This window comes from Paenibacillus sp. Mc5Re-14 (assembly GCF_001049835.1).
Classification (GTDB): domain Bacteria; phylum Bacillota; class Bacilli; order Paenibacillales; family Paenibacillaceae; genus Paenibacillus; species Paenibacillus polymyxa_C.
The window spans coordinates 5,244,352-5,475,037 of sequence record NZ_CVPD01000001.1; the positions used below are offsets into that span (position 1 = coordinate 5,244,352).

177 protein-coding genes, 7 pseudogenes and 1 riboswitch (2 of these 185 running past the window's edge) are annotated in these 230,686 nt (G+C 45.9%); of the genes and pseudogenes, 120 read left to right on the forward strand and 64 right to left on the reverse strand.

What is annotated here, in order from left to right:
- A protein-coding gene (gene glgA / locus BN1546_RS23760) for a glycogen synthase GlgA (RefSeq protein WP_090738958.1) crosses the window boundary here: on the forward strand, positions 1-798 show its 3' portion. It extends 645 nt beyond the left edge of the window; 798 of the gene's 1,443 nt are visible here — the last part of the coding sequence; the start codon falls outside the window, past its left edge; the stop codon is at positions 796-798.
- Positions 799-886: 88 nt separating this feature from the next.
- Here glgA and BN1546_RS23765 read toward each other — a convergent pair whose 3' ends face one another.
- Together BN1546_RS23765 and BN1546_RS23770 are read right to left on the reverse strand one after the other, a co-directional pair.
- Positions 887-1,957, reverse strand: a complete 1,071-nt coding sequence (locus BN1546_RS23765) for a glycine-rich domain-containing protein (RefSeq protein ID WP_090738959.1) — start codon at positions 1,955-1,957, stop codon at positions 887-889.
- A gap of 39 nt (positions 1,958-1,996) precedes the next feature.
- A complete protein-coding gene (locus tag BN1546_RS23770) occupies positions 1,997-3,175 on the reverse strand; it encodes a M20 family metallopeptidase (RefSeq protein WP_058830875.1) in 1,179 nt (392 codons plus the stop codon).
- Between the two features lie 148 nt (positions 3,176-3,323).
- Between BN1546_RS23770 and BN1546_RS23775 the strand changes: the two genes are divergently transcribed.
- From BN1546_RS23775 to BN1546_RS23785, 3 genes are all read left to right on the forward strand, one after another.
- Positions 3,324-4,787, forward strand: coding sequence for an ABC transporter substrate-binding protein/permease (locus BN1546_RS23775; protein WP_013371436.1), 1,464 nt, complete (start codon positions 3,324-3,326; stop codon positions 4,785-4,787).
- Positions 4,774-5,496 (forward strand): amino acid ABC transporter ATP-binding protein, encoded by a 723-nt coding sequence (locus BN1546_RS23780; RefSeq protein WP_013371435.1) that lies wholly within the window; start codon positions 4,774-4,776, stop codon positions 5,494-5,496. The genes BN1546_RS23775 and BN1546_RS23780 overlap by 14 nt, the downstream gene beginning before the upstream one ends.
- 243 nt (positions 5,497-5,739) lie before the next feature.
- A riboswitch (cyclic di-AMP (ydaO/yuaA leader) is annotated at positions 5,740-5,908 on the forward strand.
- Positions 5,909-5,914: 6 nt separating this feature from the next.
- Positions 5,915-6,583, forward strand: a complete 669-nt coding sequence (locus BN1546_RS23785; RefSeq protein WP_090738960.1) for a 3D domain-containing protein — start codon at positions 5,915-5,917, stop codon at positions 6,581-6,583.
- Positions 6,584-6,780: 197 nt separating this feature from the next.
- On the opposite strand, the gene BN1546_RS23790 is transcribed toward BN1546_RS23785, so the two are convergent.
- A complete protein-coding gene (locus BN1546_RS23790) occupies positions 6,781-7,587 on the reverse strand; it encodes a polysaccharide deacetylase family protein (RefSeq protein ID WP_025674573.1) in 807 nt (268 codons plus the stop codon).
- Between the two features lie 302 nt (positions 7,588-7,889).
- Between BN1546_RS23790 and BN1546_RS23795 the strand changes: the two are divergent.
- From BN1546_RS23795 to BN1546_RS23815, 5 genes and pseudogenes are all read left to right on the forward strand, one after another.
- A pseudogene (locus BN1546_RS23795) lies at positions 7,890-8,911 on the forward strand (NADH:flavin oxidoreductase/NADH oxidase).
- An 86-nt stretch (positions 8,912-8,997) separates the two neighbouring features.
- Positions 8,998-9,666, forward strand: a complete 669-nt coding sequence (locus BN1546_RS23800; RefSeq protein WP_013371430.1) for a PspA/IM30 family protein — start codon at positions 8,998-9,000, stop codon at positions 9,664-9,666.
- A gap of 128 nt (positions 9,667-9,794) precedes the next feature.
- A complete protein-coding gene (locus BN1546_RS23805; protein WP_013371429.1) occupies positions 9,795-10,202 on the forward strand; it encodes a DUF350 domain-containing protein in 408 nt (135 codons plus the stop codon).
- Positions 10,203-10,226: 24 nt separating this feature from the next.
- Positions 10,227-10,733 carry a DUF4178 domain-containing protein gene (locus BN1546_RS23810; protein ID WP_017427734.1) on the forward strand — a complete coding sequence of 169 codons (507 nt, stop codon included), beginning with the start codon at positions 10,227-10,229 and terminating at the stop codon, positions 10,731-10,733.
- Between the two features lie 13 nt (positions 10,734-10,746).
- Positions 10,747-11,502, forward strand: coding sequence for a DUF4247 domain-containing protein (locus tag BN1546_RS23815; RefSeq protein WP_025674568.1), 756 nt, complete (start codon positions 10,747-10,749; stop codon positions 11,500-11,502).
- Positions 11,503-11,640: 138 nt separating this feature from the next.
- On the opposite strand, the gene BN1546_RS23820 is transcribed toward BN1546_RS23815, so the two are convergent.
- Complete coding sequence (locus BN1546_RS23820) at positions 11,641-11,868, reverse strand: helix-turn-helix transcriptional regulator (RefSeq protein ID WP_090738961.1); 228 nt, start codon at positions 11,866-11,868, stop codon at positions 11,641-11,643.
- Positions 11,869-12,133: 265 nt separating this feature from the next.
- On the opposite strand from BN1546_RS23820, the gene BN1546_RS23825 reads away from it, so the two are divergent.
- Genes BN1546_RS23825 through BN1546_RS23835 form a run of 4 tightly spaced genes read left to right on the forward strand, consistent with a single transcriptional unit; the run spans position 12,134 to position 14,190 of the window.
- Complete coding sequence (locus BN1546_RS23825) at positions 12,134-12,847, forward strand: hypothetical protein (protein ID WP_040103619.1); 714 nt, start codon at positions 12,134-12,136, stop codon at positions 12,845-12,847.
- Positions 12,798-13,346: an accessory gene regulator ArgB-like protein gene (locus BN1546_RS23830; protein WP_043885981.1), complete on the forward strand. Its 549-nt coding sequence runs from the start codon at positions 12,798-12,800 to the stop codon at positions 13,344-13,346. Before BN1546_RS23825 ends, BN1546_RS23830 begins: the two co-directional genes overlap by 50 nt.
- On the forward strand, positions 13,319-13,450 hold the full coding sequence (locus tag BN1546_RS28040) for a hypothetical protein (protein WP_013371424.1): 132 nt from the start codon (positions 13,319-13,321) through the stop codon (positions 13,448-13,450). The genes BN1546_RS23830 and BN1546_RS28040 overlap by 28 nt, the downstream gene beginning before the upstream one ends.
- 5 nt (positions 13,451-13,455) lie before the next feature.
- Positions 13,456-14,190, forward strand: coding sequence for a hypothetical protein (locus BN1546_RS23835; protein ID WP_058830871.1), 735 nt, complete (start codon positions 13,456-13,458; stop codon positions 14,188-14,190).
- A 269-nt stretch (positions 14,191-14,459) separates the two neighbouring features.
- Here the strand turns inward: BN1546_RS23835 and BN1546_RS23840 are convergent, their stop codons facing one another.
- On the reverse strand, positions 14,460-14,675 hold the full coding sequence (locus BN1546_RS23840) for a helix-turn-helix transcriptional regulator (RefSeq protein ID WP_016820733.1): 216 nt from the start codon (positions 14,673-14,675) through the stop codon (positions 14,460-14,462).
- An 88-nt stretch (positions 14,676-14,763) separates the two neighbouring features.
- Between BN1546_RS23840 and BN1546_RS23845 the strand changes: the two genes are divergently transcribed.
- The 3 genes from BN1546_RS23845 (at position 14,764) to mobB (ending at position 17,032) form a co-directional block, all read left to right on the forward strand.
- Complete coding sequence (locus BN1546_RS23845; protein ID WP_058711193.1) at positions 14,764-15,003, forward strand: helix-turn-helix domain-containing protein; 240 nt, start codon at positions 14,764-14,766, stop codon at positions 15,001-15,003.
- A 203-nt stretch (positions 15,004-15,206) separates the two neighbouring features.
- Positions 15,207-16,484: a molybdopterin molybdotransferase MoeA gene (glp, locus tag BN1546_RS23850; protein ID WP_090738962.1), complete on the forward strand. Its 1,278-nt coding sequence runs from the start codon at positions 15,207-15,209 to the stop codon at positions 16,482-16,484.
- Complete coding sequence (gene mobB / locus BN1546_RS23855; RefSeq protein WP_025674559.1) at positions 16,481-17,032, forward strand: molybdopterin-guanine dinucleotide biosynthesis protein B; 552 nt, start codon at positions 16,481-16,483, stop codon at positions 17,030-17,032. Before glp ends, mobB begins: the two co-directional genes overlap by 4 nt.
- An 8-nt stretch (positions 17,033-17,040) precedes the next feature.
- Here mobB and xerS (BN1546_RS23860) read toward each other — a convergent pair whose 3' ends face one another.
- Positions 17,041-18,141, reverse strand: a complete 1,101-nt coding sequence (xerS, locus tag BN1546_RS23860; RefSeq protein WP_090738963.1) for a tyrosine recombinase XerS — start codon at positions 18,139-18,141, stop codon at positions 17,041-17,043.
- 109 nt (positions 18,142-18,250) lie between these two features.
- Here xerS (BN1546_RS23860) and BN1546_RS23865 point away from each other — a divergent pair, with 109 nt between their 5' ends.
- From BN1546_RS23865 to BN1546_RS23875, 3 genes are all read left to right on the forward strand, one after another.
- Positions 18,251-18,760 carry a GNAT family N-acetyltransferase gene (locus BN1546_RS23865; RefSeq protein ID WP_017427739.1) on the forward strand — a complete coding sequence of 170 codons (510 nt, stop codon included), beginning with the start codon at positions 18,251-18,253 and terminating at the stop codon, positions 18,758-18,760.
- Between the two features lie 228 nt (positions 18,761-18,988).
- Positions 18,989-20,161: a M20 metallopeptidase family protein gene (locus BN1546_RS23870; protein WP_090738964.1), complete on the forward strand. Its 1,173-nt coding sequence runs from the start codon at positions 18,989-18,991 to the stop codon at positions 20,159-20,161.
- Between the two features lie 467 nt (positions 20,162-20,628).
- Positions 20,629-23,700: a X2-like carbohydrate binding domain-containing protein gene (locus tag BN1546_RS23875; protein WP_090738965.1), complete on the forward strand. Its 3,072-nt coding sequence runs from the start codon at positions 20,629-20,631 to the stop codon at positions 23,698-23,700.
- Positions 23,701-24,039: 339 nt separating this feature from the next.
- Here the strand turns inward: BN1546_RS23875 and BN1546_RS23880 are convergent, their stop codons facing one another.
- Positions 24,040-24,957, reverse strand: a complete 918-nt coding sequence (locus tag BN1546_RS23880) for an AEC family transporter (RefSeq protein ID WP_090738966.1) — start codon at positions 24,955-24,957, stop codon at positions 24,040-24,042.
- A 240-nt stretch (positions 24,958-25,197) separates the two neighbouring features.
- Between BN1546_RS23880 and BN1546_RS23885 the strand changes: the two genes are divergently transcribed.
- Positions 25,198-26,109, forward strand: a complete 912-nt coding sequence (locus tag BN1546_RS23885) for a copper amine oxidase N-terminal domain-containing protein (RefSeq protein WP_040103624.1) — start codon at positions 25,198-25,200, stop codon at positions 26,107-26,109.
- 155 nt (positions 26,110-26,264) lie between these two features.
- A complete protein-coding gene (locus BN1546_RS23890) occupies positions 26,265-27,053 on the forward strand; it encodes an SDR family oxidoreductase (RefSeq protein ID WP_090738967.1) in 789 nt (262 codons plus the stop codon).
- A 90-nt stretch (positions 27,054-27,143) separates the two neighbouring features.
- On the opposite strand, the gene BN1546_RS23895 is transcribed toward BN1546_RS23890, so the two are convergent.
- The gene (locus BN1546_RS23895; RefSeq protein ID WP_090738968.1) at positions 27,144-27,872 is read right to left on the reverse strand and encodes a DsbA family oxidoreductase; all 729 of its coding nucleotides are present in this window, start codon (positions 27,870-27,872) and stop codon (positions 27,144-27,146) included.
- Between the two features lie 213 nt (positions 27,873-28,085).
- On the opposite strand from BN1546_RS23895, the gene BN1546_RS23900 reads away from it, so the two are divergent.
- The 11 genes from BN1546_RS23900 (at position 28,086) to BN1546_RS23950 (ending at position 40,193) form a co-directional block, all read left to right on the forward strand.
- Complete coding sequence (locus BN1546_RS23900) at positions 28,086-29,114, forward strand: LacI family DNA-binding transcriptional regulator (protein WP_090738969.1); 1,029 nt, start codon at positions 28,086-28,088, stop codon at positions 29,112-29,114.
- Positions 29,107-29,985, forward strand: coding sequence for a ribokinase (rbsK, locus tag BN1546_RS23905; protein WP_025674545.1), 879 nt, complete (start codon positions 29,107-29,109; stop codon positions 29,983-29,985). The genes BN1546_RS23900 and rbsK overlap by 8 nt, the downstream gene beginning before the upstream one ends.
- A complete protein-coding gene (gene rbsD, locus BN1546_RS23910) occupies positions 29,985-30,419 on the forward strand; it encodes a D-ribose pyranase (RefSeq protein WP_090738970.1) in 435 nt (144 codons plus the stop codon). The genes rbsK and rbsD overlap by 1 nt, the downstream gene beginning before the upstream one ends.
- A gap of 30 nt (positions 30,420-30,449) precedes the next feature.
- Positions 30,450-31,931 carry a sugar ABC transporter ATP-binding protein gene (locus BN1546_RS23915; protein ID WP_058830866.1) on the forward strand — a complete coding sequence of 494 codons (1,482 nt, stop codon included), beginning with the start codon at positions 30,450-30,452 and terminating at the stop codon, positions 31,929-31,931.
- Between the two features lies 1 nt (position 31,932).
- Positions 31,933-32,901: a ribose ABC transporter permease RbsC gene (gene rbsC, locus BN1546_RS23920; protein WP_090738971.1), complete on the forward strand. Its 969-nt coding sequence runs from the start codon at positions 31,933-31,935 to the stop codon at positions 32,899-32,901.
- Between the two features lie 34 nt (positions 32,902-32,935).
- Entirely contained in the window at positions 32,936-33,856 is a 921-nt protein-coding gene (gene rbsB / locus BN1546_RS23925; protein WP_013371406.1) for a ribose ABC transporter substrate-binding protein RbsB, read from the forward strand.
- Between the two features lie 219 nt (positions 33,857-34,075).
- Positions 34,076-35,083, forward strand: coding sequence for an ABC transporter substrate-binding protein (locus BN1546_RS23930; RefSeq protein WP_040103630.1), 1,008 nt, complete (start codon positions 34,076-34,078; stop codon positions 35,081-35,083).
- A gap of 32 nt (positions 35,084-35,115) precedes the next feature.
- Entirely contained in the window at positions 35,116-36,831 is a 1,716-nt protein-coding gene (locus BN1546_RS23935) for an ABC transporter ATP-binding protein (RefSeq protein WP_013371404.1), read from the forward strand.
- A gap of 37 nt (positions 36,832-36,868) precedes the next feature.
- A complete protein-coding gene (locus BN1546_RS23940; protein ID WP_058711201.1) occupies positions 36,869-37,852 on the forward strand; it encodes an ABC transporter substrate-binding protein in 984 nt (327 codons plus the stop codon).
- A gap of 228 nt (positions 37,853-38,080) precedes the next feature.
- Positions 38,081-39,145: a FecCD family ABC transporter permease gene (locus BN1546_RS23945; RefSeq protein ID WP_090738972.1), complete on the forward strand. Its 1,065-nt coding sequence runs from the start codon at positions 38,081-38,083 to the stop codon at positions 39,143-39,145.
- 1 nt (position 39,146) lies between these two features.
- Positions 39,147-40,193 (forward strand): FecCD family ABC transporter permease, encoded by a 1,047-nt coding sequence (locus BN1546_RS23950; protein ID WP_090738973.1) that lies wholly within the window; start codon positions 39,147-39,149, stop codon positions 40,191-40,193.
- Positions 40,194-40,270: 77 nt separating this feature from the next.
- Here BN1546_RS23950 and BN1546_RS27460 read toward each other — a convergent pair whose 3' ends face one another.
- Both BN1546_RS27460 and aiiA read right to left on the reverse strand, forming a co-directional pair.
- Positions 40,271-40,438 carry a hypothetical protein gene (locus tag BN1546_RS27460; RefSeq protein WP_007432475.1) on the reverse strand — a complete coding sequence of 56 codons (168 nt, stop codon included), beginning with the start codon at positions 40,436-40,438 and terminating at the stop codon, positions 40,271-40,273.
- Between the two features lie 435 nt (positions 40,439-40,873).
- Positions 40,874-41,629 (reverse strand): quorum-quenching N-acyl homoserine lactonase AiiA, encoded by a 756-nt coding sequence (gene aiiA, locus BN1546_RS23955; RefSeq protein ID WP_090738974.1) that lies wholly within the window; start codon positions 41,627-41,629, stop codon positions 40,874-40,876.
- A gap of 467 nt (positions 41,630-42,096) precedes the next feature.
- Between aiiA and BN1546_RS23960 the strand changes: the two genes are divergently transcribed.
- The 3 genes from BN1546_RS23960 to BN1546_RS23970 all read left to right on the forward strand — a co-directional run bounded on the left by BN1546_RS23960 (position 42,097) and on the right by BN1546_RS23970 (position 45,614).
- Positions 42,097-43,053 (forward strand): tyrosine-type recombinase/integrase, encoded by a 957-nt coding sequence (locus BN1546_RS23960; RefSeq protein ID WP_090738975.1) that lies wholly within the window; start codon positions 42,097-42,099, stop codon positions 43,051-43,053.
- Positions 43,054-43,358: 305 nt separating this feature from the next.
- The gene (locus BN1546_RS23965) at positions 43,359-44,360 is read left to right on the forward strand and encodes an ROK family protein (RefSeq protein WP_064964157.1); all 1,002 of its coding nucleotides are present in this window, start codon (positions 43,359-43,361) and stop codon (positions 44,358-44,360) included.
- A gap of 33 nt (positions 44,361-44,393) precedes the next feature.
- Complete coding sequence (locus BN1546_RS23970; RefSeq protein ID WP_013371397.1) at positions 44,394-45,614, forward strand: MFS transporter; 1,221 nt, start codon at positions 44,394-44,396, stop codon at positions 45,612-45,614.
- A 581-nt stretch (positions 45,615-46,195) separates the two neighbouring features.
- On the opposite strand, the gene BN1546_RS23975 is transcribed toward BN1546_RS23970, so the two are convergent.
- Positions 46,196-47,340, reverse strand: a protein-coding gene (locus BN1546_RS23975) for an IS3 family transposase (protein WP_090737517.1) whose coding sequence is annotated in 2 segments (ribosomal slippage) — positions 46,196-47,067 and positions 47,067-47,340 — 1,146 coding nt in all. Because the reading frame shifts where the segments join, the coding sequence is not laid out codon by codon here.
- Positions 47,341-47,467: 127 nt separating this feature from the next.
- On the opposite strand from BN1546_RS23975, the gene BN1546_RS23980 reads away from it, so the two are divergent.
- Together BN1546_RS23980 and BN1546_RS23985 are read left to right on the forward strand one after the other, a co-directional pair.
- Entirely contained in the window at positions 47,468-48,274 is an 807-nt protein-coding gene (locus tag BN1546_RS23980) for an HAD-IIB family hydrolase (RefSeq protein ID WP_013371395.1), read from the forward strand.
- Between the two features lie 68 nt (positions 48,275-48,342).
- Positions 48,343-49,248: an ROK family protein gene (locus BN1546_RS23985; RefSeq protein WP_090738976.1), complete on the forward strand. Its 906-nt coding sequence runs from the start codon at positions 48,343-48,345 to the stop codon at positions 49,246-49,248.
- A 146-nt stretch (positions 49,249-49,394) separates the two neighbouring features.
- On the opposite strand, the gene BN1546_RS23990 is transcribed toward BN1546_RS23985, so the two are convergent.
- Together BN1546_RS23990 and BN1546_RS23995 are read right to left on the reverse strand one after the other, a co-directional pair.
- Positions 49,395-51,356 (reverse strand): endonuclease MutS2, encoded by a 1,962-nt coding sequence (locus BN1546_RS23990; RefSeq protein ID WP_058830860.1) that lies wholly within the window; start codon positions 51,354-51,356, stop codon positions 49,395-49,397.
- Positions 51,357-52,075: 719 nt separating this feature from the next.
- Positions 52,076-53,290, reverse strand: coding sequence for an MFS transporter (locus tag BN1546_RS23995; RefSeq protein WP_090738977.1), 1,215 nt, complete (start codon positions 53,288-53,290; stop codon positions 52,076-52,078).
- 396 nt (positions 53,291-53,686) lie between these two features.
- On the opposite strand from BN1546_RS23995, the gene BN1546_RS24000 reads away from it, so the two are divergent.
- Positions 53,687-54,790 carry a DUF3900 domain-containing protein gene (locus tag BN1546_RS24000; protein ID WP_016820767.1) on the forward strand — a complete coding sequence of 368 codons (1,104 nt, stop codon included), beginning with the start codon at positions 53,687-53,689 and terminating at the stop codon, positions 54,788-54,790.
- Positions 54,791-54,909: 119 nt separating this feature from the next.
- Here BN1546_RS24000 and BN1546_RS24005 read toward each other — a convergent pair whose 3' ends face one another.
- Entirely contained in the window at positions 54,910-55,839 is a 930-nt protein-coding gene (locus BN1546_RS24005) for an L-lactate dehydrogenase (protein WP_058830858.1), read from the reverse strand.
- Positions 55,840-56,071: 232 nt separating this feature from the next.
- On the opposite strand from BN1546_RS24005, the gene BN1546_RS24010 reads away from it, so the two are divergent.
- From BN1546_RS24010 to BN1546_RS24060, 11 genes are all read left to right on the forward strand, one after another.
- Positions 56,072-57,463: an amino acid permease gene (locus BN1546_RS24010; RefSeq protein WP_025678942.1), complete on the forward strand. Its 1,392-nt coding sequence runs from the start codon at positions 56,072-56,074 to the stop codon at positions 57,461-57,463.
- 165 nt (positions 57,464-57,628) lie between these two features.
- On the forward strand, positions 57,629-58,879 hold the full coding sequence (locus BN1546_RS24015) for a WD40/YVTN/BNR-like repeat-containing protein (RefSeq protein WP_058830857.1): 1,251 nt from the start codon (positions 57,629-57,631) through the stop codon (positions 58,877-58,879).
- A 152-nt stretch (positions 58,880-59,031) separates the two neighbouring features.
- On the forward strand, positions 59,032-59,214 hold the full coding sequence (locus BN1546_RS24020; RefSeq protein ID WP_013371387.1) for a hypothetical protein: 183 nt from the start codon (positions 59,032-59,034) through the stop codon (positions 59,212-59,214).
- A 188-nt stretch (positions 59,215-59,402) separates the two neighbouring features.
- Positions 59,403-59,798 (forward strand): DUF2500 domain-containing protein, encoded by a 396-nt coding sequence (locus tag BN1546_RS24025; RefSeq protein WP_013371386.1) that lies wholly within the window; start codon positions 59,403-59,405, stop codon positions 59,796-59,798.
- Between the two features lie 134 nt (positions 59,799-59,932).
- Positions 59,933-60,682 (forward strand): SDR family NAD(P)-dependent oxidoreductase, encoded by a 750-nt coding sequence (locus BN1546_RS24030; protein WP_090738978.1) that lies wholly within the window; start codon positions 59,933-59,935, stop codon positions 60,680-60,682.
- Positions 60,683-60,801: 119 nt separating this feature from the next.
- Positions 60,802-61,224, forward strand: coding sequence for a cell wall hydrolase (locus BN1546_RS24035; protein ID WP_040103644.1), 423 nt, complete (start codon positions 60,802-60,804; stop codon positions 61,222-61,224).
- 62 nt (positions 61,225-61,286) lie between these two features.
- On the forward strand, positions 61,287-61,760 hold the full coding sequence (gene gerQ, locus BN1546_RS24040) for a spore coat protein GerQ (protein WP_090738979.1): 474 nt from the start codon (positions 61,287-61,289) through the stop codon (positions 61,758-61,760).
- Positions 61,761-62,148: 388 nt separating this feature from the next.
- A complete protein-coding gene (locus BN1546_RS24045) occupies positions 62,149-63,450 on the forward strand; it encodes a hemolysin family protein (protein WP_013371381.1) in 1,302 nt (433 codons plus the stop codon).
- Between the two features lie 200 nt (positions 63,451-63,650).
- Positions 63,651-64,673 carry a biotin synthase BioB gene (gene bioB / locus BN1546_RS24050; RefSeq protein WP_040103646.1) on the forward strand — a complete coding sequence of 341 codons (1,023 nt, stop codon included), beginning with the start codon at positions 63,651-63,653 and terminating at the stop codon, positions 64,671-64,673.
- Positions 64,674-64,709: 36 nt separating this feature from the next.
- A complete protein-coding gene (locus BN1546_RS24055) occupies positions 64,710-65,822 on the forward strand; it encodes a glycerol dehydrogenase (RefSeq protein WP_090738980.1) in 1,113 nt (370 codons plus the stop codon).
- Between the two features lie 158 nt (positions 65,823-65,980).
- Positions 65,981-66,472 carry a hypothetical protein gene (locus BN1546_RS24060; RefSeq protein ID WP_025678931.1) on the forward strand — a complete coding sequence of 164 codons (492 nt, stop codon included), beginning with the start codon at positions 65,981-65,983 and terminating at the stop codon, positions 66,470-66,472.
- Positions 66,473-66,547: 75 nt separating this feature from the next.
- Here the strand turns inward: BN1546_RS24060 and BN1546_RS24065 are convergent, their stop codons facing one another.
- Positions 66,548-67,780: an aminopeptidase gene (locus tag BN1546_RS24065; RefSeq protein WP_040103648.1), complete on the reverse strand. Its 1,233-nt coding sequence runs from the start codon at positions 67,778-67,780 to the stop codon at positions 66,548-66,550.
- 163 nt (positions 67,781-67,943) lie between these two features.
- Between BN1546_RS24065 and BN1546_RS24070 the strand changes: the two genes are divergently transcribed.
- The 10 genes from BN1546_RS24070 to BN1546_RS28050 all read left to right on the forward strand — a co-directional run bounded on the left by BN1546_RS24070 (position 67,944) and on the right by BN1546_RS28050 (position 78,445).
- Positions 67,944-68,240 (forward strand): hypothetical protein, encoded by a 297-nt coding sequence (locus BN1546_RS24070; protein ID WP_013371376.1) that lies wholly within the window; start codon positions 67,944-67,946, stop codon positions 68,238-68,240.
- A gap of 126 nt (positions 68,241-68,366) precedes the next feature.
- Positions 68,367-69,170: an MBL fold metallo-hydrolase gene (locus tag BN1546_RS24075; RefSeq protein ID WP_090738981.1), complete on the forward strand. Its 804-nt coding sequence runs from the start codon at positions 68,367-68,369 to the stop codon at positions 69,168-69,170.
- A gap of 135 nt (positions 69,171-69,305) precedes the next feature.
- Positions 69,306-70,325: an aldose 1-epimerase gene (locus tag BN1546_RS24080; protein ID WP_025678930.1), complete on the forward strand. Its 1,020-nt coding sequence runs from the start codon at positions 69,306-69,308 to the stop codon at positions 70,323-70,325.
- A 153-nt stretch (positions 70,326-70,478) separates the two neighbouring features.
- Positions 70,479-71,189 (forward strand): FadR/GntR family transcriptional regulator, encoded by a 711-nt coding sequence (locus BN1546_RS24085; RefSeq protein WP_013371373.1) that lies wholly within the window; start codon positions 70,479-70,481, stop codon positions 71,187-71,189.
- 99 nt (positions 71,190-71,288) lie between these two features.
- Positions 71,289-72,833: a 2-isopropylmalate synthase gene (locus BN1546_RS24090; RefSeq protein ID WP_013371372.1), complete on the forward strand. Its 1,545-nt coding sequence runs from the start codon at positions 71,289-71,291 to the stop codon at positions 72,831-72,833.
- Between the two features lie 167 nt (positions 72,834-73,000).
- Positions 73,001-74,389 (forward strand): class II fumarate hydratase, encoded by a 1,389-nt coding sequence (gene fumC, locus BN1546_RS24095; protein ID WP_013371371.1) that lies wholly within the window; start codon positions 73,001-73,003, stop codon positions 74,387-74,389.
- Positions 74,390-74,590: 201 nt separating this feature from the next.
- A complete protein-coding gene (locus BN1546_RS24100) occupies positions 74,591-76,057 on the forward strand; it encodes a potassium/proton antiporter (RefSeq protein ID WP_013371370.1) in 1,467 nt (488 codons plus the stop codon).
- Between the two features lie 221 nt (positions 76,058-76,278).
- A complete protein-coding gene (locus BN1546_RS24105; RefSeq protein WP_013371369.1) occupies positions 76,279-77,400 on the forward strand; it encodes a phosphodiester glycosidase family protein in 1,122 nt (373 codons plus the stop codon).
- A gap of 41 nt (positions 77,401-77,441) precedes the next feature.
- Complete coding sequence (locus BN1546_RS28045) at positions 77,442-77,936, forward strand: copper amine oxidase N-terminal domain-containing protein (RefSeq protein ID WP_013371368.1); 495 nt, start codon at positions 77,442-77,444, stop codon at positions 77,934-77,936.
- Between the two features lie 95 nt (positions 77,937-78,031).
- Complete coding sequence (locus BN1546_RS28050; RefSeq protein ID WP_013371367.1) at positions 78,032-78,445, forward strand: hypothetical protein; 414 nt, start codon at positions 78,032-78,034, stop codon at positions 78,443-78,445.
- 111 nt (positions 78,446-78,556) lie between these two features.
- On the opposite strand, the gene BN1546_RS24115 is transcribed toward BN1546_RS28050, so the two are convergent.
- Positions 78,557-79,096, reverse strand: a complete 540-nt coding sequence (locus BN1546_RS24115) for a helix-turn-helix domain-containing protein (protein WP_013371366.1) — start codon at positions 79,094-79,096, stop codon at positions 78,557-78,559.
- Positions 79,097-79,364: 268 nt separating this feature from the next.
- On the opposite strand from BN1546_RS24115, the gene BN1546_RS24120 reads away from it, so the two are divergent.
- Positions 79,365-79,778 (forward strand): DoxX family protein, encoded by a 414-nt coding sequence (locus BN1546_RS24120; RefSeq protein ID WP_013371365.1) that lies wholly within the window; start codon positions 79,365-79,367, stop codon positions 79,776-79,778.
- Between the two features lie 49 nt (positions 79,779-79,827).
- The gene (locus tag BN1546_RS24125) at positions 79,828-80,694 is read left to right on the forward strand and encodes a VOC family protein (RefSeq protein ID WP_090738982.1); all 867 of its coding nucleotides are present in this window, start codon (positions 79,828-79,830) and stop codon (positions 80,692-80,694) included.
- 68 nt (positions 80,695-80,762) lie between these two features.
- Here BN1546_RS24125 and glsA read toward each other — a convergent pair whose 3' ends face one another.
- Positions 80,763-81,701 carry a glutaminase A gene (gene glsA, locus BN1546_RS24130; RefSeq protein WP_090738983.1) on the reverse strand — a complete coding sequence of 313 codons (939 nt, stop codon included), beginning with the start codon at positions 81,699-81,701 and terminating at the stop codon, positions 80,763-80,765.
- A gap of 189 nt (positions 81,702-81,890) precedes the next feature.
- On the opposite strand from glsA, the gene BN1546_RS24135 reads away from it, so the two are divergent.
- Genes BN1546_RS24135 through BN1546_RS24145 form a run of 3 tightly spaced genes read left to right on the forward strand, consistent with a single transcriptional unit; the run spans position 81,891 to position 94,782 of the window.
- On the forward strand, positions 81,891-85,322 hold the full coding sequence (locus BN1546_RS24135; protein WP_090738984.1) for a non-ribosomal peptide synthetase: 3,432 nt from the start codon (positions 81,891-81,893) through the stop codon (positions 85,320-85,322).
- Positions 85,323-93,914 carry a non-ribosomal peptide synthetase gene (locus BN1546_RS24140; RefSeq protein WP_090738985.1) on the forward strand — a complete coding sequence of 2,864 codons (8,592 nt, stop codon included), beginning with the start codon at positions 85,323-85,325 and terminating at the stop codon, positions 93,912-93,914. It begins immediately after the preceding gene.
- The gene (locus BN1546_RS24145; protein WP_090738986.1) at positions 93,901-94,782 is read left to right on the forward strand and encodes a glycosyltransferase family 17 protein; all 882 of its coding nucleotides are present in this window, start codon (positions 93,901-93,903) and stop codon (positions 94,780-94,782) included. The genes BN1546_RS24140 and BN1546_RS24145 overlap by 14 nt, the downstream gene beginning before the upstream one ends.
- 110 nt (positions 94,783-94,892) lie before the next feature.
- Here the strand turns inward: BN1546_RS24145 and BN1546_RS24150 are convergent, their stop codons facing one another.
- Positions 94,893-95,195, reverse strand: a complete 303-nt coding sequence (locus BN1546_RS24150; protein WP_043885972.1) for a hypothetical protein — start codon at positions 95,193-95,195, stop codon at positions 94,893-94,895.
- A gap of 295 nt (positions 95,196-95,490) precedes the next feature.
- On the opposite strand from BN1546_RS24150, the gene BN1546_RS24155 reads away from it, so the two are divergent.
- From BN1546_RS24155 to katA, 5 genes are all read left to right on the forward strand, one after another.
- The gene (locus BN1546_RS24155; RefSeq protein WP_090738987.1) at positions 95,491-96,396 is read left to right on the forward strand and encodes an NUDIX hydrolase; all 906 of its coding nucleotides are present in this window, start codon (positions 95,491-95,493) and stop codon (positions 96,394-96,396) included.
- A gap of 30 nt (positions 96,397-96,426) precedes the next feature.
- Complete coding sequence (locus tag BN1546_RS24160; protein WP_090738988.1) at positions 96,427-96,909, forward strand: NADAR family protein; 483 nt, start codon at positions 96,427-96,429, stop codon at positions 96,907-96,909.
- A 5-nt stretch (positions 96,910-96,914) separates the two neighbouring features.
- A complete protein-coding gene (locus BN1546_RS24165; protein ID WP_090738989.1) occupies positions 96,915-97,814 on the forward strand; it encodes a TIGR02452 family protein in 900 nt (299 codons plus the stop codon).
- 49 nt (positions 97,815-97,863) lie between these two features.
- Entirely contained in the window at positions 97,864-98,466 is a 603-nt protein-coding gene (cysC, locus tag BN1546_RS24170) for an adenylyl-sulfate kinase (protein WP_013371355.1), read from the forward strand.
- A gap of 288 nt (positions 98,467-98,754) precedes the next feature.
- The gene (katA, locus tag BN1546_RS24175) at positions 98,755-100,212 is read left to right on the forward strand and encodes a catalase KatA (protein WP_090738990.1); all 1,458 of its coding nucleotides are present in this window, start codon (positions 98,755-98,757) and stop codon (positions 100,210-100,212) included.
- A gap of 120 nt (positions 100,213-100,332) precedes the next feature.
- Here katA and BN1546_RS24180 read toward each other — a convergent pair whose 3' ends face one another.
- The 7 genes from BN1546_RS24180 to BN1546_RS24210 form a co-directional block, all read right to left on the reverse strand.
- Positions 100,333-101,643 carry an MATE family efflux transporter gene (locus BN1546_RS24180; RefSeq protein ID WP_090738991.1) on the reverse strand — a complete coding sequence of 437 codons (1,311 nt, stop codon included), beginning with the start codon at positions 101,641-101,643 and terminating at the stop codon, positions 100,333-100,335.
- Positions 101,610-102,452 (reverse strand): ABC transporter ATP-binding protein, encoded by an 843-nt coding sequence (locus BN1546_RS24185; RefSeq protein WP_058830839.1) that lies wholly within the window; start codon positions 102,450-102,452, stop codon positions 101,610-101,612. The genes BN1546_RS24180 and BN1546_RS24185 overlap by 34 nt, the downstream gene beginning before the upstream one ends.
- Positions 102,445-103,281 carry an ATP-binding cassette domain-containing protein gene (locus tag BN1546_RS24190; protein WP_090738992.1) on the reverse strand — a complete coding sequence of 279 codons (837 nt, stop codon included), beginning with the start codon at positions 103,279-103,281 and terminating at the stop codon, positions 102,445-102,447. The genes BN1546_RS24185 and BN1546_RS24190 overlap by 8 nt, the downstream gene beginning before the upstream one ends.
- A gap of 5 nt (positions 103,282-103,286) precedes the next feature.
- Entirely contained in the window at positions 103,287-104,141 is an 855-nt protein-coding gene (gene nikC / locus BN1546_RS24195) for a nickel transporter permease (RefSeq protein ID WP_090738993.1), read from the reverse strand.
- The gene (gene nikB / locus BN1546_RS24200) at positions 104,138-105,082 is read right to left on the reverse strand and encodes a nickel ABC transporter permease (RefSeq protein ID WP_090738994.1); all 945 of its coding nucleotides are present in this window, start codon (positions 105,080-105,082) and stop codon (positions 104,138-104,140) included. The genes nikC and nikB overlap by 4 nt, the downstream gene beginning before the upstream one ends.
- 1 nt (position 105,083) lies before the next feature.
- Entirely contained in the window at positions 105,084-106,619 is a 1,536-nt protein-coding gene (gene nikA / locus BN1546_RS24205) for a nickel ABC transporter substrate-binding protein (protein ID WP_090739188.1), read from the reverse strand.
- A gap of 203 nt (positions 106,620-106,822) precedes the next feature.
- Positions 106,823-108,286 carry a DHA2 family efflux MFS transporter permease subunit gene (locus BN1546_RS24210; RefSeq protein ID WP_176702374.1) on the reverse strand — a complete coding sequence of 488 codons (1,464 nt, stop codon included), beginning with the start codon at positions 108,284-108,286 and terminating at the stop codon, positions 106,823-106,825.
- Between the two features lie 137 nt (positions 108,287-108,423).
- Between BN1546_RS24210 and BN1546_RS24215 the strand changes: the two genes are divergently transcribed.
- From BN1546_RS24215 to BN1546_RS24225, 3 genes are all read left to right on the forward strand, one after another.
- Complete coding sequence (locus BN1546_RS24215) at positions 108,424-108,993, forward strand: TetR/AcrR family transcriptional regulator (RefSeq protein WP_090738995.1); 570 nt, start codon at positions 108,424-108,426, stop codon at positions 108,991-108,993.
- A gap of 196 nt (positions 108,994-109,189) precedes the next feature.
- Positions 109,190-109,441 (forward strand): YolD-like family protein, encoded by a 252-nt coding sequence (locus BN1546_RS24220; RefSeq protein ID WP_025364962.1) that lies wholly within the window; start codon positions 109,190-109,192, stop codon positions 109,439-109,441.
- Between the two features lie 37 nt (positions 109,442-109,478).
- Positions 109,479-109,685, forward strand: a complete 207-nt coding sequence (locus BN1546_RS24225; protein ID WP_090738996.1) for a hypothetical protein — start codon at positions 109,479-109,481, stop codon at positions 109,683-109,685.
- Positions 109,686-109,811: 126 nt separating this feature from the next.
- On the opposite strand, the gene BN1546_RS24230 is transcribed toward BN1546_RS24225, so the two are convergent.
- Positions 109,812-110,141 carry a DUF3817 domain-containing protein gene (locus tag BN1546_RS24230; protein ID WP_090738997.1) on the reverse strand — a complete coding sequence of 110 codons (330 nt, stop codon included), beginning with the start codon at positions 110,139-110,141 and terminating at the stop codon, positions 109,812-109,814.
- A gap of 414 nt (positions 110,142-110,555) precedes the next feature.
- Here BN1546_RS24230 and BN1546_RS24235 point away from each other — a divergent pair, with 414 nt between their 5' ends.
- On the forward strand, positions 110,556-112,595 hold the full coding sequence (locus tag BN1546_RS24235) for a fibronectin type III domain-containing protein (protein WP_090738998.1): 2,040 nt from the start codon (positions 110,556-110,558) through the stop codon (positions 112,593-112,595).
- 61 nt (positions 112,596-112,656) lie between these two features.
- Here BN1546_RS24235 and BN1546_RS24240 read toward each other — a convergent pair whose 3' ends face one another.
- From BN1546_RS24240 to BN1546_RS24260, 5 genes are read right to left on the reverse strand one after another with little or no spacing between them, the layout of a single operon-like run.
- Positions 112,657-114,057 carry a HAMP domain-containing sensor histidine kinase gene (locus tag BN1546_RS24240; RefSeq protein ID WP_090738999.1) on the reverse strand — a complete coding sequence of 467 codons (1,401 nt, stop codon included), beginning with the start codon at positions 114,055-114,057 and terminating at the stop codon, positions 112,657-112,659.
- Positions 114,048-114,707, reverse strand: a complete 660-nt coding sequence (locus BN1546_RS24245) for a response regulator transcription factor (protein ID WP_090739000.1) — start codon at positions 114,705-114,707, stop codon at positions 114,048-114,050. Before BN1546_RS24245 ends, BN1546_RS24240 begins: the two co-directional genes overlap by 10 nt.
- Before the next feature lie 36 nt (positions 114,708-114,743).
- Complete coding sequence (locus tag BN1546_RS24250; protein ID WP_090739001.1) at positions 114,744-115,502, reverse strand: lantibiotic immunity ABC transporter MutG family permease subunit; 759 nt, start codon at positions 115,500-115,502, stop codon at positions 114,744-114,746.
- Position 115,503: 1 nt separating this feature from the next.
- Positions 115,504-116,235, reverse strand: coding sequence for a lantibiotic immunity ABC transporter MutE/EpiE family permease subunit (locus BN1546_RS24255; protein WP_040103670.1), 732 nt, complete (start codon positions 116,233-116,235; stop codon positions 115,504-115,506).
- Between the two features lies 1 nt (position 116,236).
- Positions 116,237-116,944, reverse strand: coding sequence for a lantibiotic protection ABC transporter ATP-binding protein (locus BN1546_RS24260; RefSeq protein ID WP_090739002.1), 708 nt, complete (start codon positions 116,942-116,944; stop codon positions 116,237-116,239).
- Between the two features lie 150 nt (positions 116,945-117,094).
- Here BN1546_RS24260 and BN1546_RS24265 point away from each other — a divergent pair, with 150 nt between their 5' ends.
- A complete protein-coding gene (locus tag BN1546_RS24265; protein ID WP_090739003.1) occupies positions 117,095-118,222 on the forward strand; it encodes an NAD(P)/FAD-dependent oxidoreductase in 1,128 nt (375 codons plus the stop codon).
- Between the two features lie 124 nt (positions 118,223-118,346).
- Here BN1546_RS24265 and BN1546_RS24270 read toward each other — a convergent pair whose 3' ends face one another.
- Positions 118,347-119,510, reverse strand: a complete 1,164-nt coding sequence (locus tag BN1546_RS24270) for an MFS transporter (RefSeq protein WP_090739004.1) — start codon at positions 119,508-119,510, stop codon at positions 118,347-118,349.
- 111 nt (positions 119,511-119,621) lie between these two features.
- On the opposite strand from BN1546_RS24270, the gene BN1546_RS24275 reads away from it, so the two are divergent.
- On the forward strand, positions 119,622-119,927 hold the full coding sequence (locus BN1546_RS24275; protein ID WP_014599797.1) for an ArsR/SmtB family transcription factor: 306 nt from the start codon (positions 119,622-119,624) through the stop codon (positions 119,925-119,927).
- 110 nt (positions 119,928-120,037) lie between these two features.
- Here BN1546_RS24275 and BN1546_RS24280 read toward each other — a convergent pair whose 3' ends face one another.
- Complete coding sequence (locus BN1546_RS24280; RefSeq protein WP_013371333.1) at positions 120,038-120,904, reverse strand: MurR/RpiR family transcriptional regulator; 867 nt, start codon at positions 120,902-120,904, stop codon at positions 120,038-120,040.
- Positions 120,905-121,084: 180 nt separating this feature from the next.
- On the opposite strand from BN1546_RS24280, the gene BN1546_RS24285 reads away from it, so the two are divergent.
- The 3 genes from BN1546_RS24285 to BN1546_RS24295 all read left to right on the forward strand — a co-directional run bounded on the left by BN1546_RS24285 (position 121,085) and on the right by BN1546_RS24295 (position 124,128).
- Complete coding sequence (locus tag BN1546_RS24285; RefSeq protein ID WP_090739005.1) at positions 121,085-122,104, forward strand: Gfo/Idh/MocA family oxidoreductase; 1,020 nt, start codon at positions 121,085-121,087, stop codon at positions 122,102-122,104.
- 1 nt (position 122,105) lies between these two features.
- Positions 122,106-123,101: a Gfo/Idh/MocA family protein gene (locus BN1546_RS24290; protein ID WP_090739006.1), complete on the forward strand. Its 996-nt coding sequence runs from the start codon at positions 122,106-122,108 to the stop codon at positions 123,099-123,101.
- Between the two features lie 100 nt (positions 123,102-123,201).
- Positions 123,202-124,128: an aldo/keto reductase gene (locus BN1546_RS24295; protein ID WP_255305525.1), complete on the forward strand. Its 927-nt coding sequence runs from the start codon at positions 123,202-123,204 to the stop codon at positions 124,126-124,128.
- A 176-nt stretch (positions 124,129-124,304) separates the two neighbouring features.
- On the opposite strand, the gene BN1546_RS24300 is transcribed toward BN1546_RS24295, so the two are convergent.
- Positions 124,305-126,539: an alpha-galactosidase gene (locus tag BN1546_RS24300; protein ID WP_025678518.1), complete on the reverse strand. Its 2,235-nt coding sequence runs from the start codon at positions 126,537-126,539 to the stop codon at positions 124,305-124,307.
- A gap of 500 nt (positions 126,540-127,039) precedes the next feature.
- On the opposite strand from BN1546_RS24300, the gene BN1546_RS28055 reads away from it, so the two are divergent.
- The 32 genes and pseudogenes from BN1546_RS28055 to bla all read left to right on the forward strand — a co-directional run bounded on the left by BN1546_RS28055 (position 127,040) and on the right by bla (position 163,492).
- Positions 127,040-127,495: a GRP family sugar transporter gene (locus BN1546_RS28055; RefSeq protein ID WP_255305526.1), complete on the forward strand. Its 456-nt coding sequence runs from the start codon at positions 127,040-127,042 to the stop codon at positions 127,493-127,495.
- The gene (locus tag BN1546_RS28060) at positions 127,474-127,896 is read left to right on the forward strand and encodes a GRP family sugar transporter (RefSeq protein ID WP_255305527.1); all 423 of its coding nucleotides are present in this window, start codon (positions 127,474-127,476) and stop codon (positions 127,894-127,896) included. Before BN1546_RS28055 ends, BN1546_RS28060 begins: the two co-directional genes overlap by 22 nt.
- Before the next feature lie 103 nt (positions 127,897-127,999).
- Positions 128,000-129,055: a LacI family DNA-binding transcriptional regulator gene (locus tag BN1546_RS24310; protein ID WP_090739008.1), complete on the forward strand. Its 1,056-nt coding sequence runs from the start codon at positions 128,000-128,002 to the stop codon at positions 129,053-129,055.
- A 52-nt stretch (positions 129,056-129,107) separates the two neighbouring features.
- The gene (locus BN1546_RS24315) at positions 129,108-130,280 is read left to right on the forward strand and encodes a Gfo/Idh/MocA family protein (protein ID WP_090739009.1); all 1,173 of its coding nucleotides are present in this window, start codon (positions 129,108-129,110) and stop codon (positions 130,278-130,280) included.
- A 36-nt stretch (positions 130,281-130,316) separates the two neighbouring features.
- Positions 130,317-131,045, forward strand: coding sequence for a ThuA domain-containing protein (locus tag BN1546_RS24320; protein ID WP_090739010.1), 729 nt, complete (start codon positions 130,317-130,319; stop codon positions 131,043-131,045).
- Positions 131,046-131,120: 75 nt separating this feature from the next.
- Positions 131,121-132,227: a Gfo/Idh/MocA family protein gene (locus tag BN1546_RS24325; protein WP_090739011.1), complete on the forward strand. Its 1,107-nt coding sequence runs from the start codon at positions 131,121-131,123 to the stop codon at positions 132,225-132,227.
- Positions 132,228-132,670: 443 nt separating this feature from the next.
- Entirely contained in the window at positions 132,671-133,042 is a 372-nt protein-coding gene (locus tag BN1546_RS24330) for a hypothetical protein (RefSeq protein ID WP_014599790.1), read from the forward strand.
- 58 nt (positions 133,043-133,100) lie between these two features.
- A complete protein-coding gene (locus BN1546_RS24335; protein WP_090739012.1) occupies positions 133,101-134,282 on the forward strand; it encodes a DUF4272 domain-containing protein in 1,182 nt (393 codons plus the stop codon).
- A gap of 315 nt (positions 134,283-134,597) precedes the next feature.
- Positions 134,598-134,837, forward strand: coding sequence for a hypothetical protein (locus BN1546_RS24345; protein ID WP_249930840.1), 240 nt, complete (start codon positions 134,598-134,600; stop codon positions 134,835-134,837).
- A 481-nt stretch (positions 134,838-135,318) separates the two neighbouring features.
- Positions 135,319-137,727, forward strand: coding sequence for a cellulase family glycosylhydrolase (locus BN1546_RS24350; RefSeq protein ID WP_090739013.1), 2,409 nt, complete (start codon positions 135,319-135,321; stop codon positions 137,725-137,727).
- Between the two features lie 95 nt (positions 137,728-137,822).
- Positions 137,823-138,021 (forward strand): annotated as a pseudogene (locus BN1546_RS28065) (hypothetical protein); the annotation flags it as partial.
- Positions 138,022-138,143: 122 nt separating this feature from the next.
- The gene (locus BN1546_RS24360; protein ID WP_090739014.1) at positions 138,144-138,593 is read left to right on the forward strand and encodes an RrF2 family transcriptional regulator; all 450 of its coding nucleotides are present in this window, start codon (positions 138,144-138,146) and stop codon (positions 138,591-138,593) included.
- Positions 138,594-138,865: 272 nt separating this feature from the next.
- The gene (locus BN1546_RS24365) at positions 138,866-139,525 is read left to right on the forward strand and encodes a nitroreductase family protein (RefSeq protein ID WP_090739015.1); all 660 of its coding nucleotides are present in this window, start codon (positions 138,866-138,868) and stop codon (positions 139,523-139,525) included.
- Between the two features lie 102 nt (positions 139,526-139,627).
- Positions 139,628-139,738 carry a DUF6254 family protein gene (locus tag BN1546_RS28070; RefSeq protein ID WP_255305530.1) on the forward strand — a complete coding sequence of 37 codons (111 nt, stop codon included), beginning with the start codon at positions 139,628-139,630 and terminating at the stop codon, positions 139,736-139,738.
- Between the two features lie 372 nt (positions 139,739-140,110).
- Entirely contained in the window at positions 140,111-141,640 is a 1,530-nt protein-coding gene (locus BN1546_RS24370) for a right-handed parallel beta-helix repeat-containing protein (protein WP_090739016.1), read from the forward strand.
- 552 nt (positions 141,641-142,192) lie between these two features.
- Entirely contained in the window at positions 142,193-143,695 is a 1,503-nt protein-coding gene (locus BN1546_RS24375) for an alpha/beta hydrolase family protein (protein ID WP_090739017.1), read from the forward strand.
- A 389-nt stretch (positions 143,696-144,084) separates the two neighbouring features.
- Entirely contained in the window at positions 144,085-145,797 is a 1,713-nt protein-coding gene (locus BN1546_RS24380; protein ID WP_090739018.1) for a sensor histidine kinase, read from the forward strand.
- Positions 145,794-147,215, forward strand: coding sequence for a response regulator transcription factor (locus BN1546_RS24385; protein WP_090739019.1), 1,422 nt, complete (start codon positions 145,794-145,796; stop codon positions 147,213-147,215). Before BN1546_RS24380 ends, BN1546_RS24385 begins: the two co-directional genes overlap by 4 nt.
- Positions 147,216-147,484: 269 nt before the next feature.
- Positions 147,485-149,221, forward strand: coding sequence for a type 2 periplasmic-binding domain-containing protein (locus tag BN1546_RS28075; protein WP_090739020.1), 1,737 nt, complete (start codon positions 147,485-147,487; stop codon positions 149,219-149,221).
- 63 nt (positions 149,222-149,284) lie between these two features.
- Positions 149,285-150,199 (forward strand): ABC transporter permease, encoded by a 915-nt coding sequence (locus tag BN1546_RS24395; protein WP_090739021.1) that lies wholly within the window; start codon positions 149,285-149,287, stop codon positions 150,197-150,199.
- Between the two features lie 13 nt (positions 150,200-150,212).
- Positions 150,213-151,106 (forward strand): carbohydrate ABC transporter permease, encoded by an 894-nt coding sequence (locus BN1546_RS24400; protein ID WP_025677286.1) that lies wholly within the window; start codon positions 150,213-150,215, stop codon positions 151,104-151,106.
- Between the two features lie 343 nt (positions 151,107-151,449).
- A complete protein-coding gene (gene ppsA / locus BN1546_RS24405) occupies positions 151,450-154,068 on the forward strand; it encodes a phosphoenolpyruvate synthase (protein ID WP_090739022.1) in 2,619 nt (872 codons plus the stop codon).
- Between the two features lie 164 nt (positions 154,069-154,232).
- A complete protein-coding gene (locus tag BN1546_RS24410) occupies positions 154,233-154,490 on the forward strand; it encodes a hypothetical protein (RefSeq protein ID WP_058830810.1) in 258 nt (85 codons plus the stop codon).
- Between the two features lie 833 nt (positions 154,491-155,323).
- Complete coding sequence (locus tag BN1546_RS24415) at positions 155,324-155,953, forward strand: YkoP family protein (RefSeq protein WP_013371304.1); 630 nt, start codon at positions 155,324-155,326, stop codon at positions 155,951-155,953.
- Positions 155,954-156,105: 152 nt separating this feature from the next.
- A complete protein-coding gene (locus BN1546_RS24420; RefSeq protein ID WP_255305588.1) occupies positions 156,106-156,732 on the forward strand; it encodes a YqaA family protein in 627 nt (208 codons plus the stop codon).
- Positions 156,710-157,231, forward strand: a complete 522-nt coding sequence (locus tag BN1546_RS24425; protein WP_090739024.1) for a phosphatase PAP2 family protein — start codon at positions 156,710-156,712, stop codon at positions 157,229-157,231. Before BN1546_RS24420 ends, BN1546_RS24425 begins: the two co-directional genes overlap by 23 nt.
- Positions 157,232-157,255: 24 nt before the next feature.
- Complete coding sequence (locus tag BN1546_RS24430; protein ID WP_090739025.1) at positions 157,256-158,422, forward strand: MGDG synthase family glycosyltransferase; 1,167 nt, start codon at positions 157,256-157,258, stop codon at positions 158,420-158,422.
- 30 nt (positions 158,423-158,452) lie between these two features.
- Complete coding sequence (locus tag BN1546_RS24435; protein WP_013371300.1) at positions 158,453-159,154, forward strand: polysaccharide deacetylase family protein; 702 nt, start codon at positions 158,453-158,455, stop codon at positions 159,152-159,154.
- Positions 159,155-159,176: 22 nt separating this feature from the next.
- A complete protein-coding gene (locus tag BN1546_RS24440; RefSeq protein ID WP_090739026.1) occupies positions 159,177-160,310 on the forward strand; it encodes an MGDG synthase family glycosyltransferase in 1,134 nt (377 codons plus the stop codon).
- 35 nt (positions 160,311-160,345) lie between these two features.
- Positions 160,346-161,533, forward strand: coding sequence for an MFS transporter (locus tag BN1546_RS24445; RefSeq protein WP_255305589.1), 1,188 nt, complete (start codon positions 160,346-160,348; stop codon positions 161,531-161,533).
- A gap of 535 nt (positions 161,534-162,068) precedes the next feature.
- Positions 162,069-162,239 (forward strand): annotated as a pseudogene (locus BN1546_RS28080) (peptide hydrolase); the annotation flags it as partial.
- A gap of 341 nt (positions 162,240-162,580) precedes the next feature.
- Positions 162,581-163,492 (forward strand): class A beta-lactamase, encoded by a 912-nt coding sequence (gene bla, locus BN1546_RS24455; RefSeq protein ID WP_176702352.1) that lies wholly within the window; start codon positions 162,581-162,583, stop codon positions 163,490-163,492.
- 276 nt (positions 163,493-163,768) lie between these two features.
- On the opposite strand, the gene BN1546_RS24460 is transcribed toward bla, so the two are convergent.
- Together BN1546_RS24460 and BN1546_RS28085 are read right to left on the reverse strand one after the other, a co-directional pair.
- On the reverse strand, positions 163,769-164,953 hold the full coding sequence (locus tag BN1546_RS24460; RefSeq protein WP_255305531.1) for a glycoside hydrolase family 2 protein: 1,185 nt from the start codon (positions 164,951-164,953) through the stop codon (positions 163,769-163,771).
- Positions 164,932-165,396: a sugar-binding domain-containing protein gene (locus tag BN1546_RS28085; RefSeq protein ID WP_255305532.1), complete on the reverse strand. Its 465-nt coding sequence runs from the start codon at positions 165,394-165,396 to the stop codon at positions 164,932-164,934. Before BN1546_RS28085 ends, BN1546_RS24460 begins: the two co-directional genes overlap by 22 nt.
- Before the next feature lie 170 nt (positions 165,397-165,566).
- Between BN1546_RS28085 and BN1546_RS28090 the strand changes: the two are divergent.
- The 5 genes and pseudogenes from BN1546_RS28090 to BN1546_RS24485 all read left to right on the forward strand — a co-directional run.
- Positions 165,567-165,776: pseudogene (locus BN1546_RS28090) on the forward strand (AraC family ligand binding domain-containing protein); the annotation flags it as partial.
- A 368-nt stretch (positions 165,777-166,144) separates the two neighbouring features.
- Complete coding sequence (locus BN1546_RS28095) at positions 166,145-166,249, forward strand: AraC family transcriptional regulator (protein ID WP_255305590.1); 105 nt, start codon at positions 166,145-166,147, stop codon at positions 166,247-166,249.
- 229 nt (positions 166,250-166,478) lie between these two features.
- Positions 166,479-166,655 (forward strand): phospholipase D-like domain-containing protein, encoded by a 177-nt coding sequence (locus tag BN1546_RS28100; protein ID WP_255305591.1) that lies wholly within the window; start codon positions 166,479-166,481, stop codon positions 166,653-166,655.
- Between the two features lie 63 nt (positions 166,656-166,718).
- Positions 166,719-167,111, forward strand: coding sequence for a LysR substrate-binding domain-containing protein (locus tag BN1546_RS24480; protein WP_255305533.1), 393 nt, complete (start codon positions 166,719-166,721; stop codon positions 167,109-167,111).
- Positions 167,112-167,262: 151 nt separating this feature from the next.
- Entirely contained in the window at positions 167,263-167,736 is a 474-nt protein-coding gene (locus tag BN1546_RS24485) for an SMI1/KNR4 family protein (RefSeq protein ID WP_090739029.1), read from the forward strand.
- Positions 167,737-167,741: 5 nt separating this feature from the next.
- On the opposite strand, the pseudogene BN1546_RS24490 reads toward BN1546_RS24485, so the two are convergent.
- A pseudogene (locus BN1546_RS24490) lies at positions 167,742-168,209 on the reverse strand (helix-turn-helix domain-containing protein); the annotation flags it as partial.
- 56 nt (positions 168,210-168,265) lie between these two features.
- Between BN1546_RS24490 and BN1546_RS28565 the strand changes: the two are divergent.
- Positions 168,266-168,355: pseudogene (locus BN1546_RS28565) on the forward strand (glycerol dehydrogenase); the annotation flags it as partial.
- Positions 168,356-168,936: 581 nt separating this feature from the next.
- On the opposite strand, the gene xerS (BN1546_RS24500) reads toward BN1546_RS28565, so the two are convergent.
- The 6 genes from xerS (BN1546_RS24500) to BN1546_RS24525 all read right to left on the reverse strand — a co-directional run bounded on the left by xerS (BN1546_RS24500) (position 168,937) and on the right by BN1546_RS24525 (position 176,182).
- Positions 168,937-170,007 (reverse strand): tyrosine recombinase XerS, encoded by a 1,071-nt coding sequence (xerS, locus tag BN1546_RS24500; RefSeq protein WP_090739031.1) that lies wholly within the window; start codon positions 170,005-170,007, stop codon positions 168,937-168,939.
- Positions 170,008-170,351: 344 nt separating this feature from the next.
- Entirely contained in the window at positions 170,352-170,852 is a 501-nt protein-coding gene (locus tag BN1546_RS24505; RefSeq protein WP_090739032.1) for an MPN domain-containing protein, read from the reverse strand.
- Entirely contained in the window at positions 170,852-172,669 is a 1,818-nt protein-coding gene (locus tag BN1546_RS24510) for a ThiF family adenylyltransferase (RefSeq protein ID WP_090739033.1), read from the reverse strand. The genes BN1546_RS24505 and BN1546_RS24510 overlap by 1 nt, the downstream gene beginning before the upstream one ends.
- Positions 172,666-173,790 carry an SMODS domain-containing nucleotidyltransferase gene (locus BN1546_RS24515; RefSeq protein ID WP_090739034.1) on the reverse strand — a complete coding sequence of 375 codons (1,125 nt, stop codon included), beginning with the start codon at positions 173,788-173,790 and terminating at the stop codon, positions 172,666-172,668. Before BN1546_RS24515 ends, BN1546_RS24510 begins: the two co-directional genes overlap by 4 nt.
- 18 nt (positions 173,791-173,808) lie before the next feature.
- Positions 173,809-175,323: an SAVED domain-containing protein gene (locus BN1546_RS24520; protein ID WP_090739035.1), complete on the reverse strand. Its 1,515-nt coding sequence runs from the start codon at positions 175,321-175,323 to the stop codon at positions 173,809-173,811.
- Positions 175,324-175,723: 400 nt separating this feature from the next.
- The gene (locus tag BN1546_RS24525) at positions 175,724-176,182 is read right to left on the reverse strand and encodes a GIY-YIG nuclease family protein (protein ID WP_090739036.1); all 459 of its coding nucleotides are present in this window, start codon (positions 176,180-176,182) and stop codon (positions 175,724-175,726) included.
- Between the two features lie 325 nt (positions 176,183-176,507).
- Between BN1546_RS24525 and BN1546_RS24530 the strand changes: the two genes are divergently transcribed.
- On the forward strand, positions 176,508-177,128 hold the full coding sequence (locus BN1546_RS24530; protein WP_090739037.1) for a hypothetical protein: 621 nt from the start codon (positions 176,508-176,510) through the stop codon (positions 177,126-177,128).
- A 97-nt stretch (positions 177,129-177,225) separates the two neighbouring features.
- Here BN1546_RS24530 and BN1546_RS24535 read toward each other — a convergent pair.
- From BN1546_RS24535 to BN1546_RS28105, 6 genes and pseudogenes are all read right to left on the reverse strand, one after another.
- A pseudogene (locus BN1546_RS24535) lies at positions 177,226-179,420 on the reverse strand (DEAD/DEAH box helicase).
- Complete coding sequence (locus BN1546_RS24540) at positions 179,417-180,736, reverse strand: ATP-binding protein (RefSeq protein WP_090739191.1); 1,320 nt, start codon at positions 180,734-180,736, stop codon at positions 179,417-179,419. The pseudogene BN1546_RS24535 and the gene BN1546_RS24540 overlap by 4 nt, the downstream one beginning before the upstream one ends.
- A 20-nt stretch (positions 180,737-180,756) precedes the next feature.
- Positions 180,757-183,732, reverse strand: a complete 2,976-nt coding sequence (locus BN1546_RS24545) for a TerB N-terminal domain-containing protein (protein ID WP_090739038.1) — start codon at positions 183,730-183,732, stop codon at positions 180,757-180,759.
- Positions 183,733-184,278: 546 nt separating this feature from the next.
- Positions 184,279-184,869, reverse strand: a complete 591-nt coding sequence (locus BN1546_RS24555) for a hypothetical protein (protein WP_090739040.1) — start codon at positions 184,867-184,869, stop codon at positions 184,279-184,281.
- 574 nt (positions 184,870-185,443) lie between these two features.
- Positions 185,444-186,049 carry an IS4 family transposase gene (locus BN1546_RS24560; RefSeq protein WP_255305592.1) on the reverse strand — a complete coding sequence of 202 codons (606 nt, stop codon included), beginning with the start codon at positions 186,047-186,049 and terminating at the stop codon, positions 185,444-185,446.
- Positions 185,959-186,825 carry a hypothetical protein gene (locus tag BN1546_RS28105; RefSeq protein ID WP_255305605.1) on the reverse strand — a complete coding sequence of 289 codons (867 nt, stop codon included), beginning with the start codon at positions 186,823-186,825 and terminating at the stop codon, positions 185,959-185,961. The genes BN1546_RS24560 and BN1546_RS28105 overlap by 91 nt, the downstream gene beginning before the upstream one ends.
- A gap of 135 nt (positions 186,826-186,960) precedes the next feature.
- Between BN1546_RS28105 and BN1546_RS24575 the strand changes: the two genes are divergently transcribed.
- Positions 186,961-187,170, forward strand: coding sequence for a transposase (locus BN1546_RS24575; RefSeq protein ID WP_090739044.1), 210 nt, complete (start codon positions 186,961-186,963; stop codon positions 187,168-187,170).
- Between the two features lie 392 nt (positions 187,171-187,562).
- On the forward strand, positions 187,563-188,366 hold the full coding sequence (locus BN1546_RS24580; protein ID WP_090739045.1) for a Shedu anti-phage system protein SduA domain-containing protein: 804 nt from the start codon (positions 187,563-187,565) through the stop codon (positions 188,364-188,366).
- A gap of 393 nt (positions 188,367-188,759) precedes the next feature.
- On the opposite strand, the gene BN1546_RS24585 is transcribed toward BN1546_RS24580, so the two are convergent.
- Both BN1546_RS24585 and BN1546_RS24590 read right to left on the reverse strand, forming a co-directional pair.
- On the reverse strand, positions 188,760-189,044 hold the full coding sequence (locus BN1546_RS24585) for a hypothetical protein (RefSeq protein WP_090739046.1): 285 nt from the start codon (positions 189,042-189,044) through the stop codon (positions 188,760-188,762).
- A 300-nt stretch (positions 189,045-189,344) separates the two neighbouring features.
- Complete coding sequence (locus BN1546_RS24590; protein WP_090739047.1) at positions 189,345-189,998, reverse strand: hypothetical protein; 654 nt, start codon at positions 189,996-189,998, stop codon at positions 189,345-189,347.
- A gap of 472 nt (positions 189,999-190,470) precedes the next feature.
- Between BN1546_RS24590 and BN1546_RS24595 the strand changes: the two genes are divergently transcribed.
- The gene (locus BN1546_RS24595) at positions 190,471-191,007 is read left to right on the forward strand and encodes a metalloprotease family protein (RefSeq protein ID WP_090739048.1); all 537 of its coding nucleotides are present in this window, start codon (positions 190,471-190,473) and stop codon (positions 191,005-191,007) included.
- A gap of 397 nt (positions 191,008-191,404) precedes the next feature.
- On the opposite strand, the gene cysK is transcribed toward BN1546_RS24595, so the two are convergent.
- From cysK to BN1546_RS24655, 13 genes are all read right to left on the reverse strand, one after another.
- Positions 191,405-192,337, reverse strand: coding sequence for a cysteine synthase A (gene cysK, locus BN1546_RS24600; RefSeq protein WP_090739049.1), 933 nt, complete (start codon positions 192,335-192,337; stop codon positions 191,405-191,407).
- 542 nt (positions 192,338-192,879) lie between these two features.
- Positions 192,880-193,032 carry a hypothetical protein gene (locus BN1546_RS27470; protein ID WP_176702353.1) on the reverse strand — a complete coding sequence of 51 codons (153 nt, stop codon included), beginning with the start codon at positions 193,030-193,032 and terminating at the stop codon, positions 192,880-192,882.
- Entirely contained in the window at positions 192,989-193,669 is a 681-nt protein-coding gene (locus BN1546_RS24605; protein WP_090739050.1) for an HAD family hydrolase, read from the reverse strand. Before BN1546_RS24605 ends, BN1546_RS27470 begins: the two co-directional genes overlap by 44 nt.
- A gap of 20 nt (positions 193,670-193,689) precedes the next feature.
- Positions 193,690-197,574, reverse strand: coding sequence for a beta-ketoacyl synthase N-terminal-like domain-containing protein (locus tag BN1546_RS24610; protein ID WP_090739051.1), 3,885 nt, complete (start codon positions 197,572-197,574; stop codon positions 193,690-193,692).
- 13 nt (positions 197,575-197,587) lie between these two features.
- A complete protein-coding gene (locus tag BN1546_RS24615; RefSeq protein ID WP_369690604.1) occupies positions 197,588-199,999 on the reverse strand; it encodes a type I polyketide synthase in 2,412 nt (803 codons plus the stop codon).
- On the reverse strand, positions 199,945-206,835 hold the full coding sequence (locus tag BN1546_RS28110; protein WP_255305536.1) for a beta-ketoacyl synthase N-terminal-like domain-containing protein: 6,891 nt from the start codon (positions 206,833-206,835) through the stop codon (positions 199,945-199,947). Before BN1546_RS28110 ends, BN1546_RS24615 begins: the two co-directional genes overlap by 55 nt.
- The gene (locus tag BN1546_RS24625; protein ID WP_255305594.1) at positions 206,777-217,141 is read right to left on the reverse strand and encodes a PfaD family polyunsaturated fatty acid/polyketide biosynthesis protein; all 10,365 of its coding nucleotides are present in this window, start codon (positions 217,139-217,141) and stop codon (positions 206,777-206,779) included. The genes BN1546_RS28110 and BN1546_RS24625 overlap by 59 nt, the downstream gene beginning before the upstream one ends.
- Positions 217,142-217,172: 31 nt before the next feature.
- On the reverse strand, positions 217,173-217,922 hold the full coding sequence (locus BN1546_RS24630; protein WP_090739055.1) for a polyketide synthase: 750 nt from the start codon (positions 217,920-217,922) through the stop codon (positions 217,173-217,175).
- Between the two features lie 26 nt (positions 217,923-217,948).
- On the reverse strand, positions 217,949-218,713 hold the full coding sequence (locus BN1546_RS24635; protein WP_090739056.1) for an enoyl-CoA hydratase/isomerase: 765 nt from the start codon (positions 218,711-218,713) through the stop codon (positions 217,949-217,951).
- Positions 218,710-219,972 (reverse strand): hydroxymethylglutaryl-CoA synthase family protein, encoded by a 1,263-nt coding sequence (locus tag BN1546_RS24640; RefSeq protein ID WP_090739057.1) that lies wholly within the window; start codon positions 219,970-219,972, stop codon positions 218,710-218,712. Before BN1546_RS24640 ends, BN1546_RS24635 begins: the two co-directional genes overlap by 4 nt.
- Positions 219,973-219,998: 26 nt before the next feature.
- Positions 219,999-221,234, reverse strand: coding sequence for a beta-ketoacyl synthase N-terminal-like domain-containing protein (locus tag BN1546_RS24645; protein WP_255305537.1), 1,236 nt, complete (start codon positions 221,232-221,234; stop codon positions 219,999-220,001).
- Positions 221,203-221,451, reverse strand: a complete 249-nt coding sequence (locus tag BN1546_RS24650) for an acyl carrier protein (RefSeq protein WP_090739058.1) — start codon at positions 221,449-221,451, stop codon at positions 221,203-221,205. The genes BN1546_RS24645 and BN1546_RS24650 overlap by 32 nt, the downstream gene beginning before the upstream one ends.
- Positions 221,448-230,686: the 3' portion of an amino acid adenylation domain-containing protein gene (locus tag BN1546_RS24655; protein ID WP_090739059.1), read on the reverse strand. It continues 3,790 nt past the right edge of the window; the window shows 9,239 of its 13,029 coding nt (coding positions 3,791-13,029); the start codon falls outside the window, past its right edge — the gene reads right to left on this strand; it ends in the stop codon at positions 221,448-221,450. The genes BN1546_RS24650 and BN1546_RS24655 overlap by 4 nt, the downstream gene beginning before the upstream one ends.

Sequence of the window (230,686 nt, forward strand, 5' to 3'; positions counted from 1 at the left end):
CCAACCTATGCAGAGGAAATTCAAACTGAATTTTACGGATACGGACTGGAGGGTCTACTTCGTAAATTAGGACAGCAGGGACGCTTAACGGGGATTGTGAATGGAATTGACACCCAAAGCTACAATCCTGCCACAGACAATCGTATTTATACGAAATACCGCACAAGTCTGGCAAAGAAAAAGGAAAATAAAATTGCTCTACAAAAGGAGCTGGGTTTGCCGGTGCGTCCGGACGTACCTATGATTGCCATGGTAACCCGGCTTGTGGATATGAAGGGGCTAGATCTGGTAACGAGAGTGCTTGACGAAATTTTGTATTATGATGATATTCAGTTTGTCGTGCTGGGAACAGGGGACCCGGCTTTTGAGCACTGGTTCCGGGAAGCAGCGGGACGATATCCTCTGAAAATGTCAGCGCAGCTTACTTTTAGCGAACCACTGTCACGAAAAATATATGCGGCAAGTGACATGTATCTTATGCCATCGAGGTTTGAGCCTTGTGGGATTAGTCAGCTGCTGGCGCTTCGTTATGGAAGTATCCCCATCGTGCGAGAAACTGGAGGGCTGAACGATACTGTGCAGGCTTACAATGAATCTACAGGTGAAGGTAACGGTTTTAGTTTCACGAACTATAATGCACATGACATGCTGCATACCATTCGTCGTGCTGTTCATTACTATCGTCAACCTGAGCATTGGAACAAGCTTACACAGACGGCCTTTGCAGGAGAGTACAGTTGGGATGTATCGGCCGAGGCGTATATGGATATTTACCGTTCGCTAGCAAAGACCGATTAAACAGCACATAAATACCATATTTATGCTAATGAAAAAGGGAACTCCTTTAGCCATGGTTTGGCTGAGGAATTCCCTTTTTTGTTGCTGGTCAGTCGCCCCCGCCACCACAGCTGCTTCCACACGAAGACCCGCTGCTACACGAGGAATGGCTCCCGGAATCGCCTGAATCGTGGTGAGAAGAGCCTCCACCATGAGAACTGTCATGGGAGGAATGATGGTGCGAGTGGTGTGTATCCCAGTTCGTGCAGCCGCTTGCGGAGCTACAGCCGGATGAGCTGGCTAGTGCGGCACTGTTTGTAGAATCTGGGTGCATGTGTATGGCAAATTGTTCAGGTTGATACCATGAATACCACACAGCAGCCAATAGCAGATAGTCAACCTGCAAATAGTTGACCTTGGGTAGCTGCTTGCCCTCCGGATCATTTACAGCTTTATTTACCCGCTCACGGAGGTGTTGGATTATCTTATGAACCGCTTGTTGTGCTTGCTGTGAAATGTCTACATTTTCATGGGAATTCCATCGGTCACCTATTGGCTGCGTCGAAGCTGTCAGTTTGTAATAGTGTGAAAGCTCATCGTTCGGTAGCGGATGATTAAAAAAAGTTCCCCACAAACTGGCACTATAACGATTCCAACCAAAGCATTCCACATACAACCAGTCAAACCACGCCCGCTCCTCTGGCATCGGCTGAGAGCCGCCCGAATGGGGTGCATGGTGAAGCATACGACCAAAAAAAGCTTCGGAGAATTGCTGGTATTCACGCGTAAACATTAACATTTCGTGCCATAGTTCATCCACATCACTACTGAACATAGGCACCCGATTCATAATGGCGCATAGCATGAAGTATCGTTTTAGCTCATGCCAGCGCCAATTATATTCTTGCTCCGTCAGGCTAGGATTGGCGTCCATGACACGTTGCTTTACGTTATGAGCATAGGAGGCTGGAATGGATCGATCCAGCAGCTCCTTCAGCTCCGTAATCTCTCGATGACGCTCCTGCGTGAGTGACGAAGGAGACGGAGAGCTAAGGAAAAATGCATTCCGGCGCCGCGTACTTCTGTTTCCACGATTCCTGCGTATAGCACGAAATATAAACCAAAGAATGATGAGACCAACCACAATAAACAACGTCCAAAAGCTAGTCATACTATTCATAATGGCACTCCTTTCTAAAAGAAGACGGCATTTCCGATTTTAGCTTTTGCTATTCAGTAGAGCGAATTCTTTTTTAATCTGTGCCAGCAGCTCAGAATTTGTGATTACATCGCAAGCCGTCCATGCCAAGGTTCTCGCGGCCAAGAGCATTCCTTCCATTGCGCGGTCCTGCATTGCTAAATCGCGGAATTCTGGTGTATGCAAGGCATGCTTCTCGTCAATAACTTGAATGTACGGGTGGATCGCAGGGCAATGAAGTGATACATTTCCGATATCCATAGAGCCATGATCTTCACCCTCCGTAATATCTTCTTGCGCAATGCCAGCCTGCACCAAATTTGCGGTAAAGGTGTCGGAGAGTACACGATTGGTCACCATTTCATCGTAAGAAGTCTCATAATTGGAAGTTTCCAAACGACACCCGGCTTGTAAAGCAGCTCCTTCTGCAATTTGAACAACACGGCGGGTAAGCGGGTTCAGCTCTTGGCGTGTAGCGGCCCTCACGTAAAATTGGGCTGAGGCGTAATCAGGAATAATATTGGCAGCCTGCCCACCCTGATTAATGATGCCATGGATACGTACCGTACTTTTCACCTGTTGCCGAAATGCGTTAATCCCGTTAAACGTTTGAATCACAGCGTCCAAAGCATTAATCCCTTCGTGCGGACTGGCCGCAGCGTGAGCGGATTGACCAAAAAATTCGAACTGCACAGCATCAATCGCTAGTGATTTGCCTGATTTTTCGTAGCGGTCAAAGGGATGTGTCATCATAGCTATGTCGCAATCATCAAACAACCCGGCCGCCGCCATCGGAACCTTTGCACCGCGTGTTTCTTCGGCAGGTGTGCCGTATACACGTACTTCTCCACCAGTCTCGTCGATAATCGATTTGAGACCTACGGCAGCGCCTGTACTCATCATACATATCAAATGGTGCCCACAGGCGTGTCCTAGCCCTTTCAGAGCGTCGTATTCTGCCAGAAAAGCAATGATTGGTCCAGGCTTGGTTGCTTTGTAAGTAGCAATAAAGGCTGTTTCTATACCCAATACGGGTGCCTGAACGTCAAATCCGTGAAAAGCAAGTTCTTCTTTTAAACGGGCAGAGGCCAAGAATTCCTCGTTTCCAAGTTCAGGGTTTGCGCCAATATATAACGAAATGTCCTTAAACCGCTGGGCATGCTGTTCAATGGTGTGTTGAATGGTCTGTTTGAAATTCATGCTAAAAACTCCTTTATATATGCTGTAATGTAGGTGCTGCGATAGATATACTAAAATTGTACTATAACATTCATTGCATAATCATGCATATTCATTTATAATGACACAATCTTATTTATTATAAAGAATTTAAGGAGAGAAAAAAAGATTGAAAAAGGCATATCGTTTTACCGCCCTGGTTTTGTCGGCGGTTATCTTACTGCTGGCTGGTCTTCCCATGCTCACTGCATACGGATCGGAAGAAAAGCCACAGAAAAAACTCGTAGTGGGCATGAGTGCTGACTTTCCGCCGTATGAGTTTCATAAAGTTATTAACGGTCAGGATACCATTGTTGGGTTTGATGTTGAAATTGCCAAGGAAATCGCCAAGGATCTGAATGCGGAGATGGTCCCAGAGGACATGAGTTTTGACTCTTTGCTGCCTGCTCTGCAAAGTGGTCGCGTAGACTTGGTACTGTCCGGTATGACACCGACGGATGAACGCAGAAAGAGCATTGATTTTTCGGATGTATACTATCGTTCCAAGCAAGTCATTATGGTACGTCCAGAGGATAAAGACAAATATTCAACGATGGCTGCTCTAAAAGGAGAGAAGCTCGGTGCGCAGAAGGGGAGTATCCAGGAAGAAATTGCGCAAAAAGTGCCTAATGCTTCTGTGACCTCATTGGATAAAATATCCGATCTGGTACTCCAGCTTCGGACCAACCGTATCAACGCGGTTGTAATCGAGGATACCGTTGCTAAAGGATACACACTAGACGGTACCGTAACACTTGCCAAGGCAGTACCTGAGGATGAAGGAGCAGAAACTGCTGTAGGCATTCGTAAAGGAAATGCGGAATTGCTTGCTTCAGTAAATAAAACGTTGGCTCGCCTGAAAGCAGACGGTTCGATTGAGAAGTTTTCTACAGAAGCAAGTGCACTGTCTGCAGACCGACAAGTTTCTTCGAATAGCATTGTAGATATATTTTTGAAATATCGCAGTTTCTACGCTACGGGTATTGGCTACACCCTATTGCTGTCTGCGCTTGGAGTACTGTTCGGATTCATTATTGGTCTGATCATATCCTTGCTGCGGATGAGTGGTATTCGTATTATCGAGTGGCTAGGTACCGCATATGTAGAGATACTGCGCGGCACACCTATGCTGGTGCAGCTCATGATCATTCATTACGGAGTTGCTTTGACGTTGGGGGTTAATTTTACGCCACTTCAGTCTGGTATAATTACGTTGTCTCTGAATAGTTCGGCATATTTGGCTGAAATTTTCCGTGCTGGTATTCAGGCAGTAGACCGTGGACAGATGGAAGCTGCCCGCTCGCTCGGGATGGGACGAGGCAAAGCAATGCGTCATGTCATTTTACCGCAAGCATTTAAATCTATATTGCCTGCTATTGGTAATGAGTTCATTACGATCATTAAAGAATCATCTATTATTTCGACCATTGGGATGGTGGATATTATGTATCAAGCCCAGGTCATTAAGAATATTACCTACGAAGGCTTGAGTCCGTTCGTAATCGCAGCCGCTATTTATTTTGTAATGACATTCAGCTTATCTAAGTTGTTGGGTTTATGGGAAAGGAAGTTGAGAGCCAGTGATCACCGTTAAACAACTGCGTAAATCATTCGGTAAGAATGAAATTTTAAAAGGCATTGATATAGATATCGCCAAAGGTGAAGTAGTCGTCATTATCGGCCCGAGTGGTTCAGGAAAAAGTACGTTTTTGCGTTGTATGAATCTGTTGGAACAGCCAACAGAAGGGGAAATTTTGTTTGAGGGTGAGCCGATTACGGCCCGTGGTCATAATATTAATGCGACTCGGGAGAAGATGGGGATGGTTTTCCAGCATTTTAATCTGTTTCCGCATAAAACAATACTGCAGAATCTGACGCTTGCACCAACGCAGGTGAAAAAGCAGTCGGGGAAAGAAGCGGAGAAAATTGCGCTGGAGCTCCTGCGGACCGTGGGTCTTGAGGATAAGAAGAATACCTACCCGAACCAGTTATCTGGTGGTCAAAAACAACGTATTGCGATAGCACGTGCTTTGGCCATGCAGCCACACGTAATGCTGTTCGATGAGCCTACTTCTGCCCTTGACCCTGAAATGGTTGGAGAGGTTCTGGACGTGATGAAGAAGCTCGCTGAGGGCGGCATGACGATGGTGATCGTGACGCATGAAATGGGCTTTGCCCGTGAGGTAGGGGATCGAATCATCTTTATGGACAACGGTCAAATTATAGAACAAGGTACGCCTGAGCAAGTATTCGGTACTCCAAGCCATGACCGTACCCGTGATTTTCTTGCTAAAGTGCTGTAAGAAAATGCTTTTATGAAATATTAACAAAGCCCTCTCGTGATGATGTTTCACGGAGGGCTTTTCTCTTTTTGTCACTATATCTCCATATTTTTGTAACAGAAAACGGATTCTTAATGACAAAATTGTAACGAGTATAGTACGATATTCAAGGTTACCAACATTTTCATGCAGATAAGGTTACAAAATTGTGATATTATGCAGTAAGCCAAAACTTACCGGGGCAGCAGTAATGATAATAAATACTCAGGTGCTGGGCTCAAACCATGGGAAGTGCGGGGGACGTAACAACGGCAATGATTCCAATGCATCATAAGATGTTGTGGAATATGCCTAGGGGTGAATTGCACAAGCATAGGGCTTCTCCTGAGTCCGAATCCGACAGCTAACTTCGCAGGCATAACAGAGGAGGTACATATCTTTGAAACATTTAAAACATATTGGAAAAACTATGAAATTTGCGGTGCTTGCTGCAGCTATTGCAGGGCTGGCACAGACAGCTGGAGTAGCAGATGCTGCTTCGCTTCACACTGCCAAAGAAGGCGATACCTTCTTTTTGCTTGCTCAACGTTATGGGGTATCAGTAGATGAGTTGACGAAGGCTAACCCGGATATTGCGTCCAACAACATATATGCAGGTCTGCAAATTAAAGTGCCAGACGAAAAAAGTGTAAAGGCGGCTTCGGATTCGAAGCCACAGCTTCTTACAGAGAAAGCACCAGCGAATGAGAAGCCAACAATTGAAGCATGGGGCAAAACATTTAATTACAGTAAAGTAGTTGATGTTAAAGCTACAGCATATTCTGCCGCAGCTGATGAAAATGGCAAATGGGGTGCGGTCGATTATTACGGCAATCCGCTTAAGCTAGGTACAATTGCGGTAGACCCGAAAGTCATTCCTATGGGAACAAAGGTGCTAGTTACAGGTTATTCCCATCCCGGATTGCCAAACCATTCTTTTGTGGCCGTTGCCCGTGATCAGGGCAGTGCTATTACCGGAAAGCGGATTGATATCTTTATCCCTGGCAATAAATCATTCGTGAACGACTTCGGCTTCCAGAATGTGAAACTGTACGTCATTGATAAATAGCATTGTGCTTATGTATGATTTAATTAAACATAATATAAGTTATGTAAACTTGATCTATCATACAACATATAACTGGGACGACTTTTTATTAGGCCCGGTCGTTTATCGCTAAAAAAGGCTGTCTTACAAGCAGAAGCATTCTGCTCGTTAAGGCAGCCTTTTTACGTTGTTGGTATATTTGAAGCTTAGACGTACTGTTATTTTCGTTCCGATGTGTGAAGTAGCCGGGGGACAGTGACAAATTTGTAGCCCTTAGCTTTTAGAGAGTGGATTAGACCCGGCAAAGCTTGGACAGTGCCTTGCAAGTTGGAACTTTGACCTCCACCTGCATGCATTAAAATAATGGAGCCAGGTCCGGTAGCCGGGATCACGTTGCGCTGAATTTGTGTTTTGCTTAATCCCTTCCAGTCTAGAGAGTCCACATTCCAATTGACGATCATGTACCCATGACGACGTGCCCACTGGATTTGAGGCTCCGTGATTTCACCATAGGGTGGTCGTATCAATCTGGGTCGAAAACCTATGCTGGCTTCTAAAATGCGTTCTGTTTTTGTAATCTGGTGACGAAAACGTTCTGGTGTGGCCTTCCTGAAATCCGGATGAGTATAGGAATGGTTTCCTATAGCATGACCCTCACGGATGATGCGGCGTATGATCCCCGGATGCTTTTCCGCACGGTGGCCGACGATAAAAAAGGTAGCTTTGATACCATTTGCGTGTAATACGTCCAAAACCTGCGGCGTATACCTTGAATCGGGCACATCATCAAAGGTTAAGGCAATTTGGCGGGTGTGCGGGCCGCACATTTTAAAAATGTCCGCATGCTTTTTTCGTAGCATCGCTAATGTTGGAGTAGCTCGATCTTTACTTTGATATACCGAAGTAGCGACAGCAGCTTCCTTGGGATGGGGCGTTCCAATGTTGGAAGGCGTGTCCGCGTGAACGGGAAAACTTGAAAATGCTAGTAACAGTGCTAAACATGGCAACACTCCCCTGTACCGCATTTGTATTCCCCCTTTCCGTGCAGTGGTACCTAGTGGTGCTCTCAGCTATTATGTACCTGTCCTATTAAAATTATGCTGGTGATTGAGTGAAGCCTACACGGCTGAAGAGAAGTACATCATGAAGCGGGTATCCGTGAAGATGACGAAGTAAACGTACATATTCTCTTAAACATGACCGAAAACTGAAGCATTTTCGCAAGTTTTAGCCTTTCAAAGGATTCGGTATACCATGACAGCTGGTGTATAATGGGGATGCTATTCATAATGATACATACTTGGAATTGAGGGAAGGATGGATAAAAGTGACCGACTTGTTTACTCCTTATCAATTAAAGGGGCTTTCATTAAAAAATCGGATTGTCATGCCCCAATGTGCCAATACAGCGTGGAGGCCAAGGACGGCAAACCGACGGATTGGCATTATGTCCATTATGTGAGTCGCGCGGTAGGAGGGACTGGGCTCATAATTGTGGAAATGACAGCGGTTCATCCGGATGGACGCATTACGGATCGTGATTTGGGCATTTGGAGTGACGAACATATTCCCGCATATCGCAAAATCGTAGAGGAAGTCCACAAGTATGGTGCCAAAATTGCCATTCAATTAGGCCATGCCGGACGCAAAGCCGAGGATGCTGAGACACCTGTAGGCCCGTCCTCGATCCCCTTTAGTGAACGCTTTAAAGATCCGCACACTTTGGCGAGAGCAGAAGTCAAGGAACTGGTTCAGGCCTACAAAGAGGGGGCTCGCCGGGCGGTAGAAGCGGGTTTTGACACGGTAGAGATTCATGGTGCTCACGGCTATCTGATCCATCAATTTCATTCCCCTTTAACCAATACCAGAGAAGATGAGTATGGGCAGGATTTGTCACTGTTTGGTGTTGAGGTGATCCGTGCTGTTAAAGAGGTACTTCCTGCTGATATGCCTGTGCTAATGCGGATATCTGCCAAAGAATATGTCCAAGACGGATATGATGTTGAATACATAGCAGCCATAGGGGAACGATATCGTGATGCAGGTGTAGACATTTTCCATATTTCTTCTGGTGGTGAGGGTCCGATAGGCTCCAGCGGAGGCCCGTCTGCGCGTGCTGGTTATCAGGTCGATTTGGCTCATACCGTCCGTGAAAAATTGAATGTGCCTGTCATTGCTGTCGGCTTATTGGATGATTATGAGGATGCCCGCCGAGTCGTTCAGCAAAATGAAGCTGATCTGGTAGCCATAGGGCGTGCCATGCTGCGTGATCCCTATTGGGCGCTGCATGCTTCACGGGCGCTAAAAGTACAGGCAGATATCCCAGAGCCTTATCTACGCGGTTTTTAGATATTTTTGAAACCTCTTTGCAAAGCTTGCGTAAACATGTGTACAGAGCTTAAAATTTAAGCATTCAATTCTAGGAGGAACTTCACATGTCTATTTTCAAACGATTAAGAGATCTTACGATGTCTAACATTAACGCCATTATCGACAAGGCAGAAGATCCAGTTAAAATGACGGATCAATACATTCGTGATATGCAAGAGGATCTGGAAGACGCAGAGAAAGCGGTAGCCGCTCAAATTGCTATTGAAAAGAGATTCAAACAGCAATACGAAGAACAGGCAGCTTTGGTGAAAAAACGCGAAGAACAGGCTCATACGGCTGCAAAAGCACAAAATGTGGATCTTGCTCGTCGTGCGCTGGAAGAAAAGAAATCTGCCGAACAAAAAATGAACGAGTTCCAAGCTGGTTATGAGCAAAACAAAGCTGCAGCTGACAACCTGCGTGGTAAGCTGGATGAAATGCGTAGACAGCTGACTGAAATGAAAAACAAGCGCGAGACACTGGTTGCCCGTTATAACGCGGCTAAAGCGCAAACTGAAATTAACAAAGCTATGAACGGTTTTAGCTCGGATACGGCAACTGCTGGATTGAAGCGTATGGAGGAAAAAATGCTGCAAGCAGAAGCACGTGCTGAAGCGAGCAACGAAATGGCTTCCAAGGAAAAATCGCTGGATGAAGAGTTCAAAGAGCTGGATAAGAAAAGTGCTGTGGACGATGAACTTGCCGCTTTGCTGAAACAATACGAAAACAAATAAGAACTTTTAAGCATTGCCGCTAGTGTGATGGCTCAGTAAGCGAAGGAGAAACGTTTTCTCCTTCGCTTTTCCCTGCCTGGGGGCGTAAACAATATATGTAGTCAAGAAGATGTGGAGGATGGTAGCAAATGCATTTTTTAGAAACGATGAAAGCGATGCTGGTATGGACGGGCGCGGGTGCTATTTTGCTGTTCGTATTAATGTATGTCGATTCTTTATTTACAAAGTATAAGGATTTTGCCGAAGTAAAAGCCGGAAATATGGCCGTAACGGTACGGATGATTATGAAGCTGATTGCACAAGGATATATTTTATCAGGTTCAATTGCTACCGCTAATAATTTGCTTGAAGCGCTTGTGTATTCTGTGATTGCCTTTATTATCCTGCTTGTTTTGGAAGTGATTGTGCGTCTGCTGTTGAGATATTGGGCACAGTTTGATCTGGATAAAGGTACCCAGGAAGGTAAAATTGGTTTCGGTCTGTTTTCGGGAGCGCTGCATTTGGTTGGTGCCTTGATCATTACAGCATGCTTCTAGGCAAAGTAAGGAGGAAATATGACCATGAGTGTATGGAAACGAATTTCAAATCTATTTGCCAAGCCTGAACCGCCGAAAGCGGAAAAAAGCATGCTTCACTTAAATCCAGGGGATATTTGTGAGGTGTCGCTTGTCACCTATGAAGTGGTAGGTCGTGTACATAATCGTGCTCGGAATGCCGTTGTTTTGACGCTTCAGGATGGTAATCAAGTGAGTTATCTTCATATTGAGGAACGGGAAACACTGCAATTCGGACTTTATCAGGCCATCGATGGCAGACTAGACAACCCGGAGGAAGTACCGACCATTTTAGAGCTGGATGATACAACGTATCATTTGGAAGAACAGTATTTTGGGCATGTTACCGTTATGGGCCGTGCTCCTTTCCGGCAGGGTGGAGAGCAACATGTTTGGCAGTACCAGTCTGATGATTACCATCTATTGCGGGTAGAATGGCAGGACGGTCGCTTTATGCTTTATGAAGGAGAAGAAGTGATTACCGGAGACGTCAAGGTTATTCGGGCAAGCTAGGAGAGGGTTACACATGAGCAAACGCACCTGGCAATATGCATTAAAGGTCATTGTGGCGCTGAGCTTGTTCGTATCCGTGTTAAGCGGCTGCGGCGCGCCAAATGTGAAAGATACGTATCCGCTGGAATCCGTTAGTGGTAGCGGAAACTCGACTTCGTACGTGTATCGGGCGGCAGGCAAAACGGTTCCCGAAGTAGCGGAGGAATTGAAAGAACAGCGTACACCGGAACAAATGTCACCTCAGAGCAATGAGCGGATGTTTCTGGTATATAGCGATGAGTGGTACCATTTGCAGCAGGATCCAGCTAAGAAGGAAGACACACTCATTGAAATTGATAGTAAAAAGTATGTCGAGCAAAATTACAGTTCCAGCTTTCTAAAAGGATACTTAACTGCAACTGTGCTGGATGCTCTGTTCGATTCGTTGCGGGGGTCTGGCTCCTATCGAGGTTATTCGAGCAGAGATGTATACCGACCTTCACAAGGGCAATATCGTGCTCCAACAGCACAGGAGAAAAAAGCGATCCCGCCGATAACGGTGGAGCGAAAAGGCTCAGTTACCCGTAGAGGGAAAAATTCGGATTCCAGCGTTGGATCAAGCGGGAGTCTATTCGATAGAGGCTCCAGCAGTTCACCGAGCAGAGGCTCGATTTCACGTGACCGAGGCAGCAGCGGCGGTTCCAGCATATTTGATTCGCCGCGCAAATCGTATAGTAAGCCTAAAACACGCAGCGGCTCAGGTAAAATCAGCCGACGAAGTCGACGATAATGGTAATGTTTTATATTCTTCTAAAGTTGTTTGCGGAACTGTGGAGCTGTTGCACAGTTCCTTTTTTTGTTGTTTGATATAACCTACAGTGAATTGAACGGATGCTCTCACTTCGATTTTATTACCGTCTACTTTGATCTACACTGGATCAGAGCTTATGTGCTCAATGCCATCGTCTTCAATGATGTTGCTTTTTTTGATATGGAGATGACGAGCTATCTTTTCTATAGCACCCATTCGTGGTTCAGAAAGTCCGCTCTCCCAAGCTGAAATTGCTTTATTGGTAACCCCAGCGATCTCAGCAAGCTCTTGTTGAGTCAAATGATATTTTATACGTAATTTTTTAAAATTGTCACTTAAAGCCACTATAATCCCTCCACCCCAAATTAAGTAGATTATAACCTTGATATCGAAAAAAAACCAACATAATACATTAGCAAAAGCAACGTCGCTCACTTGGGGGGATTTTTTTGTTAGCACGAATGGGTGTCGAGTTTGAAGAAGAAAGCCATAGAAAGAAAATTTTACCTCATATTTATACAAAAAATGACAGTTTACTAGATTATTTCATTGCCACATCTATTAGTAAAATATACAATTACATCAGGCGAAATAGGAGGATGATGTAACTGTGTTATCTGCTTTTTTATATATTTTACTTGGTTTTTTCGATGCTTTAGCGGCAGTTACTTTGGTCTTGAAGCTTTATATGCTTCCGGTGTGGGAAAATCGAAGAAAAATACTTTTCTATGCAATTGGCATAGCTTTCTTTTCCTTTCTCATGAGAGAAGTTATAGGCATGCCTAAATTTGATTTTCCGCTTCAGTATTTGTTAATGGTTCTCTTTTTAAGATTTGGTTTAGGGATCAAAACATATCTTGCAGCATTTTCTGCTGGTTCTGGTCTAACAGCTTACATTAACCTACAGCTATTTGTATATATATTTGCAAATTTTTTCGGAGTAGCACAACCTGATATTATTAATAATACTTCTGGTTCTTCCATTTACGTTATACAGCTGGCTTCTATTTTTACTGCGTACTTTATTTCTTTTGTCATGGGGAAATACAACTTTGGTTTCTCATTTATCATTCAGCCCCCACATGATTTTTTGAAAGGTGAAAATTACCTATCACCCCTTAATAAAATGTTCATCATAGGCTCCCTAATATCATTTGTCACTATTCTTGTTACTTTGTATATGCTCTATAACTCCAATACGATAGGACTACTTTCCATCTCATTGCTAACTTTTGGAATTTCGTACTTCTTTTCAGAGAAAGGAGATTACGAGGATGCTAGAAACGCTATCGAGGCACATCGCATCAGAAATAAAGAAAGCTGATCCTGATGGACCTACAAGTGTAGAAGTGATGGAGTATGCGATTGGTATAAAAATTACCGAAATTTCGGCAGTACTAATGGTTGCAGTTATAGCCTGGATAACAGGACATTTTTGGGGGGCATTACTAGCTCTGGCTACGATCATGTTTGTAAGGAGATTTTCAGGTGGGGTACACTTCAGCAACCTTACCCTTTGTGTCTGTTTTACAACGGCCATATGTGTAACTATACCTTTTGTTTCTTTAGGTTTATCAACAATTTTGATAATTAACGCTTGTTCATTATTAGTTTTTGTAGTATATGCTCCCAATCATTTTATCTATATTAATAAGACCAAATATCACAAGTATTATAAAACGATATGTATTTTGGTTTGCATATTAAATTTTTTTGTACAATCTCACATAATATGTTTATCTATAGTTATACAAGCATTCAGTATTCTTCCTTTATGGAAAGGAGGTGAGCGAAAATGGATAAGAAATTGGCGAGAGTTTTAAGTATAAGTCTTGGGAAATACGCTAACGAGTCTACCAAAAAAGAAAAAACAATATTTGGCGCTAAACCTGTACCAGCTGAGCTGAAGAAAACAGAAAAGAACTGAATTTAATGGAAGAGGGAAAGCGAATCCTAGCCACTCCATTGCTTGATGACAATTCACTTGGAGATTGCTCTTTCTTTTGTGAAAATCACCTAGTTGCGATTGAATTGTGGAAGCCTAAAAGCAATTATCACATCCCGCTTTTTCATACTTCTCATGGAAGATTTACAGTTCCCACCACCCTCCATGAATGTTCCGTAGGCTTACCCACTTTTTGCAATTTGGACGGATCTAATTTGGTTAACATCACACAAGTGGACAAGATCATTACGGGAGATTATGGAGGGGGGCAGGTTGTTTTTAAAAATCAAGACATTAAAGAAAGTATAAATTCAGCCAATTTATCTCGGTGGAAACAAATATATGCGGATGCAATGAATGCCGATAGAGAAATTCGTTATATTTTCGGATCGGAAATCAAGGTAGTGGGTAAGGCAACAGTGAGCGGTTTTTTTAAGGTAGGGAATATGCTTAGTGTGGATATGTGGGAACCTAAAAAAAATTACTATGTCCCGCGTTTCCACTCTGGAGATCGCTCTTATACAATCGGGCTAACCGCACAGGCTTGCAGGGAAGCTTTTCCGTATCTATATCCAGCTTATAAAGATACCCTGATAAATCTCGACTTGGTTTGTGAAATTGAGTCTAACGCATTTGGAGGGCTGGTACGATTCGAAGGATCTGACTTCACTTGCTCGATGTCTCATAATAAACTTAAAGCGCTTAAAAAACTGTGGAAATGACCCATGAAAATTCAGGGGTCATTTTTATTACCAGATTTAAATGAATAAGTCAATAATCAGTTAGACTAGGATAAGCCGGACGGGTTCGATTTAATTCGACATATTTCCCGTTTTTAATCATTTTCCATGTGATAAAATTGATTATGAAAAAAATAACAATCTTTTAAATTAAGGTGAAAACAATCTACATATAAGAAAAGGAGGGTGAAAGCGGGATATATATTGTAAATGCCGGCATGTACAAATGCCCCGAAGGAAATGCCTGTTTGTCAGGCAAGTTCCCACTCATATAAGTCCTCAGCTTTACACTCCAATATCCTAGAAATGAGGACTGCCGCCTCGAATGACATTTTGTCACGTCCCGCGATCCAGTTAGATATTTGTTGCCGCGAATATCCAGTTCGTCGGGCGAGCCATGATTGAGTGCGTCCATGAGATTTGAGCTCCTCTTTCAAAAGGCATTTCCCCCGAGTAAGTTTTTGCACCTTACTTGCTCCTAACAGGGGAAAAGTGTTTCGTTCAGAGTATACAGGTAAATTACTTTTTTATCAATTATAATGTGGAGTTGATTGGATGGTTGCAGATAAAAATGAAAATGTAACTTGCACTAGCTTTTATACAATAAAGATGGCACGACTCGCTTCAGGATATAGTGAGTTAATAGCTTGCAATATACTTGGTATGTCAATGAATGAATTAAAACATATAGAGGAAGATTCATCTGATTTAACAATAGCTCGAGCGCAGCAAATGTCCTCGTTGTATGAGGTTACAATAGATTCAATCTATTTCGGTAAAAATAATATAACCTAATATACGTAGAAAACAGACGTGATGACATGCAAAACCAAAAACCAAAGACTAAAATCTACCAAAAACAGCCGCGATACGATATTCAGGCTGTTTTTTGGCGGATAGAGACTTGCAGCAATCCAATAAATACCGTTCGGATTTGCCAGATAACGGTTTTAGCGTTATAACAGAAAGAGGGTATTTTAGAAGAACGGAGTGAGAACATGAATCAGACGCCATTAAATACAGAAAAATTCCAACGTAAAGCAGTTAAGGTGGAAGAGGCACAAAGCAGGATAGCTAGCTATGTTCAACAGGGCGAAAGGGAGGACGTAGGGCTCGAGCAAGCACATGGTCGCTATCTGGCAATGGATTTGACTGCGCCACATCCGTATCCCCACTTTCGTCGTTCTGGTATGGACGGCTATGCAATCCTTGCCTCGGACACTGAAGTCTGTTCGACTGGTCAGGAAATCTGGCTACATGTGATTGATGAAATTCCTTGTGGCACCGTATCGGACAAGCGGGTGGAGACGGGAATGGCAGCCCGCATCATGACAGGAGCACAATTACCTGAAGGAGCGGACACGGTGGTTATGCTGGAGGCGACACAGCTGCGTGAGGAAAATGGACAGACATATGTTGGCTTGAAGAAGCGTATGGAAGTTGGCAAAAATGTGACACAAATTGGTCATGAGATTAAGGAAGGTCAGCTTTTGCTCAGTAAGGGAACTTGTGTGGGAGCGGGGCACATCTCGGTACTGGCTACTTTTGGTGTACATCGGGTGCCTGTTTACAGGAAGCCAAGGGTGGCCGTCTTTTCCACAGGGTCAGAATTGCTCGCAGTGGATGAGCCGTTACAACCGGGGAAAATTCGAAACAGTAATACATATATGCTGGCTTCTCAAATTAGAGAGGCAGGAGGAGAGCCGTTCATTCTGCAAGCCATTCATGATGATTTGAACCTTGCTCGGGCTTCTGTCAGAGAAGCAATAGCTACCTATGATATCGTGGTTACGAGTGGTGGAGTGTCGGTGGGTGATTTTGATATTATGGGTGACCTCGTGCGACAGGAAGATGTGAATATGCTGTTCAACAAGGTTACGATGCGTCCAGGTAGTGTAACCACAGCCGCAGTGATAGACGGCAAGCTGTTATTTGCGCTCTCAGGCAATCCCGGTGCGTGCTTTGTAGGCTGTGAGCTGTTTGTACGTCCAACTATTCAAATGATGTTATCTTCGGTACATCCGTATTTGCAAACCTGGACAGCGAAGCTAGGAGCAGATTATACGAAGGTAAACAACTATACCCGCTTTGTACGCAGTTCTCTGGAGATACGTGGTGGACAAGTATATGCGATTCCTGCGCGAGTAGATGAATCCAGTGCCATGGTCACGATTAAGGACAGCGATTGTCTGATCGTAGTCCCTCCCACAACAGAAGGCTTGCGCGAAGGTGAAGAGGTGCATGTACTGGTGCTTCAAGGCGGACAGGTGACGTGAAAACAAAACATCCATTTGTATGTCAAATCGTCGGATTCAAAAATACAGGAAAAACCACCTTCCTCGGAGGTTTAATTCGTTATGTGCAGCAGTCAGGACTACGTGTAGCAGTGATCAAGCATGATGGCCATGAATTTGAGATGGATCATGAGGGAACAGATACGTACAAGCACCGACAGGCAGGCGCCGAAGGCGTAGCGATTGTTTCGGCAGGAAGAACAGCGATTTTAGAGGAACAAAGTCGGCCTGTGACCGGACTCATCCGGCATTTTCAGGCGTATGACTGTGTGTTGCTGGAAGGCTTCAAGCAGGAAAAATATCCGAAGCTGGTCATGGTGCGAGAACAATCGGATGCCCGACTTGTTCAGGAGCTGACAAATGTACAGGGAGTAGTAGTTTGGGAGTGCCATATGGATTGGGCTCAGGATTACTACTCAGATGAACAAACGGTGCAGATATATCCTGCCGATGCCAGCGACCCGGCAGGCCGCTGGTTACTCGAACAAATTCAGAGGCACAGAGCAGGATTCCAGACAGAGCAGGGCTGAGAGGGCCATTAATCGGCTGGGTCAGTCTGAGTCTCTAGCCGCCGTTCGATCGCCTGAGACATCGTTTTGTCAGTCAGGTGGGCATAGACTTCCGTTGTTTCAGTCGAAGCGTGACCCAGCTGTTCCTTGGTTTTGTAGATATCATTTTGTAAATAATAGTCAGTAGCAAAGGAATGACGAAGCTTATGAACGGTCAAATAGGGCTTGCCGAACCGCTTGGCGTATTTGATGATCATAGCTTGAATCGCTCTTTTAGTCATCCGTTTGCCCTCCGTACTGCCGTTGGGACGTGCGACAAAAAGAGCTTTTTCTTTTTTTGGAGCGCGATAACGGGTATGTCTTAAGGACAAATAAAGTGCGAGATCATCTTTGGACTGCTCGCGGAAATATACTGGCGTTTTAAAAGTTTCATCGTTATTTCCTTTGCGGTACACATACAGTAATTTATTGTTTATATCGAGATCATCCATATTCAAGTTGACGATTTCGGATACACGTAGCCCCGAGTTCAGAATAAGACTTGCGATACAGGCATCCCGCTCCTTGTTTAATTCATAGGAGTATAGGGCTTGCTTGTTATCAGCCAAATCTTGTCCGTAGCCTTCATAAATATAGCCGATAAATTCAAGCAGCTCTTCCTCTTCCAGTATTTTTCCTTTGAGCTTGGCGGCCGTATCCTTGGGTTTATGTACGCGCTTAATTTCGACTTTGGCCATAATATTGCGCTTGAGCAACGGATAAAAGTTTTCATCCTCAGCGATTTGACTCAAGTAATGAAAGAGTGAACGCAGGGACGACAACTTACGTGAAATGGTGATGCGGGAATTGGAGCCTTCGCGTTTGGTAGACAGGAACAAGCGAAAGCCTGTAATGCTATCCATATGAAGTGTCTCTAATTCTTCCAGCGTAACTTGGGCATTCGCTTCTCCGGCAGACAAGCCTTCCGAGCGAAGCCATGAAAAAAAAGCTTCGTAATCCCGTACATATTCCAGCAAAGTAGAGGGGGATAGGTCGGGAAGCTTGTAATCCATAAATTGCTGTACGTACCATGGCAGATCCGGCATCTTTTCATCCAGTTTGCGCCGGTCGATGATCTTTTGTATGTTCATAGGGTCCACCTCGTCCGGTCATAATACATGTATTTTAGCATATTTTGAACAGCACTGGATGGGAGTAATCAAAGTAAAGAACAAGCTGACCGCCAAGAGAGGTGAAAGTATGGGATATAATATCAAATCAGAATTGAAGCTGTCCATAAAGAGTGTACCAGAGTCGCAGAAGGACATTATTGTCCAACTCATGCAATTTTACTTATACGATTTTACAGCCTATCTGCGAATTGATGTCACTGAGAAGGGAACATTCCCGGCTTATCCAGACTTGTATCAATACTGGACGAGCGGCGAACAGAAGCTACCTTTTCTGATTTGGAGACAGGATATTCCTGTGGGCTTTGCACTCGTTGACCGAATGTCTAGCAATCGAGAAGCTGACTATTACATGGCTGAGTTCTTTGTACTTCGCCCTTATCGGCACAATGGTGTGGGTACATGGGCGGCTCATGAGCTGTTTGGACGTTTTAACGGGCGGTGGAAGGTGACGCAGATGAGCACGAATAGACCAGCCCAATCCTTTTGGCGCAAGGTAATTGGAAGCTATACGAATGGTGAGTATAGGGAGCAAACACATCCAGTACGAGGGAATATAAGTCAGTTTTTCAATACATGAAAAATTCATAATAGAAAACCACCAGAAAAGAGCCGAGGAGAATATTCTGTCGGCTTTTTTTGTTGTTAATTACAGTCTTCTATCCATAGATCGTTCCAATTAGAACCTGCATTGACACTATAAAAACGCAGGTATAAAGCTATTTGCTAATTCATATATAACTTATTGGAATCATCTATGGTAAGATAAGGATGTAAGTATATAAATTCAATAGGAAAAGAGGGTAAAATGCTAGAGAAGTGGATTCAGGAACTAAAAGATGGTGAACAAGAACTGATTGCATGGAGAAGACATCTGCATCAGCATCCAGAGCTTTCTTTTGAAGAAACGAATACATCTGCATTTATCGCCGATCAATTACGCTCTTTTGGTATTGAAGTAAGAACGAATGTCGGTGGAAATGGTGTGCTCGGTTTTTTAGAAGGTGGCCAGCCAGGTAGAACGATTGCATTTCGTGCCGATTTTGATGCACTTCCTATTCAGGATGAAAAGGATGCGCCTTATAAATCGACCGTTCCCGGTGTTATGCATGCTTGTGGACATGATGGTCATACGGCTGCGTTGTTAGGAGTCGCACGAGTGTTAAGCCGTCACCGTCAGACACTGAAGGGAAAGCTTGTGTTTATTTTTCAACATGCCGAAGAAAAACCGCCTGGCGGAGCCAAATTCATGATCGAGGATGGTTGTCTGGATGGGGTGGAAGCAGTATATGGTATCCACCTTTCCTCGGAGATCCCGCTGGGCAAAATCGGTTTAAAGAGTGGTCCGGCAATGGCTGCAGTCGATGCTTTCACAATTCAGATCAACGGCAAAGGTGGACATGGCGCCAGGCCACATCAGACAGTGGATTCCATTGTCATCGGCAGTCAGATTGTGAACGGATTGCAGCAGGTGGTGAGTCGCAGAGTGGACCCTATTGAATCAGCGGTGTTAACGATTGGGGTATTTCAAGCGGGTACTGCCTTTAATGTGATTGCAGATAAAGCCAAAATCGAAGGGACCGTACGTACGTTTAATAAGGATGTACGCAAGGAAGTCGAGAACGAAATTCGTAGTATCGTAAAAGGTCTGACGGAGGCTTATCATGCGGGATACGAAATTGATTATTTGAATGGCTATCCTGCACTGGTGAATGCCGAAGCCGAAACAGAACGGGTACGTGAGCTAGTCAGCAGGCTGTATGGGGCAGATGCTTTTATGGACTTGAAACCGGTCATGGGAGCAGAGGATTTTGCCTATTATCTAGAGCAACGACCTGGAGCTTTTATTCATGTGGGTGCACGTAATGAGGATGAACGAACGCATTTTGCTCATCACCATCCTCACTTTGATTTTGATGAGCGCGCATTGCTCATCTCAGGACATATTTTTCTAGCGTTGGCGCTTGAATATTTGCAATAATTATATTTTTTAATGGTTAGCCATAGCATTAACGGAAGCTCGAACCGCGCATAGCGCGGTTTTTTTGCTGTAAATCAAAGTATTTTGGCATCTAGATAGAATGAAAAATTAAGAAAATAATTCACTATATGAAAAATTCCTAATAGTAAATTATAAGAGGTATCAACGGTAAGGGAAAGCTTACTCTTATATTACAGGTAGTCAACCAGGAGATCCTATTACATTATCTTAATTTTTCACACAAGGAAAAGAGAAAAAGATGACGAATCTATTGAGCAAACATCCATGTAAGCGCTATCAATTGGATGTTGCATATCTATTGAATTACTGGAGGTGAGCTTGAAAGAACGCTCGTTTGATTGATGAATGGAATAATAACGATAGGAATGAATCCGCAATTGTCTGATTACTTTTAGCTCCAAATGGCTTACCAATTCAAATGATTACAGAGAAGGAGGTTGAATTCATTGACTAAGACAAAAAGCAGGTTGAGAATTGCATGTTTGGCGCTTGTAGTAGCGGGTGCTTCCTGGACAGGCATGATAGCACCCACTCATGCTGCTCCAAGTGACGAATATACTTGGAAAAGTGTCGTTACAGGTGGTGGAGGTGGTTTTGTACCTGGTATTATTTTTAATGAAACGGAAAAAGATCTGATCTATGCCCGCACAGATATTGGAGGAGCTTACCGCTGGAATCCTGCCAATGAAAGCTGGATTCCGCTGACCGATTCTGTGGGCTGGGAAGATTGGAACAAAAATGGTGTCGACGCACTAGCCACCGATCCTGTGGATCCGAATCGTGTATATATAGCTACAGGTACGTATACTAATTCCTGGGATAAACATAACGGGCAAATTATGCGCTCCACTGACAAAGGTAATACATGGCAGACTACGAAGCTTCCCTTTAAGGTAGGAGGCAATATGCCGGGACGCTCGATGGGTGAACGTCTGACAATTGATCCGAATAAGAACAATATATTATTCTTCGGAGCTCGAAGTGGTAATGGACTGTGGAAAAGCTCCGACTTCGGGGCAACCTGGAGTAAGGTGAGCGGTTTCCCGAATCCGGGGACGTATGTACAGGACCCTTCAAATGAATACACCAGTGATATTGTCGGTTTAGCCTGGATCACCTTTGACAAAAAAACGGGCTCTTCCAGCAAAGCAACACAGACCATCTATGTGGGTGTCGCAGACAAAAAGCAAAGTGTCTACCGCAGTACAGATGGCGGGACAACCTGGTCTGCTGTAGCAGGACAGCCTACAGGTTATTTGCCACATCACGGTGTTTTATCACCAGATGGAAACCTGTATATTTCTTACAGCGATGGAGCTGGGCCATATGACGGAACAAAGGGTGAACTATGGAAATTGAATACAGCCAGCGGACAGTGGACTAACATTAGCCCCGTTGCCAGCAGCAGCGCAGACAATCATTTTGGGTATGGTGGACTGACGGTGGATGCCCAGAAGCCTGGTACCCTTATGGTTGCAACATTGAATGCCTGGTGGCCGGATGAAACGATTTACCGCAGTACTGATAGTGGAGCAACCTGGAGCCCTATTTGGGAATTCGACGGTTACCCGTCTCGTAAGCTCAAATACAATCTGGATATATCCGGTGCGCCTTGGCTGACTTTCAATGCCAACCCTGCTCCGCCAGAAGTATCGCCCAAGCTAGGGTGGATGATTGGAGATCTTGAGATAGATCCATTTAACTCAGATCATATGCTGTATGGCACAGGAGCTACGATATATGGCTCTAAAAATCTGACCAATTGGGACAAGGGAGATAAGCTGGACATCTCGGTAGCCGCTAAAGGGATAGAGGAAACGGCGATTTTGGATCTGGTGAGCCCTCCTACTGGAGCTCCTCTAGTGAGTGCAGTGGGTGATGTTTCCGGATTCAGACATGATGATCTGTTCAAGGCTCCCGCTAAAATGCTGGATAATCCAACCTTTACAAGCAGCGAAAGCATTGATTATGCCGAGCTGAACCCTTCTTTTATGGCTCGGGTGGGTAAAGCAGACTATAAAAAAGATCCAAATGCCAAATCCATCGGATTTTCCAATGATGGCGGAGCAAACTGGTACAAAGCAAATAGCGAGCCTTCTGGTACAGCAGGAGGAGGCAGCATCGCTGTTGCGGCAAATGGTAATGGATTGCTGTGGAGTACATCGGACAAAGGTGTATTTTATTCCAAAACCGGAGGAAACTCATGGACAGCAAGCACGGGAATACCAGCCAATGCAAAGATCGCCTCTGACCGAGTAAATCCTAACAAATACTACGCGTTTGCTGCTGGAAAAATATATGTAAGTGTTGATGGAGGCGCATCCTTTACAGCATCTACAGTTACTGGTTTGCCAAGTGTAGGGAATGCAGATATTGGTGCTGTACGAGGAGCGGAAGGGGATGTGTGGTTTGCTGGAGGCTCCGAGGACGGAGGGCCATACGGCTTATGGCATTCCAAGGATTCAGGTGTTACATTCACCAAGCTTGATCATGTACAGGAGGCGGATTTTGTAGGCTTTGGCAAAGCAGCACCCAATCGCACCAATGCAGCAGTGTTTATCGTTGGTAAAATTGACGGTACACGTGGATTCTATCGCTCGGACGATACTGGCGCAAACTGGGTACGCATTAATGATGACAAGCATCAGTATGCTCGTGTGACCACCATTATTGGGGATCCTCGGGTTTACGGACGTGCTTATCTGGGAACGAATGGGCGCGGCATTCTGGTGGCAGATCGTGTAGGGGGGGATCAGCCTTCGACCGGGCAAGCAAGTATTACACCGACAGCTGCAACCTATGGAGTGGCTAACGGCAATAGCGATATTACTGTAAAGCTTACACTTAACGGTAATACACTAGATGCGATCAAGCAAGGGAGCGTGACACTGAGCAAAGGTGAAGATTATACGGTTAGTGGAGAAACAGTCATTCTTACCAACAAGTATTTATCTAAACTTCCCAAAGGAGAGACAACGCTTAACTTCCATTTTAGTACTGGCAATGATGCGTTGTTCACGATTACGGTAAAAGGGGATACGCCAAGTGAGCCGGGAACAGGCGAGGGCGCTCTGAAGGTGCAATCTTTCAATGGGAATATATCTGCAACAAGTAATACGATCAGCTCCAAGTTTAAAATAACCAATACAGGAAGCTCACCCGTTTCCCTAGCAGACGTGACATTGCGTTATTATTACACCATTAACGGTGAGAAATCGCAGAACTTCTTTACAGATTGGTCAAGCATCGGTACAGAGAATGTGATTGCTAACTTCAAAGCGTTAACCAATGCAAAGCCAAGTGCAGATTCTTATGCGGAAATTGGTTTTAGGTCGGCAGCGGGTTCTTTAGAGCCTGGTCAGAGTGTTGAGCTACAAACCCGGATATCCAAAGCGGATTGGAGCAATTATACACAGACTGATGATTATTCCTTTAACCCCACAGCAAACAGCTTACAAGATTCTACTAAAATAACCGCTTACCTGTCTGGGATCAAGCAATGGGGAATTGAGCCCTAAATCTTCATAAAAATACTCTAAAGTCAGCCACTCTAATGAGCGAGCTGGCTTTATTTTTTGAGGAATTAGTTCTCCTCATTCTTATCTAAAAATAAAAGAAGCTCAAGTTAAAAACAGCAATCAGCAGGGGTTTGAATTCAAACACATAACTATTTTACTATATGAAAAATTCATAATAGAAAAAGATTCCTTCTTGCATACCATCTCCGTCAAACAAACACACCACATTAAACAGAAAAAGGGTAAAACACGAACTCTTGTTCCCTTTTTAATTGAAAAGAAACGCTCCTGTCCACAGACAAAAAGCGTCATAAATCAAGTTTATATTTATCATACACCTCAAGTAAGATGACGGGATATTGAAATTAACAGGGTCATCGTAATGACATTCACAATCGTAGAAAGTAATACTGTCTGTGCTGCAAAATCAGGTTCATTTTTATATTCTTCCGCCAAAATACTTGTATTAACGCCGGTAGGCATACCTGACGCAATGAGCAATGCTTGAGCGGGAATCCCCTTAAGACCTAGGAAGAACACGAGCATAAAACCAACTATTGGACCTGCAATCAGGCGTAATACCATACTGATATACACGGCTGTCCGGCGCAAATGAAAAGGGTACTGCACAATTTGTGCTCCCAAAGTAAGTAGAGCCACTGCGACCATCGAATGGCTAATATAGTTTAGAGGCTCAGCCAGCAAATTAGGCAATGGACTGTGCAGTAGATTCAGGAGCAAGCCCAGCACAAGCGCGTAGGGCACAGGCATTTTCAAAAAATTAATTAAAATTTTTCGTGTATTGGCCTTACCATTTTGTACAACAAAAGTACCGTATGTAAATGTAACAAAGCTTTGAAAAGTCATAATCAGAGCTTGGACGGAAATAGCCAACGGATCACCTTTAAACACCAACTGATTAATTGGTAGACCATAATTTCCTGAATTATCAAGCATTACACTATTTGTAAAAGCTCCACGCATGCCGGGGCTGTATTTCAGAGATCTGGCAACGGTAGTGCTGATTACGTACAAAATAGCTATGTACAAGGCATAAAAAAGTGAGACTTCACCCATGACGATTAAAGAAATTTCAGAGTTATAAAGACCGGTAAACACAACTGCAGGGGTGATATAGTAAAAATTAATTTTAGCTAAGGTATACAAATCCAGTCGGAAATAATATTGCATGATACAGCCAAAACCGATAAGGACAAAAATAGGTAAAACAACGTCTAAAAGAATGGTGCCGAACATGTCTGTCTCCTCTTCTTTCTATTATGCGAATGGAAAGGTTAATCTTTAAAATGCATTTGCATTTTCCATTATACTGTGGAAACAGATTCGCGCATAATAAAATTTATTATATTGGATTAGCCATCAGCCCCTAAAAATGCAACACTAGAAAAAAAGAGCTTCATATTTAGCTTATAGTAGCCGTTAATATATGTAGGTTACATTTAAACCTGGTCTTTTACTATAAGGAGGAATCGCATCATGAGAAACACATGGACAGCATTATTAGCGTGTATACTGGTCTTGGGACTGGCAGCGGGAACCGCCGAAGCCAAGCAGGGGCGCGGAAATGGTCAGGAGAACAAACAGGAAGCAAAGGCGTCTGATAAAGACCGGAATGAAAAGAGCAGCAAAAAAGATAAACACGACGAAATCAAAAAGAATACCCCTGTTGCAGTAACGGATGATACATACGGGGAGTCCAAAGACCAAAAAGGTCGCAAGGGACACAACGGGTACAATGGTCTGCTTCAAGCGGTAGAAAATACAAAAGATAAGCCGGCAGGAGCGGTTATTGCGAATCTGTTGCTTACAAAATACCCGGAACGTTTGACCCCGGAGCAGGTAACTGAACTTGAATTGATCCGAAATTCTGACACAGCACTAACTAAGGCTGCAGAGCTACTAGCTGAAAACGGAAATGTAACAGATGCCGTTTACATGCAGGAAGAGGCAGTATTGGCTGATGTGTCCAATCTGGAAAGCTACAAAAAGCTGGATTTATTCTCGAGGAAGGCTGGACGGTCATCAGGTATGAAGCTGTTCGTGAATGGTGAAAAATACGATGCCGAACCGATTAACCGCAATGGCACCACACTTGTTCCGTTTAGAACAGCTTCCGAAGCTCTGAATGCCAAGGTTTCCTGGGATCCGAAAGAAAAGGCTGTTACTGTCACGCGTAACGGTGTGTCCGTCAAATTATTCGTGAATAGCGCCAAAGCCTACATTAACGGCCAGCCATATTCTATCGAGCAGCCAGCATCCATAGTGGATGGAACAACAATGGTACCTGTAAGGGTAATCGGAGAGGCTTTGGGAGCAAATGTTAAATGGGAGCCTGAGAGCCAGTCTGTTGTTGTATATGAGCAGGCAACAACATCTGAAGCATTATAACGTGCTGTCAACAAAAATGGTGTATACAGAAAGGGCGCCTGGCTGAATGTCAGGTCCCTTTTTGTTTTGCTATTTTGTACCGAGCTATTCGCATTATGTTCTGGTCATGTGTACAATTAAATAGAGAAGTCTCAGAAAAGGGAGTGTCATCATAAATGGATTTAGGATTAACGGGAAAAGCAGCCTTTGTTGCAGGTTCCAGTAAAGGACTTGGCAAAGCAAGTGCACGCGAATTGGCACGTGAAGGTGCAAATGTAGTTATTTCGGGACGAAATGAAGCAGAGCTTCAGCGGACGCAAGCCGAATTACGGGAAACAGCGAGTGGTCGCGTTGAATATCTAGTTTGTGATGTAACCAAACCTGAACATATCTCCCAGGCCATCCGCCGTACAGTTGATTGGTTTGGCACCGTCGATATTTTGGTTAACAATGCGGGTGGCCCTCCTGCGGGCACCTTTGATGATTTTACAGATGAAGTATGGATGCAGGCCTTTGAGCAAAATTTACTTAGTCATATCCGGTTGATCCGTGAGGTGTTACCCTATATGAAAAAACAACAAAGCGGTAGAATTTTAAATATCGCCTCCTCATCAGTTAAACAACCGATTCCGGGCCTGATTATTTCCAACACACTACGTACTGGGGTCGCTGGATTAGCGAAAACATTGTCAATGGAATTAGCCCCTTACAATATTCTGGTACATACTGTAGCACCAGGGAGAATTGCAACCGATCGCGTACGCAGCTTGGACGAGCATCGAGCCGAAAAATCCCACCAAACGACGGATCAAGTTCGCAAACAAGCAGAAGAGGGCATTCCGTTGGGACGGTACGGAGAGCCAGAAGAGTTCGGTAAAGTCGTTGCTTTTCTGGCATCATCGGCTTCATCCTATTTGACTGGCAGCACCATTCTTGTGGACGGCGGAATGATTAAATCATTATAAAAAAATAAAGAAGCGTGCCGCATCAGGTGTAATTGGTGCTGGCACGCTTTTTCATAAGTTATTTAGAGAGAGGTTTAATTTATTGACTGATCAGCTCTCACGGCTTGGAAGCTCGCAACCGTCATCGGTACATACACCAGCTGCATCCTGTTTGGACGAGCTGCCGCTAATCATAGTAAAAGGTGAACGTTCATCCCATGCTTTTTGAAGCGCATCGTGAAATACCTCTTCCGGCTGAGCACCAGAAACAGCAAATTTTCGATCAAATACAAAGAATGGCACACCCTGAACGCCTAACTTAGCGCCTTCAGCTTCATCAGCTCTAACTTCGTTGGTAAAGCGGCCACTGGCTAAAATAGCAGCGGCTTCGTTATGATCCAAACCCACCTCGGCTGCCAACGCTGCCAGCACTTCATGTTCCCCGGTATGCTTGCCTTCCATGAAGACAGCCTGAAATAAACGCTCGCTCAATTCCAACATTTTGCCTTGTGTGTGAGCCCAATGCGTTAGGCGGTGAGCATCGAGAGAGTTTGTCGGCACCATGGCATGAATATTGTAGTCCAGACCCGCAGAACGAGCATTTTCGGTCATGCGATCATTCATGGCATGAGCCTCTTGCAGACTGACACCATATTTTGCTGATAGTTCTTCATTAATCGTTTTACCACTATCTTTCACAGCATTAGGGTTCAATTCAAAACTCTTAAATGTCAATTGAACCTCATCGTGGTGTGGGAACTGCTGTAAAACTTGCTCCAAACGGCGTTTGCCGATATAACAGAACGGACACATATAATCAGACCAAACTTCGATATTCATCAGGAAATGCCTCCATGTATACATATTTTATTGAGCAACTGGGAGTGAATCTGCCTACTTTAGTGTAAGTAAAAAAGGTGAAACTTCATCAGTTACAAAATGAATTATACGGCTAATGCTTTCGACGTGCAAATAATTAATGCTTGTCAAAAAATAAATGCTATGATATTTTATATGTGTAACCGGTTACACAATTGGAGTTGAACCTACATTATGACAACAATTAAGCAGGTAGCAAGTTTTGCAGGTGTTTCCGTAGCGACCGTATCCAGAGTTATTAATGAAACCGGATATGTCCACGAGGATACACGGCGGAAGGTTGAAGCTGCAGTGAAGCAGCTAAATTACAAGCCTAATGAAGTTGCACGTTCTCTGTATAAAAAGAAATCCAGATTAATCGGCCTGCTGCTGCCGGATATTACGAACCCTTACTTTCCCTTGTTGGCTCGTGGGGTGGAGGATCGAATGCAGGAAAATGATTTTCGGATTATTTTTGGTAATAGTGATGAAGATCGCCAAAAAGAATTAGATTACATGGATACTTTTGTTCAGAATAATGTTGTTGGGGTTATTTCATCTACCAATGACCCTGCTGCCGACTGTTACGCCAAACTGAAAATACCAGTCGTTTTTCTCGACCGGACTTCCAGTGACAGTCTCTCCGTTTATGCGGATGGAGCTCATGGCGGCCGCTTGGCTGCTCAGGCCATGGTTGCCCGTGGCAGCAGACAAATTACAGTTATGCAGGGGCCTGCTCATATTCGTCCAGCACAAGATCGTTTTCGCGGGGCGGTGGAAGAGCTTCAGCATTCCGGTATTGTTTACCATGTCGTCGAGACAACGTCTTTTTCGTTCAAGGAGGCTGAATCGTGGGCCAAAGAGCTGTTCAGCAAGTATCCGGATACGGACGGAGTGATTGCTAGTAACGATATTGTAGCTACAGCGGTGATGCATGAGGCACATAGATTAGGAAAGAAAATCCCGGAAGATGTTCAAATAATCGGGTTTGATGATATACCATTAAGCAGCTTGTTATTTCCGCCATTATCAACGATCCGACAGCCTGCTTATGAAATGGGCTGGGAGGCGGCAGGTTTGCTCATTCAGTTAATTGAGCAGGTGCAAGCAACGAAAACAAGTGTACCTAATCTTCATTCGAAAGTACTTACCTATTCAAGCATACAATTGCCCGTCAAATTTATCGAACGGGAAACGACGAGAAAGGTGGATCATCATGGCTAAAATTTCGGTTATCGGAAGCAGTTCGATGGACCTCGTAGTGACTTCATCCAAGCGTCCCGGTGCTGGTGAAACCGTATTAGGAGAAAGCTTTACAACCGTGCCTGGAGGTAAAGGAGCCAATCAGGCAGTAGCCGCAGCACGACTCGGCGCGGACGTTAAGATGATTGGACGTGTAGGGGATGACCATTTTGGACAACAGATTTTACGCAATTTTGAAGAAAATCATGTTCATATTGATTATGTGAAACCGGTTACACATATGGAAAGTGGTACAGCGCACATTGTACTGGCCGAGGGTGATAACAGTATCGTCGTGGTAAAAGCAGCAAATAATGAAGTTACACCCGCTTACGTGGAAGAAGCGCTTGATGTCATTCGAAATTCGGATATTGTGTTAATTCAACAGGAAATACCGCCAGAGACGATTGTCTATGTAAGCGAAATTTGTGCGAAGTATCAGGTACCATTATTGCTGAATCCAGCTCCAGCTCGTGAGGTGGAAGAAAGCGTAATTGCCAATGCAACCTACATTACGCCAAACGAGCATGAAGCTGCCATCATGTTTAAGGACATGAGTCTTCAAGAAGCGTTGCGCAAATATCCAAACAAGTTGTTTGTAACTGAAGGCAGCAACGGTGTACGGTTTTTCGACGGAGAACAGGAAGTTGTGGTTCCTACTTACAAGGTAGAAGCCGTTGATACAACAGGTGCAGGTGATACTTTCAACGCTGCATTTGCGGTGGCACTGGCTGAAGGAAAATCGCTGGCAGACAGTGTGAAATTTGCTAATCGGGCTGCGTCATTGTCCGTTACCAAATTTGGAGCGCAAGGCGGAATGCCAACCCGTCGTGAAGTGGAGGAGCAATTATAATGAAGAAACATGGAATTCTAAACAGTCACATATCCAAAATACTAGCGGATCTTGGCCACACGGACTTTATTGTCGTGGCTGATGCCGGCTTACCAGTTCCTGAAGGCGTTACCAAAATTGATTTGGCGTTGAAACTGGGGGTTCCCTCCTTTCAGGATGTTGTTGATGTCATTGCGGCAGACATGGTGATTGAAAAAGTAACATTAGCCGAAGAAATCAAACAAGAAAATGAACAAGCATTGCAGTATATTATGCGCACCTTTGCAGGGGAGCAACCAGAGCATTCACAGATTATTGAGCCGACTGCCGTCATTGAGTTTTGCTCACATGAACAATTTAAGGCATTAACCCGACAAGCCAAAGCTGTCATTCGTACAGGAGAGGCTACGCCGTTTGCCAATTGTATTTTACAGGCAGGAGTTCATTTTGGATAAATCAGTGTGGAATGAAAAGGGGGGGACAGCATGCAGATTCAAATGAAAGGAATTCACAAAGCCTTTGGAACCAATCAGGTCCTAAGTGGTGTTGACTTTGATCTCCGTGAAGGAGAAGTACATGCCCTCATGGGTGAAAATGGTGCAGGCAAATCAACGCTGATGAATATTTTAATCGGACTGCATCGACGCGATGAGGGAACGATCATCATTGACGGTCAGGAAACCTATTTTGCCAACCCCAAGGAAGCGGAGCAAAAAGGAATTGCTTTTATTCACCAGGAACTGAATGTGTGGCCGGAGATGACGGTACTGGAAAATCTGTTTATCGGCAAGGAGATGACTTCCAAGTGGGGATTACTAGATAGCTCTAAAATGAAAGCGCTAGCAAATGAGCAATTTAGCAAACTTTCAGTAAATCTTCCTTTGAACGGTGAAGCAGGCGAGTGTTCAGTGGGTCAACAACAAATGATTGAAATAGCCAAAGCACTCATGACGGATGCTAAAGTGATCGTAATGGATGAGCCGACAGCAGCCTTAACCGAACGGGAAATACAAAAGCTGTTTGAGGTTATTACTTCCTTGAAAAAAGATGGTGTTTCAATCGTGTATATTTCCCATCGGATGGAGGAGATATTCGCAATCTGTGATCGGATTACCATTATGCGTGATGGGAAAACCGTAGATACTCAAGCAATCCCTGATACGAATTTTGACGAGGTTGTACGTAAAATGGTTGGCAGAGAGCTGACTGAACGCTACCCGGTAAGAACGCCTGCTTTGGGAGAAGTGGTGCTAGAGGTCAAAAACGCATCGCATAAAGGTTTATTTGAAAATGTGAATTTTACTGTGCGCTCTGGGGAAATCGTAGGTTTTTCGGGCTTGATGGGTTCGGGACGGACCGAGATCATGCGGTCGTTATTTGGACTGGATGCTTTGGATAGTGGTGAGATACACGTACGTGGGAAAAAGGTGTCTATTCGCAAGCCAGATGATGCAGTGAAACTAGGGATTGGCTTCATTACAGAAGACCGAAAAGATGAGGGCTTAGTGCTGGATTTTTCCATTCGTGAAAACATGGTGCTGACGAATTTGTTCAGTTTTACATCAAAAGGATTTATTTCAGGCAAAAAAGAGATGGATTTTGTTAATACATTAATTAAGCGCTTACAAATTAAAACCCAATCAGCCGAAGCAACGGTGGGCAGTTTGTCAGGCGGCAATCAGCAAAAGGTGGTCATTGCCAAATGGGTGGGTATTGGTCCCAATGTGCTCATTCTTGACGAACCGACGAGAGGCGTGGATGTGGGAGCCAAACGGGAAATCTACCAGTTGATGAACGAACTGACCGAACGTGGAGTCGCGATTATCATGGTATCTTCAGAACTTCCCGAGGTACTTGGCATGAGTGATCGTATTGTCGTGGTACACGAGGGAAAGATCAGCGGAGAGCTGAGCAGGGAAGAAGCCACACAAGAAAATATTATGACGCTAGCTACAGGAGGACAGTAATATGACAACTAAGAATGAAGCAAAAGGTAGCAAAGGCATTCAAATATCACAAATCACACAGAAGCTTGGCCCATTGTTGGGACTCATTATTTTGGTGATCATTGTATCAGCCTTAAATCCCAGCTTTTTGGAACCGCTTAATATTTTGAATTTGTTGCGCCAGGTATCTATTAATGCATTGATCGCGTTCGGTATGACCTTCGTTATTCTTACAGGTGGAATAGATTTGTCCGTCGGCTCCATATTAGCGCTATCCAGTGCGTTTGTTGCAAATATGATGCTGGCCGGCTTCGATCCGGTTTTGGCGATTATTATTGGTTGTGCATTAGGTGGTGTGATGGGAATGGTCAACGGCTTGATGATTACGAAAGGTAAAATGGCTCCGTTTATCGCGACACTCGCAACCATGACTATTTTTAGAGGATTAACCTTAGTTTATACCAACGGTAACCCTATTACGGGGCTCGGAGATAGTCTGGTATTTCAATTATTCGGTCGTGGCTATCAGTTTGGTATTCCGGTTCCAGCGATTACGATGCTCATTACCTTTGCTGTCCTGTGGATCATTTTGCATAAAACACCATTCGGACGCAAAACGTATGCCATCGGCGGTAACGAGAAGGCTTCGATTGTATCTGGTATTAAAGTACCACGTGTAAAAATTTGGATCTACTCATTGGCCGGAATGCTTTCCGCATTGGCGGGAGCTATCTTGACTTCACGTTTGAACTCGGCGCAGCCGACAGCGGGTACTTCCTATGAATTGGATGCCATTGCGGCTGTCGTATTAGGTGGAACAAGCCTTTCGGGAGGACGCGGACGAATCGTAGGTACATTAATTGGTGTGCTTATCATCGGTACTCTAAACAACGGCTTGAATTTGCTGGGGGTTAACTCTTTTTACCAAATGGTTGTAAAAGGGATCGTTATTGCTATTGCTGTATTGATTGACCGTAAAAAATCCGCATAATACACCTAATCTGCATAGAAGGAGACACACAAATATGAAAAAGCTTACATTAATCATGACTGCCTTACTGCTCCTGCTCATGACAGGGTGTTCCCTGGAGCCGCCCGAATGGGCGAAGCCTAAAGCGACTGCAGACCTGAAGGATATTAAAATCGGCTTGTCGATCTCAACATTGAATAATCCATTCTTTGTTTCTCTTAAAGACGGAGTTGTTGCAGAGGCCAAAAAACAAGGATTGCAGGTTATTGTGGTCGATGCACAAAATGATTCTGCAAAACAAAGTAATGACGTGGATGATCTGATCCAGCAGGGAGTGAACGCATTACTCATTAACCCGACAGATTCGTCAGCTATCTCAACTGTCGTGCAGTCAGCGAATGCTTTGAACATCCCGGTTATTACACTGGACCGATCTGCTGACAAAGGAGATGTAAAAGCACTTGTCGCTTCGGACAATGTCGAGGGAGGACGGATGGCTGCCAGATACGTGATTGATCAAGTCGGAAAAGGTGCCAAGGTCATTGAGCTGGAAGGCGTCCCAGGCGCATCGGCTACCCGCGAACGTGGGAAAGGCTTCCATGAAGTAGCAGATAAGGATCTGAAAGTCATAGCCAAACAATCGGCCGATTTTGATCGGACCAAAGGTTTGAATGTGATGGAAAATCTGCTGCAAGGCAACCCGGATGTTCAGGCTGTATTTGCCCACAATGATGAAATGGCGTTGGGAGCCATTGAAGCCATTCAAAGCTCTGGTAAGAATATTCCAGTCATTGGCTTTGATGGTAACGAGGATGCGCTCAAATCAATTAAGGAAGGGAAGCTGACCGCCACCGTGGCTCAGCAACCCGAGCTGATTGGTCAATTGGCGGTACAGGCAGCCAAGGATGTACTTCAAGGTAAAACCGTGAAAACATCCATTCCCGCTAAGCTGGAGTTAGTGGATCAATCGAAATAAAACGGGCGTTTGAACCCAACATATTAAGCTTTTCGGGCTGATGCTGTAATGCGCATCAGTCCTTTTTTTGGCTATTCTACCCAGACGATTTATACACATAAATGGAAGTTTTTAATTTTTGTATTGTAAGAAAGGATGGTAAAAGATAGAATAACAATTGTATGATAATGAGAATCACTATCATTTTATAAAGACATATATCTAGGGAGGACGTATATTGTGCAACAAAAGTACAGCTTAAAATGGGGAATCATGCTTGGTCTTGGCGTTTTTTTGATGGTTGTATTGGCTGCATGCGGAAACGCAGCTAGTAACAACCAGACCAATGAAAAGAGCGGAACGGATGCTCTTAACGGGCAATCCCAATCGGTTGCTATGCGTGAATATGTTGATGCCACTGGCAAAAAGGTCAGTATCCCTGCAAATCCACAGCGAGTCGTCACGACACAATATTTGGATGCAATGCTGGCTTTAGGTGTTAAGCCAGTAGGGGCTGCTTCTCATGTGTTAGAAGGCGACTATTTAAAAGGAAAGATTGACGGGATTGCTGATATTGGGAACCCGACGAATGTGGAAAAGGTACTGGAGCTACAACCTGACCTGATCATAGCAACAGAAGATACCCCGCCAGAAGTAAAAGAGCAGCTGGAGAAAATTGCTCCAACCGTAGCCGTCTCGTTTGGAGATGGGGATGTATTTAAGCAACTGCGGGATGTCGCAGCCGTGTTGGGTAAGGACAAGGAAGCCGAGCATTGGATCGCTAGTTTCGACAAAAAGGCTGAAGAAGGTCGAAAGAAGCTGGCTGGAAAATTCAAAAAGGATGAAACGATTACCATTTATATGACCTACGGTAAGGACGTGCTAAGAGTGTACGGGGCGCGAAATGTAGGACATGTCATCTACCGTTCACTGGAATTGAATCCTCCAGAGTACATACGTCAGAAGCTCGCAAAGGACCCGAAGTATAACTTTGTATACGATAGCATTTCGATGGAAAAGCTGCCTGAACTGTCAGGGGATCGTATCATTATGTTGGTTTACGATGAAGCGGCTAAGGACGGAATGTTGAAGGAAATTGAACAAAGTGCGCTGTGGAGAAATCTCCCGGCTGTCAAAAACCACAAAGTGTATTTCATCAAGGCCGATCCTTGGTTTACCTACTCACCACTGGCTATCGATCACTCACTGGATGAGGCTATTAAGATGCTTTCCGTCGATCCTACATAACCAGTTCATTTGAATAGGAAGGGAGAAGTCATATGCTTAAACGATTTTTTGAGTATTACCGTCCTTATCGGACGTTATTTATCATTGATTTTACTTGCGCTATACTAGCTGCACTGCTGGAGTTGGCTTTTCCGCTTGCAGTTAATCGGGTGGTTGATGATTTGCTACCCAGCGGAAACTGGAAATGGATTTTATTTGCCTGTCTGGCTCTACTTGCGATTTATGTTGTAAGTGCCGGATTGAATTACGTCGTTACGTATTGGGGACACAAGCTGGGAATTAACATTGAATCGGATATGCGCAAAAAGCTGTTTGATCGCGTACAAAAGCAATCCTTTCGCTTTTTTGATAATAACAAAACAGGCCATCTGGTCTCCCGTATGACCAACGATCTGATGGATATCGGAGAAATTGCCCACCATGGACCTGAGGATTTGTTCATCGCGCTGATGACTCTGGGCGGGGCTTTCGGTATTATGCTCAGTATTAACTGGAAGCTGGCTGTGCTGACATTTATTATCGTTCCACTAATGATTTACCTGTCATTGTATTTTAGTCGCAAAATGAATGCTGCTTTCCATCGTATGTTTTCTGATATTGCAGATTACAACGCCCGGATTGAAAATAACGTTAGCGGTATTCGCGTTGTTCAAGCGTTCTCCAACGAAGCCCATGAAATGGAGCGTTTTGCTGAAAATAATGGACGGTTTCGTAAAACAAAGCTGATTGCTTATCGCATTATGGCGTGGAATTCTTCAATTAGCTTTATTCTGATGAAACTGGTCTCATTGTTTGTGCTTGTATGTGGAACATGGTTTGTTATTGAGGGACAGATGTCCTATGGGGAATTTATCGCATTTGTAATGCTGTCCAATGTATTCCTCGCACCCATCAAACAAATTAATTCTGTCATTGAAACGTATCCCAAAGGAATTGCCGGTTTCCGACGTTACCTGGACTTGTTGGAAAGTGAATCCGACGTAGAGGATCTGCCAGGCGCGAAGACCGTTAAGCATCTCAAGGGAGATATTCAATTTGAAGGTGTAACGTTTGGCTATGAAAATAAAGACAAGGTCTTGCATAGAGTGGACCTATCCATACATGCGGGAGAAACCGTAGCTCTTGTAGGCCCTTCAGGTGCAGGCAAAACGACACTTTGCAGCTTGCTGCCTCGCTTCTATGATGTCGAGGAAGGCAGTATTACGATTGATGGTATGGATATCCGCGAAATGAAGCTGGATTCGCTGCGATCCATGATTGGTATCGTACAGCAGGATGTATTCCTCTTTGATGGATCGATTCGTGAGAATATCGCTTACGGCAAACTTGATGCTTCAGAAAATGAAATCTGGGATGCTGCCCGTCGTGCTCAGATTGAAGAACTTGTTCGATCCTACCCAGAGGGTTTGGATACGATGATCGGTGAGCGAGGCGTAAAGCTGTCCGGTGGTCAAAAGCAACGTTTATCAATTGCCCGGATGTTTCTGAAAAATCCGCCAATTCTTATTTTGGATGAAGCTACATCAGCATTGGATACAGAGACAGAAGCTGCAATTCAGCAGGCCTTGACAGAGCTATCACAGGGTCGCACGACACTCGTGATTGCACATCGTCTGGCAACGATCAAAAATGCTGATCGTATTATTGTAGTTGCAGATCAAGGGATTGCCGAGCAAGGAAAACATGAAGAATTAATGGCCGTAAAAGGTGCATATAGCCGCCTGCACCAAGCTCAATATGGAACGTAAGAGTCAACTGCAACATCGTAAATAGAGAGAGGAATGAATGATTTTGACAAAGAAAATGTGGATGGTGACGATGCTTTTTTTGTCAGTCATTGTTTTTCTTAGCGCCTGTGGTGGAAGGGGAAATCAGCCAGACGAAAAGCAGAATCAAGCTTCTGGTGAATCAAAGTCAGCTGCAACGAAAACAGTCAAGACAATTCATGGAGATATTAAGATTCCGGTTCACCCTCAGCGGATTGTAGTAGATATGTACCAGAATGATTTATTAGCACTAGGAATTAAACCTGTGGGAAGTGTTAAGTATTATCTGGATAATCCGTTTTCGAAGGATCTTGTACAAGGCATTGAAAGCATTGGAGACCGTGGCAGTGTATCTATTGAAAAAGTATTGGCTTTACAGCCGGATATGATTCTGATTGGTTCTAAAGATACTTCTGAATATGAAAAATATAGTAAAATTGCTCCGACTATAGTCATTCCTTATGGAACGTACAAGAATGTACATGAAGAACTGACAGCTTTTGGTGAGCTACTGGGAAAAGAGCAGGAAGCCAAAACGTGGCTTGCCCAATATGATCAGCGATTGCAAGCTGCACGTGACAAATTAAAAGGAATTGTTCAAGCCGGGGATACTTTCACGGTAATGGAAGCCACGGAAAAAGAATACTATGTATACGGTGATAATTTTGGCAGAGGCGGACAGGCGGTTTATAGAGGATTGAATTTGACACCTCCACCACAAGTCCAAAAAGAACTATTAGGCGAGACGCAATGGAAGTCAATTTCCAAGGAAGTTATTAATCAATATGCTGGCTCTTATATTTTCCTGACGGTTAATAAGGATTTGAGCGGTTATGAAGGAGACAGCATATGGAAATCACTGAGTGCGGTCCGGAATGGGAAGGTTTTTGAGCTTCAGGAGGATCGATACTGGTACTTCGATCCTATCGCTATTGCGGGGCAAGCTGAAGAATTGGCAGATATGATCGTCCAGCGGAATAAAGAGAACGTCTCACAGAAGTAGTTGTTTCGGTAATGTTGGCAGCCCTTTGGTATTTTTGCCAGAGGGCTTTATTTTTCACAAACAGCTGAACATAAGAAAATCGTCGAAATTTTGCTATTGAAGCTGTTGCCGCATTAATTTACAATAGTAAAGATTGCATGATAATAATTCTCATTATCAAATATTATCTTCACTACAGGTTTTCGTGATAGCCTACATACTATTTAACAGTAAGGGTGAACCATAGTTATGAAATTATCAGAATCTTCGGATAGCTCTGCTCAAAGCAATCGTAATCAGCCGCCGACTCAATTTCAATCGCGGCCATGGGCGGCTTCGCTTATCCTGACAGCCGGATTAGCACTGTTAGCATTCGGTATCGCTCTGTCTTTATCATTTGGTGCAGCCTCAATCAAACTGGAGGAGGTCTGGAACGCCGTCTTTCATTTTAATCCTGAGCTGCAAAACCATCAAATTATATGGGAAATCCGTCTACCTCGGATTCTGGGTGGTGTGTTAATCGGAGTTTGTTTCGCCGTAGCAGGGGCCATTATGCAGGGGATGACCCGCAATCCGCTTGCGGACTCTGGCTTGCTTGGGCTGAATTCGGGCGCCAGCTTGACGATGGCGATTTGCTTTGCTCTTTTTCCGGGTACTTCCTTTTTGCAGTTAATGCTGTATTCTTTTGTGGGTGCAGCCTTGGCGGTTATGTTGGTCTATGGTACAAGCGCTATTTCCAAATCAGGTATTACGCCAGTTCGCCTTGTATTGGCGGGTGCAGCTGTCACGGCATTGCTGTCTGCCTTAGGAGATACGATCAGTTTATACTTTAATGTTGGACAGGATTTGGCCTTTTGGTATGCTGGAGGACTTAGTGGGACCAAGTGGGTTCAGCTAGGCATTGTCGTTCCATGGGTTGTGGCAGCTTTTATCGGTGCCCTCATGTTATCACGCTCCATTACGTTACTTAGTCTAGGAGACGAAATTGCGTTGAGCCTTGGTCAGCGAACTGGGATGGTAAAGGTCGCCGGTATGATTCTCGTATTAATCCTGGCGGGTGCTGCGGTATCGTTGGTTGGTTCTATAGGGTTCGTAGGGTTGATTATTCCCCATATCACGCGCAAACTGGTTGGGGTCGATTATCGCTGGATTATTCCTTGTTCGGCTATTATGGGAGCTTTACTTATCGTGTTTGCCGATCTGGCGGCCCGTATGATTAATGCACCTGAGGAAACACCAGTGGGTGTACTTATTGCCTTAATTGGTGTTCCATTCTTCCTTTACCTAGCACGTAAAGAAAGGAGGGCACTGTAAGATGAGTAACGTTACGAATGGGGCTATTGCCAAAGCAAGTCACCGTAAAAAAATCCATGATTGGATGGTTGTTATCATTTTGCTTGTATTGCTCATTGCTGCATTCACTGTGAGCGCGAACACGGGAACGATCCGACTTTCGCCAATGGAGCTTTTTAGAACCTTGTTCGGACAAGGGACTCCACAGCAGGAATTAATTCTCCTTGAATTTCGGTTACCGCGAATGATTATTGCCATTCTGATCGGTGCAGGTTTGGCTGTTTCCGGTTGTATTATGCAGGGGGTATCACGCAACAGTCTAGCAGACCCTGGTATTCTGGGGATTAATGCAGGCGCCGGGCTGATGGTGATGTTGTTTGTACTACTTTTCCCATCTATGCAAACTATGAATTCATTATTTTTACTACCCGCTCTTGCACTAATTGGATCGGGAGCGGCTGCTATTCTGATCTATGCTCTTTCTTACAAAAAAGGCGAAGGCATTTCTCCGACAAGGCTATTGCTGAGCGGAATTGGGGTAGCGGCGGGCATCAGTGCTGCCATGATCATTATGACTCTTAAGTTGACACCTGAAAGCTACACGTTTGTAGCTAATTGGTTAGCAGGAAACATATGGGGTTCAAACTGGAAATTCGTAATGGCTCTGCTGCCTTGGATAATTGTATTGCTTCCCTTCGCATACTATAAAGCAAACGTAATGAATGTGCTTAATTTGGGGGATCAGACGGCATCCGGGTTAGGTACACCTATTGAAAAGGAACGCATTCTTCTCCTCGCGGCTGCAGTTGGACTAGCCAGTTCAAGTGTGTCGGTTAGTGGCGGGATCGGTTTTGTCGGTTTGGTAGCTCCACATTTGGCAAGAAAGCTAGTGGGTCCGAAGCATAAAATGCTGCTGGTAACCTGTGCTTTAGTCGGAGCACTCCTGGTACTTGTAGCGGATACGATCACACGAGCCTTACCTTTACAGAAAGAAATTCCGACAGGATTAATTGTTGCCATCATAGGTGCGCCATACTTCTTATATCTTTTGAGTCGCTCAAAAGGATAACATAAAAAATAACCTTCAACACCACTAAAGAAGTGGAGCTGAAGGTTATTTTTTGTTTGATGTAGCAGCCTTTCATCTCAACGGGAAGTATTCAAGGCATGAGAGGTTTGATGCAGCTCTCTGATCATTTTATGCAACGTGTAATTTTCCTGCCGTGTCACGCCGTGTTGATTTTCCTGAACCAGCAACTGATGGATGTTTCGTTTTAAAATCTCACTTCGACGTTCCAGCATTTCGGTACTCATAAGTAAATGAACACTCCCTTTGTCATGAATAAATCTACATTTTAGAAATAAGCATAGACTGAATATAAGGTTGCCTTTCGACTTCTTTAAGTATATCGTGCTGGATGATCAAGGGAAAACAGAATGAGATAGCAAAATACTTATCCTCATCATCCATACCGCGTCGACAGCTGCTCACCCCCTGAGTTCTTAGATATACTTCCTTATGCTGGCGATAACAGGAGATTAGGGACATTAGCTTCATGTTTATGCAATCACTTATCAGTTTGCTGGAAGCTATGGAGAGGAGCAACGAGAACAGCAAAGGTTATTCAATGCAATCTTTGTTTATTCCATATCAGCGATCTCAGGTGACCAAATTTTGCAGCCCTAAATGTCGAAGTCGTTACAACTACCTAATGAAAAGAAAAAAATAAGAGGCTATAACATTTATCATTATTTGTACTGTGGATATACCGGCTGAACGGCTACCTGCTCAGGATCATGACCGAAGAACAATAGGTTCGGCTTAACCTCCTGCACAATCTGCTGAACGCGGGCGATTGACTGGCGTGCCTGTTCACGGTCAAAGCCGTCAAACGGCACGTCGTTTGCGTAATTCTCCTGCGTGTAGGCAACATCAATCGTCAGCATGACCGGACCCGATTCCTTTGTTGTGATCAGCACGGACTGATGACCCGGCGAATGACCCGGAGTATGGAGCAGTTGCAAGCCCGGAACCAGTTCATGGTCCCCTTGAAGCAGTCGGTAATTCAAGTTCGTCTGCACGCATTCCGGCGGCGCATACTCCAGATTACCGATCGCAGCGTCTGCTTCGGTCTGCTGCACATAAATCGGTGTATTCGGAAAATGCGGATTGCCTCCGGCATGATCCATATGCATATGAGAGATTACGATGGCATGGATATCGTCTGGTTGATAGCCAATCCGATCCAGTACAGCTACGATACTATCATCGGCTGACATATGGGGAATGAAGCGCCCTTCAAACGGTGTATTTTTAAAATAATCTGGATTGTTGATAAACGAATCCGGCATACCGGTGTCAATGAGAATCGGACCGTGATCTGTCTCCAGCAGATACGACCAGATTTGCAGGCGCACCAGTTCACCAGGCTGTGCATGATGGTTGAGTGAGGAGCGATCAATATCAAGCTGACCGACCGGTAACCAGTACAATTTGTTAATCATACATTCATCCTCCGCTCTTAGTTTACATAATAATTATTATGTAGTTAATAAACGGGATTACAGCTGGCAGAAAGTGATGCTTGTATTTCATTGTAAGATGGGGTGATGGAGCCTCATGCTTTCGCTGTAATCCCGTACTTTCAAAAATTAATTTCTAATAGTTTAAATGATAGGGCATGTAGGCGTCCAGCAGGAATCTGCCGTCACAAAGGCCAGTACGTGCTGATGTATAAGCGGATGAGCAAAAAAGGGTAAGTACATAGGCTGGACAAGAGGGACACGCTTTATTTATACTTAAAAAGTGCTCAAAAAAACTGCGTATAATATAAATTATACGCAGTTTAGGTTTAAAACGACTTTTATATGCTCTCCTGCATAAGATGTCGATTGGATTGTCGATAAAAATCAGACGAAGATGATCGTTTTACAGCATATTTTGGAATTTGAACTGAATGGAGGCAAGCGGGTTGAGAAAAGAGCTGCGGCATATGGAGCTAGATACGATAGAAGAAATTGATGAAGTGTATACTGAAGAGCTGGAAGCTTTTTTGATTTGGATGAAGGATGCGGGGTATACAATACATACGCAAAAAAATTACACAGGGGATGTAAAACAGTTTTTACGTACATTGCGTGATAAACCACTTGACCAGGTGAAAAAGATTCATGTGATGTCGTATTTGTCTAAAGCGCGGGAGGGAGGCGCCGGAGATAGTACGCGGAACCGGAAGCATGCAGCGGTGAACAGTTTTTTTAGAGCGCTACAGGAATTTGAGTTATGCAGCACGAATCCGGCAGCGGGAATCAAAAAAGCAAAGACTGAAAAGAATCGTATGCCTGTCTATCTGGATGAGAAGGATATTCAGCCGTTTTTGCTTGCGGTGGAAGGGAAGTATGCAAATCGTAATATGGCTATCTTTCTACTTATGGTTTACATGGGATTACGGGTGGGGGAGATTCATTCTTTGAATGTCTCAGATTACAGCCGAGAAAGACGCACCTTAGATGTGTTCGGTAAAGGACGTAAGTGGCGCACCCTGCCAGTGCCGGCGGCTGTATGTGATTTTGTAGAGCATGCACTGGAGGAAAGATTGACGCCGTGGAGAGGTAAGGAAGACGCGATGTTCATATCCCAAAAAGGTCGCCGTCTGGCGGTGCGTTCTATTCAACAGATTGCTACAGAAACGTTTGAACGATTCCAGCAAGATAAGGGCACAGAACGTCGGGAGGCTTATTCAAGCCATAAGCTAAGACATACATTTGCCACGATGCTATTACGCAAGGGAGCAGATCTGCGTACAGTACAGGAGTTGCTGGGGCATTCATCCATACAGACCACCACGGTATATACACATGTCACAGATCGGGAAAAAGAAAAAGCAATGGATAAACTGGATATTCAGATACCTATAACGGGATTGTAAGTATATTCCACGATTATATTGTATAGTTTATCTAGAGTTAGTTTACATAATTATTTTTACGTAAACAAACTAGAAAATAATTGAACCTGACTTGTAAATTAAATCCATGATACTATGTTCTTAATATTATGAACTTGTAATCTTTATCATAAGCTTTGTCTTGATTTTTACAGCTTTGTTTATTTAATGCCCAGCATACTCTGGTCTTGACAAAGGTAATATTTTGCTGCAAAATTAGTGGAACCACTTTATAAATATGGTTTATGAAGTGGTTCCACTAATTTTGTAAAAAGAAGGAGCACGGTATGGAAAAAGCTAATACAAATTTAATTAAAGAAATAAATCTGAATCTGGTTCGCAAAGTATTAAAGCAGATCAGCAAGGCCACAAAGCCCCAACTGGCCGCATTGACTGATTTAAGTGTGGTGACTATCAATACGCTTATGCAGGAATTGCTTAATAATGGAGAGATTTTTGAAGATGAGATTGTGCCTTCCAACGGTGGTAGACATGCATTAACCTATCGTTTTAATTATGAGTATAGTCTGGCACTGATTATACATATTAATGAAAAACAAGGAACGGATGTAGTATCAACCACGGTCGTTAATTTAAACGAGGACGCTCTCATGAAAGAAGAACATCCCTTTCAAATTTTTGATGATGCACAATTTTATTCCACGATTCAAGGCATCATTTCACTTTATCCTTCTATTAAGGTTATTGGTATTGGAATCCCGGGACAATCGGTTGATGGAGAGATTACAGTCAGCAGCCATGAAAGGTTGAATGGAATCCGGTTGGCAGAGGATGTGCAGAGCAAATTTGGTTTGCCCGTTATGGTGGAGAATGATGTAAATGCGGCTGTGTGTGGATACGTTTACAGAGAACAGTTAGATGAAGATCAATGTGTGCTAGCTATCTATTTTCCTGAAAATTCTCCACCAGGGATGGGGATTTATTTACGCAATGGAGTTTTAAAGGGCAAACATGGATTGGCTGGTGAAATCAAATTCCTCCCGTCTATAGTGTGGGATGAAAGCAAGGGAAGAGAAGTTTTTTTCAATAGTATATGTGAAATAATTCAAACATTACAATCTATATTTGATCCTGATCAAATTGTAGTCTATAGAGAGAATATAGAAGAAGACTCTTTCTTTCGTTTTTTGGAAACCTACAAAGCTAAGCATGAGATGCCTTTGTATCCAAACATTGTTCTCTCCGATTTATTTTATGAAGATTTTAAAACAGGGTTGAGAGAGTTAACCCTAAAAGAATTAGAGCGTCCTATTATTGTTTTTAGATAATGACATCTATCGTTTGAGCAGAGGAGGAGAAACATGATGGCAACCTGGTTTCTGATTATTATTTATCTAGCGTTTATTAGCTTGGGAATCCCGGATTCCCTGTTTGGGGCAGCATGGCCTGTGATGTGGCCGGAACTCGGGGCTGATTTTGGGTCAGCCGGAATAGTATCCATGGTCGTTGCAGGCGGAACCATTGTATCAAGTCTAGCCAGTGGAACTATCATTGAAAAAATAGGTACAGGCAAGATTACTCTAATGAGCTGCTTTTTGACTGCAGGAGCGTTACTCGGGTTTTCTTTTGCACCTTCATTGTTCTGGCTCGTACTCTTAGCAATTCCTCTTGGCCTCGGCGGAGGAGCTGTAGATGCAGCACTCAATCAATATGTGGCTACTCATTATAAGGCACATCATATGAGCTGGCTGCATTGTTTTTGGGGTGTTGGAGCTACGATGGGACCAATCATTATGTCTTTCTACATTTCGAACTACAATTCATGGAGAAGTGGCTATACAGCCGTATCCATGATTCAGTGGGGACTTGTTATTATTTTGCTTATTACACTGCCATTATGGAAACGTGTAAACGCGATACAAGATTCGATTATTTCTGAAGCTCAATCAGACTACTCACAGATGGATCACAATATAGCACAAGTTGAGAACACACCCAAACAAAATCTAATTCGAATGAAAGGAGTTAAGAACACGCTCGTTGCTTTTTTGTTTTATTGTGGTGTAGAGGCAACGGTGGGTTTATGGGGAGCCAGCTTTTTGGTAGGGGCTAGAAACATCCCAGCTGAAACTGCTGCTGGTTGGGTATCTTTGTACTACGGTGGAATCACTGTAGGCAGGCTGATTACGGGGTTTGTAACTTTAAAAATAAATAATCGTATCCTAATCCGGATTGGCCAACTTACTGCTGTTGCAGGCGGACTCATTTTGCTGTTTCCGTTGCCTGTTGCCTTTTTATTGCCCGGTTTTATCCTTATTGGATTAGGGCTTGCACCGATTTATCCTGGACTTCTTCATGAAACGCCAACACGGTTCGGTAAGGAAAACTCCGCCAAACTCATGGGTTATCAGATGGCAGTTGCTTATACAGGCACAACATTACTCCCGCCCATTGTTGGGCTGATAGCATCTCAGGTAAGTATTCATTTTTTTCCGGTTGCAGTCCTTGTTTTCCTTCTTTTTATGCTACTCAGTTCAGAACAAGTGAATCGTATACTGAGAAAGAGAATTTTGAAGGGTTAAGACAAATTACAACTTGACTTGAAACGCGTTTCATCAGCTAAAGTAAATGTATACCCTAAAAGAGAAAGGAGAGCACTCTATGATCTCACTCATTTTATTATGTTTAGTTATATGGTGTGGTACTTACTGGTGCTTAGCATTATCAAGACAGCCTATGGATGTAAAACCTTACCGCTCCATCGATGATTTTTTTGAGTAGTTTTATAATCACTTAATAAAGGTGCTTTTTTTACTCTCTTTATTAACATCTTTAATTAAATCTTTTATGAAGTGGACTGGAACTGTATCGAGCTGTTTAAATGGATTAGATGTTGTATAAAAGTTGCAGATACGACAGAAGGGAGTGCGACAATGTGGGGATTGAAGGAGTCTTATGCGTTACCGTTTTATGCATTACGTATTTCATAATCAGTAGTTTGGCTCATTCTTCTTTTGTTCAAAAGCTTGCAGCACGTAAGTTTGAGAATTTTAATAGAGACTTTGATGTTGATCCCTGGAATGAACATAAAAAACCGTAGTATGAACTGACAATGAGGGGACTGACCCCCGTTTGTGAGACAGGGATCAAAACACCTTCAAGTTTAAGCAGCCAGTCGCCTGTAATCTACCGGCGACTGGTTATTTAGTTTCGCTTGAATCCGAATTGAGTTATAGTAGGTGATGTAGTCTCGAACGGTCTGTACAACGATTGCAGTCGTTGTACAGATGAGATCTTCGAGGTAGAATGTTTCAGACTTTAGTGTGGAATGAAACGATTCGATGGGGGCATTATCAGCGGGCGTTCCTTTACGGGACATGCTCATGGTAATGCCTTTTCCCTTTACTGCAGCTTGATAAGCCTGTGACGTATATACGCTTCCCTGGTCGCTATGGAGCAGCATGCTTGACCGTTTTGGAAGTTGGTTCAGCGTATCCAAAACCAAGGACGTATCTTGCTTGTCCGCTATACTGTAAGCCACAATCTCCCCGTTGTACAGGTCTAGAATGCTGGAGAAGTACAACATCTTTCCGCCAAACGGTAAATAGGTGATGTCCGTGACGAGCTTTTGCAAGGGCGCCTCTGCATGGAATTGCCGCTTCAGCAGATTTTCTGCTGGATGAGCGGGCTGCCCAGTGGCCTTTCGTTTCTTCATCCTCACGCGGCATTGTAGCCCCTCACGCTGCATAATCCGCTGAACTCGTTTGTGATTCATTCTTTGCTCTGCCCGAAGGAGTGCGGTGATTTTCCGGTAACCATACCGAAATTTATGACGGATGCAAAGCTCCCGGATTCTCTCCACTGCTTTGTCAGCATACTCTGTCCCCACAGTTGCTTTCCAACGGTAGTAGGTCGCTCTTGCGATTCCGAGCCATGTACAAGCCTCAGACACCGTCACTTCGTCTCGAATGGATTCGATCCAGGCAACGGCGACCTCTGGTTCCACCTCCTTTCCAGTTCCTTGTACTTTTTTAGCAGGTCCACTTGCTGCTTCAGGAACCGGTTCTCCGCTTTTACTTTTTCGAGCTCCGAAGAGTGTTCCGGACCTTTTCCGTAGCTGTATTGTTTACCCACAGGCTGCTCCAGACGATGCACTTCACCTTTTCGATACCACCTCATCCATGTTTTTAGCTGTGTTTTATTCCGTATTCCCAACTGCTCCATAACCTCTCTTACCGGGACTCTTGCCAATCTCATTTCAATAGCTTTCATCTTTATTTCTAAGGGATAACTCACTCTCGTTGCCAACGTAAAAACACCTCCAAGGTTATCTCCATATCTTACGACATGGTTCGATTTTCTTGAAGGTGTTTTGATTTGTCTCCCGTTATGGGGTCAGTCCCGAGTGTATCAAACAACTAAGGGAGGCTTATTTATGTTTAAACTGGTAGTAAGTGATTTGGATGGTACTTTTCTGAACAATAGTGGCACGTTTGATATTGAATTATTCAATCAAGTGTATGAAGAAATGCAAGAAAATAATATCTCCTTTGTTGCTTGTACAGGTAAGCAATGTGAAAGAGTAGAAGAATTGTTTGGTGAACATGGAAAAGGGATCTGGATTTTAGGGGACAGCGCGACTCGCATTAAAAAGGATGGAGTCGTTGTAAAAGAGTTTACAATTGAACGTAATTTAGCATTACAAGCGATCAATCAAATTGAAGCTTTTGCTAAGGATTTTATTATCATAGCATGTACAACAGAAGGAGCTTATGTTCACTCTCATATTCAAGAGGAATATTACAAAATTGTGAAGGGCTCCTACAAGGAAGTGCTAAAGATTGATTCATTTGATCAAATAAACAGCAACTTTCTTAAAATAACGGTTTACGATCCATCCGGGAGAAGTTCCTTATTAAGAAAACATGTTGAAAAAACGCTGCTAGATCAAATTTATATTGTAGATTCTGAAGCAAATTGGCTGGATATTACAGCCCTTCATACTCATAAAGGGGAGACGGTAAGAAAACTTCAAGAGATATTGGGCGTTACTATGGATGAAACCATGTCTTTTGGAGATGGTGAAAATGATGTGGAGCTTATGAGTATTGCCAAATACAGTTTTGCTGTAAAAAATGCTTGTGAGAATACTAAAAATGCAGCAAGTTTTATTACCAAATCCAATGAAGAAAACGGTGTATTGTTAACGATAAAGAAAATGATGGATTTACAAAAGCACTAATATTAATTATCGTTTATGAAGATAGACCTCCAGATTCCACACTACCGAATGAAGGGACTATACGCAGCATGAAAAATAAAATACTGGTTTTTGATATTGGCGGCTCTTTTATTAAATTCAGTTTATATTCTCAAGGTGAATTTATGACAAAGGGCAAAGTTGCTACACCGTTAGATTCACTAGAGAATCTGCTTATAGCTTTGAAGCAAATTCACAGTCAGTTTATAGATAAATGTGAAGGTATAGCCGTCAGCATGCCAGGTATTGTGGACTCGATCACTGGTCATATGGTGCATGGGGGTTCATTAAGGTATATAAACGATATCAATATGATTGAAGTTTTTAAGAAAGCGTTCCATTTACCCGTAGCCATTGAAAATGATGGAAAGTGTGCTGCTCTTGGAGAAGTATGGCGCGGCTCACTACAGGGGATCGCTGATGGTGTTGTTTTGGTTGTTGGAACAGGGATGGGCGGTGGAATCATCTCTCAAGGTAAATTGCTGAAAGGCCATCATTTATCGGCTGGGGAATTCTCCTTCATCAGAACTAACAACGAGCATGCAGACAATGTGGATTATCTGCTTGGTATGCAGGGTAGTAGTTCTGTTTTAGCTAAAACGGTTGCCAAGGCTAAAGGACTTCCAGCAGATTCTATTACAGGTGAAAAAGTATTCAAGCTCATTGAAGAAGGTGATCACACGGTACAAAAGATTTTTCGAGAATACTGTAGGAACATCGCAACACAAATTATTAACCTACAAGCAATTCTTGACCCTGAAAAGTTTGTGATTGGGGGAGGCATATCTGCCAATCCTTTGCTGGTTGTTACTATTAAGGAAGAGCTAGAGAAGCTTTATTTGCATTCAATCTTAAATTTTGTGCGTGCAGATATTGAGCAAAGTAAATTAGGCAATGAAGCGAATTTGATAGGTGCTATATACAACTACATGCAATCACACCATCTTGAAGTATGAGATAAAATAAAAGCAAAAGAGCGTGTCTTTAAGCTTAAGACATGCTCTTTTGTATTCACCTAGTTTACATAATATATATTATGTTTATCTGGTGCGTATAACATTCCGAAGCAACTTATTTTTCAATGAAGAATATGCACGTACGCTTACTTTTCATTTTCCGGAGGTGATTCAATGATTAGCCCCTGAACATGCTTGCGCGCTAGAAGCTTTCGTTTTTTTCGATTTTCCTTTGTTTCTAAAACAATATCCAAATCATAATCGTCTGGATACAATTCTGTTGCTGCGATGTGAAGAACGAGCCTCTTTTTGTTTATGATCAGCTTTTGTCCTTGAATCAAAACTCCAACATTGCCTCGTTCATCTTCCGTTTTGCAAACAATACCAGTTCGATCTAGGTAGCCGACATAAACACTATCTCCAAGAGCAAACGACCTGGTTATGAGTGGGTTCTCTTGTTTTTCCTGTTTTGCGACTGTACGGTCTGTAGATGCTTTTTTAGAGGCAGGTTTACATACATCCTCAGGCCTTTTATCGTCAAAAGAAGGGGGAAGAACCAAAGACTTCTGTGTATTCTGAGACGTTCTTCCAGCAGAAATGGCCTCCGAACGTTCGATAATGCGAGTCCACATGCCTAGCTTCAAAGCAATTGCATATGCATAGCTTTCCCCAGCCTCACCGATGCGAAGTCGGTACAAGGGTTGCAACGTTTCGGTATCAAACTCCATACGAGCATTTTGAAATCCAGGTGTGTTTTCAGCAAAATGCTTGATTTCGCTAAAGTGGGTGGTAGCCACTACTGTCGCCCGTCGACGATGAAATTCTTCCAGCAGTGCGATAGATAGACCTACGCCTTCTCCCGGATCGGTACCAGAAGCCATTTCATCGATCAGGATCAGAGTAGAGCTGCCTGCCGTTTCCAAAATGCCAATCATGTTGCGAATATGTGCAGAAAAGGTGCTCAAAGCATGTTCAATACTTTGGCCATCCCCGATGTCTACCACAATGTCCTCGAATACAGCCATGCGGCTGCCTTGCAAAACAGGTACCAGCAGGCCGGATTGCACCATGAGTGTTAACAGACCGACGCTTTTGAGAGCCATCGTTTTTCCGCCTGTATTCGGTCCGGTAATAATAAGCGAGGAATAACCCTCACCAATTGAGAAATCAAGCGGCACCATAGTATTCGCCATCAATGGGTGACGTGCACCATGGATATCTATAATCCCCTCATCGTTAAGCTCGACAGAAACAGCATCCAGGGTCATGGCGTATTTAGCTTTAGCCAATAAAAAATCCAGTATGCCTACCGTCTCTGTATTAATGCTTAGTTCCCGGTTGTATGACTCAGCCATTGCGGTCAGATCTCCCAGCACTTTCATTTCCTCTTTTGATTCCTCTGCCATGTTTGCGCTTTGTTCGAATTGTAGATTTACGATCTCTGCAGGTTCAACATAGACCGTTTGACCGCTTCCCGATTCATCCAGTACATTGCCTTTCACCTGTTTGCGGAATTCCTTTTTGATCGGAAGTACATAACGGCCATTGCGCTGACTGATCATATTTTCTTGCATGATGGATCGATGACGGCTGGTGAGAGAGTCTAATTTCCTCTTGATACGTTCTTCAGTAACTGCAATTTTTTTGCGAATTTTAGCTAGCTCTTTACTGGCGTTATCCGTCACTCGACCCGAATAAATGCATCTCTCGATTTCGGATAGGAGTGACTCCATACCATACATGGAAGAGGCATAAGCACTGACGGTTGGAGCTGCATCCGCCTTGGCATGCATATATTTCATCAGCTGCATGCAGCTTCTGATGAATTGGGCCAAATGAGAAAAATCACGCTCGCTGAACATATAGCCGGTTCCCAAGAGGTGCAGAATGTGCTCCATTCCTTCCAATGAAGGAACGGGTACGCTAGCTCCGTGGCGAATGAGTTGTAAAGCTTCGCTCGTTTCGTTAAGACGAATTTTGATTGTACGGATATCTGTAATTGGTTGCATGGAAGCGGCATGATGCTTACCCAGGTACGAAAAGGCACATTCAGATACTCTTGTTTTAATCTGATCATATTCCAAACGCAGCATTGTAGTTTCGTTCATGAATAAATCTCTCCTTTAGTTGTGTATTGACAGGATTTTTTCAAAACTTTTCTGGAAAACAAAAAAAGGGCGGGGAATGAACAAAACGTTCATTCTCCGCCCTTTAAGGAAGAGGGAATGTATCATCAAATAAGCCTATAATCCAGCATGTGAACTCACCAATTCTGCGTTTTAAACCACAGGCCAACCAACATATCAGTTAATTGGCTTATGAATAGAAAAACGTGTAAAAAGAGTTCACAAAGCTGGAAACAAAAAAACCGTGCTGAACACAGCACGGAATAAGGCCTAAATGAAAATAATCCCTAAGGCGATTTATGATATCCGCATGTTCTTAACTAATACCAGGGTGAAAACTCAGCAACAAACAAACCTGTCCCTGAAGGGTACAAGCGCCTGATGGTTTTCCCTGAATATGCAATTGCTTAGTTAAGAACGTTCACCGACATTAAAATCTCTCCCTTAATTGAAGATATATCCACAATATACAATCAGACAGGTATGGAAGTCAAGGCTGACTTCACAATTTGATGAAAAAGTGATCATGAGGACAAGGAGTTAACGAAATATATATTATGTTAACTGATTTCGATTAAATGATTTATGAAAATGATCCCACTCCAGCAGGAATACAGCATCCATATGAAACAGAGTACTAACATTAAGAAACCGCCCTAGTAGCTGGCATATCATATCTCCCAGGGCGGTTTCTTGTGCTCTTATTTAGAATCAACGGATGTGACAGCTTGTACAGGCGGTCTGTCACGAAGCAGCGGTAACAACAACATCGATCCGACTAAAAATAAGCCGGCGCTCACGATATATACGGTGTACAGGGAGGATTCGCGTTTGAGTGTACCGCCGATGCTCATACCGACGACCATCATCCCGGAAAACAGGGGAGAGAGGGCACCACCGACTCGGCCGATAAAAGCAGCTTCGGAATTTTTCATCATCATCGTGTTGATACCGATATGAATGCAAGGATAAAATAGACCGCTGAGTACTTGTAATGCCATTGTCAGCACAATATTGTGCGACCATCCGACTCCAAAGGTTGTCAGTGTGCTGACCAGAAGTCCAGTCGCCAACAGCAATTGCGGCTGAACTTTTTTGGCAATCCCCATAATCAGACCGCCGCCCAACAGCATAGCCGCTCCGTTCGCCATTAACGGCCATTGTAAAAATTCCTTGTCTTGTCCGAGGTTCTCGATAGCGACAAAAACCATTAATGGTTGAATAAGTCCGACCGCCAGCCCAATTATGGTAAATGTTCCTCCAAGCGTGCGAAGTGTACGGTTATTCCATACATAATGTATTCCTTCTTTAAGCTCTTCAATAAAATGAGTTGGTCGATCTATCTCAATTGCTTGTTCATCTTGTGGGATACGAGTCAGAACAAGCGCAGAGATGAGAAACAACATTCCTGTTATAGACAATGAAGAGAAAATACCAAAGTGTTGATAAATAAATGTACCGACGACAGGACCGATAACCATAAATAATGCCATGAGAGACTGAAAAAGAGCCATCACTCCCTGAAGCTGTTCTGGTGCTACATGCTGCTTTAATATCTTCATCGCAGATGGCTGAGAAAATTGAGATAGAATGGCCGAGAAGAAAGTGGATAGCAAGAGCACCTGCCATGACCCGTACCACAATGCGAGCAACACGATAAAAATAGATGCAGCCGACAGCAGATCGCAACTAACCATTGTCCGTTTAGGCGGCCAACGATCCGCAAACGTACCTCCAATGATGGCAAACAGAAAGATAGGCGCAAATTCAGCAACCGAAATGAGCGATACGTATACGGGATCATTATGGGTCAGATCTGTTACATACAACAGTATGGCAAAGTTCCGCACCCAGATGCCCAAATTTAGCAACGCATTGGAGGCGATAATAGTTCTTATATATGGATTTTTAAACAACAACAAACTCTCCTTTCCAGTTTTCAGGGGGTAAAACCCTCAAGCTCTGTATTTTTGTATTTTTATAAACAAAACTAATATTTGTCTATATAACAATAGATAATATAATAAATATACTGCTATTTAGTCAAATGTTTTTTATGATTATGAATGAAGTAGAGCAGGAAAAAGGAAGTGATCAATCATGCTAAAGAATGCGGATTAGAATAGAAGGGAATGAGTCACTACATATTTATAAATTGGAAATTATGCTCAAATAAAATAGATGAACATAATTAATATTATGTTAACTAATAAGCGCATCTTTATCTATCAGAATCTGAATCCGATGTACCTTTTAAAATCATAGTGATATAATTACGCGTACATGCCTGAAAAGGAGCGTATAGAACGTAAATGAACTTTCAAGTGGACTTTTTATCTTTTTTTGTGATTCAGGTAGACGGAAAAGAAGGACAAGGCGGTAAGTCCTACAAGCATTATGCTACAATGGATGACTATGATTACGACGAGAGTGATGTCAAAAAATTTCTGGACGGGGAATTTGCTCGTATTAGCAAGCGAAAGGTTGAAAAAAATCCCAGCACAGAGCAGGCACCGACCAAAATCGGCCGCTTTATCGTCGAACCGGAACATGAACTGAGCAGTAATCCGAATTTCAATATGTTCGCCCGACTACGTGCAGCAGAGGATAAGGAAGATTTTAAAAATGCATGTGATGATCTGGTGCGGATGTATTTGGATACAAGCGCGGTACGAGGTGGAGCACTGATCATTGTACAGGCTACATTAAATACCCACTCTGACGACCCGTTTATTTTTGTGCTCAAATGTGATTTTGAACCTAAAATTGCACGGATTACTGAGAGTAGCCTGGTAAGTGAGGTCGAAATGGCGATTTCAGCCCGTAATATGAAATCCATCATGTATCCTTACATGCTGGAGGAGGGTATGAACGATGAATGGGAGCTTAAAATACATCAGTCCTCGCATGCACGGTATTTTGAAGACTTTTTGAAATTCGTCACTTATGAGCAATCCATGCCGGAAATCGTTAATGAGCATGTCATGGGCTTTGTTCAGAACTATGTAGAAACCAAATGGCCGGATGCATCTAATGAGGAAAGACAGCAGGAAGAGCGCGATCTGGAACTATGGGCAGCCAGCGAAAAACGGGATTTGCAAGGGAAGTGGGAACCCCTTCAGGTCGTAGAGGCTGCGCAGCATATTGTCGAGCTAAAACCGGAAATTGAAGTTCGCTTCAAACTGGATGATACGGCTGTACGTGGGTTGCTATCCGACTTTGGTGCCAAGCTGCATATCACAAAACTTCATGATAGATATGCACTTATTATAGAAGGTGACGCATTTACGTTTGAAAAGGGATTTTCACCGATTGAACTGCTGCAACCTGAATCCTTTGAAACAGTGGCTGAGCGGCTGAAAGAGAAACGGCAACACGAAAATGAGGGTATGGATGGCGATACACCACCTTGGTAATTTGGAACGCATAGCAGGGCAAGAAACTGTATTATATTAAATAAAAACGGGCCTCACAACGGATGTATCTGCTGTGGAGGCCCGTTTTTATTTAGCTTTTATGTTCCTAACTTACTGAATTACATATGCACTTTACTAATTTGATCTCTCAGCTTGTCCGCAGATTGAACCAACCTTACACGTTCCTCGTCATTGAGCGGAAGATCCAAAATTTCACGTACTCCATTGTGATCCACGATACTTGGTACACCTAAATAAACGTCAGATACACCGTTATAATCTTCCAGCAGGGTGGACACATTAAGTACCGACCCCTCGTCTCCGAGAATAGCGGCTACGATCCGATCGAGAGCCAGTCCGATGGCATAGGATGTTGCGCCTTTGGCATCTATAATTTCATAGGCAGCATTTTTGGTATTTTCAAAAATTTCATTTTTCGTCTCTTCGTCCAGTTCCAGAGGTGTTCCAGCAACGTTAGCTGTGCTCCATACAGGTAATTCGGAGTCACCGTGTTCACCAATAATATGGGCGTGGATGCTTCGTGGGTCGATACCCTTTTGTTTGCCGATCAGATAGCGGAAGCGTGCGCTGTCCAGCAACGTTCCTGATCCAATGACTCTGCTTGAAGGCCAACCACTGCGTTTCCAAGAGATGTAGGAGAGAATGTCTACTGGATTGGTTGCGATCAGCAAAATGCCATGTGTATTGACCTTGACGATATTATCAATAATACTTTCAAAAATTTCGGCATTACGCTTGAGAAGATCAATACGTGTTTCTCCCGGCTTTTGTGAAGCTCCCGCTGCAACAATGATGATATCTGCATTACGGCAGTCTTCATAATCACCCGCCCATACTTTGACACCGCCGAGAAAAGGAAGCCCATGATTCATATCGAGCATTTCCCCCTTCGCCTTTTTGACGTTGACATCAATAAAGACAAGTTCTTGCATGCGTTGGCGCAGCAGCAGGGTGTAGCCGGTTGTTGTGCCAACCGCTCCCATGCCGACAATAGCCACTCTACTTCGTTTGTAAGGTTTTAAGCTCATAAAATCCTCATCTCCTTCTCGGGTTGTATACCTTTTCATTTTAGGATATTACTTAAAAATTTATCTTTCCAACTTAGTGTACCCTATATACTAACCCACCGCAAAGAAATATGACATTTTTCCTTGACTTCAAAGGCGAGCTCGCTAATAATTAATCGAATGATAAGAACACGCACTAAAGCGTTGCAGCACCGATATTGACGTAAGAAATTATGGAAAGAGGATTAGGAATATGGACTTATTTCGAAAAAAAACAGGACTGCTCTCGCACGAGGAAAGCGGATCTACAGGTCACTTAAAGAGAACAATGGGGCCTTTTGATCTCACCATGCTAGGAGTAGGATGCATCATCGGGACAGGGATTTTTGTTATTACTGGCAAGGCAGCAGCAGAAAATGCAGGTCCCGGCTTGATGCTTTCTTTTGTTATTGCAGGGATTGCCTGCGTATTGGCAGCCTTGTGCTATGCAGAGCTTTCATCTACAGTTCCCGCGGCTGGGAGCGCTTATGCATATAGTTATATTGTTTTTGGAGAAGTTCTGGCCTGGGTACTGGGTTGGGACTTGATTCTGGAATATGGAGTAGCGGCCGCCTCTGTGAGTAGTGGCTGGTCTGCTTACTTTCAAGGCTTGCTGGCCGGATTTGATATACATCTACCGTTAGCTTTAACCGCAGCCTTTGATTCGACCAAGGGGACCATTATTGATCTGCCAGCGGTATGCATCATCATGCTCATCACACTGTTGCTAAGTCTCGGAGCCAAGGAAACGGTCCGATTCAATTTCATTATGGTTTGTGTCAAAGTTGGGGTTGTACTGTTATTCATTGCGATTGGAATCTTTTATGTTAAGCCTGCCAACTGGACACCATTTTTGCCTTATGGATTTTCTGGTGTATTGAGTGCTGCGGCAATCGTATTTTTCGCTTATCTGGGTTTCGATGCTATCTCAACTGCAGCCGAAGAGGTACGCAATCCGCAGCGTAACATGCCCATCGGGATTATCTCTTCTCTAGCGATCTGCACGATATTGTATATTGCCGTTTCAGTTGTGCTAACGGGGATGGTACCTTATACGCAGTTGGGCGTTAGTGATCCGGTTGCGTTTGCTCTCCGCTTTATTCATCAGGATTTCGTAGCTGGATTAATTTCAGTCGGGGCGATTGCAGGGATGACGACCGTTTTACTGGTTCTGTTGTACGGCCAGACACGATTAATCTTTTCCATGTCACGTGATGGCCTTTTACCCGTTTTTTTATCTAAAATAAATACCAAAACCCAAACACCAATTCGAAGTACATGGCTGGTGGGTAGCATTATCGCATTGGCTAGCGGCTTGTTCCCGTTGCATGCACTGACCAATCTGACGAGTATTGGAACTCTGTTCGCTTTTGCTGTAGTGTCGGTCGGGGTCATCGTTCTGCGCAAGACACGCCCGGATTTGAAAAGAGGGTTTACCGTACCATGGGTTCCGTTGCTTCCGCTACTGAGTGCTTTGGTTTGCATCGGTCTGATGCTTCAGCTTCATATCAGCACCTGGATCGGATTTATCGTGTGGCTACTGCTTGGATTACTGATTTATTTCTTCTATGGATATCACAAAAGTTTGTTGAACCATAAATCCTGAACAATATTAGTATAAAAAAAGCCGGTATCCTTCACTTTTGTGAAGGAGCCGGTTTTTTTTTGTCATTACGCGAAAAGTGTCACATAGGGGTGTTTATGGTATAATTCTGTTTCAGATAAGCTTTTGGCACGTGATTACCGCATGCCATCGAGGGAGGATTTTGATATGAAACTGCGCTGGCGTGCGCTCTTGGGAGGAGTAATGCTGTTGACGGGTATTTTGCTAACTGCCTGTTCTGCTGAAACCCCAAAAACTGTAACTAAACCTTCGATTGAGGAACCAGATGACCAGGGACAGACGATAACTATTAATCCGCCGGTGACCCCGAAGGCGGGTGATCCAAACGCCAAATATGTTGTACAAACACGAATCGCGGATTTTCATTTAATCGATAACAATAAAGGGTTGGTTTGGGGAGTTACCCATAATGAGCTGCGCCTTTATGATACCCATGATGGTGGGAAAACATGGAATAATATTTCTCCCTCCGAAAATGTTCAATTTCAAGACAAGCTTGAATATGGCAAGGATATCAGCTTCACAGATTCCCGTCACGGTTGGGTTGTCCGTCAAAATCTGGACCAAACAGCAACGGTCATTCTAAGAACGTCAGATGGAGGACAGAGCTGGGATGTTTCAGCGCTACCAAGCGGAGACCATGTAAGCTCAATTCAATATGTAAATCCAACTACAGGCTGGATCATGGCTTATATAAAACTGAATGAGCAGGATCAACAAAAAATGTTGTATCACACCACCGACGGAGGGGCCACGTGGAATAAAGTTGCACAAAGTTCTGGTATGACATCCAACAAGTCAGGCTCAGGTTTACCCGATCAGGGCAGTGTGGCGGGAATGAGCTTTTCTTCCAACAATCAGGGTTTTGTGGCGATTAATGTGGACAGCAGGGTGAAGTTGTATAAAACTTCGAATCTAGGGAAAACGTGGACTCCGGTCGCTAACAGCATGCAGGGTTGCCCTCAGGCTAAGGCAGAAGCTCAGCAGTCTCTTGAAGGTAACAGTTCTTCATATTGGATTCCGGTTCTCTGCTACGGGGATAACGGTACAAAATATAACGGGCTATTTACGAATAATACAGGAACACAATGGAATGATGTGCCATTGGGTCTGAGTAGCAATAATACTTCTATAACTCCTGGGCGTACCTTTCTAAGCGATAAAGAAGGGTGGGTTATAACCGTAAACGGAATGAGCCGTACAATGGATGGAGGAAAGACGTGGACAAGTCTCAGAGGCAACAAGGTGCTGCCTTCGAAGCTAAAAGACTATCCACGATCAGTCAAGCTGCGTTTTGCTTCTTCATCGGTAGGTTGGCTGCTTTTGGAACGACTAGACGACAAGAAATCACTGCTGTTAAAAACAACGGACGGTGGTGCAAACTGGAGGATTTTATAATCACGATAAAGGTGATTGCCCTGGGATGTCTTCCCAGGGCGTTTTATTTTTAAAAAATTTAAATTTTATACGACAACATGTGAAAAAAATCACAAACTAACAAATGAGCCACTGTTATACTAAACCTGTAAACAACGATAGGAGTGATAATCATGAGAGCGAATCAGGATCATATGTTAACCCAATACTACCTTCAATTTTGCTACACTTGTCAGGATGCCTACGGTTGCACGACTGAAGAGGACTGCAAGCAATGCGCAGAGCGTTACGCCGAGGAAGAAGATCATGAAGTTCTGGATGAAACACAACGTTATCTCCAGCTTGTACATGTGTAAATCGATGAGCTATTCTGATATCGCCATATCTTGAGCCTCCCGGATTATTCCGTGGAGGCTCTTGGCGTTCTTGAGGGTTACTATCAAATTTGGGCAGCAACATACATATACTGTTATAGAAGGCTTGAGGCAGGTCAGGATGCCCGGTGGTTTCCCTGTGGAATGCCTGGCGGAGAGGAGTGCGGTGCATGGGATTTGAGTCATTATGGATGTTCGATTGGCTGGGTACGGTATTGCCCGTATTTTTCGTAGTTGTGTTGGGTATTGTCGTGTTGTCTGCGGGCAGGGAAGTCATGGAATGGAGCCGGAACAAGCGGCAGCCTGTGTTGACGGTGGGTTCCCGCATTACGGCCAGAAGGACACATCTCCAACAGAGGCGCCAGGAGGAACAAGGCACTCGTACCTATACCTTCTATTATGTAACCTTTGAGGTGGAGAGTGGCGACCGGATGGAGTTCAAAGTATCTGGGGAAGAATATGGTCAATGTGCTGAAGGGGATGAGGGACGGCTTACGTTTCAAGGTACAAGGTATATTGGATTTCAGCGTCTTAATCGCTATAGCTTGGAGCAAGTTAAAATGTAGGATTCAGTCAAAAACATTCATGCTCATTTACAGCCTTCTGCTAGGAGTCAGGGTAGGGGGCTGTGAATGTTTCTTGTACGGCACATTTTGGTACATATATACTAAAACAGAGTAGTTCAGAGGAGGAATAAGTCGTGTCATTTGAAGGACAAGTTGTTATTGTAACAGGAGCAGCGCATGGTATCGGGAAAGAGGTCGCTTTTGCCTACGCTGCTCAGGGTGCCAGAGTCGTGTTTGCTGACTGCAATGAGGAAGTGGGCGCCGCAGCTGCTGCAGCAGTCCGGAACGAGGGGCATCAGGCCATTTTTATCCCTTGTGATGTGCGTAAGGAAGAAGATATTGTAGCGCTGATCCGTGCCACGGAAGAAGAATACGGTACAATTCATACATTGATTAACAATGCAGGCGTGTCCAGATGGAAATCTCCATATGAGTTAACCGTAGCAGAATGGGATGACATTTTGAACACAAACGTACGCAGCTGTTTTATTGCAACAAGAGAAGCGGCTAAGGTAATGAAGCGGAACGCAGAAGGGGGCTCAGTGGTTAATATGACCTCTACACGAGCTTTCATGTCAGAGCCGGATACAGAAGCCTACGCGGCATCCAAAGGAGCCATAGCCGCCCTTACACACGCGATGGCCATATCGCTAGGAAAGGATAGGATTCAGGTCAATTGTATTAGTCCAGGATGGATTGAAACCGGGGATTACGAGCAATTGCGTGCTGAAGACCATCAACAGCACCCGGCTGGACGAGTAGGGACCCCTAAAGACATCGCACGAGCCTGTCTGTATTTGACACAACCGGGCAATGATTTTGTAACAGGCACGAATTTGGTGGTCGATGGTGGCATGACGCGTAAGATGGTTTACGAGCCATGATAAAAGCCTAAATAAGTAGTCCCATTCTTGGGGCTATTTTTTTATTTTCTGGACTGTCACTTATTGGGCATTTGTACCATAGGATAGGGTATGTGATTGAGAAGCAAGGAGGGGACGCGGTGGCTGTAATCAAGACCAACTCAGGGGATGTGAGGACCCTCGCCCGGCTGATGCGGGCTGAGGCCGAAGGTGAAGGTGAGATGGGAATGCTCATGGTTGGTAATGTCGGTGTGAACCGAATTTTATCCAATTGCTTGGATTTCCAAGGGATACGCCTCATGAATGACATGGTGTTTCAAAGCCCTGGAGGTTTTGAAGCTACTCAGAAGGGGTATTTTTATCAGAAAGCCCGTGATCGGGACATTCGACTTGCCCAGCGTGTAATTAATGGAGAAAAAATACGTCCGGCATCCAATGCATTATGGTTTTTCAGACCGACTGGTGAATGCCCGGGTACCTGGTATAACCAGACCAATACCGGACGCTTTAAAGCCCACTGCTTTTTTAGCCCGACTGCACAGGACTGTCCTAATGTATATTAGACACCTTTCAGAATGGCTTGAAGAATTAAAGTTAAATTAAAACCATCTTAGGAGGAATTTACATGATTTCACAGCAAGCTTACCGTCCCGTATCTTATGCTTCCGGTAATGGATATCCCGAATGGCCAAGAGGGATGGCTCCAGTCGGAACCATGCAACCTATGCAACCTATGCAACCTATGACTGGCTTTCCACCTCAAGTAAGTAGTGGCAGCCCTATGACACCAACGGGTACAGTGGTGCAGGTTCAGACTCCGCAATACGAGCAATCATACATCGAGAATATTTTACGCTTGAACCTGGGCAAAACGGGAACCTTTTATATGACCTATGAAAATAACCGGGAATGGAATGCTAAAATATTCAAAGGCATTCTAGAAGCAGCAGGTCGGGACCACATTATTATTAGTGATCCGGCGACAGGCAAACGGACCATTCTGCTGATGTTAAACTTGGATTATGCAACTTTTGATGAGCCATTGTTGTACCAATATCCCGGCGTCATCGGGAACCCGGGCGGATCTCCGGTTCGCTGATGCCTTCATATATATGAGTTTACATCCTCTGCCAGACGGCAGGGGATGTATTTTGTTTATATTCTTTCTCAAATATAGTTGCTTTCTTGGTGGTAAGATGCGAAAATGAGAGCTTTCCGACCTAAATGATAGAGGGATTGATTTTTCTGACATTGCTTGTGGTTTGACTGTATAGAGTATAGTTATATAATTAAATATAAGCTGATAAATGATTTAATCATTTTGCGGAATATGGCTTAGGGAAGCCGGAAGGGGTGAATGTGTTGGGAAGTTGACGCTGCTTATGATGTGTTATCGTTCTGTCTATGATGAAACTATCCGAAGGAGGTGCGCCTGTCTGCCGTAATGACGGCTGATGGGGAGCATATTGAGTGACCCTTTACCGAGTATGTTTAACTTATTTATTGTTTTTGCATTAGTATTATTGAATGGATTTTTTGTATCTGCGGAATTTGCCATGGTGAAGGTTAGGGGCAGCCGTATAGAAACCTTGGTGGAGGCGGGCAATAAAAAGGCCGTATACGCCGCCAATATGATACACAATTTGGACGCTTATTTGTCTGCTTGCCAATTGGGTATTACCCTAGCATCGTTGGGACTGGGATGGATCGGAGAGCCGGCCATCGCACATTTGATTGAACCTATATTTACTGCCGCTGGCTTGGGAGCGGTATACGTGCACGGTACTGCCGTGGTCATTGCATTTATTGTCATTACGATTCTGCATATTGTATTGGGTGAATTGGCACCCAAAACGATAGCTATTCGTAAATCTGAGACTATTACGCTGTATTCGGCCATGCTGATGACTTGGTTTTACAAGTTGATGTATCCATTCATATGGGCGTTGAATGGAATGGCGAACAGCCTGCTGCGTTTATTTCGTCTGGAGCCGGTATCCGAATATGATGATTCCGCGCATACGGGGGATGAAATACGCATTCTGATGAAAGAAAGCAATAAGAGCGGACTAATTGATAATACGGAATTGGCGCTTGTTGATAATATATTTGATTTTGCCGACACGACCGCCAGGGAAATCATGATTCCGCGCACGGAGATGATCTGTTTATACAGTAATGAGTCTACAGAAGAAAATCTCGCGATTGCGACGGAAAGCATGAGAACCCGTTATCCAATCTGCGCCGAAGATAAGGACCATATTATCGGCTTTATCCATATTAAAGATCTTCTACGTGCAAACACGCTGGATACCCGTACGATGATTCGCCCGATTCTTGCTGTTCCTGAATCAACGCAAATTAGTGATCTGCTCAAACGCATGCAGCGTAGCAAGACGCAAATTGCAATTTTGATTGATGAATACGGTGGCACATCGGGTATGGTAACGCTGGAAGATATTATGGAAGAAATCGTCGGTGAGATTCAGGATGAGTTCGACCAAGAACGTCCGAGTTGTGAGCAGATTAATGACGAGGAATTTTCCATTGACGGTATGTTATTAATTGATGAAGTGAACGATCGCTTTGGACTGGATCTTGATCATGAGGATTATGATACAGTAGGAGGCTGGCTATACTCACATGTAGAGGTTATTCCTCCACAGCCAGGCCAGTCTGTAGTGTTTGAAGGATGTATGTTCATTGTGGAAGAAGTTGAAAACAAGCGGATTTCACGTATTCGGCTAATTAAACAGCCTATCGTCGTGGAGGAAGCAGGAGTCTCATAATGGAATAAATATGGAAAGCGACCTTCAATGATATGGGGTCGCTTTTTAATTTGCCTTCTTTACATAAAGGATATGAATTGATATGATATTCGTGTTATTGTCAACCTAACTGCATATCAATAGGTTGACAATAGAGCAAATTTCCTTACGCTAAAAATCTCATCTGGTTACATGTTCATTTAAATGAGGGAGGATGAAGTATGAATTTATTCAATAAGGATGTATTCAATAAGGATGTAGATTGGGGCCGATTAGCTGAAAAAGCGATCCATTTCAGCAATCTGACGCTGGAAGAAGGTACGGCGGTACTGGAAGCGGACGATGCAGAAATATTACCGATTATGCAAGCTGCATTTCAGGTGCGGCATCATTTTTACGGAAAAAAAGTAAAGCTCAATATGATCATGAACGCCAAAAGTGGCCTGTGCCCGGAGGATTGTAGTTATTGCTCACAATCCATCGTTTCCACGGCACCTGTCAGCAAGTATAGTATGCTGGACAAGGAATCACTGTTGGCTGGGGCAAGGGAAGCCGTAGCACGAAAAGCAGGGACATATTGCATTGTAGCTTCCGGCAAAGGTCCGACAGATCGGGAGCTGGATCAGGTAATTGATGCTGTACAGGAAATTACTCGTACCATGCCGCTCAAGATTTGCGCTTGCTTGGGGATTCTCAAGGGAGATCAAGCACGGCGATTGGCAGATGCGGGGGTACACCGTTACAATCATAATTTAAATACAAGCAAGGCCAACTATCCCTCGATTACAACCACACATACATATGATCAACGCGTCGAAACTGTGAAAATGGCTCAATCACACGGAATGTCTCCATGCTCTGGCGTTATTATCGGTATGGGGGAGACGAATGAGGAAATCGTTCAAATGGCTTATGCCTTACGAGAGTTGGATGCCGACTCTATTCCGATTAATTTCCTGAACCCAGTCCCCGGAACCCCTTTAGGAGAAGCACAGCGGATCTCGCCGATCCAAGCTTTGAAGGTGTTGGCACTGTTCCGGTTCATCTGTCCATCCAAGGAAATACGCGTTGCAGGCGGAAGGGAGTTAAATCTGCGTTCATTACAACCGCTATCCCTTTATGCAGCAAATTCGATTTTTGTAGGAGATTATTTAACGACAGAAGGCCAAGAAGTTACCGCTGATCATCAAATGATAGAAGATCTTGGCTTTGAAATTGAGATGTGTGCTCTTTCAGCCGTATAATAAAGGTTATACAAACATGGAAGGGAGAGTTGAATGATGAGCGAAAAAGTATTTATTAGTCCAGGTAAATATGTGCAAGGGAAAAATGTGATTGATAAAACAGGTGAATATGTTAAGCCTTTAGGTCATACGGCCTTGGTTATTGCGGACAAGCTGGTTTGGGAGATTGCAGCCGATCGGGTGGTCAAAAGTCTAGAACAGGCTGAGATTACGGTGGTAAAGGTTGAGTTTCAAGGGGAAGCATCCAAAAATGAAGTAAACCGTATTGCTGATGAGGGACGAAGCGGCCAGGTCGATATTGTCATTGGTGTAGGTGGCGGTAAAACGTTGGATACCGCCAAAGCCGTTAATGAGCTACTCGGTTCCTCAGTTGTGATTGTTCCAACGACCGCCTCTACAGACGCACCCACCAGTGCACTATCTGTTTTGTACACCGATGAGGGTGCATTTGATACGTATTCCTTTTTCAGTAAAAATCCAAGCTTAATTCTGGTTGACACGAAAGTCATATCTCAAGCACCGCCTTTGTTCCTCTCCTCAGGCATTGCCGATGCTATGGCAACGTGGATTGAAGCCCGCGCAGTCATTGAAGCTCGTGCTACCACTATGGCTGGTGGTTTGCCAACGTTGGCGGCAGAAGCCATTGCGTCCAAGTGCGAGGAAGTTCTTTTCGATTACGGACTGCAAGCTTATGAATCTGTGAAACGCAAAGTTGTTACACCGGCGCTTGAAGCGGTGGTGGAAGCCAATACGTTGCTAAGTGGTTTGGGTTTTGAAAGCGGTGGCTTGGCAGGCGCACATGCCATTCACAACGGTTTTACCGTACTCGAAGGAGACATTCATCACCTGACGCATGGTCAAAAAGTAGCCTTTGGCACCTTAGTACAGCTTGCCTTGGAAAAAAGACCTTTAACTGAGGTGGAGCGGTATATTGATTTTTACCTAAAACTGGATTTGCCGGTTACGCTGAAAGACATTAAGCTGCAAGAAGCCTCACGAGAGGATTTGTACCGGGTAGCTCAGGCTGCTACCAAAGAAGGCGAAACAGCTCACAATTTACCATTTGCTGTTACAGCGGATGATGTGCTTGATGCAATCTTAGCAGCTGACCAGTATTCAGTTGCCTACAAGGCTAAAATTGGACATTGAAACTAATCCCATACTAATAAAGTAGGTTCAGAGGTCGCTAATAAGCGGCCTTTTTCCATTATTTAACTTGCAGCTTATGGTATGATTTTCATGGTACATAATTAGGAAATCCCGGGAGTATATTTACGGCTCCCCTAAATTTTGAGAGGAGTTTAGCGATGGCAAAGTGGAATGTAGAAGATCAAGGTACTCAATATACTATTGAGTATAAGCGTGGCTTTAACGGTGGAAAAGTCATTGTGAATGGTAGCGAGCAGAAGGTGAAAAGCCAGAACGCATTTTTAAACTTGATTGATTTTCCAATAAGATTAAAGGAGAAAGCTCTGAATGTTGTAGTCATTGGCAACAAAGCAGATTTAGCTGTGAACGGTATATATCTTGGGTCCAATCAACCTTATGTTCCAGTAAGTAAGGCTCCTGGCTGGAGTTGGGCTTTTGTCGTGGTCAGCTTGGTTATAGGGTGGTTATTTGCAGGCGTCTTTGGTCTGTGTTTAGGGATATTAGGTAGTATGTTCTATGTGAAATCATCTTTATCCTTACATCAAACCATTAATCGAAGAGTCGTAAGCTGCTTTATTGTCTTTTTTATCATCAGCATAGTACAAATCGTTTTTGGACTTGCAGCGAACTATTGGATTAATACACTGTGAATATAGGTAACATATCCTAACGGACGAAGCAAGAAGGCTCTCCCGCATGAAGCGGTGGGAGCCTTTTTTGCCGTGTTAGATCGCCCAATTTCCTTTACGGAAGATCGGTTCCTCAGTACCGTCTTCGGTAACGCCGTTGATGTCCATTTCACCTGAACCAATCATAAAGTCGACGTGAGTCAGACTGGAGTTCAGACCGTTGGCAGCCAACTGCTCTTGAGTCATATCTTTACCACCTTTAAGGTTGAATGCATAGGCATTACCGATAGCCAGATGGTTCGAGGCATTTTCATCAAACAATGTATTGTAGAATAAAATATTTTTGTCAGAGATCGGTGACTTGTGAGGCACGAGCGCAACCTCGCCCAGGTAGTGTGAACCTTCGTCCATTTCTACGAGATGCTGGAGAGTCTCCAAGCCGGTTTCGGCCTGTACATCGACAATACGTCCATTTTCAAAGGTCAGTGAGAAGTTGTCGATAATGTTGCCACTGTAGCTGAGTGGCTTGGTGCTGCTGACTTTACCGTTTACTCCCGTTTTAAGTGGAGCAGTAAATACCTCTTCAGTAGGCATGTTGGCTACAAAACTATGTCCCTGTTGGTTGATGCTTTCGGCTGCTACCCACAGATGGTCTTTTGCAAGTTCGATGGTGAGGTCTGTACCTGGAGCCAGATAATGCAGCTTTTTATAGCGTTTGGAGTTTAAAATATCAGCTTTGCTGGAAAGAGTTTTCAAATGCTCATTCCACGCCTCCACAGGGTTGTCCAGATCCACACGTACAGTGCTGAAAATGGCTTCCCACAGTTTATCCATTTGCTCGGAAGCTGGCAGATCAGGGAACACTTTGGCTGCCCATTCTGCTGAAGGATAAGCAATCAGAGACCAGCTGAACTTGTCAGCCATTTGGTATTCACGGTATTGCCGTAATTCATGTGATCGCACACGCTGGGCAGCGGTAATTCTGCTGGACGGAATCCCTTGAAGCAAATCAGGATTCTCGGCAATGACATGGAGTACTGCAGCGCCATTTTCCACTTCTTCAGTCATTTCGGCTGCGTACCATTTGGGAGCAATATTAAAAGTTTCATCAGGAGCTAGTTCATACTGTAATCGGGTAACCGTCTCATCACTCCATTTTACTTTTACCAGCTTGGCTCCGACAGTATACGCTGATTTAACGATAAGTCGTACGAGTTCGGCGGACGAGATTGGCGCATGAACGATAAGTGTCTGCCCAGGTTGGACATTTGCGCCCACTCGAACGGCTAATTCCGCATATTTCTGCAATTTTTGTTGAAAATCTGACATGTAACTTTCCTCCATTTCACGAAAAAGCCTCAAATAAGAATAGGGTAATTCGCACAGTTTTTTTGCAAATTCCACACATAGCTTATATATTGTACAATGTAACGAAAAGGTTCACAAATCAGTTTTGGTACTTTTTAGTGAAAATGAAAGGGCGGTTAAATAAATGACAGAGCAAAATTCTTCTCAGGAATTGAAAGAAGTACATATTCAACAGGCACAAATGACAAGAGATGAGAACGGTGCATATTTAGGTCAAGTGGTATTTGGAGTAGACGGACAGAGTTCTATATATGAAATTACCTTCCACAGTAAAAAGGGAAAGGAGTGGGATTATAGTCTCCATTTTGCTGGAGAGCCGCGCTTGGAGGAAGAAATGCTACAGATGGATAGCTGGATTGAAGAGAATGATGATCTTTTCGACTATTTGCTGGATGCGGCATGGAGTAAATTACCCGAGTAATGTAAACATGGTCTATTTTCGTGACAAGCGGATTATATTTAGCAGTGTCCGCATAATCTGCTGACATGGGGGAAGCCTATAGGTCGAGTATAACAAGAAATTCCATGTGAATAGGAGGGTGAAGCTTTGGCAAATCATCTGTTCACCGAAGGAATGACGGCAAATGAAGAGGCTGCTCCCGATCTCCTGAGCTTACGGACGCTGTTTGTAAATGTGTGTTTTATCGGAGAGCCGGGAAGCCGATCCTGGGTGCTGGTGGATACGGGGATGGCAGGATTCACAGACTCGATTATACGCCTGGCTGAGGAACGGTTTACGGGTCCTCCGGTTGCTATTGTGCTTACTCACGGTCATTTTGACCACGTAGGTTCGGTTATTGAGTTGGTACAGCATTGGGGTACGCCTGTCTATGCACACCCTTTGGAACTACCTTATTTGACGGGAATGAAAGATTATCAAAAACCTGACCCTAGTGTGGGGGGAGGTTTGATGTCGGGAATTTCCTTTTTGTACCCCAATGATGCTATAGATCTCGATGATCGCATCACCTCCTTGCCCAGAGATGGCAGTATCCCCGGCGCCCCTGGTTGGAAGTGGCTGCATACACCAGGACATACACCTGGTCATGTATCGCTTTTTCATGAGCAGAGACGCTTAATGGTGGCTGGTGACGCTTTTATCACGGTAAAGCAGGAATCGGCATTGGCTGTGCTTTTACAGGAAAAAGAAATCCACGGACCGCCTGCATATTTTACAACAGATTGGCAAGCTGCACAGCGGTCAGTGAAAATGTTAGCTGGTTTAAAGCCCGCAATTGCAGTTACAGGGCATGGACATTTCATGCAAGGTACCGAGCTGACCGATCAGTTGGAACGGCTGGCTGGGAATTTTGAACACATGGCAGTACCCAAACAGGGACGCTATGTGTAATATGTGTGAAGGACGATGCCTTGCGGGGCATCGTTTTTTGTGTTGACGTGGAATTTTTTTGCTGGACATGGTATAGTCAAGCCAAAAGCTAAACGCTTTCATTAAACATCGTCATTTCATCAAGGAGGATTTTTGATGACACAACAGCATACTGCAATTGGTGATCTTTATTATGGAATACCGGCGATTCGTCTTAAATTTGGACGATATGAAGCGGTTGCCCTGCCAGGAAACGGCGCAAATCTGATTTCTTTTCGTGACAATGAGACGGGATATTCTTTTCTACGTGAGCCGGATGCTGAGAGCATAGAGGCTTTTAAGCAAAGCCCATCCGTTTACGGAATTCCTTTTTTGTTCCCTCCGAATCGGTATGAGGATGGAAAATTCCTGTGGAATGGTGTTACATATGAGCTGCCAATTAATGAAGAGGCTACCCATAACCATTTGCACGGCTTTTTACACACCGTTCGGTGGGAGGTTGAGGACTACGGTTCCGGGGAGCAAGGTAGTTATGTAGTAATGAATCAGCATGTAAGGGAAGGGCATCCTATGTTCCGTTATTTACCCTTCACCTTTACAATGAAGCTGACGTACAGCCTGGACGAATTCGGCCTGCATCAGCGTTATGTGATTCATAACGAGGGGGATCAGCCGATTCCCAACTTGTTTGCCTTTCACACAGCCATTCGGGTACCGTTTGTACCTGATAGCTCGCCTGAGGATTACAAGATTAAGGTTACGATCGGTGAGCGGCGTGAGCTGACAGATCGATTGTTGGCCACTGGGCAGTTCCAACCGTTATCCCCGGAAGAGGAATTGATGAAGACAACAGGAGTTAGCCCTTATTTTGCCTCTATGGATAATCATTATACGGCGGCTCCGCAAAATGGACGTAACTACATGGAACTCACACACAGTAAGACAGGTGCTACCCTTGTATACGATGTAGGCACTGCTTATAAGCATTGGATGATCTGGAACAACAAAGCGAACAAGGAATTTATCTGTCCTGAACCGCAAATGAACATGATCAATGCGCCGAATCGACCAGACTTGCCTGCGGAAGACATCGGGTTAATTGCACTGGCTCCGGGGCATATTTTTGAAACAACCAGCCGTCTGTATTGTGTTACTCCGAATAAAACGAAATCTTAATATGTTCTCTATCCTCATAAGCTTGCATCGTGATGAACGGTGCAAGCTTTTTCGGTTGGTAAGGTCTTATATAAAAGATAATGGGGAAGGAAGGTGAAATAGGTTGCAGAAAAGCAATGTGTCATAGTATGATACGAAACAGGAGATGATCAGATGAATTATGAAATGGTGCCTTTTCAAGCCGTCAAACGCAAGCAAATTGCCGATGAAGTGGCTGAGCAGCTGCAACGAAAAATTGCTGCTGGTGAATGGAATGTGGGCACTAGGATTCCAACGGAACCCGAGCTTATGAAGCTATTTGGAGTCGGGCGATCTACAGTTCGTGAGGCGGTTAGCGTACTGGTGCATGCCGGTCTATTAGAGAAAAAGCAAGGACACGGAACCTTTGTCTGCCAACCAACGACTTCTCAAGAACCATTGGATTACCGACTAAGTCGCGCTGAAATTATTGAAGTTTATGAAGTGCGGAGCGTTCTGGAACTGGAGATTGCCAGATTAGCTGCGTTACGTCGTAATGACCAAGATTTACGCTTGATGCGGGAGGCGCTGGACCGTCGAGCTGCGACATTGGCCGCTGGAGATATGAATGGGTACTTGGATGCGGATATCACTTTTCACTTGGCTGTTGCAGCAGCTACAGGCAATAAGGTGCTTACGGACGTCTACCGCAGCTTTGTAGAGGCTATTCGCAAGGCGCTGAGCAATCTGATTACCGATCCAGCAATGCAAAATCATTTTACACTTCAACATGAAAAAATTTATGAAGCGATCTTGGAGCAGGATGGCAAAGCTGCAGAACTGTATAGTATTCAGCATTTGGACGGCACCAAGCTGGAGCTGCAAAAGCATATGGGAAGTTCTTAATTTTTTTAATCTTAAACATCAGATGATCAGATGAATAAAATGATGTTTAAACCTTCTACTTTGAGCATCTCCTAAAATCAAACCAAAGGTGGTATCTGTATGCGAAAAATATGGGTGTTGGACACAACGTTAAGAGATGGAGAACAATCACCAGGAGTTAGCTTAACCAGCACAGAAAAGGTGGAAATAGCTCTTCAGCTTCAAAAATTAGGCGTAGATCGGATTGAGACTGGCTTTCCGGCAACCTCACCTGGTGAGATCGTCAGCATGCAGAAAATTGCCAAACAGGTCACCCAAGCAACACTGGTTGGTTTTGCACGCTCGAAAGAGCAGGATATAGATGCGGTCAGAGAAGCTCTACGGGGCGCGGAGGACGCTTGTCTTCACTTGTTCCTAGCTACCTCACCTATTCATCGCCAGCATAAGCTGCGAATGGATAAAGCGAAGGTATTAGAGACCGCTGCCGCTGCCATTCGTTATGGACGCAAGTATTTTAGCAAGATAGAATTTTCGGCAGAGGATGCCAGTCGTACCGAGTTGGACTTTATTTGTGAAGTTGTAGATATGGCAATTCGCGCTGGGGCGACAGTCGTCAATTTGCCGGATACGGTGGGATATGCCTCGCCAGATCAATTTGGAGAAATGTTTAGAATCGTAAAACAACAAGTACCAGGTATCGAAAAAATACAGCTTAGCACACACTGTCATGATGATCTTGGCATGGCAACAGCCAATACGCTGGCAGCTATCCGTAACGGTGTAGATCAATTTGAAGGTACCATTAATGGCATCGGTGAGCGAGCCGGAAATACACCTATCGAGGAGGTCGCATTGGCCCTTGATACGAGAACCGATCTCTATGGTGCACAAACGAGTCTGATTTTGAAGGAGCTGTATGCCACCAGTCGACTGGTAAGCAAACGTACGGGGATGTCGGTACCAGGAAACAAGGCTATTGTGGGGGCCAATGCATTTGCACATGAGTCCGGTATCCACCAGGACGGAATGCTGAAGGAGCGTACAACGTATGAGATCGTGTCCCCTGAGCGCATTGGTCTGAAGACGAGTAAACTTGTATTAGGCAAGCATTCGGGACGTCATGCGTTTAAGGAAAAGCTGGCGGACATGGGCTTTGATGTTTTGACAGAGGAACAGCTTCAGGATGCGTTCCGCAAATTCAAAGCCTTGGCGGATAAGAAAAAACAGGTGCTGGATGAAGATTTACTCGTCTTGATGGATGAAAGCCGCAATGCCTCGCCTCAAATTTACACGCTAAGTTCCATTCAGGTTTCCTATGGTAATCAGTCGGTCCCAGTCGCCTCCATACGGCTGAATAAGCAAGATGGTACATCGATTGATGAAGTAGCGATGGGTAATGGTTCTGTAGATGCGATTTTCAATGCGATAGACAAGGCCAGTGGGGAAGTGGTGGAATTGGAGGATTACTCCATCCAGTCTGTAACGTACGGCAAAGATGCGTTGGGGGAAGTCCACGCTATTTTGAGGCAAGGTGAATACACAGCACTGGGAAGAGGTACAAGTACAGATATTTTGGAAGCTAGCGCTAAAGCTTATATTGACGCGTTAAACAAGCTACTGGGCAGAAAAGAAGTTCATGCCAAAAGCAACATCACGATTAGCTGAGGCTGGTAATCAAGCTCATAGCTGAATTTTTCTTCTGTCTCTCCTCTGACCCTATTGTAAAAAAAGCGCTTGCAAAATATATGATAACATCTGAAATTTAATGTATAATAGGCAAAGAAGATCACCATATTTTGTCTGAATTACATAGGCCAAGAGGAGGAAATGAGTTGAAATACCGCATTGAAAAGGATACGTTGGGCGAAATCAAAGTACCGGCAGACCGTTTGTGGGGAGCGCAAACACAGCGCAGTAAGGAAAATTTCCCGATTGGTTCGGAGAAAATGCCATTAGAGGTCATTCAGGCGTTCGCGGTGCTCAAAAAGAGTGCGGCGATCAGCAATTATAAGTTGGGTAAGCTATCTCAGGAAAAGCAGGACGCCATTATTTATGCAGCGGACGAAATTTTAGCTGGACGAGTCGATGACCATTTCCCGTTGGTTGTATGGCAGACAGGGAGCGGAACGCAGTCCAATATGAATGTCAATGAAGTGATTGCTCATCTGGGAAGCCAATGGCTTCAAGAACAGGGAAAAGATGCGAAGCTGCATCCGAATGACGATGTGAATATGTCACAAAGCTCAAATGATACGTTTCCTACAGCCCTTCATGTAGCAGGTGTTATTGCCGTCGAGGACCGTTTGTTGCCTGCCATTGATAAGCTGAAAGAGACTTTTCAACAGAAGTCAGAACAATTCAAGGATATCATCAAAATTGGCCGAACCCATTTACAGGATGCGACACCACTAACACTGGGTCAGGAAATCAGCGGCTGGTATGCCATGCTGGATAAAAGCAAACGAATGATCGTCGATACGGTTCAATATATGAAGGAGCTGGCGATTGGCGGAACAGCAGTGGGTACAGGAATTAATGCTCATCCAGAGTTTGGTTCCCGAACCTCTGCGGAAATATCCGGCTTCACTGGTAAAACGTTCACTTCTGCACCTAATAAATTTCATGCACTGACCAGTCACGATGAAGTGGTGGCTGTACATGGAGCAATCAAAGCGTTAGCTGCAGATTTGATGAAAATCGCCAATGATGTTCGCTGGTTGGCTAGTGGTCCACGGAGCGGCTTGGGCGAAATCACGATTCCTGCTAACGAGCCAGGTAGCTCCATTATGCCTGGTAAGGTAAATCCGACCCAGAGTGAAGCACTAACGATGGTCGTTACGCAAGTCATGGGTAATGATGCAGCCATCGGCTTTGCAGCAAGTCAAGGAAATTTCGAACTGAATGTGTTTAAGCCAGTAATCATATACAATTTTTTGCAATCAGTTCATCTGCTGGCTGATTCCATCATTGCTTTTAATGACAACTGTGCCGTCGGCATCGAGCCTGATCTCGCTAAGATTGAGCACAATTTGAATAATTCACTGATGTTGGTGACAGCATTGAATCCACATATCGGCTATGAAAATGCCGCTAAAATCGCCAAACTTGCACATGCGGAAGGACTGTCTCTAAAGGAAGCGGCACTCCGTAGCGGACTGCTGACTGAAGAGCAGTTTGACCAATATGTTGTACCAGCGCATATGATTCATCCTAAAGCCTAAAGCACAACATTTGTCGCAGCTTAACACCTATAAAAATTACAGACCAGCTTATGGAGTGCCGATTTAGCACAGACCATGAGCTGGATTTTTTAATTTTCTCCTATAATTTTTTTTACTTAAGATTAGTATTCTATGTGATTTGAGGGTATATAGTTAGAAGGCGAAAAAATGAACATTTATTTTCAAGATAGGAGAAGCCGTATGGAACAGACAACCGTGATTAATTTGATTGTGCTTTTGCTGTCCGGCTTGCTGCTGGTCGGTGTGCTGACTACCAAATTTTCCAGCCGTTTCGGTATGCCTGCGCTTGTTTTGTTTATTGCCGTAGGCATGGTGCTCAGTCAGTTTATTTATTTTGATAATGCCTTTATCACACAGCTGGTGGGCATTCTTGCGCTCATTGTAATCTTGTTTGAAGGCGGGATGCAGACAAAGTTTGCAGATGTTAAGCCAGTAATTCGACCTGCGTTGTCATTATCAACGTTAGGAGTCATCATTACGACTGTAGTCATTGGCGTCTGCGCCAAGTTTATTTTAGGCGTGAGCTGGATGGAATCCATGCTGTTTGGCGCTATTGTTGGTTCGACGGATGCGGCAGCAGTGTTTTCCGTTTTAGGAGGTAAAAACATCAAAAAGCGAATTACCTCGACGCTTGAAGCGGAATCCGGCAGCAATGACCCGATGGCTGTATTTCTCACAGTAACATTGATTGAGCTGATACATCACCCTGAACAATCCATTTGGATACATATCTTGTTGTTTTTATGGGAAATGGGTTTTGGTTTAGCCGTTGGTTTTGTACTCGGACGCTTAGGTGTATATGCGATTAATAAAATGAATTTTGATTCATCCGGTTTGTATCCTGTGATGGCATTGGCATTTGCGGTATTGACGTATGCGGCGGCATCGTTACTGGAGGCGAGCGGATTGCTGGCGGTTTATGTCATGGCCATTGTATTGGGAAATTCCGACTTAACCTACAAGCGATCCATTATTCATTTTAACAATGGCTTCGCCTGGATGGTGCAGATTATGATGTTTGTCCTGCTCGGCTTGTTGGTCTTTCCCGATCAATTGCTGGGTATCGCGTGGCAAAGCTTGGCGCTTTCCTTCATCCTCATGCTCGTGGCTCGTCCAATAGGCGTGTTCCTAAGCTTGCTTTTTTCCAGGTACTCTGTACGCGAGAAGACACTGTTATCCTGGGCAGGATTGCGGGGGGCGGTACCCATTGTACTAGCAACTTATCCATTACTGGATGAAATGGATGTAGGACCTTTATTTTTTAATGTTGTATTTTTCGTCGTGCTCACTTCTGCGATTATCCAAGGTACTACAATCTCGTGGCTAGCGGTGAAGCTTGGCTTGATGGACCCTAACGAGACATCGTCTCCTTCACTGCTGGAATTAGTTTCTCTGGGAAAAACCACTTCGGAAATCAACCACATTCAGGTACAAAAGGGGATGTCGATAGCGGGCAAGGCGATTCAGGATATACAGCTGCCTGAAGATATCTTATTTACAGCCATTATTCGGGACGAGCAAATTATTGCCCCGAGAGGCACGACCGTGATTGAACCGGGCGATACTTTGTATGTGCTTAGTCCCAAACTCAAGCGACAGCAGATGAAAGAGCTGTTCATGCTGCTCGAACCGGAGGCTGCTCCGTAAATCGGATATCCCCCCTATAGTTACAACCCTTCACATTTATGTGAAGGGCTTTTTGCTGTATTCTTTTTCAGAGTGGATGAATCTGTTAAAAAATTGACACTATCATTCTACAAAATTAGTTTATGATATTGTCGTTAGATGTCGCAGCCTATCGTTACTGATCATTTGATGGGCAATAGTGATGAAATACGATAGAAGTCACCAAACAGGAGAGATGATGAATGAAACCGGAAGTCTTGCCACAGCGTGCAGCAGCTCGCAGGCAGAAAAATAAGAAAAAGAAACGGAAAGGAAAATTTGGTCGCTTTATGCTGCGACTTTTTATTGTATTCCTGTTAGCGGGAATTGGAGGTGGTGCATGGTTGTTTTTAACCCCTTCTGGCAAGGACATGCGCTATTTGGCTGCAGACACGCTGATTACGACTCAGCATCGTCACTGGGCGAAATATTTTATCGGCGAAGCAGAGGCGAAGCAACGAGTGGCTGAATATTCGGCCCGGTTCGAAGAGATGGGTGAAGAGAAGGATAGACATACAATCAACTTGCCTGATCTGATACCTACTAAAGTACAACAAACGCCATTGGTTGAAGTGGAAGAGGTGTCAGGTCGTAACTATCATGGCTATGTTATGACGGTGCATGACCCCACTAAAATTAGGCTCGGGGTTCCTGCTAAAGTCGGCCGGGGAGAACATGTATCTAGCATGGTCGAGCGTTTGGGGGCTGTTGCTGGGGTGAATGGCGGTGGATTCGCTGATCCCAACTGGAACGGGAATGGCTTTAAACCGATTGGTGTTGTCATTTCTCAGGGTCAGATATACTACAACGATATGGGTAAAAATGCCTCTGTTCAAATCGTAGGTATTGATAAACAGGGAAAAATGATAGCCGGCCACTATTCGTTGTCCGAGTTGTCCAAAATGAATGTGCAAGAAGCGGTTACCTTTCAGCCACGCCTAATCGTGAATGGAAAAGGTCTGATTCGCAATGCAAGCGAGGGATGGGGAATTGCTCCCCGAACTGCAATGGGGCAGAGAGCAGACGGGGCAATTATTTTTGTAACCGTCGACGGTCGCCAGCCTGGGTACAGCATCGGTGCCAACTTGTATGATATGCAAAATATTTTACTTAAACATGGAGCGGTTATCGGTGCTAATCTGGATGGAGGTTCGTCAACCGTGCTCGTCAAGGACAACACCATTGTCAACAAGCCTTCCTCTGAATACGGTGAACGGTATTTGCCGACTGCGTTTCTCGTATTTGAGCATCCAGAGACCGTCAGTATCCCGAACATATGGGCAGGGATGAGACCTGGAGACATTGATGCAGCCAAAAAGAGATAGAGCGGGAATGAACAAGTCTATTCAGTGAACGGAGACTAATAATGAAGCTAGATCGAACAGGATTTCAGCGATTGTTTGTCGCCTTGCTGATGCTACCATTACTCTTGACAACAATACACCAAGGAGACGCTGAAGCGGCTAAACAGGAAAGCACAGCACCTCAAGCAACACAGCTAACCGATATTGTTATAGCCGGTCAGCCCTTAAACAACAAAATCAAACCGCTATTGATCGACGGTAAGCTGATGGTACCTCTCAAACCATACGCTGAAGCTGTGGGTGCAAGCTACCATTGGGACGCTAAACAAAAGCAGATTACGCTGCAAAAGTGGGCAGAACCCTTAATTCTTAAAGAGCAATTACGTAAGAACCAGCAGCAGCTGACCTTTAAGGTTGTAGGTAAAGATGTATATGTACCTCTTAGAGATGTGTCGCTTGAATTAGGTTATACGTTGGAGAAGACAAACACACAGATTCAGATCGAGCCACCGATTCACGGTAAACTAAAAGAACAATTGTATGAGGGGATCTCGTAGCAGCACGCGAAGCGTTAATCCACTTAGAAACACGTTCTGTTCATCCTTATATAGAAGTTCACCGTCCCAACACTGAGCTTTTGTCTAGTGTCTACATGTTTCCTCAAGGTGAAGCATTACGGTATTTTACAGTGGACGGGGATGTGCTGAGTCTGGTTGAAGTGAAGGACGATTTTCCGATGGTCACCTATCAAGGGTATGTGGGAGCTCCCTTTGATAAAACATTTACGATGGAATACGATCCGCTGGACCTTTTCTTGGAAAACAAGGCCAAAAATCAGTGGGGAACCTATCCGAAATTTAATAAACCGCTGATCTATGAGTATACTACAGGATGGGGAGACAGCAGCACTACTTTTTATGGGCGTGTTACTATAGATAAAAAAGAAGAACTGCTGGGAATGACTGGTGATCCGGTAACCGTACTCTCAGCCAATGCCAAAAAGATCATGAAAACCTTCAAGCTTCCGTGGGAATCGCGTACAGATACTCAGCAAGCGATGGAATAAGTTAAACAGCTACTACAAAAAAGCGTGTATCGTTGAAGTTAATTTAACTTCCAGGTACACGCTTTTTGCAATGATATGGGGAATTGATATTGTGATGTGCTCAAATCTTGATTAGGCATCATTTTCTGCTTCGAGGAATACGGAGATCAGAATACGAGCGTTGTTTTCTCCTACATTTTTGGCATAGTGGGGAATGGCCGCTCTCCAGCTAAAGGAATCTCCTGCTTCCAGAGTAGCTGAATCCTCACCCTGCTCCACGTATACTGTGCCCTCCAAAATAAAATGAATCTCATCTCCTGCATGAGCATGCTCTTCTTCTGTAGATGAGCCTGGCGGCATTTCAACGAGCATCATTTTGACGTTACCCTGCCCTCCCAAATGATCGACCTGGAGCTTGTTTTTTCCATACAACGTTTTACGGCGCTCGTCCTTGCGAATCACTTGCATTCGTTCCTCTTCTTTAAGAAGCAGAAAAGCGAGAGGTACATTAAGCGCATTAGCGATGCTGTCCAATGTAGCGATGGAAGGGGAGGTTTTATTATTTTCTACTTGACTCATAAACCCTTGAGATAGTCCGGTTCGTTCGCATATTTGCTGGATGGATAAATTTTTACGTTTACGAGCGGCACGAATGTTGCATCCTATACCCATTGAGCGTTCCTCCTTTTGGGAAATATAATGTATACTAATTTATTATTTATCATACCAAATAATTTGTTGACAGACTATAGTTTCTTATGCTAAATTCACATTACAAAATAATTATTACTATTACTAATAATTGAGTTTGATTCACACATATATGTTGCCGTATAGATTCGAACGTTATTATTTTTTTAACTAAATTATTAGTAATATAAATTAATTATTCATATACACTTGTATGAGTGTAATAAAACAAACAGAATGGAGAGATAACATGAGTTCGGCAAGCAGAAACGTTTCTACAATTATGCGGGTGGCGCTCGGAATTTTGTTTTTGGTACACGGAATTGCTAAATTCCAAATGGGGTTGGGTAATGTAGCAGGCTGGTTTTCCAGCATTGGCGTCCCAGGATTTTTAGGTTATGTCGTTGCGGTGATTGAGTTGGTCGGCGGGATTGCATTAATTCTTGGATTGCTTACTCGCTATGTATCCGGACTTTTAGTTATTGTATTGATCGGTGCCATTTTCACGGCCAAATTGTCCGGCGGGTTGATGGGGAATGGTCAAGGAGCTGGCTATGAGTTGGATATTGCTTTTATTCTGGTAGCTCTTCATCTCGTATTTGCACCGACAACTCGCTTCTCTCTGGATTCTTTGTTCAGTCGTCGTGGGTCAACAGAACAATAATTTCGTTTCATCCTTAGTCCTCCAATCCATGTAGAAAGAGGGAAATCTGATGACAGCACATATTCATGACAACACTAAAATCGGGCAGGTTTCATTAAAAGTTAGTAACTTGGAGCGTTCTATTCAATTTTACACTGAGGTCGTTGGTTTACAACTTCTGCGCCAAACGGCGGATACGGCTGAATTGACTGTCGACGGAAAGCATGCGCTACTGGTTCTTAATTATATTGAAAATGCAGTTATTCTGCCGCGCCAGTCCGCAGCCGGATTGTATCACTTTGCTATTCTCGTACCGAACCGTGTAGCTCTTGGCCTGTCTTTGCGTAATTTGCTAGCTCATGAGATTGAAATCGGACAGGGAGATCATGATGTAAGTGAAGCACTATACATCCATGATCCCGATAATAACGGGATTGAAATCTATGCGGATCGTCCTCGTGATCAATGGAAAAGAGATGCAGATGGATTTTACATGATGGGAACAGGTCCCGTGGATGCAGAAGACCTGATTGCCATTTCTGAAAATATACTTTGGAAGGGGCTTCCACAGGGAACAGTAATTGGGCACGTTCACTTCCATGTATCTAATTTGCGCACAGCACAGCAATTTTATTGCGATGTGCTTGGCTTTGACATTACGTGCCGATACGGATCTTCAGCCCTGTTCGTTTCTGCGGGTGGCTACCACCACCATATGGGCTTGAATATATGGGCAGGTGAAGGAGCACCACCAGCTCCCGAGCAGGCTACTGGATTGGATTATTTTGAACTGATTGTTCCAGACCAACAAGAATTGGATGCCATTACTGCTCGTTTGACTGCGGCAGGTTATGGGATACAAGAACGTGATGGGGCCCTGTATGTGGCTGACCCGTTCCGCATTCAAATCAAATTGGTACATGGTCAAACCATTTAACATAGCAGGAACGTAACAAAAAGGGTATTCCTACAAGCCGTACTGGCTGGGAATACCCTTTTTTTATACTAAAACAAGCTCCAATCCAAATCCCGTGACATTGTCTCCAGCAAGTGTACCCCCGCTGTACTGTTGCCCATACGATTCAATGAAGGACCCACTAGCCCGATGCCGTATCGTCCGGGTACCATCGTCATTATACTGCCAGATACGCCGCTTTTGGCAGGGAGCCCGACTTGAATGGCGAATTCACCAGAGGCGTCATACATACCGCATGTTGTCATAAATGTTTTGGCGATCTGTACATAACGACGGGGAATCAGAGGTATACCTGTGACCGGATCACGGCCGTTGTAGGCTAGTATGAGTCCCATACGTGCTAAATCTGTACAGTTCAATTTGACAGCACAATGTCTGAAATAGACGTCAAGCACATCCTCCACATGACCTCTTAAAATCCCCTTTTCCATTAGAAAATAAGCAAGGGAACGGTTTAAATGGCCTGTGGCTGATTCTGAATCGTAGACATCCTGATCATATTCCAATGTGTCATTATGAGTAAGCAGACGGAAAAATTGAAGGACACGGGCAAATCTCTCTTCTGGACTGTTTCCGCGAATCAGAGAGGAGACAGCAATTGCTCCAGCGTTAATCAGTGGATTAAACGGTATCCCCGGCTCAACCAGTTCTAGCTTTAGCATGGAATTAAAACGGTCCCCGGTAGGCTCCATCCCCACCTTAGAGAAGACAACGTCCTCTCCATTATCCATCAAGGCCAGAATGAGCGTAAATACCTTTGAGATGCTCTGCATCGTAAATTGTATTTCCGTATCTCCGGCTACCACGGTCTTACCCGCACCGTTCATTACCACAATACCCAGCGCGTCGGCCGGGGCTTTGGACAGTTCGGGAATATATGCTGCTACCTTGCCATGAATATACTCATGACGGCTTTGTTCTACCCATTCCGGCAGTTTGGTCTGTAATCTTTGCCACTCCGATGTCATTTCTTTTCCTCCAGTCGAGTAACCAATCTGTGGTATTTTATTGTAGAGCAAGAAGTAGCTATATACTTATTTTAAAGAAATTTTCAGTCGAAAAACAAGCTCTGATGTCATTTCTTTTTCTCCAGTTAAATATCCAACCTATTGTAATATCTGGATTATGGCTGACAGGAGAAGGAGATGATCTTAAACATGTTACACGGTATGTTAGCGGATTACCCGCAGGAGAAAACGATTCATCAATTGTTTGAGGAGCAGGTTGAGCGTACACCGGACCACGTAGCGGTTGTATTTGGGGACAAGGACTTGACGTATGCCGATCTGAACAAACAGGCCAATCAGCTTGCACATGTTTTGCGAGCCAAAGGTGTAGATAAAGACGAGCCCGTCGGGATCATGGTTGACTGCTCATTGGAGATGATTATCGGGATTTTCGGAATTTTAAAAGCCGGGGGAGCCTATGTGCCGATTGATCCGCAATATCCCAAGGAACGTATACGCTATATGCTGACGGATTCCGGCGCAACCCTCCTGCTGACCCGGCTTCCAATCCACAACCCATTGGAGCTCGACAGTCTTGTTCTGGATTTGATGGACAAGCGGAATTATGGAAAAGAAACACGGAATCTCACATCTATTCAAGGTTCCGATACGCTAGCATGCATTATGTATACGTCCGGTTCTACGGGCGAACCTAAGGGAACCTTAACGATGCACTACAACATTACACGTGTTGTTAAAAAGCCAAATTACATCCATTTCTCGACAAAAGATCGGATATTGCAAGTGTCCAGTTTTTCGTTTGATGGTGCTACATTTGGTATTTATGGAGCTTTGCTTAATGGGGGCACTCTTGTTTTGAGCACACAGGATCAATCTATGAATGCACGGGAGCTATCAAATATACTACGTACACAACAGATTACAAAATGCTTTGTCACGACGGCTCTTTTTAATGCATTGGTGGATATTGACCCCGGCTGCTTTGCAACCATTGAAACCTTGCTATTCGGTGGTGAGAAGGTGTCGGTCAGCCATGTACGTAAAGCGTTCGCTGTTCTGGGTCCCGGCCGTTTAATTCATGTCTATGGGCCGACGGAGAGCACGGTATTTGCTACGTATTATCCGATTGATCATTTGGACGAAAATGCAAATACTGTGCCGATCGGCAAACCAATTAGCAACACGAAGATTTATGTCTTGGATCAAGAGCAGCGTCCTCTGCCGCAGGGAGTTGCAGGCGAATTGTACATCGCTGGCGATGGATTAGTTAAAGGTTATTTGAATCGTCCAGAGCTGACAGCAGAGCGGTTTATTCAGTCTTCACGGGTACCTGGAGGCAGGTTGTATCGTACCGGAGATTGGGTACAAGAGCAAGCGGACGGAAACATCGAATATATTAGCCGGATCGACGGTCAAGTGAAAATACGGGGGTACCGAATTGAGCCAGGAGAAATAGAGTCGCATCTATTAAAAATAAATGATATACAACAAGCGGCTGTTATTACCCGCGAAAATGAGGACGGTCAGAAGCAACTGGAAGCGTACTTTACAGCGACCACAAAACTGACAACAGATGAAATTAAATTTGCTCTCTCTATAAAACTGCCGAATTACATGATTCCCTCTTTTTTTACTCAATTAGAGCAGATGCCACTGACACTGAATGGTAAGCTGGATCGCAAGGCACTGTTGGCCCTTCAAGGAAATATGCATGCTGGAGCAGAATATGTCCCTCCTGAGCCGGGACTGGAGACGAAGCTGATGGATATATGGCAGGATGTATTGGGACTGCAGCAGATCAGTGTTTTAGATAGCTTTGTCGACCTCGGTGGACATTCTATTCATGCGCTTACATTAATGTCAAGGATGGAGTGGGCAGGATATCACGTCACTTTAACAGACATTTATCACTATAAAACGATTCGGGCCCTCGCTGATTACCTTCGTTCAACACAGAATAGTGTTATCGGGTCCCAACAGCAGCAGGGCATCATTAAAACAAGGCATCAGCTGATGTCTTGGCTTCACCAAGAAACGGATGGTGTTTTTGAGTGGGTGAAATACCAAGTAAGGGATTTTATTCACGAAGTTAGAGATATTCAGGTGCTTTACACCGACATGGTGGCTGACGTTAACCATATCATGCGGATTATGGACGGAAAAGTAGCTCCAGAGCTACTGCCACACTATATTGTACCACTGCATCTAAGAGCTGAAATGGCTGATCAATACTGGACGATGGATGAAGAGGAATTTTTCCAGCAACTAGGCTTAAAGAGCATGAATTCGAATCCAGTGGAAAGTTTACGCAAGCAATTGGAAGATGATTATTTGAAAAAAGATCAGTTTCTTAAAAGAGGGGAAGTGGCACAAGAATATCCGCTAAGTGGAATTCAACAAATGCAAATCTCGTTTCAAACACCACCAAGTTTAGGTGTATTTAGGCTGGATGAGTGTGTGAATTATGATTTTTTGAATCAGGCCTACAATCATTTTGTCCAAAGTCAAGGGTTACTGAGGAGTGTTCCGACCCAAAGAGATGGATGGACTTATTGGAGGGAATACGTACTGCCTAGTGATAGTGTGCCAAGACTTAACATTGTTGACGTGTCAGCTTACAATCCATGTGGCCCCCTTATGGAAGTGATAAATGATTATGTTACAAATACACGATTCGCCGGAGAGCAAATGTTATTCCACACATTTGTGCTGAAACGGAACCTGCGTGAACATTATGTCATTACTATTTATCATCATGCGATATGCGACCGGGTGACCTCGGAAGTAGCTGAGCGACAGCTGATTGCTAGCTACAGGAGTCTACTTCAAAATCGCTCCCTTCCTACGGATGAAGTGAAGCCCTATGTGGAGTATGTTAGACAAATCCAAAGTGGACCAAAAGGAATCACGGAACCAGAATTAATATCATCTTTTAATTTGGAAGCGTTCCAAAAAAGCAAGCAATACATCTTCCAAGCCCCGAAGCTTCGAACGAGCACAGAAGCCTACCTGTTTAACGTATGCATTCCCGCTGCAAATCCTTCTTTAGAGCTGGCGCTTTATGTCTATACAAGGGGCCTGCAAACATATTTAGGTATGGATAAGCTGCCATTGTTATTTTTATATGATGGAAGAAGATACGACAAGGAAGCTTATTATAACACGACCGGTGAATTTATTGATTTTGTGCCTATGCTGTTGGATCTGAAGCAAAATCCAGATGAAATGATGCAGTCTGTCAGAAGCAGACTGGATTTATTAAAATACCATACGATCAATTTTATGCATCTTCTTACAAGCCCTGATTACGAAGACAAGTGGAAGCGGACCAGAACACTTGCACAGTTGGGGAAGCAGTATGAGCAACTGGATTTATTCATGTTTAACTATTTAGGAAACAGCACGAAGGCAGGCTCAAAATACAGCAATTATTATGATGATACCGTTATAAAGCAACCGAATCCACTGCCGATCCATTCACTGTTCAATTGCATTGCTTCTTCCTACACGGATGGTCTTATCTTTTCTATACGATGCAGTTACGAGATAGAAGTAGAGGAAGTCAGGACCGCTTTTTATCAAGCTGCTGGTATAGCATCCCGGATAGGGGAGGTACAATAAGTGATAGAGTCATCCACTATACCTAGTCAGAGTGGGTCTGATAGACCACGACGTTATTTGCCTTTATTTTCTCACTCCAGTAGAAATATCTCACAGCCTGCAGGCCACAATCAAGTGCTTTACGGCATTCGTTTGGAGACAAGACAGGTCCAAGCGATTATAGGATTTGTACGGGATCATCAAATGGGCATGCCTTCCTTTATAACAGCCATATGGTCCGTACTGGTATCCCATTACGCCAATCAATATGCTTTGCCTGTTGTATATTCTGTGATATCCGACAAAGAAGCCAAAGAATGTCGTCTGGATTATCCGCTACTCATTCATATACAGAGGGAAGATGATCTTTTCTCTTTGATACAAAGGGTACAAATGAATTGGAACAAACAACGTACCAGCAGCGAATGGAGAGAGGATTCTTCACAGCAAACTAAAATCGATCCTCGATCAGGGGCAGAAAAGGATTTCTTCAATGTGGGTATCACAGAGATGTGTGTTAATTTCTTATCTTCAAGTTCCAATATGAAAGAACAGGCTCTCTTATACAGTATAGATCAGCTAGAAATCGCACTCTGCTACTATTATGATGCGGATGTATTGGAGTGCGCGATACAGTATGATGGCAATCGTTTTGGAGAAAAACAAATCCCTAGCTTCGCAGGCCATTTTCAAACATTGCTGGAAAATGCACTCCTTTTTCCGCAGAAAAAGATACTATTTCACCCCATGCTGACCACGGAAGAACGCGAACAGATGCAACAATGGAATGATACAGAACAAGCCTATCCTTTGGATAAAACGGTGGTTCAATTGATCGAGGAGCAAGCTGATCGAACACCCAATGCGATCGCTTTGGAGTTTGGTGAGCAGAAGCTGACCTATTATGAGTTAAATCACCGGGCAAATCAAATCAGCCACATGATTATAGAGTCGCATTTGCTGCAAGGACATGGCTCTCTGCCGACTGGCACGCTAATTGCTATCATTATGGACAGGAGCGCAGATGTGCTCCCGTCAATGCTCGGAGTTATGAAAGCAGGAGCTGCTTACCTTCCGGTCGATCCCCAATATCCTGGAGAGCGGTTGCGATTTATTTTAGAAGATGCACAGGTCCAAATGATTATAACGCACAGTCAATTAGTAATTAGAATAAATCCATATATTTCTCAACTGGGTATGAAACCACATACGCTGATTTGTGTGGATGAATGCTCGGAGCAACAGGACTGCTATCCTTACGAAAATTTGCAGATCGGGCTGAAACAGAATGATCTGGCTTATGTCATCTACACATCCGGGTCTACCGGAAAACCGAAGGGCACTCTCATTGAACATGCTGGCTTGGTTACGTTGATCCCTTATCTTGTTGAAAAGTTTGGTATTACGTCCGACTCAAGAGTCATGCAATTCGCCTCCATGAGTTTCGACGCTTCGGTCTACGAATGGATCGGTACGTTATCAGTAGGCGGGACTTTGGTTGTCCTTTCAGACGATGAACTACCACCTTATGCAGACATTTCAGATATTCTGGCAGAGAAAAAGATCCACATTGCCATGCTGACGCCATCGGTGCTCCGAACAATGAAACATAGAGAATTGCCAAAATTGCGTACACTTATATCTGCTGGAGAACCCTGTACACCTGATATTGTCGACTATTGGGGAAGAGGAAGACGATTTGTGAACGCTTACGGGCCGACCGAAGTAACGATTATTTGTGCTACTTCTGTCTGCCAGCCAGGAAAAGAAATTACGATTGGCAAACCCGTTTATAACAAACGTTTATTCGTCTTGAACTCATTCGGCAATCCTGTGCCTGTCGGCGTTCCCGGCGAACTATGGGTAGGGGGCATTGGGCTTGCCAGAGGATATTTGAATCGTGAGGAACTGACTCGAGAACGATTCGCTCACAAAGAGATTGCAGTCAGCAGTGAATATCCGTCACACAGTGAGCGGTTATATAAAACCGGGGACATTGTGAAATGGACGCCGGATGGAGAACTGGTATTTATAGGGCGTAGTGATGAACAGATTAAAATCAGAGGGTATCGTATCGAACTGGGTGAAATAGAATATCAGCTACGCCAACATCCTGACATCGGTCAATGTGTCGTTCAAACCTGGAAGGACGGGTCATACCATAAACTGGTAGCTTATTATACTGCTCTAGAAGAACTGAAAGAGGCGGAATTGACGCAGCACTTGGGTGCTGTATTACCAGTTTATATGGTTCCATCATATTTTTGTTATTTGGAGTATTTTCCGGTAAATAGAAATGGAAAAGTCGACCGTGTGGCTCTCCCTGATCCGAAGAGCATCTTATTTCTTCAAGCTGATGAAGTTGTGGAAGCAGACGAGGATGATCTTGAAAAGCGTTTGCTTAGGATTTGGCGACAGATTTTAAAAAGGGGAGATATCGGAGTTAACGACCATTTTTACGCTGTTGGGGGAGATTCAATTCTTGCCATTCAGGTCGTATCTATAGCCAGAGATCACGGTATGATACTTACTCCAAGACTAGTGGCAGAGCATCCAACTATTAAGAAATTAGCTACTGTTGTTACTTGGACAAACAGTAATCAAACGGAAGAGCTTATGGTTGATTTGACAGGCGAATTTGGCTTGACACCGATTCAGCAGTGGTTTTTCGAGCAACAGTTTGTAGAGCCGCATTATTTCAATCAATCCCAGCTGTTTGTGCTCCGTGATTTTGATCCTGTGAGATTGGAAACTGCCATTAATCAATTGATTCGATTACATCCAGAGCTTTCGACGGAGATCGTGGTCAGGGAACATGTGTATTGGCAGCGCTACCGAACGGATACTTCCATCCAACTGGCTAGCTATACCCTTCAACAAATTGATTATACTGAATCCGAAATTTTAAGCATATGTGATGCGTGGAACAGACAATTGAATTATGAGACCGGCGCTATGATATATGCAGGAGTAATCCAAGGTCATCCTGATGGTAAAGCTCGTTTATTTATGACTATACATCATCTGGTCATTGATGGAGTTTCCTGGAGAATATTGGTTCAGGAATTGTGTCAATTGTATCAGGGGACTGCACTGCCGCCCGTTTTAAATCCATACAAAAAGTGGCACTCTGTATTGATGAGTTATTCTGAACATAAGGATACGTTAAGTCATATTGAGTATTGGAAAATAGTACAGCACCAAGCTGCAGCATTTGTGCTGCCAGTAGACCATTACCCGGCTCATAAAAAGAGCAGTGCATCGTCGGAATTGGTTACGATGCTTACTTTCGACGATACGGAGCTGCTTTTGCACCATTGCTCCCAGGCTTACCATACTGAGATCAACGATTTGCTGCTTACAGCTTGGTCCTTGGCACTCTCCGATTGGTCTGGACAGACAACGATTGCATTTCGCTTAGAAGGTCATGGACGTGAGCATTTTGTATCCGATATAGACCTTACAAGAACTATCGGTTGGTTTACCTCTATGTTTCCGGTATGCATTCGGATTCTGGATAGCGGCTCTTTGGGAGCGACGATTAAATCTGTCAAAGAGCAATTGCGCTATATTCCTCACCGTGGTATGTCATATGGTGCTTTGAGATACTGTCACCCGCACGAAGAAGTCCGTTCCGAGTTAGCAGCTTCTGAACCTCAGGCTCTTTTTAATTACTTGGGCCAATTTGATCAGGGGAATATGAACGAGTCAAACGAGTGGCTAGAGTTTACACGTGACGCAGCACAGGATTATAGCTCACCGCTTAATCATGGAACAAGCCTATTGGAACTCAATTGTTCCATAGTTCATGGCAAGCTGCATCTGTTTATGAAATATAGCAAATGTCACTATGAAGAAGTAACTATAACTCAATTGCTAGAAGCTTTTATAACACGTCTGCTTGCTATTATCGAGCATTGCAGCCAGGCTGAACGCGAAGAATTCACGCCTAGTGATTTTCCATCTGTGTCCCTGGAACAGCATTCGCTCGATCAGATCGTAAAGACATATCATTTGAAACATGGTCTAGATAAAATGCTGTATCTAAGTCCCTTACAGGAAGGACTACTGTTCCATTACTTGGACCATCCCGCCTCCGATCAATATTTCGTGCAGGTTCGTTGGAAATATCATGGCAGGCTAGAGGTAGATCGTTACCGGGAAGCCTGGAACAGCGTCATTGCCGAAAATGATAGCTTGCGGACTTGCTACATTTGGGAGACGTTGGACAAGCCCTTACAATGTATTGTCCGAAATACAGAATGGGCATGGACGTTTTTGGATTTTGAAGCAGAGCAACCAGAGCGGCAACAAGAGCATATCGAACGCTGGATGACAATGGATCGTAATCGCCGTTTTGATCTAACTCAGCCTGCGTTCCGCCTAAACTTAATTCAGATTGCTTCGAACGAATGGACGATGATTTGGAGTTACCACCATATTTTGCTGGACGGTTGGAGCCTGCCGCTACTACTGAATCGGGTACATGAGCTCTATGCTTGCAGCCTGCAAAATCGGATACCTCAACGCAACTTGAACCGTTCTTTTGAATCTTATATTCGTTGGCTAAATAATAAGGATCGCATGGAGGCCGAGACATTCTGGAGGGCATATTTGGCCGACGTAACGGAGCCGACACGACCACCGATAGAGAAAGGTACACTTCCCGATGTACATCAACCGATAGAGAACCAACAGATCGAAACGCTTATTATCGATTCAAGACGAACCAAGCAGATCGCTGATTTTGTACAGCAAGTACAAGTTTCGCTAAATACACTGGTACAGTTCGCATGGGGAAAAATGCTACAAGTCTATCATGATGCCGATACAACCATTTTTGGCATGGTGGTATCCGGGAGAGGATCGGATCTTGCACAAGCGGATCGGATCACAGGTATGCTGATTAATACGCTGCCTTTAGTCATGCACTGGAATGTGGAGCAAACCATCACGGAGTATGTACAACAGCTGCACCAAACCATTCAGAAACTAAACGACCACAGTTATGTGAGTCTGAACGAATTGAAGAGCTGGTCTGGTATTCAAGGACATGCCATGTTTTATAGCATCGTGGCATTCGAAAATTATTTGAACGACTATCAGCAGCCTGAAAATGAATTGAAGATGTCGGCTATGGAGGAACGAGAGAAAACGAATTATCCAATGACGATCACCGTGTCTCATGACGGGGAACAGATCATCATCAAGTTTATATATGACGCAGATCGACTGAAGCAAGAAACGGTTAGCCGATTGGCAGAACAACTACAAAATACGGTGCAATATGTGCTGGAATATCCGAATCACACCGTCGGAGACGTTTGCTTCATGAATAAGGATGAATATGATCGAATCGTCTATGACTGGAATAATACGTATACAGCATATCCCAGAGATCGTTCGATTGTTGACTTATTTCAGGAGCAAGCAAAGCTGCGGTCTTCACAGCCAGCAGTAATCGCGCACAATCAGGTTATGTCCTACCACAGCCTAAACCTCATGTCTCAGCACATTGCCAACAGGTTAGCGGATGATACTAATGCCAGTAGTCATGGAAAATTTATTGGAGTTTACTTGCCGCGTTCTCTTGAATTCATTGTCTCCATCCTGGCGATCATGAAAGCGGGATATGCCTATGTTCCTATTGATCCTGATTTTCCGGCAGAAAGAACCCGAGAATTAATCAAGGATGCTGGACTGGACACTATCCTCACTTCACAGGAAGGAACAAAACGTATCTCGGAAGCTTGTAAGGGAATCCGTTTAACATTGATTGATACAGAACATTTTGACCAAAATGGAGTTGTACAACAGGAAAAGAAGGAAAACAGGGTTGCTCCCAATGACCTTGCTTATCTCATGTATACGTCCGGATCGACGGGAAAACCGAAAGGCGTAATGGTGGAACATCGCAATGTCATTCGCTTGGTCAAAAACACTTGTTATTTCCCATTTTCCTCTGACATCAGATTACTCTATACAGGTTCGCCTGTTTTTGACGCTTCTACGTTTGAAATTTGGGGGACGTTGCTGAATGGTGGCCGGCTGTTTGTAATTTCCAAAGACGATCTTTTAAATATCCATGTGCTGGAGCAGCGGATAAAGGAGTGGAGAATTAATACCCTATGGTTAAGTTCTGCCCTGTGTAATCACTGGATTGAAGAAAATGAAAAGCTGTTTGCTGGACTCCAATGGTTGGTCGTAGGTGGGGAAATTTTGTCGGTTAAGCATATCAATCGTATCCGGCTCGCCTATCCACAACTCTCGATTCTCAATGCATACGGTCCTACGGAGAACACCACTTTTTCGACGAGCTACCGGATCGAAAAGCCATTTGAGCAGAATATTCCTATCGGTAAGCCCATAAGTAATTCAACTTGTTATATTTTGGACAAACGGGGCCGTGTTCAGCCTGTCGGAGCAGTCGGGGAATTATGCGTGGGAGGAGACGGGGTGGCGAGGGGTTATTGGCAGCAAAACCAATTGACACAGCATGCGTTTACTCCAAATCCACACCGCTCTGCCAAAGATCGTGAAAGAGGCACAAATTTAGTATTATATCGTACGGGAGATCGAGTGAGATGGTTGCCAGACGGGAATATCGAGTATATCGGACGGGTTGATGATCAGGTAAAACTCCGCGGATATCGAATCGAACTCGGAGAAGTCGAGTTCCGTCTTAGCAGCTATCCTGCGATAAAAGAATGCCTGGTCCTTATGCAGGAGGTTCATGGTGATCTCCGAATGTTCGCTTACTATACAACGGAAGAGGAAGAACGAGAGGAACAGCTTCATGCTTTTATGGCCGACGTTCTGCCATCATATATGCTACCGTTTCGTTACATTTGGCTAAAATCGTTCCCATTAACGATTAACGGGAAAATTGATCGCAAAAAGCTTCCTTTACCTGAAATCCATAGCGATAAAGAAGCAAATGCTGGACCATGGACTGAATTGGAGCAAACCATAGAAGAAGTTTGGAGCATGGTCCTGAAGCTAGATTACATTGGCAAGAATGAAGACTTTCACACGTTGGGAGGACATTCACTCCATGCATTGCGCATAGCCAGCCTGCTGCAAAAAAGCGGATATCCGGTTACGGTTAACCAGATATTTCGCGAACAGACGATCGAACGTTTGGCACTTTCGTTGAGCAATGCAATGACAGATAGAGAGACTGCCCTCTGTCCAGACATGGATAACCTGTATATTCAGTCTATAAGAAAAGCATACCCGTATGACGGATTTCCACTGTCTGCTGTACAAAAACGTTTTTTCCAAAGAGATCTTGTGAATCGCAACATGTTTAATGTACCTTACCTGGCTCGGCTCAAAAATTACATTCCTACAGAATTGCTGAACACGTCGATTGAACAACTATTGAGCAAACATGCGGCGTTACGGCTGTCATTTGCTCAACTGGAGGATGATGAATGGTATCAATTTGAGCAGAAAATAAGTGTACAACAGGTGGTTTCTTACGTGGATTTGCGCATGGTTTCGGGATCACATGACGCCTATATTTCGGACTACTGCTCGAAAGTGCAGCATGAATTCGATATCAAGGAAGGACCTTTATGGAAGGTTGTATTGTTTGAGCACTATTACGACGAGAGCCAACAGGTGATATTGCTTCTGTTCCATCATTTAATTTTTGACGGAATCTCTATAAACATTTTTTTAGAGGATTTGAGACATCTTCTCTTGCCGGAACAAGGGAGTAATCTGGCGCTACATGTGGAGGAGGGAAGCAGTTATCGGGATTGGTGCATGGCGTTGACGCAATATGCGGCGAAAGACACTTTTTCTAAAGCATTCACTTTTTGGAACAGGATTGTAGAAGGCGGACAATCTTTGCAGGTTGACACGGAATCTGAGGCACAGCCTCTCCATCGCCACATGAAAACTATAACGCTTGATTTACTTGAAGGAGAAGAGCATCTTCAGCTATTAAAGGCATTGGCTGTAAAGCATCAAACTACACCACTGAGCATCCTACTAACGGCATTATCACAGGCTTGTTTTCAATTGAAAAACCAATCGGATTTGCTGCTGCATGTCATGTCTTATCAACGTGAGTCCTTTTTGCCGGGTATTGTGATTGATCGTACTATTGGTTTTTTTGCTGGAGCATATCCCCTTCGTATTCAGATCCCGGCAGGAGATCAGTCGGACAATTGGGAAATGGCACTGAGACATGTCATACACATGTTGCAGCATGTTCCATCTGAAGGCATGGATTACTTTATTTTACGTTATATGATACAGGATGTTTATCCAAATACGAAACCACTGAGAGACGGAACGCACATGCTTTTCCATTACCAATCAGAGGAAATGAACGGAATAGCTGATGATTTGTATGAGCCTTTATCGATTTCTTACGGAAGCACGAATGCGGCGGACAACCCCTCTGCTTACAAGTTAAATATGACGGCAGACCTTAGACGAGATAGATTAAGTTTAACCTGCTATTATAGTTCACTGCATTATAAGGATCAGACGATCGCAAAGCTAATACGCTTTATATCCGAATATCTGTATCGAAGCATTGGTGTTCGACCATATAGCATGATAATGGAGGGAGCCTCAGATTATGAAAATATATGAATTTTGCCCTTTTTTCAATGAAAATCGCATTGCAGAGATTAAAATAAAAGAAAATGCCAGCTGGATCGACGAACTGCACGTAATCGAAGCCAACAAGACATTCAGCTATTTGGATAAGCCCTGCAACTTTAATCCAGATTATATAGGTCCAAAGGTCTTTCACCATCCATTTCATGCGGATGAACTGTTTCGCGCACCTGAAGAGCATTCATTGTATTTTGATGTGGATCGCTGCGGCGCAGACCACTTTGACCACTGGTACTGGAGTCTGCTCAGTCATAACAGTGCGTTTCACAATGAAGCTTGCCAAAGAAACAGGAGCACCTTTATTTTGCAGGAAAAGGTTGATGATGATGATGTGATCATCTTGGCTGATTTCGATGAGATCATTGACAGCCGGATGGCGGATCGTATTGTTGCGGAAGTGAAGAAACATCATATTATGACGATAAAAATGCACTATTCTGTATTTTTCCTTAATCTTTTTTGCCAATCTAATCATGGTGCTCCTCATTGGAGCTATCGCGTTTTCGCTATGACCGGACGCTACTTCAAAAGTATGCCTTTCTCACCCGATTATCTCAGGAAAAAGGGGATTGCTGAAGCGTTGTATCATGATATTTATTGTCTGGAGGAGCCGGCTGGATTCCATCATTCGTGGCTTGAATATCAGAAAACTGCACTTCCCAAACTGCAAGCATTTGCCGCCAATGTAGAAGATAAAAGTATTTTGAATGCAGAGTATATTGATCAATGCTTACAAGATAAAAAGCTGTACTATATCGACACCGAACTTTATGTTGATAACTCAAAATCGTTTTTGAGCAGCCTACAGGAGCTCGAAACCGATGATCTTTGGTACAAGTAAAGTGAAAGAGATCAAATAAAAAAACTGCCGACAGGATCGGCAGTTTGGTTTAAAGCCTTCTGATGGTTCAGGTTGATTCATCGGAAGGTTATTTTGCTATGTACTTGAAATCAATAGTAGCTGCTGGAGTTCAATGAGCTTATAATAGCAGGCAATAGAGCAACAGCCATAATGATATAGATCACAATTACAATAGCAGCCCAAAGAAGACCTGCCTTAGCGTAGTTCGCTTTGCTCGGATTCGTCGAGCCGCTAAAAGCCCACACAAACAGCATAACAAGTCCAACTACCGGTATAGCCATCAGGAGTAAACTGATCATCCACTCCTTGAATGAAACAGGTGGCGGGTAAACAGGGGCTGGTCTGGATGGTGCTCCTTGTTGATTGTGTTGCGGATTAAACTGGTTAGACAATTGAATCTTCTCCCTACGTGTTTAGTATGTTGTGTTTCCTATATTGACCAAAACATCATACATGATATGACAATAAGCAACAAGCAAAATTCAGTAAACAGTCTAATAGTACTATCACATGATCAAAAATAGGTCTATACACCCTATTGACGAAGCATTATTTATATATTATTGTATTGATATTAACATTTTGTTTTTATCAATTTATTCAAATTGAAAATTACATAAAGCATTCGTTGCTTGCTTGTGAAGCAAAAGCGAGGATGCCCCAAATATGAGCAGGTGGGTGACACAAATGAAAGATAAATTGAAACACAATCACAGTGGCTTGACGGAAGAGCAATTTCTGGCCCTTTATGATGCGAATCAATATGAACGCCCATCCGTAACGGTAGATATGCTGCTATTTACTGTAATGGATCAGCTCCAGCAAAATTACCGTAAGCTACCGGAGAAGACACTTCAGCTTCTATTGATCCAAAGAGGAGAGCACCCCTTTATAGGACAATGGGCGTTGCCTGGCGGTTTTGTAGACATGAATGAAAGCCTCGAAGAAGCTGCACGACGCGAGCTTAAAACCGAAACCAATGTCGATCAGATTTATATGGAGCAGCTGTATACTTGGGGAGATGTGGCACGTGATCCGCGTATGCGGGTGATCAGCTGCGCTTATATGGCGTTAGTTGATCATGAATCCTTGGAGGTAGAGGCAGGGGATGATGCGGCAGATGCTCAATGGTTTGAACTGGATTACAGTGTGGCTCAGGAGACGCGGACGAATCAACCGGAAGGTTATACATGGGAGCAAAACATTGACATTACATTGAAGCATGCGGACATCCTCCTGTCAGCCAAAGTGAAAGTAACTGAAATTCTTAAGGGGAAAACCATAGAAATCAAGCGAGAAGTGCTGGAGTCACAGGGAATTGCTTTTGATCATGCCAAAATTATTGCGTATGGTATTGAGCGTCTGCACAGCAAAATTGAATATACAGATATTGCATTTCACCTGATGCCAGCTCTGTTTACACTGAGTGAACTTCAGCAGGTATATGAAATTATTTTAGGTAAGGAGCTGTTGGCCGCAGCTTTTCGTCGCAAAATAGCAGATCTCGTGGAAGAAACCAATGAATACAGGAAGGCGGCCGGACATCGTCCGTCCAAATTATACCGATTTAAGCCACGGTCACGTTTTATATAGCATAAAAGAAAGAAGAAGTGAGGAATATTTATGGAAAAGTTTACATTTTTTTATCGCAGTCATTCGCCATTTTCGCAATGGTACCCTTGTGAATTTGTCGTTGATGGGTTGGAGTTTAACTGTGCCGAGCAATATATGATGCTAAAAAAAGCGCAGCTTTTTGGAGACGAAGAGGCAGCCCTGAAAATTATGCAAGCCCCCACCCCAAGGGAGCAAAAAGCCCGTGGTCGCAGTGTGCGCGGATTTGACCAATCCTTGTGGGAAGCAAATTGCCAGCAATTCGTGTATGACGGAAATTATGCCAAGTTCACTCAAAATCAGAATTTGCTCAAGCACCTGCTTAAAACGAAGGGAACTACTCTGGTTGAGGCAAGTCCGACGGACACCATTTGGGGTGTAGGCTTAGCTGAAAATGATGCTCGTATACGGCACCGGAAGCTATGGCGAGGTACGAACTGGCTGGGGGAAATATTGACGAATTTACGTGAGGATCTATTGCAAAAGGAGGATTAGTCACCATGAAAAACACAATGAATTCCCGGAGTAATCGGGATGTTCGATCATATATGGCGCATGAAACACTGTCCATTTTGGAAAATGGGCATTATACGAATACCAAACAGGTACAAGTAAATATAGCAAAAGAGGTAGAAAATGCGGTCACAGGCTCGAAGCTATATAGACCTTCTCAACTGGTAGCCATAAAGCAAGAGGCAGAGCAAAGAATAAAAACTATATGGGTAGATTCTTCCGATGTAGGCGCACAGGCGATCATTGGAAAGCTGGAAGTTACGGGAGAAAGTACGTTGCAGGCCGCACATAGACTCCAGGTCGAGGAGAAGCGGGAACCCGTAGCATGTTTGAATTTTGCATCAGCCAAAAACCCCGGGGGCGGATTCCTTGGAGGCAGTCAGGCTCAAGAGGAAAGCTTGGCTCGTTCATCAGCGCTGTATCCTTGCATTTCACAAATGGAGGAAATGTATCAACATAATCGGAAGCTGCGGAGCTGTTTTTATTCAGATTATATGATTTATTCTCCCCAAGTTCCTGTTTTTCGGGATGATCAGGGAACATTGCTGGAAAATCCGTATTTAGTCGATTTCCTGACCGCGCCTGCTGTGAATGCTGGAGTCGTGCGTGAACGGGAGCCAGAGCAGGTCAATCGGATTGGAGAAGTCATGTTGGAGCGTATCCGTTATATTTTGGGAATGGCCATGCAAAATGGTGTAGAACATCTTGTGCTTGGTGCTTATGGTTGTGGGGTATTCTGCAATAAGCCGGAAGAGGTTGCCAACTGGTTTAAGCAAGTGCTTGTAGCTGAAGGATATGGACTGCTGTTTGAACAGATTGTTTTTGCAGTATTGGACCACAAAACAGAGCAGCGTACTTTAAACAGTTTTAAAAATGCTCTATCCTGATATCAGAGACATATTAACCATTAATACTGATGAAATAGGAGAGTGCTGAATGAACCCATCTTCCAACATTACCTGGCATGTATCAGAAGTGGATAAGCAAGCTCGACAGCTTCTGAACGGACATAAGAGTCCGGTGCTTTGGTTTACGGGGCTGTCTGGCTCGGGAAAGTCAACGGTATCCTCCACACTCGAAAAAGCGTTATATGCACGAGGGATACGTACGTTTATTTTGGATGGGGATAATGTTCGGCATGGTTTGAATCGCAATTTGGGTTTCCTACCCGCTGACCGCAAAGAAAATATTCGTCGTATAGCGGAAGTGTCCAAGCTAATGGCACATGCGGGTGTTCTAACGATTTGCGCTACCATTTCGCCTTATCGTGAGGATCGTGAGATGGTAAAGGACATTTTACAACAGGAAGGCTGCTACGAGATTTATATCCAATGCAGTCTAGAGGAATGTGAACGTCGTGATCCAAAAGGAATGTACAAGAAAGCACGAGCCGGAGAAATTCATCATTTTACGGGGATTGATGCTCCATATGAAGTACCGCTGGAACCTGATTTAATCGTATCCACTGAAGGTCGGGAGGTAAGTCAGTCGGTACTGGATATTCTAGACTTTCTCGATAGAAAGCAGCTCCTAATATGATTTTATGATGAATTCCATATGAATATTGTCTGAAAGTCTCCATAACAAAACCTAAGAAGTGATCAATGTAATTATTACAGAACGTAAAAAATTCAAGTCATTTTATTGTAAATAAATAGAGCACTATATTACGGCAAGCCTTATGGGGCTTGCTTTTTCTTTTTTTAATTTAAACTAATTCTAAATCCTAGATTATAATAATTATAAAAAAGTATTGATTTTTATTTGTGCACAATTTATAGTGAAAAGCACATGGTCAACCAATTCATTCAAGAGGTGATTTCAATTATGAGTAACCAACCAACGAACCTGACTACAAGCTGGGGCGCTCCTGTTGGAGATAATCAGAATTCGATTACAGCAGGCTCACGTGGTCCCACATTAATTCAGGATGTGCATCTACTGGAGAAACTGGCGCATTTCAACAGGGAGCGTGTACCGGAACGCGTTGTTCATGCTAAAGGCGCGGGGGCGCACGGATATTTTGAAGTCACTAATGATTTGTCTTCATATACAAAAGCAAGCTTCTTGTCCGAAGTGGGCAAGCGTACACCGATGTTTATCCGTTTTTCTACTGTGGCAGGTGAGTTAGGCTCGTCCGATACTGTACGTGATCCACGTGGATTTGCGGTAAAGTTTTATACAGAAGAAGGAAACTATGATCTCGTGGGCAATAATACACCTGTCTTTTTTATTCGGGATGCTATTAAATTTCCTGACTTTATTCATACGCAAAAACGTCATCCCCAAACGCATTTAAAAAACCCGAATGCGGTCTGGGATTTCTGGTCCCTATCTCCTGAATCACTGCATCAGGTAAGTATCCTGATGTCTGACCGCGGTATTCCCGCTACACTTAGACATATGCATGGTTTTGGCAGCCATACATTCAAGTGGGTAAACGCACAGGGACAGGCCGTATGGGTGAAATATCATTTTAAAACAGAACAAGGTATACAAAATCTTGATGTGGATTTAGCTGCGAAAATTGCCGGTGAAAACCCGGATTATCATATACAAGATTTGTTTAATGCGATTAAAAAGGGCGATTTCCCGGCATGGAAACTTTATGTGCAGATTATGCCTATAGAAGATGCGGATACGTACCGTTTTGATCCATTCGATGTGACCAAAGTATGGTCTCAAAAGGATTACCCGCTGATCGAGGTAGGACGCATGGTGCTGAATTGCAATCCTGAGAACTACTTTGCTGAGGTAGAGCAGGCGACATTCTCACCCGGTTCATTTGTTCCTGGTATTGAGGCATCCCCGGATAAGATGCTGCAAGGACGCTTGTTTGCCTATGGTGACGCACATCGCTATCGTGTAGGCGCAAACCATAATGCGTTGCCCATCAATCGGCCGCATGCGGAAGTACACAACTACCAACGCGATGGTGCATTGCGCAGTGACAGTAATGGCGGGGGATCTGTCTATTATGAGCCTAATAGTCTCGGTGGACCGAAAGAATCACCAGCTCACAAAATTGCTCCTTTTGAAGTGTCTGGCGAGGCACAAAGTGTAGCCTATGATCATCACGATCACTACACACAACCAGGGGACCTGTACCGCTTGCTCAGTGAAGAAGAGCGCTCACGCCTGGTCCGAAACATCGTAAATGCGATGAAGCCTGTAGAAAGTGATGAAATCAAACTGCGTCAGATCGGTCATTTCTATAAAGCTGATCCTGAATACGGACGTCGTGTAGCGGATGGTCTGGGCTTGACCGTTCCACAAGACGAGTAGAAGGATTGGTATACTCCTAACCTGAAGGCTGTATGAATAAATAATAAAAGGATGTCCCCACACCACGTACATGGTGGATGGGACATCCTTTGTTTTTGAGAGCGATGTAAAGCAGGTCTGCTAAATTCTCTTCAACCGAGGCAAATAGACCACCAGAAACAGTGACCGTCCCAAGGCAAAGATGATAAAGGATAACCAAAGTCCATGATTCCCAAAATGTGGAACGCACCAGAAGAGAGCGATCAAAAAGCAGACCAGTGAAATCAGCATCGAATTACGGATCGGATACGTTACCGTCATCCCTGTAAATACACCATAGAATACCAGTCCCAGCCCTGCTGCTAGGGGAAAGACCACCAGCCACCCATTGTAAGGAGTTGTCAGGCTAATCACTGTAGCGTTCCCCGTAAATAGCGAGATCAGCGGTTCTTTCAGTGCAAGGTACAATCCACCCGTCACTACACCGGTAACCAGTGTCCAAAACCAGGACAAATGAATAACTCTTTGCAGCATTTTACGATCTCCGGCACCACGAGCCTGACCCGTCATGATGCTACTGGCGTTGGCGAATCCATCAAAAAAGTAAGCCATAATGTAATGGATCTGCAACAAAATAGCATTTGCCGCCAACTGATCGGTGCCAAAGCTCGCACTGCGCGCCGTAAACAGATTAAACATCGTCAACAGGCAGGCTGTACGAATCATGAGATCAAGGTTCGTCGCCATGACACTTTTCAACTCTGAGGCACCGAACCATTCTCGCCAATTCCTCTGTCCACTGCGTTTCCATTCTCTCCAAATCGGTGAACGGAACACCAGTGCAAGACCCAATACACATGCAAGAGCTTCTGCAATCAGAGTAGCGCTTGCGACCCCAGTGACATTCCAATGCATGATCTGTGTAAATACAAGAGCTAAAAGCATATTGATTACATTCATTGATATTTGTAAAAATAATGTAGCTTTCACGCGGGACAATCCCATCAGCCATCCGAGCAGCACATAGTTCACCAATGTAAGGGGTGCTCCCCAAATGCGGATGTTAAAATAAATTGCAGCTTGCTCTGCCACATCCTGAGCTGGACGGATAAGCTGGAGAGAAGCTAGCAGGATGGGCTTTTGCAAGACAATAAATACTGCACTGATGAGTAGAGCTATAGCCAGTGGGCGCATGAGAGCAGCTATGCCTTGGTCGTTATTTTGTGCACCTGCGGCTTGTGCTGTGAAAGCTGACGTACTGACTCGCAGAAAGCCAAACAGCCAATATAAAGTATTGAAAATAAGAGTACCGACTGCCACGCCGCCTAAATAGGCTGACTGGCTCAAATGACCGATTACTGCTGTATCCACCGCACCGAGTAGCGGGGTAGTAATCGTTGAAATAATTAAAGGGATTGCTAAAGCAAGATAGGCTCGGTGGGAAGGCAGCATGTTGAAAAAACCTCCAGTAATGATTGTGTATAGGGATGCCGATCCGAATGAAATAATGCTTCCTTGGAAAAATGCTCAAGCACACGGCCTTCTTTCATAACCATGATTCGATCACTCATAAAGTGCACAGCCGCCAGATCATGCGATATAAACAGATAAGCCAGTCCAAACTCATCCTGCAAATCCTTGAGCAGATTTAAAACGGTGGCTTGTGTGGTCACATCCAAACTTGCAGTCGGCTCGTCCAATACGATAAATTCCGGTTCTGTACTAATGGCGCGTGCAATGGTTACACGCTGCTTTTCCCCACCGCTGAGCTGATGTGGAAACTTATCCAGGTAGCTTGCCGGAAGCTTTACCATACCTAGCAGTTGTTCTGCTATATTCCAACGTCCAGAGGGCATCCCCGCCATAAAGGAAGGAACATAGCATTTGAGCTGATCCAATGGCTCCAGCAGGGATTGCAAAATGGTTAGTCTGGGGTTCAAAGCTGCGGATGGATGTTGAAATACCGCCCCCAGTCTGCTGCGAATCCGTTTTAATTCACTTCGCTTTAATCCTCGAATGGACTGTCCATCCAGTCTAAGCTCACCTTGATCAAACGTGTCTAATGTCAAAATACAGCGAGCAAGTGTGCTTTTCCCACTGCCGCTTTCTCCGACAACACCCAGACATTCTCCGGGTGAGACCGACAGAGCAACATCGTGCAGTACAGTTTTGCCCCCAGCGTAAGCCTTCGTCAAACCGGAGACGGTAACAACAGGATGAGGGCTGTCTTGCCACTGAGCGCAGGCGGCTTGATTATTCATGTAATATGCTCCTTTCCGGTGCAAGCTGTTCATCGGTGCTGTTGCATGGCAAACGTGAAGGAGCGTTTGGAGACAGCGGCGGAATAGCCGCCAGTAAGCGACGCGTATATGGATGGGCTGGATGGTCCAGCACCGCTTGCGTTTGACCAGCTTCAAGCAAAACACCTGTACGCATTACTGCAATTCGATCCGCATACTTCCGTACATGCCGTAGATCGTGAGTGATCCACAAGACGGAAATCCCCGTTTCCATCCGGATTTGGTCAATGAGCTGGAGTACTCGGTGTGCAGTGAGCGTATCCAGCGCAGTTGTTGGCTCGTCGGCAATGAGCAGCTTTGGCTCTAGAAGCAGTGCAGCTGCAATAGCTGCTCGCTGCAATTGACCGCCGCTGAGCTCGAATGGATAGCTGCGGTACACACGCTCGGCGGGAAGCTGTACGTGCTCCAACACCTCAAGACAGCGCTGCTTACGCGCTTTACGGTCTTGCTTGCCGTGAGCACGCATCAGCTCGTCGAGTTGGCTGCCCACACGCAAAAAAGGGGTAAAAGCCCCGTGATAGTCTTGAAAAACGTAAGATATTTCACTACCAAGCAAGGAACGTCTTTGTTTAACGGGTAGGGCAAGCAAATTCTCGTCATTCCACATTATGATGCCTTCAGCGCTAACAGAAGCGGGGAGGAGACCGCCAATAGCGAACGCAGTCATGCTTTTACCGCTTCCGCTTTCTCCTGCCAGAGCACACCATTCTCCCGGACGAATGGCAAGCTCCAGTTGTTCTACAATCGTTTTCGCTTTTGTCCGAATCGTTAAGTCTTCAATAGTCAGCATGTAGTTCACTCCTCTGACCGGGTTTTAACATCATAACGGTCGCGTAGCTTGTCTCCAAACACGTTCGCTAATAGTACCGTGAGCACGACAGCTATGCCGGGACCCAGCATTAAATGAGGGGCCATTTGAAAATATGCACGCCCTTCATTCAACATCGCGCCCCATTCGGGAATGGGCGGCTGAGGACCTAAGCCCAAAAAAGATAGAGAGGCGATCATTAAAATGATTTTGCCGATATCCAGCGTAGCCAGTACAAGTACATTCCCAATGGCATGGGGCAGAATATGCCGCATGACAATTCGCAGGGAGGAGGTACCCGCGAGCATGGATAACGAAATGTAATCCTTTTGCTTTTCAGCCAGAACGGTACTGCGCACCAGTCGGGCATAACCAACCCATTTTACTGCAGACACCGCAAATATAAGGTTTCCTAAGCCTGGTCCGAGCAGGCCGCTTAGTACAATGGCAAAAATATAATCAGGCAAAGTCATGAAGGCATCGACCACACGTTGGAATACACGATCCATCCAGCCTCCAATAAATCCTGACAGCAGACCGAGGGGTACCCCAACAACCAGTGAAACGATCAAAATCAACAAACTGGTTCCGACTGTCGTCCGTAGTCCTGCTATGACCCTCGATAGCACATCTCTACCCAAATGATCGGTTCCCAGCCAGTGCATTGCGCTGATCGGTTGAAGTCGACTCCCCATCTGGATATGATACGGATCTTGTGGAGCTAGGAAGGGTATGACTGTAATGGCTGTAAGAATGAACAAGATGGAGAGTGATCCGATCCATGCTTTGGACAATCGTGCCCTGGTGAACTGCCTGTTTTCCGCATGTACGGATTTTATCATGATAAACGTTTCTCCTTCAAAGCAATTTCAGGATTGACCCAACGGTAGGACAGTTCTACCAAGATATTGAGGCATATAATGAATATGGCCATAAAAATTGTATAGCCCTGTATAATGGGATAGTCTCTCGCGGCAATTGCATCCACAATCCATTTGCCAAGCCCCGGATAGGCGAACAGCACTTCGATTACCACCGTACCTCCCAGTAGGCTGCCTATGCTCTCACTGAATACCGTTATAAGTGGAATTAAGCTGTGACGGAACATGTGTCTGAAAAAAATGCGAACCGGACTGATTCCACGGGCTTGAGCCGCTTTGATAAAATCCTGTCCCGAGCTTTCAATCAGACTTGCGCGAATCATTCGTACATAAACAGCCGCCATTGCCAATCCGAGGGTAAGAGAAGGGAGGACTAAATGAAAAACGGTTCCATCCCCCATAGACGGCAAAATACGCAATTTAACTGCAAACCATTCGATAAACAAAAGCCCCAACCAAAAGCTGGGAATTGAGGAGCCAATTAAGGCAAATACACGACTGGCACTGTCAATCCAGCGGTTACGGTACAGTGCGGACATTGTGCCCAACGGGAGAGCTATCAGCAGCATAATGAACAGAGAGCCTCCAGTCAGGAGGAGTGTATAAGGCAGCTTTTCTATAAACTCTGTCAAGACTGGACGATGGGTTAGATAAGATTGTCCAAAATCCAACTGTAGCAACTGAACCAACCACTTACCATATTGCACAGGTAATGGTTGATCCAGCCCCAGTTGGCTGCGCATATCCGCAATTTGCTGATTGGATACAGCTACATCATCTACTCGGAGAATGCTCCGAACGGGATCGCCCGGAACAAGCTTAAGCAGACAGAAGCTCACAAAGGAAAGAATAAGAAAGAACAATATAAGCGTTAGAAACTTTTTGGCAATAGATTGAAGCATGCTAATTCACATCCAAATCCTGGGTCAACAGATAGTATTCACTTTGGCTGGTTACCCAGTTATGTACGTAATTACGATAGGCCACTACGTTGTTTGGATGAACTAGAAAGGATTGCAGATTTTCTTGGTCAATCAGCGTGACAGCCTGCAGCGCTAGCTTGTTGCGTTGCTCCTCATTCACGGTTGTGTTTAGCTGCGTAATCATACTCGCGAGTTCTGGTACATGCACACGACCGTAATTCAATGCTCCCTCCGGCATATAGGCCGCATTCAGGAAATAGCTTGCATCGCCGCGCGGAGCTGTAATGTTACTGTAAGTCGCCAAATCCCAATCCTGATGAGCGGCCAGATATTCATCAATATTATCAACCTGACGGATATCAATCGTGATGCCAAGCTCCTTAGCGTTAGCCTGAATCAGCTGTGAAATGAGTGGAAGCTCCGCTCTCGACTGGTAGGTTAACAATGTAAGATGAAGGGAGGACCCGTCAGAATTCGTAACTTTTCCGTTCTCCACTGTATATCCAGCTTCTTTGAAGCCTTCTCGTGCTGCATTCAAATCAAACTTTTTCGTGATATATTCCGGTGAAAAAGGAAAGTCCGGCAAGAACGGACCTTGAGCAGGGGTTGCCTGACCAGACATAATACCGCTCGCAATCTCATCCCGGTTGATCAAATTATCGAATGCTTTGCGCACAGCTGTCTTTTTCAGATCATGATTGTTCATATTGTAAATAAGTTGGTGCGTCCGCAGGCTAGGAAGTGAGTCAACTTTAACGGTAGAATCAGCTTTCAAGAGCTCCAGACTTTCAACGGGCGGACGATACACAATATCGGCCGTCTTAGCTTGAAAAGCAAGCTGACGTGCATTGGCATCTTCGTTAAACATGAATTTGGCATGTTTCAATTTTACTTCACCGTTCCAATAGTCCTCGTTGCGATCCAGATTCAGTTCACTTCCGGCACGGAAACTGACAACTTTGAACGGCCCCGTTCCTGATGGGAAGTCACCTGTGGCTGTGGTGTCCATAATTGCGGTATTCGGATGAACCAGCTCAGATACAAATTCCGGAAAGGGCTTGTCCGTCGTAATGCTCATGATCTGCCCTTCTGCATGAATATCACGGATATGTAGCGCATTTTTAACCGATGGATTGAGCGTTAATGCTCTTTCCAAAGAGGCTTTGACAGCTGCGGCATCTACGGCTTTACCGCTATGGAATTTCACGCCTGGTCGGATGCTAAAGGTCCAGTGCTGCCCGTCCTTACTGTCCCATTTTTCTGCAAGCCAAGCTTCCAGCTTGAGATCCTTATTCACTTTGATCAGTGTTTCATTTACTCCAGCACGAACGGCTGTGTAATTGATATCTGCATGAGGATCAATAGAAGGGCTTTGCACGTTGAACAATAAGGTGACACTTTTATCTTGTGGTGCCGTAGAGGATGTGGATGAAGCTGATGGAGATGTAGCACAGGCTGTCATCATCACCGCCATGACCGCAGGGATAAATAGTTTGAAATACGAACGTTTAAACAACATGGAGTCCTCCTTAATAGTAATCGTAATTTTTACGCTTTACTCCGTGAGTCATATCGTAACCAAATGAGGAGGATTTGTAAATATGTAATTATATGAATACCTATCTAGATTCATAAAAAAAGCTGCTTAATCATAAATGAGATGATTAGCAGCCTTTAGGTTTATTCAGGTATTACATTTGGAATGAAAATAATAATTAATTAGTGCATGGGTGCTTTAGCAGTGCCATGTTCAACATGAACTCTGCGGATGAAAAACGCAAGGATCAGACCGATCACGCTGATGACCATTGCAAAGAAAAATGAATTCTGAGATCCGATTACCATGGCATTAGCCATTTCATTTACGGATTGAGGCATGCTGGATTGGCTCAAATAGCTGTCCATGCCTTTGGAGAGAATACTTACCGCTACGGCAGTACCGATTGCACCAGCGACTTGCTGGAGCGTACTCATAATAGCCGTTCCGTCTGGGTATAGATCCATAGGGAGCTGGTTTAGACCGTTAGTTTGGGCTGGCATCATAATCATAGAAATGCCGATCATCAAGCAGCTATGCAGCACAATAATGAGTACGAGCGTGGATGTCGTTGTAATGCCGGACAGGAAAAACAACACAGCGGCCACGATCACAAGTCCTGGAATCACAAGCCATTTAGGACCGAATTTATCAAATAAGGAACCCATAATAGGCGACAAGAGACCGTTGATAATTCCACCTGGCAGAAGCACCAAACCTGCTGTTAGAGCGGACAAGGCCAGCCCTTTTTGCAAAAAGAGTGGAAGAATCAGCATCGTAGAAAGGATCGTCATCATACATAAGAACACCATGATAACGCCGATCACAAACATTGGATATTTAAATACACGCAAATTCAGCATAGGTGCTTTCATTTTTAACTGTCGTACAGAGAACAGAATCAACGATACCACGCCGATGATCACAGGAAGCAAAACAACCAGGCTGGTCCAGCCTTCGCCACCTTCACCAGATTTACTGAAACCAAACACGACACCGCCGAAGCCAATGGAAGACAGGATAATAGATAAAAGATCAATCCTGGGCTTGGTCGGTTCTGAGACGTTCTGCATAAACAAAATACCGCAGATCAGCGAGAGGACCAAGAAAGGAAGAGAGATCCAGAAGATCCAGTGCCAAGATAAATTCTGAAGTACCAGTCCTGCAATGGTAGGTCCTACCGCAGGTGCAAACATAATAACCAATCCGATGATTCCCATAGCCGCGCCTCTCTTTTCAGCTGGGAAGATAATTAAGATCGTGTTAAACATCAACGGCAATAACAGCGCTGTACCCATAGCCTGTAAAATGCGTGCGATCAATAACACTGAAAAGGTAGGGGCAAGCGCTGCAACGAGACAACCAGCTATTGAAAATAGCAACGATGTCACAAACAGCTGTCTTGTGGTAAAGGTTTGAAGCAGCAATCCCGATACAGGCACCAAAATACCAAGTGTCAGCAGATAAGCGGTAGTCAGCCATTGAGCTGTTGCAGTTGTAATATGCAAAATCTGCATCAAATCATTCAACGCAATGTTAAGTGCCGTTTCACTGAACATCCCAATAAAGCCACTAAGGAGCAGGGCAATCATAATAGGTAGCACCTTGAACGTTTTGGGTTCAGAGGGTGAGCTTGTTTGACTCATTGTACTCATGTTGTTTTTGTTCCTCCAATAAATTAATGGGTATTGAATTATAACGATCGGTCTATATATAATAAACATGCTATTATTTTTTTGTCAAAGTAAAAGTTTCAAATAATATATAATGAAGGATGCTGTATATGGCTGCTAAACCCGAATCATATGAGAATATCGTACAAACGGCGTCGAGGCTCTTTTTTCACCAGGGGTATCATGCTACCGGACTGAATCAGATTCTTGCGGAGAGTGGATCACCGAAGGGATCACTTTATTATTATTTTCCACATGGTAAAGAAGAGTTGGCTTTGGAGTGCATAAGAAGAGGGAATGAGTTTATTAAGCAAAAATTAAAACAGACACTGAGTGGAAACGAAAATCCTGTAGTAGCCATTCAGGATTTTATTCGTCATACAGCCGAGGAGGCAGACCGTCTCGGCTTTGACAGCTTCATGCCGATTGGGTTCTGGGCTGCCGCGGAAACTTCCTGTATTAGTGAATCACTACGTCATGCCTGTGTGAATACGTTTACAGATTGGCAGCACATCTATATGGAACGCCTTCAGGAATCGGGCTTGGATGAGGAAAAGGCACACAGTCTGGCGGTACTGATCATCTCGATGCTCGAAGGGGCATTAATTTTAGCGGTTACACAACAGAGCAGTGCTCCTATTTATAATATCGTGGATTACATTCCACAGTTGGTCAAATGACTTAGCTGGTCGGTTTTCATGCGCCCCTAATGAGCTCTAAAAAGCGACTTTAGAGAGTCGATGTTTTCATTTTTGAGAACTCGGCTTTTTGGTGCATCCTGGGACGTAATTTTACTCACATTACCAGCACCAATTGATGAAAAGTATGGTAAAATGGAATGAATTTGATTTTGCGCGAAAGGAAGAGTGATAGCAAGTGGCAAAAGCGAAGGTACCCAAACGGCCTACTCGGGATGAATTTGTACTGGAGGAAATCGGGAATCAGCTTGTAGAAGCACAACAAGAGCAATCCGAAGTTGTATTGACAGTATGGGGACGCGAAGAAGCAACCCGCGGACAAATCGTTAAAATGGACCCGAGAACAGGCAAGGTTCACGTAGAGAGTAATGGAGAAACGGATAAAGTTCCTTTTATGGATATCATGAGTGTAAATTACCCGAGAGATTAGTTGTGATTACATAAATATAACAGAAAGGGATGAAAGAATGTCAAAGTTAGGCGTCTCCCTTACAATCGCTATTTTTATGATCATCTTTTCAATAATTTTCGGTTTTAAAGTATATATAGCTATTTCTGCTGCTATGTTCGGACTTTTTGCTTATCTAGCTACAGTAGGATATCTCAAACGTAACAGCCAGGATGATCCGTCAAATGATGGCTATTATGAATTTTTGGAAAATGCCAGGAACTAATAATTATTATTTGTGAATAAAAAAACAACCGAGTGGTTTACAGCCATCGGTTGTTTTTTTTATATTCTGCTGTATAAGTGGTAAGGAGAACCCGCATTGCTGCGTTGACCTAGGCCTGGTATGGGTTTATGTAGCTTTGATCGAGCTGGCATGACTGGCACGGGCTTCGGCTTTCTTAAGCACCTTACGATCGAAAATGAAGGGGCCGAACGGCAACAGCGAGGCAATTAAGGCTGCAAGCCCTTGCGGTAGCGTAATTTTACGCAAAATCAGCATGACAATAGTGGCAACCACATAAGCCACAAACAGTACCCCATGGATCATTCCCACCCAGCTTACCATTTGCGGCATTCCAGCTGCGTATTTAAGTGGCATGGCAATACACACAAGCAGCAGATAAGAAATCGCTTCAATATTACCAATGGCACCAAACGTCTTAAAAGCATTTTTGAACATAATACACCTCCTTTTTCTATTACTTAAAATTTAATATATCCTATAATGCAATGTTATTAAACGGTAGAAAGTTACGATATATCGAATATTTACAGCTAGCTTTTAATATTTCCTCTGAGACTAGGGTAACAAGGTTTGCTTTGTATGGCTTAGCGCAAGAAAAAAATGTCTAGTTAGCCAAGCTCGAAGGCTTTGTGTATATGGACATTTCGAGGTTAACATGTACCCAATTACTAAAGAATGCTAGTGTCAGGTCTAAACATTTTGTATGGAAATTCCGATAACAGTTAAATGAACATCTGTACGTTATGGTATATATTTTAAAAGCTGAATTACAGCAGAAGGATTTGTGAGTTTACTTATTTATTTTGACAACATAAAATTTCAATACTGGTATCAAGGAGAGCATAAAACATGAATAAAAAACGTTTGCGTCAATGGATGGCTCCGTTCGCAACGGCTACGCTGATTTTGAATACGGGGTATGGCATTTTGGGACCCGATGGAGTGGCTAGCGCGTTGCCGACTGAAAGGCATAACTCAAATCTGACAGGTTTGAACATACCACAATCACATACCAAATTAGCGACCGTTCAAGGACGCCAAATACCGATTACTTCTAGCACGAAATTGACTACATTAACCGATCAGAAGCCTAATATTAACCAAGTGATGAAATTAATGTCGACCCAATTGGTTACTGCGAATATTGCGCCAGCAGAGATAAGCAATCTGACAGCGATCCCTACAGAAACAACAAAAGTAAATTTGTCCTGGACTAATCCATCGGACATCAATTTTGACCACGTAAAAGTGGTTAATGTCACTAACGATGTATATGTTGATAACATTCGAAGTAACTCTTATATGATGAGTGGTTTACAGCCGAATACGACATATACCTTTCGAGTAAAGACAGTGAATAAGAGCGGCAACGAATCTCTAGGTACGACAGTACAGGTTAAAACAGCTTCCACTGATGCCCCTGTGGATAAGACACCCCCAGGAGAAGTAAGCGGGCTGACAGCGACAAATATAGGATATAATGGATTTACCATCAATTACATACTGCCTAAGGATGCTGACTTAAGCCAAGCGATTATTTATTTAAATGGTACAGAAATTCAGAAAACCACAGGCACGTCTTACACGTTTAATGTGTTGAATGCTGCTACAGCCTACACTGTAATGGTCAAAACGATAGACAAATCCGGAAACATATCTCAAGGAGTTAGTATTCCGGTTACAACGTCTTCAGTCTCTACAGATATCGTGCCCGAGGTAACAGGTGCTTCGGTGACATCAGTTAATAACTATAGCGTTACTCTTTCCTGGACAAGACCTAGCGGAATTAGTACGGTCAGTCTGTATAAGGATGGACAACTGGTAACTGATTCAACAGGATCATCCTATACATTTAACAATCTTTCGGCAAGCCAGACATACACGTTCACGATAAAATCCAAGCGAAGTTCAGGTGCGTTGTCCTCCGGTGTGAAGCTGACTGCCACAACGGACAGTACATCTTCCAATTCGTCAGAAGTTTCTAATCTTGAAGTCGATAGCAAAAGCGACACCTGGATCAAAATCACCTATGATATGCCGAGTCGAGCAGAGAGGGTAAAAATCTATGTTGATGGTGATTATAAGGGAACTACAACCTCAGAATCCTATAAAATAACGGATTTACGAGAAGGACGCTGGTATGAGATTAAAGTCATAACCGTAAATAGTAGTGGAAGGGAATCTAGTGGTGTAAAGATATCCGAACGCACGAATTCGGATGGTTACTACTCTTCGTCCTCTAGTTCATCGAACTATGAGAAAGCGAGAGATTTAATGCGGATTGCGGAGAACAGTCTAAATGCGTCCGACTGGCGTTCTGCCAGAGATGCGATAAGTGATCTGCCAACCGGTACACGTAAAAGCGACCTGCTAGATCGACTGGAGGCTATTCGCAATAGGGCATTAGGCACCAGTAGTTCATCGTCCGGGACGAGTTCAACTACAACGACTTCCGGCACTACGACGAGTTACACGAACAATGCGGTTGCTTCATATACAACATCGTTCACCCTGACACCAGGAGCTAAAACAGCTTATGTTGATGGTCGGGCTACAACGATAGCTCAGGCTCCAAAAATTATAAATGGGGTAACGATGGTCCCGTTACGCTTTATCAGTGAACGGGTGGGTTACGATGTAAACTATGAAAAAGGGACTAAAAAGATCATTCTGAATCGTCCTACAGACGGCAAACAAATAGTACTTCAAGTCAAGAATTCCACCCTTGCTGTATATGAGTTAAACAACTCCCGAAATTATTCGACGAACATCACTGCTCCGGTTATTATTAACGGCTATACGCTGGTTCCATTACGAGTCATCAGCGAGCTTTCGGGTTATCAGGTAAACTATAATAGTGTATCCAAACAAATTACGATTACCAAGTAAATACTCTAACAAAAAGAGTTCTAAAGTAAAAAACTTTAGAACTCTTTTTGTTAGGAGTTTATCATGATGTCGATGATACACGGATTGGTATCTCAATGCTTACCTGTCCGCCGCCTGTCTGGGTGGAGTTAGTGATGATCAGCTGTCCGCCATGTAGGTTCACAATGGATTTTGTTATATACAGACCCATGCCGTAATGTCCAGTTAATCTTCTGGATGAGTCGCCCATATAAAATTGCTCCGCTGCCTGTTTGAGGCCTTCAGGAGAGAAGCCTAGGCCTTCGTCTACGATGCTTAAACGAATACACTCTTCGGCAGACTCCGCAGTCAGCCGGATTTCGCTATATTCCGGCGCTTGCTCTACCGCATTAGAAGCAACATTCATGATGGCTCGCTCAAGCAGAACTGGGTCTACATACAACGTACTAGGGAGGTTGTATGTAGCAAATACGACAGATATTTTTCTGACAGCGGCCAGAGCCATTACCTGATCTTTTATCTTAGTTAGATAGAAGTCAGTATCTATCGTTTCCGCCTGCAGGGTGGCTACTGTTTCCGCTTTTGAAATTTCAATAAGAGTCTTAATATACTGCTCCATTTGCCTGGTGCTCTCCGCTATATAATCGGTATAGTTTTTTTGCTCCTCCGATTGATCGGTTTCGGACAGCAACTCTACGTTTCCGCGAACGATAGTGAGTGGTGTTTTGACATCGTGTGCCAGGGCGGATATTTGCTCACGACGGGATTTTTCGAGATTCCATTGTTTCTGAAGCGAAGTCTTTAACGTTTCTTTCATTTTATCCATAGAATGGAGCACCCGATCGATCTCCATCACACCACTGAGCTGAATTGAGAAGTCCAGGTCCTGTGCCTGAATTTGCTTTGTAGCCTGCTGCAATCCACTCATTTTCCGCGTCAGCTTTCGTCCGAAGGAGGAAGCGAGTAGGGCTCCTCCCCCCAGGAAGGCGATACAAAACACGGCAAAAAAGGACAATTCCGCGTTCGGCAGATATTGACGTAGAATAGGAAGTTCAAACTGTGCCGAGACAGAGTAGCGCATCACAGTAACTTCATTATTATGTGAAACTTTTACATAGTTATAGGGAAATTGATAGGCAGTATTGCTCTGCTCCGTAACACTCCAAGCGGCTTGAGCCTGCTTTTCAGAAAGATTTCCCTCAATGTGGCGGCCTTCCGAAGTGAATGACGCGTATCTATATAGTTTCTGCCGAGAATCCGGCTGTAGGGTCTTGCCAGCTTCAATGATTGCCTTATCCTCCCGTACCTGATTCTCAGCATAGTTCGCAGGAAGAATGGTTCCACAAGACATCAGGATATAGAAGATGAGGACCAGGAACAGCGCTAGCGCAATCGTCCCGATACAAAACATAACTAAATAACCCAGAAAAATGGTTCGCAGTTTGGTTGTCTTATGTGCTTGCTGTACTTTGGCTACTTCCATCGGTATCCGATCCCCCAAACTGTCTCCACTGGCGAAACCTCTACTTTGCCAAGCTTGGCCCGAATATTTTTGATATGCTCCACGATGGTGGCGGAGTCGCTGTCTCCATCAAAGCCGAAGACGGCTTCGTAAATCTGTTCTTTAGAGAACACTTGGCCCCAGTTCAGAGCTAGAAACTTACATATCTCATATTCACTTTTGGTAAACGGGATTACAACATTTTGAACGGTGATTTCCTTACCCGACAGATTGAAATGAACTTCCCCGATGCAGAATACATTACGCCGTTCACGACTCTCTCGTCTGAGATGGGCGTTGATTCGAGCGCGCAGCTCTCCAGCCCCAAACGGCTTGACAATATAATCGTCGGCTCCTTCCCCAAGGCCCAACATTACATCGTTCTCCATAGATTTTGCTGTAAGGAACAGGATCGGACAGTCTACCTTGCTGCGAATTTCCCGACAGAGTGTGAATCCGTCCATGCCCGGCATCATCACGTCCAGCAGGATGAGGTCAAAGGCTCCAAGCTGCATGGTGAGAACCTGTGGGGAGGTGGAGACTACCGTGACAACATGGCCATCTTTCTGCAAAATATTTTGAAGTAGTGCCAAAACGGCGGGATCATCATCAACGGCCAACAAGTTTGCCATGCTTTATTCACTTCCCTTGCTTTCTTTCTCTAATCTTTACTCGGATGAATTTTGTCCTTCCCAACGACAAATCCATAACCCTAATAATACCATGATGACTAAGGTCCCTACTACGCAATATCTGATTCCCAAATCAAGCTGTATAGTTTCAGGGATAGAATCTGCTGAGCTTACGCCGTATTGCACCCAGATCGTGATGAAGCGGGCCGCCCAAGCAGAGGGGATGAATATCCAATTATGATCACCCAGCCCTGTTAGAAGCAAAGCGGACAATAGACTCTCCATGATGCCCAGACCGATAGAAGCTCCTTTACCGAATCGCAAACTAACGAAAAAATGTAGAATATAAAGGAATACACTCGACATAAATAGAATGCAGGCACCCAACAAATAAAAGTTCAAGCCATACGGGGACTCTTTCAACAGATATATATAGCCAGCTCCAAAGCCGCCTGAGGCAAGCAGCACACTACCAAATCCCAAGCACAGAAGCAGGCTAAGCTTGCTCAAAAAAGGTAACAGCTTCACCGGCGAGGTCAAGAGGTGTTGAAAATTTCCAGCGACTGACTCCTGCTCAACAGCAATGGAGCATACAATACCAATCATGGTAGGAAGAACCACAGCCAGGACCTGCAAATAGCCGTCTATCTTCGAAATCGATGAGTATGGAGTGAAGGAATAATAGGCTAGAAAGATTGCTATGCCTAAGAGTGGCACAAGCAGCTGTACCAGCAATAAGGGCTGCCTTCTAAGTTTGAGCACATCAGATTTCAGATTGCGGAAGAAAGATATCATCTTACTTAGCCTCCCGTTTACGGAAAGACATGGCCGTCAGCACTGACAGAATCATGAATAGACATACTGTGATCAACAGGCCGGGAACAATTATGCCTCTATCCAAAAGTGGATCTCCTGAAGGAACGGCAAGCCCATTAGGCAGCACTTGAATGACGGCGCACATCAATCGCGCTGGAATAGCATAGGGTACCGCCCACCATACAGAAGACGTAGCGAACAAGACGGTGCAGGCTACGTTGCCCAGCATGTTGATGATTAGGGTGGCAAACATGCCTATTCGATCCGTTAGGAACAGGCAAAGTGGAACTTGCCACAAAAAGGTGATGAAGAGTAGCAGAGTTGCAGCGACGCTTTCTGCTAGTGTCACGGAAGTTGAGAATACGAATCCGCCAAGAGTTATCCCTATAAAAAGGATAATAGAGGAAACCATTAAGAGCCTTACGCAAACCCCGATTTTACCGTACCATACCCGAGCCAAATCTACAGATATGCCAAGGACAGCACGGTATTTCAGCTTCTTGCCATCCTTTTGGATCACTCCTGAGCACATTAAGGTGAGGGCACCTGGTAGCAGCATGAAATACCACCAATTGTAGCTGGCGCTTTGGAGCATACGTCCCCCCATGAGCACGGTACACAGAGTAAGAGTAACGATCGGGGCAAGCCAGACCAGCTTTTTCGTGAAGGTGCGCTTTAATTTTAGATGTTCGGCGGCTATGTATTGCTGCATCCTACTCACCTCCCTTTCGATATTTCTGTGCAATCTGCATGAACAACGATTCCAGGTTTTGCCCTGGAGTGACCGTCTCTTGATAAGCTAATACGCCGCCGGCAATGATACCGACATGGTCAACGATTTGTTCGACTTCGGATAGGATATGACTGGAAAGAATTACAGTAATTCCTTGCTTCGGGAAGGAGCGAATCAGCTCACGTTGTTCCTGAATACCAATGGGGTCTAGTCCATTGGTTGGCTCATCTAGGATCAATAGCTTGGGATGATTGAGGAGAGCAATCGCAATGCCCAGCCGCTGTTTCATACCCATCGAGAACTGGCCGGATCGCTTTTTCCCGGTATGGGTCAAATCAACAATGCTCAGCACTTCATCAATCCGCGAATCAGGTAGTCCAAGCAACGTTGTGCGAACCTTCAGGTTCTCTCTAGCTGTTAAATTCTCATAGAGTGGAGGAGATTCGATCAGTGCGCCGATCTGAGCAAGATCTTTTCGGGACCAAGGTTTCCCTTGAAATAAAATCTCACCGGCTGTCGGGCGTAGCATACCGGTTAACATTTTTAAGGTAGTTGATTTTCCTGCCCCATTTGGCCCGAGCAATCCATACACGGAATTCTCCTGAATAGACAACGCGACGTTGTTCACTGCCTGCTGTCGTCCAAAGGTTTTGCAGAGATTTTTAGTCTGTAAAATAATATTATCCATATCAGTTCATCCTTTTCATTCGTTCTGACAACTACTTTACAGATCAATTCTAAGAACTTTATAAGGATTGAAATATTAATGTTTCAAACTTTATGCATTCATGCAGTATTCGCTATAATGGATACAGTGATTTAGGAAAGGGATGTAATCATGAAGAAGGTTATCGTAATCGGGTCAGGAATTTTGGGGGCATCGACAGCATACCAGTTAGCAAAAATGGGCGCTGATGTCATTCTTGTAGACCGCAAAGATAAAGGACAGGCGACTGATGCAGCTGCTGGCATTATCTGTCCCTGGCTATCACAGCGACGCAATCAGGCTTGGTACCAGCTAGCCAAAGCGGGCGCACGTTTTTACCCCGAATTGATTGAAGAACTCAAAAGCGAGGGAGAAACAGAAACTGGCTATGCTCAAGTTGGGGCTCTCAGTATTCACGATGATTTGGAGAAAATCAAAAAAATGCAGGAACGGGCACACTTACGACATACAGATGCACCGGAAATCGGTGAAATTACGCAACTAAATGAAAAGGAAACCCATGAACAGTTTCCTTTATTAGAAGATCGATATCATTCTGTTCATATTAGCGGTGCCGCTCGTATAGATGGTCGTGCGCTACGTGACGCGTTGATCCGATCAGCCCAAAGAAATGGGGCAACCCTTATCCATGGGGATGCTGTGCTTCAATATAATTCCGACCATGTAACCGGAGTAACGGTCGATGGACATAGTTTTTCGTCTGACGTAGTCATTGTTTGTGCTGGTGCATGGGCCAATCAACTGATGCTGCCTTTGGGCATTCGCTTTAAAGTTAGTTTTCAAAAGGCACAAATCATGCATTTGCAGATCCCTGCCGGACAAGATACAGGCACCTGGCCTGTAATCATACCGCCTTCTGACCAGTATTTGTTGGCGTTTGATCAACAGAAGATCGTAATAGGTGCGACTCACGAAAATGAAATCGAAGGCTACGATACAAGAGTAACAGCAGGTGGAATGCAGGAAATCCTAAATAAAGGTTTAGAATTAGCACCTGGTTTGGCAAATAGCACTTTTCAGGAGGTAAGAGTCGGTTTCCGTCCTTTTACCCCCGGTTTTCTACCGGTGCTTGGAGCTGTGCCTGGCTGGAACGGTCTTATAGCTGCCAATGGGCTTGGAGCATCCGGACTGACAATGGGGCCCTTTATTGGAAGCCAACTGGCAAAATTAGCACTTGGAATGGCTTTGGATATCAACATCGATGATTATGATATTCGAAATGCTATTGATGAAAATTGATTCTTCAAGGTAGACAACATTAGATAGCATAAGAAGCCGCCCTACTGGCGGCTTTTCTAATAATATAAGTTCTTTTCCTGGCCCAAAGATAGAGCTTATGTCGATTTTTTAAGGTTACTCGTTTCTATTTTAGTCTTAGACCTAGTAAAACTCCGCTACGTAGGAACAAGATTAGTGACACACCGAAACAAATCACAGAAAACAGGCTAACGGAAATAAAACCACCGCTGTGCGCGTATAGCATTCCTGCTGTGGAAGAGCCAACCATTGTTCCAAAATACATAGAAGAATTGGCAAGTGATGAAACTGTTCCGCGTGCTGTGGCAGATAAGGTTTGAAGCATACTCATCATAAGCGGGAAAATCATTCCAAGGATAAGGAAGATCAGAAAATATGTAATTTCGACATAGGTCACACTAGGTAAATAGGGCAGAAGCAAATAAAGCAGACCGATGAAAATTACGCCATAGATCAAAGAGTGCTTAGGCCCCACTTTGTTAACTAAGCTGCTCCCAAATAAGCTGCTGATCGTATTTCCTAAACCAAGGAATAATATCACCGTGCCAATATTTGCAACATTGAGGCTGAATTTGTCGGACAGCCATGTGCCAATAAAAGAGAAGGCAGCAAAATTTCCGAGTTGGAACAGGAAGTAGGCCAGAAAAGCGACCTTAGGTGTTGACCCCTGCAGCAATGAACGGTATCTGTTCCTAATCGAGGGAGCCTTTTGCTTCTGTATAGAAGGAGGCAAGGCGGGCAAGAGAACAGCAGTCCAAATAACGATCAGGAAGGTGCAGCAACCAATCATAATAAAGGGTGTTTGCCACCCGGCGGTAGCGAGATAGCTGCCAATGGGCACGCCTAGCATTTGGGAAAAAGCTAATCCTGCGGTGACAACTCCCATGGCTTTTAACACTTTATGTGGTTGAACTAACTGAGGAATGGCTGCCCAAACTTGAGGTGAGGCAAAAGCGGCACTAATGCCAGCCAATAAGCGAAAAGCAAACATGGTCCAAAAATCAACGGCAAAGCCGCAAAGTAGAGTAAAGATACCAAAACCAAGTAAGCCGAACAGTAGTACTTTTTTTCGATTCCATGCATCTGACAACGGTCCTGCAATTAAGGCAAACAGAGCATACCCTAAAGCATAGGCTGAAACAATCCAGCCCGATTGTTCGATAGAAATGCCGAAGCTTTCACGAAGAATAGGTAGAAGAGGCGACACAATGAACGTATCTGTACCAATGAAAAACATGATCAAGAAAAACAAGGTGATAATTTTATTCAAAACGAAACCCTCCATTTGTTCTATAGTTCGAATATTTTCGAATAATAGAAATATAGCATTCCAATATGCTATAATGCAACTACAATTCTTTGTTAGGCAGGTGAACGGATCTTGAGAACGCTGTATCATCCCAACGTAATTGAAATTACTCTACCTACAGTTTTATATGCTCTAAGTGACCCCATTCGGCTTAATATCATCCAGATTTTAGACGAAAAAGGGGAGCAATCCTGTAGCTCAATAGATATTTCAGCTCCAAAGTCAACCTTGTCTCATCATTTTAAGGTTCTTCGGGAATCAGGGGTCATTCATACGAGAATAGAGGGAACCCAACGCTTTATCTCTATCCGTTACGATGATTTGAATGAACGCTTTCCTAGCTTGCTGTCGGCCGTACTGATGGGCTTGAAGCAATAAAAGAAAAAGGTCTAGTTAGCATAAAACTAACTAGACCTTATTTGTCGAAGAACAACCATATATAATTATAAATTGCCGCTTATTTTGCAGTTAGAGAGAAGCTGAACCCTCTACACGTCATTCATCATGTCGTTGAGATGCGAATTCTCCAACGATTGTGTCAGGGTTTGCATATTTTTCAAGTAGTCGATTTTATAGATACAGGAGTAAATCACGTTTAATACATAGTCAAAGGCAATTTGCGACGAAAAAGTACCAATCTTGGCATGCTTTACTTCGTCATTAGGCACCTGGATACATATACTACTTCGTTTGGCCAATTCACTTTGATTGGTAGCTGTAATGGTGATAAAAGGGATATTCTCACGCGTAAAATGTCGTGCCGCTTTTAAAAAAATCGGTGACTTACCGTGGTAAGTTAAGAAAATAGCGCAATCTTCTGAAGTTAGATTAGCCGTATGGTAAGCCCATTCAGACAGCTCCGTGGCTATAACCACATACTTGTTGATTTTTACTAATTTATTCTGAAAACTTTTTGCTCGGATTTGTGAATCGCCTAACGCATATATAAAGATCCTATTTGCTTGATCCAGTAACTGGGCTGTTTGTGACAGCAAGTGATCATCCATGAATGTAAAGTTTTTTTCAATCGTTTCCTTCATTAATTCAGCAATTTCTTTCGCCACTTGAAGTGGGGTTTCATCAAACCCGAATGGATAGTTGGGGTCTACATTGGAAATATTCTGGGTATCTTGCTGGAATTCCCGAGCGAGTTTTATTATAAACTCCTTGAAGCCGGATAGCCCAAGTTTGTGAATTAATCGATTAATGGCGGAATGCGAAGTATACGTAGCTTTGGCAAGCTCCTGAATATTTAAGTGCAGGATCGATTCCTTGTGGACCAAAATGTAGGAAGCAATGCTTTTTTCGTTTGGTGTAAAGTTTTGCATTTCTGATAATTGCATCAGTATTTTCAACAGGTTCCCCCCGGTTCAATTGAAATAACGTTTGATAAAAGATACCCAATAAACATTTTGTTTAAAAACAAGCCGTCATGCTTACAAATATTCGGTTAAATGTACCGTTTTGATGGCAAATTATTTACGATCGACGTTCTTCTACTATAATAAATGAAAAAGAGCCTAGGGGGAATTAATATGCTTACCATCGGTTATATTGGGAATGGCAAAAGCACCAATCGGTATCATCTTCCTTTTTCATTGACCAGAGATCATTTGAAAGTAAAGACGATCTACGCCCGTAATCCAGATAAAGGGGAGTGGGAGAAAATTCCTGGCGTGCAGTATACAGATAATCTTGAATCTTTAATGAACGATAAGGAAATTCAGTTGATTGTTGTCTGTACACCTGTAGAATCCCACTACACTTATGCGAAAATGGCACTCGACCACGGAAAAAATGTACTTATTGAGAAACCCTTTATGTTAACGAAAGAAGAAGCAGTGTCCATCTTCCAATATGCCAAAGAGAAAAATCTGATTATACAGTGCTACCAAAACAGACGATACGATTCGGATTTTCTCACTACCAAGAAGGTCATTGAATCAGGAAAACTCGGTGATTTGTTGGAGGTGGAAATGCATTTTGATTATTACCGCCCTGAAACCCCCAACTCCACCTCTCATTTTTCCAAATATAACAGTTACCTCTATGGACATGGCGCTCATACCATTGACCAGGTTCTTTCCTATTTTGGGAAACCTGACACGATCCATTACGACGTGCGCCAATTGCTCGGTTCTGGAAGAATGAATGACTATTTTGATCTGGATTTTTATTATCCCTCACTCAAGGTATCCATTAAATCCAGCTTTTTTCGTTTAAAAGAGCGGCCGAGTTTTGTAGTATACGGCAAAAAAGGCGTTTTTATAAAGCAGACAAAGGATCGTCAGGAGGAGCATCTTAAATTATACTATCTGCCTAAGGGACACGCCGATTTTGGCATCGACCAGCATGAGCATTATGGCATTTTAACGTACCTGGATGATGATGGTCAGTACCATGAAGAAAAAGTGGTTTCTGAAAAAGGAGATTATGCCCGAGTGTATGACGATCTCTATCATTCGATCATACACGGCAAAGAAAAAGCGATTACAGATGAAGAAACCATAACTTCAATGGAAATACTTGAGAAGGGTATAGAGGAGTGTAACTAGAATGAAATTGGGAATTGTCGGAGCAGGAATGATCGTAGGGGATCTATTGAGCTTTATTCAGGAAATCCCGACGATCTTATTAAAGGCCATTTGTTCTAGGCCTAGCCATGAGGAGAAATTACTAGATTGGCAACATAGATATGGAATCTCTCAGATTTATTCGGATTACAGCAAAATGCTGAGAAATAATGACGTAGATACTGTCTATATTGGTTTGCCTAATCATCTCCATTATTCATATGCCAAAGAAGCATTACTGAGTGGTAAACATGTTATATGTGAGAAGCCGTTTACATCCAATGTGCATGAATTTCTAGAGCTAAAAGAAATTGCTCAGCAAAGAAAACTGGTATTGGTGGAAGCTATTACGAATCAATATTTGAAAAATTATTTGTCCATAAAGGAGTATCTGCCTAAACTTGGCGAGATTAAAATAGTTGAATGCAACTATTCTCAATATTCATCCCGGTATGAGGCTTTTAAAGCGGGAGTAATCCAGCCTGCGTTTAATCCGGAAATGTCTGGCGGAGCATTGATGGATATCAATTTATACAATATTCATTTTGTTGTTGGCCTCTTCGGGAGCCCTAAGAAGGTAGAATATTTGGCGAACATGGAACGTGGAATTGACACTTCAGGCATACTGCTGCTTGATTACGGCGATTTTAAGTGTGTTTGCATAGGTTCAAAAGACAGTACGGCACCCAATGCAGTGAACATTCAAGGCAATAAAGGCTATGTACACATGGCGAGTTCAGCTAATATATGCGATTATTTTGAATACACTCCTAATAAGGAAACGCCCATCCAGGTGGACCTGAAAGATCATTCGCATCGTATGTATGACGAATTCGTTGAATTCGAACGTATCATCCGAGAAAACGATTTGGAAAAAGTCTCGTATATGCTTGAACATAGCGAAAAGGTCATGAATGTCATCGAGAAGGCCAAACAGTCGGCCAATCTTGTGTTTGGTCCCGATAAACACAATCTTTAATGCTTGTACCTGAAATTGAAGAAGCAACTCGCTTGAGCTGCTTCGTAAATTGGGAAATAGCGGTCTGGAAGTTTCCGCGATGGGGCTTGGATGCATGGGAATGAGCTACGGCTATGGCCCGGCTTCTGATCCAAAGAAAATGATCTCAGTCATTCGGGAAGCAGTCGAGCGCGGCGTGACTTTCTTTGATACCGCTGAAGTATATGGACCTTATACGAATGAGAAACTTTTGGGCGAAGCACTTCTTCCTGTTCGCGATCAAGTCGTAATTGCCACCAAATTCGGCTTTAATATTCAGGATGGCAAGCCATTCGGAATGAACAGTCGCCCTGAGCATATCAAAAAAGTTGCTGAAGCATCGCTTAAACGTCTCAAGATTGAAGCCATCGATCTGTATTATCAGCACCGGGTCGATCCAGATATGCCGATCGAAGAGGTGGCGGGAGGAGCCGTGCAAGATCTGATCCGAGAAGGAAAGGTGAAGCACTGGGGATTATCTGAAGCAGGAGTGCAGACGATCCGTCGAGCACACGCGGTTCAGCCGCTCACCGCAGTTCAGAGTGAATATTCTCTGTGGTGGAGACGTCCCGAAGAGGAACTCATTCCTGCGCTTGAGGAGCTCGGCATTGGCTTCGTTCCGTTCAGTCCTTTGGGTAAGGGTTACCTGACGGGGAGTTTTAATACAGACACGACATTCAGTCATGACGATTTGCGCAGTATTCTTCCGCGTTTTACTTCAGAAGCGTTGGAGGCCAATCAGGTACTAGTGGACCTGCTTAAGGAGATGGCTGAGCAGTTAAAAGCAACGCCAGCTCAAGTTGCGCTCGCCTGGCTGCTTGCCCAAAAGCCGTGGATCGTTCCGATTCCGGGCACGCGGAAATTGAGTCGTTTGGAAGAAAATTTAGGCGCGGTGAGTCTTCAGCTTACGTCTGAAGATGTGCGGAACATTAGCAATGCAGCCTCACAAATCCCTTTGATGGGCGTGAGATATACAGGAGTTGGAGAGAAGAACAGGCCTATGATCTAATTCTTTCATAGCTGTGGAGATTGAATTGATGGGATACCTTTTTTTCAGAGAATCGTACCAGGTAAAATCATCGAATTTATACGAAAATGATTTTACCCGGTATGACGTATTTAAGATCAATAGCACCAATCATAGCGTTCTAACTAAAGTCTATCCCTTAATGAAACTTATATCAATCACGAGGAAGTCTCTTTAGTTAGAGTGAATAATTGAGATGAGAAATCATATTTCTCCGCAATATTAAAATCCTGGTCAGCCTTATAAGGCGGGGTGAGTATAAGTCCGATGTTCATTAACTCGCTGCCTGTGAAACGTCGATCCAGTTCTTCCACGAAATATACTGCCATTTCGTCCAGTCCGATGAGCTTTAGCCGTGAATAAGCTGCATTGGGGCGTGAGAGTACCTGGTACCAGCCGACGAGAGCATGCTCACGTTCTGCATCAATAGTCATCCATGCTGTTTCATTTTTTTCAAAGGGACTTAGCAGACGGTAAAACGTTCCCTGGGTAACTAATCGTTGGTGACGTTTATACAGTTGTATTTGCTTTTTGATTATATTGCACTCTTCCTCGGTCAAAGCCAATGGATCAAGTTCGTAACCGAATACACCGAAGTAGGCGACATTTGATCTGGTTTGCAGCGGTGCGGTTCTGCCTACCTGGTGGTTCGGAATGGTTGACACATGAGCACCCATGCTGCTAAGCGGATAGGCCATGGAAGTGCCATACTGAATCTTAAGACGTTCAATAGCTTCGCTATCGTCGCTCGTCCATGTTTGCGGAGCATAATAAAGCATCCCTGGATCAAATCGTCCTCCACCGGAAGCACAGGACTCAAACAAAACCTCAGGGTATTTGGTAATCAGTTTCTCATATAAAGCATACACGCCTAGGACGTAACGATGGAAAAACTCGCCCTGTCTTTCCTTGCCCAGAGATAATGAATAGGCTTCTGAAATGCAGCGATTCATATCCCATTTTACATATTCGATATGAGCAGAAGAGAGCACGTCATCCATTAACTTAAACAGGTAATCCACAACAGGCGGTTGGGAATAATCAAGAACATACTGATGTCGTCCATGCTTGCGTTTACGCCCGGGTGTTCCCACAACCCAATCCGGATGTTCCCTCATAATATGAGAGTCGGAGTTAACCATTTCCGGCTCAAACCAAAGACCGAATTTCATACCAAGCTCATTGATCTTCTTTGCCAAATTCGAGATTCCGTTCGGTAGCTTTTCACGATTTTCAAACCAGTCACCGAGTGAGGAGGTATCATTGTTTCTTTGACCGAACCAACCGTCATCCAAGACAAAGAGCTCAATCCCTAGTTCACTTGCTTTTTTAGCCATATCCACTATTTTCTTTTCGGTAAAATCAAAGTAGGTACCCTCCCAGTTATTGATCAATACAGGTCGTTCCCGTTCAGCCCAGCTACTACGAATTAAGTGTTTATTGTACAGGCGATGGAACGCCTGGCTCATGCCGTTCAAACCGCTCTGTGAGTAGACCATAACTGCTTCAGGTGAATAAAAACATTCTCCAGGCTTCAGAGTCCAGCAGAATTTGTCAGGATGAATACCGAGGCTCAGTCGGGTAGTTGAGTAGCTGTCCACTTCCGCCTGGGCAAGAAAGTTTCCGCTGTAGACGAGATTCACTGCATATATTTCTCCTTGGTGTTCCTGAGATCCCGGTTTGGCAAGCGCCAAGAATGGATTGTGAATATGACTACTAATTCCTCGTGTGCTCCCAATGGACTGAACACCTGGTCTGAGTGGTGTACGCTCCACATGTCGTTCCCTACCCCATGCCCCCGACAAATGAATAATTTCATATTCGGAGTCAGGAAGATCAAGGCTCACGCTCATAAGACGATTGACTCTTAGAATACTATTTCCGGAATTCGTTATGGATACGGATCGCGTGATTACAGGCAGTTCACTGAAGATGGTGTATGCAAGCACGGCAACCGCTCCTGTAAGGGAATCGGTCAGCGTGATCAGGAGTGTCTCTGCTTCATTTGCTTCCTTACAAAACGTAGCAGGGAGATGGGGGATTTTAGGTTTCCCCGTGATGACCTCGTAACGGTCAAAGATGAACTCCATGACATGAGAACCGTCCTCCTGTATGATCTCAACTGCTGGTTCTCTAAAGTCTCCACTTCCCGAAGAAGGGAATTCCTGCTTGATGCTTTCCAATGATGTTACCAAGTCACCATCAAACTCACCGACAGACACAGAGCGGTAGCTTCGTTCAATAAAACGGTCATATTGACCTAGGTACTCCATTTTTTTGCCATAATACAAATGCTCCAATTGCCCGTTCTCCATGACACGGAAAAGATAACTGTAGTATTTGTTCGTTAAGTGAAATGTACGTTCCTTTGGGTTAACTTGTATACTAGCCATGTACATAGCCCCTTTCAAAATATAACAGTCCTGTTGAAAGCGTTATTATCGAACTCAGCATAACAAAGCCAGGGATAGAAAATACATTACTTTTTTTAAGCGTATTATGGGAAAAACATAGAATCTTTCAAAGAAAATTTATAGTTAGATTCAACCTTTTTCTAAGTATTTGTCATCCTTAACTTATGCTATACTGATAAATTAACAAACATAGATTCTATATTGGGCAAAGTACGGGGAGGGTGAGAATGGGCCAGAATACGTTTCAGGATGTAGATACACATCCCAGTTCAGAGCATGAAAATATATCGGATCTGATTCTATAAAATTGTGGGATAGGCACATATAGAGAACAATTTCTTTGTTTTTGCTATATTAATCTATAAAAATATTGGTATTTGGAAGCGGTTTTCTTTGCTATCGTAAAATTATTGGTTTTTTCCTGCCTGGTATTTTTAACGATTGTAGGAAAAATACTTTTTACGGGAGGAGAACCGCACGTGGATTTCATAACTACCTTTATTCCAGCTGTCGGCTGGGGAGTCATGCCGATATTGGCGTATATGACTAAAGCCAGTCCCCGAGAACAGCTGACAGGTACCGTTATTGGTGCTGTGCTGTTTGCCCTGTGCTTGTATATCAATCATCCAGCCTCATTAGCACCGATTTCTTTCGTGGTAAGTTTTATATCCGGTATTTTCTGGGCTGCTGGACAATTACTCCATTTTCGATCTTTCCAAAAAGTAAGCGTATCCATCGCCATTCCTGTAATTTGCGGTCTACAGTTGATAGGGACGACGTTATTTGCCGCACTGATCTTGGGTGAATGGATAACAGGTTACCAATATGGGATGGGTGTTGGTTCTCTTCTGTGTATTTTAGCGGGAGTTCTATTGACCAGCTATCAGGCAAGTCTGCTGGGCTGTCTAAGCCTATGGCGTTACGAATTATCATGATGCTGGTTTGCTCCGGGTTAGCGTTAAGCAGTTATGTAGTTATCAATCAGTACTTTAATATATCTGGGCTGTCCGTCATTCTGCCGCAATCGCTCGGGATGTTATACTCGGCCCTGGTCATAAATTTGAAAGGCAAACATCGGCTACGCTTCTCTCCAGTGCTTCGCAATTTGTTTACAGGATTGGTTTGGAGCATTGCTAATCTAGCACTATTTATTTCCAACGGTCTGATCGGCATGGCGGCTAGTTTTCCGATCTCTCAAGCGAGCATTGCAATTGCTTGTGTCGGCAGCATTTTAATATTTAAGGAAAAGAAAAGTCTTTATGAATGGTTAGCTATACTTGTGGGAATTACGGTGCTGATGATAGGAGTAGGAATGATTAGCCTGCTTAAGCCCTAGAGAGAATTTGTGGAGAAAAAAGCCTATATATCAATAGGGCACGCTTTTCGGGATTGACAGAGGTATAGCAGCATGAGAAAATGTACGCGCGTACATAAAATGATTGGAGGTGGGCAATATCGTTTCGCGCAAGGAAGTAGCAGAACTCGCTGGCGTGTCTGAAGCGACGGTGTCTCGGGTATTGAACGCGACCGGTCCTATCAAGGAAGATACGCGGAAACGGGTCCTGGACGTTGCCAATCAACTTGGATATGTTCCCAGTGCATTGGCCCGCAACTTTGCCCGAAGCAAAAGCGGCCATCTTGGTGTGGTTATGCCTTATGTCCCGAAGGCGCACCTGTTCTCTGCTTATTTTTTCTCCGAGATGCTGAGCGGCATCGGTAACAAGGCCAGAGACAGCGGGCTCGATCTACTACTATTATTCCGAAAACCGGGCGAACGGATGGACTACAGCAGTCTTTTCCGTCAGCAAAAGGTCGACAGTTGTATCATCCTTGGAGCAAGGGATGACCACGATGAGGTGGAGGCTCTGAAGAGACTTCAGCAAGAGGGGCGACCGTTCTGTGTCATGAATCACCATTTTGAAGGGCAGTCGTTCTGTGAAGTGGATGCAGACCATGTAGAAGGAAGCCGGGCGGCTGTAAGTCATCTCATTGAGCAGGGATGCAAGCGGATAGCCTTTCTCAACGGTCCGGATATCTATTCCAACAGTACTGAGCGATTGAAGGGTTATCTCATCGGGCTTCAGGAGGCTGGTATTGAATATGACCATGAGCTGATTCTGGAAGGTAATTACAGTCGTCGAAGCGGGCTCGAAGCGTCGGCTACAATCGCAGACAAATTAGATGATATTGATGCCGTATTTGCGGCGAACGACCGGATGGCCCTCGGTGTAATGCAGGGTCTCCGTGAGCGCGGGCTGGCAGTTGAGCGGTTTCCAGCGTTTGTAGGCTATGATGACTCGGATGCAGCTGAGATGGCTGTTCCGCCACTAAGCAGTGTCCGTGTTCCATTTTATGAGATGGGGGAACTTGCAGCCTCGAAGCTTATACCCGATTCTCAGGATCTCACTCCGGCTCTGGAACTGACTGGGTGCAACTTAATCAGAGAACTCCTGTCCACAGAGCTGATTATTAGGGCGTCATCCATTCGTCAATAACATCATTCATCAATAATTCGTTGAAACTCATACCCATAAGGAGGATCACGACATGTCTAACCGTCTTCGTATTGGAATGGTTGGCTACAAATTTATGGGCAAGGCTCACAGCAACGCTTACCGTAGTCTACCCATGTTTTTCCCGGATGCCCCGCTGCAACCAGAGATGTCCGTTATCTGTGGACGTAACGAGCAGGGGGTTCAGGCAGCTGCCCGCCAGTTCGGCTGGAGCGAAAGTGTTACGAATTGGCGTGATCTAGTGAAACGTAGCGATATTGATCTTGTTGACATTAACGCCCCGAGTAATGCCCATAAGGAAATTGTCATTGAGGCTGCCCTCCATGGCAAGCATCTGTTTTGTGAGAAGCCGCTTGCGCTTTCATTGGCGGATTCCCGTGACATGCTGCAAGCAGCAGAGCAAGCAGGGGTCAACCATATGATTGGCTTCAACTACCGCTTTTCTCCGGCTGTCCAGCTGGCGAAGCAGCTCGTCGAAAGCGGTCGCCTGGGCAAGATTTATCATTTTCGCGCCTTTTTCCTTCAAGACTGGATTATGGACCCGTCCTTCCCGCTGGTATGGCGGTTGCAAAAAGAAGTGGCCGGTTCTGGCTCTCATGGTGATCTTGGCGCTCATTTGATTGATCTCGCTCGGTTTCTGGTCGGCGAGTTCCACGAAGTCATCGGCATGAGCGAGACGTTCATCAAACAGCGTCCGCTGGCTACGGAGATGAGCGGATTGAGCTCCAAAAGGAGTACCGAGGCCAATGCACCGATGGGAGAAGTGACGGTTGATGATGCCACGTTGTTCTTAGCACGCTTTGCTGGAGGTGCACTGGGCAGCTTTGAGGCCACACGCTTTGCAGCCGGACATCGGAGCACAAATTCATTCGAAATCAACGGTAGTCTGGGCAGTGTGCGGTTTGATTTTGAGCGGATGAATGAGCTGGAAGTGTATTTCACACAGGATGAGGAAGGCGTTCAGGGCTTCCGCCGCGTGCTCGCCACCGATCCGGCACACAAGTATTCCGAAGCCTGGTGGCCTGCAGGACATACAATTGGATTCGAGCATACCTTCACCCACGAGATGCTTGAGATGTTGAGTGCCATCTCCGAAGGGCGGCAACCTTCGCCGAACTTCCACGACGGGGTCGCTTGTCAGGCTGTGCTTGAAGCAGTAGAACGATCTATAGAGGAACGCCGTTGGGTATCCATTGAAGAAATGTAGTATAACAACACATTCCGAAAGGTGAGTGGATTACAGATGCGCAAGGCACTGATTGTATGGGGTGGATGGAACGGACATGAACCGGAGCAGGTGGCGGCCATTTTTGAACGCATTCTGAAGGAAGAAGGGTTTGAGGTGGAGGTGTCCAGTACCCTTGAAGCGTATCAGGATGCGGAGAAACTACTTGGCCTGGACCTGATCGTTCCCATGTGGACCATGGGACAGATTGAGCAGGAACTGATCAATAATGTCTCAGCAGCGGTTCAAAGCGGCGTAGGTCTGGCAGGCTGTCACGGTGGCATGTGTGATGCCTTTCGAAACAACGTGGACTGGCAATTCATGACAGGTGGGCAATGGGTTGCACATCCCGGCAATGATGGGGTGGAGTACATGGTAAACATAAAGCGTGGATCGAGCCCGCTGCTGGGCCATATTGAGGATTTTCAGGTCAAAAGCGAGCAGTACTACCTCCATGTAGACCCTGCGGTTGAGGTGCTGGCAACCACACGCTTCCCGGTCGTTCCGGGACCTCATTCGGCCAATGGGCCAGTGGATATGCCCGTTGTATGGACAAAGCGGTGGGGAAACGGCCGTGTGTTCTACAATTCGCTAGGTCATCACGCAGATATCATAGAAATACCTCAAGTGACCGAGATGATGCGCAGCGGATTCCTGTGGACTGCGGCAGGCAAACAGGCGGCGACCAGCCGAGGTAGCTCGCTGGCAGAGGCATACACGGGTATGGCAGACAACCAGCAGCAGTAGCGTGAACAGGATAGTATCCGATGTAATAAAAGAATGCCATTATCCATTTTTTCTGAAGGAGAAGGGAGTCCAGGCATGAAAAAAATGAAAGTGGGCATTATCGGTTGCGGTAAAATTAGCGGAATTTATATGGAAAATTGCCATCGTTTCGGCATTCTGGAGCTGTTCGCAGTAGCGGATCTGGACCAAAGTCGGGCAGAGGAGCAGGCGATAGCGTTCAACGTTCCGAACGTATATTCGGTAGATGAGATTTTGGCTGATCCGCAGATCGAACTCATCATTAATTTGACCATTCCGGCCGTTCACGCCGAGGTGTGTCTCAGAGCACTTGAGGCTGGCAAGCATGTCTATGTGGAGAAGCCACTTGCTGTCACCCGAGAGCAGGGCCAGGCAGTCTTGGATCTTGCTCAACAAAAAGGACTGCTTGTCGGCTGCGCACCGGAGACCTTCTTTGGTTCCGGTATACAGACATCACTAAAACTGATTGAAGACGGAGTCATTGGGAATCCGGTAGCTGCTACGGCTTTTATGATGATTCGTGGACACGAACATTGGCATCCTGATCCTGAATTTTATTATGCAGCTGGTGGTGGTCCGATGTTTGATATGGGACCTTATTATTTGACGGCTCTGGTGCAATTGCTGGGACCGATTGCCGCCATTTCGGGCATGACCAGCAAAGCGATGGATCAGAGAACAATTACGAGCGAGAAAAAGAGAGGCCAGACCATCTCAGTCGATATTCCGACCCATGTGGCTGGATTGTTGCGCTTCAAGCAGGGAGCTGTTGGTACGCTGATAACCAGCTTTGACATTTTTGGAGGTAGCACTCTGCCACCGATTGAGGTGTATGGTACGCATGGCACGTTGCAGGTACCTGACCCGAACACATTCGGAGGGCCAGTTCGCTTTAGGCTGGTAGGTGAGCAAAATTGGACCGAGGTCCCGCTGCTGCCAGGTTACCAGGAGAATACACGAGGTATCGGTGTTGCTGATATGGCCTATGCAATCCGGAATGGACGCCCCCACCGCGCCAGCGGGGAACTGGCCTACCATGTGCTGGAGGCGATGTGGGCGTTCCATGATTCTTCCGATCAGCAGACCTTTTATACGATGCAGAGCACATGTCAGCGCCCGGCGGCTTTACCGGAAAACCTGCCCTTATATACGTTAGATGTATAAAACAAGTACCAGCCTGAAGCTGACCTGCAGCATACAAGAATTATAAGACTGGAGGGGCTGTCCCAAAAGTCGGTCTGGGATTTGCGCATTCTGCTTTGATATTAATTACTATAAAAAAGAAGGCTCCAGCTCTGTTTTGACTGCGGCTTCGGAGTCTTCTTAGTTAACTTTTGAGACATCATGCTACATAATTTTGCGCCTTGAACAAGTAATGCTATAAAAATAACATCACTACTGCGAGGAATGCGCTAGAATGGACCTTTTAGCTTGATTAGTTCTATAGTGTCGTTCTAATATAAAAGAAACATCAGCTTGACATCTATGTACTCTTAATACTACGGTGATGTGAATGTATTTTTAATTTTTCAAAAATAGATTTATAGATTGCTAAATTGTGAGCGAAAAATATCAGACCAATTGAAATTTTTGAAGAGGGTGAAAATATGTGTAGATATGCAATGTACGGTCCATACAAAGATATCTTTGCCTGCTTTGCTTGTAGGAAGGTATATAAGCAAACATCCCGCTTTGAGATTCCAAAGGAAGAATATGAGGGGATTGTCCATGTCTGTCCGCAATGCCAGACGCCCATGCATGACATGGGGCATGATTTTCAGGCCCCGAAGCAAACGGATATCAAGCAGTGGAAAAAGGTAGAGCTTTTGTACCAAAACGGATACTCTTACCATTCCTGCGGATGTGACGGTCCTGGGTACAGACCTTCCCGGCTACAAGATGTTCCTGGATTCCTGAAGGAACAGCGAAGGTTTGAGAATGAGGGAGAGGCATTACTGCATCGGCTTTTGCAGAGTTAATTGAATCGAGCAAGTAACAAACATGGACTATTCGTAGTGTTGCCATAAGGAGGTCATCATGAGAAATTGTGCGCTATACAGCTCCACCTTTGATCTGGATCAGGTTGAGAGACTATTAGAGTCGATTTATCCCAATAACAAGATACACGTAAATGAAAGCAAAACTAGATTTGAGGTCAAAAGCAAAGGCTGGTTTAATAAGAAAGTCAAAGGCTTTAACATAATGACCAGCAAAACGAATCCGGAGGAGTTTGCCTCCATGCTTAACGGAATGATAAATTTTTTCAGTCAGATTCCTGCTGAAAACGAACAGTTGCAGCAAAAGTTGCTAATCAAGATGAGTACGCTAAATATGGTGATTGGTGTGGAGACCGAGGAGGATATATCTAAAGCCTTTTTTGCCGAATTACTTGATATCATAAATTCGTTGGACGGGCTGATGTTCTGGGGTGGCGGTAATTTGCTTGCACCTGATGGAAGTCTGTTATTAGATGTCAATGGGCGTTCGGAAGTGGAAGATTATACAGTTACTGCTCATGTCAGTTATTTGCACGGAGAGGACCCAATTAGCGAATCCGGGATGGAGCGGAAGCTGCGGTCGGAAAAGAAATTGGTCGATCAAGGCTTTACGCAAATGCCGCCGATCCCAGGCAGGCTAGGAGATGAAGTCGCAGACAGCATCCGTTCTCTCAAGGAAGTGGCTGGCCGTGCCGTTGCTTTGTGTATTGTAGCACTGAAAGGCGAGTGTATCGGTGCGGGCGAAAGCAAGGATGATACGAAACGGATGATAAATCAAGTGACTGATCAGTATGGCGCGGACCGTTTCTTTTCACCGGAAGAGAAGAGGTTCTTATCCAATGATGATGTCGATGAGTCGGAGGGCATCCAGTTCTCCTGGCGTTATGAAGGCTTTTGGACTCTGTTATGGGCTTTGGGCCATGTTGAGAAGCTAGGTGACCCAACTGGGATTTGCGACGTGCCGTTGTCTGTTTCAAAGCTGCAGCAATTTGACTCATTTGAGGCTTTTCTGTCAAGCTCAAGGCTGCGCAGCAGCAAGGAAATTTTAGATGAAGCCGATTTAATTTATCGTTACGACTGGATGTGTGTGGATAGCCGCATTCATAAACAGCCAGCCCCTGGAAATCTGGATGATGGTGTAGTGTATGAACGTCATCGTGTGCTTAAATGGCTCACCAGTTACATGGGACAGGATTGGGATGATGTGCGCACAGATACATAATAGGAAGTCTAGAAACATCAATCCTCTACCAAATAGGTAGAGGATTGTTTGGTGTGGGACACTTTACTTAAATTCATGACGTTGACCGTAAATTCGTAATTCACTGATCTCAACATCGTACTTTGCGGCTCAATCATGGCCAGCTTGAAGAAGCGGAAAGGAGTGTTTTTATACTCATCCCTCACGTAGTAGACGCAGATAGCATTTTTACAAAGTTGAGGCTTCCATCCGGCAAAGCAATGTCTAGAAGCTCTAATCCTTCTACTGGCAGGCGGGTCATGGGACGCTGGTCGAAACGCAACATGGGAATGGTATATGGCCCATCTATGTACTCGGCCTTTTCCCGGTACTTCTTTAATGAATCCATTCGGCAGGGAAACAGCGATTCAGAAGTGTATATGGACTGAAGACGGCTGGCTGCGCCTGAGTCATGGCGGCAAGTTACCGACTCTGGAGACAGAAGCTCCGAACTTGCCGATCCATCTTTTTCTAGCCGAAGAACCTAGAGACCACTTCATCATCAATCCATCATTTACGGCGATTATTTTTTCATAGAGGCTATGTTCAAGCTCAAGGGTAGCGATTTATATTTCTGGTAAACAAGATTACATCCTGAGAATAACGAGTTGAATCGACAATTATACAAATATAACAATACTAGACAAGACAACTGCTGGGAGAAAGTTGTCTTGTTTTGCACTTTTAGGACCCATGCTATGGAGTTAGGAAAACAGATTTTAAAACTTTTTAATCATCAAGGAATAGTACTGGAAAACAAAAATATATATGCTTTAGGTCGCTTTGATAAAATCTCATCGCTGGGAACGATACAGAAAATCTATTAAAGCGAAATAATTGCAGTTGTAAAAGAAAGCGGTTACTTTAGGGTTGTTCTACGTTTGTTTGTTTTGGTCCCAATTATGATCGGAAAGGAGAAGACTTTACCGTGCCTCAGGGATAGAGAATGGAATTGAAATCTATGAGAATGCAAGGGTAACCATTAGCTATTTATGATGGTAAATAGGAGGCTTTGGGAATGAAAAAAACCATAACATGCTTGATTTTGTTTGGACTGCTGATGAGTATGTTGCCGTTCAAAAATGTGAGCGCTTTCGAAAATGCTAGGCTTACCCAATCGGCAACCGCAAGCTCCGTCGAAGATTCGAGTAAAGCGGCTGATTTTGCGATTGATGGTGACCCGCAAACTAGATGGTCCTCACAATATTCAGATCCGCAGTGGATAAGTGTAGATCTCGGTAGCACCACCAAAATCAATGGCGTTACGCTCAACTGGGAAGCCGCTTATGCGAAGTCATACCAAGTTCAGACATCGATGGATGATGGTCATTGGACTACCGTCTATTCCACCACGACTGGAGATGGAGGAATCGATAAGATATCTTTCGAAGCAACAGACGCTAGATATGTAAAAATGAACGGTATCGAAAGAGCTACCAGCTACGGATATTCCCTTTGGGAATTTGAAGTGCATTCAGCTGATGAACCGGAGGATAACTCACCTCCAACAGCCCCCTCCAACCTGACCAGTTCCTCAGTATCAGATACAACAGTAAGCTTGCAGTGGACGGAATCTACAGATAATGTAGGTGTTTCCAGCTACGACATCTACAAAGGATCAGATCTCGTAGGATCCATTGCGTCGACATCTTTCATCGTTACCGGCCTAACAGCCAGCATGACGTACAGCTTTTATGTGAAAGCCAGAGATAACGCAGGTAATGTGTCAGATGCAAGCAATGTGATTGATGTTACCACCAGCGTAGCTGACACAAATATTGTCTCAGGTGAAACTTATAAACTAACGGCACAGCATAGCGGAAAAAATCTGGAAGCAGGAGACTCAACTGCCGATGGAGCGAAGGTGCAGCAGTGGACGAACAACGGTAGTGCTCGGCAAAGATGGAAAGTCATTGACGTTGGCGATGGATATTATAAATTGATTGTGCAATCCAGCGGTAAAGCATTAACAGTGGCCGGAGGCTCTTCAGAAGATGGGGCTAGTGTACAGCAATGGACAGACAGCGATTTAACTAATCAAAAATGGAAAATGATTGACGTCGGCGGTGGATATTATAAGCTGCTTGTACAATCTAGCGGTAAAGCGCTGGATGTAATCGGAGGTTATACTAATGACGGGGCAAATGTGCAGCAATGGACGGATAACGGAAATGATCAGCAGAAATGGAAGTTTACGCTTGTTGACTCAACCCCTGATACAACGGCACCAACAGCACCAGCAAACCTGAAAAGCTACTCCAAAACAAACACTTCGGTAAGCCTTGTATGGACAGCATCAACAGACGATGTCGATGTCACCAGCTATGATGTGTATAATGGAACAACTTTGGTCGATTCAACCCCCACGACAAGTTATACGGTGACAGGGCTTAGCGCCAATACAACATACAGCTTCACTGTCAAAGCCAGGGATGCAGCAGGAAATATTTCAACAGCAAGCAATGTCCTAAAGGTTACGACGAATTCTACAACGGAGAATACAGGTTTTTATATTAATGGAACAACGCTTTACGATGCCAAGGGGAATCCGTTTGTTATGAGGGGAATCAATCACGCTTATACCTGGTATAAGGGGCAAGAGTCTGTAGCGATCCCTGCCATTGCAAAAACGGGAGCGAACACCATCAGAATCGTACTGTCGGATGGTCAGCAATGGACAAAAGATGATCTGTCTGCGATACAAAATTTAATCACTTTATCAGAGCAAAACAAATTGGTCGTTGTTCTAGAAGTACATGATGGCACAGGGTCTGACAGCGCTGCTGTATTGGATAATATCGCTAATTACTGGGTTGAAATGAAAAGTGCACTCATTGGAAAAGAAAGCACCGTCATCCTCAATATCGCGAACGAATGGTATGGAACTTGGGATGGCGGAGGCTGGGCGCAAGGTTATAAGTCTGTTATACCTAAGCTCAGAAATGCTGGCATCAAAAACACAATCATTGTTGATGGTGCAGGATGGGGACAGTATCCGCAATCTATTTTTGACTACGGAAAAGAAGTCTTTAATGCAGATCCGCTTAAAAATACGATGTTCTCCATTCATATGTACGAATATGCCGGAGGTAATGCCGCCACAGTAAAGAGCAATATGGATAATGTACTGAATAAAAACCTAGCTCTGCTGATTGGAGAATTCGGCATTAAGCATACGAGCGGTGATGTGGATGAGGCTACCATTATGAGTTACGCTGAGCAAAAGGGTGTAGGTTATCTTGCATGGTCTTGGAAAGGAAACAGTCCGGGTCTCGATTATTTAGATATGACCACTGACTGGCAAGGATCAAGCTTAACGGAACAAGGTCGTATTATCATTGAAGGTCCCAATGGTATTAGGGCGACATCAAAATTAAGCACGGTTTATAGTGATTCAGCCAACAAACAGTCATCCAGTAAACCATGAGTATTTAACGTTAGTCAACAATGTTCAGTACGAAAACAAGCTTTTTTTGTTGCATGAGCTGCCAGCTTACAAACAATAAAAGAATAATAAACAAGACAGTCTTTAACCAAGCAATTGACTTCTATAAGCTTTGTTTTGAGGCATTTGGGAACACGGATCAAGCCGATCATCGCAGGGCAAGTCGCCAATATGGGAGCAGACATTAAGTTACAAATGGAAAGCTTGACTACAAATCAATTGCGTGAAGCCGCAGATCATGTGTTAAGCTTTCCATCTTTCAAAGAAGCTGTTGCACAGAAGTCAATACTATATTTAATATATAAATTGGATGTAAGCTCGTCTATTGCAGCATATTAGGGAATTCGGTACAATTTACTCATACTACTTAAGAGTAAGCTGGAAGGAGAGAGTAAAGGTTGAAGCAGGAGTATTGTACACCGACTCAGCACCCAAAGTGGTTTGGACTGGCTGTTCAAGCGCTTGTTATATTGTCGCAGGAGGACAAAAGCATAGCTTGTCCAAGTATTGAACTCGCCAAATATCTTCAGTCGGAGCCTTCTTTGCTGCGCCGCATACTTTCCGTTCTCGCCAAGGAAGGGCTTATCGGAACCCGGGAAGGCCGTGACGGCGGGTACCACCTTAGGAAACCGGCAGAGTCTCTACGACTGGTTGATGTGTACGATGTATTCCGTTCAGACAGCAGGCTTTCCTTTGGTATTACCGAGACAGCTGGCACGCATCCGCTCGGTAAATGTATGAAATCTACGCTTGAGGATATTACCCAAGAAATGGACGATAGCATACGTGGAGTATTAAGCAAGTACACGATTGCTGATCTCGCCAATCAACTGGAAGCCAAGCTTTAGATGAACCTGGAAAAAGACGGTTGACAGCGGCTTGCTTAGATTTTATACTGTGCAATATAAACAACAGTTAAACGCAAGCCGCGCGCAACGTTAATTTTTAAGGTTATACTGTGTGATAATGAACACAGTTATACCTGTGCGCATAAGCGGAAATATTGTTGGAATTTTTTCAAGGCACTTCGTTTTAATAGGATTCAAACTTTGACTAATCGCTTAGTCTGGATTTAACTGTGCTGAATAAAAAACAGTATTTATTTAAAGGAGGATTCATAATGTCAACTTCAACTCATACTGGCCAGAGCTCCGCCTTGTTCGCCGATGTCATCCGCGAGCGCCGCTCTGTGCGTCATTACGACAAATCGGTTCGTCTGTCTCACGAGGAGATTAAGGATCTTCTGAAAGAAGCGACGCTTGCGCCTTCTTCGAGTAACGTTCAGCCCTGGCGCTTCTTGGTTATTGAGACAGAGGAATTGAAAGCAAAACTGCAGCCAATCGCCTACAATCAATCCCAGGTTACTGAGGCTGCTGCGGTGATCGTTGTGCTTGGTGATACGGAAGGATATAAGAAGCTCGATGAAGTTTTCGGCGAAGCAGTAAAACACGGCTATATAGCGGAAGATACCGCTAAATCGTTCGTGGAAAGATCGATTCATACGTATGTTTCATTGCCAGAGGAAACACTTCATAAAGTCATTCATATTGATGGTGGTATTGTATCCCAGCAGCTTATGCTGGTTGCACGTGCTCACGGCTACGATACCGTCGCGATGGGCGGCTATAATGCGGCCGAGCTTAAGCAATCGTTCGGTATTAGTGACCGATACATTCCAATCATGCTGATTGCGCTCGGTAAAGCGGCACAACCGGGTCATCAGACAACTCGGCTGCCGATAGACGATATCACATTCTTTAACGAGATGCCCGTTAACTAAAAACAAAACCCAACGAATTTAATTTTATGAATGAACAGAAGCGAGAAATGACAACTTAAGGAAGTAGTATATATTCACAATTTCCAAAGGAGGATATCTGTTATGGCTCACCAGAAGAGAAGGAAAGAAGCTGCATGGAAGTCACGAAAGCAAGAACAGCATCCCCATGGTAAAATCAAATCGCTCAAGGAATTGTCCAGCGAACAATATTGAGGAGTATACTACTTGGAAGAGAAGGGCTGTCGATGAAATTTATCGGCAGTCTTCTCATGGTGTGTGACCATAATGGCCCTTCATACAGGCAGCATCCAACAGTTTCATTTCAGAGTGTTCAGTGTTATTGAAGACATTGAGTTAGCCGTTCAACCCTGAAAATATACATCATATTTTCAGGGTTGTTTTTATTTAGCTTTCTTTGTCAAGGCGAAGAATTACTGCAATTCACCAATGCGTGTGGGCGCTATCGACTTTTGTACGGAAAGCCTGCCGATGGACGGTAGAGGATGTTCTTCGCTTGCAAGAAGCCATAAAGTGATGATAACGTTAGTTTGACGAAAGCTGAATTAGGATGGGAGTTGAAAATTCTTGAAGAAATTCGGTAAAATTTTGCTTATAGGTTTAAGCTTGGGGTTAGGCCTTGCAATCGGTAATGTGCAGACTCCTGCCGCCTCTGCCGCTGGTACCGAATATTATGTGGCGACAAGTGGTAGCGATTCCAACGCGGGAACAAGCGATGCGCCGTGGAAAACGCTCCAGCATGCGGCCGACACAGTCCCTCCGGGCAGCAAGGTCTATGTCCGAGGTGGTGTTTATAAGGAGAAACTGAAAATCACCCGCTCTGGCTCCGCCTCGCAAGGCCCAACCGTGTTCGCAAGCTATGGCACGGAAACCGCCATTGTTGACGGTACTGGACTATCTGTCAGTGGGAACGAAGGGTTAATCGAATTGGCCGATGTCGATTACGTCACCATCCAAGGGTTTGAAATCCGCAATTTTACCACTGCTTCCAAGAACGCAGTGCCTACAGGCATTTACGTTCACGGTGCAGGGGGGTTCATTAATCTGTCTGATAACAAAATCCACGACATCAAAAACACGGCCACCCCAACTGGAAAAGACCGGCTAGGCCGGGACGCTCACGGCATCGCTGTTTATGGCACGAAAGCTCCTGCATCGATTCACAACCTTACAATCAACAGCAATGAACTATACAATCTCGTGCTCGGCTCCAGCGAATCGCTTGTTTTAAACGGGAATGTGAACGGCTTTGCAGTGACCAGCAACCTCATTCACGATAACGACAACATTGGAATCGATCTGATCGGCTTTGAAGGAACCGCGCCGAATACTGCTTACGATCAGGTGCGGAACGGGGTGGTAAAAGGCAATCGAGTGTACAATAATTCGGTTCGAAATAACCCATCCTACAAGAGCGATGACAACTCGGCCGGCGGCATTTATGTGGATGGGGGCAAGGGCAACATTATCGAGCAGAATTACAGCTATAACAATGACATCGGCGTCGAAATTGCCTCCGAGCATGCCGGCAAAACCACCAGCAATATTACGGTCCGCAGTAACGTGATATATAACAACCGGTTGACCGGCATCGCTATGGGCGGCTACGATGACGAGCGTGGCTCAACGGTAAACAGCAAGATCGTGAACAATACGCTGTACAAGAACGATACATTGGACGACGGAAGCGGCCAGCTTTTGGTTCAGTATGATACACGAAACAACGTGATCAAGAACAATATTTTCGTAGCCAGTTCGACTGATGTGTTGATCTACAATGGATATACTCAAAATTCGGGCAATGTTGTTGATTATAATTTATATTTTGCACCTGGTGGCAGTTCGGGGGCCAACTGGACCTGGAAAGATAAAGAATATACAGGATTCCCCACGTACAAATCGGGAACGGGCAAAGATGCGCATTCTCTGTTTGCCGATCCTAAATTCGTGAATGCCACGAATGGCGACTTCCATTTGCAGTCTTCGTCACCAGCGATCAATTCCGGATCAACGGATAACGACATCATCGGAACCGAGGATATCGACAGGGAACCCCGTATGAAAGGGAAGGCCGTGAATATCGGTGCAGATGAGTGAAGCAAAACTAGAGTTTTTGTGGGGTTATGCAAAATCTGATTCTCTTGGAGTCCTGTGCGTGCTGATACTCCGTTGATGCAAGTGACGGATTGAGGCGGCTCAAATGAATAGCTGATTTATTCCAAAAGCCCTCTAGATGCGAGGGCTTTTGTCTTTATATATAGCATTCACAATTTGTGTATTTGCAATTTCCGTAGATCTTGATACACCATAATTGATAATGATAATTATTATCATTTAATTAGAGGGTCACATTATGATCACCGATTGCTTGTTGCTATGGAGAGGCATTCTAGGCGCAACATTATTTTTCTATAGAGAAAGGTTGATAGCATTGACTGCAAATAAACAATTAGACCGCTTCAGCTCGATACCCGTATTTCTCCATATATGATTGAATGATTGAACTTACTGTTTTACGAGTCCTCCAATACCGCAAGATCGAATTACAAAATTGTTAGGTTGATGTAAGGCAAATCGATAGCTTAGGCCAACCTGGCAGGATAAGATTAGAACAAACGAAAATAGAAATTTTTTAAAAGGAGAATCGAGATGAGGCTGTTTGAACTGTTGCTTTTATTGTCAAACGTCGGCTTGTTTTCATTAACCTTCCTATTAAAAAAAGGACGGCGTAGAATTCCAGTATTCGTTGCAAGCGGTATTGCCACACTTTTACTGGTCATTCATTGGACGGTGGAAGGATACAGAATTCAGCTATTTTTCCCATATTGCATAACGATCATTTTTTTAGCCATTTCAGGTTATAGCTATTTTAAAAAAAACGGTCAAAAAAAAATCCCACGATTCATGTTGGGTTCAGCTTATACCGCTATAGCGATAATGCTGGTCGTAACAGCGGGTCTTATGTATGCTTTTCCTGTATTTAAACTACCTGAACCGACAGGCGAATTTAAGGTAGGAACGCAAATTTTTCATTTCGTGGATACAAATAGGGAAGAGATTTTCGACGAATCCAGAGATGGTAAGAGAGAATTGATGGTTCAGGTCTGGTATCCGGCTCAAGCTAGCACTGGCAAGTATGCTCCCTTTATTCCCGATACCCAGATTTTACGTTATATGGCCGCGAACTATGGTCTTCCCGGGTTTACGTTTCAACACCTGAGGTACGTATCCAGTCATACTTATTCGGGGGCCGAAGTTTCTTCGGCACAGACTTCATACCCGCTGATCCTTGCGAATCCCGGCAACGGCTCTTCCAGGTTCCTCCACACCTCGCAAGCCGAATATCTCGCGAGTCACGGATATATGGTGGCAGTGATCGACCACACCTACAATACATTTGCAACCGAGTTTCCGGACGGTCGAATCACAACCAGCACAACCAACGACTTATTCTCGCCCGACCATGATTACCAGACGAGCAGAGGAAATCGCGACAAGTTGGGACAAGTTTTAACCGGCGATGTGGCGTTTGCGCTGGACCAATTCGAGCTCATCCAATCGGGGAAGATTCCAAGTCATTTAAAAGGAAAGATTGATCTCGGTCATGTCGGGGTGTTCGGTCATTCCATCGGTGGAGCGACGGCCTATGACGCTTCTTACGATCCGCGAATCGCAGTCGGGATAGACCTTGATGGAGGGCTTTATCGACTGCGTGACAGAGAGGGTCTGCGAAAGCCGTTTTTGTTCATCAACTCGGAAAGCTATTTCGAAAAATTAAAAATGGTAATGGATAATCGGGTCTACACGGATGCAGAGCTTAACCGTATGGGATCAACAAGAGAGTGGGAGGATCAAGTAACGGAAGATAAAAAATTGGAGCTTGAACGGATGCGTGAAACGGTTGACGAAGGGGGACAAGTCCTCTATATCGAAAATACGGAGCATTTGAATTTCGCTGACGTACAGTTCATTTCTCCGATTTTCAAAATGCTGGGCATTACAGGAAAGATTGCGCCCGAAAGAGCGAACTCCGTTATCAATGTCTATATGCTAGATTTCTTCGATAGGTATCTGAAAAATCAAGGCGGAAACTTAATGAAAGGACCGGATAGCCGCTTTCCGGAGGTGAAGTTCGTAACCTCGCTATTATAAATTACGGAACAGGCTACCGATTTTGATATGCTCCCCTTCAAGTAGACAGGTTTAATAAATAAACCGCTAATTGAAGGGGAGTTTTTCTTTGTCTAAAAAGAACAAATACAATGCCATGTATGCAAAGAGGAAGGGAGAATAAGTTCTATGAATTCCATGAAAGCGTTTGACATATTGGAATATCATTCTATAATTATGAACAGAATTGGACCTCACCGAGATGGAAAAATCCTGATTATTCCAGTCTGAATCGGATGAAGATGTTGTCTATTCTCAAATAGGTCGCTGCCTATGAGGAATAAGATAATTGCTAGAGCTGTTGTTCAATAAACAGCAAGCTCCATAATCAGGGGCTTGCTCTTTTATTTACCTAAGGAGAATGGGGCGGAATGACACTTAAAAAAAGAATCTTTTTATTGTTTTTTCTCAGCGCGTTTATTCCCTTTATCAGTATATTTGCAATTTCTTATTATACCATTGATTCTATTTTTGTGAATAAAATCAATGATGGAATTAGGAGCAATCTACAGCAGGTAACTTCATCACTGGAAAATTCAATTACCAATCTGAATCATGTTACTCAGCAATTATCATATAGCGGTACTTTAGGCAAAAAACTGGATGAAGTCTTGCAACCTTCCTCCAATATAATTGAATTGATTGAGGCTAGAGATGAATTAAAGAATGAGTTAAATGTTGTAACGTTCACTAATCCGAATATAGGCTTGACCTTATATTATTTCCAGAAAGAAGGCGCTACACAGTTCGCTAACTTTCCCATCAAAGATCGTTTTGCCCCTGAGTCTTTGCCTGTGCTTTTCAAATCTTATGGCATTGCGTACTATGGTCCCCATATCAGTATGAACCGATTTAATGACCAACTCGTTTTATCTGCCATGCGAAAGGTACAACTGCCTCAAAGGGACGATGTATATATTTACGTCGAATCCGGCTTTCGTCTTACACAGAATATACTAGGTTACAACCAATACCAAGGAGCTTTATCGCATTTGATCCTGAATGGTGAAGGTCAAATTGTTTACAGTGAAATTCCGGAAACGATGAAAGTGGGGGAGAATTTCTTCAGCTTATCAAAAAGTGCTGCAAAAGACGGAATATCCCGTGACTACCATTGGTTTAAGGAGGACTCCGCTCAGAATTGGAGCGTCATCTCGGTAATTTCGCAGGCTAAGTATCAACAGGAGAAAAACCAGTGGTTGCTTCAAATATTACTGGTCGCTTTATTTTTTCTCGGCTTTACTGTATTTCTTGCTTGGCTTCTGTGGAAGATGGTCTACAAGCCACTCGGTCTGTTCCATTCGGAAATTAACGGAATGTCTCAGAATCCACAAAAGGCAGGTAGCCAGACCCGCACTCATATTCCCGAGTTCGATTTTCTATTGGGAGAATTCTCAAATATGCAGCATCAAATCGGTGACCTGTTCAAGGAAGTGCAGCAGAAAGAGAAGATCCGTGCAGATTTGGAAGTGGAAAAATTGTTATATCAGATCAATCCTCACTTTCTGATGAATACGCTAGATACTGTACATTGGCTGGCCGTCATGAATGGACAAGGGGAGATTGACAAGTTGGTGCAATCCTTGAACAAGCTGTTGTATTACAATTTGGGTAAATTAGGGCAAGTATCGACGATGGAAGAGGAAATTGATGCGCTAAGACAGTATCTAGTCCTGCAGCAAATTCGATATGACTTTGAATTTGACGTGCGTATTTCAGCGGATGACCATGTGCTTCAAATACCTGTGCCTCGTTTTATTCTGCAACCGTTGGTTGAAAATTCTCTCTATCATGGACTGAGTGACGAAGGTTTTATTCAGATTGAAGTTACACTCACCAAAACGCTGAATATTCTGATACAGGATAATGGAGCCGGCATGACCGAGGAAGCGATTCAAAAACTCTTGAACAATCGTATAGCAGAACATAAAAAAGTAGGGATGGGCATCGGACTCAATTATGTTCACCGCATGTTGAGGGCACAGTACGGAGATCAAGCACAACTGGTGATCGAAAGTGAATTGGGTACAGGGACAAGTATTCTGCTCATACTTCCTATCAAAGGAGAAGATGTTCGGGGATGATTAAAGTATTGATTGTGGATGACGACAAATTGGTACGAAAAGGCATAAGCTCTGCGATGCCGTGGAATGAGTTCAATATGGAAGTTGTAGGAGAAGCAAGTAACGGGTTGAAAGCACTGGATTTTCTGAAATCTCAACCAGTCGATCTGATGTTGACGGATCTCGCGATGCCGGTGATGTCAGGTATTGAACTGATGCGAGCTGCAAGGCAACTCTATCCAGAGCTTCATATTGTCGTATTAACACTGCATCAAGATTTCGATTATATCCAGGAAGCGCTCAGGCTGGGAGCCATCGACTATATAGCCAAGGTTCAGCTCGAGAAGGAGCAATTCGAACACGTGCTGCATCGAATACATATCCGGATTGACGAGCTGGCGAATAAAAAACGAAAGCTGCCGCTGCTTAGTGAGACTAATGTCCATTACCGCCATGTGTATGCACTTGTTTCACTGGATCGCAAGTTAGGACAGAGCTGGCCGATTGAACCGACATCCAGTGTAGATGAGATCCGATGGGAGGTTGAACGGAACAGTTGGATGTGGGCGGCACCCATGGACTTAGAGGATCAACTGTTCCACAAACTGAAGGAATACCGGGACCAAGTTCCCCAAGGCGCCTTGCTAGTTATGTCCGATGTACAAGAGCGAACGTGGTCGCAAATCCAAAACTGGATTATGAATTATACAGAAACGTCCTTATTCTATGCATACGACCCTTATGATCCTGTCATTGCCGTTTCGATGAATGTGGAGGAATCATTTCCAATAGAACCGCAGGATGAAGATATGGATCGAATTAAGCAAAGTTGGTTTCTATCACCATGGACACATAACGACAGTTACTACAACCAACTGATTGAACAGTTCAAATCACTAAGACTGCAAAAAAGCCAGTTGATGGGATTGCTATACTCGATAGTTATGGAATGGAATCACCTTTTTGCCGAGACTACGCTTGGTAGAATCTCAATGATCCATTCTTTTCTATCGTGGTACGAGGTAGAAGCTTGGATCAAGCAGACCTCTGTGGACATTCGTAAGGCAGATGAACAGACCTCGTATTCACAGGAAATTGTAGACGCCGTGAAAAAAGCGATTATGATCATGCAAAATGATTTGGATCAAGCTTTTACTGCTTCAGGTCTGTCCCGGCAACTGAACATCAGCCGAAGCTATTTCAGTCAATGCTTCAAGGATCTGATGGGGAAAACCTTTAATGAGTACTCCCGTTTTATACGAATAGAGAAGTCTAAAGAGTATTTATTGAATACAAATAATCAGATTTTCTGGATTGCGGAGCGAGTGGGTTATACGGATGAAAAATATTTCAGCCGAATTTTCCGCGAGTTGACAGGCCTGCTTCCAAGTGAATATCGACAGCTGGGCAGAGGGGATAAAAAGCGTACTCTTTTATAATTCAGTCAAGCCGACAGATTCCTGATAGGAGCTGCCGGTTTTTTGTGCTTCACTTTGGTTAGTAAGTAAAGATAGACAAATGTATGTCGGCAGGTAGGATAAATGCTTACAAGCCAAGTATGACTTCACTGCCTGGCGTGAAACCGCATACATTTTTCTATCCAAACAGACGTTTAATCCCTATCTCGTTTTGTCTTCATCGAGTTTTATAATGAAAGCGTAAACAACAATGATAGAGAAATATTCACAACGAAGGGGAATCGAATGAGATGACAACTAAATGGTCCGTAAAAAGCAAATTGTTGACGAGACGTCTGGCCGTACTGTCGATATCTGCCCTAATGATTTCAACCCTTGCAGCCTGTGGGGCTTCATCCAACCCTCCCACTGCGAAGGAAGCGGGCAAATATGAGGTAACACCCGGAGACCCATTCAGTGCCTATAAAGACGAAATAACCGTCACGATGGGTCGTGTGACTACGGCCAACCCGAAGCTGCCGGCTGGAGATTCGTATGAGAACAATGCGTATACTCGACTGGTCAAAAAAGCGTTTAACGCTCAGATTAAAGACCAATTTGAAGCCAACGGAGAAGATTACAGCCGTCAGGTTTCGCTCGCCATCGCCTCTGGAGAACTGCCTGACATGATGCGTGTCGATTCCAAGGATGAACTCAAAGAACTGGTTGATAATGATCTGATTGAAGATATGACGGAAATTTACAAACAGTATGCCACAGATAATATCAAGAATATTTACGACTCTTATGAGGGCCGGGCGTTAGACAATGCGACGATAGATGGACGTTTAATGGCGCTTCCAGCTACTTCCCTAGATTCCGCACCAACCATGGTCTGGGTTCGTCAGGATTGGCTGGATCTACTGGGAATCCAGCTTGATGCAGACGGAGATGGTACCATCAAGCTGGAAGATGTGGAGAAAACGGCCGAGGAATTCTTGAAAAGAGATCCGGGTCAAACCGGGAAACCGGTAGGTATTCCCTTTGTGAACACCCTGAATACAACTGACTATAATGGTTCTGCCTATACCATGCTTGGAGTTGCCTCAACGAAGGGTTCATTCCCTCAGTATTGGATGAAGGGTAAAGACGGCAGCATTGTTTATGGCTCAACAACAGAGGAAACCAAGCAGATGCTAGGCGTCATGGCAGATTGGTTCAAGAGAGGCATCATCGATCCGCAATTTGGAACACGCACATTTGATGATATTACGGCACTGTACACCAACGGCCAATGCGGTATTGCTTTTGGACCATGGCATATTCCCGACTGGGGTCTGGGCAACGTGAAGCAGAAGGATAAGAATGCGAAATTCACGGCTTACACTTTGGAAGATGCAGATGGAAAGGTAAACGTGGCACACGCCAATCCAGCTAATCAGTTTATCGTTGTAAGAAAAGGATACGAACACCCGGAACTCGCCGTTAAAATCGTAAACCTTTTCTACGATAAACTGGCAAATGATAAAAATGTGGGAACATCTATGCCAGAAGCTGCCAAGTATCAAGAGAACGGCGTAGACGGTTCTACCAGACCGTTTAATATTGAAGTCAACTCGGCGACCTCGTTACTGGATGACTACTCTGATATCGTTCGAGGGATTAAAGGAGAGATAAGTTTGGATCAGGTCCGGACAACAGAATCAAAGAACAATATTAAAAGTATCCAGACTTACTTAAGTAATATGGATACGGATAACGTAACAGCCTGGTCGAAATATCACTCGCGTATCAACGGAGTGGGACTCATTGACAAACTGACACGGGAAAACAAATTCGTTTGGATGACACCCGCTTTCTCCGGAACTACACCAAGCATGAAACAGACATGGGCTAATCTGACCAAGATGGAGCAGGAATCTTTCATCAAAATTGTGACTGGCGCAGAATCTCTGAATTACTTCGATACATTCGTTAGCAATTGGAAGAAGCAAGGCGGTGACCAGGTAATTCAGGAAATTAAAGACGAGGTTGCATCCAAAAAATAAACAATCTTGAACTGCTAACAGGGCTGCGTATTGCAGCCCTGCTTTTAGGAAAGGGGTCCATCCATGAAACAGGGAAACGATAAAGCAAAAATCCTTTTCGGCACGGGTGCCATATATCATCTGATGATGCTTCCGGGTATTTTATTTTTGCTGGTATTCAGCTATGTTCCGATGGTCGGTGTCATTACGGCGTTTCAGGATTATATACCAGCCAAGGGAATGTTAGGCTCCAAATTTGTAGGGCTGAAGCACTTTATTTATATGTTTAAGCTGCCGGACATCGCACAGGTTTTTAGTAATACGTTGGTGATTGCCATTGCCAAGATTCTATTGGGAACAATGATGGCTATCATTTTTTCCATTTTGTTAAATGAGATCCGCATCAAATTCGTTAAAAAATCCGTGCAGACAATTGTTTATCTGCCACACTTTCTGTCCTGGGTAGTTCTAGCGTCCGTGGTTGTTAACATGTTCAGTTTAGATGGAAGTGTGAATCAAATTTTGGCCTTTTTCGGTCTGGAGAATATTAATTTTCTCGGCAGCAACACCTGGTTCCAGCCGCTGATTATTGGGACAGACGTGTGGAAGGAGTTCGGTTACAGTTCCATCGTCTATTTGGCTGCAATTACTTCGATTGATCCGGGTCTGTATGAAGCGGCAGGAATGGATGGAGCCAGCTGGTGGAGAAAAGTATGGCATATTACGTTGCCAGGCATGCTGCCTATTATCCTGCTCATGGGAGTGATGAGTCTGACCAATATTTTGAGTGCCGGCTTCGATCAAATTTATAATCTGTATAACCCAGTTGTCTATGAGTCGGGAGATATTCTGGATACTTATGTATATCGAATTGGACTCGTTGGGCGACAGTATAGCTTCGGTACGGCTGTTGGCCTGTTCAAGTCAGTGATTGGTATTGTTTTGCTATTGTCAGCCAACCAATTGGCCAAAAAATACACCGACCGAAAAATATTTTAAGGAGGCGATGCCTGTGTCATATTCTGTAAGCCAAAAAAATCGAATTGGCGGGTTAGTCATCTATGCCATCGTCATATTGCTGGCATTGATCTGCCTTCTTCCATTGTGGAATATCGTTGCGATTTCATTTAGCAGCAGCGAGGCTGTGTCAGCTAATGCTGTAGGTCTTATACCAGTCAATTTTACAACCGCAGCGTACACAAAAATTATCGATGATGCTCAGTTCTGGCGTTCCTTTGGCATATCTGTTCTACGTGTTGTGCTTACACTTCTTCTCAACATGATTCTTATTGTTCTAATGGCATACCCGCTCTCCAAGTCAAAAAGAGAATTTAAGGGCAGAAACATTTATATGAACGTCATGATTTTTGCCATGCTGTTCAGCGGTGGGATGATCCCGAGTTATCTATTGATCAAAAACCTCGATATGCTCAATACAATTTGGTCGCTTGTTCTACCAGGAGCTGTCCCTATATTCAGTGTCATCCTTGTCATGAACTTCTTCTCTGCTGTACCTAAGGCCCTAGAGGAAGCAGCATTCATCGATGGGGCGAGTCCGTTGCAGGTCCTGTTCAAAGTGTATGTTCCCGTGTCCATCCCTGCGCTGGCGACGGTAGCACTATTCAGTATCGTGGGAACGTGGAATGATTTCTTCAGCGGTTTGATCTATATGACTCAAGTCAGCAATTATCCGCTCATGACGTATATTCAGTCCCTTAACGTGAATATTGCGGAACTTCTTCAATCCGGCACCAACTCAGCACAACTCAGCAACTTGACTGAAATTTCAAACAAAAATCTAAATGCGGCAAAAATCGTAGTCGCTGTCATCCCGCTACTGCTGATTTATCCGTTACTTCAAAAATATTTTGTGACTGGAATTGTTGTAGGATCGGTAAAAGAGTAATCACAAAAAGAGATGACCCTGATAAATTCAAGGATCATCTCTTTTTATATAAAATAATTGAACACAAAAAATAGCTATGATATAATCGATAGCGTTATTGACAAATCATATAAACAACCGAAAAAATATTATCCCTATTTTTATAGTACATCTAGAACTTTGATTTGTCAATGTTTTTTTACCCCCCCCAGAAAATAGAAAGGAAGGTGGAATGTGCAATCAGGCTGCGTACATAATCAAGCGGTTTTGAGAAGAAGTACGCGGCGACTTACTTCGGCGGTGACTAGGCATGATCATGATTGTTCGCTTTTTTCTCTATATTAATGGTTAGGAGAGATGTTGAATGAATTCACTGGTTCTCGATTTTCAAGAAATGGATAACACTCAGCTTTTGCTTGTTGGTGGAAAAGGATTGCACTTAGGGGCATTAACCAAAATGGAAGGAATACAAGTGCCAAAAGGGTTTTGTGTTACAGCATTGGGATATCAAAAAGCCATCGAACAAAACGAAATAGTTCATGCTTTTCTGGATCAGCTAGCTACGCTTAAAGTAGAAGATCGAGAACAAATTGATGATATCAGCAAGAAGATTCGACAGGCCATTATGGAAGTAGCCATTCCTTCTGATGTTGTTAAAGCAGTTGTTCACTATCTCTCCCAGTTTGGTGATGAATATGCTTATGCCGTGCGTTCTAGTGCGACTGCTGAGGATTTGCCGCATGCTTCTTTTGCTGGTCAACAAGATACCTATTTAAATATTATCGGCAAAGAATCCATCTTGGAGCATATCCGCAAATGTTGGGCTTCTTTATTTACGGAACGCGCGGTAATTTACCGAATGCAGAATGGATTTGATCACAGTCAAGTTTATTTATCTGTCATCGTTCAAAGGATGGTGTTCCCACAGGCTTCAGGGATTTTATTTACCGCTGATCCCATCAATGGCAACCGAAAGCTGCTCTCTATCGATGCAAGTTTCGGACTTGGAGAAGCGCTGGTCTCCGGCTTGGTATCTGCAGATTGTTATCAAGTACAGAATGGGGTAATCGTCAGCAAGAGGATAGAAACCAAAAAAATGGCTATTTATGGACGGAAAAAAGGCGGAACAGAGACCAAGCAGCTCAATCCTGATCAGCAAAAGACGCAAACCCTTACGGATCAACAAATTTTACAACTGGCACGCATTGGAAGACAGATCGAAGAACATTTCGGCTGCCCCCAAGACATCGAATGGTGTTTGGCTGATGATATATTTTATATTGTCCAGAGCCGGCCGATCACCACTTTATATCCCATTCCTGAAGCAAATGACCAGGAGAATCACGTGTATGTATCTGTCGGCCATCAGCAAATGATGACTGATCCTATTAAACCACTGGGAATATCTGTTTGGATGTTAACAGGTGCCACACCCATGTTTAAAACTGGTGGTGGAAGGCTGTTTGTGGATATCACGATGGGTCTGGCTTCACCAGATGGCAGGCAAAATTTATTGGATGTTTTAGGACACTCCGATCCGCTCATAAAAGACGCGCTTATTACCATCATAGAGCGGGGAGATTTCATAAAATTGGACCCATCTGACAAAAGCGAACCGGGACCCGTTAAAAGCCATAAGGGTATGTCGTCTGCGGATATTCTGGCAGAAGCAGGAAACGACCCGGCAATTGTTGCCGATTTGATTAAGAGTAGTGAGACATCGTTATCAGCTTTAAAACATAACATCCAAACGAAATCAGGATTGGATGTATTAGATTGTATCCTGGAAGATATGCAGCAACGGAGGCAGCGTGCGTCAGATCTGAAAAACTTGAGTGTGATTATGTCCGCCATCCATGCTTCAGCATGGATCAATGAAAAAATGGATGAATGGTTAGGTGAAAAAAACGTAGCAGACGCACTTTCCCTATCTGTACCTAACAACGTCACTTCTGAAATGGGTATGGAGCTACTGGATGTTGCAGATGTGATTCGTCCCTACCCGAAAATAATTGAGTATTTACAACAGGTAAAGGATGATAACTTTTTAGAAGAACTGGTTCAATTCGAAGGTGGACAGCAGGTGCGTGATGTTATTACTGCTTATCTAGACAAATATGGAATGCGATGTGCCGGGGAGATCGATATTACAAGAACACGCTGGAGTGAAAAACCAAATATATTGGTACCTATGATCCTCAGTAACATCAAAAACCTTGAGTCTGGCGCTAGTAAACGAAAATTTGAGCAAGGGCAACAGGAGGCAATGAAAAAAGAACAGGATTTATTAGCCCGATTGAAACAATTACCGGATGGTGAACAAAAAGCTGAAGAGACAAAACAAATGATCGACCAGATCCGAAATTTCATCGGTTATCGTGAATATCCGAAATACGACATTGTTAGTCGCTACTTCATTTATAAACAGGCTTTACTAAAGGAAGCGGAACGACTCGTACAAGCCAACGTTCTTCATGAAAAAGAAGATATTTACTATCTCGCTTTTGAAGAATTGCAGGAAACCATACGCACAAATAAACTGGATTACCAGGTCATCGACAAACGCAAAGACGAGTATAGATTATATGAAAAACTAACTCCGCCACGTGTTATCACGTCTGATGGCGAAATCATTACGGGTCAGTACAAACGAGAAAATATCCCCGCTAAAGCTATTGTAGGCCTCGCTGTTTCTTCGGGTGTTGTAGAGGGGCGGGCACGTGTGCTCCTGAATATAGAAGGGGCTGATCTGGAAGATGGCGATATACTAGTCACCGCCTTTACTGATCCCAGCTGGACTCCATTGTTTTTATCCATAAAAGGGTTGGTTACGGAGGTGGGCGGACTGATGACCCACGGAGCTGTTATCGCACGTGAATATGGCTTGCCAGCCGTTGTCGGAGTGGAGAATGCGACCAAACTGATAAAAGATGGGCAACGAATTCGCGTGCATGGAACAGAAGGGTATATCGAATTTTTGTAATGGATAAATAAGGGGAAACGATAGCGACTGGAAGGAGCTCACCCAACAAATTGGGCCGACGCATGAGGAACTTCATCGTTATGGCTCCCTTTATGAAGTATATTCATGCTGGCAATGGACAACGCTTAGGTTAAATATTATCTTATGCGGGAGGTCATCGCTTCTTGAAATTTGAACTAGGACGTTGCTTACTGAGTGAACGATTGATGGAATCTGGAAAGTCAGCAGAATGGCTGGCAAAAGACTTGCTTTTTAAACCGGAACGAGTTTACGACTTTATTGAAAACAAGAGAGTGATGCCACTCAAAATTGCCATATCAATCGCCGATTCCATCGGTTGTGATGTTCGTACATTGTATGAATTAATTCCGAATGATAATGAAGTAAAGGGAATTAATGGAATAAGTGGCAGGTTCCATTAAGACAACAAATGTGATCCATTAAACTATAACGGCAAACGCTAAATTAATAAAAAAAAGGAGCTGATCAACGTGATCGGCTCCTTTTTTAACGGGCAGAATTTCCTTAGAAAGTGAGTGAATAAATTCCATTATTATAATCAGAACCTTTTTTTCATTATCGAGAACACGAATTACGCACACCTTCTTATATTTTTTTGCAAATCAATTTTCGAATGATTCAGACCTAGTCATATAAGATAGTTGACAGTTTGTCATGCGGTATATGTGACAGGCCCAAGTACGATGTCATCAAAGCTTGGCGGTTTTATCACTGTTCAATTTAACAATATCGGAGGTAAGGTGAGGGGGTAAAGCAGAACAACATTCTAAAATAATGGAGCGATTGCGTTATGAAATCATTCACCATTCGAAAAGGAGTGAAATATGGCAGATTTTCAATACCATTCCGACCTATTTGCCACTCTGATACTTACCTCATCAAAGTTTAAGTGTTTCTTATTGGCTTACTATTTTTGGTCGCACTTATATATGAAAACTTGAGCGAGCAGCGATGTGGATCAAATTGTGTGACGGACCCCCAACCCGAAACAAAAATTAACTTTTTTTTAAGAATCTCTTTACGTTTAATTAAGATTTGTTTTTCATACTTAATCATGTACAGTAGGCAACCGGATGTATCCGGCCCTGCCAGTACTTCAGCCCGTATGCTCTCTTGGTTAAATCCTCTATCATTAAGTTAACAGAGATAAGGAATTCACATAGAAATATTATTTCAGTTTGACAATTTCAATGGAATTTGTCGATTAAAATAAGAATGAGGGATGGTTGGATCAATGTTGCTTCGTTTACGCAAATCTTCAATGCAGGCAGTCTGGATGGTGTGGGAAAGAGGGTTCGATTGGATTTCACGCTTTCGCGGATCGCATACATCGCACTTTGGAATTTGCAAAGTCATGATTAAGAAACACCGAGGGGAGAGCATCGTCTGTGCGGACTCCACCATCATCGATAGAGGCGATCTGGTCGGAGAACTCCATCTCAATAATGAAAAGATTCTGATGCTGATCAAATCCGAAGACTCAGACCGCGCGGCGCTCATGACGGCCCGGCTTACACGGAAATCCATGCAGCAGATCAGCGAGGCATTCGCAAGTCAGCCGGAGTTCAGAGAGGTGAAGGCGTTAGTCGCCATTACGCTGCTTCATCGTGGTTTGATACATGGTCTTGGTTTCGAACAACAGCCGATGAAGTCCGATCTGTTTCAACGCATTACAACGGCTTATCTACGATTGTTGTTATCCGTCATGCACCCTGAAGGCAAGAAGCGGATTGGCCGCAAGACCGAACAATTGATACCGATGATGCTGATTCACTCCCGCAGCTCGCTGAGGAACCGATTTATGACGATGAAGAGACAGTCCGTTTCAAAGGAGTTATGTCTACCCAAATCAAGATCCAATTAATTAAAAACAAAAGAAACTAGGAGCGTGGTGGGTAAGTTCCTGGAGGCGGTATGGAGTTGAAACACAGCGACTGGAAACCCATACCACCCAAAGGTAACCTATTTTTCATCATGCTCTGTAACAAAGGCGGGAAGGCATTCATGGATGAAATTATGGAATTTTTACAGAACTTCGGAGCGACGGGACTTTTTATTCACGCTATGCTCGATGCGATTATCTTCCCTATCCCGGCGTTCTTCCTGCAGCTTTCTTTAAGCGCGATGCAACCGGAGTCGGCTTTATGGCTCGCTACGGTTGGCTTTGCCGGAAGCCTGCTTGGGACACCGATCGGTTATGGGATCGGCAAGCTGTCGGGAAAGCATGTTTTAGGCAGTGTAATGAAGAAAAAATGGCTGGATTCGGCAAGCGACTTATTTGCCCGCCGTGGCGAGGCCGCAATCCTCATCGGATCGTTCACTCCGATCCCGTTTAAGATATTTACGATTTTATCCGGATGCATGAATTATACGTTATGGAAGCTGCTCAGCTATGCGGCCATTGGCCGGGCGGTGAAGTTTTATGTAGTCGGTTTTCTCTTCTATATATATGGCCGCGCGGCAGAGAATATGGTGAACCAAGTTCTCACGATTATGCTGGTGGGCGTTGGTATAGCGATTGCGGCAATATGGTTCTTAATACGGAAGCTGTCTGAGCGGAGGAAGATAAGGGTGGAACATCAATCTATGAAAAAAAAAGGGAATGGAGGCGGAAAGAAGGATGCAGTGGATAAGGCAAATTGATCAAACGATGTTCTTCTGGTGCAACCATCGGCTGAGTAGTCGGGTCTTGGACCGATTGTTCGGATGGATTACCCATTTGGGCGGAGCTTTATTTACCATCATTTGCGCAGTATCCTTGGCATGGTTCGCCGAGGGGGAGTTCAGCAGAATCGGGCTGCAAAGCTTGATCGCACTGGCCGTTAGCCATATCGTTGCTGTTCTGATCAAGAGAAAGGTGCGCAGAGACCGGCCTTTCCGCAAGCTGGAGCAGGTAAAGGTAGGCAAATTCCCGTTGAAAGATTATTCCTTCCCATCCGGCCATACAACCGCTATTTTCGCCCTGGTTACACCTTTTATGTTGGCCTCATCGCCGGCAATTATGCTTGTCTTGATTGGTCTGGCCTTGTTGGTGGCCATATCCCGGGTTTACTGGGGCTATCACTATCCAATCGATTGTGTGGCTGGTGGGATGGTCGGATTCCTAACGGCGGTGCTGGTTATTTTGTTCATACATAGTTAAATTTCACGAAGGAGGCGATTGTTGATGAATAACATAAAACGGGAAAAGCTGCTGATTTTGTCCGGCGCGCTCGGGGATGGACATATGCAGGCGGCCAAGGCGATTTTGGAGGCATCGGTGTTGTACAAACAGGGAGTAGAGGTGGTCGACTTTATGCAATGGATCCATCCCCGCATGCATGTGGTTGAACGGTATTGCTTCCTGCAATGGGTGAAGCATTTTCCCTCCTCATACGGATATATGTATCAGAAGACCCGGACGGACAGTACACTTACTTTCTTCCTGAAGCATTTTCTCACAACCAGCCTACAGCGGCTGCTCAAACTTCTGAATGAGGAACAGCCGACGTTGATTGTCAGTACGTTCCCGCTGGCATCAGCCGCCATTTCCTTGCTTAAGGAAAAAGGGATGACGGATCTGCCTGCGGCAACAGTCATTACTGACCATTCCGATCACAGTTATTGGATACATCCGTTTACGGATCTGTATCTGGTCGGCTCCGAAGGTGTGCGTGCAGCTCTGCAGAGAAAAGGCGTTGCTGACCACAAAATTGCTGTAACGGGCATCCCTGTTCGCCCATTCTACAGTCAGACCGACAATAAAGACCGGCTGCGCGAGAAGCTGGCCTTGCCTCTTGACGCCTTTGTCGTGCTGGTGATGGGGGGCGGTTGCGGGATTATCGATAAATCCTTCATAGAGCAAATGCAATCTGACTCTTTTCCCCCTAACGTGCAATTTGTGATCGTATGCGGACGCAATGTGAAGCTGCTGAACCGTTTGCATGAAGCGCTGGGAGACAGGGATAACGTCATGCTGACAGGCTTCCTGGAGGGAATCCATGAATGGATGGCGTCCGCAGACGTATTGGTTACCAAGCCGGGCGGACTGACGACCTCCGAAGCGCTGGCGCTTCAGCTTCCCATGCTGCTGCTGGAGCCACGAATGGGGCAGGAAAAGGATAATGCTAGTTATTTGATTCAAGCGGGAGTAGCGTATCTATGTCAGAATGACAATTTGGAGGATCAGCTTCAGCGGCTGGTTCAACAGCCTTCCCTATTGGAAGAAATGAGGGAGAATGCAGGGCTGTGCAGACAGCAGGATTCCGCCAGACATGCGGTCATGCAAATTCTGAGCATGCAGAACGATACCCAGGAAGAAAAATGGGTTTGCTCCTTGCAGCAATATGCTTAAGCTTAATTTTCACTAAGGGGGATAAAGACGTTGCTTGTTAAATATTTGTTGATTGGGCTCATAGGCTTCATCAGTCTGTATATGCTAATTCCCAGTTTTCTGCCAAGAATAGTCAGATTGGGAGCCTTTCGTAAGGGAACGACCAAGAACCAGGTAGCGTTCACATTCGACGATGGGCCGCATCCGAGGTATACACCGGAATTATTGGATTTATTGCAGGATTATCAAGTGAAGGCCACATTCTTCGTGCTTGGCTCGCAGGCGGAACTGCACCCGGATCTAATCAGAAGAATGGATCGTGAAGGTCATCAGATTGGAATCCACAATTACGCTCACACCTCCAATTGGCTGATGCTTCCCTGGACGGTGCGGCGTGATCATATGAAACGGACCGCAGATATTATTGAATCTATAATTGGAAAAAGGCCGAATCACTATCGTCCGCCATGGGGGCTCATGAACGCTTTCGATTTCTTTCATCCCAAATCGTACCGCATCGTACTCTGGTCCTTGAAGGCGGGGGATTGGCGCAGCAGGAGCTGCCGCAAGAAGCTGAAGGCAACGCTGCTGAACGGAATTACGGACGGATCTGTTATTTTACTGCATGACAGCGGAGATACGCCGGGAGCGGACCGTCACGCGCCATATTTTATGCTTCAGGCTCTGGAGGAAGTACTACATCAATTACAGGGACGCAACTTGCAATTCGTTCGTCTGGATGAAATGGCTTGACAAGTGAAATGAGGTGACAATAGTGGGACAGGAACCACAAATTTTAATTTTAACGGCCGATTACGGAGAAGGTCATCATCAGGTGTCCAAGGTGTTGCAGCAAAGCTTGATTCGCAATGGTTATAGCCAGGTGGCGGTTGTCGACTTGTTCCGGGAAGCTTATCCTGTGCTGAACAAAATAATCCGCTTTCTATACCGGCAAAGCCCGCATGCAGCCAGCCTAGGCATTCCCTATTACGGATGGATCTACCATCTGACCAACCGGCTTCCCATGAAGGGAAAGATTGCGGCCTGGATGAACAGTCTTGGCGGCGACAGGCTCAAGAAAATCATCTTCCAGTACCAGCCGGAAGTCATCATTTATACATTCCCATTCGGCAGCTTGCCAAGCAGCGAGGCATTATCTGCGATCCGTCCCCGGACTGCTGTTGTCATAACAGACTTTGACGTTCACCGAAGATGGCTGTTCGCCAAGCCGGATCACTATTTTGTCCCTGCCAGCGACGTCAAAGAGGCCATGGTCAGGCAGGGCGTCCCCGAGAGTCGTATTACCGTGACCGGAATTCCGGTCAGGGAGTCATTTTATGATGCGGCAATGATCGGTTCCAGCTCCGTTAAAGAGGCAGATGAGCATGTGATTCTGCTTATGGCCAACGTCTGCGGCACATTACAATCGCTATCGAGGCTCATCGGGAAGCTGCTACTCTTGTCAGGCGTCCGCATTCAAGTGATTTGCGGCCGGCAGAAAAGATGGAGACGGAGACTTGCGGAGAGCTGGGCGGATGATGCAAGAGTGGATGTATTCGGCTTCACCTATCAATTGCATGTTTTGATGAGCAGTGCCTGCTGCGTCATCACGAAAGCGGGAGGCGTTACACTATCCGAGACGATTCAGGCCGGGGTTCCGATTTTCATCCTAAATCCGTTTCTGGGGCAGGAGAAGGAGAATGCCTTGTATTTGCAGCGCAAAGGAGCGGCAGCCGTGGCCTTTACGATTCATGATCTGGTGTTGCAGATACAAGCGATGATCTCCTCTGAGCCGATCAAGCAGTCAATGATGAACGGGCTGCTCGCAGCAAGGCAGAAAACGTCTGCGGACCATATTGTTCGGCATTTGTTTCCTGAGGCAAGCCCCTTAAGAAGGGGTGGAATATGATGAGCGGGAGGAGCGCGTTCAAGCTTTCTACTCTGATGCTGTTCACGGTGCTTTTTTGCACAGAGTTTGTCCGAAGCGCTTTCTTGTTCTCGTTCCTGCCGAACTTTGCCGTCAACGAATCGGGGCAAACCGTTGCTTTGGTCGGTCTTGCCGTCTCGCTTCATTATACAGCCGATACGCTGATTAAATGTGTGGCTGGATATTTGCTGGACAGGTTTTCGCTGCGCTGGCTGCTGCCCGCCACTTTCGTCCTGATGCTGTCCGGACTAGCCGCTGTGTTCTTTAGTCCATATGCCTGGGGGCTCGTTGCCGGTTCCGTGATGCTTGGGATGGGGGCGTCGCCTATATGGCTCATTTGTCTGGAGAAAATCCGGCTGACGGAGCGGGCAGCCCAGATTGGGGCGATATACACCGTGTGGCTGGCCTGCATCGGTCTGGGGCCGATCACAATCAATCTCACCTTCGATTATGGCTTCGTACCTGCCTTCCGGCTGATGGCTGCGCTGCTCGCCGTCGGCTGCATTGCATCGTTCGGGATTAACAGAACAACCCCCTTGCATCTCCAGAACGTCAGCTTTGCCGAACAAGCGACAAGACTGCGAAGAAGACTCGTTCAGCTGAAATGGCTACTGCCAGGCATGGTTCTGCAGATGACCGCCGCGGGACTGCTGCTGCCGATACTGCCCGGTTTTGCCGCTGACCATCTCGGTCTGAGCCAGCCGCAATATTCGATAATGCTCATATTCGGCGGGGCCGGTGCGATGCTGTTTCTGGTCCCGATGGGGAAGCTGGCCGATCGATGGGGGCACAAGCAAATGCTGTTCGCCGGTTTCGTATCGCTTACGGTCATATTGGCTCTGTTAATCATATCCATGCCGCCGCCTGCATTAACGATGCTGTTTGCCTTTATGCTGGGATTGTCTTACTCAGCCGTGCTTCCGGCCTGGAATGCGGTGCTGTCGTACCTTGTTCCGGAGGATCAGAAGGGGACCGGGTGGGGAGTACTCTCAGGGATTGAAGGGCTCGGTATTATGATTGGTCCGGTCATCGGGGGATGGATAGCCAGCCAGTATACGAATGAAGCAGCCATTAGCATCAGCGCTGCTTTACTGGCTGTTCTTGCACTTTTTTATTTAATTTTGCCGCAAAACAAGCTTGTCTCGGCTCGCGGGACATTGCAGCACAAGAGGGAGAATGCTCATGGACCTGATCGGGTTAGTTGAACAATTGTTTCACGAATATGGATACCTGGTCTTGCTCATCGGCTTGCAGCTAACTTCATCGCGCTCCCCATTCCGCCGAGCAACAACACTTTGACCTATATCGGTTTCTTAGCCTCTAAAGATGTGCTTCATGGGCTGCTGGCTTTTCTCAAGCAGGACTCCTACGATTGCAATCAAAAAAGAAAGTACACTAGTTTATCCTTGCTAACTAAATTGTATGAGCTCTATCAAATAACATAGTTAGAACAACAACTCATTCTGGGCATGTTTCTTTGCCTATCGGTAAAGGTTGTCGTCCTAACACCTTTTGTACTAGAGATCCTTATCTTAACAAGCACGTCATATAAGACAGTTGATAGTTTGTCATGCGGTATATGTGACAGGTCCAAGTACGATGTCATCAAAAGTTTGGCGGTTTTATCACTGTTCTATTTAACAATATCGGAGGTAAGATGAGGGGGGAAAGCAGAACAACATTCTAAAATAATAGGAGCGATTGCGTTATGAAATCATTCACCATTCGAAAAGGAGTAGCACTTCTGACGGGCAATCATTCTGGGGACATGCCGGCCGTACTTTCGGATTTGAATCAAGAGCCTTCGGATCTTTAGGCGGGCAGCGTATTTTGCTAACGTGCATCAACTCGGTAGCCCCGGAAGTGGAGCCGGCTCACAATAAAATAATCGATAAGGAGTTTGGCCGTTAAGTTTAAAGCCGACATCGCGCCCTTTATTTGAGGGCGAATGTCGGTTTCTGCTATAATTAACCGTCGTTTTATGCAATCGAGGCACGTATGTCCGCATTCAGAAGAAAACGATTTCAAAATAGATAAGATGTACTAGGGACATAACGACGGCGTATTTTATATTCGGTCGGTGAGCTCTACTATCAAAATTCTGTAACTTGACTTTTAAAAACCACAAATATAATAACTGAAATATTACATTTGTAATACATGTGGAAATGAGAAGAGAGGAGGACATCGGGTATAACCTGCTGGCAGGGGTACAAACAGGCGATATATTTTTAAGGGGAGAAGGTTAAATCTTGAAAAAATACGTATTAAATACAAATGGAATAGCTTTATTTGCGATGACACTCTTTCTTGTGCTGCTCGTTGGCTGTACAAAACAGGGGGCTTCAACTCCGCCGACTGAAAAGGAGCCGCCAAACTCAAACGCAGCGAATGTGGTTTTTAAACAGCTTGAAATCAAGTTTGACGCGCGGCTGGGCGTATATGTTATTGATACGGGAACAGGGAAAGAGGTTGCCTATCGGGCCGATGAACGTTTTGCCTATGCATCCACTTACAAGGCACTGGCAGCAGGCGCGGTCCTGCAGCAGAAGTCTAACGATGAACTGGGCAAAGTCATTAAGTTTGCCAAGGATGATCTGGTCACGTATTCACCGATTACGGAAAAGCATGTGGATACCGGGATGAATCTCAAGGAAATCAGTGATGCGGCTATTCGTTATAGTGACAATACGGCAGGAAATTTGCTGCTAAAGGCGCTCGGCGGGCCCGAAGGGTTCGAAAAAGCGATGAGAGACAACGGTGACACTGTGGTTATGGCCAACCGTTATGAGACAGAGTTGAACGAAGCGATTCCTGGGGACCACCGTGATACGAGTACACCCAACGCCCTTGCCAACAGCTTAAAAGTGCTGACGTTTGACGATTCTATGCCTAATGACAAACAAGAACTGCTTATCGGCTGGTTAAAGGAAAATACTACCGGTGACGAACTAATTCGGGCGGCTGTGCCAGAGGGCTGGGTAGTTGGTGACAAGACAGGCGCAGGAAGCTATGGCACACGCAACGATGTTGCCATCGTATGGCCTCCGGACAGGGAGCCGATCATTATTGCTGTAATGTCCAGCCGTGATACCAAAGATGCAGAGTATAACAATGCCCTAATCGCTGAGGCAGCCAAGGCGGCCTTTAAGGCTCTGGAGTAAGCGTAGCAGAGCTGCTGGGTAAGTCGATAGGGCTATTTAAAGCAAGCACAAAAGGTCGAGACAAGGGGAAACATGCTCCTGTTCTCGACCTGTTTGCCAAACAGGGAATCGTAAGAATTCCTCTGGATTAGAGTATTCCCCTATGACCATATAAGTACGTGTTCCAAAAGTACCCCCTAATTAGTGCGAGTTCAAAAAAGCTTATAGAATCTCTACAAACTCATTTCAGTGTAGAACCCCAGTCATACGGATCACTGTGGTCAGTGTAAATACCCTTCACCACACGATAGGCAAGCTTGGGTTTGCGATATTCGTTAACCAGCCCCTTGTTATTGAAGGAGCGTGCCGGTCTCTGAAGTGCGGTTGATGGCTCAGAAGTTGGCCCCGTGTATCTGCAAATTGCCAAACGTAAGTGCCACTAATCTTCGGGTCGCTTCGGAAGAGCTTCAGCGACTTGCCGAGCAAATCAGCTTGATAATCCTCGCTGAATAAGCGCGGTTCCCAGCCAGAATCTCCATATACACCGGATCCACCAAATTCGGTCATGAGCACCGGGGTATACTCGGCTCCATATTCATTGCAACGCTCATGAAAGACTTTAAGCATCTCCTCAAACTCGACATGTCCGAAGTACCATCCACCATAATAGTTAATCCCGATGACATCGAATAGTCCAAGACAGATGTCTGTCATAGGGTACATCGTGGCAAAAGCAACCAGTCTGGATTGATCCTTTTTTCGAACGAGCTCGGTCAATTTGACAGATAGAACATAAGCCTGCTGAGAGCGTGTATCAATCTCGTTGTGTACAGACCAGAACAGGATTGAAGGATGGTGAAAATCTCGCTCGATCATCTCATCCATCATGGTCAATGCTCGTTGCACGAAGAGGGGATCATCTGTCTCCTTGGCGGGAAAAGCAGCGCCCCAAATCGGAATTTCGCTCCAGAAGAGGATACCTTGCTCATCAAGCAGGTCGAGCCAGTACTCACTCTGCGGATAATGTGACCCGCGTACCGTGTTGCATCCCATCTGACGGATAATATCCAGTTCTTTGGTCATCAATTTGTTGGGAAAAGCGAAACCCCATTCGGGGTGTTCTTCGTGACGGTTAACACCCTGCAGGTAAAGTTCCTTGCCATTTAGCAGAATCTTCTTGTCCCGCGTCTCTACGGTACGGAACCCAATGCGATCTGTCAGATCGTCCTGACCCACGACTGCTCGAATCATGTATAGGGCAGGATCTTCCTGATTCCAACGCTGGAGGTCTGACCATTCTTGTTCCAGCACAAGTTCCGTGCTACCCTTAGCTGGAAGGTAAGCGTTTTGATTTTTAAATATCTCATTATTCCGATAGAGAGAAACAGGGACATCAACGGGTTTATCTGACATCGAGCGGAGCTTGAGCACGATTCGGGTATCTGCACTGGAATCTCCGGTCATCTCATAGGTAATGCGCATTCCCTCAATCCATACATCTCTACGATATGATAGGGTAAGGTGTTGGTCCCCAGAGTGCTGTCTGTGCGGACAATGAGTTCGTGTACACCAGAGGTAACATCCTGAATAGTAAAGTCAAAAGGAGTGAATCCACCATAATGGTACCCTAAATGCTGTCCATTCCAATATACATCGGCATGTCCCATGACAGCGTGGAACAGTAGACGCAGATGGCTGGGATTGTCAAGGGTTACCCATGTCCGGTACCACGCAACACCTTCGTATTCGTATTTGCCGAGCTCGTTATTCCAACAGCCTGGCACAGGCACACGATCATGATTGGAAGGGAAATTCATATTCCACTCTTCAGATAATCCAACATTATTCTTGTCAAAAACGAAATCCCATAATCCATCAAGCTGTTGGGATTCCCTAAGTCGATGCTGCTGAAACGTTCGAATCATATTCATCATCTCCAGTATATTTTTGCAATAGAACATCATGGATGGCCTGTATGTTGGGAGTGTAGCATTGGTACCAAGCCAGCGACAATGGCAAAAACAATCTTCATCATTTGTCATAAATGATACTATTAAGGAAAGGAGGAATTTATATGGACTACGCCTTGGGAAATATGGTAGTGCATATCCATTGGGTAATCGCTAAGCCCTTGCCAGGCTGGGAAGATATACGGCAGACGGTATCAGGACATACCTTTTATTACATTTACAGTGGGAAGGGAACCTTTCGTTGTGAGGAGAGTGATCTAGAGGTTAGCGGGGGAACATTGGTATACCTATGGCCTGGTCTGCCTCTTTACATGAAATCGTCTGATGCACATCCACTCCGAATGACGATGATACTGTTTGATTGCGCTTCGCTCATAAAAAATGAGAACGAATGGGATACGCCAAAGTCGATTGAGCGGCTGCGGCTTCCATTTATTATGCCTCTACAGAGTGAGCGTGCGGGCCGGATTGGGGAACAATTCCGGGAAGCGGAAAGGGAATGGGTACCTGGAGATCTTGTGCGAGAGACCAGAGTAAAGTCAGTCTGGTATCGTTTGGTACAAGAGGTACACGAGGCAGCGGAAGCAGGAGGGAGGCACAACGATGGGGACGGAATAGTAGAGGCTCTTCGTAAATTCAAGGAGAAGTTAGATACGGCATTTGCTACCGAGTTGCGGATTACCGAAGTGATTCCGTCACAGATATCGCGAGAGCCTGTGGCTATTCTGACGTATACCAGTTCAGTAAAACGTTCAAAAAGCGCAATGGTCTCTCTCCGATCGAGTACCGAAGAATGCAAGGAAATTGATACCAAGGGTGATATCATCAGATTTGCGTTTGAATTTGATTCCCAACAATGTACTTAAAAGAGGACAAAGCCTAATAGGGGATTTAAGGCTTCTAGACAACTGTACAACGCAAATCAACATTATTTCTCCTTTCATAGGGAGAAACACGGCATAAGTCTCTCTGCGGTTTTAGAAAGCGATGAGGAGCTTGAGTGCAACATCATAACCCGCTTCTATCGGGAGGATTTTATACAAGGCGCAAGCAACATTGATGGCTTAGATAGATTGTTAAGTGCTGGTGCCAACATATATGCGCTGCAGGACCTACACTCAAAGCTATATATATTCGATGGGACTTCGGTTATTACCAGATCTGCTAACTTTACGTTTAATGGTTTCTATAAGAACCATGAATTTGGTATGTAAGGAGAATGAACCGGTTTTTGCTAATGAATGTTCCGATTACTTCATCAAACACCTTGAATCAAGGTGTTTGATGAAGAACTGGTTCTGATTGCGGAACCCGGCTTGCATCAGATGCCCGAAGTATTAGGAAAACCGATGTTGTTCTTTGAGATCGGGTGTACACACAGAATTCAAGCTGAAGCTTTTCTACATAGCCGTGGTGTCCATACGCTCAATGTAATGGAATTTGGTACACTGAACACGATCCTAAGTGGTGTATCTGCCGGAATAGGGGTATCTTTACTCCCGCGATCTTCGGTTGTTCAAGCCGTATTAAGAGGAGAGGTTTCAGTGATATCTTTACCAGAGCCATACTGCAGGTTGGAAGTGGGACTTGTACATGCCCAAAGTGAACATCTATCGGCCGCATTACGTGGCTTGCTGGAGATGATGACAACCAGGAATAACGAAGGCTAAAAATTCTATTTCATAAAACTCTATCGGGGTTGTATTGTTATTAACAGTGAGGGACGAACTCGAATTCGTTAGATCGAGGGCCTAATCAATAATATTTTACATCGGTACAATGATGGCAGGCTTTATCTCACCTATAAAAGGAGGATGTTTCATGGAATCAGCGGCATTAAAACCAATTCGGACTCTTTTGAATCAGGCATATCAGACCGTAATGGGGAAGAGCTGTACGCGGGAATCGGAGCAGGCGATCGTTGATTTTGAGAAAAAGCACAACGTTATTCTTCCCGAGTCGTACCGGGACCTTTTGCTGTACTACGGTGCCTGCCACTTCGGTGATCCTGCGCTCTATTCCGTACAGGAATTGGACTGGGCATACCCTGCATTTGTGGAAGCGTATGATGAGTATAAGAAAGAGTACGACCTGCCTGAAGACCTGAATCCGTTCCCAATTGGCGGTTTTGGAGAAGGAAGCATTGCTGTTCTGGAACGGAATTCGGGTAAAGTTCTGATGCTTATCCACGACTATGCAGGAGACTATCCATTTCAGGAGGTAGCGCCTCACTTTAACGGATTGATGGAGATGCTGGCCGGTTCTGCGATCTGGGTTCAGGAACAGATGAAATAGTCAGACTAGGTGACAGATTGCTCTTGAATGTATTTGCTATATAGGGCAGGCGTGATCTCTTCGAATTTTTTGAAAATTTTGATAAAGTACCCTGATTCGTTAAAACCCAGCTCATCACTGATCTGTGAGATCGGCATGTTGGTAACCTCCAGCAATTGCTTGGCCCACTTGATTTTGAGCTTGGCCAGATAGGTTGTGAAATTCTCCCCGGTTTCCTTGGCAAATAGTCTGCTGAAATAGCTTGGACTAAGGTGGCATAGACCTGCCATGTGTTTCAATGTCACCAGCTCACTCTTGTGACTGTGAATATATTCAAAAACAGGCTGTAACGCAGGGCTGGTACATGCATTATCGCTTGGGCTGTTTTTGAGATAGGCATCCGCAATCGCATTGGTCATTTCCTTTTTGATGGATTCAATATTGCGAATGGAGTACCCAGGCAAAATCGTGGATAGATTAACGGACTCCTGGGATGTTTGCGTACATTTTGGCAGAGCCAATGGGATCCCGCGAAGGATATACTCCGTCTGCTGTAGGTACGAATGCAGCACTGGCGCTGGCAAAATTGTGTTATGAAATGCTGCTGACTGACGGAGCGAAAGCAAAAGTAGCCAGCGACAGCAAGAAAGGGAACTTTAAAAAAAACAAAAATATACAATAAACCTCTCAAAGACCGGACTCCTTAACATTTCCAAGTTAGTCCATTTTCGCATCATGTTCACTCGCGCTCGTTGTATGGGTGGGGAATGTTATCAAGTTCTTGTCATTATGTTATCAAGTTATTGTCATCCGACAACAATTGTTGAGAAGAAGTTTTATCTCAGCAACTCATGTAATACATATGTACAAAATACGGGTTTTGTGAATATGTATAAGGGAAACCTCGTAATTCATTTAAATTATAGAGATAACTGTCCAGTGACACAAAGCTTACCTCTTTTTTGACACAAAGTTTGCCCCTTTTGAATTAATGACACAAAGTTTATCCCCTTTTCTTACAAGTTGTCGGCCGGAACTAGGTCGATATAGAGAAATTTTGCGCTATTATATCTTGTAAGGGTAAACTTTGTGTCATTTTCCCTGCAAGGGATAAACTTTGTGTCATTCTCCCCGCAAGGGATAAACTTTGTGTCACAAATTAATGAGTGAAAAATTATCGTTATTAGTAGTTTCAAGATCACCTTAGATTTGAATTATACATCACTTATCCATATTATTAACCGCGTTTCGCATTTCTTCATCTGTTAAATGTGTATAGATCATGGTCGTTTGTATTGAAGAATGTCCTAACTGATTTTTTAATCTGGGTACATCATTATTCTCCAGATGATATCGCGTCGCAAATGAATGTCTCAGAGAATGCACGGTTAAAGCTGGTTTTCCAAAAGCAGAAGCATACTTTTCGATCAGTTTTTCAATGGATCTCTGCGTTAAACGTCGGCTTTTTCCTTTGCGACCAACAGGAGCTGCAATAAACAAAAAGCTTTCGTTTCTTTGTGGAACATATCTGGATTCTCTGATCTGAAGGTAATTTTCTAAATCCAGTAAAGCTTGCTTGCTGAAATACACATATTGTTCTTTATTGCCTTTTCGTATAACACGAACTAAAGCTTTATTCATATCCAGATCTTCAACATTAATGCCTGCAATCTCAGAGAGCCTAAGACCAGATCCTAAAATGAGGGAAACAATGGCTGTATCCCGTTCACGATTAAATTGATGGAAATTGAAAATACGTTTATTCTCTTTATTGATTTCTCCGAAATCATGGGCTATAAATAGCCTAAACGATTCAAAAGCGTCTTCTCTGAGAATCTTCCCGTCAATACGATTGGCAATGGTCTCTTGGCTTTCTTTAACAACATTTAAATCCATTTTGGCCATAACATTGCGCTGGATATATGGCTTTAAGTCACTTGTTTCAGCCTTGTTCTGTAAGTAATCAAATAAGGATTTTAGTGAGGATAATTTACGGTTAATGGTTAGCTTAGTATTGCCGAGTTGATACTCCAAAAAAGATAGGAAATTCTCCACTTCACGAATCGTTAGTTTCTCTAAAGCAGCTAAATTAATGTTTTTACGGCTATCTTCAGTAAAGTTTTCTGCAACTAACCAATCAAAAAATATAATATAGTCATGGCAATAGTTCAGAAGCGTTGTGGGAGAAAGTTTTCGTTTTCTGCTATCAATAAATTCCGTAACAAACCACGGAAGATCAGACAATTTTTCATCGATTCGATTCATGTAATGCATTTTCATTTGTTTATCCATATATGTATAACCTCCGTAAATTATTATACTTCAGCTATAAATATTCGTCAAAATCATATTTTACGTAATTATATCACAACAAATCGTTAATAATCTTCTCCTTGGTCCGGGATAAGAACTTGCATCAATAAAGCCAAAAAGTCGCTATTTAGCGACTTTTAATGTGATCATGTTCTTGTACCTCGAGACCAAGCCAGTAATGTTAGCCACTACAATCCCTTCCCATTCCGCTGCCAGAGGCGAAGACTCGGAACGAGGAAGTCATCCTCTTCTTTATACAGGCTTTAATCAGGGTTTCAATTAATTCGAGCTCATTGTCCTCATTAACCATTTATTCAGTATAGTTACAGGGTTACAGATGAATAATCTCTTAGATCGATTGGCGGCTTACCTCTAATAAAAACACTTATGGACATTGAGTAATGACTTGTAGGATCTCCCCCAATAATTAGCAAAATAGGTTCAGGGCAATTCATCGACCTATTGGAAGATATAGAGATCATTTGTTTGGAATCAATGGTACTCATCTTGCTAGAGGAAAAAGGATGAAAGTGCCACTCCCCCAGGTAAAATGCCTTCTCAACTTTCCATAACGAATCGAGCCACTCTTTTAAACCTTCAATACCTCTGTAAAATCGAGTTCTTGTGTATTTGGAGTCTCTGGGTGCAGCGCTGCTCTTTACAATAACGGCTTTTTTCAATGCATCATCATAATATCCAGCCAGAATGCCTCCAGTTTCTAGATACCCACTTGAACTGCACTGAGCCAATATAAACGCTAAGATTTCCTCACAGAACTCAACTTCAAGGCCACTCTCAATATCTTTATACTTATGAACGAGCATTAAAACACCTCGCGGTGCTTCAATATAACACCTGCTGGCATGCCATTTAATTGTTGTTGTTCATAGACAGCGAATATGTTGGGACCGAATGGATTGAGCCACCATGGTTCCATCTCTTTTATTGCTAATCCAGCCATAACCCAAATATCATCTGAACGAGCTGGGAACAAAGGATGATAACATCCGATTCCATCTCTAGGTAAGATTATATCCTTATTTTCGTTTTGTTCTAACTCAATCCATCGTTTGATAAGATCATAAAAAGTTTTGCGAGGAAAAGGATGTTTGTTCGATAGGAAAATAAAAATCCTCTTTGCTCCAAACCCAAGGGATACAGAAACGAATCTTTTCGGTAGAGTCCAGTCAAAAGAGTACAGGTGATCAATAACTGCATCGCTACCTGTCGTATCAATAATTACGTCATATCCCTCTATTACATCCACCTCATCCTCAGACAAATTCGGAAAAGGTTCATTTATAGCCGAGGACCAGACGTGTATATTGTTATGATTTATCCGGTTAGATAAAGCCTCCGCCTTATTCATATATAGATGATTTATGCCAAGTGTATGCCGAGAAAGGTTACCGGCTTTTAGAATATCTTCATCACAGACCAGGATTCTTGATATACCGGTTCGGGATAGTAATTCCCCAATAGCTGAACCGAGTGCACCAGCACCGATTAAAACGGCTCCATCCCTCTGGACTTTTTCATCTAAACTCCCCCTGCTCAGAATTGCTTCCTTACTCCAGTTCTCTGTACGGACATATTTTAATTTTCGCTCAGGCTTTAACTGATTCAAGCGATCACGAAGGAAATAGTAATCTTTTGCTTTTCTAAATCCATTAATCTTTTTCACTTTTTTAGTTAACCTGCTGACTTCAAAACTGATCCAGTGAACGACTGTGTTTTCTCCCCCAACAAGTTTAGGGATTTGAAATCCAATCAATAAAAAATTCCGGCCCTCTAATCTGAAAATATTCATACGTTCATAAATTTCATTCCAGAGATCAAAATGGTGTTCTTTGCAGATTGTTTCCAGCTCTCTGAAGGTTCTTGGATAAGACCAAGGCTGTATTATTGGTTGAAACGGAAGGAGTACCCATACACCGTGGAATAGCTTATTTGAATCAGCTCTGATAAGTTTCCCCCAATCATATGTATGGATCACCTCTGACTTTTTACCAAAGAAAGCCGACACAAATAAGGTGTTACGATATTCATGTATCTCTTTAAGAGATACATGACCAGATCTAATTTTTGTTTCGTTCCATACTTGAATATGCTTTTGTTCTTCTGCAAAAACCACTGAAAAATTCGGTTCGAAATGAGAATGAGGCAATTCGAAATAGTCTCCTGGGATGGCTAAAGAATCAATTGAAGCAGCAAGCAGCCACTCTTTCAGTCGCTGGACATGCCAATTAATGCGCTGTTCTTCATCCATGAGCTCGTCACTATCAGACAGTAATTCCAGTTGACCGGTATCCCAATCAGTGCAGATCTTTCCTAACCTCCAAGGAAGGTAATCCTTTTCAATGTTTTCGTTCATATGTTTATAGGTAAGGGTTATACTATTTACTTTATCAGGAAATATGCTTATCGATCCCCTCGGATAAAGCGGATCGATAAGCATATACCACTGCGTCGTTTGGGGGATTGATGAATTTATATCTAGCCCAGATACCTTTAAGCTAAAATGAAGAACCCAACTCTTAAGCCTTGCAATCCAATATACCTCTTCAAGCTGCTGGTACCCATCCATAATTTCAAGTTGAATACATCCAGTATTTATACGTTCAGGGACAGAATTAATCATCCGAAACGTCCACCTACAATATTAGGAGTTGTCGGATTATCTCTTTTTGAAAATCCAACACTTGCCCTGTTGTCCTTGTCGGTTGTTGCCTCTGATGTAGGGAATTTAGAGCCAAAAAGTTTATTCCATTCTTCTGCACTTTCTTTTACTGTGGTCGCATCTGTAGCCTTCCTAGCAATTACAGCTGCTTCTTGGATAAGATTATAGAACTCATCGTATTCTTCATCAGTAACCCTTCCCATGACGTCATGGGAAGGTACACCATGGTCTGCCATAAAAGGCTTTGTTGGGTGATCGTTAACAATGGCCTCTAAGACTTCAGTTACTCCTTGTCCGACACTACCGATATCATCAGGGCAACATAAGCCTATCAAATGTTCAAAAGGATAACCCTTTGGATATTTCGGCAAATGATTCAATCTTCTCCACCACTTTAAAGTCTTAACTACATTAACATAATGACGATTGCAAGATTTATTTTTTTCTTGTGTCCATTTAATTTGAGCTAAAGGGTCTGTTTGTTTCCATTCTTTAGCCTCTCGATCAGGTATCCAAAGAGGAACCGATTTCCATTCAGGTTCATTTGCGTTGGAATAGGTCTTCCATACAGAGCTTGAATCCAACGTTTCACCAAGGACTGCCCATGACTTCTTTAAGGTCCATGTTTCAATCTCTTCCAGTGCACGAGCATCGGTGACACTATTTGACTCCAGAATTCCTTCTTCACTTTCTGAAGGTGCTGCCGTAATGACGACATCTAGGTCAACATAACTTAAAGAGATTCCTATTGAACGACCTTGAATTTTGTATTTACCAGCATAGTGCTTCTCCATAAACGGCACAAAAACTTGAAGAGCATCTTCTGGATTGCTGTATTCCTCCATACTCAATTTTGTTACTACAATGACATCCACATCGGAGCGGCTTTCTCCTTTTGGTCGAACAGCGGTTGATCTTCGATAACTTCCCTGAAGAAACGTACTTACAATTATCTTCGACATTTCTTCGTCTTCTTCTAATCTATTCCTTAAAGTGGTGTGACCTGTAATCAGATCATTCACTTGATTACCTGTTAGCCGAATTTCTTTAAGAAATCTCGCAAAATAAGTTGGAATATTCATTTCAAGACCTCCAATTTATTAGTAAGGGAGCAAAAAAGAAAGGGTATATGATCCATCGCCAGAAAAGTTATGTTCATATAGAACAATCTCCGGAATATTTGCAGCTTGTTGAGCAAGGAAGAAAACAAAACCATTAGGCGCTGAAATAAAAAAGTGAACTTTACCCTTTCTTTGATTTGGATTGCGTTTGTCTAAAGCTTTGATTACTTGCTCAGCTAGTTTCCAGGCATGCGTACCATCCTTGACAGCTTTAAATCCTTCTGATGGCATACGGAAATGATAAAAGGTCTTCACAGGGAGTTGGTTATTCTCAATGTGCCACTCAACATGAGGCTTTACATCACGAGTTACACTAATGGCAACAACCGTATCTCCTTCAGTTGAAGTGCTATCTAAAACCTCTTCGATGAAAGCTGAATAGCTTTGGTCCTGGCAATGTACATCCGGAATCCATGCAATTAAGCCGTCTCCGCGCTGAACTGGAAATGCTCTAACTCCTGATTTGGGATTTAAGGTTAACCCTAAAGCAAATGTTATGGAAAGATGTGTGTTGAGTTGAAGTAAGTAGGCATTGCCTGGTGAAAATACTCCCTGTGTGAACTTTCTTAACTTCTGTGCAATATCGTCGTTCCAGGTTTTTTCAAGTTTAATTAGCCGTCCATCGAAGTGGTCACAAAGACATAGTAAGTGACTAGTTTCTTCCTCCAATTTTTCTGCATGAGAAAGGAAACTGCGAATGCCAACAGGAATCTCGTCTATGATTAATTGTAGACCCGTATATAGTCCCTCTCTTCGGCACAAATTCAAGAGAGTTTCCTTGTTGAAACGCTTACTTCCTTTGCTTGCACAATTAACAATTAAATCGTTATAGGGATTTACGAGCACTTTAAAATCAATGGGTTTAAGCCCAGCGAGCATTAATTTTGAATTAAGTAAATCTCTGATTAAAATAGAAATGCCGGGTTTACTATGCTGAATACGAATACATCTCAGGATTTTCCGCAGCTCTTCTTCATCGTCTAAACCGAGGTGTTCCATCATGGCTCTTCGGGCTAGAGCTATTTTAGTTCTTGGTTTCCCATCAAAAAAAGCATTCAAATTTAATTTATTGTGATAATTATCCAATAAAGTTTCTAAAAGATCGTCATTTTTTATGTTCCAGGGTGTTATTAAATGAAAACGAGCGTTGGTGTACCCTTTCGTTAGAGCATCGCGTACACGAGCTAAAAACGAGTGCGTGGAGGCGTTAATGAAAGAAGGATTAATGAGGTCTAACAATTCAATTGAATGTGTGTTCTTGACATGATATTTGACCTGATAGAAGTCCATGGTGATTTCGTCTGCAATATCATAATCCCCTGCTATAGGTTCGAAATACTCAACTACAACATCATCAAGAGATTTAACACGATCATCTTCGTAGTATACTTCTTTAATATTGGTATTGTTATGTAGTAACTCGGATGCAAAAAACCAAAAATAAAGATTTTGATACGTCATACCGGCATTAATTGCATCAATGGCTTTCCCCATGTATCACAGTCCTATTCTTATAATTAAGAACTTATGTTCTCGACATATTATCTCACATTAATCGTTCATATTCAATTGTCTTATCTTATATCTACTAACACTATCCCTAATTTAATTCATGGGTTAAGCGCTTTTTAAGCTAGTAAACACATGACCTACAGAACATATTTTTAGGAACAAACAAGCTGGCAGATGAGTATTAAATTTCGAAAATTCTGATAGTAAAACTACGAAAGTTACTATTGATTTTCGAGATGTGTGGGCTCCTTAAACCGGCCTAACGAAAACATTCTTTTTCTAGCAGGTATGCAAGCTAGAAATAAGGATGGTCAGATCGATCAGCATGTTTTTAAAACGCCCTCACGAAGAACAGCGTATTAATTGGCATGTCCAGCAATTTTTATTTCTCTCCGAATAGCCGAATCCAACTGTGATGAAGATGTTCAAGCAAATTTGAATCTTCCTTCATTTGAAAGTCTTTTGTTTGGTCGAGTCTAGGCATTTGTCTTGTTTTCGTAAGAGGTTCAAGCTGTTTCCATAATCTCAATGCAGCCAAATAATCAGCATCTGTATTATAAATCGTGAAACCTTGCTGTAAAGCTACCTGGACCCAAACCACTTCGAGTTGATAAGCTTCATATTGACTAGTTCGAGCCTTTTCAAGTATGACCAGCTTTGGCGATCTTCCACTTGAGATTTGTTCCTTCACCCATGCATTTGAAGCATGTTCTAAATGCTGAGCATATCGGCGCTCCACATTGGTTGTTTGACCAATATAGACTCCTGTAACTTCAGGTATCGAGTCAAACAGACCATATATGTAACGATCGTCGATACGATCCTTGTACCATTTTTTCATGAGAAATTCACCTCTTTTCTTCTTCCAGGTCGCCAAAATAAATGTATTTTCTCTTGGGAGGCTGCTTTAGAATTCATAATGTAATGTTGTTATAAGATTATCTTGTATTTAAGCTTTTTGGCTTTAGCTCGTTCACTGTCTCATTTTACATCTATACTGGAGTATCTTTCTAGTATAAAGAGATTGCACATAACACTATTGTAATAATTCCGAATTTATTAATTCAGCATGATTCATTTTGAAGGTTTTAGCTTCAACACCATTTAAGAAGATTCTTAATGAAGACTCTATTTATGTCGATATATCAATAAAGGAGGTGCTAACATTGATATACACTTTAGGTATGATTCTAATACTTGCTATGCCTATAAGCACAATGTTAAAACACGCAAAAAACATACCACTTGTACATAGTTATAAAATAAACTTTAGACAACCATTGAAAAAACACATAAGAAAAACTAAAAATTTAAAAAGTAGCAATGACTTATATCTTCATTCAGATAAAATGCTTAATGTTCTTCTAGATTTCTATAGAAATGAATCATTAGATATCCTTACCCAAAAGCAGGATAGCATTAAATTCCTTATGAATAGCACTAGTATTAAGTCTAATTTAAATAATTCATTAGCTTCGCTTTTTATAAGTACCCTAGCGTTAATATTTTCTTTAATGGCCGTTTTCAATACTAAAATCAACTCATATGATGAGGGTTTTGTGATTTTAAGTGTAAGCTCATTGATCTTCACCCTTCTTATGGATGCTTTGCTAGAATACATCCTTAAGTCTGAGACCATTTCTGATTTAAATAATCATTTAACGGCAATAACGTATATTTTAGGTTTGAAATATACTCATGCTGATAAATATAGTTTATTAAAACTAGACCTTGATAACGAAGCACTAAACAAAATAAGAATAATAAATAAAAAAATAAATATGTAGTATATTGGGCATGAGGTTCTAAGGACGGCATATGCCGTCCAAAGCCTCCGTGTTATCCACTTGTTCTTTTTTTTACTATCGGGACTTTTACAGATTCTCACACCAGACTTCTCGCTAGCCCCTTTAAATCCAGTCCATCTGCCAAAAATGCACTTCGAATTAATTCGGGTGCTACAAACTCATCATATTTCCCTAAATACGGGGTCTCTTTGTCATCGAGTAACTGCTCCTCATTACAGTCCTTACATGCAAGGAGCATTTCCTGTAACAGTATTGGAGCATCACTTCGCCCAGATACAATCAAATAATATGGCTCCATAGGAACGACCGATCGTAATGAAAGCCTAATCGTAATGAAAGCCTAATGGATAGTGTGTGTTTGATTAATCGCTCCAGGGTCCGAAATTGCTTGCTTCCCACCCAGGGAAGAATGAACAGGGAATCGCCTCCTGCCGGAATCACAATCTCCTTGAGCAATCCGCTCTCTCTTGCCAGACGTCTGGCCCGCTCCAAACGATTCACAGCTTCAGGTGAGAGATATGAGTAGATGTCCTCAGCCGCCAGCACTTCCCTCATCTTTTGTGTAACCAGGGTATGAATATCTCCCCCAGATCCAAGCCATAACGTGTCTACCTTCCCTTTAGCTGCTTTGACGTAGACAGCTTTGTGCTTCGTATCTACCTCCACTACCTTCCACAGCTTGCCGGCAAGAGAAAAACAATAACCTGGAGGTGGAACAGTGGTGATGGAACCAATTTCTTCAGAGCCATTGTAGACGGAGTGTTCCTCATCATCCTTGAACACCGCATAAAATCGAAAATTGTTAACGATTTTCTCGCCTGTGAGACCGATGATCAAGTTCTTATCCTCTGTCCACTGAATATGGTCTGTTTGAATCAAATAATTTAAAAAGGTCTTATACTGCTCTGGAGTTATTCCCCTAAAGGAAGGTAACGTTAATATCGCCCTCGCTAAGTCAGCAGGCTGGGCTTCTCCCATGCTTTTTAGGATGCTCATGGTCTGATGGTACATTGTCCCGATCGGGAGCCTGCGAGTCTCCAGAGGCTCTACCCACTTGTGCCGGACATATAGCTCGATGACGGCAATTGCCCGTAGCAAGGTCCAGGGAATTCGAGCCGGGAGTGAAGCCTCTTCGTCCTCTTCCTCATGAATGACAAACATCATTTCGGATGCCTTATCCTCCCTCCGGCCGGAGCGGCCAAGCCGCTGCACGAAGCTGGATGTACTATAAGGAGCACCAAGCTGGACAATCCGCTCCAATTCACCTAAATCAATCCCAAGCTCCAGTGTTAGCGTTGCAGCAGCTACAGCGGGGCCTGGATCGCTTTTCAGAGCATTCTCTGCTTCCTCTCGAAGCATGGCCGATATACTGCCGTGATGGACATAGAACACATCTGGTTGATGACGTTGCGCAGCAACCCTTCTCATTTCTAGCGTAGTCAATTCAGCATCTGAACGGCTATTGGTGAAAATCAGGGATTTTTTGAGATAGGTGCTCTCGTAAATGTGATTATAGTAAGCTTTCTTGGCATTTTGTAGCTGTTCTGCTTGTTCCTCATCACGGGCATCCGGGAATGAAAAATGATCTACCCGTAGACGGAGTTTGCGGCCTGTTGAAGAGGATACGACTTCGACTGCTTGCTGGCTCCCGGCCCCCAGCCATGCTTTAGCTGAATCGTAATCGCTCAGTGTGGCTGATAATCCGATTCGACGTGGTCTCACACCGGTCATGCGCTCAAGACGGTTAATCTGGCTTAGCACCTGAATACCACGGTCTGCTCCCATAAAAGCATGGACCTCATCTACAATCACATACCTTAGATCTCCAAAGAGACTAGGAATGGCATTGGGGCGGTTCATCAGTAACCCTTCCAACGATTCTGGCGTAATTTGCAGAATCCCGGAAGGACTGCGTACCAGCTTTGTTTTTTCGGATTGGGATACGTCCCCATGCCAATGCCATACGGGGATATGTGAACCCTGTATCAATTCCTTAAGCCTCTCAAATTGATCGTTTATCAGTGCCTTTAAAGGACCAATGTACAAAATGCCTACGGACCGTGAAGGCCGTTCATGCAATTCTGTAAGAGCGGGAAAGAAAGCAGCCTCTGTCTTTCCCGAAGCGGTTCCTGCGGCAATTAGTAGATGATGGGGAGTATCAAAACATATTCGGCACGCTTCTACTTGAGCAGCTCTTAGCTCGTTCCACTTCTTTTTATAAATGAACTCCTGCAAAAATGGGGCGAGCCGATAAAATGGATTTTGCGTCATAATTCAAACTCCGACAGAAAGTCATTGACTTCATCGGGATCTGATTCTACGGGGGCAACTGACCTCTCCCCAACGAGCTGTGCGAACGAAACCTCAGGATTCTGGTGCAACGTATGAAGGAGATCCATAAAATCCCGGATTACCTCCCGTGGTGTGAGTAACTGGTCAGCACCAAGTCGTCCTACGGCTGTCTGCATAAATGAAATAAGGTCCTCATTCGTTAATGATGAGCTGTATCCAAAATGCTGACCATGAATTTGAGTCAAACGCTGCAGTAGAATAAGAATTTCTTCATGAGACAGCATTTCAAGCTTTAGAATCGGACCCGTATAGTTCAAGTAGCCTTGATTCGCATATCTTCCTTCAATCAGCCGGGAGCGAAGAGCTTCATAGCTGAATAGTCCCCTTCGTTCATCCTCTACGAATTTCGGCGTTCCGCCTATGAAAATCCCTAGATTTTCTGCTTTCCCCTGCATTGTGTCGTTAAACATAGTGAGTAGCTTCTCATAGTTGCTTTGTCGGGCAATACTATTGCTTATCTTGTATAGATTAACTGCTTCGTCTATAAAGAGAAGAAGGCCCTTATAACCGATTCGCGAAACAAATTCCGCCCAGAGTTTGATGTACTCATACCAGTTCTCATCATCAATAATGACACCCACATTCAGCTCTCTTTTGGCCTCCGTCTTGGTTGGAAATTCCCCTCTGAGCCAACGAAGAGCAGACTGCTTTTGGTGATCGTCAGCAAGCTTGTAGCCATTCCAGTAAATGGACAGTACTCGGGCAAAATCAAATCCGTGCACTAGACTTTGCATCTCCGTTGTAATCTCGAAAATTTTCTGCTCCACCTCAACGTTCAAAGCAGGATCATTAGGACGAAGTGACTTTTCTATCATCACTTCTTGTTGGATAGAAGCTATCCACTTCTGAAGAATAGACTCCAGGGCCCCCCCATCTGGTCGTGTCCGCGTGGACAAATGCATCATCAGCTCACGATAGGTGGCTAGGCCCTGTCCTTTCGTTCCCACAAATCTTCGTTCTGGAGACAGGTCAGCGTCCACTACCACAAAATCTCGATCCATTGCATAATTCCGAAGCGTCTGCAGAAGAAAGCTTTTGCCGCTCCCGTAACGGCCCGTAATAAACTTAAAGGCCGCCCCTCCCTCTCCAATATTCTCCATGTCTCTTAAAATGGCTTCAACCTCTGCCCTACGGCCAACTGCGATATGCTCGAGTCCTATCCGCGGTACTACTCCGGCAGTCAGAGAGTTCACAAGGGCCGTGGTAAGTCTCTTAGGTATTTTTTGTGCGCTCATATTTTGTTCCAACATTCTGTTCACCTCTTCAAATTCTTCACATCATTTAGGTACTCTTCCACAACACCATCTTCTGACACGATCAAATCTCCAATATGCTCCATCGCGGCTTGGTTAATTTCGTCGATAAGAAGTGTTGGCATCGTTCCATGCTCTTCTGCCAATCGGCTTAGTTCTATTACGGGTGCATCGCTCATTAGTGTTGCCAAAGCGTTGAAGTGGACTTCGTTCAAGGCTTCCGCCAAGAGTAACCATTCCTCTCCAAGGTCTGCCGTATCCCACGAAGACTCTACAGAGTTATCCAGTGATTGTGCTTCTTCTGCAGCAGCACATTGTAAATGGGTGACTAGTTCCGACTCATGCGAGACTTCCGCCGACATATGAGCGTCATTTGATGTCTCGAGTGGATCTTCTATTTCTTCAATCGTTAACATCTCACGCACATACTCTGTATCCAATTGAAGCTGTGCTAGTTTATCAGTATCAATTTGAATGGCAGTTGTAATAGACTGTTTGGCATACTCTCTGGCTAAGTAACGCTCAATTAGTGTCTCCACTTCCGGCTCCAAGGAAATTCCTTTTAACCGTCCCTTAAAGCCTTTGTATTCCCGGAGTTTGTTCTCGGCAAATTTGATAATCTGAGTAATATATTCTCGTAATGGTTCATGATCTAAAATGGGCAAATGACTGACGGAAAAAGTGCTGCCGTAAAGTCTATTGTTATATACTGCACTACGGAACAGGTATCTTTGTGTCACTAGCATTTCACCAGGAGAAAACATATCTATTAGACGCACATCGTGTATTTTATTGATATATCCATCCACAACGGCGAGAATACGGGGGATATAGAATTCAAGATCATCCTTTCCTTCTCCCAAGTAGAATCTGCTTCGTTTCATATCATAATTGCTTAAGCTTAATAGCATATCCAATGAAAGCTGAAGCGGAGATTTCTGGAACTTGCTTAATAACTCCATTGCAAGAAACTCTCCAGGTAGCCTATCCGGCTTCCTTGTCAATACATCCAGTTCCCCAATTGTACTTGTTAACTGGTGGACTAACGCAAAATCATATATCCAGTTAAATAAGTAGTTCTCAAGTTGACGATAAGCTTCACCATAGTGGATCAGTAGCTGTGTAAGCTGGAATAGTCCATGCTTTGGCTCTGCCCATCCTACTCCATTAATGAGCTCATAGATATGCATAAAAATATAGGATAGGTCCGTCTCTGGGTATCTCATGTTCCTGACTTCCGATCTCCAGTAAAAATACCATTTTTGTTGGGAGTCAGTCATGTCCCGATACGTAGGCCAGTAGCTCATGAATTGAACAAAAGGCGCTGGTTCACCGTTGCGATCGGCAAGTGACTTGGCCTGTTCCACAAACTGCTGCTCTCGAGATTCGTATTCTACTGACACTTTCACGGTGCGTTCCTGAAACGAGATTGTGCTTGCTGGTATATTAATTCCCACGTCCTCTTCATTGGACTCATTTAGGTCAAACTCTGAGAAAAAGAGATCATCTGAGCTATTCTTCACGCTTGTATTCACCTTCATCTGATAGGGTTCTGGCAGTAAGGCAAGCGGAGCGTTCTGATCAAAAATGGTCCAGCGCTGCTCGCTTGCAGAATGGAGTTGCAATAGCATTTCATGCGCTGATTTCACATTACTCTGCTCAAGGTAATTGGCATCCGAAAACAAGGAAAATCTGCACCGAGACTTGATGGATGAGAGTGTTCCGTATATTTTGGTGTCTGTACTTTTTGTTATAAGATCCGGCTCCAACATAATTAGCAAATCGTACTTCTGCTTCATTAAATCGGTTTGCTTGCCCAGAACACTTGGTGTCACTGCAATATAGGAAACGTCCTCCAGTTGAAGTCGATTCGCTTCGGCCAACGACGTGATCCACGTGAAATTAAACGTATCACTGCATTGCTTTTTTAATGACTCCAACATTACCTTGGTGCCAACCATGAGGATTTGCACTTTAGGAAACTGAGTGATTAGTTGAAAGAGGTACTCTAGAAGAGGACTCCCCCAAATGACCTGTCCCCCTTTAACTCCACCATTCAGGCCCCAATGTGCCAGAAATTGAAGATGCTCTAATACAGGGGTGCTTGATTGGTGTGGCCAGTTGAACTCAGGGAACTCAATTTTGCTCCAGGGACCTTCTAAACGGTAGCCTCCTCTTTCGAGAATTTCCCGAGCTCCTAAAGAAAAAACGTTATCTAAAGAGAGACCATTTACAGCGCGTCCCATAACCCCGATACCTACTCGCCTTAAATCATCTACCGCAATCCATCCCGATCCATTCCTTATGTATTGCAATCTGGGTTTCAATCGTCGGGAGATTGCAGCAGCGCTCATCTGGACACCTTCAACCTTAAGCATAGGCGTTGCGGTGACTTGGCCTACGCCATTATTAATTTGAACCGATGCTGCAAGGATGAGCTTAATTGCGCTCTGAATAGGATGGGCTTGTAGTAATCCTTGAACATCGCCCGAGGTAAATCTCTTCCATTCCCCTTCGATCTGCGCAACTACATTGGGTATATCTTCCCCTTGGAGAAGGATTATCCCATTTTCGTCTGCAGGGTGCTTAAACAGAAAATCATTCAAGTAAGCTGGATGCGGGCCGGGATATAGATGGTATCCATCTAAGAGATAACCCTCTAGACCAGGAATTCGCATAGGAATGTCAATATTCACATTCACCTTTAGTTTGATAGCGTCCGTTCCAAACTCGAGAACTTGGAAATGAACTGCATCTTGGGATTCAAGGATGATAGGACTATACACTGGAAGCTTTCTGTTAATCATATCTGGTAGAATATTCGTCAGCAAAAAAGGAAGTTGAGCGGGTTGAATTTTACTGAATAACCAGCTTTGATCTACTGTGGTCCAATCAGGGAGATGCCAGACTTGGTTTCCTTTTATGAACCAACCATGATCAAAATTCTCTAAGTACTCTACTCCACTTGGTAGTTCCATGAGGATCTCATTTTGACTTTAGTTCCATACAACTTGAATTATAAAATCATCCGGTTGAGGTATTTGATTCAGATCCAATATAATTGGATCGATTTCAAACTGTATACGGCTTGAATCGACACTCTCCATGAAAGAGATTGCTGTCTTACGGAGAATTAACACATCGGTTAAACCAAGCTCAATTTCGTTCAAGTCAGTATTTCTCCATCTACTGAGAATGGAGTCATCTAGTAATGAAGGAAGTGATAGCACCTTCTGAATTGCTATAGATCGATGTTTTGACCAAGCACTAAGTATAAACCTTTTATTGGGGGTAAAATACAGTTTCAAAGTATACTTCTTTCGACTAAAAAGCCTTAATAAGAACTTCATATCTCCCACCCTTAAACTGAGTCGAATGTACTATTAATAGTATATCATTCTTCGGTGGGGGTTTCTTTTCTAAAACCTATACAACAAACTTATTTCAAGAGAAGTTCTATTTCATGTGCTACCAAGAGAGAAGTAAATACTCATATGTAAAATCGAACTACAACCTCCCTCTGCTCATTCTACCTCCTCTGCTTCCTCGACGATGAACTGAAGAATAAAATGAGCAAATGAATTTATTATTTGATCGGCTAAGAATACTACTGTATTTGTATCCCATAAAATGTTCTCAAGTTCTTTTTCCATTTCCTTTACTTTGCTGTCGCCTACTCCATTAAGAGTATGTTCCACAAAGAATTCGTGAGCTAAATAATTTCGATATTTTCTGCATTCATGAAAAATGTCTATGAATCTACTATTATCTTCAAACTTAAAAACTTTAAAATCCATATTCCTCAAAATAGTTAGCAACTCTTCATTATCAAATGAAGCATCTCCAACTGAATTCTCAATTTTATCAACAAATCTTTTTCTATTCTTCTCGCTAATCCGAAAATCCATATTCTCGTCAAAAAGATTTGGACTTAGTTTGCTTGTTCCCTCCTTTTCCACAATTTCTGCTTGTTCTTTCAGAAACATTATAGTAGCAAGCTTATATTCTAATTTCTGAAGCATCTCGATTAGCCAAGTAAACAGCAACGGAACTTCCTTGGAGATGTTTGCAAATTCTTGTTTCACGAGTAAGTATTCTTTATAGTCATCTTTCAAATCAAATTCCCTCCAGAACGATCTTTCTTGTCAATTGTTTAATTTAATAACTAACGTACTTATAGCTATCGCCTTCAAATTAGGCTAATCATTGGAAATTCTAATCTTCTCTTTAATGATTTCACTCGTCTCTCTAACCACCCACAAGCATGTTTTTTCATCATAGGTTCCAATAAAAGTAGGGATTCCAGGTATTGATTTTTCGTGTGTTTCTATTGTTTGTGATTGTACAGATACTAGTAAAGGAATAATTTTATCTAGTGTGCTTTTTCCGATGAGATTCCATTAAACCTAAAATTGTAATGATTATTATTCACCTTTACTTCGATACCCAAAGTAGCTTCTTTTTCTTCAATACCTTTACTTTTATTTTGTTGTATTTTTTATCTTTTACTTTTTTGAAAGTATGTAATATCACGTATCTTATGCTTTCCCACGCTGCACTTGCGATGACCCCTGAAACCAAACCCGCTAGTAATGACGAATTAATTAAAAATGAATATACATTAGAGTGTGTCTTCAAACTGTTTAACAAGGCTTAATTCTAATCCTGCATCACCTAAATAGAAAAAAATTACATCAAATAATAGTAGGATTCATACACGTCCCGAAACCTTCGCAGACCTTTCCAAATCACTTTCGTGCCCGGGTCTCCGTCGCTCTTGCGTCCCAAAAATCCACCGAGCTTAGCTAAAGCTAACACGACCTCTTTAAGCGTGGCTGGCTGCTGGGGCACGGTCTTAGTTCGATAGGCAATCCGGTACAGTACCTGCCATTCGTTTTCGCTGATCACTTCAGTCGCCGGGGCTTCCGGCTGCTCCCTGGACCGATATGTCAGATGCTGAATTTGTAGCGCAATGATCGAGTAGAACAATATAAGTTTTTGGAGCCGATCGGCATGGTGTTCCTGCAGTTTTTCGACTTCGCATCCGTTCTTTAAAATGTAGTGGAACCGCTCAATTTTCCAGCGCTGCACGTACCAAGCTACTTTTTCCGCCGCCTCGTCCGCATTCGTGGTCGAAATATTGGTGACCAGAAACCACTCAATGGGCGCCTGGCCCACCAGCGGCGTCACTTCCACCACGTGGATCAACGTACAGGATAGTGGCGGGTAATCTGCTCCTTTTTGCTGCAAATGAATGGGCACCTGGACCGTGCTGCTCGTAAACCGAATGGCCAGTGTGGTCTCCCGTGCCGGTGTACCCCGGCGGGTATCCCGGGGGGAGACACGCGGATTTCGCCCGCGGCGGGCTGGGCGCGCACCTTGTCCCATAGGCGCTCGTCCCCATCCTCCGTGATCCGGTTTTGCATGGAACGAACGACATACGACTGCCCGTCTTGCTGCAGTTGGACCAAAAATTCAAAAAAATCGGCTTCCCGGTCGCCGATGTGAATCAGCTTCAGGGACTCTGGCACCGCAGCGGCGCTGATGCGTGCAGCTTCGGTCCAGCGGTAGTTTTCTTTTTCCTCATACGGACTGACCTTGCGCTTCCCCTGCGCCTGAGGTTCCCGAGCCCAGATTTTCTGATACAGCAGTCCCAGCGGCAACCCCGTGGTCGTGAACACCACAGCGGAATGGGTCAACAAGCCTTTGGTGTTAGACGTCGTGTATTGGCCCAGACCGGTGGTTTTGTCGCGTTGCCCGTAGCTGACTCCGGTGGTGTCCTGGACGCACAAAAACACCTGTTCTCTGGTTTCTTTCATCTGTCGAATCGTCTCTAGCCGGTAGCAGTCCAACACGTTTTCTTCCGTAATCGCCGCATTTTTCAGCAGACGGCCAATGGCTTGCCGCTCTGCATTGTCCCTACTAGCCGCAGAAATGGAGGAGCCGAGCCGAGTAGACAGCGTGATCATGGTTTGAATCAACCGCTTTAAGAGAAGGGTATTGAACAGAAACATCCTTTTGAAAAATGAAAAATCCGGCGTCGCCAGAGAAGAAGCGTTCGACGTAGACATGAGAGAGCCACCCTTTACACACAAGATCCTATTATTTTACTTCATGTCCCCATTTTCGGATACTCTCCAAAGAACATCCTTTAACTGGAATTTGGGTGATGCAAGAATAGGGCTTAATTAGGTTAAATAAAGTAGATGAGTACACGATACGAAATCCAAGATCAACAATGGCGGCTGATTCAAAATCTGTTTCCACCCGAACGAAAACCACAAGGAGGACGTCCCGCTGTGGACAACCGATGGATGTTAAATGCCATGCTTTGGGTCGCTCGTTCGGGTGCCCCATGGCGGGATTTGTGCAGATGCCAGTTCTGCTTCACAAAGAAGGCCTACCAAGGATCTTAGGTCGGTATCATTAAGTTGAGCGATTTCATCACCTGTTATTTCAAGCATACTTATCCCCCGTTTTTGTATACAAATATATAGAATTCCTGTGCTTATAACTTGTATTCAATCTATATACTACCATTGAAAATTCAACACATCGAGAACAATGTTCCACAAAGAGAACATTCTTTTAGTAGTGAAGGATTTTAATAATTATTTTCTTTTTCAAAAGAAGAAACAATGAATCTTTACCCGGTTTATTGGGTTCGGTCGACAATTTAGTTTACCTGGTATTGATATAGCAACCAAACACTGTTATCTACAGTAATTCTTGCTGGTTATATAGTGATAATTAAAGCCATTATGCTAAAATTAGGTATGTTTAATACTATCGAAATAGAGGAGCGCACATGAAAATATATGAACGAGACAGCACCTATCTTACCGATGAAGAATTGAAACTCTGGGATGAGAAGAAGGAAGGGGAGAAGGTTCGGAAATTGGGTGAAAAATGGATACGAAAAAGTTTGTTCAGAGAGTACCCGAAAGCCGCACGCCATTTCATGAGCCTTTTTCCAAATAACTACCTAGACATTGAAGAATTAAAAAAAGAGTCGGAGCTTAACTACTTATGCGAAAAATATGCTCAAATGTTAGATAGTCCTGGAACGCCTGAGCGAACAGTTTTAAATTGGATTCGAGAGAATAAAGCCTATTTCATAATCGCCTCCATTTTACAAAATTATAACTTTGGTCATCACGATGCCTTCATCTTTCCAGAGCTCAAGTTAGGTACAGCTATCCAAGTTGATTTCTTGATAATCGGCAAAAATTCAGGCGGTTATGAATTCATCTTTGTTGAGTTAGAAGCACGATACGGGAAAATCACTTTAAGTGACGGTGATTTAGGCGATGCTTTCAGAAAGGGTATTCGTCAAGTAAAAGACTGGTCTGATTGGCTCGAATCGTACTATACATCTTTTCAAGAAGCTATTCTAAAGTACAAGAACGCGGCACAACAATTACCTTTAGAATTTATGGTACCCGACAGGACGAGAATCCATTTCGTCGTTGTTGCAGGTCGTCGGACAGACTTTAACGAAAAGACTTACCGAACTAAGCGTCGTACAAAAACGGAACAAAATATTGAACTTCTGCATTATGATAATCTTTATGATACTGCTAAGGAAGTTGTTGGAAAAGCAACTTATTAATAACTGCCGATACGTCCACTTTTCTTACGCATAAGCCGAATTAAGCTGTTTAGGTAAATACCAAATCAATAATGACACTATGCTCTTGTCCTTTCAGCCACAGGTACAAGTTTTTGTTGTCGACTCCGGACACTAACTTGTACCAATAAACAAAAAAGCTGTTAAAATATAAACCTTCGATGTTTGGTTCGTTGGGAATGAGATAATATTCTTGTCAAAATCGGTAATGGGATAAAGTTCTTGTCATTTGGTTTTGACAAGAACTTTATCCCATAAAATAAAAAAGCCACGATTTTCGCGGCAATTAATGAGATAATGTTCTTATCACCCGACAAAAATGGACGTTTACGGTACTAACCATTACATTATCAGTAAACAACCATTTTGGGTTAATTAATAGAACCAAAACTCATTCCCAAAAACAAAGTAACATTTTTGATAATCAATACCTTTTTTTTCTGCAGGAGCCTCCATCATTTTATTCTTAAACAGCCGGTCAATCCGGACGTACATTGCACGCCAATCCAGGGGCGCTTTAATCTTGGTATCCTTGGGTAAATCACCGAAGACATCCCGAAGGATGGTAATTTTTGCATTCTTTGCACCGTTATCAATAAGATGGCAAATATACAGCTTCTTTGTGCGCTTCGTTTCCCGAAAATAAATTGCTAAACTCATTTGCTTTCCTTCAATCAGGTCATTTAATCCAGGTAATCGACTCTTCCGTCAAAATAAAGTTTGTGCGTTGAATATGGTTCCGGTCTAAGTTTAATTACGTCAAATTATACGTAATTATAAAATTAGGCGCCTAACAGAAACGGAGGTAATCCGGAACTTAAATTTCCCGGACTACCTCCGCTTTGTTATTTGGGCCTCACAATGCATTAATTATCGGCGTAATTTCTAAACGCCTGATTGTCGAATCCTTTTATTGATGGTCTTTTTATTTGCTATTCCCCTCTAACGCACTTCTATGTCTTAGTTTCCTTCTTTATTGTTTTTGCTAATGTAAAAATAAAAAAATACAGAATTAAGGATATAAATATATCCCAATGTTCTGAATGGATTTTCATTCACATATTGGGGAGGGAAGAAATGGCTAAGACCTAATAAAGTATAAGTTACATAAATATCAGTTCTCATTAATTTCCATTTACCTTTTTTGGACAGTTTATGCATTCTATTAAATGCCAGTTGTTTCATATCGGTTGATTTGACAGCATTAAACAGAAAAGTACAAAATCCAAACATCAGTGCTAATTTGGCAACAATCTCGATTTGCATAAAACCAGTGAACCAAATATCAAAGGTGTTCAGGGAATTAACAATGCTTTCTAAATTAAATGGAATCCAGTTCATTAAATTCCAGTCCATTAATTTAGAGATAATAAAATTAACCAAAATTATAAGAAAACAAGTATTAAGTATTGTGGTTATACATCTATAAGTTTTCCCTATCCATGATTTATCAAATTTCCTTATAAAATTTGTAATGGACTTAGGTATAGTTATTCCACTTGCTATAAATTTATCTGTGTTAGCAGGTTTATCTTGATTCTTTTTCTGCGTTGGTGCGTCACCTTTGCTTTGATCTGTATATGTTCTTTTCTTTCTAATGCTCCTCTTGCTCATACGATCCCCCAGTTCTAAATTAATTGTCTAGCTTCTAACACTTAATACGTTCATTATATATAATTACTTAATAAAATAATTCCCTTACTAAGTATGTAATTGGAGGAAACGACCATGGAAATACAACTATTTATGAAGTATCCCGAAATCACTTGCTATCTAAAATTGAACCGTTGTATAAAGACCACATTAGAACCAAGGACCACAAGTACACAATTTCAAAAGTATTATTCATTTAACTGACAAAAGTCCGACTTCCCAGCTTATTTGCGCTGTGATCCATCTGCTATCTTATGAATCGCATTACCATTCTTATTGTAATATCTAGTTTCCACTTAAACGATATTGAACCTTTTATATGTTTATTTCCTACCTTTTTTTCTATAGAATTCAGTTTAGGGAATACCATTTCTTTAATGGTTGGATAATTTACAATATTAAGTGAATGGCGATTTGAAAGGTGGAATTCTTCTTGATAGAGATTGTTCAAAATAGCAAACAAGCTAAAAAGAGAAACTTCATGATAGGGCTCCTTTTCTTTACTGTGGTTGCTTTGATTTTGATTGCACCCAATTTAGACTTTCTTCTAAGATTATTCCGTAAAGCTGATTCACTAATTAGTTTCATTGGTTGGTTGGTGATAGTCATATCATTCGTTTATGTCACTGAATGGTTACATGAAAAAATTCATGAGAGCATCCTAAAGGGTGGTAAAGATATCGGAAATGTATATCGGGGCAGAAAGTATGTAATATTTGATGGGTATGCAACCAAGCAACGTTTTCTAATTAATCTTTTGGCACCATTCGTATTGATCACATTTTCACTCGGTATTTTAATAATCATTATTCCTGGCTTGTTCTTCCCTAGTGTTTTTGCAGCAATATTATGTATTCACACTCCTGGATGTAGTAGTGATTTCTATTCTTTTTATGTTGCATTAAAGAACTGGAAATCAATAAAATATGTAACTGATGAACGTACTAAAGTGAATTATCATATCTCATGAATGTAATGTATGCTTAATCAAATACAAACCGAGGACGTGAAATAAAGGCTTAAATGTTTTCGTGTATACTCATTCCACTTTTCAAGGCAAGAACAAAATGCGTTGGTGAGAAAATTGTATTTTTCCACCAACGCATTGAACAAATTATCATCGAATTGTTCCAGTATATCTTACCGCAAGCTTAAAAGTTGAATCATCTCATCGACACGTTCCTTGCTTTGTTCCTTCTAGTCCTCTTCTTTCTCTAATATCATCATCTGTTGCCGTAACTCGTTTAGCCCACCTCATACCTTGATTAAAACACCAATGACCCACGAGGGGCTCTTTTTCAAAGTGTCCTTCTTGTAGGTGATAGCTCAGATCTAATCATAGGTGTCTTTTTGGCACTTTCTTTATTTCAAAAGTCAAACAACGGAGTAGACAAGTAGCGTTCACCTGTGTCTGCCAAGAGCACGACAATGTTTTTGCCTTTATTCTCAGGAAGCTTCGCAATTTGCGTCGCCGCATAGGCCACAGCTCCGGAAGAAATACCGACAAGCAGTCCTTCACTTCTGGCCAGTAGCCGTGCTGTTGCAAAAGCATCTTCATTCTTGACTTTGAACACTTCATCCACATATTCACTGTTGTAGTTATCCGGAACGAAGCCTGCTCCGATACCCTGAATATGGTGCGATCCAGGCGATCCGCCGGAAAGCACCGGTGAATCGAACGGTTCCACGGCGATGATCTTGACCGAAGGTTTGCGCTCTTTCAGCACTTGGCCGACGCCTGAGACCGTTCCACCGGTGCCGACGCCTGCAACAAAAATGTCCACTTCACCGTCGGTATCACGCCATACTTCCTCCGCTGTAGTTTTACGGTGGATCTCCGGATTGGTAGGATTCTTGAATTGCTGCGGAATAAAGGAGTTTGGGTTCTCGGCAGCCAGTTCCTCCGCACGTTTAATCGCGCCTCTCATGCCTTCCGCTCCTGGGGTTAACACCAATTCGGCACCAAGCGCAAGCAGAAGCTTACGGCGTTCGATACTGAATGTTTCGGGAAGCGTAATGATCAGTTTATATCCAAGAGCCGCAGCGGCGAAAGCCAGCCCGATTCCGGTATTGCCGCTGGTCGGCTCGATAATGACAGAGCCTTTATTGATTAGTCCTCTATCCTCGGCGTCTTTGATCATCGCATAACCGATGCGGTCCTTTACACTGCCGGCGGGATTAAAATATTCCAGCTTAGCAATCAAATTTGCCTCAATATCTTGGGTTTGGCTGTAGTTCGTTAATGCCAGTAAAGGGGTGTTTCCAATGAGATCTGTCAAATTCTGATAAATTTTAGCCAAATTAATCCCTCCAAACTATTAATTCCTACCTATTTACTATAATATTGATGCTATCACAGAATTTCCCTCTCCACAATACCTTATTTTCCCTCTGGCTCCATCTGATATACAGCAAATTCGGGTCAGACATCAAGCAATGACGTTAATTAGCCGAATCGTGTAATCGATCAACGCATCAAACACTTGACGGAACTGGATTTTGGCTTCCCTACAAGTCGTAAATATGGTGCGGACCGATCCTTCCGTACAGCAGGGCAAATCTTATAACCGTCCGTTGTGCGGAGGAGAGTATGCGGTAAGCCATGCTTTTATGCTCGTAGAAGTCCAAAAAGGAAAAAAGCTTTTTTCAATTTCGCTCGGCATCCCCCGTATTCCTCCAAGGCGATAACTTTGCGATAAAAGTCCAGTAAACAGGCTTTAAAGCCCCACGGAAGAAAGCATCGAACAGTCCGTAGAAAACAGATCGTTCTTTTAAAGAGTCCAGATAATTCTTCCATAGGAAGTTCAGTATATCGGTTAATAAAAATCATGGGGGCTCTATATTATGAGGCTACGGCATTTGGGGAAATGGTGCCGTCAAAATCGATCAAAATCATATCCAGCTTGGAAATTTCCGCCACGCTGCCACCTGCTTTCGCGATTTCCGTAGAATTACTGCGCATGATTCGACCAGACGGCTTGTTCGGCGGCTTCAAGGTCAATTCTCTCCAGCAGCTCTGCGTCAATTCCCTTAAGCGAATTCAACAAGTATTTAACCCCGGTCTGCTTCATATCCTCATACTGAAAAGGGGTCGATGGCACACCAATGAAGGGCGCATTCAACGATTTAGCGACCTCGGCCACCGTGTTTACATCGTCGATGAACAACACCTCATGGTATTCCAGTCCATAAATGTCGCGGGTAATCTCTTTGATCCCCGGCCGAAAATCGTTAGTACATATATACGTTTCAAAAAAAGGCTTGCAATACTCAAAATGGCTCAGGAGTTTCTCTTCCGCCAATCCGCCGTAACAAACCAGCCTTACATTCTGCGTGGAGAGCAGATTCAGAAACGCAAGGGCACCTTCAATAAGTCCCGAATCATGATTTGCCATATAGTTATCCCGTTCCCCGAAAAAATCCCGGAGCGAGTCGGCTTCGCTAGAGCTTACCCGGAACAGTTGTTTCAAGTAGGCGACCGCTTCCGAACGCTGCCGCGAAAAAACATTTCTCTCGATCTCGCGGGTATAGGGCATTCCCGCCTTCTTTACCAAGGATTTCAGCACTGGACTGAATGTGTCGGTCAGCAGGATGCCATCCACATCACATGCAATCAGTCGAATTGTATTCATAGCTCAGTCTCCTTTGCATTTTACCTTTGCAGTATTTCTTGTTCCGGGGGCTGCCCTGCGGTTGTAGCTTCTAAATCTTTTACATCGGCGGGAGCCTGCTTCTGTGATTTTTTCTTTTTGGTTGGCGGTGAAGCAGCTTCACGGAGCTGTCCTTCTCGCAAGCAGGCGAGAAACTCCTCGGCCAGCAACAGGGATTGTATTTCATAGCTTCCGGCTTTGGCACCGTCTGACATAATCAGCCCTTGGAGCTGCAGCATATGGTTGTCTCCAACCTGAAAAGCTTCATGGCGCTCACTGTGTAAGACCACTTCCGCTGTCCGCAGAATAGGCCGCGTTAGCTTAATATTCATCGTTTTCAACACCGGGAGCAGTCCGCTTAACGGGCGCTGGTCCGATCCGTTCTGGGCATAACCGAACACCCGCAAGCTTTGGCGGCATGCCTCCAGCAATACGACTGTGTCATGCCAGACTCCCGGAAAATCGCTGAAATAGGGGTTTTCAGGATCGATGCACAATCGGCACTCTAAACTTTCGCGATCCTTGCTGCTCTCCGCTCCGCTGATCATTACATTAATGTGTAGTCGTTTATTTACAAGCTCCTTAGATACAGGCAAAGACAGAGAAGTGTCATGTGTCCAGCTGGATGCTGCATCTCGCTCAGGCGACAACAAATGCTTAATTTTATATGTCCCGCTGGCGACCAGACGTCCCTCCTGTATAATTTCTGTTTTGTAGCAGCCGAGATCCACTTCAGCTCCGCCGGCCGGCGGAGCGACCGCATGAACAACAGCTTTATTCGCTTTATGGCAATAATCATGAAATGCAAGCTGAGCCTCATACACAAAAACCGGTTCTTTCGGGTCCAGTCCCAATCTGAGCAGTTGCCCGGTTTTAGCCAATTGTCCCATCGCCTCAGCCAACTGCAGCCCGGAGATATGATCAAGCGGATGATCAAAAAAGAAAGGATGCGTTTCGTCGACAATTAAAGTTCCAGTCATGGTAAACGGATCATCTGAAGTAATGCGGACCTTGTCGCAAAGAAGATTTTGGGCAATCTCCTTCTGCCCACCATACACAGCCTGTATAGTCTTCTGATCCCAGCATTCCGGCAATGCGGCAGCCCTCGAAACCCTCCGCTTATTCCAGATATGACCGGCCAAACGACGTACGGTTATCTCTTCCTCAAGGAAAAGCTTGAGCAGTTCATTCCCTGCTTCCGGCGTATTCCATTCATGAAACGATGTCGCGATAGCCCGCACAATTTTCATTATCACAATAGAATCCGAGCTAAGCTGTGCCAAAGGACGGTCGAAAGAAATCTCTGCGGCAAGATAACCCGTCGCAGCGGCTACGATATTGGCAATAAGTGGCGAGATGTCATCTTCATCGGAATTATCTGCCACAGCCAGGGCCGCTTCCTCTGTTATGGAATGTTGAGGCCGGATTCTGGTCAATAATGTTGTCAATGGAGCAGAGAGGTCCGCCACCCAGTACCTTTCAGGGGCAAAGGGGTACGTCGGTAGACTGCGTCGCCGCGGCTGCGCCCCCGTATACAGCCTGCTCCAGTCCAATGTCACCCCCTTTACCCATAGATCTAACAGCTGCGAGTATTTGCCTTTGGCCATCCAAATCTCCAGCACCTGCCGCATATCTTCATCCTTAAACAGCGCTGCCGTCTCGTGCCCCCGGTTTGCTCTTCCGCGGAAAATATCAGTCCTTCCCTGCATGAACCCTTCCAGTTTGAACTCCAGCTCCTGAAGGCTGCCAGCCGTGAACGCCAAGCGTTCTTCCAGCGCCTCGCGTCCAGTTTGAAGCGTGTAGGCGATATCTGCCAGTTCCCTTTCGTCAAAACGCTGGGCACGAATTTCGGCAAGCCATTGCTGGACAATGGCCAATAACCGGTCTTCCGTTTTCGCTGACCATACAAACAGCAAGGGATTGCAAGCAGCAAAATGTTGTTCCGTGTCTGAAGGTCGTTCGTCACGGTACTCCTCGATCACCACATGGGCGTTAGCTCCTCCGAAACCGAAAGAACTGACCCCGGCTCGTCGTGGAAGCAGGTGTCCGTGTTCATCCTCCGGTGCTTTCCATTCGACGGTCTCCCGCACAATATAAAACGGGGTATTCTCCAGACGGATGTGCGAATTCACCGGATCGCAATGCAGGCTTTTCACCAATGTTTGATGCTTCAGTTGGAGCACTGTCTTGATGACTCCCGCGATGCCCGCGGCAAGCTCAAGGTGGCCGATGTTCGATTTCACCGAACCCAGTCCGCAATGTGCTTCACGAATATGCGGATCACCAGTCTCCTCGTAAAGCGCTTTAAACGCCGCCTTCAGCCCGTTGATTTCAATGGGATCACCAAGCTCGGTGCCTGTGCCATGGGCTTCGATATATCCGACGGTCCGCGGATCAATTCCGGCTCGGCGGTAGGCTGTCTGCAGCAGCGCGGCTTGCGCATTCGGATTGGGTGCCGTCAGGGAGTTGGCGCGCCCTCCGTGATTCTCGGCCGACGACCGGATGACCGCGTAGATCGAGTCACCGGCCTGTTCGGCGGCTCGCAGCCTCTTGAGCACCAGCATCCCAATCCCTTCTCCGCGCACATAACCGTTGGCAGCGCTTGAAAATGTTTTGCAGCGCCCGTCCTGAGCCAGCATTCCTGCCTTATTAAAGCCGATATGGGCATCGGGAGCAATCAGTGTATTGACGCCTCCAACGATGGCCATGCTGCAACTTCCGTTCTCCAACGCGCAGACGGCGCGGTGGATGGCAATGAGCGAACTGGAACATGCGGTTTCCACGGGCTCGCTCGGTCCATGGATGTCAAGAAAGTAGCTCATCCGGTTAGGTCCCATTGACGGCACGATCCCACTGAATGTATAACCTTCGATGGGTAAGCCTGCTCTAGAGACCAAATTGCTGTATCCGCTGCCCGCTGTTCCCACAAAAAGCGCCGTATCGGTGCCGGCGATACTGCTCGCAGCATAACCAGCATCTTCAATCGCCTTCCAAACATACATCATTAAAAGCCGTTGCTGAGGGTCCATGAGTTCCGCTTCATGGGGAACAATGCCGAAAAATGCGGGATCGAATTCATCCACGCCCTCGATAAATCCGCCCCATTTCACGTTAGTTTTATTGACCTCCGTGAGGGGATCGCCGTATATTTCCCGCCAATCCCAACGGTCTTTGGGAATTTCGGAGATGCAGTCCTTGCCGGAAACGAGATTATCCCAAAATTGCTCCAGGTTATCAGCCATCGGAAACCTGCCACTCATTCCGATAATGGCAATCGGTTCCTGTTGCACAGCAGCCTGCGTCCGGAGCTGCGGCGAAGTCTCATGCCGTCCAGCCCGTTTTGCGGCCGAATCCCTGGACATAGGAGGAGATGCTTGCCCGGCAAGCATCTCCTCCTGCAGAAAGCGTGCACTTCCTGGCTTCAGAGAGACTGAACAGTCCGTCAGGTTTTTCTCGGGTTTATCTTGCAGTTTCGCCGGATTCTCCGGTGAAACTGCGTTCCCTGCTCCAGTGATATGTTTTGCGGTAAGCTTCACCCGATGTTCCTGAACCAGATATTGAACGAGACTGTCCAGATTCGTCTGCTCAAAAAACAACGTGGGACTCAACTGCAGCCCATACTCATCGTTGATACGATTGGCAAGCAGGGTGAAGCTCACAGAGTCAAAGCCATATTCACTCAGTTCGTTTTGTCCATCAAACGACTCCTCTACGATCTTGAGTAAATCGCAAATCAGCATTGAAAGCAGCCGTTGCACAGCTTCAATTAATTGGCTATCTCCGCCTGCTGCGGCACTATAGGCTTCTCCGATCATCTTCAATTGCTGTGCTGCTTCTTCACGGCTCAAGCTCCCGTCCCTAATGCGGCTGTATATACGAGATTCCATGCCTTCTCTCCTTTCAGTTTGCACCCAAAATCCGGAGTAGTTGCTCTTCCGTCAGTTCTCCCTGCACAATTCGATCAACAAGCTGCCAGTAGTCATTTTCGCCCTGCTTATCGTTTTCCGGTCCTGTCACATCGGTGGAATGTCCGGCACTGTCCACATCCAAATTTACGGTAGAAACGCGCATTTCTTCGTACGCCGCCTCCGCCGGCTGCTTCACATTTACCAGGTAAAGCGTCAGACTGTACAACGAAGGATGCTCATAGAATACTTCTGGCGAGAGATCCAACCCGTATTGTTCATTTAGAAGCTCGGCAAACCGGTGAAACAACGCGTAATCAAATCCGTATTCGCTCCATTCACCCTGGGGATCAATAGAATCACCCTTAACCGCAAGCAGCGCCGATGCTGTTTCAAGCAACACAGCCAGCACCTCCCGGATCGCACGATCTAAACCTTTGCCGGCGCTGTCGCCGAATGCCGGCGAATCCAGCAATTGAGGCCGCGACACCACCCAGAGTTGCTTCAACCGGATCATGTCGCCCTCCATGACCAAGGCTTGCGATTGGCCTGCTGCCCAACATTGCCCCAAAGCCCACATCCCCGTTGCCGTCTCTAGCGGCAGCATCCCAAGACGCTGCAGCATAAGCTGCTCTGTAGGCATATCCACCTGCATACCGCCGTCCCTCCACAGCGGCCAATTGATGCTCAAGGTACGGCCATGCCGTTGTCCCAGCGTTGTCAGTTCGTTTCTGTAGGCTGCATAAGCGTCCATGAACCCATTAGCTGCTGCATAGTCGGCTTGACCGGCATTTCCAAACGCTCCCGCCAACGAAGAGAATAGCAGAACGAAATCCAATGGTATGCTTTTACTTGCCTGATCAAGATTCACCAGACCGCGCACCTTCGATGCCAACACAGCATGCAGTTCATCTTCCGTTTTCTTTATTATGAAATTGTCGCGGTGTATACCGGCACTGTGAATGATGCCATGAAGAGCGCCGTGGCGGATGTGAATATCATGAATCATTGCGGCAGTCGCTTCACGGTCGGCTACATCGATAGAAATATACTCAACGCGGGTATCCTCATTTAAGGACAGCCTCAGCTTGTCCAGATCCCCCTGTGCTATCGCAGAACGGCCGGTAAGGATCAGCGTCGTCCCCCTCCAGGTACGGGATATTTCGTGGGCCATAATCCTCCCGAGGCCGCCCGCGCCGCCTGTAATTAAATAGATTCCGTTATCTTTGCAGGGCAACGCAGGACATTCTTCCCTGCGCTGCACCAGCATATGCCATTCCAGCATCCGGCATTTATCGGCATCATAACGGATATGCTTCATATTTGGCCGAGTCGCGCTTTCCTGCAATTTGCGGAGTAATTCTGCAGCGCTATCGTCAGATGCGGTTTCGATGAGCTGTCCAACCAGCTGGGGATTTTCCGAAACGGCTGTTTGCAGCATTCCCGTTAATCCTGCCAATAGGCGCTGTTCTCCGCAATTTGGTATCGCTAGTTGAATCAGCACTTTGCCGCACGGCTTATCTTGAATAATGCTTTGGAGCTTTCGGAATGTCTGGGTAGCCGCTTCGCTGAAGCATTCATCGGCTCCGTTCGGTTCCCGGTTGAAGCCCAAATTCAGCACCTCGGTGGATAGCAGTGTATCAGCGCAATCTTCTAGGCAATGCTTAAAATCTTCGTATATAGCCTCGTTCTCCATTCCAAGTAGTACCACATGCTTGATGAAAGGCGGAACAGCTCCAACCGGCTCTTCTGGGCATTCACTCCAACTGGGCGCCAGCAGAAGTGCTCCCACTGAGTGAACAGCGTCTGTCGTCTGCGGAGAGAGCGGATCACCGTCGCATTCGCGCTTCCTAAGGCCCAGCTTATCCGAGGCAGGAAGCGTTTTGGGTGTCTCCATTCCGATCAAGCGCTCCACGGCCCGTACCATCAATCCGGACAACCGGACACAGACCCGACCACCTTCCTCGCACAGGTCGATATCCAGCTTCCCGGTGCCGCCTTCCCCTTTCCGGCGCCGGATCCACGCCCACATCCGTTTGCTCAGCTCCCCGTGCACCTCCAGACTCTCCAGCGCAAAGGGCAACATTACCCGCTGATCTTCCTCGCCCAGCGCCAATCCCATACAGCTCTGCAACGCTCCGTCCAGCAGCCCCGGGTACAGCACATACTCCCCCCAGCTACTTTCCGCCGCCTCCGGCAGCTTCAGCTCCGCCAGCCCTTCGTCCACTCCTGTCCACACCGCTACGACCGACCGCATGCTCGCTCCGTAGGAAAGACCCAGCTCCTCCAGCGCCGCATAGCACGCCTCTTTGCTCACCTTCCGACCGCAGCGTCCGCGTATCGCTTCCAGTTTCACCTGCTCCCGCTCCGGCAGCTCCGCCAGCTCTGCCACCCCTTCACTATACACGGCTTCTTCGCCCCGGATCCGCCGCTGCCGATGACATACCTCATCGCTCCCTCCGCCTCCAGCGTCAGGGCGATCCGCACCGTCTCTGCCGCGTCTTCCACCGTCAGGCCCCGCAGCCACGTCACATTTCGCAGCCGGACCCCGGTCCTCCCGTCCATATACGACTTGGCCGCATCCGTCGCCGCCACTCGTGCCATCTCTAGTTGCGCCACACCCGGCAGCATCTTCTTCCCGTTCACCCGGTGGTCCTTCAGTACCAGCTCTTCCCCCGTCAGCACCGCCGCATAGCTTTGGCCTGCGAAGTCCGACGTGTTCCACTGCACCAACGGATGCAACGCTGCAAGCCCCGATCCGGTCTGCGCTGCATCCCCGATCTCCGGCACCCAGCACCGCTCCTGCGCAAACGGGTATGTCGGCAGGCTCATCCGCTGCGGCCGCTTGTCCCCGTACAGCTTCCGCCAGTCGACCGCCCAGCCCTTCACCCACAGCTCCAGCACCTTCGCCACTTTCCCTTTCCGCATCCACGCTTCCACCGCTTGCTCCATATCCTCGTCCGCCCGGAACAGTGCCAGCGCTTCCTTATACCGTTTGACCTGGCCGCAGTACAAACCCTCGGTCTCCCCGCCGCCATTCACGAAGTGCTCCAGCTTCTCTGCAGCTTCCCTGACCGTACTTGCCATCAGTGCCAGCCGTTCTTCCAGCGCCTCTCGGCCCACCTGCAGCGTATACGCCGCAGCCGCCAGTTGCCCGTCCGTCACCTGGCCTGCCTGGATGTGACTAAGCAAGCGTTTCGCCTGTTCCCGCAGCCGCTCTCCATTTTTGGCCGACAGCACGATCAGCGCGGTTTCTCCCACCGTTGCCGCTTCATCCGCCGCGTTGTCCCCCGGACTCCGGTATTCCTCCACGATGACATGCGCGTTTGATCCGCCCGCCCCGAATGACGACAGCCCGGCGATCCGCGGATACTCCCGCGTCTGCCCGTTCAGCGTCACGCTCGGACGCATCCACGCTTCCAGCTCCCGCTGCACCCGAAACGGCGTCATCCCGAAGTCGATATGCGGGTTCAGCACCTCCGCATGCAGCGATGGCGCCAGCTCCCCATGCCGCATCTGCAGCAGCACTTTGGTCAAGCCCGCGATCCCCGCCGCGCTTTCCAGATGTCCGATATTCGACTTCGCCGACCCGATTGCGCAGTACTGCTTTTCCTCCGTCTGCACCTGGAACGCCCGTTGCAGGCCTGCAATCTCGATTGGGTCTCCCAGCGAAGTTCCCGTGCCGTGCGCCTCGATATAGCTCACCGTCCGCGGATGCACTCCCGCTTCCTCCAGCGCACGCGTGATTACCTCCGCCTGCGCCTTCGGGTTTGGCACGGTATAGCCGTTCGTCTTCCCACCGTGGTTCACCGCCGTTCCCTTGATGATGCCGTAGATCTGATCCCCGTCCGCCACCGCCTGGGCCAGCGGCTTCAGCAGCACCGCACCTACGCCTTCCCCCGGCACATAGCCGTCTCCGCCTTCTCCGAAGCTTTCGCACCGCCCCTTGCTGGAGGCAAACTTGCCCTGGGCCAGCATCAGGTATTTATTCGGGTGCACCGAGACGTTCACCCCGCCGGCAATCGCCAGCTTGCACGTCCCCTGCTGCAGGCTTTGGCAGGCCAAATGGAGAGCCGTCAGCGACGAGGAGCACATCGTATCCACCGCCATGCTCGGCCCGTGGAAGTTGAAGTAGTACGACACCCGGTTCGCCACCGACGATGGGTTCCCTGACAGCGCCAGCGGATGCCCCTGCAACGTCCGCTCCGCGCCGTACAGCTGGTATTCTTCGTACATCACACCCACGTACACGCCTACGTTTCCTCCGCTCTCCCCTCCTGCTTCCGCCAGTGTCTCCCGCGTATACCCCGCATCTTCCAGCGTCTCGTACACGCATTGCAGGAACAGCCGTTCCTGGGGATCCATAATTTCCGCCTCCCGCGGTGAAATCTGGAAGAACAGCGGGTCGAATCGGTCCACCCCTTCGATGAAGCCACCCCACTTGCTATAGGTTGTACCTTGCCGATCCTTCTCCGGGTGGTAATACCGACGGTAATCCCAGCGCTCCGCCGGAATTTCTGTTACACAATCGGTGCCTTCGCGCAGCCGCTTCCAATACTCGTCCACATTCCGTGCGCCCGGATAGCGGCCTGACAGGCCGATGACGGCGATCTCCGGCGCCCCCGCCGGCTCTGCTTGCGAACCAGGGATGGATGCGAAGCGTCGGCCACCTTTGCGTCGGCTGACGGTTTCCCGCCGACTCACAGCGTCCTCTGTCAGCCGCGGCGCCGGTGCAGCTATCTGTCCTGACGCTGCGGCGAACAATTCTGCCAACCGGCCGCCGTAGGTGTCCATAAAGTAGCCGCACAATTCGCGCAGCGTCTGGTATTCGAAAAACAGGGTCTTCGACAGCGGGCCGAAATCCTGCTCCAGCCGCGACGTCAGCTGCATGACCATGATTGAATCGATGCCGTACTTTTCCAGTGGTGCCTTCTCTTCGATCCGTCCTGCCGGCAGCTTCGTGATGTCCGACAGCAGCTTTTTGAAATACTGGACCGTTTTTTCCTGCAGGCGTTCTGTCGGATCTGCAGTTCTTGTGCCCTCCGGAGCGATCAGATTAATCAAGGATCCGGCGGCCGTAGCAACCTCGCCGGACGCCCCTTCATGCTTATATGCTCGGACTGTAAAGCCGCTCATCCGCACGCAGACCGTCCCATCCTCGGCGCACAGGTCGATGTCCAGCTTCTGTAGCCTGGCTTCCGTCGCACTTCCTTCCTGCGGACGCACCCAGACCCAGCCCCGCGCAGGCGCTGCCGACATCACCTCCAGCCGCTCCAGCGCGAACGGCAGCTGCGTCTCGCTTCCGCCTGTCTCTTCCATCAAACCCGCACAGGCTTGTAATGCCGCATCCACTATACCTGGATGCAGCACATAGCTCTCTCCTGTGCCTTCCGGCAGCACCAGCTTGCCCAGCGCGCCCCGCGGACCGATCTCCAGCCACTCCAGACCCCGATGACTTGGTCCGTATGCGATCCCTCTCTCCAAGAACTGCCCGTAGCATTCCGCGCCGCTCACACTGTGCCGGCTCTCCTCCCGCAGCCCCTCCACCTCCAGCTTCGGTAGGTTTGCCGCCGCCTCGCGGGTATACAGCTCCACGCTTCCCTGGCAGTGTACTTTCCCTTCCCCTACTGCCTCTCCGCTGTACACCTCAAAACCAATCCGGTTATGCGCCTCCGGCGTCAGTGCAATGTGCAGTTCCTGCTCCGTTCCTTCTTCCACCGTGAACGGCTTCAGCCATACCACCCCGTGCAGCCGAACGCCCTGCTCCGTCTCACTCCCCGCCGTCCCAGCAGCCAGCAGCGTCGCTTGCAGCGCCATCTCCAGATAGGCTGCCCCCGGCAGCATTTTCCGCCCCTGTACCACATGGTCTTTCAAGAAGAATTCTTCACCACTCCACCGTGAACTGTACCGCTGCTCCGTCAAATCCGACGTATTCCGCTGTACCAACGGATGCAGCGCGGGCGTATGTCTCGCGTCGGCCTCCGACGCACTTTCCGCACGCCGGCTCATCCAATACCGCTCCCGCGCAAACGGGTATCCAGGTAGACTGATCCGCCGCGGTGTGGCTTCCCCGTACAGCTTGCTCCAGTCTACCTCTCCCCCGCGCACCCACCATTCCAGGAGTTTGCCGTATCTGCCAAGCCGAATCCATTGCTCCGCCGTGTCGCGCAGTTCAGAATCGGCAAATACGGCCAACGCTTCCTTGTTTCGGCTGACTTGTCCACGGTGCAGATGCCCGTTTTGTTGTTCCCCTTGCACAAAAGCCTGCAAGGCATTCTCCAATTGTTCGACAGATGAGACGATCATTCCCAGCCGCTCATCCATCGCTTCGCGCCCTGTCTGTAGCGTATAGGCCACATCGGCCAATTCATCATCTTGCCAGTTCTGCTCCCGCAGTGTCCGGAGCAGTTGTGAGGCCTGTATGACAAGGCGGTCCTCTTGTCTTGCCGATAGCACAATAAGAGCCGGCTGCAAAGGCGAAGACCGCATACGATTTAGCTTCTCATCCAGGAGCGGGGGTTCTGCAATTATCAAATGCGCGTTGGCCCCTCCGGCGCCGAACGAAGAAACGCCCGCAATACGCGGGATTTCCGTCAGTTTTCCGTTGATGTGAAGCATAGGGCGCTTCCACTCCGCCGTCGCATGTTGGAGATAGAACGGTGTCTGCTCAAAAGAAATTTCCGGATTAGCTGTACCGGAGTGAAGGGTAGGCGCGATTACACCATATTTGAATTGCATCAGCACTTTCGTTAAGCCAGCGATACCAGCGGCACTCTCACAATGGCCAATGTTCGACTTAACGGAACCGACGGCGCAAAACTGTGTATCCTCGGTGTCTTCCTTGAATGCTCGCACCAGACCCGCAATCTCAATCGGATCACCCAACGCGGTTCCCGTGCCATGTGCCTCGATGTAACTGACTTCACGGGCATGAATGCCTGCTCGCCGTAAGGCGTCTGCAACTACTTCTGCTTGTGCATTTGGGTTAGGCACCGTATAGCCGTGAGTTTTGCCTCCAGCGTTGATCATGCTTCCTTTAATCACACCATAGATATGGTCACCATCACTGAGTGCCTTGGCCAAAGGCTTTAAAACAATAGCCCCAACACCCTCTCCGTCCACAAAACCGTCTGCTTCATCTCCAAACGCTTTGCACTTATCCCCGGAGGACAGCATCGTCAACGCACTGAGTTTCAAGTAATGTACCGGATCGACAATTAAGTTGACTCCGCCCACAATCGCACATTCACAGGAACCGCTGTGCAGGCTCTCCAGTGCAAGATGAATAGCAGTCAGTGAAGAGGAACAAGCCGTATCGATTGCTAGGCTTGGCCCCTGAAAGTTAAACAGATAGGACAGACGGTTGGCGATGGACCAATAACTGGACCCTGTCGGATAGTTTCCGTTCATAACGCCGACAAAAACACCGATTTTTCGGCTGTGCTCGAGGGTCAACGGCGTATATCCCGCATCCTCCACACTTGCATAGGCCACCTCAAGAAACAGCCTTTCCTGTGGGTCCATCCGTTCGGCTTCCGCAGGCGATATATGAAAAAAAAGCGAATCGAAGGCGTCGATATCCCGGATAAAGCCGCCCCATTTGGTGTACATGGCACCGGGCTTCCCTTTTTCCTCCGCATAATAAGCTTTCCAATCCCAACGTTCCGGGGGAATTTCCGAAATACTATATTTGCCGGCCAGTAAATTCGCCCAAAATTCATGCACATCATCAGCCCCGGGGTAGCGACCGGCCAATCCGATGACCGCCACATCTCGAGAGGTATCCGGCAGTGAGGATTGGCGCTGAACAAAAGGCGTATCCGACCTCTTCCAAAAGCGGTTGCCAGAGTGTTCCGAACGCATAGCAGGATCGGCATTGACCGTTTCTTCCCCCACTGTGCCGTTCGGCGAATCTGCTGTTCCAACATCATGCAGTTCCATGAAACACTCCCGCTGCGACTGCAGCAAATGATCTGCCAGTTTATCGATTGTCGGATACTCGAAAAACAATGTGCTGCTGATATTGCTGAACACCTTCCGCAATGCAGCAGCCAATTCAATGACCATAATCGAATCGATGCCAAACTTCTCGAACGGTTCGGCGGTGTCGATCTGCTGCGGCGATATTTTCAAAGCCTCACCAATCAGATCTTTTAAATATTGACGGCTTCTATCCTGCAGATGTTCAATAGTATGCTCTTCTTCACTGCCGTGCTGGACCAAACGCGGATCAGCGGCTTCGCTGCGGGACGGCAAATTGCTGTTATAATTCAGTGCATCCGAGGACACTGCCTCTGGTGAGACAGAAAGGCTCTTGCGCTTCATCCGCACTACACCGTCGCTTTCCGCCGCCAGCAGGACGGGGCTTGGCAAATAGCCGGCCATGCCGATATTTCGAAACCCTGCACCGGTCAGCAGGCTGCGGATACGGCCGGCGCTCTCTGTATTGAAGACTTCCGCGCCGCTTGCATTATCCATATCCGGTTCAAGACTCCCGCTATCCTCCCACAGCAGCACACCGTTTTTCTTCAGAACGATCTTCGCCTCGCGTGACATCTGCTGAACATGTTGCAGGTCGGTTATTTTGCCCCGGGCAATCACAAGATCATAGCCGCCCGGAGATAACTGCTGATCCATAAAAGGCATATGCCGCTCTAGACTGCGGAACCTCAGAAATGGGCAAACGGGCTCAAGTCCCGGTTCGATCCGCAGGAAATGGTCCTCCGACGAACCGGTGCAGCAAAACTCGGCAATCTGCGTATTGAAGGGGAGCAACTTTTGCAGCAGCAAGGAAAGTTCCGCTGTTGTCAGTTGACCGATCTGCAAAATATGAACACGGGACGAGTTATCCAGATCCAGACGGCGCTGCACATAGCTGGCAACCGCTTCGGCAAGCATCCCGGCCAGCCCGGAGCTGTGCGGCCCGTTGTCTGCCTTCTCCCCATCATCCGTGGGGACATCACCTGAAGCTATCAGGACATCAATGGACGGAGTTCCTTGTATCTGGAGCAAATATTGCGTCAACGCCTGCAAATTCGGATATTCATGAAAAACAGCCGGTGACAAATCCAGCACCAGCGATTCATTCAGCCGTCTGACCCATTCGCCCCAGACGACCGGATCGTATCCATATTCCTCCCAATTAAAATTCATATCGAGTTGCTCAGGCTTTACTTGGAGCAACTCAGACAGGGTTGATCGTAAAAGGTGTTGTATCTTCATTTCTATATCCGGCCCGGTCACCAATCTCTCCTCCTTGTTTTGTAATAGCCGCCTTAAGATCCGGCAGGTGTGGCACTGCCGATGGCACTTGGTCCGGATAAAAGGCAACCCATTCATCTGCACATAACTCCTTAAGAACCAGAGGCTTCGTCGTGTTAATCAGCGCCGCTTGCGAAGCTGATCCGGCCAGCAATATCTCAAGTGCTTCAAATGCTTCCATCGGTTCTATGGAGCCGATTCCCGTACGTGCCATCTTGTCCCTGTAACCCTGTGCCGACACGGCGCCGGTACTGCCCCAATACCCCCAGTTCATCACCTTAACTGGGCATGTCCACCACTTGCCGAGCTGGTGGGCGAAGGCGTCGGAAAAGGAACAGCCCGCCGCATAGTTGCTTTGGCCAGGGGCTTTTGTAAAGGACATGAATGATGAAAAGAATAAAACCATTTCCAGCGGCTCATCTCTGAATACCTGCGCCATCCGCACGCTGACATCAACCTTCGCCTGAAGCCCGGCGCTGAACCGTTCCTCATCCATCCGTTCCAGGCTCTGATCCAGCAACACGACAGCGGAGTGGAGCAACCCATGAATCGCCGGGTGAATCGACTTGATCTCCCTGTAGGCTTCGCGCAGCGCCGCCTCATTGGCTGCGTCGGCGCAGATGTAGCGCGGTGCCGGCCCCAAAGCGCCTAAGCGCCTGATCTGGGCTTCGATAACGGCATCGTTCGGCCGCCGCCCAATCCATACAATATGAGCCTGGTGGCTGCGAATCATATACTCGCTCCAGGCTTCCCCGATGCCGCCAGCGCCTCCAATGACCACATAGACACCCCCGGTTTTATACAGACGGTGCTCTGCAATCTCCTGCCGGACAGGCATAAGATGCTGTTCATACCATTGGCCTCCCCGATATGTCCGCAGATGTCCTTCTGCATCCGGGGGCAGGGCGAACAACTCATCGAACGGCCAGCCTTCTTCTGTTTCCAGATCGGCCAGCCTGATATTCCAGTGAGGATATTCTTTGGCCAACGAACCGACCAAGCCGTGCAAGCCGGCGTGGGTCGGATCAATCAGCTCATCAGACGTTATATGCTGCGTCTTCACAGTCAAGATGCAGAAGCCAAGCTTTCTGGCCCCATAGCCTGCGTGAAGCAAGGCTTTGATGAACCGGAACAACAGCAGGACGCCCGACTTCTGCCCAGCAATTACCGCCTCTGGCTTGAATGTGGTATCGCCATCCGAAGGAGCGATCCAGATGAAATGATCCACAACGCCGCAAGTGGCCAATTTTCCACCTATGATAGGCATGGAATCATCGGAAACAATCTCTATGCGGGATGCGCCGGGGCAACGTTCCCGGATTCCTGCCCATTGGCTTGTGGTTCCGCCTATGACCATTACCCGCTCGCCAGGCGCCGGAAAGTGGTCTCCCGGTTGGACCAGCGAAGGCTCCCACACAGGCGCCAGCATTATATTGCCGATCAGTTGCGGTTCTTTCGGCTCCTGAGCAAAATCAGGCTCCCGGTTCCCACTTCCGGCAGCAACGGCCCGTACCATCAATCCGGACAACCGGACACAGACCCGACCACCTTCCTCGCACAGGTCGATATCCAGCTTCCCGGTGCCGCCTTCCCCTTTCCGGCGCCGGATCCACGCCCACATCCGTTTGCTCAGCTCCCCGTGCACCTCCAGACTCTCCAGCGCAAAGGGCAACATTACCCGCTGATCTTCCTCGCCCAGCGCCAATCCCATACAGCTCTGCAACGCTCCGTCCAGCAGCCCCGGGTACAGCACATACTCCCCCCAGCTACTTTCCGCCGCCTCCGGCAGCTTCAGCTCCGCCAGCCCTTCGTCCACTCCTGTCCACACCGCTACGACCGACCGCATGCTCGCTCCGTAGCAAAGACCCAGCTCCTCCAGCGCTGCATAGCACGCCTCTTTGCTCACCTTCCGACCGCAACGTCCGCGTATCGCTTCCAGTTTTACCTGTTCCTGCTCCGGCAGCTCCTCTAGCTCTGCCATCCCTTCACTATACACAACCTCTTCGTCCCCGGATCCGCCGCTGCCGATGACATACCTCATCGCTCCCTCCGCCTCCAGCGTCAGGGCGATCCGCACCGTCTCTGCCGCGTCTTCCACCGTCAGGCCCCGCAGCCACGTCACATTTCGCAGCCGGACCCCGGTCCTCCCGTCCATATACGACTTGGCTGCATCCGTGGCCGCTACTCGTGCCATTTCCAGTTGCGCCACACCCGGCAGCATCTTCTTCCCGTTCACCCGGTGGTCCTTCAGTACCAGCTCTTCCCCCGTCAGCACCGCCGCATAGCTTTGGCCTGCGAAGTCCGACGTGTTCCACTGCACCAACGGATGCAGCGCTGCAAGCCCCGCTCCGGTCTGCGCTGCATCCCCGATCTCCGGCACCCAGCACCGCTCCTGCGCAAACGAGTATGTCGGCAGGCTCATCCGCTGCGGCCGCTTGTCCCCGTACAGCTTCCGCCAGTCGACCGCCCAGCCCTTCACCCACAGCTCCAGCACCTTCGCCACTTTCCCTTTCCGCATCCACGCTTCCACCGCTTGCTCCATATCCTCGTCCGCCCGGAACAGTGCCAGCGCTTCCTTATACCGTTTGACCTGGCCGCAGTACAAACCCTCGGTCTCCCCGCCGCCATTCACGAAGTGCTCCAGCTTCTCTGCAGCTTCCCTGACCGTACTTGCCATCAGTGCCAGCCGTTCTTCCAGCGCCTCTCGGCCCACCTGCAGCGTATACGCCGCAGCCGCCAGTTGCCCGTCCGTCACCTGGCCTGCCTGGATGTGACTAAGCAAGCGTTTCGCCTGTTCCCGCAGCCGCTCTCCATTTTTGGCCGACAGCACGATCAGCGCGGTTCCTCCCACCGTTGCCGCTTCATCCGCCGCGTTGTCCCCCGGACTCTGGTATTCCTCCACGATGACATGCGCGTTTGATCCGCCCGCCCCGAATGACGACAGCCCGGCGATCCGCGGATACTCCCGCGTCTGCCCGTTCAGCGTCACGCTCGGACGCATCCACGCTTCCAGCTCCCGCTGCACCCGAAACGGCGTCATCCCGAAGTCGATATGCGGGTTCAGCACCTCCGCATGCAGCGATGGCGCCAGCTCCCCATGCCGCATCTGCAGCAGCACTTTGGTCAAGCCCGCGATCCCCGCCGCGCTTTCCAGATGTCCGATATTCGACTTCGCCGACCCGATTGCGCAATACTGCTTTTCCTCCGTCTGCACCTGGAACGCCCGTTGCAGGCCTGCAATCTCGATTGGGTCTCCCAGCGAAGTTCCCGTGCCGTGCGCCTCGATATAGCTCACCGTCCGCGGATGCACTCCCGCTTCCTCCAGCGCACGCGTGATTACCTCCGCCTGCGCCTTCGGGTTTGGCACGGTATAGCCGTTCGTCTTCCCACCGTGGTTCACCGCCGTTCCCTTGATGATGCCGTAGATCTGATCCCCGTCCGCCACCGCCTGGGCCAGCGGCTTCAGCAGCACCGCGCCTACGCCTTCCCCCGGCACATAGCCGTCTCCGCCTTCTCCGAAGCTTTCGCACCGCCCCTTGCTGGAGGCAAACTTGCCCTGGGCCAGCATCAGGTATTTATTCGGGTGCACCGAGACGTTTACCCCGCCGGCAATCGCCAGCTTGCACGTCCCCTGCTGCAGGCTTTGGCAGGCCAAATGGAGAGCCGTCAGCGACGAGGAGCACATCGTATCCACCGCCATGCTCGGCCCGTGGAAGTTGAAGTAGTACGACACCCGGTTCGCCACCGACGATGGGTTCCCTGACAGCGCCAGCGGATGCCCCTGCAACGTCCGCTCCGCACCGTACAGCTGGTATTCTTCGTACATCACACCCACGTACACGCCTACGTTTCCTCCGCTGTCCCCTCCTGCTTCCGCCAGCGTCTCCCGCGTATACCCCGCATCTTCCAGCGTCTCGTACACGCATTGCAGAAACAGCCGTTCCTGGGGATCCATAATTTCCGCCTCCCGCGGTGAAATCTGGAAGAACAGCGGGTCGAATCGGTCCACCCCTTCGATGAAGCCACCCCACTTGCTATAGGTTGTACCTTGCCGATCCTTCTCTGGGTGATAGTACCGACGGTAATCCCAACGCTCCGCCGGAATTTCTGTTACACAATCGGCGCCTTCGCGCAGCCGCTTCCAATACTCGTCCACATTCCGTGCGCCCGGATAGCGGCCTGACAGGCCGATGACGGCGATCTCTGGCGCCTCCGCCGGCTCTGCTTGCAAAGCAGGGATGGATGCGAGGCGGCGGCCACCTTTGCGTCGGCTGGCGGTTTCCCGCCGACTCACAGCGTCCTCTGTCAGCCGCGGCGACGGTGCAGCTATCTGCCCTGACGCCGCGGCGAACAATTCTGCTAACCGGCCGCCGTAGGTGTCCATAAAGTAGCCGCACAATTCGCGCAGCGTCTGGTATTCGAAAAACAGGGTCTTCGACAGCGGGCCGAAATCCTGCTCCAGCCGCGACGTCAGCTGCATGACCATGATTGAATCGATGCCGTACTTTTCCAGTGGTGCCTTCTCTTCGATCCGTCCTGCCGGCAGCTTCGTGATGTCCGACAGCAGCTTTTTGAAATACTGGACCGTTTTTTCCTGCAGACGTTCTGCCTGATTAACCGCTGCTGTGGTTTCCGCCGTTTCTGTAGTTGCCACCGTTTCCGTGCTCTCCGCAGTACCTACGGCGGGTTTCAGCCATCTTAATAATCGGCTGCGTTCGCCCGCCAACACCATAGCCTGCCCATGCCCGGCTGCCAAAGCCGCATACAACGCCCGGATTCCGCTTGCCGTCTCCAGCGGAGCTATTCCCGCCTGCTTATGCATGCGTTCCTGCATGTGTTCATCTGCGCGCATACCGCCGTTTTGCCACAGCGGCCAGTTGACGGCGAGCGTATGCCCTTGTCTCATTCCCAAGCGAACCTTTTCATTGCGCCAAGCGGCGAATCCGTCCATGAAAGCGTTGGCCGCCGCATAGTCCGCTTGTCCAGGATTGCCGAACACACTGGCCAGCGATGAACAGAGTACGAAGAAATCAAGCGGAATATCCTTTGCAGCTTCATCCAGGTGAATCAGGGCATCCACCTTGGGCGCAAGCACGGCGTGAAGTTCATCCGCATTTTTATGTAATATGAAACGATCCCGCAGCACCCCTGCACAATGGATCAAGCCGTCAATGCGCCCATACTCGGTCTTTATGCCGCCAATCAGCCGCTGGACCTCTTCTTTCTTCGTGATATCCGCAATACGGTAGGAGACTTGCGCTCCACTGCGCTGCAGATCATGCATCCACTGCCGCCGGCGGTCGTCCGGCTCACGTCGGCCTACGAGAAGAACAGTTGCTTGAGGAGCATGGCGGATAATATTCTCGGCAAATAGTGCCGCAAGTCCACCGCCTCCACCTGTAATCAGGTATACCCCGCCCTCCTTCCATGGAGCGGCAAGATCCGTTTCAAGGAGCGGTATTTCCTGCCATTCAGGCATCCAGCGTTTATCGTTCGTATACCGGACATTCGCTTCTTCGGGATGGAGGCAACTTTCCTGAATCGCGGAGATGGCCCCAGAGGTCTCAATCAACTGCGCGACGATTGCCGGATTCTCCAATCCCGCTGTCCGGAGCAGGCCAATGAGTCCGGAGAACAGTCCGTCTTCTCCTTTTTGTCCTGAAGGGATCAGCAGTTGCAGCAGGACTTTATCCCGATGCTTACTGAGCATAATGTCTTTGACTAGCTGTAACAATTGTGCCGCATAGTCACGATAACGCCCATACACTTCCTTCTCGTCCGAACACAGAAGCAGAGTGCGCTTGCTTGCCGGCAGACTGTCAGATTCGCTGTCCAGCCACGCGTGTACCGCCGCATGGACCGATTCTTCCATTTCACATAGGATAATCCACTGCTCGGCAAATCCGGCTAGTGAATGACGAAGTCCGGAACCGGTGTCCAACAGTAGGTGCTTTTGCCGGCCTATGCTTGTCCCCGCAGAGCACTCACGCCATTGTGGTACAAACATCAGCACTTCAGACCCCGCTGATCTGCAATCCGTTCCGGCCGGAGCAACCTCGTCAGACGCCCCTTCACGCTTATATGCCCGGACTGTAAAGCCGCTCATCCGCACGCAGACCATCCCGTCCTCGGCGCACAGGTCGATGTCCAGCTTCTGTAGCCTGCCTTCCGTCGCACTTCCTTCCTGCGGACGCACCCAGATCCAGCCCCGCGCGGGCGCCGCCGACATCACCTCCAGCCGCTCCAGCGCGAACGGCAGCTGCGTCTCGCTTCCGCCTGTCTCTTCCATCAAACCCGCACAGGCTTGTAAAGCCGCATCCACTATACCTGGATTCAACACATAGCCCTCTCCTGTGCCTTCCGGCAGCGCCAGCTTGCCCAGCGCGCCCCGCGGACCGATCTCCAGCCGCTCCAGCCCCCGATGACTTGGTCCGTACGCGATCCCTCTCTCCAGGAACTGCCCGTAGCATTCCGCGCCGCTCACAATGTGCCGGCTCTCCTCCCGCAGCACCTCCACCTCCAGCTTCGGTAGGTTTGCCGCCGCCTCGCGGGTGTACAGCTCCACGCTTCCCTGGCTGTGTACTTCCCCTTCGCCTACTGCCTCTCCGCTGTACACCTCAAAGCCAATTCGGTTCTGCGCCTCCGGCGTCAGTGCGATGTGCAGTTCCTGCTCCGTTCCTTCTTCCACCGTGAACGGCTTCAGCCATACCACCCCGTGTAGCCGCACGCCCTGCTCCGCCTCATGCCCCGCCGTCCCGGCAGCCAGCAGCGTCGCTTGCAGCGCCATCTCCAGATAGGCTGCCCCCGGCAGCATTTTCCGCCCCTGTACCACATGATCCTTCAAGAAGAGTTCTTCGCCGCTCCACCGTGAACTGTACCGCTGTTCCGTCAAATCCGACGTATTCCGCTGTACCAACGGATGCAGCACGGACGTATGTCTCGCCTCGGCCTCCGACGCACTTCCCGCACGCCGGCTCATCCAATACCGCTCCCGCGCAAACGGGTATCCCGGTAGGCTGATCCGCCGCGGTGTGGCTTCCCCGTACAACTTGCTCCAGTCTACCTCTCCCTCGCGCACCCATTGCTCGCCGATGCTGTCCAGCCCTCCGACAGGGGGCGAAATCTTCCCGAAGGTGGCGGCTGTCGGCTCGCCAGAGCCCTTGACATAACCCATTAAATTCCCGGGGGACATGCCGCTGCGCAGATAAGCATCAAGCGCTTGTAGACACTCCTGCCGGGAAGCCGCCATAAACGCCAGCCGGTGGTCCATAGTCTCGCGGCCAACCTGCAGCGTATAGGCAACATCCCGAAGCTCCGCTTCCGGATGACATTCCAGCCAATATTTCAACGCAGCGGCATACTCGCCCAACTGCTCGGCGCTTTGGGCGGACAGCACAAAGTGCAGCGTACGATGATCTTCCGGCGCCGCTTTCAGCTGTGAGGATTCCCGCATTTCCGCATATTCTTCCAGCACGATATGAGCATTGGTCCCGCTGAACCCGAATGCGCTGACCGCAGCCCGCCGGCTCCGGCCGGCTTCGCTCCTCCACGGTTGCAGCTGGGTGTTTATGTAGAACGGGCTGTCTTGCAAGTCGATATGCTCGTTCAAAGACTCGAAATGCAAAGTCGGCGGCAGCATCAGGTGCTTCAGGGCAAGCAGTGTTTTGATCACGCCAGCCACACCCGACGCTGCCAGCAAATGACCGATATTGCTTTTTACCGAGCCCAGTGCACAATAATTCTTCCCGGTTGTAAAGGAGCGGAAGGCTGCCGTCAACGCTTCGACCTCAATGGGGTCGCCGAGCCGGGTACCCGTTCCATGAGCTTCCACCAAAGAAATTGTCGCCGGATCGATCTGAAACCGCCGATACACCTCCTGCTCCAGCACGGTTTGCGAATTGACGCTAGGAGCGGTGATTCCGTTGGTTTTGCCGTCCTGATTGACGCCCCAGCCCCGGATGACGCCATAGATATGATCGCCGTCCCTTTCGGCATCCTGCAAGCGTTTAAGCAGAATCACTCCAACACCTTCCCCGGGAACAAATCCGTCGGCACGGTTATCGAAGGTATAGCAGCGCCCGCTTGGCGAGAGCATACCAGCATTCCCCGTCATATGCTGCATGGAGGGCGTGGCCGCCACATACACTCCACCTGCAAGAGCCAAATCGCTAGTCCCCAGACTAAGACTTTCGCATGCTTCCGCGATCGCCACCAGCGAGGAGGAGCAGGCTGTTTCAATGGCAAGACACGGACCCTTCAGATTCAAATGATACGAAATGCGTGCGCTCAAAATGGAGAGTGCTCGCCCCATCAGCCCTTGCGCATTCCAGCCGCCGCTCCCCACCAGTTCTGCGTAATCGCTCGCCGCGCAACCGACGAATACGCCGCAGCGAGTTCCGGAGAGAGAAGAAGGGCGAAGGCCGGCATCCTCGATGCAGTGCCATGCCTGTTCCAGAAACAGCCGCTGTTGTGGATCCATGGCCTCGGCTTCTGCGGGAGAGATATGAAAAAACAGCGGATCAAAGCACTCGGCCTCTTCCAGAACCCCCATCCACCGGTAATCGGGTGGTTGGGTCGACTGTATTGCCGAAGTGGGATTCGCATCGATGTCCCAGCGTTCCAGTGGAATTCCCGATATGCAGTCGCGTCCGGCAGACACATTGTTCCAATATTCCTCGATGTTTTTTGACATGGGGAATCGCCCCGACATGCCGATAACGGCAATAGCCCGGTCTTCATGCGGAGCAGAGTTTACCGCGCCCGCTTGCCCGCTGGAGACGGTATTTACCGTTCGGGCAGCGGTGTAGGTGCAAGCGTGCGTCATCAGGATTTCCGCGATGCCGTCCACATGGCGGTTCTGCCAGTTTTCGTAATCCGTGCCCGCTACCCATTGATTAAAGGCTCCTATCGCAGGACCGCAGTACACCACAAAATTATCTTTTTCGGATAACTCCCCCCTCAGAGTGACGTCATTGCAATGCGCAAAATACCATTTAAAAATCAGCGCCATTTTCAACCGTGGGTTGTCCATTGCCTCTGCCAATTGAACCGGATTGCTGCGCTGCTTGTGTTCACAGACAAGCTCCCACACTTGTTCAAATGTTCGTTTGAAATAGTGCTGCTCTAGCTCCCGGCGCGTTGCAGGGGGGATGTCCTCTGTACACGTGTGCTGGGTAAACAACTGATACAGCTTGTTGGCCCGGGCTGCAAACTGCGTCTGTTTTTTGACCACTTGCACCTTGGCACCAATCTCGAACATATCGCCGGCAACCGTAATCGTCGTATCATGAACCGAAAGGGACTGCAGCAGTTCCTTCACAGCTTCATGCGCACCGCTTTCGACCGTACATTGATTGACCGAACCCGTGAAAATAAAATCGGCGCCGAGCATAAACGCCGCCGCAACGGCCTCGGGCGTTCCGATGCCCCCGCCGCATCCCACCATAATCTCTTCCTCATAGCTGTACTGGTTGTGCATCGCTTGTCTTAGGGAAAGCACAGCAGGCAGTAGGGAAAAAGCGGCACCTTGATCGGTATGCCCGCCGGAATCCGCTTCGATTGCTAAATCATCAGCTAGTGGAAGGTGTTGCGATAATGCAGCCTCTTCCTTATTGATCCGGCCCGTTGCAAGCAGTTCCAGCACCATTTCCATAGGTGGAGGCGACAAAAACATGCGGGCGATCTCCAGCCTCGAGCATTTAGCGATAATTCTCCGCCTTGGTGTCAAGCTTCCGTTGTGCCGGGACAACCCCTTGAGACGACAATATACCAGCGGCAAGGTGATCGCTGAATAAGCTGCAGCCTCGATTACCGGAACATTCAGCTTTAAGCACAGCTCCGCTTGCTCCCATTCCTCGTCAGGATCGTCGATATTAGCAATCAGACACATGCCGTAAGGCTTTTCCGGCCCCAGTTCTTTCTGAATGCGCCCAATCCGCGTCTCAAGCTCATTTCCGCGCAGGCCTGCACTGCCAAAAAAACTGAGCAACCTTGCCCGTCCCATGGCAATCACCAGCTGCTCCGATGAGATGCCGCGGTACATGGAGCCAGCGATATAATTCCATTTGCACTTGTACCGCTTCTGAAAAAGCGGATTGCCGAACCGTTCGGGAGAAACTCCCGACGGAAGCGGCGTCAGCAGCCTCTTTTCCGGTACAGGCACCTGACCACCGGAACCGCTCCGTGAAATCTCTGCATTGCTGCCGTCAGAACCAGACTGTGACAATAGCCGCTTGGCTTTCTGGGGGTTCATCGTTTTATCTTTCAAAGCCCGAAATATTTGCTCCACATTCAATGGTCATCCTCCTCTCCAAGTATCCTTAGTTCCCGAACAATTCCTGAATACGTTCCTTGACCTCCGACTGATGAAATGTCAGCTCGTGCATAATGACCTCCTGTGCAACGAATTTCGGCAGCTCCCGCCGTAAAGAACCGACCAGATGATTTTTCAGGGCGACCAAAGAAGCGCGGGGCTTATCCGCAAGTTCCTTCCCAAGCTGCAATGCATAATCCGCAACTTCAGCGCGAGGCAGCACAGGAAACGGAACTCCCCGCTTGCAGAGATCTGCTCCTCGGTAACTGCCCCCGTTCAGCAGCAGCTCCTCCCCCAATGCAAGTCCAAGCTTTTTCGGCACAATCAGCGTCGCTCCCATGCCTGGCGTAAATCCGTAACGCATAAAATTCGTTGTATATACGCTTTCTCTGCTCAAAATAACAAAGTCGGAAAACAACCCCATCACAAAGCCTCCGCCAATTCCGTGACCCTGCATTGCGGCGATGACCGGAATGGGGCAGTCGATGGCGAGGCTGTATACATTCGTATCCGTAAACTTGGCCCTGCCCTCATGAATGGCAAGCAGCCCTTCCTTGGTTCCCCCTGAAGCGAAATAGGAATCATAACCCGTTAAAATAACGGCCTTATAGCTGGTTGAAGAACCGGCATATTGAAAGGCCGCAATCAAAGCCGACATTAACTCCGGCGAAAATGTATTTTTATGGACCCGATCCTGCATCGTAATCCGCAGAACACCGGGGGCAGCCTCCGTTACATCAATTACATCCGACGTCATATCTATCCCTTTCTGCCGTACGCATATCAATCGGCCTCCCAAGGAAATTGCCCCGTTGCCGCAAAACGGCTGATGGCTTGCAGGTTTCCGTAGTCCGAAAATATTTCCCTGTTCCCCGTCAAAGCCGTTTGCCTGAATTGGCCCAGCGAAGCGTACAGCTCGTTCATATATCGCTTGTAGCGGACAATCGCCGGCTTGGATATACGCCGCAGACGCAGCAACAGCTTGCGCAAAGCCTGGCCGTCACCGTCGCAGGCGTCAATCAATCCCCATTCCACCGCTTGCCGCACCGTGACCGGCTGTGTGGTCAGCGTCATATAGTGGGCCCGCTGAAAACCGACCCTTCGGGTCAGAAACGGCAGCACACAGGCAGGATATAAGCCGAACAGCATCTCCGAAAGGCTAAACAGCGCCGTCTCGTCTGCCAGTGCAATGTCGCAGGCTGTCACAAAGCCGATGCCGCCGGCATTGGCTTTGCCCCTGACGTAAGCAACCGAGATGAATGGGCCGCTTGTCAGATGCAGCCATAGATCATACAACGCCTCGGCATCCCCCAACGCCGTATCCGCAGCGGTCATTTGCTTATGGATGTCCTGAAAGTCGGCTCCGAAGCAGAACACTTCCGGCAGCCCTTCTACGACCACTACCGAAGCGGCTTTCTCGCACTCCCGCAAGGCATGTCGGAACTCCGCAGTCAACACATCATTGATGGTATTGTTGGCGGCAGGCCTGCTGATTTGAATAAAATATACCGCCTCTTGCCGGCGGACCCGAATCGTCTCATATGTCATGAGACCCACCTGTACACCCGGTGAAATTCCGATATTTCTTCCAGATACAACCGTTGCCCCCCTCCGCTGGACGCCAGCATGGCCGGCAGATCACCAAGATCCAGCTTCACGTTTCTCGTCCCGAATTTAACCGTATCGCTGGACCTTAGCAGATGGTCATAGTGGGACATGGACAATTTATACCGACGGTTCAAATGTTCGGTAATTTGAAATTTATGCTGAAGCCGCTGTCCTTCGGGCGTGACAATTCCGCTGTAAAATTCCGAACAGCAGCCTGAGCCGTAAGAGAAGCAGCCTACTCTGCGCGGGGCCTCAAACCTGCCGTTGTCCACAGTGCTAGCCAAAGACAGCAGCACCGTCGCCCCGAGGATATTGCCCATCTGCTGGCAATACATCAGTCCCGGAATTACACGTTGTGCAAAATCCGCCTCTATTTCCGCAGGCTTGGCTTTGGTCATCTTCCGCATCATTGAGCGGTGCGCCCCTTTAACCATTCCACCGAAAGGAGTATGAAACGCCAGGTACTGGAATGTATCTCGATAATCCGCATCGGCAACGCGTTCCGCATACTCCAGATAAGTTTTTTCGCAGCAATCCAGATACGAGAGCAACGAAAGATCGGAGTTGCCGGCTTCGCTGTCTGGAATAGGACGGCAAGTATCCATCACTTCATAGCCGTAATAACCGTTTGCACCCACATCGATCTGAAAGACTGCCGGATTTTCACCAACAAGGATGGCAACGGCCCCTGCGCCGGAGCTGGGTTCGACAAAAGACCAGTCGGCCGTCAAAGCCTCGCCGCCGTCAACGGCTATAAAACGCGAAATATCCGTGGCGACGACAAGCGCCTTTGCCCCGGGCGAAGCTTGCGACAAAATAAAATTGACCGCCATTTGGAACCCCGCCGTGCCTGAGTAACAGGCCTGCTTGATTTCGAACATCCGACAATTTCGGCTGAGCCCCAGGTAATGATGAACATAAGTGCTGATGGATTTGCCGAAATCGATTCCCGATTCCGTGCATGTAATCAGCAGCTCGATGCTTTTCTTGTCCGCTTCCGGCAGCGACTCAATTATCGGCTTCGCCGCATTGACAGCAAAGGTCACTGGATCTTCACAGATCAGCGAAACTGCCTTTTCTTTCATCAGTAAGTTATCGAAACGTGTCGTGTCGAGATTGCGGTGCCGCGCCAACTCAAACACATCCAGGTAGGCAGTACCGCCATATACATTCATGGCTTCAATTCCGACCGTCTTCATGATGACCCTCCTTGGTGTTGCGTGTATTAGATTTTTTGTAGACATAACGCTGTATTGATCCCACCGAATCCCAGGCTTAGCTTTAGCATTCTTGTCATCGGATACTGAATTGCCCGTTCCTGCACCCAGTTAAAAGAGTCATCGACCGGCTCAAACAGATTGCGCGTTGGATGAAGTATTTTCGCCTCCATCTGCAGCAGACCAGCAATAAGTTCAACTGTTCCGGCTGCGCTTAAGCCATGTCCGGTCAGCGACTTGGTTGCATTGATGGGTGCATGCGCAAGTCCGCACTCGCGCAGTGCGTTTAGCTCGGTTGCATCGCCCAGCACCGAACCGGTGCCATGCGGGTTGACGTAATCAATAGCCGTAGGCGGCAGGCCGGCTTGCTTCAGCGCCCGCCGGATCACCTGCACCTCTCCCTCTAAGGAAGGATTGGGATTGCGGTTGCCGTCCGAGGCGATGGCCCAGCCTGTAATCGTAGCGTACATTCTCGCTTGGCGGGATGCGGCGAAAGCGGCATCCTCTACAACTACCGCTCCGCTGGCCTCGCCGTAAATAAAGCCGTCATGCAGACGGTCAAAAGGACGGCAGGCGGCGGCCGGTTCGTCGGCGAAACGGTCGCTCCCCATCGCCCCCAACGAGCGAAACCCTTGGCATTCCATGTAAGACAAATCCGCAAGCGCTCCCAGGGCAATACAGACATCCACTTGCTTAGAGCGTACAGCTTCGACGGCCTGAATCACTGCCGCCTGGCCGCTGGCCGAAGCGCCGCCAAGCGTAAACGCCGGCCCATGAATGCCGAAATGTTCGGTGCATATCCCGCATAAATCGCTGTCCATGTAGGCAAGTCCGTATGTAGGCCGCAGAAACGCTAGACGCTCAGCGTAAGCTTCATAGGCCAGCAATTGTTCGCGCTGCTGGAAGTTCGAGCCGCCGATGATCAGCCCAATACGTTCCGGTTCTACGCCGCCGAGACGGGCATCGTCCCAAGCCTCCTGTAGCACCGTCAAGGCGGCTTGGCTCGTTAAGGATAAATTACGCAGTTGACGGGACGTGAAGCGCTCCGGTAACCGAAGCGGCGGCAGCTCCGCTCCCAAGAATGCGGTCTGTTTCTGCCGTCCGGGTCGCTTCATCACGTCAAAGCCGTGCCGCCCTTCCATAAGGGCGGACGCGAACGCCTTCTTCCCTTGAGCTATCGCAGAAACTACCCCGACTCCAGTAATGACCGGCTCAAACCGATTCATGTTTGCTGTGAAGGACATCCACCAGTTCTCCTATGTTGCGGGCGCCAAATAATTCCACGCGCGGAATTTGTAACGACAACGCCTCCATGACCATCATTACGATTTCCGCCCGGTCCAACGAGTTGGCGCCCAGATCAGCCAGCCGGTCACTCGGCTGAAACGAATGCCCCGACAACTCCGGCAGTACCTCGCAGATCTGGCTTATGACCAGCGTCAACAATTCTTCTTTACTCATTTCGCGGTCCCCTTCTCTTGTATAAATTGATAAAGCTGATTGGCTTCCGCCAGTTCAATCTCGCCTCGATAAAGCAGTTCCAGCACCTCATCCAAAGTAGGCGGATCGGTCCGTTTGCCAAGCCCGACCAGCTTCCCTTCGGCAGGAGGGCATGCCTTCCCATGCTCCCTGGCCACATATGCCGTAAACTCGGCCAGATTCGGATAGTCATAGATTTTAGTTGCCGCGATTTGGGTTCCAAACCGTTTGTTCACCGAGCGGACCCATTCCACACCGACAATTGAATCCATTCCCAGTTCAATGAACGGCCGAGTCGGACTTACCGCTTCCCGCTCAAGAAACAGGGCTTCGGCCAGGGATACCGTAAGTTCTTCAAGCAGATGGTCCGCTGGGTCCGCAACCGGCGCGGTATGAACGTCGGTGCCCAACTGCGTGGAAGCCTGCCTGTCGGCCGCAGGAACTTCGTTCTCCAAACGGCGCCGTTCCTTGGCCAGAAACCCAGCAAACATGCGGACCGTCGGATAATCGTATACTTTGGTAGCTGCAATTGCAGTGCCGTAACGGTTATTCACCGACCGTATCCACTCGACACCGACTATCGAGTCCATTCCCAGTTCAATGAACGGCCGAGTCGGACTTACTGCTTCCCGTTCAAGAAACAGGGCTTCGGCCAGGGATACCGTAAGTTCTTCAAGTAGATGGTCCTCCGGGTCCGCAATCGACGCGGTGTGAACGTCGGTGTCCAACTGCGTGGAAGCCTGCCTGTTCGCTGCAGGAACTTCGTTCTTTAAACGGCGCCGTTCCTTGGCCAGAAACCCGGCAAACATGCGGACCGTCGGATAATCGTATATTCTGGTAGCGGCAATTGCAGTGCCGTAATGTTTATTCACCGACCGAATCCACTCGACACCGACTATCGAATCCATCCCCAGCTCAATAAAAGGTCTGTCGGCCTCCACCAGATCCGGCTCCATAAACAAAGCCTCACCTAGACTGGTGCACAGTTCAACCGCCAACGCTTCTGTCTCTTCGCCACTGGGAGCCACCGGCATCGGCATTAGCGCAGGCAATTCAAGCGCTGTTTTAAGTCCAGCTGGCCGAACGCCATCCGGGCTTTTTGACACGGGAGTTAGCGAGACGAACGGTTTCGTCCGCTCAAAAGCTTCGTTCTGTTCGGGGATCAGCCCGCTCAGTGGGCGAAGCGCTATTTTACCCCGCTTCCTTGCTGCAGCAGACAAGGAAGCTGCGGCTTCCGCGGGAACATCCACCGTTTCCGGCTCAACCAATGCAGCCAGTTTGTGTCCGGCGGGAATATCTTTCCGCATTGTCGTCTCTGCCGGTTGCCGATTCGCTTGCAACGGTATATTTTCTGCGGCCCTCCTCACAAGAGATGGTGCCGCCGACTCCGGTTGCAGCATCCCGAGGGGGCGCTGGATAATACGCGACAGCCAATAACGCTCTCTCGCAAAGGGATAGCCTGGCGCATGAGCACGGCGCACTCCGCAGTTCATAAAGAGTCTGCTCCAAACCAGGTCATATCCTTGGCAGTAAAGCTCGGCAAGGGAGAGCAAGGTTTCATAATACAATTCAGGTCGCTTAAGCTGGCTGCGGCTCTGCTCCAACAGTTCTTCGCCATAACGGGCAATGTCTTGTGTGCCGCTGAATTCCCGCTGCACTACGTCCATGTACAAACCCGAAGGCTGTGATTGGCTGCCGGATTGAAGCAGAGCGGATACAGCCTCTTCGCAGTTGCGGACGACGACGGCACAGCGGTAGAGAAAATGGAAACGGCCCTCCATGAGTGTACGGCTCAGTTCGGCCAAATCCGGGGTTTCCTTCCCGCCATGCTGCAATACAGCCAAAAGATCGGCTATTTTGCCCTCAAGCGCAGCTTCGCTTTTGGCTGACAACAGTAGCAAATAAGCCGGAGTCCCCGCTTCAACCGGTTCCCGCCGCTTTTCGTAACCTTCGACAACAACATGAGCATTGGTGCCGCTCATCCCAAACGCGCTGACCGCACCTAAACGGCGCTTCCCCGTTCTGCTCGGCCAAGGCTTGGCTGTTTTATTCAGATAAAAAGGGCTTCGCTCCCATCGGATGTATTCATTATCTTGCTCACAATTCAGCGTGGCCGGAATACATTCGAACCGCAAGGACTGAACCATCCCAATTAAACTTACAAGCCCCGAGGTCCCAAGCGTGTGGCCGAAATTCGTTTTATTGGAGATTATGGCGCAATATTGTTCACGGCTGGTATAGGTTTTAAAAGCATCACATAGCGCGTTGAACTCAACGGGATCGCCCAGCTTTGTTCCGGTTCCATGCGCAGCCACAACCTCAATCTCTTCTGGCTGAATTCCATAGCGCTTATATACTGTGCGAAGCAATTTGCTCTGTGCAGCCCCGTTCGGCGCTGTAATCCCGTTTGTTTTGCCGTCATAGTTAATACCGCTGCCTCTGATTACCGCATAAATCGGATCGCCGTCGGCTTCGGCATCGGCTAGCCGTTTCAGAATAATGGCCGCTGCCGCTTCGCCCGGAACCAGTCCGTTCGCCCGCTGGTCGAAAGCGAAGCACTTGCCGTCATCGGATAACATGCCGGCCTGACTCATGCCCACATACGTTTCTTGAGCGGCAATGACAGTGGCTCCGGCTGCAACCGCCGTATCGCTCTCGCGGTTTCGCAAACTCATGCAAGCCTGATGGACGGCCACCAGCGCCGAGGAGCATGCCGTATCGATCGCCATGACCGGACCGTCGAGATTGAGGAAATAGGCAAGTCTAGAGGCAAGAACGGCGTTGCTATGCGATGTTATGTTCCCTCTTCCCGCAGCCAGCAGCGCATAATCCCCTTGTTCAAGACCGACGAACATGCCTACGGTTCCCGAAGCGATTTGATTGGGGCCATAGCCTGCATCCTCCAGAGCATTCCATGTTTCCTGAAGCAGAAGACGCCCGCGCGGGTCCATAAGCTCGGCTTCCCGGCGCGAAATATCGAAGAATCCCGGATCAAACTCCGCAGCACCCGGCACAAAGCCCCCCCGGTTGCAGTTAGTGGTTCCCACTTCAAGTATCGGGTCACCGGCGATGCTCCGCCATTCCCAACGCTCGCCCGGAATTTCCTGAACCGCTTCGCGGCCTGCTTTCAAGATCTCCCACATCTCTTCAATGTTGCGGGCCATCGGGAACTGTCCGCTCATACCGATAATCGCTATAGCCTCCAGTTCCTGCGGAATTCCCTCCGCTGCAAGCGCCGGGCGATCATCGGCCGTACTTGCACCCTCGACGCTGCCCTTTGCGTCTAAAGGCCTTAATGATACCCCCGCCGCTTCAGTTCGGTTGCCGGGTTGGGATGGCACACTAGTGGGCTCGACTCCTCCGGCTACCGTTTCGGCGTAATTCCGGAGCATGGATTCCCCGTGTTCCAGAAGCAAGTAATTACCGACCGCGGCAATGGTAGAGTGGTTGTAGAACAGCGGTGGCATTATTTCAATACCAAAACGATCCGATAGGCCTCTTGCCAAATCGATCAGGCTGATTGAATCAAAACCGAAGCCAGAAAAACTCTCTTCATAGCTCAGTTTGTCGCAGGGGATTTTTAAGATACGGCTGATTTGCTGCTTCAGTTCATTCTTAATGAAAAGTTCCAACCCCCGCTCCGGCTCCGCCGCATGGCCGGGCGAGTTCAAATGGAGCGGGACTTCTCTACTCGTTTCCCCTGCTGTGACTGTGAGTTCCCGGATCCGCTCAGGCCGGCCGGGAAGAACAATGCTGTGGGAGCCGCTGGTAGAGAGCAGTTGATCATACAGAGAAAGTCCCTCATCCGTTTCCAGGTAACGCAACCCGCTGTACTGCAAATACCGCTCCTCTTTCGCAGCGTTGCCGGCATGCATGCCTCCTTCCCGCCACAGCGGCCACAGTATAGCGACGGCCTTTCCATGGCGCATTGCGTTTTGGCGCAGCCCGTTGCGATAGCTGGCATAAGCCAGTTGAAACCGACTGCCTGCCGCATAACTGCATGAACCGAAGTCTCCCAGCACAGCCGCGACCGAAGAAAAGTAGCAGATAAAATCCAGCGGTTCATCCCCCAGCACCTCGTCAAGAACCAAGGTTCCGTCGATTTTGGGCGCCAGTTCCTCTTGCAGGCTTTCGGCCGTTCTTCCTAAAATGTCCTCTTCCCCCAAAACGCCTGCCGCATGAATCATGCCGTCGATTCTCCCGAATCTGTTTCGGGCTTTCTGTATCTCTATCTTGAACCACTTGGCGTCGGTAATATCGGTTTGGGCATAATACACCAAACTGCCGAGCTCCTCCAGCTCGCTGATTTGCGAACGTTTATGATCATCCAGCGGCGACCGGCCAGCCAAAATCAGGTTTACCGGATGCTTCATCGCCATATGGCGAGCTAGCAACAGCCCAAGTCCCCCCAGGCCACCGGTGATCAAGTATGTTCCGCCAGATTTCAGCATGCGACCATCCAGAGGCGCCGCTGCCGTTTTCAGGCAAGCGGCATAACGCTCGCCTCCACGGTAAATAACACTTTCTGTCTTGGCACCCTGCATTTCCGTCCACAGCAAGGCCAGCCAGCGATCCATCGTATCGGCGGTGCCACCCGCCGCTTCGCAGCCGATGACGGCAGAACGCGTATGAGGCAACGCCAATGAGAGAGAGCGGATAAATCCAATCCAGCCCTCTGTATAGCAACGATCAAGACCGTCTATGGCTGACGATGCACAATAGAGTCGGCGCGGTCTCAAACCGGAAGCGGCTATGCCCTGCACCGCATAAGACAAGCCAGCAATATTACGAAGCTGTTCTCTCGCTTCCACCGGCCAAACACATACAACGGCATCGACTGGGCCATGGTCACTGTGGACAGCTTGCAAAGCTGTTCCAAATCCTTGTGATGAAACCTCGTCCACTATATATGCCGTCGGTCCCGATTGCAGGGCATGGTCGGCCGCAACGATAATCACCTTAATCTGCGGCGCAAGGCTGCGCATCGTGTCTAGCACAACTCGTTGCGAATCAGCGGAAGTTAACAGGAAGACCACTGTCCTCCATACGGCGTCAGTTGCTTCCGGTGAGTACTCTATTTCCCGCTCTGCCCACACTTCCTCCAGGATTGCGGGTGCATCTTCCTGCATTGCAGTCGGTTCGGCCAAGTCCATAGCCGCAGGTAGCCGATTGGCAGCCGCAACGGATTCCGACGCTGCAAAAGCGTTGCGGCTCCCCGGCAGCCAGTATCTTTCATTAGCGAAGGGATAGCCAGGCAGCGGGACCTTGGATGGCAGTCCGTCCGTATAAAGCAGGCGCCACTCGAGCGGAACGCCTCTGACCCATAGTTCCGCCAACTTGCCGTGCTTCCCTTTGCGCAACCAAGCCTCTACCGTCGACCGCATGTCCTCGTCTTCCGCAAACAGATGCATGGATTCCCGCCTGGTGTTGGCTTGGCCACGGTAAACATCGGAAACCGTTTCTTTCCCGTCGCTCACCTGCTCCAGCTTGCCAGCAAGTTCGGCGAACGAACCAGCGACAATGGCCAGCCGTTCTTCCAGGGGCTCTCTTCCGGTTTGCAGGGTGTAGGCCATCTGCTGCAAACTCATACTCGTCTTCGACGCTTCATTTGTCCTGTGGACGGTTTGCAGCAATCTCCGGGCATACTCCTGCAGTTGCTCCCCGCTCTTTGCGGACAGCACAAATAGTTGACGGGATACTGTCTCCTCCGGCAGCGGCCGCAAGGGAGCGGCGTATTCCTCCAGCACGACCGTCGCATTGGCGCCTCCGGCACCAAATGAGCTCACCAGCGCCCTGCGGGGATAGACAATGGTCTTCCCGTCTTGCTCTAGCTCAGGTTGTCTCCATTCCGCCAACTCCTGCTGCACCATGAACGGCGTCTGCGTGAAATCGATATTTGGATTTAAATGCTTGGCATGCAGCGATGGAACCAGCTGGCGATGTCGCATTTGCAACAGCACCTTCGTAAGCCCGGCAATTCCGGCAGCCGCTTCCAAATGGCCGATATTTGACTTCACAGAGCCGAGCGGGCAGAATTGATTTTCGCCGGTGAACATCCTGAAGCTACGGGTCAGTCCTGCAATTTCGATCGGATCTCCCAACAGAGTTCCTGTTCCGTGCGCCTCGACATAGCTGACTGTCCGCGCATCCACCTCTGCCTGGCGCAGCCCGGCGAGAATCAGCTCACTTTGAGCCACCGGATCGGGTACGGTGTAACCGTTGGTCTTGCCACCGTGGTTGACCGCCGTACCTTTAATAACGCCGTAAATATGATCGCCGTCGGCAACCGCCTTGTCCAATGGCTTTAGTAGCACAGCCCCGACCCCTTCTCCGGGCACAAAACCGTTGCCGCCTTCGCCAAAACTGCGGCAACGGCCATCCGTAGAGGACATCGACATCTGGGAGTGCATCAAATATTTGGCCGGATGAAGGGACAAGTTGACTCCGCCAACAACGGCAGCCTCGCATTCGCCCCGTTTAATACTTTCAACGGCAAGATGGAGCGCCGTCAGTGATGAAGAACAGAGCGTATCGACGGCCATGCTGGGACCATGAAAATCAAAAAAGTAAGATATTCGGTTGGCAATTGAACCATAGGCAGAAACGACTGAAACCGGATCGGCGTCTTCATCTTCATGGCGGACAGCATTGTACAGTTGGTATTCGGCATACATAACCCCGACGAACACTCCGACACGTCCGCCAAATGCGCGCTGCATCGCTTCGCGGCTATAACCCGCATTCTCGAATGTATGCCAGACCGTTTGCAGGAACAAACGCTCCTGCGGATCCATAATTTCGGCTTCTTTGGGAGAAATATTGAAGAACAGCGGATCGAATGCATCCGCATCTGCCATAAATCCTCCCCACTTGCTATACATTTTGCCAGGAGTCCGCTGTCCAGGATCAAAATGCGGACGGTAGTCCCAGCGTTCTGCCGGAATCTCCGTGATGCAGTCGATGCCTTGCTGCAAGTTTTGCCAATACTCATCCAGGGTTTCCGCTTGGGGGTACCGCCCATCCATTCCTACGATGGCTACACAGCGTAAGTTGCCTGCGGGAACAGGCCCACTCCCGACGTCCGGCGGACAAAGGGTTTGCATTCCCCTCGGTTTGCAGTTGCCCGGAGCCTGAAAGGCAGCGGCTTCATCTCCCGGTTGCGCTGGACCGATACCAAGCAGCTTCCGGGCTTGTACGGGATAGGTTGAACATAAATATTGCGCAGCTTCACGCAAAGTCCTGCATTCAAAGAACAACGTCTTCGGGCACTCCTCAAAATCACGCCCCAGCCTGCCGTTCAGCCTTGTAATCATCATGGAATGGATACCGTAATTCTCCAGGGGAGTATTCATATTCAACCGGTCCTCCGGGATTTCCGAAATCTCGGCAAATATGCCTAGAAGGTATCCTTCCAGACCGGGTAGCAAATGACCAGCCGCAGAGGTATCGCCTTCCGGCGATCTTAGAGCCTCGGCTTCGGCGGATGCTGAAACCTCCATTACAACAGAAGGTTTATCGTCCAGCCAGTGGCTGATCCTGGCGAACGGATATCCGGGCATCGGCAATTTGCGCTCGGTACCCTGTTGTAGGAAGTCCCAGTTCACCAGATCACCTCGCACCCAGCGCTTGGCTGCCGTCACAGGGTCCGCTCCGTCAATTTTGCGCGGCTTGGATCTGGTTCCGGCACTGCCCCGGTAAAGGCCTGCGACATTGCCTTCTCCCCGGTTGTATTGCTGCAGTTTGTTTCTTAACTCCGACACGCTTACAGCGACTATAGCAAGTCTCTCTTCCAGAGCCTCCCGGCCTGACTGCAGAGTATATGCAATGTCGGATAACGCTACCGTTTCACGCTCTCCCAACCAGTCGGATAGTCTCGCAACCGACAAATCAAGCTGCTCGGCCGAGGCGGCTGAGAGCGGAATGACAAGCGGTCCGGTCTCCCTCTTCGCCCCGCCGGCCTCCGGCGCACTGCGGTACGCCTCCAGAACGACATGGCTGCCTGACCCCGTTGCTCCGTAAGCGCTGACCAGCGCTCGCAAAGGCCGTTCGTCGTTGCTCTTCCAATCCGCAAGCTCGTCGGCCACCGTTATTTCATCTGCTTTCCACGCAGCCAGCGGATTCAGTGGCAAGCAATGGAGCGTGGGCGCCAACTGGCCATGCTGCATTTGCAAAAGAACCTTGGTTATTTGGGACATCGCCGAGGCAGATTCCAAGTGGCCGATATTGCCTTTTATCGACCCGACGCGGCACGGCCCTTCTGAGCGCTTTATATTGCCGAACACTTCGGAAATCGCCTGCATTTCGGCGGCATCGGCCATTCCGGCGCCTGCCGCAGCCGCTTCAATATAACTGATGGAGGAAGCCTCCACGCCTGCGTTATTCAATGCTTTTCGCATCGAAGCAGCCATTGCAGAAGCGTTCGGTGCACCGAATCGCATTGTACGTCCGGTGTGGCTGATGGACGTCCCCTTAATCACACCGAGAATGTTGTCTCGGTCCCGCTCCGCGTCTTCCACCGGCCGGATCAGCATGACTCCGACGCCCTCGCCAGCCAGCCAGCCTGAGGCTTGGGCACTGAAAGGTCGCCCCTCGCCGTCCTTAGACAAAAAGTCGATGCTCTTCAACAGAAGCTCATGATACTCATCCGTCATCAAATTGACGCCGCCGACGAGAGCGGCATCGCACTCGCCCCGCTTGATGCTTTCGCAGGCAAGGTGAATCGCCGTAGCCGCCGAAGAGCAGGATGTATTGACCGCTATGCTGGGGCCATCCAAATTAAAGTAATAGGAAACTCTGTTGGCGATAGACGAGTGGAAGGCCATCGGCTGCTCCATTGGAGAATCGCCGCTGGGGCCGCTGCCCCGGTTCTGGTAATCACTCCACATCGCGCCCATAAATACGCCTATAGAACCAGCTGTCCGCGACAATCCTTCCGCTGTATAGCCCGCATGGCTCAAACAATCCCATGCTGCTTCCAGAACGAGCCGTTCCTGCGGATCCATCGTACGTGCTTCTCCGGGAGAGATATGGAACAATAGGCTATCGAAGCAATCGATATGCTCCAAATACCCGCCTTTGCTTCCATTGTACGGAGCGGCAGGGCGGGAGGCTGTCCACAGCTTTCGGCGTTCATCCGGAAGTGGAGATATCGCGCTGTTGCCGCCTCGAAGCAGTTCCCAGTATTCCTCCAGGCTGTGAGCTCCGGGATAGCTGCCGC

Bases quoted from the DNA above. Each gene is read 5' to 3' on its own strand.
- BN1546_RS23765 (WP_090738959.1), bottom strand. From the start codon at position 1,957: ATGAATAGTATGACTAGCTTTTGGACGTTGTTTATTGTGGTTGGTCTC.
- BN1546_RS23770 (WP_058830875.1), bottom strand. From the start codon at position 3,175: ATGAATTTCAAACAGACCATTCAACACACCATTGAACAGCATGCCCAG.
- BN1546_RS23790 (WP_025674573.1), bottom strand. From the start codon at position 7,587: ATGCGGTACAGGGGAGTGTTGCCATGTTTAGCACTGTTACTAGCATTT.
- BN1546_RS23800 (WP_013371430.1), top strand. From the start codon at position 8,998: ATGTCTATTTTCAAACGATTAAGAGATCTTACGATGTCTAACATTAAC.
- BN1546_RS23805 (WP_013371429.1), top strand. From the start codon at position 9,795: ATGCATTTTTTAGAAACGATGAAAGCGATGCTGGTATGGACGGGCGCG.
- BN1546_RS23810 (WP_017427734.1), top strand. From the start codon at position 10,227: ATGAGTGTATGGAAACGAATTTCAAATCTATTTGCCAAGCCTGAACCG.
- BN1546_RS23815 (WP_025674568.1), top strand. From the start codon at position 10,747: ATGAGCAAACGCACCTGGCAATATGCATTAAAGGTCATTGTGGCGCTG.
- BN1546_RS23830 (WP_043885981.1), top strand. From the start codon at position 12,798: ATGCTAGAAACGCTATCGAGGCACATCGCATCAGAAATAAAGAAAGCT.
- BN1546_RS28040 (WP_013371424.1), top strand. From the start codon at position 13,319: ATGGATAAGAAATTGGCGAGAGTTTTAAGTATAAGTCTTGGGAAATAC.
- BN1546_RS23835 (WP_058830871.1), top strand. From the start codon at position 13,456: ATGGAAGAGGGAAAGCGAATCCTAGCCACTCCATTGCTTGATGACAAT.
- BN1546_RS23845 (WP_058711193.1), top strand. From the start codon at position 14,764: ATGGTTGCAGATAAAAATGAAAATGTAACTTGCACTAGCTTTTATACA.
- glp (WP_090738962.1), top strand. From the start codon at position 15,207: ATGAATCAGACGCCATTAAATACAGAAAAATTCCAACGTAAAGCAGTT.
- xerS (WP_090738963.1), bottom strand. From the start codon at position 18,141: ATGAACATACAAAAGATCATCGACCGGCGCAAACTGGATGAAAAGATG.
- BN1546_RS23865 (WP_017427739.1), top strand. From the start codon at position 18,251: ATGGGATATAATATCAAATCAGAATTGAAGCTGTCCATAAAGAGTGTA.
- BN1546_RS23870 (WP_090738964.1), top strand. From the start codon at position 18,989: ATGCTAGAGAAGTGGATTCAGGAACTAAAAGATGGTGAACAAGAACTG.
- BN1546_RS23880 (WP_090738966.1), bottom strand. From the start codon at position 24,957: ATGTTCGGCACCATTCTTTTAGACGTTGTTTTACCTATTTTTGTCCTT.
- BN1546_RS23885 (WP_040103624.1), top strand. From the start codon at position 25,198: ATGAGAAACACATGGACAGCATTATTAGCGTGTATACTGGTCTTGGGA.
- BN1546_RS23890 (WP_090738967.1), top strand. From the start codon at position 26,265: ATGGATTTAGGATTAACGGGAAAAGCAGCCTTTGTTGCAGGTTCCAGT.
- BN1546_RS23895 (WP_090738968.1), bottom strand. From the start codon at position 27,872: ATGAATATCGAAGTTTGGTCTGATTATATGTGTCCGTTCTGTTATATC.
- BN1546_RS23900 (WP_090738969.1), top strand. From the start codon at position 28,086: ATGACAACAATTAAGCAGGTAGCAAGTTTTGCAGGTGTTTCCGTAGCG.
- rbsK (WP_025674545.1), top strand. From the start codon at position 29,107: ATGGCTAAAATTTCGGTTATCGGAAGCAGTTCGATGGACCTCGTAGTG.
- rbsD (WP_090738970.1), top strand. From the start codon at position 29,985: ATGAAGAAACATGGAATTCTAAACAGTCACATATCCAAAATACTAGCG.
- BN1546_RS23915 (WP_058830866.1), top strand. From the start codon at position 30,450: ATGCAGATTCAAATGAAAGGAATTCACAAAGCCTTTGGAACCAATCAG.
- rbsC (WP_090738971.1), top strand. From the start codon at position 31,933: ATGACAACTAAGAATGAAGCAAAAGGTAGCAAAGGCATTCAAATATCA.
- rbsB (WP_013371406.1), top strand. From the start codon at position 32,936: ATGAAAAAGCTTACATTAATCATGACTGCCTTACTGCTCCTGCTCATG.
- BN1546_RS23935 (WP_013371404.1), top strand. From the start codon at position 35,116: ATGCTTAAACGATTTTTTGAGTATTACCGTCCTTATCGGACGTTATTT.
- BN1546_RS23940 (WP_058711201.1), top strand. From the start codon at position 36,869: ATGATTTTGACAAAGAAAATGTGGATGGTGACGATGCTTTTTTTGTCA.
- BN1546_RS23945 (WP_090738972.1), top strand. From the start codon at position 38,081: ATGAAATTATCAGAATCTTCGGATAGCTCTGCTCAAAGCAATCGTAAT.
- BN1546_RS23950 (WP_090738973.1), top strand. From the start codon at position 39,147: ATGAGTAACGTTACGAATGGGGCTATTGCCAAAGCAAGTCACCGTAAA.
- BN1546_RS27460 (WP_007432475.1), bottom strand. From the start codon at position 40,438: ATGAGTACCGAAATGCTGGAACGTCGAAGTGAGATTTTAAAACGAAAC.
- aiiA (WP_090738974.1), bottom strand. From the start codon at position 41,629: ATGATTAACAAATTGTACTGGTTACCGGTCGGTCAGCTTGATATTGAT.
- BN1546_RS23965 (WP_064964157.1), top strand. From the start codon at position 43,359: ATGGAAAAAGCTAATACAAATTTAATTAAAGAAATAAATCTGAATCTG.
- BN1546_RS23970 (WP_013371397.1), top strand. From the start codon at position 44,394: ATGATGGCAACCTGGTTTCTGATTATTATTTATCTAGCGTTTATTAGC.
- BN1546_RS23980 (WP_013371395.1), top strand. From the start codon at position 47,468: ATGTTTAAACTGGTAGTAAGTGATTTGGATGGTACTTTTCTGAACAAT.
- BN1546_RS23985 (WP_090738976.1), top strand. From the start codon at position 48,343: ATGAAAAATAAAATACTGGTTTTTGATATTGGCGGCTCTTTTATTAAA.
- BN1546_RS23990 (WP_058830860.1), bottom strand. From the start codon at position 51,356: ATGAACGAAACTACAATGCTGCGTTTGGAATATGATCAGATTAAAACA.
- BN1546_RS24000 (WP_016820767.1), top strand. From the start codon at position 53,687: ATGAACTTTCAAGTGGACTTTTTATCTTTTTTTGTGATTCAGGTAGAC.
- BN1546_RS24005 (WP_058830858.1), bottom strand. From the start codon at position 55,839: ATGAGCTTAAAACCTTACAAACGAAGTAGAGTGGCTATTGTCGGCATG.
- BN1546_RS24010 (WP_025678942.1), top strand. From the start codon at position 56,072: ATGGACTTATTTCGAAAAAAAACAGGACTGCTCTCGCACGAGGAAAGC.
- BN1546_RS24015 (WP_058830857.1), top strand. From the start codon at position 57,629: ATGAAACTGCGCTGGCGTGCGCTCTTGGGAGGAGTAATGCTGTTGACG.
- BN1546_RS24020 (WP_013371387.1), top strand. From the start codon at position 59,032: ATGAGAGCGAATCAGGATCATATGTTAACCCAATACTACCTTCAATTT.
- BN1546_RS24025 (WP_013371386.1), top strand. From the start codon at position 59,403: ATGGGATTTGAGTCATTATGGATGTTCGATTGGCTGGGTACGGTATTG.
- gerQ (WP_090738979.1), top strand. From the start codon at position 61,287: ATGATTTCACAGCAAGCTTACCGTCCCGTATCTTATGCTTCCGGTAAT.
- BN1546_RS24045 (WP_013371381.1), top strand. From the start codon at position 62,149: ATGTTTAACTTATTTATTGTTTTTGCATTAGTATTATTGAATGGATTT.
- bioB (WP_040103646.1), top strand. From the start codon at position 63,651: ATGAATTTATTCAATAAGGATGTATTCAATAAGGATGTAGATTGGGGC.
- BN1546_RS24055 (WP_090738980.1), top strand. From the start codon at position 64,710: ATGAGCGAAAAAGTATTTATTAGTCCAGGTAAATATGTGCAAGGGAAA.
- BN1546_RS24060 (WP_025678931.1), top strand. From the start codon at position 65,981: ATGGCAAAGTGGAATGTAGAAGATCAAGGTACTCAATATACTATTGAG.
- BN1546_RS24065 (WP_040103648.1), bottom strand. From the start codon at position 67,780: ATGTCAGATTTTCAACAAAAATTGCAGAAATATGCGGAATTAGCCGTT.
- BN1546_RS24070 (WP_013371376.1), top strand. From the start codon at position 67,944: ATGACAGAGCAAAATTCTTCTCAGGAATTGAAAGAAGTACATATTCAA.
- BN1546_RS24080 (WP_025678930.1), top strand. From the start codon at position 69,306: ATGACACAACAGCATACTGCAATTGGTGATCTTTATTATGGAATACCG.
- BN1546_RS24085 (WP_013371373.1), top strand. From the start codon at position 70,479: ATGAATTATGAAATGGTGCCTTTTCAAGCCGTCAAACGCAAGCAAATT.
- BN1546_RS24090 (WP_013371372.1), top strand. From the start codon at position 71,289: ATGCGAAAAATATGGGTGTTGGACACAACGTTAAGAGATGGAGAACAA.
- BN1546_RS24100 (WP_013371370.1), top strand. From the start codon at position 74,591: ATGGAACAGACAACCGTGATTAATTTGATTGTGCTTTTGCTGTCCGGC.
- BN1546_RS24105 (WP_013371369.1), top strand. From the start codon at position 76,279: ATGAAACCGGAAGTCTTGCCACAGCGTGCAGCAGCTCGCAGGCAGAAA.
- BN1546_RS28045 (WP_013371368.1), top strand. From the start codon at position 77,442: ATGAAGCTAGATCGAACAGGATTTCAGCGATTGTTTGTCGCCTTGCTG.
- BN1546_RS28050 (WP_013371367.1), top strand. From the start codon at position 78,032: ATGTTTCCTCAAGGTGAAGCATTACGGTATTTTACAGTGGACGGGGAT.
- BN1546_RS24115 (WP_013371366.1), bottom strand. From the start codon at position 79,096: ATGGGTATAGGATGCAACATTCGTGCCGCTCGTAAACGTAAAAATTTA.
- BN1546_RS24120 (WP_013371365.1), top strand. From the start codon at position 79,365: ATGAGTTCGGCAAGCAGAAACGTTTCTACAATTATGCGGGTGGCGCTC.
- BN1546_RS24125 (WP_090738982.1), top strand. From the start codon at position 79,828: ATGACAGCACATATTCATGACAACACTAAAATCGGGCAGGTTTCATTA.
- glsA (WP_090738983.1), bottom strand. From the start codon at position 81,701: ATGACATCGGAGTGGCAAAGATTACAGACCAAACTGCCGGAATGGGTA.
- BN1546_RS24135 (WP_090738984.1), top strand. From the start codon at position 81,891: ATGTTACACGGTATGTTAGCGGATTACCCGCAGGAGAAAACGATTCAT.
- BN1546_RS24145 (WP_090738986.1), top strand. From the start codon at position 93,901: ATGAAAATATATGAATTTTGCCCTTTTTTCAATGAAAATCGCATTGCA.
- BN1546_RS24155 (WP_090738987.1), top strand. From the start codon at position 95,491: ATGAAAGATAAATTGAAACACAATCACAGTGGCTTGACGGAAGAGCAA.
- BN1546_RS24160 (WP_090738988.1), top strand. From the start codon at position 96,427: ATGGAAAAGTTTACATTTTTTTATCGCAGTCATTCGCCATTTTCGCAA.
- BN1546_RS24165 (WP_090738989.1), top strand. From the start codon at position 96,915: ATGAAAAACACAATGAATTCCCGGAGTAATCGGGATGTTCGATCATAT.
- cysC (WP_013371355.1), top strand. From the start codon at position 97,864: ATGAACCCATCTTCCAACATTACCTGGCATGTATCAGAAGTGGATAAG.
- katA (WP_090738990.1), top strand. From the start codon at position 98,755: ATGAGTAACCAACCAACGAACCTGACTACAAGCTGGGGCGCTCCTGTT.
- BN1546_RS24180 (WP_090738991.1), bottom strand. From the start codon at position 101,643: ATGCTGCCTTCCCACCGAGCCTATCTTGCTTTAGCAATCCCTTTAATT.
- BN1546_RS24185 (WP_058830839.1), bottom strand. From the start codon at position 102,452: ATGAATAATCAAGCCGCCTGCGCTCAGTGGCAAGACAGCCCTCATCCT.
- BN1546_RS24190 (WP_090738992.1), bottom strand. From the start codon at position 103,281: ATGCTGACTATTGAAGACTTAACGATTCGGACAAAAGCGAAAACGATT.
- nikC (WP_090738993.1), bottom strand. From the start codon at position 104,141: ATGATAAAATCCGTACATGCGGAAAACAGGCAGTTCACCAGGGCACGA.
- nikB (WP_090738994.1), bottom strand. From the start codon at position 105,082: ATGCTTCAATCTATTGCCAAAAAGTTTCTAACGCTTATATTGTTCTTT.
- BN1546_RS24210 (WP_176702374.1), bottom strand. From the start codon at position 108,286: ATGAGTCAAACAAGCTCACCCTCTGAACCCAAAACGTTCAAGGTGCTA.
- BN1546_RS24215 (WP_090738995.1), top strand. From the start codon at position 108,424: ATGGCTGCTAAACCCGAATCATATGAGAATATCGTACAAACGGCGTCG.
- BN1546_RS24225 (WP_090738996.1), top strand. From the start codon at position 109,479: ATGTCAAAGTTAGGCGTCTCCCTTACAATCGCTATTTTTATGATCATC.
- BN1546_RS24230 (WP_090738997.1), bottom strand. From the start codon at position 110,141: ATGTTCAAAAATGCTTTTAAGACGTTTGGTGCCATTGGTAATATTGAA.
- BN1546_RS24235 (WP_090738998.1), top strand. From the start codon at position 110,556: ATGAATAAAAAACGTTTGCGTCAATGGATGGCTCCGTTCGCAACGGCT.
- BN1546_RS24240 (WP_090738999.1), bottom strand. From the start codon at position 114,057: ATGGAAGTAGCCAAAGTACAGCAAGCACATAAGACAACCAAACTGCGA.
- BN1546_RS24245 (WP_090739000.1), bottom strand. From the start codon at position 114,707: ATGGCAAACTTGTTGGCCGTTGATGATGATCCCGCCGTTTTGGCACTA.
- BN1546_RS24250 (WP_090739001.1), bottom strand. From the start codon at position 115,502: ATGATATCTTTCTTCCGCAATCTGAAATCTGATGTGCTCAAACTTAGA.
- BN1546_RS24255 (WP_040103670.1), bottom strand. From the start codon at position 116,235: ATGCAGCAATACATAGCCGCCGAACATCTAAAATTAAAGCGCACCTTC.
- BN1546_RS24260 (WP_090739002.1), bottom strand. From the start codon at position 116,944: ATGGATAATATTATTTTACAGACTAAAAATCTCTGCAAAACCTTTGGA.
- BN1546_RS24265 (WP_090739003.1), top strand. From the start codon at position 117,095: ATGAAGAAGGTTATCGTAATCGGGTCAGGAATTTTGGGGGCATCGACA.
- BN1546_RS24285 (WP_090739005.1), top strand. From the start codon at position 121,085: ATGCTTACCATCGGTTATATTGGGAATGGCAAAAGCACCAATCGGTAT.
- BN1546_RS24290 (WP_090739006.1), top strand. From the start codon at position 122,106: ATGAAATTGGGAATTGTCGGAGCAGGAATGATCGTAGGGGATCTATTG.
- BN1546_RS24295 (WP_255305525.1), top strand. From the start codon at position 123,202: ATGAGCTACGGCTATGGCCCGGCTTCTGATCCAAAGAAAATGATCTCA.
- BN1546_RS24300 (WP_025678518.1), bottom strand. From the start codon at position 126,539: ATGGCTAGTATACAAGTTAACCCAAAGGAACGTACATTTCACTTAACG.
- BN1546_RS28060 (WP_255305527.1), top strand. From the start codon at position 127,474: ATGGCGTTACGAATTATCATGATGCTGGTTTGCTCCGGGTTAGCGTTA.
- BN1546_RS24315 (WP_090739009.1), top strand. From the start codon at position 129,108: ATGTCTAACCGTCTTCGTATTGGAATGGTTGGCTACAAATTTATGGGC.
- BN1546_RS24320 (WP_090739010.1), top strand. From the start codon at position 130,317: ATGCGCAAGGCACTGATTGTATGGGGTGGATGGAACGGACATGAACCG.
- BN1546_RS24325 (WP_090739011.1), top strand. From the start codon at position 131,121: ATGAAAAAAATGAAAGTGGGCATTATCGGTTGCGGTAAAATTAGCGGA.
- BN1546_RS24330 (WP_014599790.1), top strand. From the start codon at position 132,671: ATGTGTAGATATGCAATGTACGGTCCATACAAAGATATCTTTGCCTGC.
- BN1546_RS24335 (WP_090739012.1), top strand. From the start codon at position 133,101: ATGAGAAATTGTGCGCTATACAGCTCCACCTTTGATCTGGATCAGGTT.
- BN1546_RS24345 (WP_249930840.1), top strand. From the start codon at position 134,598: ATGGCCCATCTATGTACTCGGCCTTTTCCCGGTACTTCTTTAATGAAT.
- BN1546_RS24350 (WP_090739013.1), top strand. From the start codon at position 135,319: ATGAAAAAAACCATAACATGCTTGATTTTGTTTGGACTGCTGATGAGT.
- BN1546_RS24365 (WP_090739015.1), top strand. From the start codon at position 138,866: ATGTCAACTTCAACTCATACTGGCCAGAGCTCCGCCTTGTTCGCCGAT.
- BN1546_RS28070 (WP_255305530.1), top strand. From the start codon at position 139,628: ATGGCTCACCAGAAGAGAAGGAAAGAAGCTGCATGGAAGTCACGAAAG.
- BN1546_RS24375 (WP_090739017.1), top strand. From the start codon at position 142,193: ATGAGGCTGTTTGAACTGTTGCTTTTATTGTCAAACGTCGGCTTGTTT.
- BN1546_RS24380 (WP_090739018.1), top strand. From the start codon at position 144,085: ATGACACTTAAAAAAAGAATCTTTTTATTGTTTTTTCTCAGCGCGTTT.
- BN1546_RS24385 (WP_090739019.1), top strand. From the start codon at position 145,794: ATGATTAAAGTATTGATTGTGGATGACGACAAATTGGTACGAAAAGGC.
- BN1546_RS28075 (WP_090739020.1), top strand. From the start codon at position 147,485: ATGACAACTAAATGGTCCGTAAAAAGCAAATTGTTGACGAGACGTCTG.
- BN1546_RS24395 (WP_090739021.1), top strand. From the start codon at position 149,285: ATGAAACAGGGAAACGATAAAGCAAAAATCCTTTTCGGCACGGGTGCC.
- ppsA (WP_090739022.1), top strand. From the start codon at position 151,450: ATGAATTCACTGGTTCTCGATTTTCAAGAAATGGATAACACTCAGCTT.
- BN1546_RS24415 (WP_013371304.1), top strand. From the start codon at position 155,324: ATGTTGCTTCGTTTACGCAAATCTTCAATGCAGGCAGTCTGGATGGTG.
- BN1546_RS24420 (WP_255305588.1), top strand. From the start codon at position 156,106: ATGGAATTTTTACAGAACTTCGGAGCGACGGGACTTTTTATTCACGCT.
- BN1546_RS24425 (WP_090739024.1), top strand. From the start codon at position 156,710: ATGCAGTGGATAAGGCAAATTGATCAAACGATGTTCTTCTGGTGCAAC.
- BN1546_RS24430 (WP_090739025.1), top strand. From the start codon at position 157,256: ATGAATAACATAAAACGGGAAAAGCTGCTGATTTTGTCCGGCGCGCTC.
- BN1546_RS24445 (WP_255305589.1), top strand. From the start codon at position 160,346: ATGCTGTTCACGGTGCTTTTTTGCACAGAGTTTGTCCGAAGCGCTTTC.
- BN1546_RS24460 (WP_255305531.1), bottom strand. From the start codon at position 164,953: ATGCGCATTACCTATGAGATGACCGGAGATTCCAGTGCAGATACCCGA.
- BN1546_RS28085 (WP_255305532.1), bottom strand. From the start codon at position 165,396: ATGATTCGAACGTTTCAGCAGCATCGACTTAGGGAATCCCAACAGCTT.
- BN1546_RS24485 (WP_090739029.1), top strand. From the start codon at position 167,263: ATGGAATCAGCGGCATTAAAACCAATTCGGACTCTTTTGAATCAGGCA.
- xerS (WP_090739031.1), bottom strand. From the start codon at position 170,007: ATGGATAAACAAATGAAAATGCATTACATGAATCGAATCGATGAAAAA.
- BN1546_RS24505 (WP_090739032.1), bottom strand. From the start codon at position 170,852: ATGCTCGTTCATAAGTATAAAGATATTGAGAGTGGCCTTGAAGTTGAG.
- BN1546_RS24510 (WP_090739033.1), bottom strand. From the start codon at position 172,669: ATGATTAATTCTGTCCCTGAACGTATAAATACTGGATGTATTCAACTT.
- BN1546_RS24515 (WP_090739034.1), bottom strand. From the start codon at position 173,790: ATGAATATTCCAACTTATTTTGCGAGATTTCTTAAAGAAATTCGGCTA.
- BN1546_RS24520 (WP_090739035.1), bottom strand. From the start codon at position 175,323: ATGGGGAAAGCCATTGATGCAATTAATGCCGGTATGACGTATCAAAAT.
- BN1546_RS24525 (WP_090739036.1), bottom strand. From the start codon at position 176,182: ATGAAAAAATGGTACAAGGATCGTATCGACGATCGTTACATATATGGT.
- BN1546_RS24540 (WP_090739191.1), bottom strand. From the start codon at position 180,736: ATGAGCGCACAAAAAATACCTAAGAGACTTACCACGGCCCTTGTGAAC.
- BN1546_RS24545 (WP_090739038.1), bottom strand. From the start codon at position 183,732: ATGGAACTACCAAGTGGAGTAGAGTACTTAGAGAATTTTGATCATGGT.
- BN1546_RS28105 (WP_255305605.1), bottom strand. From the start codon at position 186,825: ATGTCTACGTCGAACGCTTCTTCTCTGGCGACGCCGGATTTTTCATTT.
- BN1546_RS24575 (WP_090739044.1), top strand. From the start codon at position 186,961: ATGAGTACACGATACGAAATCCAAGATCAACAATGGCGGCTGATTCAA.
- BN1546_RS24580 (WP_090739045.1), top strand. From the start codon at position 187,563: ATGAAAATATATGAACGAGACAGCACCTATCTTACCGATGAAGAATTG.
- BN1546_RS24585 (WP_090739046.1), bottom strand. From the start codon at position 189,044: ATGAGTTTAGCAATTTATTTTCGGGAAACGAAGCGCACAAAGAAGCTG.
- BN1546_RS24590 (WP_090739047.1), bottom strand. From the start codon at position 189,998: ATGAGCAAGAGGAGCATTAGAAAGAAAAGAACATATACAGATCAAAGC.
- BN1546_RS24605 (WP_090739050.1), bottom strand. From the start codon at position 193,669: ATGAATACAATTCGACTGATTGCATGTGATGTGGATGGCATCCTGCTG.
- BN1546_RS24610 (WP_090739051.1), bottom strand. From the start codon at position 197,574: ATGGAATCTCGTATATACAGCCGCATTAGGGACGGGAGCTTGAGCCGT.
- BN1546_RS24630 (WP_090739055.1), bottom strand. From the start codon at position 217,922: ATGACGTCGGATGTAATTGATGTAACGGAGGCTGCCCCCGGTGTTCTG.
- BN1546_RS24635 (WP_090739056.1), bottom strand. From the start codon at position 218,713: ATGACATATGAGACGATTCGGGTCCGCCGGCAAGAGGCGGTATATTTT.
- BN1546_RS24640 (WP_090739057.1), bottom strand. From the start codon at position 219,972: ATGAAGACGGTCGGAATTGAAGCCATGAATGTATATGGCGGTACTGCC.
- BN1546_RS24645 (WP_255305537.1), bottom strand. From the start codon at position 221,234: ATGTCCTTCACAGCAAACATGAATCGGTTTGAGCCGGTCATTACTGGA.
- BN1546_RS24650 (WP_090739058.1), bottom strand. From the start codon at position 221,451: ATGAGTAAAGAAGAATTGTTGACGCTGGTCATAAGCCAGATCTGCGAG.